The 198,833-nt window shown below is 60.5% G+C and carries 172 protein-coding genes, 2 pseudogenes and 2 riboswitches; of the genes and pseudogenes, 91 read left to right on the forward strand and 83 right to left on the reverse strand.

Features of this window, described 5'->3' with window-relative positions; all coding sequences use genetic code 11:
• Together M5B97_RS22020 and M5B97_RS22025 are read left to right on the forward strand one after the other, a co-directional pair.
• On the forward strand, positions 1-385 hold a 385-nt coding region (locus M5B97_RS22020), incomplete at its 5' end, for a ribonucleotide-diphosphate reductase subunit beta (RefSeq protein ID WP_177413714.1).
• Between the two features lie 9 nt (positions 386-394).
• Complete coding sequence (locus M5B97_RS22025) at positions 395-883, forward strand: DUF1289 domain-containing protein (protein WP_123718868.1); 489 nt, start codon at positions 395-397, stop codon at positions 881-883.
• 61 nt (positions 884-944) lie between these two features.
• On the opposite strand, the gene mdeB is transcribed toward M5B97_RS22025, so the two are convergent.
• Positions 945-3,623, reverse strand: a complete 2,679-nt coding sequence (gene mdeB, locus M5B97_RS22030; RefSeq protein ID WP_248732643.1) for an alpha-ketoglutarate dehydrogenase — start codon at positions 3,621-3,623, stop codon at positions 945-947.
• A 191-nt stretch (positions 3,624-3,814) separates the two neighbouring features.
• Here mdeB and M5B97_RS22035 point away from each other — a divergent pair, with 191 nt between their 5' ends.
• The 3 genes from M5B97_RS22035 to M5B97_RS22045 all read left to right on the forward strand — a co-directional run bounded on the left by M5B97_RS22035 (position 3,815) and on the right by M5B97_RS22045 (position 6,514).
• Positions 3,815-4,729 (forward strand): class I SAM-dependent methyltransferase, encoded by a 915-nt coding sequence (locus M5B97_RS22035; protein ID WP_248732644.1) that lies wholly within the window; start codon positions 3,815-3,817, stop codon positions 4,727-4,729.
• A 148-nt stretch (positions 4,730-4,877) separates the two neighbouring features.
• Complete coding sequence (gene pcsA / locus M5B97_RS22040; RefSeq protein ID WP_123718865.1) at positions 4,878-5,594, forward strand: phosphatidylcholine synthase; 717 nt, start codon at positions 4,878-4,880, stop codon at positions 5,592-5,594.
• A 140-nt stretch (positions 5,595-5,734) separates the two neighbouring features.
• A complete protein-coding gene (locus tag M5B97_RS22045; RefSeq protein WP_123718864.1) occupies positions 5,735-6,514 on the forward strand; it encodes a TSUP family transporter in 780 nt (259 codons plus the stop codon).
• On the opposite strand, the gene nudC is transcribed toward M5B97_RS22045, so the two are convergent.
• Together nudC and M5B97_RS22055 are read right to left on the reverse strand one after the other, a co-directional pair.
• On the reverse strand, positions 6,482-7,315 hold the full coding sequence (gene nudC, locus M5B97_RS22050; RefSeq protein ID WP_248732645.1) for an NAD(+) diphosphatase: 834 nt from the start codon (positions 7,313-7,315) through the stop codon (positions 6,482-6,484). The genes M5B97_RS22045 and nudC overlap by 33 nt on opposite strands.
• Positions 7,316-7,320: 5 nt before the next feature.
• On the reverse strand, positions 7,321-8,133 hold the full coding sequence (locus M5B97_RS22055) for a crotonase/enoyl-CoA hydratase family protein (RefSeq protein WP_123718862.1): 813 nt from the start codon (positions 8,131-8,133) through the stop codon (positions 7,321-7,323).
• Positions 8,134-8,325: 192 nt separating this feature from the next.
• Between M5B97_RS22055 and M5B97_RS22060 the strand changes: the two genes are divergently transcribed.
• Positions 8,326-9,594 carry a chloride channel protein gene (locus tag M5B97_RS22060; protein ID WP_248732646.1) on the forward strand — a complete coding sequence of 423 codons (1,269 nt, stop codon included), beginning with the start codon at positions 8,326-8,328 and terminating at the stop codon, positions 9,592-9,594.
• 63 nt (positions 9,595-9,657) lie between these two features.
• Complete coding sequence (locus M5B97_RS22065) at positions 9,658-10,212, forward strand: UPF0149 family protein (protein WP_248732647.1); 555 nt, start codon at positions 9,658-9,660, stop codon at positions 10,210-10,212.
• A gap of 6 nt (positions 10,213-10,218) precedes the next feature.
• On the opposite strand, the gene M5B97_RS22070 is transcribed toward M5B97_RS22065, so the two are convergent.
• A complete protein-coding gene (locus tag M5B97_RS22070) occupies positions 10,219-10,848 on the reverse strand; it encodes a lytic polysaccharide monooxygenase auxiliary activity family 9 protein (RefSeq protein ID WP_123718859.1) in 630 nt (209 codons plus the stop codon).
• Positions 10,849-11,206: 358 nt separating this feature from the next.
• Between M5B97_RS22070 and M5B97_RS22075 the strand changes: the two genes are divergently transcribed.
• Together M5B97_RS22075 and M5B97_RS22080 are read left to right on the forward strand one after the other, a co-directional pair.
• Positions 11,207-12,463, forward strand: a complete 1,257-nt coding sequence (locus M5B97_RS22075) for a 3-phosphoshikimate 1-carboxyvinyltransferase (protein ID WP_134660761.1) — start codon at positions 11,207-11,209, stop codon at positions 12,461-12,463.
• Between the two features lie 32 nt (positions 12,464-12,495).
• A complete protein-coding gene (locus M5B97_RS22080; protein ID WP_060757024.1) occupies positions 12,496-12,885 on the forward strand; it encodes a hypothetical protein in 390 nt (129 codons plus the stop codon).
• A gap of 1 nt (position 12,886) precedes the next feature.
• Here M5B97_RS22080 and M5B97_RS22085 read toward each other — a convergent pair whose 3' ends face one another.
• Positions 12,887-13,486: an NAD(P)H-dependent oxidoreductase gene (locus M5B97_RS22085; RefSeq protein ID WP_248732648.1), complete on the reverse strand. Its 600-nt coding sequence runs from the start codon at positions 13,484-13,486 to the stop codon at positions 12,887-12,889.
• An 83-nt stretch (positions 13,487-13,569) separates the two neighbouring features.
• On the opposite strand from M5B97_RS22085, the gene M5B97_RS22090 reads away from it, so the two are divergent.
• Positions 13,570-14,202, forward strand: coding sequence for a TetR/AcrR family transcriptional regulator (locus tag M5B97_RS22090; protein ID WP_248732649.1), 633 nt, complete (start codon positions 13,570-13,572; stop codon positions 14,200-14,202).
• On the opposite strand, the gene M5B97_RS22095 is transcribed toward M5B97_RS22090, so the two are convergent.
• The 3 genes from M5B97_RS22095 to M5B97_RS22105 form a co-directional block, all read right to left on the reverse strand.
• Positions 14,185-14,853 carry a GNAT family N-acetyltransferase gene (locus tag M5B97_RS22095; protein WP_248732650.1) on the reverse strand — a complete coding sequence of 223 codons (669 nt, stop codon included), beginning with the start codon at positions 14,851-14,853 and terminating at the stop codon, positions 14,185-14,187. The genes M5B97_RS22090 and M5B97_RS22095 overlap by 18 nt on opposite strands.
• Before the next feature lie 230 nt (positions 14,854-15,083).
• Entirely contained in the window at positions 15,084-15,878 is a 795-nt protein-coding gene (locus tag M5B97_RS22100; protein WP_248732651.1) for a glycosyltransferase, read from the reverse strand.
• A gap of 72 nt (positions 15,879-15,950) precedes the next feature.
• Positions 15,951-16,160, reverse strand: a complete 210-nt coding sequence (locus tag M5B97_RS22105; RefSeq protein ID WP_248732652.1) for a co-regulatory protein PtrA N-terminal domain-containing protein — start codon at positions 16,158-16,160, stop codon at positions 15,951-15,953.
• A 347-nt stretch (positions 16,161-16,507) separates the two neighbouring features.
• Between M5B97_RS22105 and M5B97_RS22110 the strand changes: the two genes are divergently transcribed.
• Both M5B97_RS22110 and M5B97_RS22115 read left to right on the forward strand, forming a co-directional pair.
• On the forward strand, positions 16,508-17,359 hold the full coding sequence (locus tag M5B97_RS22110; RefSeq protein WP_123718854.1) for a CAP domain-containing protein: 852 nt from the start codon (positions 16,508-16,510) through the stop codon (positions 17,357-17,359).
• A 170-nt stretch (positions 17,360-17,529) separates the two neighbouring features.
• Positions 17,530-19,716: an ATP-binding protein gene (locus M5B97_RS22115; RefSeq protein WP_248732653.1), complete on the forward strand. Its 2,187-nt coding sequence runs from the start codon at positions 17,530-17,532 to the stop codon at positions 19,714-19,716.
• A 3-nt stretch (positions 19,717-19,719) separates the two neighbouring features.
• Here the strand turns inward: M5B97_RS22115 and M5B97_RS22120 are convergent, their stop codons facing one another.
• From M5B97_RS22120 to M5B97_RS22135, 4 genes are all read right to left on the reverse strand, one after another.
• Positions 19,720-20,886, reverse strand: a complete 1,167-nt coding sequence (locus tag M5B97_RS22120) for a GGDEF domain-containing protein (RefSeq protein WP_248732654.1) — start codon at positions 20,884-20,886, stop codon at positions 19,720-19,722.
• A 51-nt stretch (positions 20,887-20,937) separates the two neighbouring features.
• Complete coding sequence (gene glgB / locus M5B97_RS22125) at positions 20,938-23,175, reverse strand: 1,4-alpha-glucan branching protein GlgB (RefSeq protein ID WP_134660770.1); 2,238 nt, start codon at positions 23,173-23,175, stop codon at positions 20,938-20,940.
• The gene (treS, locus tag M5B97_RS22130) at positions 23,172-26,525 is read right to left on the reverse strand and encodes a maltose alpha-D-glucosyltransferase (protein ID WP_248732655.1); all 3,354 of its coding nucleotides are present in this window, start codon (positions 26,523-26,525) and stop codon (positions 23,172-23,174) included. Before treS ends, glgB begins: the two co-directional genes overlap by 4 nt.
• Before the next feature lie 153 nt (positions 26,526-26,678).
• Entirely contained in the window at positions 26,679-28,667 is a 1,989-nt protein-coding gene (locus M5B97_RS22135; RefSeq protein ID WP_248732656.1) for an alpha-1,4-glucan--maltose-1-phosphate maltosyltransferase, read from the reverse strand.
• 206 nt (positions 28,668-28,873) lie between these two features.
• Between M5B97_RS22135 and M5B97_RS22140 the strand changes: the two genes are divergently transcribed.
• The gene (locus tag M5B97_RS22140; protein ID WP_167659691.1) at positions 28,874-29,050 is read left to right on the forward strand and encodes a hypothetical protein; all 177 of its coding nucleotides are present in this window, start codon (positions 28,874-28,876) and stop codon (positions 29,048-29,050) included.
• On the opposite strand, the gene M5B97_RS22145 is transcribed toward M5B97_RS22140, so the two are convergent.
• Positions 29,028-29,522 (reverse strand): MgtC/SapB family protein, encoded by a 495-nt coding sequence (locus M5B97_RS22145; protein WP_134660773.1) that lies wholly within the window; start codon positions 29,520-29,522, stop codon positions 29,028-29,030. The genes M5B97_RS22140 and M5B97_RS22145 overlap by 23 nt on opposite strands.
• A gap of 123 nt (positions 29,523-29,645) precedes the next feature.
• Here M5B97_RS22145 and M5B97_RS22150 point away from each other — a divergent pair, with 123 nt between their 5' ends.
• The 4 genes from M5B97_RS22150 to M5B97_RS22165 all read left to right on the forward strand — a co-directional run bounded on the left by M5B97_RS22150 (position 29,646) and on the right by M5B97_RS22165 (position 33,966).
• Positions 29,646-29,885 carry a DUF3203 family protein gene (locus tag M5B97_RS22150; protein WP_248732657.1) on the forward strand — a complete coding sequence of 80 codons (240 nt, stop codon included), beginning with the start codon at positions 29,646-29,648 and terminating at the stop codon, positions 29,883-29,885.
• A 186-nt stretch (positions 29,886-30,071) separates the two neighbouring features.
• Positions 30,072-31,481 carry a cytochrome c oxidase accessory protein CcoG gene (gene ccoG / locus M5B97_RS22155; protein ID WP_248732658.1) on the forward strand — a complete coding sequence of 470 codons (1,410 nt, stop codon included), beginning with the start codon at positions 30,072-30,074 and terminating at the stop codon, positions 31,479-31,481.
• 521 nt (positions 31,482-32,002) lie between these two features.
• Positions 32,003-33,412 carry a GntR family transcriptional regulator MpaR gene (gene mapR / locus M5B97_RS22160; RefSeq protein ID WP_123718845.1) on the forward strand — a complete coding sequence of 470 codons (1,410 nt, stop codon included), beginning with the start codon at positions 32,003-32,005 and terminating at the stop codon, positions 33,410-33,412.
• Positions 33,413-33,504: 92 nt separating this feature from the next.
• Positions 33,505-33,966, forward strand: coding sequence for a hypothetical protein (locus M5B97_RS22165; RefSeq protein ID WP_248732659.1), 462 nt, complete (start codon positions 33,505-33,507; stop codon positions 33,964-33,966).
• Between the two features lie 12 nt (positions 33,967-33,978).
• Here the strand turns inward: M5B97_RS22165 and M5B97_RS22170 are convergent, their stop codons facing one another.
• The 7 genes from M5B97_RS22170 to tpx all read right to left on the reverse strand — a co-directional run bounded on the left by M5B97_RS22170 (position 33,979) and on the right by tpx (position 47,046).
• Complete coding sequence (locus M5B97_RS22170; RefSeq protein WP_123718843.1) at positions 33,979-34,725, reverse strand: SDR family oxidoreductase; 747 nt, start codon at positions 34,723-34,725, stop codon at positions 33,979-33,981.
• Positions 34,726-34,778: 53 nt separating this feature from the next.
• Entirely contained in the window at positions 34,779-36,875 is a 2,097-nt protein-coding gene (locus tag M5B97_RS22175; protein ID WP_248732660.1) for an EAL domain-containing protein, read from the reverse strand.
• Between the two features lie 442 nt (positions 36,876-37,317).
• Positions 37,318-38,811, reverse strand: coding sequence for an efflux transporter outer membrane subunit (locus M5B97_RS22180; RefSeq protein ID WP_283101081.1), 1,494 nt, complete (start codon positions 38,809-38,811; stop codon positions 37,318-37,320).
• Positions 38,808-41,915, reverse strand: coding sequence for an efflux RND transporter permease subunit (locus M5B97_RS22185; protein WP_123718840.1), 3,108 nt, complete (start codon positions 41,913-41,915; stop codon positions 38,808-38,810). Before M5B97_RS22185 ends, M5B97_RS22180 begins: the two co-directional genes overlap by 4 nt.
• The gene (locus tag M5B97_RS22190) at positions 41,912-45,013 is read right to left on the reverse strand and encodes an MdtB/MuxB family multidrug efflux RND transporter permease subunit (RefSeq protein WP_248732661.1); all 3,102 of its coding nucleotides are present in this window, start codon (positions 45,011-45,013) and stop codon (positions 41,912-41,914) included. Before M5B97_RS22190 ends, M5B97_RS22185 begins: the two co-directional genes overlap by 4 nt.
• Positions 45,010-46,314 (reverse strand): MdtA/MuxA family multidrug efflux RND transporter periplasmic adaptor subunit, encoded by a 1,305-nt coding sequence (locus M5B97_RS22195; RefSeq protein WP_248732662.1) that lies wholly within the window; start codon positions 46,312-46,314, stop codon positions 45,010-45,012. The genes M5B97_RS22190 and M5B97_RS22195 overlap by 4 nt, the downstream gene beginning before the upstream one ends.
• 231 nt (positions 46,315-46,545) lie before the next feature.
• Positions 46,546-47,046, reverse strand: coding sequence for a thiol peroxidase (gene tpx / locus M5B97_RS22200; RefSeq protein ID WP_123718839.1), 501 nt, complete (start codon positions 47,044-47,046; stop codon positions 46,546-46,548).
• 157 nt (positions 47,047-47,203) lie between these two features.
• Here tpx and M5B97_RS22205 point away from each other — a divergent pair, with 157 nt between their 5' ends.
• The 12 genes from M5B97_RS22205 to M5B97_RS22260 all read left to right on the forward strand — a co-directional run bounded on the left by M5B97_RS22205 (position 47,204) and on the right by M5B97_RS22260 (position 59,330).
• Positions 47,204-48,493, forward strand: a complete 1,290-nt coding sequence (locus M5B97_RS22205) for a glycosyltransferase (protein WP_248732663.1) — start codon at positions 47,204-47,206, stop codon at positions 48,491-48,493.
• A gap of 72 nt (positions 48,494-48,565) precedes the next feature.
• Positions 48,566-49,471, forward strand: coding sequence for an AraC family transcriptional regulator (locus tag M5B97_RS22210; RefSeq protein ID WP_123718837.1), 906 nt, complete (start codon positions 48,566-48,568; stop codon positions 49,469-49,471).
• A 172-nt stretch (positions 49,472-49,643) separates the two neighbouring features.
• The gene (locus M5B97_RS22215; protein WP_248732727.1) at positions 49,644-49,904 is read left to right on the forward strand and encodes a hypothetical protein; all 261 of its coding nucleotides are present in this window, start codon (positions 49,644-49,646) and stop codon (positions 49,902-49,904) included.
• Positions 49,905-50,091: 187 nt separating this feature from the next.
• Positions 50,092-51,402 (forward strand): sugar ABC transporter substrate-binding protein, encoded by a 1,311-nt coding sequence (locus M5B97_RS22220; protein ID WP_248732664.1) that lies wholly within the window; start codon positions 50,092-50,094, stop codon positions 51,400-51,402.
• A gap of 136 nt (positions 51,403-51,538) precedes the next feature.
• Positions 51,539-52,465 (forward strand): sugar ABC transporter permease, encoded by a 927-nt coding sequence (locus tag M5B97_RS22225; protein WP_123718834.1) that lies wholly within the window; start codon positions 51,539-51,541, stop codon positions 52,463-52,465.
• A 10-nt stretch (positions 52,466-52,475) separates the two neighbouring features.
• A complete protein-coding gene (locus M5B97_RS22230) occupies positions 52,476-53,306 on the forward strand; it encodes a carbohydrate ABC transporter permease (RefSeq protein WP_123718833.1) in 831 nt (276 codons plus the stop codon).
• A gap of 37 nt (positions 53,307-53,343) precedes the next feature.
• Positions 53,344-54,447: a sn-glycerol-3-phosphate ABC transporter ATP-binding protein UgpC gene (gene ugpC / locus M5B97_RS22235; protein ID WP_248732665.1), complete on the forward strand. Its 1,104-nt coding sequence runs from the start codon at positions 53,344-53,346 to the stop codon at positions 54,445-54,447.
• A gap of 16 nt (positions 54,448-54,463) precedes the next feature.
• A complete protein-coding gene (locus M5B97_RS22240) occupies positions 54,464-55,945 on the forward strand; it encodes a mannitol dehydrogenase family protein (RefSeq protein WP_248732666.1) in 1,482 nt (493 codons plus the stop codon).
• Positions 55,946-56,063: 118 nt separating this feature from the next.
• Complete coding sequence (gene xylB, locus M5B97_RS22245) at positions 56,064-57,545, forward strand: xylulokinase (protein ID WP_123718832.1); 1,482 nt, start codon at positions 56,064-56,066, stop codon at positions 57,543-57,545.
• Positions 57,546-57,557: 12 nt separating this feature from the next.
• The gene (locus M5B97_RS22250) at positions 57,558-58,496 is read left to right on the forward strand and encodes a carbohydrate kinase (protein ID WP_123718831.1); all 939 of its coding nucleotides are present in this window, start codon (positions 57,558-57,560) and stop codon (positions 58,494-58,496) included.
• Positions 58,497-58,583: 87 nt separating this feature from the next.
• Entirely contained in the window at positions 58,584-58,853 is a 270-nt protein-coding gene (locus M5B97_RS22255; RefSeq protein ID WP_123718830.1) for a DUF2790 domain-containing protein, read from the forward strand.
• A 78-nt stretch (positions 58,854-58,931) separates the two neighbouring features.
• Complete coding sequence (locus M5B97_RS22260; RefSeq protein ID WP_123718829.1) at positions 58,932-59,330, forward strand: hypothetical protein; 399 nt, start codon at positions 58,932-58,934, stop codon at positions 59,328-59,330.
• Here M5B97_RS22260 and M5B97_RS22265 read toward each other — a convergent pair.
• Both M5B97_RS22265 and ilvA read right to left on the reverse strand, forming a co-directional pair.
• A complete protein-coding gene (locus tag M5B97_RS22265; protein WP_123718828.1) occupies positions 59,327-59,596 on the reverse strand; it encodes a DUF1652 domain-containing protein in 270 nt (89 codons plus the stop codon). The two genes, M5B97_RS22260 and M5B97_RS22265, sit on opposite strands and share 4 nt — an antisense overlap.
• 231 nt (positions 59,597-59,827) lie before the next feature.
• Positions 59,828-60,868, reverse strand: coding sequence for a threonine ammonia-lyase, biosynthetic (ilvA, locus tag M5B97_RS22270; RefSeq protein WP_248732667.1), 1,041 nt, complete (start codon positions 60,866-60,868; stop codon positions 59,828-59,830).
• A gap of 272 nt (positions 60,869-61,140) precedes the next feature.
• Between ilvA and M5B97_RS22275 the strand changes: the two genes are divergently transcribed.
• Both M5B97_RS22275 and map read left to right on the forward strand, forming a co-directional pair.
• On the forward strand, positions 61,141-61,341 hold the full coding sequence (locus M5B97_RS22275; RefSeq protein WP_123718826.1) for a ParD-like family protein: 201 nt from the start codon (positions 61,141-61,143) through the stop codon (positions 61,339-61,341).
• The gene (map, locus tag M5B97_RS22280) at positions 61,341-62,096 is read left to right on the forward strand and encodes a type I methionyl aminopeptidase (protein ID WP_123718825.1); all 756 of its coding nucleotides are present in this window, start codon (positions 61,341-61,343) and stop codon (positions 62,094-62,096) included. The genes M5B97_RS22275 and map overlap by 1 nt, the downstream gene beginning before the upstream one ends.
• Positions 62,097-62,163: 67 nt before the next feature.
• Here the strand turns inward: map and M5B97_RS22285 are convergent, their stop codons facing one another.
• Entirely contained in the window at positions 62,164-63,750 is a 1,587-nt protein-coding gene (locus tag M5B97_RS22285; protein ID WP_123718824.1) for a RimK family protein, read from the reverse strand.
• Positions 63,751-63,844: 94 nt separating this feature from the next.
• Between M5B97_RS22285 and M5B97_RS22290 the strand changes: the two are divergent.
• Positions 63,845-64,291: pseudogene (locus M5B97_RS22290) on the forward strand (GNAT family N-acetyltransferase); the annotation flags it as partial.
• Here the strand turns inward: M5B97_RS22290 and sfnG are convergent.
• Positions 64,290-65,375, reverse strand: a complete 1,086-nt coding sequence (sfnG, locus tag M5B97_RS22295; RefSeq protein WP_123718822.1) for a dimethylsulfone monooxygenase SfnG — start codon at positions 65,373-65,375, stop codon at positions 64,290-64,292. The pseudogene M5B97_RS22290 and the gene sfnG sit on opposite strands and share 2 nt — an antisense overlap.
• Positions 65,376-65,642: 267 nt before the next feature.
• Here sfnG and M5B97_RS22300 point away from each other — a divergent pair, with 267 nt between their 5' ends.
• Positions 65,643-66,887 (forward strand): acyl-CoA dehydrogenase family protein, encoded by a 1,245-nt coding sequence (locus M5B97_RS22300; RefSeq protein ID WP_123718821.1) that lies wholly within the window; start codon positions 65,643-65,645, stop codon positions 66,885-66,887.
• A gap of 76 nt (positions 66,888-66,963) precedes the next feature.
• Here M5B97_RS22300 and M5B97_RS22305 read toward each other — a convergent pair whose 3' ends face one another.
• From M5B97_RS22305 to M5B97_RS22320, 4 genes are all read right to left on the reverse strand, one after another.
• On the reverse strand, positions 66,964-67,749 hold the full coding sequence (locus M5B97_RS22305) for a sulfite exporter TauE/SafE family protein (protein WP_123718820.1): 786 nt from the start codon (positions 67,747-67,749) through the stop codon (positions 66,964-66,966).
• 91 nt (positions 67,750-67,840) lie between these two features.
• On the reverse strand, positions 67,841-68,611 hold the full coding sequence (locus tag M5B97_RS22310; RefSeq protein WP_248732669.1) for a class I SAM-dependent methyltransferase: 771 nt from the start codon (positions 68,609-68,611) through the stop codon (positions 67,841-67,843).
• Between the two features lie 35 nt (positions 68,612-68,646).
• Positions 68,647-69,951 (reverse strand): ATP-binding protein, encoded by a 1,305-nt coding sequence (locus M5B97_RS22315; protein WP_123718818.1) that lies wholly within the window; start codon positions 69,949-69,951, stop codon positions 68,647-68,649.
• Between the two features lie 3 nt (positions 69,952-69,954).
• Positions 69,955-70,656 carry a response regulator transcription factor gene (locus M5B97_RS22320; protein WP_123718817.1) on the reverse strand — a complete coding sequence of 234 codons (702 nt, stop codon included), beginning with the start codon at positions 70,654-70,656 and terminating at the stop codon, positions 69,955-69,957.
• A 289-nt stretch (positions 70,657-70,945) separates the two neighbouring features.
• Here M5B97_RS22320 and M5B97_RS22325 point away from each other — a divergent pair, with 289 nt between their 5' ends.
• From M5B97_RS22325 to M5B97_RS22340, 4 genes are all read left to right on the forward strand, one after another.
• A complete protein-coding gene (locus M5B97_RS22325) occupies positions 70,946-72,100 on the forward strand; it encodes an efflux RND transporter periplasmic adaptor subunit (RefSeq protein WP_123718874.1) in 1,155 nt (384 codons plus the stop codon).
• Positions 72,101-72,106: 6 nt separating this feature from the next.
• On the forward strand, positions 72,107-75,199 hold the full coding sequence (locus M5B97_RS22330; RefSeq protein ID WP_248732670.1) for an efflux RND transporter permease subunit: 3,093 nt from the start codon (positions 72,107-72,109) through the stop codon (positions 75,197-75,199).
• A 122-nt stretch (positions 75,200-75,321) separates the two neighbouring features.
• Positions 75,322-75,963: a DUF1345 domain-containing protein gene (locus M5B97_RS22335; protein ID WP_134660797.1), complete on the forward strand. Its 642-nt coding sequence runs from the start codon at positions 75,322-75,324 to the stop codon at positions 75,961-75,963.
• Positions 75,964-76,228: 265 nt separating this feature from the next.
• Positions 76,229-76,690 carry a hypothetical protein gene (locus tag M5B97_RS22340; RefSeq protein ID WP_248732671.1) on the forward strand — a complete coding sequence of 154 codons (462 nt, stop codon included), beginning with the start codon at positions 76,229-76,231 and terminating at the stop codon, positions 76,688-76,690.
• 64 nt (positions 76,691-76,754) lie between these two features.
• Here M5B97_RS22340 and M5B97_RS22345 read toward each other — a convergent pair whose 3' ends face one another.
• The 3 genes from M5B97_RS22345 to M5B97_RS22355 form a co-directional block, all read right to left on the reverse strand.
• Complete coding sequence (locus tag M5B97_RS22345; RefSeq protein ID WP_248732672.1) at positions 76,755-79,019, reverse strand: autotransporter outer membrane beta-barrel domain-containing protein; 2,265 nt, start codon at positions 79,017-79,019, stop codon at positions 76,755-76,757.
• A 280-nt stretch (positions 79,020-79,299) separates the two neighbouring features.
• Positions 79,300-81,303 (reverse strand): hypothetical protein, encoded by a 2,004-nt coding sequence (locus M5B97_RS22350; protein WP_248732673.1) that lies wholly within the window; start codon positions 81,301-81,303, stop codon positions 79,300-79,302.
• 130 nt (positions 81,304-81,433) lie between these two features.
• Positions 81,434-82,681 carry a hypothetical protein gene (locus M5B97_RS22355; RefSeq protein WP_248732674.1) on the reverse strand — a complete coding sequence of 416 codons (1,248 nt, stop codon included), beginning with the start codon at positions 82,679-82,681 and terminating at the stop codon, positions 81,434-81,436.
• A 261-nt stretch (positions 82,682-82,942) separates the two neighbouring features.
• Here M5B97_RS22355 and M5B97_RS22360 point away from each other — a divergent pair, with 261 nt between their 5' ends.
• The 5 genes from M5B97_RS22360 to M5B97_RS22380 all read left to right on the forward strand — a co-directional run bounded on the left by M5B97_RS22360 (position 82,943) and on the right by M5B97_RS22380 (position 88,074).
• Positions 82,943-83,956: a LacI family DNA-binding transcriptional regulator gene (locus M5B97_RS22360; RefSeq protein WP_349292533.1), complete on the forward strand. Its 1,014-nt coding sequence runs from the start codon at positions 82,943-82,945 to the stop codon at positions 83,954-83,956.
• Positions 83,957-84,000: 44 nt separating this feature from the next.
• Complete coding sequence (locus M5B97_RS22365; RefSeq protein ID WP_248732675.1) at positions 84,001-84,783, forward strand: sugar phosphate isomerase/epimerase; 783 nt, start codon at positions 84,001-84,003, stop codon at positions 84,781-84,783.
• The gene (locus M5B97_RS22370; protein WP_248732676.1) at positions 84,776-85,720 is read left to right on the forward strand and encodes a sugar kinase; all 945 of its coding nucleotides are present in this window, start codon (positions 84,776-84,778) and stop codon (positions 85,718-85,720) included. Before M5B97_RS22365 ends, M5B97_RS22370 begins: the two co-directional genes overlap by 8 nt.
• Positions 85,721-85,807: 87 nt before the next feature.
• Complete coding sequence (locus M5B97_RS22375; RefSeq protein ID WP_248732677.1) at positions 85,808-87,100, forward strand: MFS transporter; 1,293 nt, start codon at positions 85,808-85,810, stop codon at positions 87,098-87,100.
• Entirely contained in the window at positions 87,097-88,074 is a 978-nt protein-coding gene (locus M5B97_RS22380; protein WP_248732678.1) for an NAD(P)-dependent oxidoreductase, read from the forward strand. Before M5B97_RS22375 ends, M5B97_RS22380 begins: the two co-directional genes overlap by 4 nt.
• A 116-nt stretch (positions 88,075-88,190) precedes the next feature.
• Here the strand turns inward: M5B97_RS22380 and M5B97_RS22385 are convergent, their stop codons facing one another.
• Positions 88,191-89,816 carry a methyl-accepting chemotaxis protein gene (locus M5B97_RS22385; RefSeq protein WP_248732679.1) on the reverse strand — a complete coding sequence of 542 codons (1,626 nt, stop codon included), beginning with the start codon at positions 89,814-89,816 and terminating at the stop codon, positions 88,191-88,193.
• Positions 89,817-90,051: 235 nt separating this feature from the next.
• On the opposite strand from M5B97_RS22385, the gene M5B97_RS22390 reads away from it, so the two are divergent.
• Genes M5B97_RS22390 through M5B97_RS22400 form a run of 3 tightly spaced genes read left to right on the forward strand, consistent with a single transcriptional unit; the run spans position 90,052 to position 92,511 of the window.
• Positions 90,052-91,479, forward strand: a complete 1,428-nt coding sequence (locus tag M5B97_RS22390; RefSeq protein WP_134660808.1) for a nucleobase:cation symporter-2 family protein — start codon at positions 90,052-90,054, stop codon at positions 91,477-91,479.
• A 13-nt stretch (positions 91,480-91,492) separates the two neighbouring features.
• A complete protein-coding gene (locus tag M5B97_RS22395; RefSeq protein ID WP_134660809.1) occupies positions 91,493-91,954 on the forward strand; it encodes an LEA type 2 family protein in 462 nt (153 codons plus the stop codon).
• Positions 91,955-91,959: 5 nt separating this feature from the next.
• Positions 91,960-92,511, forward strand: coding sequence for a GNAT family N-acetyltransferase (locus tag M5B97_RS22400; protein WP_248732680.1), 552 nt, complete (start codon positions 91,960-91,962; stop codon positions 92,509-92,511).
• A 30-nt stretch (positions 92,512-92,541) separates the two neighbouring features.
• Here M5B97_RS22400 and M5B97_RS22405 read toward each other — a convergent pair whose 3' ends face one another.
• Complete coding sequence (locus tag M5B97_RS22405) at positions 92,542-93,468, reverse strand: carbon-nitrogen hydrolase family protein (protein ID WP_248732681.1); 927 nt, start codon at positions 93,466-93,468, stop codon at positions 92,542-92,544.
• 184 nt (positions 93,469-93,652) lie between these two features.
• On the opposite strand from M5B97_RS22405, the gene M5B97_RS22410 reads away from it, so the two are divergent.
• Complete coding sequence (locus tag M5B97_RS22410; protein WP_248732682.1) at positions 93,653-94,537, forward strand: LysR family transcriptional regulator; 885 nt, start codon at positions 93,653-93,655, stop codon at positions 94,535-94,537.
• On the opposite strand, the gene M5B97_RS22415 is transcribed toward M5B97_RS22410, so the two are convergent.
• The gene (locus M5B97_RS22415; RefSeq protein WP_123718800.1) at positions 94,530-94,784 is read right to left on the reverse strand and encodes a hypothetical protein; all 255 of its coding nucleotides are present in this window, start codon (positions 94,782-94,784) and stop codon (positions 94,530-94,532) included. The two genes, M5B97_RS22410 and M5B97_RS22415, sit on opposite strands and share 8 nt — an antisense overlap.
• 174 nt (positions 94,785-94,958) lie before the next feature.
• On the opposite strand from M5B97_RS22415, the gene M5B97_RS22420 reads away from it, so the two are divergent.
• On the forward strand, positions 94,959-95,279 hold the full coding sequence (locus tag M5B97_RS22420) for a DUF883 family protein (protein ID WP_123718799.1): 321 nt from the start codon (positions 94,959-94,961) through the stop codon (positions 95,277-95,279).
• A gap of 35 nt (positions 95,280-95,314) precedes the next feature.
• Here the strand turns inward: M5B97_RS22420 and M5B97_RS22425 are convergent, their stop codons facing one another.
• Positions 95,315-96,343 carry an Ldh family oxidoreductase gene (locus tag M5B97_RS22425; protein WP_123718798.1) on the reverse strand — a complete coding sequence of 343 codons (1,029 nt, stop codon included), beginning with the start codon at positions 96,341-96,343 and terminating at the stop codon, positions 95,315-95,317.
• Positions 96,344-96,746: 403 nt separating this feature from the next.
• Here M5B97_RS22425 and M5B97_RS22430 point away from each other — a divergent pair, with 403 nt between their 5' ends.
• From M5B97_RS22430 to M5B97_RS22460, 7 genes are all read left to right on the forward strand, one after another.
• On the forward strand, positions 96,747-97,748 hold the full coding sequence (locus M5B97_RS22430; protein ID WP_248732683.1) for a FecR family protein: 1,002 nt from the start codon (positions 96,747-96,749) through the stop codon (positions 97,746-97,748).
• A gap of 342 nt (positions 97,749-98,090) precedes the next feature.
• Positions 98,091-98,516 carry a hypothetical protein gene (locus M5B97_RS22435; RefSeq protein WP_248732729.1) on the forward strand — a complete coding sequence of 142 codons (426 nt, stop codon included), beginning with the start codon at positions 98,091-98,093 and terminating at the stop codon, positions 98,514-98,516.
• Positions 98,516-99,067, forward strand: coding sequence for an adhesin (locus M5B97_RS22440; protein WP_248732684.1), 552 nt, complete (start codon positions 98,516-98,518; stop codon positions 99,065-99,067). Before M5B97_RS22435 ends, M5B97_RS22440 begins: the two co-directional genes overlap by 1 nt.
• Before the next feature lie 67 nt (positions 99,068-99,134).
• Positions 99,135-99,881: a hypothetical protein gene (locus M5B97_RS22445; RefSeq protein WP_134660816.1), complete on the forward strand. Its 747-nt coding sequence runs from the start codon at positions 99,135-99,137 to the stop codon at positions 99,879-99,881.
• A gap of 61 nt (positions 99,882-99,942) precedes the next feature.
• Positions 99,943-100,623 (forward strand): C39 family peptidase, encoded by a 681-nt coding sequence (locus M5B97_RS22450; protein ID WP_248732685.1) that lies wholly within the window; start codon positions 99,943-99,945, stop codon positions 100,621-100,623.
• A 37-nt stretch (positions 100,624-100,660) separates the two neighbouring features.
• On the forward strand, positions 100,661-101,404 hold the full coding sequence (locus M5B97_RS22455; RefSeq protein ID WP_248732686.1) for a hypothetical protein: 744 nt from the start codon (positions 100,661-100,663) through the stop codon (positions 101,402-101,404).
• A 49-nt stretch (positions 101,405-101,453) separates the two neighbouring features.
• Positions 101,454-102,755 carry an autotransporter outer membrane beta-barrel domain-containing protein gene (locus M5B97_RS22460; RefSeq protein WP_123718792.1) on the forward strand — a complete coding sequence of 434 codons (1,302 nt, stop codon included), beginning with the start codon at positions 101,454-101,456 and terminating at the stop codon, positions 102,753-102,755.
• A gap of 120 nt (positions 102,756-102,875) precedes the next feature.
• On the opposite strand, the gene M5B97_RS22465 is transcribed toward M5B97_RS22460, so the two are convergent.
• Positions 102,876-104,201, reverse strand: a complete 1,326-nt coding sequence (locus M5B97_RS22465) for a sigma-54 dependent transcriptional regulator (RefSeq protein WP_123718791.1) — start codon at positions 104,199-104,201, stop codon at positions 102,876-102,878.
• A 343-nt stretch (positions 104,202-104,544) separates the two neighbouring features.
• Between M5B97_RS22465 and M5B97_RS22470 the strand changes: the two genes are divergently transcribed.
• On the forward strand, positions 104,545-104,805 hold the full coding sequence (locus tag M5B97_RS22470; protein WP_123718790.1) for a hypothetical protein: 261 nt from the start codon (positions 104,545-104,547) through the stop codon (positions 104,803-104,805).
• 66 nt (positions 104,806-104,871) lie between these two features.
• Here the strand turns inward: M5B97_RS22470 and M5B97_RS22475 are convergent, their stop codons facing one another.
• The 3 genes from M5B97_RS22475 to gnd are packed head-to-tail and all read right to left on the reverse strand — an operon-like array spanning position 104,872 to position 108,196.
• Positions 104,872-105,696, reverse strand: coding sequence for an HAD family hydrolase (locus tag M5B97_RS22475; protein ID WP_248732687.1), 825 nt, complete (start codon positions 105,694-105,696; stop codon positions 104,872-104,874).
• A complete protein-coding gene (zwf, locus tag M5B97_RS22480; protein ID WP_248732688.1) occupies positions 105,693-107,216 on the reverse strand; it encodes a glucose-6-phosphate dehydrogenase in 1,524 nt (507 codons plus the stop codon). Before zwf ends, M5B97_RS22475 begins: the two co-directional genes overlap by 4 nt.
• Positions 107,213-108,196, reverse strand: a complete 984-nt coding sequence (gene gnd, locus M5B97_RS22485; RefSeq protein ID WP_248732689.1) for a phosphogluconate dehydrogenase (NAD(+)-dependent, decarboxylating) — start codon at positions 108,194-108,196, stop codon at positions 107,213-107,215. Before gnd ends, zwf begins: the two co-directional genes overlap by 4 nt.
• A gap of 268 nt (positions 108,197-108,464) precedes the next feature.
• Between gnd and M5B97_RS22490 the strand changes: the two genes are divergently transcribed.
• The 3 genes from M5B97_RS22490 to M5B97_RS22500 all read left to right on the forward strand — a co-directional run bounded on the left by M5B97_RS22490 (position 108,465) and on the right by M5B97_RS22500 (position 110,926).
• The gene (locus tag M5B97_RS22490) at positions 108,465-108,641 is read left to right on the forward strand and encodes a DUF6026 family protein (RefSeq protein ID WP_167659677.1); all 177 of its coding nucleotides are present in this window, start codon (positions 108,465-108,467) and stop codon (positions 108,639-108,641) included.
• Positions 108,642-108,801: 160 nt separating this feature from the next.
• Positions 108,802-110,544, forward strand: coding sequence for a phosphoethanolamine transferase CptA (locus M5B97_RS22495; RefSeq protein WP_134660823.1), 1,743 nt, complete (start codon positions 108,802-108,804; stop codon positions 110,542-110,544).
• A 160-nt stretch (positions 110,545-110,704) separates the two neighbouring features.
• Positions 110,705-110,926 (forward strand): hypothetical protein, encoded by a 222-nt coding sequence (locus tag M5B97_RS22500; protein WP_248732690.1) that lies wholly within the window; start codon positions 110,705-110,707, stop codon positions 110,924-110,926.
• Between the two features lie 101 nt (positions 110,927-111,027).
• Here M5B97_RS22500 and M5B97_RS22505 read toward each other — a convergent pair whose 3' ends face one another.
• From M5B97_RS22505 to M5B97_RS22560, 10 genes are all read right to left on the reverse strand, one after another.
• On the reverse strand, positions 111,028-111,519 hold the full coding sequence (locus tag M5B97_RS22505) for a GNAT family N-acetyltransferase (protein WP_248732691.1): 492 nt from the start codon (positions 111,517-111,519) through the stop codon (positions 111,028-111,030).
• 164 nt (positions 111,520-111,683) lie between these two features.
• Complete coding sequence (gene zapE / locus M5B97_RS22510; RefSeq protein ID WP_248732692.1) at positions 111,684-112,790, reverse strand: cell division protein ZapE; 1,107 nt, start codon at positions 112,788-112,790, stop codon at positions 111,684-111,686.
• 15 nt (positions 112,791-112,805) lie between these two features.
• Entirely contained in the window at positions 112,806-113,141 is a 336-nt protein-coding gene (locus M5B97_RS22515; RefSeq protein ID WP_123718783.1) for a nuclear transport factor 2 family protein, read from the reverse strand.
• A 51-nt stretch (positions 113,142-113,192) separates the two neighbouring features.
• Positions 113,193-113,909: a YafY family protein gene (locus M5B97_RS22520; protein WP_123718782.1), complete on the reverse strand. Its 717-nt coding sequence runs from the start codon at positions 113,907-113,909 to the stop codon at positions 113,193-113,195.
• Between the two features lie 1,233 nt (positions 113,910-115,142).
• The gene (gene pepN / locus M5B97_RS22535) at positions 115,143-117,800 is read right to left on the reverse strand and encodes an aminopeptidase N (protein WP_248732693.1); all 2,658 of its coding nucleotides are present in this window, start codon (positions 117,798-117,800) and stop codon (positions 115,143-115,145) included.
• A gap of 13 nt (positions 117,801-117,813) precedes the next feature.
• On the reverse strand, positions 117,814-118,644 hold the full coding sequence (locus tag M5B97_RS22540; RefSeq protein ID WP_123718780.1) for a DUF2797 domain-containing protein: 831 nt from the start codon (positions 118,642-118,644) through the stop codon (positions 117,814-117,816).
• Entirely contained in the window at positions 118,641-118,901 is a 261-nt protein-coding gene (locus tag M5B97_RS22545) for a DUF1315 family protein (protein ID WP_016972751.1), read from the reverse strand. Before M5B97_RS22545 ends, M5B97_RS22540 begins: the two co-directional genes overlap by 4 nt.
• 14 nt (positions 118,902-118,915) lie before the next feature.
• Positions 118,916-119,785, reverse strand: coding sequence for a rhomboid family intramembrane serine protease (locus M5B97_RS22550; RefSeq protein ID WP_134660829.1), 870 nt, complete (start codon positions 119,783-119,785; stop codon positions 118,916-118,918).
• A complete protein-coding gene (locus M5B97_RS22555) occupies positions 119,782-120,753 on the reverse strand; it encodes a metallophosphoesterase (RefSeq protein WP_134660830.1) in 972 nt (323 codons plus the stop codon). The genes M5B97_RS22550 and M5B97_RS22555 overlap by 4 nt, the downstream gene beginning before the upstream one ends.
• A complete protein-coding gene (locus tag M5B97_RS22560; RefSeq protein ID WP_003217892.1) occupies positions 120,753-121,643 on the reverse strand; it encodes an NAD(+) kinase in 891 nt (296 codons plus the stop codon). The genes M5B97_RS22555 and M5B97_RS22560 overlap by 1 nt, the downstream gene beginning before the upstream one ends.
• A 145-nt stretch (positions 121,644-121,788) precedes the next feature.
• Here M5B97_RS22560 and M5B97_RS22565 point away from each other — a divergent pair, with 145 nt between their 5' ends.
• Positions 121,789-122,736, forward strand: a complete 948-nt coding sequence (locus tag M5B97_RS22565) for a DUF1853 family protein (protein WP_248732694.1) — start codon at positions 121,789-121,791, stop codon at positions 122,734-122,736.
• A 117-nt stretch (positions 122,737-122,853) separates the two neighbouring features.
• A complete protein-coding gene (locus tag M5B97_RS22570; RefSeq protein ID WP_248732695.1) occupies positions 122,854-125,799 on the forward strand; it encodes a membrane-targeted effector domain-containing toxin in 2,946 nt (981 codons plus the stop codon).
• A gap of 169 nt (positions 125,800-125,968) precedes the next feature.
• On the opposite strand, the gene M5B97_RS22575 is transcribed toward M5B97_RS22570, so the two are convergent.
• Genes M5B97_RS22575 through cobW form a run of 4 tightly spaced genes read right to left on the reverse strand, consistent with a single transcriptional unit; the run spans position 125,969 to position 132,449 of the window.
• Positions 125,969-126,571 carry a VWA domain-containing protein gene (locus M5B97_RS22575; RefSeq protein ID WP_248732731.1) on the reverse strand — a complete coding sequence of 201 codons (603 nt, stop codon included), beginning with the start codon at positions 126,569-126,571 and terminating at the stop codon, positions 125,969-125,971.
• A 53-nt stretch (positions 126,572-126,624) separates the two neighbouring features.
• Positions 126,625-127,623 (reverse strand): AAA family ATPase, encoded by a 999-nt coding sequence (locus tag M5B97_RS22580; RefSeq protein WP_248732696.1) that lies wholly within the window; start codon positions 127,621-127,623, stop codon positions 126,625-126,627.
• Entirely contained in the window at positions 127,623-131,384 is a 3,762-nt protein-coding gene (gene cobN, locus M5B97_RS22585; protein ID WP_248732697.1) for a cobaltochelatase subunit CobN, read from the reverse strand. Before cobN ends, M5B97_RS22580 begins: the two co-directional genes overlap by 1 nt.
• Before the next feature lie 3 nt (positions 131,385-131,387).
• A complete protein-coding gene (cobW, locus tag M5B97_RS22590) occupies positions 131,388-132,449 on the reverse strand; it encodes a cobalamin biosynthesis protein CobW (RefSeq protein WP_134660834.1) in 1,062 nt (353 codons plus the stop codon).
• 92 nt (positions 132,450-132,541) lie between these two features.
• A riboswitch (cobalamin riboswitch) is annotated at positions 132,542-132,742 on the reverse strand.
• 837 nt (positions 132,743-133,579) lie between these two features.
• Positions 133,580-133,789: riboswitch (cobalamin riboswitch) on the forward strand.
• 96 nt (positions 133,790-133,885) lie between these two features.
• On the opposite strand from cobW, the gene M5B97_RS22595 reads away from it, so the two are divergent.
• From M5B97_RS22595 to cobM, 4 genes are all read left to right on the forward strand, one after another.
• Complete coding sequence (locus tag M5B97_RS22595; protein ID WP_123718186.1) at positions 133,886-134,074, forward strand: CbtB-domain containing protein; 189 nt, start codon at positions 133,886-133,888, stop codon at positions 134,072-134,074.
• A gap of 11 nt (positions 134,075-134,085) precedes the next feature.
• Entirely contained in the window at positions 134,086-134,790 is a 705-nt protein-coding gene (locus M5B97_RS22600) for a CbtA family protein (RefSeq protein ID WP_248732698.1), read from the forward strand.
• Positions 134,787-135,179 (forward strand): cobalamin biosynthesis protein, encoded by a 393-nt coding sequence (locus M5B97_RS22605; protein WP_248732699.1) that lies wholly within the window; start codon positions 134,787-134,789, stop codon positions 135,177-135,179. Before M5B97_RS22600 ends, M5B97_RS22605 begins: the two co-directional genes overlap by 4 nt.
• A gap of 70 nt (positions 135,180-135,249) precedes the next feature.
• On the forward strand, positions 135,250-135,996 hold the full coding sequence (gene cobM, locus M5B97_RS22610; RefSeq protein WP_123718183.1) for a precorrin-4 C(11)-methyltransferase: 747 nt from the start codon (positions 135,250-135,252) through the stop codon (positions 135,994-135,996).
• A gap of 143 nt (positions 135,997-136,139) precedes the next feature.
• Here the strand turns inward: cobM and nfuA are convergent, their stop codons facing one another.
• Positions 136,140-136,724, reverse strand: coding sequence for a Fe-S biogenesis protein NfuA (nfuA, locus tag M5B97_RS22615; RefSeq protein ID WP_003190728.1), 585 nt, complete (start codon positions 136,722-136,724; stop codon positions 136,140-136,142).
• Between the two features lie 168 nt (positions 136,725-136,892).
• Between nfuA and M5B97_RS22620 the strand changes: the two genes are divergently transcribed.
• Positions 136,893-141,278 (forward strand): SET domain-containing protein, encoded by a 4,386-nt coding sequence (locus tag M5B97_RS22620; RefSeq protein WP_248732700.1) that lies wholly within the window; start codon positions 136,893-136,895, stop codon positions 141,276-141,278.
• A 34-nt stretch (positions 141,279-141,312) separates the two neighbouring features.
• Here M5B97_RS22620 and M5B97_RS22625 read toward each other — a convergent pair whose 3' ends face one another.
• On the reverse strand, positions 141,313-143,604 hold the full coding sequence (locus M5B97_RS22625; RefSeq protein WP_248732701.1) for a fatty acid cis/trans isomerase: 2,292 nt from the start codon (positions 143,602-143,604) through the stop codon (positions 141,313-141,315).
• Positions 143,605-143,771: 167 nt separating this feature from the next.
• Here M5B97_RS22625 and metH point away from each other — a divergent pair, with 167 nt between their 5' ends.
• The gene (metH, locus tag M5B97_RS22630) at positions 143,772-147,482 is read left to right on the forward strand and encodes a methionine synthase (protein WP_248732702.1); all 3,711 of its coding nucleotides are present in this window, start codon (positions 143,772-143,774) and stop codon (positions 147,480-147,482) included.
• A gap of 93 nt (positions 147,483-147,575) precedes the next feature.
• A complete protein-coding gene (locus M5B97_RS22635; protein WP_123718178.1) occupies positions 147,576-147,794 on the forward strand; it encodes a DUF2970 domain-containing protein in 219 nt (72 codons plus the stop codon).
• Here M5B97_RS22635 and M5B97_RS22640 read toward each other — a convergent pair.
• Entirely contained in the window at positions 147,791-148,852 is a 1,062-nt protein-coding gene (locus M5B97_RS22640; RefSeq protein ID WP_248732703.1) for an ABC transporter substrate-binding protein, read from the reverse strand. The two genes, M5B97_RS22635 and M5B97_RS22640, sit on opposite strands and share 4 nt — an antisense overlap.
• 423 nt (positions 148,853-149,275) lie before the next feature.
• Between M5B97_RS22640 and M5B97_RS22645 the strand changes: the two genes are divergently transcribed.
• Together M5B97_RS22645 and M5B97_RS22650 are read left to right on the forward strand one after the other, a co-directional pair.
• The gene (locus tag M5B97_RS22645; RefSeq protein WP_123718176.1) at positions 149,276-150,934 is read left to right on the forward strand and encodes a nitrite/sulfite reductase; all 1,659 of its coding nucleotides are present in this window, start codon (positions 149,276-149,278) and stop codon (positions 150,932-150,934) included.
• Positions 150,918-151,412: a DUF934 domain-containing protein gene (locus M5B97_RS22650; protein WP_123718175.1), complete on the forward strand. Its 495-nt coding sequence runs from the start codon at positions 150,918-150,920 to the stop codon at positions 151,410-151,412. Before M5B97_RS22645 ends, M5B97_RS22650 begins: the two co-directional genes overlap by 17 nt.
• 79 nt (positions 151,413-151,491) lie before the next feature.
• On the opposite strand, the gene M5B97_RS22655 is transcribed toward M5B97_RS22650, so the two are convergent.
• Positions 151,492-152,478 (reverse strand): hypothetical protein, encoded by a 987-nt coding sequence (locus M5B97_RS22655; RefSeq protein WP_248732704.1) that lies wholly within the window; start codon positions 152,476-152,478, stop codon positions 151,492-151,494.
• Positions 152,479-152,702: 224 nt separating this feature from the next.
• Here M5B97_RS22655 and poxB point away from each other — a divergent pair, with 224 nt between their 5' ends.
• Positions 152,703-154,427: a ubiquinone-dependent pyruvate dehydrogenase gene (gene poxB / locus M5B97_RS22660; protein ID WP_248732705.1), complete on the forward strand. Its 1,725-nt coding sequence runs from the start codon at positions 152,703-152,705 to the stop codon at positions 154,425-154,427.
• 114 nt (positions 154,428-154,541) lie between these two features.
• Here the strand turns inward: poxB and M5B97_RS22665 are convergent, their stop codons facing one another.
• A complete protein-coding gene (locus M5B97_RS22665; protein ID WP_134660844.1) occupies positions 154,542-155,099 on the reverse strand; it encodes an NAD(P)H-dependent oxidoreductase in 558 nt (185 codons plus the stop codon).
• 226 nt (positions 155,100-155,325) lie between these two features.
• Between M5B97_RS22665 and M5B97_RS22670 the strand changes: the two genes are divergently transcribed.
• Positions 155,326-155,562 carry a hypothetical protein gene (locus M5B97_RS22670; protein WP_123718173.1) on the forward strand — a complete coding sequence of 79 codons (237 nt, stop codon included), beginning with the start codon at positions 155,326-155,328 and terminating at the stop codon, positions 155,560-155,562.
• Between the two features lie 58 nt (positions 155,563-155,620).
• Here M5B97_RS22670 and M5B97_RS22675 read toward each other — a convergent pair whose 3' ends face one another.
• Positions 155,621-155,965 (reverse strand): hypothetical protein, encoded by a 345-nt coding sequence (locus tag M5B97_RS22675; RefSeq protein ID WP_134660845.1) that lies wholly within the window; start codon positions 155,963-155,965, stop codon positions 155,621-155,623.
• Positions 155,966-156,067: 102 nt separating this feature from the next.
• Positions 156,068-156,517, reverse strand: coding sequence for a type II secretion system major pseudopilin GspG (gspG, locus tag M5B97_RS22680; RefSeq protein ID WP_248732706.1), 450 nt, complete (start codon positions 156,515-156,517; stop codon positions 156,068-156,070).
• Positions 156,518-156,666: 149 nt separating this feature from the next.
• Between gspG and M5B97_RS22685 the strand changes: the two genes are divergently transcribed.
• Complete coding sequence (locus M5B97_RS22685; RefSeq protein ID WP_248732707.1) at positions 156,667-157,560, forward strand: LysR substrate-binding domain-containing protein; 894 nt, start codon at positions 156,667-156,669, stop codon at positions 157,558-157,560.
• Here M5B97_RS22685 and M5B97_RS22690 read toward each other — a convergent pair.
• The 3 genes from M5B97_RS22690 to dnaQ form a co-directional block, all read right to left on the reverse strand.
• Entirely contained in the window at positions 157,557-158,138 is a 582-nt protein-coding gene (locus tag M5B97_RS22690; protein WP_123718170.1) for a GNAT family N-acetyltransferase, read from the reverse strand. The genes M5B97_RS22685 and M5B97_RS22690 overlap by 4 nt on opposite strands.
• Positions 158,139-158,146: 8 nt before the next feature.
• Positions 158,147-160,402: an Orn/Lys/Arg decarboxylase N-terminal domain-containing protein gene (locus M5B97_RS22695; protein WP_248732708.1), complete on the reverse strand. Its 2,256-nt coding sequence runs from the start codon at positions 160,400-160,402 to the stop codon at positions 158,147-158,149.
• Between the two features lie 67 nt (positions 160,403-160,469).
• Positions 160,470-161,210, reverse strand: a complete 741-nt coding sequence (dnaQ, locus tag M5B97_RS22700) for a DNA polymerase III subunit epsilon (protein ID WP_167659683.1) — start codon at positions 161,208-161,210, stop codon at positions 160,470-160,472.
• A 130-nt stretch (positions 161,211-161,340) separates the two neighbouring features.
• Here dnaQ and M5B97_RS27735 point away from each other — a divergent pair.
• A pseudogene (locus tag M5B97_RS27735) lies at positions 161,341-161,493 on the forward strand (DUF2388 domain-containing protein); the annotation flags it as partial.
• Positions 161,494-161,496: 3 nt separating this feature from the next.
• Here M5B97_RS27735 and rnhA read toward each other — a convergent pair.
• Together rnhA and M5B97_RS22715 are read right to left on the reverse strand one after the other, a co-directional pair.
• Complete coding sequence (gene rnhA / locus M5B97_RS22710; protein ID WP_034097030.1) at positions 161,497-161,949, reverse strand: ribonuclease HI; 453 nt, start codon at positions 161,947-161,949, stop codon at positions 161,497-161,499.
• A 31-nt stretch (positions 161,950-161,980) separates the two neighbouring features.
• The gene (locus M5B97_RS22715) at positions 161,981-162,739 is read right to left on the reverse strand and encodes a methyltransferase domain-containing protein (RefSeq protein WP_134660851.1); all 759 of its coding nucleotides are present in this window, start codon (positions 162,737-162,739) and stop codon (positions 161,981-161,983) included.
• 65 nt (positions 162,740-162,804) lie between these two features.
• Here M5B97_RS22715 and gloB point away from each other — a divergent pair, with 65 nt between their 5' ends.
• The 8 genes from gloB to M5B97_RS22755 all read left to right on the forward strand — a co-directional run bounded on the left by gloB (position 162,805) and on the right by M5B97_RS22755 (position 173,612).
• Entirely contained in the window at positions 162,805-163,572 is a 768-nt protein-coding gene (gene gloB, locus M5B97_RS22720; RefSeq protein WP_248732709.1) for a hydroxyacylglutathione hydrolase, read from the forward strand.
• Positions 163,573-163,670: 98 nt separating this feature from the next.
• Positions 163,671-165,077: a transglycosylase SLT domain-containing protein gene (locus M5B97_RS22725; protein WP_134660853.1), complete on the forward strand. Its 1,407-nt coding sequence runs from the start codon at positions 163,671-163,673 to the stop codon at positions 165,075-165,077.
• Positions 165,078-165,222: 145 nt separating this feature from the next.
• Entirely contained in the window at positions 165,223-167,052 is a 1,830-nt protein-coding gene (locus tag M5B97_RS22730) for an extracellular solute-binding protein (RefSeq protein WP_248732710.1), read from the forward strand.
• Positions 167,049-168,887: an extracellular solute-binding protein gene (locus M5B97_RS22735; RefSeq protein ID WP_134660855.1), complete on the forward strand. Its 1,839-nt coding sequence runs from the start codon at positions 167,049-167,051 to the stop codon at positions 168,885-168,887. Before M5B97_RS22730 ends, M5B97_RS22735 begins: the two co-directional genes overlap by 4 nt.
• Positions 168,888-169,961: a microcin C ABC transporter permease YejB gene (locus M5B97_RS22740; protein WP_248732711.1), complete on the forward strand. Its 1,074-nt coding sequence runs from the start codon at positions 168,888-168,890 to the stop codon at positions 169,959-169,961.
• A 1-nt stretch (position 169,962) separates the two neighbouring features.
• Positions 169,963-170,982 (forward strand): ABC transporter permease, encoded by a 1,020-nt coding sequence (locus M5B97_RS22745; protein ID WP_248732712.1) that lies wholly within the window; start codon positions 169,963-169,965, stop codon positions 170,980-170,982.
• 1 nt (position 170,983) lies between these two features.
• A complete protein-coding gene (locus M5B97_RS22750; RefSeq protein ID WP_248732713.1) occupies positions 170,984-172,603 on the forward strand; it encodes an ABC transporter ATP-binding protein in 1,620 nt (539 codons plus the stop codon).
• Positions 172,604-172,736: 133 nt separating this feature from the next.
• Complete coding sequence (locus M5B97_RS22755) at positions 172,737-173,612, forward strand: AraC family transcriptional regulator (RefSeq protein ID WP_248732714.1); 876 nt, start codon at positions 172,737-172,739, stop codon at positions 173,610-173,612.
• Here M5B97_RS22755 and M5B97_RS22760 read toward each other — a convergent pair.
• The 3 genes from M5B97_RS22760 to M5B97_RS22770 form a co-directional block, all read right to left on the reverse strand.
• Positions 173,554-174,141 carry a LysE family translocator gene (locus M5B97_RS22760; protein ID WP_248732715.1) on the reverse strand — a complete coding sequence of 196 codons (588 nt, stop codon included), beginning with the start codon at positions 174,139-174,141 and terminating at the stop codon, positions 173,554-173,556. The two genes, M5B97_RS22755 and M5B97_RS22760, sit on opposite strands and share 59 nt — an antisense overlap.
• A 167-nt stretch (positions 174,142-174,308) precedes the next feature.
• Positions 174,309-174,938: a ribonuclease T2 gene (locus tag M5B97_RS22765; RefSeq protein WP_248732716.1), complete on the reverse strand. Its 630-nt coding sequence runs from the start codon at positions 174,936-174,938 to the stop codon at positions 174,309-174,311.
• A 27-nt stretch (positions 174,939-174,965) separates the two neighbouring features.
• Positions 174,966-175,955, reverse strand: coding sequence for a Gfo/Idh/MocA family oxidoreductase (locus tag M5B97_RS22770; protein ID WP_248732717.1), 990 nt, complete (start codon positions 175,953-175,955; stop codon positions 174,966-174,968).
• Between the two features lie 126 nt (positions 175,956-176,081).
• On the opposite strand from M5B97_RS22770, the gene M5B97_RS22775 reads away from it, so the two are divergent.
• Positions 176,082-176,444, forward strand: a complete 363-nt coding sequence (locus M5B97_RS22775; protein WP_134660861.1) for an NUDIX domain-containing protein — start codon at positions 176,082-176,084, stop codon at positions 176,442-176,444.
• Between the two features lie 70 nt (positions 176,445-176,514).
• Here M5B97_RS22775 and M5B97_RS22780 read toward each other — a convergent pair whose 3' ends face one another.
• From M5B97_RS22780 to M5B97_RS22795, 4 genes are read right to left on the reverse strand one after another with little or no spacing between them, the layout of a single operon-like run.
• Positions 176,515-177,009, reverse strand: coding sequence for a periplasmic heavy metal sensor (locus M5B97_RS22780; protein WP_248732718.1), 495 nt, complete (start codon positions 177,007-177,009; stop codon positions 176,515-176,517).
• Positions 177,006-177,437: a hypothetical protein gene (locus M5B97_RS22785; RefSeq protein WP_123718155.1), complete on the reverse strand. Its 432-nt coding sequence runs from the start codon at positions 177,435-177,437 to the stop codon at positions 177,006-177,008. The genes M5B97_RS22780 and M5B97_RS22785 overlap by 4 nt, the downstream gene beginning before the upstream one ends.
• A complete protein-coding gene (locus tag M5B97_RS22790) occupies positions 177,434-178,012 on the reverse strand; it encodes an RNA polymerase sigma factor (RefSeq protein WP_123718154.1) in 579 nt (192 codons plus the stop codon). The genes M5B97_RS22785 and M5B97_RS22790 overlap by 4 nt, the downstream gene beginning before the upstream one ends.
• A 29-nt stretch (positions 178,013-178,041) precedes the next feature.
• On the reverse strand, positions 178,042-178,353 hold the full coding sequence (locus M5B97_RS22795; RefSeq protein ID WP_134660864.1) for a YXWGXW repeat-containing protein: 312 nt from the start codon (positions 178,351-178,353) through the stop codon (positions 178,042-178,044).
• Between the two features lie 225 nt (positions 178,354-178,578).
• Here M5B97_RS22795 and M5B97_RS22800 point away from each other — a divergent pair, with 225 nt between their 5' ends.
• Positions 178,579-178,719, forward strand: coding sequence for a hypothetical protein (locus tag M5B97_RS22800; RefSeq protein WP_167659678.1), 141 nt, complete (start codon positions 178,579-178,581; stop codon positions 178,717-178,719).
• Here M5B97_RS22800 and M5B97_RS22805 read toward each other — a convergent pair.
• Positions 178,716-178,964, reverse strand: coding sequence for a DUF1652 domain-containing protein (locus M5B97_RS22805; protein WP_123718152.1), 249 nt, complete (start codon positions 178,962-178,964; stop codon positions 178,716-178,718). The two genes, M5B97_RS22800 and M5B97_RS22805, sit on opposite strands and share 4 nt — an antisense overlap.
• A gap of 244 nt (positions 178,965-179,208) precedes the next feature.
• Between M5B97_RS22805 and M5B97_RS22810 the strand changes: the two genes are divergently transcribed.
• The gene (locus M5B97_RS22810; RefSeq protein ID WP_134660865.1) at positions 179,209-180,153 is read left to right on the forward strand and encodes a sensor domain-containing diguanylate cyclase; all 945 of its coding nucleotides are present in this window, start codon (positions 179,209-179,211) and stop codon (positions 180,151-180,153) included.
• A gap of 288 nt (positions 180,154-180,441) precedes the next feature.
• On the opposite strand, the gene M5B97_RS22815 is transcribed toward M5B97_RS22810, so the two are convergent.
• The 4 genes from M5B97_RS22815 to M5B97_RS22830 form a co-directional block, all read right to left on the reverse strand.
• Positions 180,442-180,702, reverse strand: coding sequence for a hypothetical protein (locus tag M5B97_RS22815; RefSeq protein WP_123718150.1), 261 nt, complete (start codon positions 180,700-180,702; stop codon positions 180,442-180,444).
• 93 nt (positions 180,703-180,795) lie between these two features.
• Positions 180,796-181,704, reverse strand: coding sequence for an AraC family transcriptional regulator (locus tag M5B97_RS22820; RefSeq protein ID WP_134660866.1), 909 nt, complete (start codon positions 181,702-181,704; stop codon positions 180,796-180,798).
• 36 nt (positions 181,705-181,740) lie between these two features.
• Positions 181,741-182,436, reverse strand: a complete 696-nt coding sequence (locus M5B97_RS22825) for a fumarylacetoacetate hydrolase family protein (RefSeq protein ID WP_248732719.1) — start codon at positions 182,434-182,436, stop codon at positions 181,741-181,743.
• A 107-nt stretch (positions 182,437-182,543) separates the two neighbouring features.
• Complete coding sequence (locus M5B97_RS22830) at positions 182,544-182,873, reverse strand: hypothetical protein (protein WP_123718147.1); 330 nt, start codon at positions 182,871-182,873, stop codon at positions 182,544-182,546.
• A 321-nt stretch (positions 182,874-183,194) separates the two neighbouring features.
• Between M5B97_RS22830 and M5B97_RS22835 the strand changes: the two genes are divergently transcribed.
• Positions 183,195-183,869, forward strand: a complete 675-nt coding sequence (locus M5B97_RS22835; protein WP_248732720.1) for a hypothetical protein — start codon at positions 183,195-183,197, stop codon at positions 183,867-183,869.
• A 1,074-nt stretch (positions 183,870-184,943) separates the two neighbouring features.
• Here M5B97_RS22835 and M5B97_RS22840 read toward each other — a convergent pair.
• A complete protein-coding gene (locus M5B97_RS22840) occupies positions 184,944-185,381 on the reverse strand; it encodes a DUF3995 domain-containing protein (RefSeq protein WP_123718146.1) in 438 nt (145 codons plus the stop codon).
• 92 nt (positions 185,382-185,473) lie between these two features.
• Between M5B97_RS22840 and M5B97_RS22845 the strand changes: the two genes are divergently transcribed.
• A complete protein-coding gene (locus M5B97_RS22845) occupies positions 185,474-185,863 on the forward strand; it encodes a DUF2946 domain-containing protein (protein WP_248732721.1) in 390 nt (129 codons plus the stop codon).
• A gap of 94 nt (positions 185,864-185,957) precedes the next feature.
• Positions 185,958-188,084: a TonB-dependent receptor gene (locus tag M5B97_RS22850; protein WP_248732722.1), complete on the forward strand. Its 2,127-nt coding sequence runs from the start codon at positions 185,958-185,960 to the stop codon at positions 188,082-188,084.
• A gap of 113 nt (positions 188,085-188,197) precedes the next feature.
• On the opposite strand, the gene M5B97_RS22855 is transcribed toward M5B97_RS22850, so the two are convergent.
• Positions 188,198-189,214 (reverse strand): ABC transporter substrate-binding protein, encoded by a 1,017-nt coding sequence (locus tag M5B97_RS22855; protein WP_248732723.1) that lies wholly within the window; start codon positions 189,212-189,214, stop codon positions 188,198-188,200.
• Between the two features lie 120 nt (positions 189,215-189,334).
• Positions 189,335-189,784, reverse strand: a complete 450-nt coding sequence (locus M5B97_RS22860) for a hypothetical protein (RefSeq protein ID WP_185021959.1) — start codon at positions 189,782-189,784, stop codon at positions 189,335-189,337.
• A 408-nt stretch (positions 189,785-190,192) separates the two neighbouring features.
• Between M5B97_RS22860 and M5B97_RS22865 the strand changes: the two genes are divergently transcribed.
• From M5B97_RS22865 to M5B97_RS22875, 3 genes are all read left to right on the forward strand, one after another.
• A complete protein-coding gene (locus M5B97_RS22865) occupies positions 190,193-190,468 on the forward strand; it encodes a hypothetical protein (RefSeq protein WP_123718742.1) in 276 nt (91 codons plus the stop codon).
• A 135-nt stretch (positions 190,469-190,603) separates the two neighbouring features.
• On the forward strand, positions 190,604-190,834 hold the full coding sequence (locus M5B97_RS22870) for a hypothetical protein (RefSeq protein ID WP_123718141.1): 231 nt from the start codon (positions 190,604-190,606) through the stop codon (positions 190,832-190,834).
• A 72-nt stretch (positions 190,835-190,906) separates the two neighbouring features.
• Positions 190,907-191,143, forward strand: a complete 237-nt coding sequence (locus tag M5B97_RS22875; RefSeq protein WP_123718140.1) for a DUF2789 domain-containing protein — start codon at positions 190,907-190,909, stop codon at positions 191,141-191,143.
• Positions 191,144-191,151: 8 nt separating this feature from the next.
• Here M5B97_RS22875 and M5B97_RS22880 read toward each other — a convergent pair whose 3' ends face one another.
• From M5B97_RS22880 to M5B97_RS22890, 3 genes are all read right to left on the reverse strand, one after another.
• Positions 191,152-191,355 (reverse strand): hypothetical protein, encoded by a 204-nt coding sequence (locus tag M5B97_RS22880; RefSeq protein ID WP_123718139.1) that lies wholly within the window; start codon positions 191,353-191,355, stop codon positions 191,152-191,154.
• Between the two features lie 112 nt (positions 191,356-191,467).
• Positions 191,468-193,066, reverse strand: a complete 1,599-nt coding sequence (locus M5B97_RS22885; protein ID WP_248732724.1) for a methyl-accepting chemotaxis protein — start codon at positions 193,064-193,066, stop codon at positions 191,468-191,470.
• A 181-nt stretch (positions 193,067-193,247) separates the two neighbouring features.
• Positions 193,248-193,652 carry a TraR/DksA C4-type zinc finger protein gene (locus tag M5B97_RS22890; protein ID WP_123718138.1) on the reverse strand — a complete coding sequence of 135 codons (405 nt, stop codon included), beginning with the start codon at positions 193,650-193,652 and terminating at the stop codon, positions 193,248-193,250.
• 373 nt (positions 193,653-194,025) lie between these two features.
• On the opposite strand from M5B97_RS22890, the gene M5B97_RS22895 reads away from it, so the two are divergent.
• On the forward strand, positions 194,026-198,771 hold the full coding sequence (locus M5B97_RS22895) for a DUF6543 domain-containing protein (protein WP_248732725.1): 4,746 nt from the start codon (positions 194,026-194,028) through the stop codon (positions 198,769-198,771).
• Positions 198,772-198,833: the final 62 nt, after the last annotated feature.

The following is a 198,833-nucleotide window of genomic DNA, read 5'->3' on the forward strand; positions in this document are numbered from 1 at the left end:
ATACATCCTGCGCGATGAGTCGATGCACCTGAACTTCGGTATCGACGTGATCAACCAGATCAAGATCGAAAACCCACACCTGTGGGATGCCGAGATGAAGGAAGAAGCGACCCAGATGATCCTGCAAGGGACTCAGCTGGAGATCGAATACGCACGCGACACCATGCCTCGCGGCGTGTTGGGCATGAATGCGGCGATGATGGAGGACTACCTCAAGTTCATCGCTAACCGTCGTCTGTCGCAGATTGGCTTGAAGGAAGAGTATCCAGGCACGACTAACCCGTTCCCTTGGATGAGCGAGATCATGGACTTGAAGAAAGAGAAGAACTTCTTCGAAACCCGTGTGATCGAGTACCAGACCGGCGGCGCGTTGAGCTGGGATTGATCAAGACGGATGCCCAATCAAACCATCAAGACACCCTGTGTAGGCCTGTGCTCCACCGTTTATGGGGATCTGGTCTGCCGGGGCTGCAAGCGTTATCACCATGAAGTGATCCAGTGGAATGGCTACAACGCCGACGAAAAGCAGGCCGTCTGGCTGCGCCTGGAGCAGTTGCTGGTGCAGGTGATGGCCAGCAAACTGGAGGTGTTCGACCCGCACCTGCTGCGCCAGCAACTGGAAACCCGCAAGATCCGCTTCGTACCGCACCAGTCGCCGTATTGCTGGGCCTACCAGCTGATCGCCCGGGGCGCACGGGTGATTTCGAAGTTGGAGGCGTATGGCCTGGCGTTGTTGCCGGAGTTTCGCGAGCGCAATCTCACAGACCTGCGGGATGCGATTGACCGGGAGTTTTTCCTGCTTTCCGAGGCGCATTACGAACGCTACATCGCACCGGGGTTTCTGAAAGAAGCTTTTGGGCCGGCCCTGATCGCCACTGTCTAGCGAACCTTATAAAGCCACATGTGGGAGGAGACTTGCGCCCTCCCACCTGTGACCTCGTTGTTCACGCGGTCCAGGACGGATGCCGCTCCGCCTGCAAGCCGTACCGCTCGATAGCCTGCCGGCACACCTGCGCGTCCAGAGTCCCCTGCTCCACCAAGGCCGTCAGCGCCGCCAACACCAGGTGATGGCGGTCCACCTCAAAGAAGTCGCGCAACGCCGTCCGCGTATCACTGCGCCCGAAACCGTCGGTGCCGAGCACGGTGTAGCTGCAATCCAGATACGACCCCACCATCTGCGGTACCGCCCGCACATAGTCGGACACGGCGATCACCGGCGCGCCCTTGGGCAAGCATTCAGCCAGGTGGCTGACCCGCTTGATGTCCTGCGGATGCAGGCGGTTCCAGCGCTCCACCTCCCGCGCGTCCCGTGCCAGCTCGCTGAAGCTGGTCACGCTGAACACCTCGCTGGCCACCTGCCAATCGTCCGCCAACAAGTGCGCTGCAGCCTGGACCTCGCGCAGCAGCGCGCCGGAACCGAGCAGGCGCACCTGGGCATCGGCGGCGCCTTCCAGGCGATACATGCCTTTGATAATCGCCGTTTCCACGCCAACCGGCAGGCTTGGCTGGGGGTAGCTTTCGTTCATCAGGGTCACGTAGTAGAACTCGTCCACATCGTGCTCAAGCATCTGGCGCATGCCGTGATCGAGGATCACCGCAAACTCGCCGGCAAATGCCGGATCATAGGCGCGACAATTGGGCACCGTGGCGGCCGTGAGGTGACTGCTGCCGTCCTGATGCTGCAAGCCCTCGCCCCCCAGGGTGGTGCGCCCGGCGGTGGCCCCCAGCAGGAAGCCACGTGCGCGCTGGTCGGCAGCGGCCCAGATCAGGTCGCCGACCCGCTGGAAGCCGAACATTGAGTAATAAATGTAGAACGGCAGCATGCGCAGGCCATGCACCGAATAGCTGGTAGCCGCCGCGACCCAGGAACTGATGGCACTGGCTTCGCTGATGCCTTCTTCGAGGATCTGCCCGTCGGTGGCTTCGCGGTAGCTGAGGATCGAACCGATGTCTTCCGGCTCATAGCGCTGGCCAACGCTGGAATAAATACCGATTTGTTTGAACAGATTGGCCATGCCGAACGTACGCGCCTCATCCGCCACGATGGGCACGATGCGCGGGCCGAGCGTCTTATCCTTGAGCAGGTTGCTGAGCATGCGCACAAAGGCCATGGTCGTGGACATTTCCTTGCCATCGGCGCCTGTGGCGAAACCGGCATAATCGACGACGGGCGGCACGCTGACCGGCGCAGCCTGTTGCGTACGGCTCGGCACATAACCGCCCAGGGCCGTGCGGCGCTGGTGCAGGTAGCGCATTTCCAGGCTGTCGGCGCCCGGTTTGTAGAAATTCAAGGACTCGGTCTGCGCATCCGACAACGGCAGGCGAAAGCGGTCACGGAAGGCGATCAACGCCTCCCGGTCGAGCTTTTTCTGTTGGTGAGTGGTCATCTTGCCTTGCCCGGCCTCGCCCATGCCGAAGCCCTTTTTGGTCTGGGCCAGGATCACCGTCGGCTTGCCTTTGACCCGGCGCGCGGCGTGGTAGGCCGCGTGGATCTTGACCATGTCGTGGCCACCACGCTTGAGCCGGTCGATCTGCTCATCGCTCATGCCTTCGACCAGTTTGGCCATGACCGCGCTTTGGCCGAAAAAGTGTTCGCGGTTGTAGGCGCCATCTTTGGCGGCGAAGGTCTGGAATTGGCCGTCGACAGTGTTCGACAAGGTGTCGACCAGCGAACCGTCGGTGTCTTTGGCGAACAAGGCGTCCCAGTCCGAGCCCCATACCAGCTTGATCACGTTCCAACCGGCGCCGGCAAACAACGCCTCCAACTCATCGATGATCCGCCCATTGCCGCGCACCGGGCCGTCCAGGCGTTGCAGGTTGCAGTTGACCACCCAGGTCAGGTTGTCGAGGCCCTCGCGAGCGGCCAACGTCAGGGCCGACATGCTTTCCGGCTCGTCCATTTCACCGTCACCGAACACACCCCACACGTGGCGGTCGGTAGTGTCCTGCAGGCCGCGGTGTTGCAGGTAGCGCATGAAGCGCGCCTGGAAAATCGAGCTGATGGGGCCAATGCCCATGGAGCCGGTGGGGAACTGCCAGAAGTCGGGCATCAGCCAAGGGTGTGGATAGCTGGAAAGCCCACGGGCGCCGGATTGTGGGCCGCTGATTTCCTGGCGATAGTGAGCCAGGTCGTTTTCGCTCAAGCGCCCTTCAAGGAAGGCCCGGGCATAGATGCCTGGCGCGGAATGCGGCTGGTAGAACACCAGATCACCGCCAAAATGGTCGTTGCGGGCACGGAAAAAGTGGTTGAAGCCCACCTCGAACAAGTCTGCGGCGCTGGCGTAACTGGCGATGTGCCCACCCAGTTCACCGTAGGCCTGGTTGGCGCGCACCACCATGGCCAGGGCATTCCAGCGCACCCACGAAGCAAGACGATCTTCGGTGGCCAGGTCGCCGGGGAAGGCCGGCTGCTGCTCGACGCTGATGCTGTTGATATACGGCGTACCGTGGCGCGGCTTCCAGTCGATAGGCGGTGCACTGCCCTCCCGGGCCAGCAGGTCGAGGATCTGCCGTGCCCGCGCTGGCCCGGCGTGGGCCGCCAGTGAAGCCAGGGCGTCACGCCATTCGTCCAGCTCTTGCTGATCCAATGCCGTGTGATTGACTGCACTTACGAAACCGTTCATGGGCACCTCCGGGCTTTTTTTCCAGTTTATGTCGGTACCTGAGGATTTTTTGCCTGTTATCAGGCGCTGTCTGCAGCAGTTTGAGCATGAATCACTGCCAATCGGCTTTTTACCAGCACATTGTGCTCCAGCCCCCCGAAACCACCCAACTGTGTTTAAAATGCCGCCCGCTCAATGACTGACGCTCGACGATGACCCCTGACGCACTCGCCACCCTGTACGCTCACCTGCTCACCGCCCTGGCCAACCCGCCGGCTGAAACCCGCCGCCTGTTCCACGGCCGTGGCCGCTGCTGGCCGGGCCTGGAGCAATTGACCGTGGACTGGTTGCAAGGCGTGGTGCTGGTGGCGCTGTTCAAGGAGCCTGAGCCTGCCCCGCTGGAAGCCTTGAAACAGTGGCTGCAGACGCACCTGAGTGCTTACACCGTGGCCCTGCAACACCGTTATCTGCCGCAAAGCACCACCGAATGGCTGGCGGGCGACGCGGTGGATGAACTGACGATTACCGAAGGCGGCCTGCGCTACCTGATCGACCTGGGTAAGAAACAGAACAGCGGGCTGTTCCTCGACATGCGTTACGGTCGCAACTGGGTACGCGAACAGGCCAAGGGCCAGCGGGTGCTCAACCTGTTTGCCTATACCTGCGGGTTTTCCGTGGCCGCTATCGAAGGCGGCGCCGATCACGTGGTGAACCTGGACATGGCCCGTGGCGCCCTGAGCCGTGGCCGCGAGAACCATCGCCTGAATGGGCATGACCTGAGCAAGGTCACGTTTCTGGGCCACGACCTGTTCAAATCCTGGGCCAAGGTCATCCACGGCGGTCCCTACGACCTGGTGATCATCGACCCACCGTCCTTCCAGAAAGGCAGCTTTTTGTTGACCAAGGACTACCAGCGCGTGTTGCGCCGCCTGCCGGATTTGCTCACGCCCCAAGGCACGGTGCTGGCGTGCATGAACGACCCGGCGTTCGGGGAAGACTTCCTGATTGATGGCGTGACCCGCGAAGCGCCGGGCCTGCGCTTTGTGGAACGGCTGGAAAACCCACCGGAATTCCCGGATATCGACCCGCAAAGCGGTTTGAAGGCGCTGGTGTTCCGTCAGGGCTGATGCCGAAACGTCCTACGCTTGCTACGCTAAGGGATATACCGGGGTGGTGAACCTTATCCCCCCCTTCCCGGTCGATACCTGCATTCCTGGCCAGATTCGACGACGCCATGTTGTCGGCTGCCCCGTTTGACCTTTTGGAGAACCGCCCGTGATATCGACCCTGCATGTAGCCAGACTCAAAGCCTGGGGCGCCCACGGCTTTACCGCCACCGGTGTGGTACTGGCCTTCCTGGCCACCCTGGCATTGCTGGAAAACTCCCCCAAAGCGTGCCTGCTATGGCTGGGCCTGGCGCTGGTGGTCGATGGCCTCGATGGTTCGCTCGCGCGACGGGTCAATGTGAGCACGGTCTTGCCCAGCTTTGACGGCTCGGTGCTGGACCTGGTGATCGATTACCTGACGTACGTGTTTATTCCGGCACTGTTTATCTACCGCTACATCGACCTGCCGGACTTTACCCATCTGTTTACGGTGTCGGTCATCCTGGTGTCATCGTTGTTCTGCTTCTGCAACGTGAACATGAAGAGCAAGGACAACTACTTCGTCGGCTTCCCCGCGGCGTGGAACGTGGTGGCGTTGTGCGTGTATATCATCCAGCCCGACGCCTGGGTCACCTTGTTGACGGTGATCGGCCTGGCGCTGCTGACCGTGACGCCGATGAAGTTCTTGCATCCGTTCCGGGTCAAGCGGTTCATGCCGATCAATATCGCCGTGACCACGATCTGGTTGCTGTGCAGTTTCCTGATGGTGGTGGACTATCCGAACACCAATCCGTGGACGTTTGGGTTGTGGTCACTGATGTCGGCTTATTTCCTGGGCATATGCGTGTGGCGCACAGCGCTGGAATGGATCGAAACCCGCCGGTAAACAGCGGGCGCGGTTGGAAGTACGTGAGGGGCGGTGCGACGATTCGACGTGCACTGCCCCTCCTGCATTTGGATATGCGTGCATCAGCCGGGTAAGATGGCGCCTCTCGCTTAGCGCCCTGCCAATAATAAGCCCTGCCCATGCCCTTCGAACTCAGCGTTGACCTCACTACCCTCGCCATTCTCGCCGTCGTGGCCTTTATCGCCGGCTTCATCGACGCCATCGCCGGCGGCGGCGGGCTGCTCACCACACCGGCCCTGCTCACCGCCGGGATGCCGCCGCATCTGGTGCTGGGCACCAACAAACTCAGTTCTACCTTTGGCTCGGCCACCGCGAGCTTTACGTTCTACCGACGCAAGCTGTTTAACCCGCGCCAGTGGGTACACGCCATCGTCGGTACGCTGGTCGGCGCGTTGACCGGTGCGGTAGTCGCCCACTACCTGCCCGCCGAAACCCTGAACAAAATGCTCCCGGTGATCGTGTTCGCCTGTGGCGTGTATCTGCTGTTCGGCGGCACGCCCAAGGCACCGCTGGATGCCGATGCGCCGATCAAGAAGAAATGGCAGGCCACCCAGGGCTTCGGCCTGGGCTTCTACGACGGCGTGGCCGGCCCCGGCACTGGCGCGTTCTGGACCGTGAGCACCATGCTGCTGCACCCGATCGACCTGGTGAAGGCCAGCGGCGTGGCGCGCAGCATGAACTTCGTCAGCAACGCGGCGGCGCTGACGGTGTTCATCATCAATGGTTCGGTGGACTGGATCGTCGGCCTGGCCATGGGCCTTTCGGTGATGTGCGGCGCGTTCTTTGGCGCACGCAGCGCGATCAGCGGCGGCGCCAAATTCATTCGGCCGGTGTTTATCACCGTGGTGCTCGGCCTGACGGTACGCCTAGCCTGGCAGCACTGGTTCAGCGTGGCCTAGACGCCGCGCCAGGTAGAGGTCGATCAGGTAGCGCGCAATCGAGCGTGATGCCGGCAACGGCGGCAGCTCATGGATGTTGAACCACTGCGCGTCTTCGATTTCGTCGGCCTGGGGGACGATATCGCCCCCGGCGTATTCGGCATGGAAACCCAGCATCATCGAGTGAGGGAACGGCCAGCATTGGCTGCCCATGTACTGGATGTTCTTGACCTCCACCTGCACCTCCTCGCGCACTTCGCGGATCAGGCAGTCCTCGGCCGACTCGCCCGGCTCGGCAAACCCGGCCAGGGTGCTGTAGACGCCCGTAACGAAGCGTGGCGAACGCGCCAGCAGGATCTCATCGCCGCGTGTCACCAGCACGATCATGCTCGGGGATATCCGTGGGTAGCTGCGCAGGTCGCAGACCTGGCAATACATCGCGCGTTCCCGTGGCACCTGGACCATGGCCTGGCCGCAACTGCCGCAAAACCGATGCTCCCGCGCCCAGGTACCGATCTGCGCGGCATAGCCCAACACTTTGTACAGGGTGTGATCGCCTTGCAGCATGAAGCCGCGCAGTCCCTGCCAGCTGCAACCGGGCACTTGGGCGGGCGAATTGAGCTCCAACAAGTACACCGGCTCACCATCGAGGTGGCCGATGCCATGCTCGGCGAACACCGGCAGGTCCTGGCGCTTGAGCCACTCCCTGGGAAACAGCGGGCCGTTGCTGTCATGCAGAAAACCGTCGCGGCTGCGGGCGACGGCCCATCCGCCGGGAGTGTCGTTGTCGAGCAGGGTTGTGGTAATCCAGCCTGGGGTCATGTCAGTCAATCCACGAATTCGGGTTTCTGCTTACTCATGTGGGCCGCGATGGCCACGCGCAGGTCGTTGGATTGCAACATAGCCGAGTTCCAGGTGGCAACGTATTCCAGACCATCATTGACCGTGTGGTCACGCATGTAGCTGATCATGGCCTTGGTGCCGGTCACGGCAATCGGCGACTTGGCGGCGATTTCATGGGCGATTTCCATCACCCCGGCCAGCAGGCTTTCCTGATCGGCATACACGCGATTGACCAGGCCAATGCTGCGCGCTTCCTCGGCACCGAACTGGCGTCCGGTATAGGCCAGCTCGCGCAGCATGCCGTCGCCGATAATGCGCGGCAGGCGCTGCAGGGTGCCGACGTCGGCGGCCATGCCGATATCGATTTCCTTGATGGAGAACTGCGCCCCTTCGGCGGCATAGCGCATGTCGCAGGCGCTGATCAGGTCGATGGCACCGCCGATACAGTAACCCTGGATCGCCGCCAGCACCGGTTTACGGCAGTTGTCGACGGCATTGAACGAGGCTTGCAGTTCGAGGATCTTGCGCCGCAGCAGGCGTGCGTTGCGGCCGACATCCTTGCCGAACTCGTTGGCCACCGACGCGAGCATCATCAAATCGATGCCGGACGAGAAATGCTTGCCGGCACCGCTGAGTACCACCGCGCGTACGGCGTCGGTGTCGTCGACCCATTGGAAGATGTCGATGATTTCGGTCCAGAACGCCGCGTTCATCGCGTTGATCTTTTCCGGGCGATTGATCTGCACATGGGCAACGTTGCCGGTGAGTTCGACGACGAAAGCTTGGTATTCGGACATGGCAGTGATCCCTGACTGGCGAGTGGTAAGGCTCGCACTATAACAAGGGTGTGCAACGGCGCATCGGCCAAAAACGGGACGGGCAAGCGTGATGGAATGTGGCTGGCGCGCCGTGCATGCAGCGCCGATACATTTCATCCAGCAGGCCCGACTTATCGGCTATACCATCAGGGCCTTTGCCTGGAGCCACCTATGCCGATCACGTTTCGCTCGTCGCTGATTTTGACCCTGGTGGTCGTGCTGACCGGTATCGGCGCGGGCCTGGGCGGAATGCTCCTGGCGCTGCTGCTGCACGGCATTCAACACCTGGCGTACGGCTACAGCCTCGACAGCCTGGCCAGCCATGAAACCTTTTTGTGGGGCGTAACCGCTGCCGCCCCCCAGCGCCGTTTGCAGGTGCTGGTGCTGTGCGGTGTGGTCGCCGGGCTGGGCTGGTGGACGATCTATCGCTATGGCCGCCCGCTGGTGAGCATCAAGCAGGCCGTGTCTGCAAGCATGCCGGCCATGCCGCCCAAGACCACCCTCGCCCACGCCCTCTTGCAGATCATCACCGTGGCCCTCGGCTCGCCCCTGGGTCGTGAGGTGGCGCCCCGTGAGGTGGGTGCGCTGGTGGCCACATGGCTGTCCCGGCGCGCACGACTTGAGCCGCACATGCACCGGCTGCTCGTCGCCTGCGGTGCGGGCGCCGGGCTGGCGGCGGTGTACAACGTGCCATTGGGCGGCGCGGTGTTTGTGCTGGAAGTGCTGGTGGGTGCATTCAGTTGGCCGGCGGCACTGATTGCATTGGCTACTTCGGCGATTGGCGCAGCGGTGGCGTGGATCGGGCTGGGCGCGGAATCGCAGTACGTGGTGCCGCATTTTGTACTGAGCCCGGCACTGATCGCCTGGGCCGTGGTATGCGGGCCGGTGTTCGGCGTGGCCGCTTACGGATTCACCCGCCTGACCGGAGCCGCGAGGGCCAACGCAGCACGAGGGTGGCATCTGTCGGTACTGGCGTTGATCAACTTTACGCTGATTGGCGGGTTGGCCATGCTGCTGCCGCAGATCCTCGGCAATGGCAAAGGCCCGGCGCAATTAGGCTTCGACAATGAACTGAGCATCGGCCTTGCCGCCGTGCTGCTGGCGGCCAAGGTGCTGGTCACCGTCGCCACCCTGCGTGCCGGTGCCGAGGGGGGCCTGCTGACGCCCGGCCTGGCCAATGGCGCACTGCTGGCGATCATCCTCGGTGGCGCCTGGGGCCTGGTGTTCCCCGGCGCACCTCTGGGTGCCTTTGCGATCATCGGCGCGGCGGCGTTCCTGGCAGCCAGCATGAGCATGCCGATAACCGCGATTGTATTGGTGGCGGAGTTCACCCGTATCGACCATGACTTTCTGGTGCCGATCATCCTGGCGGTAGTGGGCTCGGTGTGCGTGAGCAAGCTGTGCCAACGTTGGGAAAACACTGGAAAAAAGCCGGCCTAAGCGCCATCCTTCGCGCTTTAAGCCGCCCCTCAGCGGCGCTCGACGTATAAAGGATATGCCCCCATGCACGCCCAACCCCTCGCCCCTGCCGATTTCGAATTCATCGAAGACATCCTGCTCAAGTACGGTGACGATCATTCGGTGCTGAACCTGGCCGAACTCGACGGTTATTTCACCGCCTTGGTCTCCAGCCCCGCACAGGTGGAAGTCGGCGAATGGTTTCCGGCGATCTGGGGCGGGCAAAACCCGGATTGGGAAAGCGTGGATGAGGCCCAGCGCTTCCTGGAACTGTGCGTGCGCCATATGAATACCTTGGCGGCGCAACTGGCGACCGATACACAAGCGTTCAAGGCGCGTTTCGATGACACCGAACATCAGGGCCAAGTCGTCACGCTCGCTGAAGAATGGTGCTTTGGCTATATCCGTGGTGCAGCCATCGGCAACTGGCCGGAGTTGCCGGCCGCCCAGGCCGCAGAGCTGGAAAAGATCTCCTGGTGCGCCGAACAGGACAACTTCGAATTGCCGGCAGACCTGGATGTAGGCGCCCATCAACAGCGGGTCAGCGAAATCGAACCGGCTGCGCGGGCGCTACATGATTACTGGTTGGCCAAGCGTTAAGCAGGCTTATTTAAAGTCCAGGTCAAACGCCTGGTAGAACGCATTGCCGGTGTTGGCCACGATCCACATCAGCACCACCACGTGCCTGCCCTTCTTGCCCTTGGGCAGCTTCACCTGGTGCTCGACCTTGGCTTTGAGTTCGGCGGCGTGCTGGTAGTACGGCACCTGGGTGTAGAAATCCTCGAAGAATGGCGTGGGCTCCAACTGAGCGCGGCTGATGCGCAGTTTCGGGTCCCAGCCATCCTTAGTGATGAGCCAGCGATAACCGCGGGTGACGTGGGGGGCGGTGTATTCCCACTGCACCTTGAAGTCCTGGCCGGCCTCGACATTCAACAGCGGCCAGGTGAACGGCGTATTGAGCTTCTTGCTCATCTCATCGTCGGTAAAGTTGACGCAGTCGCGATCGTCGGTTTTGCCGCCGCTCAGGATATGCCCATCGGCAGGCGGCGTGACGCTCTGGTCATCGGTTTGATAAGGCGCTGGGAATGGCCCCGCGTTGAGTGCGGGAAAGTTTTTGCCGCCTTCCATCTCGTTGACTTGCCAGTTGCCCAGCAGCCCACGTTCCACGGCGACCGCGCCACGGCTGGTCGGGGTCACGACGCGACCATGCCTGAGTTGAGTCTGGGGTTTGTTCATTTCAGTCACTCCTTGATTGAAAACTCCCCGGGATGGGGAGTGACCTGAACTTACCCCATCACCCGCGCTTGTCCAGCGAGCCGCAGCGTAGGAAAAGTTACATGTCATGCATGTCCCATTGAGCAGACGCGTTTGTCTTGCGCCGGATTTGGGTGCACGCCTACCTTGCCAGGAGTCATCCACCTACAGGTCTTATCCTGGAGCCGGTAGTTGTCAGAGCAACCCAAGAGCCGCCCGCGCTGCGGAAAATGCCGGTCGGCGGCGATCCCTGCTCGACAAGCACTGCGCCTATACCCGATTATTCGGGTCCGCCCGTTGGCCGCGCCAGCCACCTTGCCTTGACCAGGAGCCTTGTACCTTGAGTTCGCAGAAAACCGTGACCGTGACACCGCCCAACTTCCCCCTGAACGGCAAGGTCGCGCCCCCCGGCTCCAAGTCCATTACCAACCGCGCCCTGCTGCTGGCGGCCCTGGCCAAGGGCACCAGCCGTTTGAGCGGTGCCCTGAAAAGCGATGACACCCGCCACATGTCGGTGGCGCTGCGCCAGATGGGCGTGACCATCGATGAGCCGGACGACACCACGTTCGTCGTCACCAGTGCGGGCAAACTGCAACTGCCTGCCCAACCGCTGTTCCTCGGCAATGCCGGCACCGCCATGCGCTTTCTCACCGCCGCCGTGGCCACCGTGCAAGGCACCGTCGTGCTGACCGGCGACGACTATATGCAAAAACGCCCGATCGGCCCGCTGCTGGATACTCTTGGCCAGAACGGTATCCGCGTCGACAGCCCCACCGGCTGCCCGCCGGTGACCGTGCACGGGGTGGGCAAGGTGCAAGCCCAGCGGTTTGAAATCGACGGCGGTTTGTCCAGCCAGTACGTGTCGGCCCTGTTGATGCTCGCGGCCTGCGGCGAAGCGCCGATTGAGGTGGCGTTGACCGGCAAGGACATCGGCGCCCGTGGCTACGTGGACCTGACCCTGGACTGCATGCGGGCCTTCGGCGCGAAGGTCGATGTGGTCGACGACACCACCTGGCGAGTGGCCCCGACCGGGTATACCGCCCATGATTACCTGATCGAACCCGACGCCTCTGCCGCCACCTACTTGTGGGCCGCTGAAGTGTTGACCGGTGGCCGCATAGACATCGGCGTGGCGGCGCAGGACTTCACCCAGCCGGACGCCAAGGCCCAGGCCGTGATCGCGCAGTTCCCCAACATGCAGGCCGAGGTGATCGGTTCGCAGATGCAGGACGCGATCCCCACCCTGGCGGTGCTCGCCGCGTTCAACAACACGCCGGTGCGCTTCACGGAACTGGCCAACCTGCGCGTGAAGGAATGCGACCGCGTGCAGGCCCTGCACGACGGTCTCAACGAAATCCGCCCGGGCCTTGCGACCATCGAAGGCGACGATCTGTTGGTGGCGAGCGACCCCGCACTGGCCGGCACAGCCTGCACCGCATTGATCGACACCCATGCCGACCACCGCATCGCCATGTGCTTTGCCCTGGCCGGGCTGAAAGTCTCGGGGATCCGCATCCAAGACCCGGACTGCGTGGCCAAGACCTATCCTGAATACTGGAACGCCCTGGGTAGCCTCGGGGTGGCGCTGAGCTACTAAGCCGGCAGCGTCGGAATGGGGAGGCCATGCACATGACAATTCGCCAACCCTGCCCACCCGGCGCTTGCGTCTGCGATCGCGAACAATTGCTGGACGTGCCCGGCGCCGACTTGCGCATCCTGCACTTGACGCGCCAGGAAGAAAAACGCCTGATCGAACGCCTCGAAGACCTCAAAAGCCTGCAAGACCTGGAACACATGCAACAGCGGATGTATGAGCTATTGGGTATCCGCCTGCACATCGCACCGGGGCATACGGAGGTCAAGAGCATGCGCGGGATTCAGATCGTCATCGATGAGCTGCCCGGCATGTGTCGCAAAACCCGGCAGGCCATCCCGGCGGCTATTCGTCGCGGTATGGAGAAACGCCCGGAAATCGCCTACCGCTTACTGGACGCCCACGACCTGTTTCGCGAAGGCTGAATCAGCTGGCGACCGGCTCGTGCTGGAACACCCGCTGCCCGATTGCCTTCGCGGTCTGCAAATGCGTTTGGGCGGTACCGCTTTCCGATTCCAGCAACAACTCGGACGTCACCACCTGCGCCCCGCAGTAATCAAAGATTCCGTAGTCGATTTGCGTGCGCATGGCCTGGGCATAACCGTGCCGCTCAAACGCGCTTTCATCCGCCGCGCCGACCGCCAGCAGGTACACCTGCAAATGGCGCAGTTTTTTCACCACCGGCAGGTCCGGGCCGTAATCGATCGCCCAACCGTTGACGAACACGCGGTCCACCCAGCCTTTGAGCAAGCCCGGCAACGACCACCAATAAATCGGAAACACCAGCACCAACGCATCGGCGCGATCAATGCGCGCTTGCTCGGCGAGCACGTCGGCCGGTGGGGTGGCACGGGTGCGATGCACAAGGTGGTCAGCGGCGGTGTAGCGCGGATCGAAGCCTTCGCCGGCGAGGTCGGCGAACTCATGGCTGTGGCCCGCAGCGGTAAGGCCCGCGGCGACCTGCGCAGCCAGGTTATGGGTGAGGGATTTGGGGTCGTGATGAGCAACAACGATCAAAGCGTGCATGACATTATCTCCCTTTCAGTTTAGGCTGAACCTAAACTACTTTTAGTAAGTTACCCTCAGTAAGTTACGTTTGGTATATAAGCATGTCAAGCCATGAAACACCTGCCCCACGTCGGCGTTTATCCCGTGAAGATCGCTTTCGCCAATTGCTCGACGTGGCCTGGCAACTGGTGCGCGCGGAAGGCACCGACGCCCTGACCCTGGGCCGCCTGGCGGAACTGGCGGGCGTCACCAAGCCGGTGGTGTATGACCATTTCGTCACGCGTGCGGGGTTGTTGGCTGCACTGTATGAAGATTTTGACCGGCGGCAGAATCAGCAATTTGCCGAGGCCATCGAAGCCAGCGCGGCGACCCTGGAAGATCGGGCTTGGGTGATCGCCGCGTGTTATGTCGATTGTGTCCTGCTGCAAGGCCGGGAAATCCCGGGCGTGATCGCAGCACTGAGCAGTTCGCCAGAGTTGGAAACCCTCAAACGCCGCTACGAGGCGATCTTCCTCGATAAATGCCGCGATGCGCTGTCGCCTTATGCGCCGGGGGCCCAGGTTACCCAGGCCGGCTTGCGCGCCATGCTCGGTGCCGCTGAGGCGTTGTCCCATGCGGCCGCCAGCGGCGAGATCAGCCGCGAAGAAGCGCAACAGGAACTGCTGGCAACCATCCTGGCGATGGTCAATCGCGGTTCAAATGGGCGCGCCGTGCGTTCAACCACGGTTCTGTAGAAACAACTGCACCTTGCGTGTCAGTTGGTCGAGATGACGGTCACGCTGTTTCTCGGCGTCCACCATGGCGCGCTTGCCATGTTTTTGCAGCAGGTACGTGTGTATCTGCCGCACCTCCAACGAGCGATAGATAGCCGCTACGTCCAGCACGCCCATCAGGCCATCGGTGCCATAGTCGCGGGTGTTCATCAGCACCTGCGTACCGCGTGCGCCGCGCACTTGAAAGCCCATGGCTTCGAAGGCCGAGACCTTTTCGACCGCGCACGCCAGTTCGGCGTGGGGATAACGTGCCAGTACCTCCTGCAGCATCGCCCGCGCCACGCCCTGGCGGCGAAAGCTTGCCTGCACCGCCATGAAGGCAATACCGCAGGCTTGCGGGTCATCCTTCACGGGCAGGTACAGGCAAAAACCGATCACCTGTTCCGCCTCCATCGCCACCACCAATTCGACTGCAATGCCCTTCGATCCATCCAGGGCTTCCAGGTACAGGTGCACCTCAAAACCGATGGCGTACTGGTAGATGTTGTAGAGCAAATTGCTCGGCGGCAGCGCGACACTGCTGATGTCGGTGAGGTTGTCCACCACCATCTGCAGGATCTGGCCATTGATGGGCTCGGGGCACGGCGTGGTGTAGCGGGTAAGGCTGAACATGCAAATTCCTGGGTTTCGCGTCAAGGCAGCGGCGATTGTACCTGTTGCAGGCACATCTCAAGCAAACAGCCGGTCGCGAAACAGCGCCTGGGTCAGCGCTTGGGGGGCAGACGCCGGCGCCGCCCTCAACGTAATCTCTCGGATGCACTGAAAAGACTGGCGAACCCTGTAAGAGCAGGGTTTTCCAGTTGCATTCAAAGCAACGTAATACGCCACGTCTACGGCAAAACTCACCAGGCTCTCAGGGAATTGCCTTTGGTAATCTGCTCGTACATCCGCACCCTACGGTGATTGCGCGCATAACCGCCCATCGCAGATACAGTGCCGCTTTGAATGTGATCGAGATAACGGAACATCTTTCGCGGTGAAATAAAACGCACCTGGTAGCCCTGGGCAGTCATTCGATCCTGCAGTTCATACCCCGGATTGCGTCTGTCCATTTGAAAGTGAAACCCGTGTTGCTTGATGAGTTTCGCATTCCAAAGCGTGCAAAAGCTCTTCAGGTGAACCTCTCGATACGGCTTGGGCGCCCTCGCCTGCACACCGAGCGCCAATAGACTCCGTCGGGCGTAGTGTTTGCAAAAACGTGAGGCCAGGCGCCAGGCCGAGCGAACCATACCTCGATCCAGTTGCTCCAGGCACCCGACGGCGGCCACTTCTCGCGGCCCCTTGCATTGCTCGATCATCATGGCAAAGACTGCCGGGTCATAGATGAAGGTGTCGGTGTGCAACAGAAACAAATAGTCGGTTTCAACCCGCGCCAGAGCAAGATCCAGAGCCCGGCCATGGGCAATGTTTCCCGCCTCGGGGTCGCTGTGCTTGCGTTCGATCAATTGAATCCAGTCGAGCGTGCGCAAGTACTCGCTGCTTGCATCGTCGGATTGGTTATCCACCACAATCACCGGAACACTTGCCCCGCGCAGAGCCTCCTGCAGAAGCGTGAGACAGGTTTTGGTCAGATCAAGTGTTTTGTAGTTAACCAACGCAATGCTGTAGTTGGCTGTCGTTGTAAGTGGACCGGACATAATCTATGGAACCTCGATGATTTAACCGAAATCGCGCAAGACGGTCTTAACGTTGTAGAGACGTTCTCACGGTCAATTCGAACGCGAGACATCATTGCTGGAAGTGTTCTGATTGCTGGCAGTGGCTGTAGCCGTGGTAGACCCTGACTCTTTGAGCGTGGTCATGGCGGTTGCCCTTGCCGCTTCCATCTTGGCTGTCACGGTGTCGCCACCGCCTTCCGCCATTGCGGCGACGGAGGCAGTCATCAAGGTCACGATCACAAGGGCTTTAAGGCTTTTCATGAGTGTTCTCCGGGAGTGAGTTGAGCCAACACAGGTGTGTTGGCTTGGACTCATCCTGGGGCTCACCGCCTTTCGCCCTGTTCTCCGCTGAATAAATTTTTTGACAGGTTGGCAGCGCTTTGGCTTCGTTCAGTGCTGCATCAATGCTGGCGGCGCTTCATCCAGAACGCGGAGGCGGCACGCCGAGGCACTGGCTCGGGCCTGCTGAACCTGTCGCGAAATCCGGGGTTGATTGTCGGCACTTCGGCCCTCGGCGCCGGCGCTGAGGCAAAAAGTTCGGATCAATGGGTGCATGGATGCACTCGGATCGCGCATCATGGGCACTTTCAAGCTCAAGGGTAACGTCCATGCGCGTTCTGTCATTGATGATGGGTCTTACGACGCTGGCCGCCACTACGGTGTTCTGCGCCAGCGCGATGGCGAATGAAGAAAGTCAGTTGGTACAACAGATCAACCAGTACCGCAGCCAGGTGCAACGCTGCGGTGACCAGGGTTCCCAGGAACTGCCGCCGCTGACCAGCGACACACGGCTGGTGCTGCCGGCCACCAATGTCGGCGATTTGCAGCAAGCGTTGGCGCGGGCTGCGTACCCGATGGTCAACGTACAGGCCATCAGCCTGTCCGGGCCCAAGGATGCACAGGCGGCGATGAAAGCCGTACGCGAGAGCTTTTGCCGGGTGGTGCTGGACCCGCAGTTCGTCGACATCGGCGTGAGCAATAGCGGCCAGGACTGGCGCATCGTCCTGGCGCGCCCGCTGCTGACCAGCGGTCTGGGCGACTGGCAGACCGAAGGCAAGCAACTGCTGAACCTGATCAACGCCGCCCGTGCCCAGGCGCGCCAATGCGGCACTCAGGCCTTCAGCGCCACCACGCCATTGTCGTGGAACGACGACCTGGCCGGCGCTGCCAACAATCACACACGCAACATGGCCAACGGCAACTTCTTCGACCATCTGGATCACGACGGCCGCACCCCGGGCGACCGGGCCGAGTTGGCTGGGTACATTGCGAAGAACATCGGCGAAAACATCGCCGCCGGCCTCGATACTCCACGTAAGGTGGTGGACGGCTGGCTCGCCAGCCCAGGGCATTGTGCCAACCTGATGAACCCGCAATTTCGTGAATTGGGCGCGTCTTACGCGATGGACCCGAAGAGTGATGCGGGGATCTACTGGACGTCGGATTTCGGCGCGCAGTAGTCGATGTGCAACGACCCGGACTGCCAAGTGTGTGCCTATTCACATGGAGATAGCATCAAATCGCCATCCCCTGGATAATCGCGCTGAACTGGCAACGTTGATTTCGGTCTTCTGCCTGTTGGCCTGACTTTCAGGCATCGACAGCCCGTGGCAGACAAGGTGCACCCACAATGATGAATTGGCTGCAAAGCAGCAGCGACATGGCCGAGCAGGTACGACGGCATGATTGGTCCGCCACCCCATTGGGGCCACTGGACCAATGGCCCGACGTGCTCAAGACCACCGTCGCATTATGCTTTGCTTCAAGCTTCCCCCAATCCATCGCCTGGGGACCGTCGCTGATCACCCTCTACAATGACGCATTCGTGTCGATTCTGGGCGACAAGCCGGCCGCATTGGGACGCCCGTTCAGTGAGGTGTGGCACGAGGCCTGGGACGACATCGGGCCGATCGCCAATGCAGCCTATCAAGGCCATGCCACCTATATCGAAAACTACCCCTTGGTGATCGAGCGTGGCGCAGGCGCAGAGCAGGCGTACTTCACCTTTTGCTACAGCCCGATCCGTGACCCTCAAGGCGTGGTCGTGGGCATGCTCGACACGGTCACCGAAACCACGACCACCGTATTCCTCGCCCGCCGTCTTGCCGCGCTGGATGCCATCGGCAGTGCCGTGGCCGGCGCCACCGACGCACAAGCCATCATGAGCATCACCACGCGCCTGCTGGCCGAGCACCTGCAGGTGTCCAATTGCGCCTACGCCGATATGGATGCCGATGAAGACGGTTTCACCATTCGCGGCAATTGGGCCGCGCCTGGTTCGCCGAGTATTGTCGGGCGCTACCGCCTGGCGTCGTTTGGCGAACAGGCCGTGCGAAAACTGCGCGCGGGCGAGCCCCTGGTGATTCGCGACAACCGTGTGGAGTTCACACCCGAGGAGTCCGCCCGCTACCTGGCCCTGGGCGCCACGGCGACAGTGTGCTTCCCGCTGATCAAGGACGGTCGCCTGACTGCACTGATGGCCGTGCACGACAAAGCGGCGCGCGCCTGGTCGCCCTATGAACTGGCGCTCCTCGGTGAAGTCACCGAACGCTCCTGGGCGCACATCGAGCGGGTGCGCGCCGACGCCGCCGTGCGCGAGGGCCTGGCGGCCATCACCGAACTGAACGCGACCCTGGAGCAACGGGTAGAAGAGCGCACCACCGCACTGACCCAGGCCGAAGCCGCACTGCACCAGTCGCAAAAGCTGGAAGCCATCGGCCAATTGACTGGCGGCGTCGCCCATGACTTCAACAACTTGCTGACGATCATTCGCTCCTCCGTGGATTTTCTGCGCCAGCCGGGGCTGTCCGAAGACCGTCGCCAGCGCTACCTAGGCGCCGTCTCAGACACTGTCGAGCGGGCCAGCAAGCTCACCAGCCAGTTGCTCGCGTTCGCCCGCCGCCAACCGCTGAACCCGGAAGTCTTCGACGCGGGCCTGCGCGTGCAAAACATCGGCGAGATGCTCGAAAGCGTCACCGGCGCGCGCATTCATGTAAAGGTCGAACTGCCCGGACACCCCTGCCATGTACGTGTCGACGCCAGCCAGTTTGAAACTGCGCTGATCAACATTGCCCTCAATGCACGCGATGCCATGGACGGCCAGGGCACCCTGACCCTGCGCGTGGCCCACGTCTCGGCGCTGCCACGCATCCGTGGCGATGCCCCGGCCCAGCAGCCGTTTGTGACCGTGTCTCTGGCCGACACGGGCACGGGTATCCCGTTCGAGACGTTCGAGCGTATTTTCGAGCCGTTCTTTACCACCAAGCCGGTGGGCAAAGGAACCGGCCTGGGATTGTCCCAAGTGTTCGGGTTTGCCAAGCAGTCCGGCGGTAACGTCGATGTGGCCAGCACCCCGGGCCAGGGCACGGTGTTTACCCTTTACCTGCCCGAAGTGGAAGCCCCGGTGGCACAGAGCGCGCCGTCGACCCTGGACTGCAACCCGGCGCGGGACAAGGCCGTGGGTCATATCCTGATCGTCGAAGACAATCTCGAAGTCGGCCGTTTCGCCAACCAGATTCTCCAGGACCTGGGCTACCAGACCACCTGGGCCACCGATGCCAGACAGGCACTGATGCTGGCCGGCGAGGACGCCATGGTGTTCGACGGGATTTTCTCGGACGTGGTGATGCCGGGCATGACCGGCGTGACCATGGTCAGGTTGTTGCGCGAGCGGCGCCCGGCCCTGCCCGTGGTACTCACTTCAGGCTACAGCGAAGAGCTGGCCGACAGCGGCTATGAAGGCTTCGAGTTTCTCGCCAAACCCTATTCCGCCGACCAGGTAGCACGGGCGCTGGCCAGATCGATGCACAGGGACTGAGCCCTACTTCGCCACGGCCACCTGGTTACGCCCCATGGCCTTGGCGTGGTACAGCGCCTTATCGGCGGTGTTCATCAGGCTGTGCAGGTCCTGATCGAGACTGCGTACGACGGCCACTCCAAGACTGGCCGTCAAGCCCTGTACCGGTTCGACAGTCAGATTGGAAATGGTGTTGACCAATTGCTCGGCGATATCGCGCGCGGTTTCCAGCGAAGTGTTGGGCAGCAACACCGCAAACTCTTCGCCGCCGAGGCGACCATACACATCCGTCTGGCGAAACGATGCACTGATCACCCCGCCAATCTGCCGCAATACCTGATCGCCGGCCTGGTGACCATAAGTGTCGTTGACGTTCTTGAAGTGGTCCATGTCCATCATCAAGGCGCACACCGGTTGCTGGTTATGACGACATTGCGCATACAACCGCTGGGCGTGTTCGAAGAACGCACGGCGATTCATCAGACCGGTCAGCTCGTCGGTCTGGGCGGCGCGCGTGGAGATGTTATGGGCGCGTTCCATTTGCCGGGTCAGGCGAAAGGCTTTTTCCAGAGCGTCGGAAAATTTACGCGTGGCGCTGATCACGAAGGTCGAAAACACCAGCACTGCAATCCCCACCCCCACTTGCATCAGTGTCGGCTGAAACAGCAACCACAGCGTGCACGGCAGCAGCACCAGGGCCATGGAGCCCAACGTCATGTAGCGGTAGGCCGAATAACTCGACACGGCACTGACAGACATGCCTACGACAAACAACATCACCAGCAACTGGGACACGCGGTCATCTTGAGGCATCACCGCCAACGCGCCGCTGCCCCAGATACCGGCCGACAACATCAGCGTCATCCAATAACGCCGTTCCCAGCGCGCGGGCGTGCGCTCGACCTCGGGGCAGCGAAACCACTCCATGAACATCTTCAGGCGCAGCGACGAAGACACCGCGAGCGCCACCAGCCAAACGAGCATGACCTGGTGGTCGAAACGGTCCCAGCACAGCCAGCACAACATTGTGGCGCCCAGGTAACTGCCAAAGATCGCGGCGAACGATTGGCGAAACAGCTGGTGCAAACGGTCGGTTCGCACCTGCTCTTCGATCACGCAATCCGGGTCCAGCCCATGCCCAAGGTTGCTCATGAAATCCGCCTGCTTCGATTGCCATGACAAAGCCAGCATTGTGGCACTCAGCCAGCAGCCGGGACAACCGTCTCGCCGGTCCCAGAGCCCTTAAAGCCCTTCCGGCCGCAGAATCAGCACCCCCAATGGCGGCAGATTCAACGACAGCGACACCGGTTGCCCGTGGCGGGGTTCTTCCTGGGTGAACACGGCGCCTCCATTGCCGTAATTGGAGCCGGCGTAGGTGTCGGCATCGCTGTTGATGACCTCGCTCCAACGTCCGGCAAACGGTACACCGACGCTGTAGGCTTCGCGCGGCACTGGGGTGAAGTTAGCCACCACCAACACCGGCCTGCCCTCCTTGCTCCAGCGCAGCCAGGCATAGACGCTGTTGATTGCGTCGTCGCCGATCAGCCACTGGAAGCCTTGGGGCGAATCGTCCTGGTCGTGCAGCGCAGGCTCCTCGCGGTACAGGCGGTTGAGGTCACCTACCAGCTTTTGCACACCCTTGTGTTCTGCGTATTGCAACAGGTACCAGTCCAATTGCTGGTCGTGGTTCCACTCGCGCCACTGGCCGAACTCACACCCCATGAACAGCAGCTTCTTGCCCGGGTGCATCCACATGAAGCTCAGGTAGGCGCGCAGGTTGGCGAACTTCTGCCAGCGATCGCCAGGCATCTTGTCAATCAGCGAGTGTTTGCCGTGCACCACTTCATCGTGGGAGATCGGCAGGATAAAGCGCTCGGACCAGGCGTACACCAGCCCGAAACTCAGCTCATTGTGATGATGGGCGCGATACACCGGGTCTTGCTGGATGTAATGCAACGAGTCGTGCATCCAGCCCATATTCCATTTGTAGTTGAAACCCAGGCCACCCTGTTGGGTAGGTTGGCTGACGCCAGGCCAGGCGGTGGATTCCTCGGCGATCACCAGCGCACCGGGCGCTTCCAGTGCGACCACATCGTTCAAGTGGCGCAGGAAGTCGATGGCTTCCAGGTTCTCCCGACCGCCATGGCGGTTAGGCACCCACTCGCCGGCTTTGCGTGAATAGTCGCGGTACAGCATCGACGCCACCGCATCCACCCGCAGGCCATCGACATGAAAATGCTTGAGCCAGTGCAACGCCGAAGCCAGCATGAAGCCATGTACTTCGGTGCGCCCCAGGTTGTAGATCAGGGTGTCCCAATCCTGATGAAAGCCTTCCAGCGGGTTGGCGTATTCGTACAGCGCGGTACCGTCGAACTGCGCCAAACCGTGGGTATCGGTAGGAAAATGCGCCGGCACCCAATCAAGAATTATCCCGATATCGGCCTGGTGCAGCGCGTTGACGAAATAGCCGAAATCCTCCGGCGAACCGAATCGGGCGCTTGGCGCGAATTGGGACAATGCCTGATAACCCCAGGAGCCACCGAACGGATGCTCCATGATCGGCATCAATTCGACATGGGTAAAGCCCAATGACTGCACATAGGGGATCAGGCGCTCGGCCAGTTCACGCCATCCATATTGGCGGGCCACTTCGCCCGCCTCGTCCAGTTCGCATTGCCAGGAACCCACATGCAGCTCGTAGATCGACAACGGTGCCGTGGTCTTCTGTCGTTCGCTGCGTGACTGCATCCACGCGTGGTCCTGCCAGTCCACCTGCAACGGCGCGGCGACTTTGGACGCAGTATCCGGCGGCAGCTGGGTGGCCAAGGCCATGGGGTCGGCCTTGAGTGGCAGAATTCCGTGGGCACCGAGTATTTCATACTTGTACGCCGCGCCCGGTTGCAGGCGAGGAATGAAGATCTCCCACACCCCGGAAGGATGGCGCAGGCGCATCGGATGGCGGCGTCCGTCCCAGATGTTGAAATCGCCCACCACCGATACGCGCCGGGCGTTCGGTGCCCACACGGCAAAACGCACGCCCTGTACACCATCCACCGTGGTGACCTGGGCCCCCAGGCAACTGCTCAGGTCGCGATGATTGCCTTCGGCAAACAGGTACAGGTCCATTTCGCCGAGCAGCAGTTGGCCGAAACTGTAGGGGTCCTCGGTGATTTGCTCACCACCGGCCCACTGGATTTTCAGCAGGTACGCCTGGCGCGTGCCGAACTGCCCGACAAACAAACCTGGCACCTGGGTCGACTCCAGGCTGCCGATCACCTCACCGCTATCACGGCTCAAGACCTGGACACTCAGGGCCTGCGGCAAAAAGGCGCGGATAAATTGGCCGCCCTGCTCGTCATCGTGCGGCCCCAGTATCGAGAACGGGTCCGGGTGCTCGGCGCGGACCAACGCTTCGACGTCCTTGGACGCCGGTATTGCAGTCAACTTGGGCTGCAGCGGTTCTTTATGCGTATAACTCATGACGTTTCCCCACCGCGTGCATTTTTCGATATAGATTCAAGCCCACTGAGCAAGCTGTGCAGACCCTGCAAGGGCACCGGCAACCAGCTCGGGCGGTTTTCCGCTTCATAGGCCACTTCGTACGCGGCCTTCTCCAGGCTGAACAACGTCAGCGCTGCATCCTGGCCACCGGCATCCTGCCAGTCATGCGCCAGTGTAGACGTCGCCTCCTGATAAGCCTGGGTGAACGCGTGCCTTGCCTCTGTGAGGTAGCGATCCGTCACGCGTTTGCGTGCACGCTCGGCCTCAGGCGAGTGGTCCACGCCTTGTCCTTGCGCACTCAGGGCCATCGCCGCCGCGTAATCAAAGGAGCGCAACACGCCGCTCACATCTTTGTAGGGGCTGTGCTTGCCACGCCGTTCATGCAGCGGACGCGCCGGCTCCCCTTCAAAATCGATCAGGAACGCATCCCCCTTGACCACCAGCACCTGACCCAGGTGCAAGTCACCATGCACCCGAATCCGCAGCCCGCCCGCCGAGGCTTTCGCCAGCGCCTGGACATGACCGCCGATGGCCTTTTTCTGGCCCAGCAATTCACTGACCAACGCCTGATCGGCGGGGTTCAACTGGGTTTGGTGAACTTTAAGCAATTGCAGGGCACGCTCGATCTGCGCGCCGACATCCTTGGCCCAGGCCTGGGTGTGCTTGACCGTGGTGGCTTCGGGCTTGAAGTCTGGGTTGGTGGTCGGCGCCGCCAATGCCTGGTGCATCTCACCCAGCCGCTGCCCCAGCAACCCGGCGAAATCCTTGAGTTCGCCGAGGGCGTTGTAATGCTGTTCCTGTTCGGACACCGCCTCCTCAAGCTCATCGCGAATTGCCCGCTCCAGGTTGTTTTGCGTCCAGGCCCAGGCATCGCCCTGATTGCTCAAGTAACCCTGGGCAATCATCAACAGGTTGTCCTGGCCCTGGGTATCGCGACGAATCACCGAACCCATCAGCGGCGAGATATTGGGATAGCTGGCGGCGGTCAGGTAAGCGCTCATTTCCAGTTCCGGGTGTACGCCGCTGCTGACCTTGCGGATGAGCTTGAGCACCAGACTCTCACCCACCACCACCGAGCTGTTGGACTGCTCGGCCGAGAGGTAGCGCACCTGCGTGGTGTCTGTCAGCGCCAGACTACCCAGATGGGACGTGGCTTCAAAATGCAGATCGCCTTCAACGGTGTTCAGCACCGAACCGGCTTGCAGGCCCTGGATAACGGCGCGGACGAAGTGCTCGAGGCTGAACGCATCGGTTACCAACCCGACTTGACGTGCCCGGCGCACCCGGGCCATGGCCAGTTGCTGGGGCAAGGCGCTGGTGAACTGGTCTTCGGCAAGAAAGCCGAACGGCAACTGGTAACGGTTGACCTGGCCGCCGCTGGTCACATCGATTTCGCTGAGCAGCACCGGCTGCCCGGCGTCGCCGAACCGCACACCATAGGCGATATGCACACGGTCGATGGTGGCGTCCTTGCCGGCAAACCAACGGCGCTTGGGCAACCAGCTCGGCAGCGAGGTCTGTTCCAGGGTGGTGCGACACGGTTCTTCGAGTAGTTCTTCCATGCGTTTTTTCAGGACCAGGGTGGTGAAGTCAGGCATGCTTTGCGCCGGTTCCACATGCCAACTGGGCATCTGGTTCTGCGCCGCGAGCACGAACCAGTAGAAGCCATACGGCGCCAGAGTCAGCAGGAAATTCAGTTGGCCGATAGGCGGGAACGCGTTACCACCGAGCATCTCCACTGGCACCATGCCGGCGAACGCCGACAGGTCCAGCTCGGCGGCCTGGGCGCTGCGTGACACGTTGGCCACGCACAGGATGATTTCGGTACGCCCGTCTTCCCCGGTGTACTCACGGGTATACGCAAGAATGCGGCGGTTGCTCGGCGAGAGCATCTTCAGGCTGCCCCGCCCGAACGCTTTGGACTGTTTGCGCACCGCCAACATGCGCCGGGTCCAGTTCAGCAACGAATGCGGATCCTGGGTCTGGGTTTCGACGTTCACCGACAGGTAGCCATATTGCGGGTCCATGATCGGCGGCAGCACCAGGCTGGCCGGGTCGGCGCGAGAGAACCCGCCGTTGCGGTCGATGGACCACTGCATGGGTGTACGTACGCCGTCGCGGTCGCCCAGGTAGATATTGTCGCCCATGCCGATTTCATCGCCGTAATACAGCGTCGGCGTGCCGGGCATCGATAGCAAGAGGCTGTTGAGCAACTCAATACGGCGGCGGTCTCGCTCCATCAGCGGAGCCAGGCGCCGACGAATGCCCAGGTTGATCCGCGCACGACGGTCGGCGGCGTAATAGTTCCAGAGATAGTCACGTTCCTTGTCGGTGACCATTTCCAGGGTCAGCTCATCGTGGTTGCGCAGGAAAATCGCCCACTGGCAGTTGACAGGGATCTCCGGTGTCTGGCGCAGAATATCGGTGATGGGAAAACGGTCTTCCTGGGCCAGCGCCATATACATGCGCGGCATCAGCGGGAAGTGAAAAGCCATATGGCATTCATCGCCGTCATCGCCGTTTTGCTCGCCGAAGTAGAGCTGCGTATCTTCCGGCCATTGGTTAGCCTCGGCCAGCAGCATGCGGTCGGGGTAATGGGCGTCGATTTCGGCACGGATCCGCTTGAGCACGTCGTGGGTTTCAGGAAGGTTCTCGTTGTTGGTGCCATCGCGCTCGATCAGGTAGGGAATGGCGTCCAACCGCAAGCCATCGATGCCCATGTCGAGCCAATAACGCATCACCGACAATACCGCCTCCATGACCTGCGGGTTATCGAAGTTCAGGTCCGGCTGGTGCGAATAAAAGCGGTGCCAGAAGTACTGGCCGGCGACCGGGTCCCAGGTCCAGTTGGACTTTTCGGTGTCGAGGAAGATGATGCGGGTGCCGTCGTATTTCTGGTCGTCATCGGACCACACGTAGAAATCCCGCGCCGCCGAACCCGGCTTGGCCTTGCGTGCGCGCTGGAACCAGGGATGCTGGTCGGAAGTGTGGTTGATCACCAATTCAGTGATGACCCGCAGCCCGCGCTTATGCGCCTGCGCAATAAAGCGCTTGGCGTCGGCCATGGTGCCGTAGTCGCTGTGCACCCCCTGGTACTCGGCGATATCGTAGCCATCATCGCGGCGTGGCGAGGGATAGAACGGCAACAGCCAGATCGTGTTCACGCCCAGGTCGGCGATGTAGTCGAGCTTGGCGATCAGGCCGGGAAAGTCGCCGATGCCGTCGTTATTGGCGTCGAAAAAGGATTTGACGTGAACCTGATAGATCACCGCATCCTTGTACCAGAGCGGGTCTTTTATGAACGTGGCAGGCTTGGGGTTCTTCGCCATTGGAAACTCCTGGAATACTTGATCATCGGCCTGAAGGACTCATTGCAGCGGGAAGGGGCTCACGCCCGGTTACGCTGAGTCAGCCATACGCGAACTGGCCGACACGTCGCTATCGGGGGCGAGCCCCCTCCCACACTTTTATTTCCAACAGACTCAAGAAGTGGTGATGCGCCAGATCCCAAACGGCATCTGCGGTTCAAGCCGTGTCCACTGGGTCTTGCCATACCAGGTCCAGCGATGGCCGCTCATCAGATCTTCGCCCTGGGTCTGGGCGTCGTCCGGCAGCCCCAGTTCCCACAACGGCAGTTCGAAGTGAGCTTCCTGGGCGTTATAGGGATCGAGGTTGATCGCCACCAGAATGAAGTTGTCGCCCTCCTCGCTGCGCTTGCCGAAATACAGGATGTTGTCGTTCCAGGCGTTGTACAGCTTCAACCCCAAATGCGTGTGCAACGCCGGGTTTTGTCGGCGGATACGGTTGAGCTGGGCGATCTCGGCGATGATGTTGCCGGGCGCGGTAAAGTCCCGTGGGCGGATCTCGTACTTCTCGGAGTCCAGGTACTCTTCCTTGCCCGGCACGGGCGCGGATTCGCACAGTTCGAAGCCCGAATACATGCCCCACAACCCCGAACCCATGGTGGCCAGCGCGGCGCGGATCAAGAAGCCCGGGCGACCGGACTCATGCAGGAAGCCGGGGTTGATGTCCGGCGTGTTGACGAAGAAGTTCGGCCGGTAGCACTCACGCCACGGCGACTGACCCAGTTGCGTCAAGTATTCGCTCAACTCGGCCTTGGTATTGCGCCATGTGAAGTAGGTGTAGCTCTGGGAATAACCGACCTTGCCCAGGCGCGCCATCATTGCCGGCGTGGTAAAGGCTTCAGCGAGGAAAATCACCTCGGGATACTTGGCACGCACATCGCTGATCAGCCATTGCCAGAACGGCAGCGGCTTGGTGTGAGGGTTATCGACACGAAAGGTCTTCACGCCCTCTTCCACCCAGCCCACCACGATGTCGCGCAACTCGGTCCACAAGCTTGGAATCGCATCGGCGGCGTAAAAGTCGACGTTGACGATGTCCTGGTATTTTTTCGGTGGGTTCTCAGCGTATTTGATCGTGCCGTCCGGGCGCCAGTTGAACCAGCCCGGGTGCTGCTTGAGCCACGGATGGTCCTGGGAGCACTGGATGGCGAAGTCCAGCGCGATTTCCAGGCCATGGTCGGCCGCGGCCCGGACCAGACGGCGGAAGTCGTCGCGGCTGCCCAGTTGCGGGTGAATGGCCTCGTGACCGCCTTCCTCGCTGCCGATCGCGTAGGGGCTGCCGGGATCCTCGGGCCCTGCCGTCAACGCATTGTTCTTGCCCTTGCGGTGGCTGCGGCCAATCGGGTGGATCGGCGGGAAATACAGCACGTCAAACCCCATGTCCTGGATCATCGCCAGGCGTGAATGCACATCGTTGAATGTGCCGTGGCGCGCCGGATCGTCGGTGATCGAGCGGGGAAACAGCTCGTACCAACTGGCGAATTGCGCGCGCTCGCGCTCCACGTCGATCGGGTAGATCGTACTGATGCTCAGATAGGCACGATGGTCGGCCTGGGTCATCAGGTGTGCACTGTCTTCGTGCAGAAACTGGGCGACCTGCTCGGTTTCCAGCAAGCCGGAGAGTTCGTGATGCAGCAGCATCAGGCGGTCGCGCAGCTCATTGTCACTGCGTTCGGCGGCCTGCAACACCAGGCTGCGACCTTCCTGCAACTCCAGGCTGACCGGCACTCCGGCCTCGTGTTTCTTGCGCAACTCGTAGCAGAAGCTGGCGAAGGTATCGATCCAGGCTTCGATGCAAAATTCGTGGGGGCCTTGGGTCGTGACGTTAAACCCGCCTTCCCAGCCGTTGTTGCCGACATCCGTCATCACCACGCTGTGCCAGCTTTGCTCATGCAAGGCCCGCCAGCGGATCAGCACCGCAAGCTGGTCATGGCCGTCGGCAAATACCTTACTGGTGACGTTGATGCGCTGCCCTACCACAGCTTTCACGGCGAACTCGCCGCCGTCGATCACAGGGGTGGTGCTTTCAATCGCGATCCTGGGCAATAACAACGCCTGGGACAGCGGCAATCGGGAATCTTCTGGAGCCTGTGTTTCAGCTGTCATCGAGCCTATCCCCCTAACGCCTTGCGGACGCGCTTGTGTGCTTGATCCGAATTCCGATACGCCAGTGCTCTTCCTGAGCAGGGCCGTCATAGGTCCGAGCCTGGGCCTGGGTTAAAAGTTCAGGTGGATATGCCGCCATCGGGCGGGAATCAATTCGCTCAGGTGGCTGTCCACCGGTAGAGCAAAGCACAAAGGAGGCCACACCGATGACTATCCCGATCCCGGCTGAAACCCCGGACCCGAATATCGACAAACCCACGCTGCCGCCGACCGAGCCGGAGCCGATTCCGGAGAAGGAACCACCGGAAGACCAGCCCCCACCGGTGCAAGAACCGCCGACAACCATGCCACCGGTGATCGTCAGTCCTTTTCCAGCCGCTTGACGATCCGCGGCATGATGCTGAACACCGCCAAGGCCAACAAAGTGCTGAGCACCGCCGTGGATTCACGCCCCATCCCCGCCGCCACGCCAATGGCGGCGGTCATCCACAGGCCTGCGGCAGTGGTCAGCCCTTTGACGTGCTGACCCTCCTCATCTTCCTTGCCCTTGAGAATCGTGCCGGCCCCCAGAAAGCCAATGCCCGCAATGACGCCCTGCAATACACGGCTCATGGCGTCCGCCTGGCTGCCGGACATCTGGGGCACCATCACGAACAAGGCGGCTCCCATTGCCACCAACATGTGGGTACGCACCCCGGCCGCCTTGCCTTTTTGTTCACGTTCAAACCCGAGAATGCCCCCCAGGATCGCGGCGATCACCAGCCGCACAGTGACTTGGGTGAGCTGCCTGGCATCGCCGATATCGGCAAACTCGGCCACAAGGGTCCGCCACACTTCATGCCACCACGCGTCCATGGAACCTATCCTTTTTTATGATCGTTACTGGATGGACAGCGGCGACCGTCAGTCAGTTGCCTGGAACACCCGGCAAACCACACGCCCTAAATTGCATCAACTGGCATAAGAGAGGAAATCACCATGCCCGTCCGTATCGAACACCAGACGTGTTACTTCAAGGTCGATGAAAACGGTCAGGAGCAACGCCTGAATGCCGCCGACGTAACGGTGAGCACAGACAGCGCCAAGTCCATGTCGTTTGTGGCCCTTGAGGGTCAGCGCATCTACATCACTGAAGCGCAGGCGGATGCATTGACCGTGGCAGGGGCCACGGATGGGCGCGAGCATGTGAAGGCGACCGACGATGGTTCGGTGATTTGACCGACCTGTATCAGCTGTACCTCAAACCTGCCCTGCACCCCACACGAAATGGGGTGCAGCACATTGTCGCAGTGACCGCATCAAAGCCCATCTGATCCGCTTTTTATCGCCATAGCTGAGTCTGTTATGCAAACAGAGCCACGCGCATAGTTCATTGGCCTGATGGAGGCTGATGAGCGAACGACCATGAGCGAACGAATCCCAACCGTGGAAACCTTTGAGCCCCTATACCCAAAGAAGGTAAAGGCCAAATCCAGCGACAACCTGATCCATACCCGCAGCTTTACCGGCCTGTTCCGCACTCTGCGCGTGACCGGCGCCGGCTTCCTGTTCCTGGCATTTTTCGGCACTGTGTGGCTGAACTGGGGCGGACGCCAGGCGGTACTGTGGGACCTGGCCGAAAGTAAATTCCATATTTTCGGGGCGACCTTCTGGCCCCAGGACTTCATCCTCCTCTCGGCGCTGCTGATCATCTGCGCCTTTGGCCTGTTTGCCATCACCGTTTTCGCCGGACGCGTGTGGTGCGGTTATACCTGCCCGCAAAGTTCGTTTACCTGGCTGTTCATGTGGTGCGAGAAAGTCACCGAAGGCGAACGCAACCAGCGCATCAAGCTGCAGGCGGCCCCCTGGAGCCTCGACAAACTGGCACGGCGCTCGGCCAAGCACACCTTGTGGCTGGGCATCAGCGTGCTGACCGGCTTGACCTTTGTCGGCTATTTCACGCCAATCCGCCCCCTGGTTGCCGACCTGCTGACCTGGCAGATAGGCGGCGTCAGTCTGTTCTGGGTGCTGTTCTTTACCGGCGCGACCTACATCAATGCGGGCTGGCTGCGCGAAGCGGTGTGCATGCACATGTGCCCCTATGCGCGATTCCAGAGTGTAATGTTCGATAAGGACACCCTGACCATTTCCTACGATGTGGCCCGTGGCGAACAGCGTGGCCCACGCAAACGCGAGGTGAAACCCGCCGACGTCGGCCTGGGTGACTGCATCGACTGCCAACTGTGCGTACAGGTCTGCCCTACCGGCATCGACATCCGCGACGGCTTGCAAATGGAATGCATCGGCTGCGCGGCGTGCATCGACGCCTGCGACTCGATCATGGACAAAATGGGGTACGCCCGCGGCCTCGTCAGCTACACCTCGGAACACCAACTGCAAGGCGGCAAAACCCACCTGCTCAGGCCGCGCCTGATCGGCTACAGTGCGGTGTTGCTGGTAATGATCGCCGCGTTGGTGGTGGCGCTGGTGCAGCGGCCGATGGTATCGCTGGACGTGACCAAAGACCGAGGCATGTTCCGCGAGAACAGCCAGGGCTTGATCGAGAATATCTACAGCCTCAAGGTCATCAACAAGACCCAGCAACGCCAGGACTACCGCCTTGAACTGGAAAACGCCGAGGGTTACCAGCTGCAAGGCAAGACCGAAATCAGCCTGGCACCGGGGGAAATCAGCGACATACCAGTGTCGGTGGTACTGCTGGCGGACAAGCCGACAAGCAGTTCACAACCCCTGCGCTTCAAGGTAACGGATGTGGATGAGCCTTGGATCCATAGCGCCGCCGACAGCCGCTTTGTGGCGCCGCTGAACCGTTGACAACACAATGTTGAAAGAAAAGATCACTCAACAAACGATGGCGCTACCTTGCTACTTGCTTAGCTTTGCTTTGCTTTGCTTTGCTTTGCTTTGCTTTTGATCTTGATCCTAGGCGCCCCGTTAAACCACGCTGGCCGAACGCAGGCTTGAATCCGTGGGTAACCCGGCAGGACGCCGGGTTAGCCGTCCTGGGCCAGGGATGGCCCATGACGGCGGCCCACGGATTCAAGCCTGCGTTCGGGCACACCGAGCCTGAGCGAGGTGCCGAGTGGTGGGGCAAGAGCCTTTTTGGTTACTTTTGGGGCTCTTTCCAAAAGTGACCCGCCGTAAGGGCGGAACCCTAAGTCGCCGTTACCGCAGCAATGGATATGTACGCAGTCTGTTCCAATATCCCGGCCGGCTGACAGGCCGCCACGGGAGCAAGCTCCCTCACCACAGGTGTATAGGTACCACTGACTACCGGAAGCAAGCCCCCCCACTTTTTTTGCCGTGCCCAACCTGAAGAACTGCCTAAGGCCCCCATGAAACGCTACGAAAAATTCGCCGACGACATCGCAGAACTGATCCGCTCCGGCGTCCTCGGCCCCGGCCAGCGGGTACCGTCGGTGCGCTATGCCAGCCAGACCTACGGCGTCAGCCCCTCCACGGTATTCCAGGCCTACTACCTGTTGGAACGGCGTGGACTGATCCGCGCACGACCGCGTTCGGGCTACTTCGTCAACACCCATGCACCCAGCCCGTTTTCCGAGCCGGTGGTGAGCGAACAGGTGCACGAGTCCACGGAAGTGGATGTGAGCGAACTGGTGTTTTCGGTGCTCGACTCCATCAAGGACCCGAATACCGTGCCCTTCGGCTCGGCGTTCCCCAGCCCCCTGCTGTTCCCGCTGCAACGCCTGGCCCGCTCCCTGACCCGTGCCGGTCGCGAGATGGACCCACGCCTGGTGGTCACCGACATGTCGCCCGGCAATCCGCAACTGCGCCGACAGATTGCCCTGCGCTACATGGTGGGCGGGCTGATGCTGCCCATGGAGGAACTGCTGATCACCAACGGTGCCCTCGAAGCCCTGAACCTCTGCCTGCAAGCCGTGACTGAGCCCGGCGACCTGGTAGCCATCGAAGCGCCGGCGTTCTATGCCTGCCTGCAAGTGCTGGAACGCTTGAAACTCAAGGCCGTGGAAATCCCCGTGCATCCGCGTGATGGCATCGACCTCAATGCCTTGTCGCAAAGCCTGGAGCGCTATCCGATCAAAGCCTGCTGGACCATGACCAGCTTCCAGAACCCGATGGGTGCCACGCTGCCGGAAGCCAGGAAACAGGCGTTGGTGGAACTGCTGCGCAGCCACCAGGTGCCGTTGATTGAAGACGACGTGTACGCCGAGCTGTATTACGGGCAACAAGCGCCCAAACCGGCGAAAGCCTTCGACACAGAGGGGCTGGTGATGCATTGCGGTTCGTTTGCCAAAAGCCTGGCACCGGGTTATCGCGTCGGTTGGGTGGCGGCCGGGCGCTTTGCGCAGAAGGTCGAGCGCCTGAAGCTGATGACCTCGTTGTGCCCTTCCATGCCGGCGCAGGCGGCCATTGCCGACTACCTGCAACACGGCGGCTATGACCGGCACCTGCGCAAACTGCGCTATGCGCTGGAGGAACAGCAGAGTGCCATGCTCGCCGCCATTGCCCGTTACTTCCCGGCGCAGACGCGGGTCAGCCAACCGGCCGGCGGCTACTTCCTGTGGCTGGAACTGCCGGAGCCGACCGATTCGCTCAAGCTGTTCCAGATGGCCTTGGCCCAAGGCATCAGCATCGCGCCGGGGCCGATTTTTTCGGCAACCCGGCGCTTCAGGAATTGTATCCGGCTGAATTACGGCAGCCCCTGGACCGAGGCGTCGGAGAAAGCGATGGAGACACTGGGGAAGATTGTGCGGTCGTTTTGAGCTGGAACCACATTGCACAATGAACCACAAAGGGAAGCACCTCCTCCCACATCAAGCGGTGCTTATTTGCACATCGAATGTTGAGACTTCCCATGACCATTTATTCACCTGCCCACCCTGGCCCACTTCCTACGCCGCCCAATTACATGCGTGCAGAGGAACAGAAAAAACTCCGCGAGATGACCGCCCCCATGGGGCGGCCCGACGGTGACCATCGTTCGGCGGACGTGATCATTGAACAGAGCCCGATACTCAATGAGTTTCTGGGCAACCGCGACAACTACCACCTGCTCGATGAGCTCATGGCGCAGGTCGGTGACTGGACTCCCGCCAACAAGGACCCCGAGGCCAGGGCCAATGCAGCCTACAATCTGGAACAGGTGCTGCGGTTCATTGACAACCTCGATGACCGCTGCCTGAACGACAGTCATAGCCGCAACGGGAAAATCGACGGCCTATCCGGCACTGGCTACCGCATCGCACCCAACTCCGAAGCCAGTGTGCTTGAAGATTTTGCCCGCAAGGGTTACCCGGCGCTGCGCTATCGCACCTGACAACAGGCGGCGTTACCGGCCGCCGCCCAAATCGAGAAACGTGCCGGTGGTATAGGAAGCCTTGTCCGACAGCAGCCAGATAATCGCTTCCGCCACTTCATCCGGGCGCCCGCCACGGGCCATCGGGATACCGGACTCCAGCTTGCTGACGCGGTCCGGATCGCCGCTGAGGGCATGGAAGTCCGTGAAAATATAACCGGGGCGCACCGCGTTGACACGGATGCCCTCGCCCGCCACCTCTTTTGACAGGCCAAGGGTGAAGGTATCCAGAGCGCCTTTGGATGCCGCATAGTCGACATATTCACCCGGCGCCCCCAGCCGCGCCGCCACCGACGACACGTTGACAATACTGCCGCCCTGCCCGCCATGCTTTGGCGACATGCGCAACAGCGCATGCTTGGCGCACAGGATGGGGCCCAACACGTTGGTTTTCATGGTTTTCAGGATACGGAATTCGGACATCTCATCGACGCGCGACTTGTGCCCTACCGTGCCGGCGTTGTTGACCAGCGCAGTGACACGGCCCAGCTCGGCATCCACCCGATGAAACAGCGCGATCACCTCGTCTTCAATGCTGACATCCGCCCGTACGGCGATGGCTTGCGCCCCTGATGCGCGAACCTGATCCAGCACGCGCTGGGCAGCCTCTTCATCCGACTGATAGTTGATGCAGATGCGATAGCCCTGCCGAGCAGCCAGCAGGGCCGTCTCGGCGCCGATCCCTCGGCTACCTCCGGTGATAACGAGGACTTTATCCATGGGTGCTGCCTCCTGATTCAACCAAGCGTTTAGGGTTGAATTCAGAATACCCGTCACACGCCGTTTTTGTCAGGCACTGCCGCGCCTTCGGCACGCTGAATATTGGCCATGAAACTGTCAGCAGGTAACGGGTGGCCCAAAAAGTAGCCTTGCAGAGCGTCGCACCCCAGGCGTGTCAGGAAAGTTTGCTGGACATCCGTTTCCACGCCTTCGGCCACGATTCGCAACCCGAGGGCCTGGCCCAGCGCGACGATGGCCGAAACGATAGCCGCATCGTCGCTGTCATGCTCCAGGTCGCGCACGAACCCCCGGTCGATCTTCAACTCGTTGGCCGGCAGGCGCTTGAGGTACATCAGGCTGGAATAGCCGGTGCCGAAGTCGTCGATGGACAGGTCGACGCCCATGTCCGAGAGCTGCTGCAGTACCGTCATACTGGCATCGGCGTCGCTCATGGCGGTGGTCTCGGTGATTTCCAGGGTCAGGCTGTTGGCCGGCAACTGATGACGGTCCAGGGCAACGGCGACGCTCTTGACCAGACCGGCATGACAGAACTGCAACGCCGACAAGTTCACCGCGATTCGCCAGTCGTGATAGCCCTTGAGGCGCCACAGAGCCATCTGACGGCAGGCCTCATTAAGCACCCACTCACCGATGGGGATGATCAGACCGCTCTTTTCCGCCAACTCGATAAAGGTGGCGGGCAGCAACAGGCCCTGTTGCGGGTGCTCCCAGCGCAGCAACGCTTCAGCGCCGACCGCCCGACCACTGACTGCATCGAATTTGGGCTGGTAATGCAGGCGGAACTGCCGATGCTCCAGGGCATTGCGCAAGTCCTGCAACAACTGCAGCTGTTTGCGCGCGTTGGTGTTCATCGACACATCGAAGAAGCTGTAGCCATTCTTGCCCATGCCCTTGGCGTGATACATGGCAGCGTCGGCATTCATCAACAGCTCTTCGGGCTTACTGCCATTCCCCGGAAACAGGGCAATGCCGATGCTGGCGGATATCTTCAGATCGTGTTCGGCCACCGTGAATACCCGGTTTATCAGTTCGACCTGGCGCGCGGCCAGGGCCATCGCGTCTTCCGGCTGCATCAGTTGCACCAGGAGCACGAACTCATCGCCACCAATCCGCGCCAGGGTGTCCTGGCTGCGCAAGTCCTCGCGCAAGCGTAAACCCACTTCGCGCAACAACTGGTCACCCATATGGTGACCGAAGGCATCGTTGATCGGTTTGAAGCCGTCCAGGTCAATAAACATCAAAGCGAAGCAGCCACTCTGCTCGTGCACTGTCTGCATCGCTTGCTGGATGCGGTCGGAAAGCAACAGGCGATTGGGCAAGCCGGTGAGCATGTCGTGCAAGGCCAGGTGGGTGAGTTCCTGGTTGGCCAGCGTCAGGGAGTCGGCAAGCACGGCGGTACGCGCCTCCAGGCGAGCGTCGAGCAAGGAGGTCAACAGGGCAATGATCAGTACCGAGAGGCTGGTCACCAGCACCAGATTATCCAGGCCTTTGCCACTCAAGCCCGACAATGCCGCGCCGCAAAAACTGTCGTCGGCAAACTGGGCGGCCGCCATCCCGGTGTAGTGCATGCCGACGATGGCCACCCCCATGACCACCGCCGCACCTGCGCGCGCCAAGCGTACATAGGGCGTATTGCGCCGCAGGTTGAAAGCGATCCACAACGCAGCGCCCGAAGCTATCACTGCGATCAGCAAGGATGCGCCAAACAAGGTCGGGTCGTAGTCGATACCCGGCGTCATGCGCATGGCTGCCATGCCGGTGTAGTGCATGCAACTGATGCCCGCGCCCATCACCAAGGCGCCGAACAGCAATTGCCAAAGCGGCAGTCGTTGCTGGCTGACCAGCCATAGGGCAAAGCCGCTGGACAACACCGCGATCAGCAACGACAGCGCGGTGATGCCCATATCGAACCCCAACGCGAACGGCAAGCGCAGGGCCAGCATGCCGATAAAGTGCATGGACCACACGCCCACGCCCATCGCCAATGCACCGCCGGTCATCCATAAATAAATCGCGCGGCCCTTGGTCGTTGCGATGCGGCCTGCCATGTCCAGCGCGGTATAGGAGGCCAGTATCGCCACAAACAGGGAGATCACGACCAAAGAGGGAGAATAGCTACCGATTAGCATGGATTTCTCAGAACCTACGGGGCTGAAAAAAACCCGTACCAGATGGAAAAGGCGGCGATTGTAGCGAGAAAAATTATCGGAGGCTCGCTTAATCGTCAAAATGCCACTAGTGGCATTTCTTCCCCTGCAGGAGCCAGCTGGCTCGCGAAAAACCTCAACGATTACGCCTGCTGCCTGAATGCATGCGGCGCCTGTGAGTTCTTCGCGAGCAAGCTCGCTCCTACACTCGGCCTGGATCGGCGTTCCAGCGTTTCCAAAAAAGCAAGCGCCGCGGGTAATGCCATTCAGTTAAGCATAAGTCGCCATTTGTAGGAGCTGGCTTGCCCGCGAAAAAACTCGACGGTAACGCGTATTGCCTGAATGAACGCGGCGCCTGTGAGTTTTTCGCGAGCAAGCTCGCTCCTGCAACACGCTTTAACTGACTGGCATTACCGGGCCACCATCAGTCCTTGCCTTCCGCCGACGTATGCCCGTCCCAGCCCCCGCCCAACGCCGCAATCAACTGCACACTCGCCACCAGGCGAGTCTGCAGCAGGGTCAGCACAGTGCGCTCATTACTCAAGGCTGTAGCCTGCACCGTGACGACATCCAGATAAGCAATCAACCCGGCCTTATACTGGTTCTCGGTCAGGCGCAGGGATTCGCGGGCCGATTCCAGCGCTTCGTTGCTGACCACCGCCTCGTCTTCCAGCACCTTCAGTTGCACCATGTAGTTTTCCACTTCACGGAAACCATCGAGCACGGTCTGGCGGTACTTGGCCACGGTCTCATCATAAGCGGCCACGGTACGGTCGACTTCCGCCGAGCGCTGGCCGCCGTCGAATAAGGTCATGGCCAATTTCGGCCCCACCGACCAGAAGCGGTTCGGCAGGCTGATCCAGTCGGCATAGGTGCTGCTGGAATAACCGCCCGCCAGGCTCAAGGTCAAATCCGGGTAGTACGCGGCTTTGGCCACGCCGATATTGGCATTGGCGGCAATCACTGAACGTTCGGCGGACGCAATATCCGGACGGCGCTCAAGCAACTGCGACGGCACGCTGACCGGAACCTGCGGCAGGGTCGGAATACTCTTGCTCACCGCCAGGCTGAAGTTGGCGGGTGCCTCGCCGATCAATACGGCGATGGCATTTTCCAGCTGCGCGCGCTGCCAGATCAGATCGATCAGGCTCGCCTGGGTAGACTTGAGCTGGGTTTGCGCCTGGGCGATTGCCGCCTTGTCCGACACACCCGCGCGGTATTGGTTTTCGGTCATTTTCAGCGAGCGCTGGTAAGTGTCCAGCGTGGCTTGCAACAGGCGGGTCTGTTCGTCCATGACGCGCAGTTGCAGGTAGTCCTGCACCAGTTCCGATTGCTGGCTCAAACGCATCGCCGCCAGGTCAGCCGAGCTGGCCTCGGCGGTGGCCTCGTTGGCTTCCAGGCCACGGCGCAGCTTGCCCCAGACGTCCGCCTCCCAGCTCACCCCAAGTTGGGCGTTGAGCGTGTCGCGGATACCACTGCTGGAACTGCTGAGACTGGCACTGCTGCTGCCGGTGCCCTGGCTGGCGCGGGTCTTCCCTACGCTCAGGTCCACCGAGGGGAAAAACGCACCCCGGGCGCTGCGTACCTGGGCCTGGGCCTGGCGAAAGCGCGCTTCAGCCTGGGCTACGGTCTGGTTGGAATTATTCAAGCGTTCCACCAGTTCATTCAGTTGGCGATCACCGTACAACTCCCACCAGGCGCCACGGGCCAGGGAGTCGCTGGGGGTCGCCTGGCGCCAGCCTTGGGCTTGCTTGAATTGCGCAGGCTCGACCACTTCCGGGCGCTTGTAGTCGGGGCCGATCGCGCAGGCGCTGAGCAAGGCGCCGCCAATCAGCACGGCCAGTAACTTCATACCGAAACGAGGGAGCAAGCGCCCTCGCCACAGCACGCTTGCATGGGCGTTCGTTGAATCGGTCATAGCACAGTGTCCAAGGCAGCATCGGTACGCACGCCGCGCCAGGCGTTGAAACGGTGGCGCGCGCGGTCGAGATAGAGGTAGACCACCGGGGTGGTGTAAAGGGTCAGGATCTGGCTGAACACCAGGCCGCCGATAATGGTCAGGCCCAGCGGCTGGCGCATTTCCGCGCCATCGCCGGCGCCAAGCAGCAACGGCAAGGCACCCAGGATGGCGGCCAGCGTGGTCATCAAGATCGGCCGCAGGCGCAACAGGCAGGCGCTGCGAATCGATTCCAGCGGGCTCATGCCGTCATGGCGTTCCAGTTGCAGGGCAAGGTCGATCATCAGGATCGCGTTTTTCTTCACCACCCCGATCAGCAGGAACAGCCCCAGCAACGAGATCAGGCTGAACTCGCCGCCCAGCAGGTAGATGGACAGCAGTGCGCCGACACCCGCCGACGGCAGGGTCGACAAGATGGTCAAGGGGTGGATGTAGCTTTCATACAGAACGCCCAACACCAGATACACCGCCACCAGCGCGCCGAGGATCATGAACGGCTGGCCTTTCTGGGTTGCCGCAAAGGCATCGGCCGTGCCGGCCATCTTGGCGATCACATCTTCCGGTAAACCGACCTTGGCCATCGCTCGTTCGATGGCGGCAGTGCCCTGCTCCACCGTCACGCCGGGCGCCATGTCGAAGGCGATGTTTTCCGACGCGAACTGGCCCTCGTGCCGCACGGTATCGGCGGCCAGGCTGTTTTCGTAATGGGCGATGGTGGACAACGGCACTCGCGCGCCGGTGGAGGTGATCACCTGCATTTGATTGAGGGTAATCGGGTCCTGGGCGTATTTCGGATTAACCTCCATCACCACCTGGTACTGGTTGAGGCTGTCGTAGATGGTGGAAATCTGCCGCTGGCTGTAAGCGTTGTTCAGCACCGCCGTGACCATGCTCATATCGATGCCCAGGCGCTTGGCCTGGTCGCGGTCGACGATCAACGTCACCTGTGCGGCGCCACGACCTTCGCGGGCGTCGATGGCCGTCAGTTCCGGCAGTGAGTGGAACGCGGCCACCACTTTCGGAAACCATTCGCGCAACGCGGCCAGATCCCCGCTTTGCAGGATGTAGGAATACTGCGCACTGCTCTGGTCACGACTGCCGCCAAATTGCAGGTCCTGGTCAGCCATCAGGAACAGGCGCCCGCCCGGCACCAACGGCACGTCCTTGCGCAAACGCTCGATCACCGCCTGGGCCGAGACCTTGCGCTCGGCGATGGGCTTGAGGCGCACCAGCATCACCGCGTTATTGGTGCCGTTGTTGCCGCCGATAAAGCCGGCCACGCTGAGCACGGCCGGGTCCTTGAGGATGGCCTTGCGGAAGGTTTCCATCTTCGGCTGCATCACGCCGAACGACAGCCCATCGTCACCGCGCACAAAACCGATCAACTGGCCGGTGTCCTGCTGGGGCATGAAGGTTTTGGGCACTACCACGTACAACGCGATGTTCACCGCGACGGTGATGAACAGGCTGAGCAGCGTCAGGCGGCGGTGGCGCAACACCCAGTCCAGGCTGGAGGCATAGGCCGCGACCATGCGGTCGTTGACGCTCTGGCTCCAGCGCTGCAAAGCGCTCATGTGCCCTTTGACATGGGGCTTGAGCCACCGGGCGCACAGCATCGGGGTCAAGGTCAGCGAGACGACCAGCGAGACGATGATCGCCGAGGACAAGGTGACAGAAAACTCACGGAACAGGTTGGCGACAATACCGCCCATAAACAAAATGGACAGGAACACCACCACCAGCGACACGTTCATCGATAACAGCGTAAAGCCGACTTCCTGGGCGCCCAGGTAAGCCGCTTTCATCGGCGGCACACCGTCGTCGATATGCCGGGAAATGTTCTCCAGCACCACAATGGCATCGTCCACCACCAGCCCGGTGGCCAGGATCAATGCCATCAACGAGAAGTTGTTCAATGAGAAACCGAACAGGTACATCACCGCAAAGGTGCCCACCAACGACACCGGCACCGCCAGGGTCGGGATCAGCGAGGCGCGGAAGTTACCGAGGAACAGGTACACCACCAGCACGACCAGGGCCACGGCGATCAGCAAGGTCATTTCGGCTTCATGCAACGTGGCGGTGATCACCGGTGAACGGTCCATCGCCAGGTTGAGCTTGACGCTGGACGGCAGCACCGCCTGCAACGCCGGCAACTGGGCCTTGATCTGCCGCACCGTCTCGATGATATTCGCGCCGGACTGACGGTTGATCACCAGCAGCACCGCTGCATCATTGTTGAAGAAGCCACTGTTGTAGCGGTCCTCCACGCCATCGCTGATCTTGGCTACATCGCCCAGACGCAGGGCCGCGCCGTTCTGGTAGCGAATCAGCAACGGCTCGTAGTCCTTGGCCTTTTCCAACTGGTCGTTGGCCTGGATCTGCCAATTGCGTTCGCTGTCTTCCAGGGAGCCCTTGGGCCGGCGCTGATTGGCATTGGCGATGGTGTTGCGTACGTCATCCAGGGCCACGCCGTACTGGTCGAGGGCCTTGGGCTCCAGCTCGATGCGCACCGCCGGCAGGGAGCTCCCACCGATCTGCACCTCGCCCACACCCGGCACCTGGGACAGGCTTTGCGACAGGATGGTCGAGGCCAGGTCGTACAGCTCGCCCTTTTGCAGCACGTCGGAGGTCAGCGACAGCACCATGATCGGTGCCTGGGACGGGTTGATCTTCTTGTAGGTAGGCATGCTGCGCATGCCGCTGGGCAACAGGTTGCGCGAGGCGTTGATCGCCGCCTGCACTTCCCGCGCTGCGCCGTTGATATCACGCCCGGAGTCGAACGCCAGGATCACCCGGGTAGAACCCTGGCTCGACGAACTGCTCATGGTGGTGATACCGGCAATCGCGCCGAACGAACGCTCCAGCGGCGTCGCCACGGTCGAAGCCATCACCTCCGGGCTGGCACCCGGCAAGCTGGCCGACACCACGATCACCGGGAAGTCGATCTGCGGCAGCGGCGACACCGGCAACAGGTTGAAGCTCACGCCCCCAAGCAACATGATCGCCAGGCTCAGCAGCATGGTGGCTACCGGCCGGCGAATGAAAGGTCCGGACAGGTTCATGACTCAACCGGCTCCAGGCTTTGCGGCTCTTTGCGCCAGCGACGGCCAAGGCGGTCGAAGTACAGGTAGATCACCGGCGTGGTGAACAAGGTCAATACCTGGCTGACCAGCAAACCGCCGACCATCACCAGCCCGAGCGGTTGGCGCAGCTCCGCACCGGAGCCGGTGGCCAGCATCAGCGGCACCGCACCGAACAGCGCGGCCAGGGTGGTCATCAGGATCGGCCGGAAGCGCAAGAGCGCCGCTTGATAGATCGCCGTCTGCGGGTCCAGGCCCTGGTTGCGCTCGGCGTCGAGGGCGAAGTCGATCATCATGATCGCGTTCTTTTTCACGATACCGATCAGCAGAATGATACCGATGATCGCGATCATGCCCAGGTCATTGCCGCTGAGCAGTAACGCCAGCAAGGCCCCCACCGCTGCCGACGGCAAGGTCGACAGGATGGTGATCGGGTGGATGTAACTCTCGTACAGCACGCCCAGCACGATGTACATGGTGACCACCGCCGCCAGGATCAGCAGCAAGGTGCTCGACAGCGACGCTTCGAAGGCTTGGGCCGCGCCCTGGAACTGGGTCTGCACGCCTATCGGCATGCCGATGTCCTTCTGGGTCTGGTTGATCAGTTCCACGCCCTTGCCCAACGCGACGCCGGGGGCCAGGTTGAACGACATCATTACCGCCGGGAACTGGCCGATGTGGGCAATCGCCAGTTGGGCCTGGCGCTGCTCCACATGGGCCAGGCTCGACAGCCGTACCTGGCCGCCGCCAGTGGTTTTCACGTGGATCTGGTCAAGCGCCGCAGGGCCCAGGGTTTCACCGGATTGCGCCTGCAACACCACGCGGTATTGGCTGGCCTGGGTGTAGATGGTGGAAATCTGCCGCTGGCCGAACGCATCGTACAGCGCATCGGTGATGGTCGACACACTGACGCCCAGGCGCGAGGCCGCGTCGCGATCGATCACCAGGAACACCTGCAAACCCTTGTCCTGCAGGTCACTGGCGACGTCGGTAAGCTCCGGCAACCGGCTGAGGGCGTGCACCAGCTTGTCGCTCCACAGCGCCAGCAGGTCAGCATCCGGTGAGGACATGCTGAACTGGTATTGCGTGCGGCTGACACGGTCTTCGATGGTCAGATCCTGTACCGGCTGCATAAACAGGCGGATACCCACCAGTTTGTCGATTTCCGGTTGCAGGCGGGTAATTACCTGGGCCGCACTCAAGTCGCGCTGCCCATGGGGCTTGAGGTTGATCAGCAAGCGGCCGCTGTTGAGGGTGGCGTTATCGCCATCCACCCCGATGTAGGACGACAGGCTCTGCACCGCTGGGTCAGCCAGGATGACCTTGGCCAATTCTTGCTGGCGCTGGCTCATGGCCGCAAAGGAAATTGACTGCGGTGCCTCGGAAATCCCCTGGATCACCCCGGTGTCCTGCACCGGGAAGAAGCCTTTGGGCACCACGAGGTACAGAAACACCGTCAAACCCAGGGTGGCGACGGCCACGAGCAAGGTCAGCGGTTGGTGCTTGAGCACCCACTGCAACTTGCGCCCGTAGGCTTCGATCAACCAGTCGATCCAGGCGCCGCTGGCCTTGTAGAAACGGCCCTGTTCTTCTTCCTTGGGTTCGCGCTTGAGCAAACGCGCGCACATCATCGGGGTGAGGGTCAGGGAAACCACCAGGGAAATCAGGATCGCCACCGCCAGGGTGATGGCGAACTCACGGAACAGCCGCCCGACCACATCGGCCATGAACAGCAGCGGAATCAGTACCGCGATCAACGACAGGGTCAGGGACACCAGGGTGAAGCCGATCTGCTTGGCGCCCTTGAGCGCCGCCGCCAGTGGCGTCTCGCCTTCCTCGATATAACGCGAAATGTTCTCCAGCATCACGATGGCGTCATCCACCACGAAACCGGTGGCGATGGTCAGGGCCATCAGCGTCAGGTTGTTGATGGAGAAGCCTGCCAGGTACATCACGCCAAAGGTGCCGATCAGCGACAGCGGCACGGCGATGGACGGAATGATCGTGGCGCTGAAGCGGCGCAGGAACAGGAAAGTCACCATCACGACCAGGGCAATGGCGATGAGCAGTTCATGTTGCACATCGGTGACGGATGCACGGATGGTCTGGGTGCGGTCGGTAAGCACGGTCACATCGAGGCCGGCCGGCAGGTTGTCGGTGATGCTCGGCAACAACACCTTGATGCGGTCCACCACTTCGATCACGTTGGCGCCCGGCTGGCGCTGGATATTCAACAGCACGGCCTGGTTTTCGTTGGCCCAGGCGGCAAGACGCTCGTTTTCGGCGCCATCGACGATCTGTGCCACATCTTTCAGGCGCAGCGGCGCGCCATTGTTGTAGGCCAGGATCAGTTCGGCATATTGCTGGGGCGAGACCAACTGGTCGTTGGCGTCGAGCATCGACACCCGGGTAGGCCCGTCGAAGTTACCCTTGGGCTGGTTGACGTTGGACGCGGCAATCAGGGTGCGCACATCCGACAGGTTCAAACCGTTGGCCGCCAGTGCTTCCGGGTTGACCTTGATGCGCACGGCCTGACGCTGGCCACCGGCAATGCTGACCATGCCGACACCGCTGATCTGCGCGATTTTCTGCGCCATACGCGTATCGACCAGGTCGTTGAGCTTGGGCAGCAGCATGGTTTTGGAGGTGATGGCGAGGGTCAGCACCGGGGTGTCAGCCGGGTTGACCTTGTTGTAGACCGGCGGCGCCGGTAAGTCCTTGGGCAGCAGGTTGGTAGCGGCGTTGATCGCAGCCTGCACTTGTTGCTCGGCGACATCCATATTGATGTCGAGGTTGAAGCGCAGGGTCAGCACCGACGCGCCGCCGGAGCTGGTGGACGCCATCTGGGTCAGGCCGGGCATCTGGCCGAACTGGCGCTCAAGAGGCGCGGTGACTGCGCTGGTCATCACGTCCGGGCTGGCGCCCGGGTACAGGGTCATCACCCGGATGGTCGGGTAGTCCACCTGGGGCAACGCCGACACTGGCAGCAAGCGATAAGCGATGATGCCGGCCAGAACGATGGCCAGCATGCTCAAGGTGGTGGCGACCGGGCGAAGAATAAACAGCCGCGACAGGTTCATGAACCGACCTTTTGCGCCTTGCCGGCGTCGGCGCCGGTCTTCTCTTTTGCCGCGGGCTTGCCTTGCAGGTGCTCGGTCGGTGTGGTCAGGACTTCGCTGCTGTCGTTGACCACTTCGATTTCGCTGCCGTCCTTCAAGCGGTCGGTACCTTCCAGCACGACGCGGTCACCCGCCACCAGGCCCTCCTTGATCACCGTGTTGTCGCCATCGGAATCGCCGACCACCAAGGGCTGCATCTTGACCTTCTTGTCGCCGTCGAGCTTGTAGACAAACGTGCCGTTGTTGCCGAACTGGATGGCTGCGGACGGTGCCAGCACCACGTTGTGCAGGGTGTCGGCCAGCAGGTGCACATTGACGAATTGGTTGGGGAACAGCGCCTGGTCCTTGTTATCGAAGCGCCCTTTGAATTTCAGGGTGCCGGTGGTGACGTCGATCTGGTTGTCCAGGCTCTGCAATACGCCGACGGCCTGTTTTTTCACGTCGCCACGGTCCCAGGCTTCCACGGGCAGTTTGTTGCCGGCGTGGTAGCGGCTGAGGACGGTGTCCAGGGTGTTTTCCGGCAGGGTGAAGACCACGCTGATCGGCTGGGTCTGGGTGATCACCGCAAGGGACGTGGTGTCATTGGCTGCGACCAGGTTGCCCACGTCGACCTGACGCAAGCCCACTCGCCCACAGATCGGTGCGCGGATCTTGGTGAATTCGAGGTTGAGCCTGGCGTCATCCACCGCGCCCTGATTGGTCTTGACCGTGCCCTGGTATTGCAGGACCAGAGCTTCGGCGGTGTCCAGGGTCTGCTTGGCGATACTGTCCTGAGCATACAGATCCCGATAACGCTGCACGTCGACCTGGGCATTTTTCAGTTGAGCCTGGTTCTGCAACAGCGTGCCCTGGGCCTGGAGCAAGGCGTTCTGGTAACTGCGCGGGTCGATTTCTGCCAGCAGGTCACCGGCCTTGACCATTTGCCCTTCTTCAAAGGCGATCTTCACCAGCTCACCGCCCACCCGGCTGCGTACATTAATGGTATTGAGCGCAGTCACCGTGCCCAATGCCTTGTAGTACACCGGGAACTCTCCCTGCACCGCCGGCGCCACGCGCACCGGAATCGGGCCGGTTGAGCCTCCGAAGCCCGGGCGCATCATCCCCGACTTGCCGGCACGGCCTTCCGCCTTGTTTGCCGTGGCGTCCTTGTGGCTGCCAGGCCAGAATTTCCAGCACAGGCCGGCAATGACCAGCAGCACAAGCAGGCCGAACAGCCAGCGGCGGGACTTACGGGGGGAGGATTGCATGGATTGATCAACCATTGGGCGCGAGAGCTTCTTCTTTGGGAGGCTGAAAGATAAGCACTGGGGCGCATTTAGAAAAGCGCCTTTACCGGCTATTTACCTTGGGCTTACAACTTTTAACTGCTGGCCTTAGTCTGTCCGCTATTTCGCTAAGCACCTGAGACGCAAATAAAAACGGCCTGGACTAGGCCAGGCCGCAAGCATGCAGCACGCGTGTTACTGCAAAACGACAGTCATGCGCAGAAACAGTTATTTCAAAACAGCCAGAGCGGCTTCGTAGTTCGGCTCGTGGCCGATTTCGGAAACCAGTTCGCTGTGCAGCACGTTGTTGTTTTCATCCAGCACCACCACGGCGCGAGCGGTCAGGCTGCGCAATGGGCCGTCAACGATGTTCACGCCGTAATCTTCGGAGAACGCCGCGCTGCGGAAGTCCGACAGGTTTTTCACGTTTTCCAGGCCTTCCGAACCGCAAAAGCGCGCCTGGGCAAACGGCAGGTCCGAAGAGATGCACAGCACCACGGTGTTGGCCACGTCATTGGCCTGGGCATTGAACTTACGTACTGAAGTAGCGCAGGTCGGAGTGTCGACGCTTGGGAAGATATTCAGCACTTTGCGCTTGCCGGCGAAGGTAGCCAGGGTGGCGTCCGACAGATCAGCGGCAGTCAGGGTGAAATCCGGCGCCTGGGAGCCGACTTGTGGCAATTCGCCTTCAACTTGGACAGGGTTACCGCGAAGGGTGACTTGAGCCATGACAGAATCCTTATGCTGGGTTTGATGAAACGAATTCGAGAGGCGGAAGTTAACCACAAAGTGCCGTCGTCACCTACCGCCGAGCATAAATTGTCATGCCATGCCGTTGTGGTTTAATTGCGCGCTTTTCGCCCGTCCCTCAAGGAAGCCGTTGTTGATGAATCAGCCCGCCACCAAAGTCCTGGTTATTGGTTACGTCTGGCCGGAACCCCGTTCCTCGGCCGCTGGCGGGCATATGATGCAAATTCTTGAGAGCTTTCTTACTCAAGGTTGGGACATTACCTTCAGCAGCCCTGCGGCCATCGGCGAGCACAAGGCGGACCTGCCCGCCCTGGGCATCACCGAATGCGCCATCGAGCTGAATAACAGCAGCTTCGATGAGTTTATCCGCGAGCTGGCCCCGGATATCGTCCTGTTCGACCGTTTCATGATGGAAGAACAGTTCGGCTGGCGCGTCGAAAAATGCTGCCCGAATGCGCTGCGCGTCCTGGAAACCTCCGACCTGCAAAGCCTGCGCGACGCACGCCAGCAGCGTCTCAAGGATTGCCTCAAGGCCGCTCCTGACAGGGATGACTTCAGCGCGCTCTTTACCGCTGACCTCAAGCAAGCGTTCGAGCTGATGGCAGAGACTGACCTGGCCAAGCGTGAAATCGCCGCGATTTACCGGTGCGACATCAGCCTGATGATTTCCGATGTGGAAATCCGCCTGCTCACCGAACACTTCAAGGTACCGCCTGCCCTGCTCCACTGGTGCCCTTTGATGATGGCGCCGCCAACCACAGCGTTTGCGCCCTTTGAGGACCGTGCGCACTTCCTCAGCATCGGTAACTTCCGCCATGCGCCGAACTGGGATGCGGTGCTCTGGATGAAAAACAGCCTCTGGCCATTGATCCGCCAGCAATTGCCGGGCGCCCAACTGCATATCTACGGCGCTTACACCCCGCCCAAGGCCACGGCCCTGCATAACCCGGCCCAGGGGTTCCATGTGATGAACTGGGCCGAAGATGCCCTGCAAGTGATGACCGCCGCGCGTATCTGCCTGGCGCCATTGCGGTTCGGCGCGGGGATCAAGGGCAAGTTGGCTGACGCCATGCTCTGCGGCACGCCGAATATCACCACGCCCATCGGTGCCGAAGCCATGGGCGACGAGCACCCGTGGCCCGGCATGATCGAGCACAGCGCACCCGCCCTGGCCGCTGCGGCTGTGGCGCTGTATCAAGACCGCGAGCGCTGGACCCTGGCCCAGGAAAACGGCCGGCAGCTGCTGGCCCGGCGTTACGACCAGAATGTCCACGGCCCGGCGCTGGTGGCGTGCCTGGAGCAGTGCCGTAGCCGGCTTTCGGCCCATCGCCGGGATAACTTCACCGGCGGCATGCTGCGTCACCATGCCCATAAAAGCACCCAGTACATGTCCCAGTGGATCGAGGCAAAAAACCGCGTGCTTTGAAGGCCGGCGCTGGCGAGGTTGCACGCAAGGGGGCATTATCCTACGCAGCAACCACAATAAAGCGACGGCAGCATGACCCGAGCAACGCGAATCACCGACCCCTCCTACGAGCTGATGGACGACCACAACGGTCTGTCCATCATCTATCGCCAGCACGGTTTCCCCTGCCCCCTGGTACGCTGGCATTTCCACAAGGAATACGAGCTGCACCTGATCGTCGCCAGCTCCGGCAAGGTGTTTATCGGCGACTACATCGGCAATTTCTACCCTGAAAGCCTGTTCCTCACCGGCCCTAACCTGCCCCACAACTGGATCAGCCAGGTGGAGGAAGACGAAGTGGTGCCCAAGCGCGACATGCTGGTGAATTTCACCGATGAGTTGCTGGAGAACGGCAGCCAGATTTTTACTGAACTCAAGACCTTGGCGCCGCTGTTGGAGAGGGCGCAGTACGGCATCGAATTCCGCTGCAAGAAGACCATCGCCCAAGCCATGACCTTGATGCAACGCATCGAAGACGCCCAGGGCATGGCGCGCCTGGGGCACTTCTTTATCCTGCTGGAGGCGCTCAGTGCCTGCGAGGACTACCAGTTGCTCTCGGGCGTCACCACCCCGCAACTGGCGGATGAACACAGCATCGACCGCACCAACCGCGCGGTGGACTATATTTTTGCGCATTACGCGCGGGAGTTGCCCCTGGAGGAAGTGGCCGAATACCTCGGCATGAAGCCCACCTACTTCTCGCGGGTGTTCAAGCAAGCCACCGGGCGCACCTTTATCGAGTTCGTCAATCGTCTGCGCATCAGTAAATCCTGCGAACTGTTGGCCGACGGTGATAAAGCGGTGACGGATGTGTGTTTTGAATCCGGCTTCAACAACATCTCCAACTTCAACCGACGCTTTCAGCAGCTCAAGGGCATGACCCCGTCCCACTATCGGCGCTTGGCGGTGCAGCGGTTGACTGAGCAAAATATCGGCTGAATTGAGGTCAGGCAGCGTCGAACCAGCTCTTTTCTGCGGTCGCTGTATGTGTGGCGAGGGAGCTTGCTCCCGTTGGGCCGCGAAGCGGCCCCGCTCTTTGCTTACAAAGCATGGGACTAACGGGAGCAAGCTCCCTCGCCACAGGTTACTTTTTAGCCTTTCTGCTTCTTAACTGACTGGCATTACCCCAAATCCACCGCTCGACTCAGTATCCAACGTGCTGTTCGCCTTGAAAGACGGCATAAGCACCCATGACTTGCTGGTCAACCTCAGCGAATCGCTGGCCTGCGCCCACGCCCTCACCTGCGATTTCGCTTTTGAGCTCGATGGCTCGCGGCGAGAAGGCGCACTGGGTATTGCACAGTTGATCGAGGTGGCTCGGTTGTTGGCTGACGGATACAGGCTGATATTGAGCGTTAAAACACGCCACTGATCGTCCCCACACTGTGCGGGGACAATCATCGAGTGCAAAAAAGTATCAGTGAGCGTGCTCCCAAGGATTTGTCACCTCCCCATTTCAAGGCTGTAATCAACGCACACTCTTCCTGACTCCCTGTGGGAAGACACAACAACAATAACTGTCCTTCTGCAGCCCTCTGGGCGCGGAAATGGAGTGCGCGATGAAGTTCACAGCAAAATCCCTGCTTGCCTTTACTTGCATGACCCTCAGCGCCGTCAGCCTTGGCGCGCAAACCCTGACCATCGCCACCGTCAACAACAGCGACATGATCCGCATGCAAAAGCTCTCGAAAACCTTCGAGACCGAGCATCCGGAGATCAAGCTGAACTGGGTGGTGCTCGAAGAAAACGTGTTGCGCCAACGCTTGACCACCGACATCGCCACCCAGGGCGGGCAGTTCGATGTGCTGACCATCGGCATGTACGAAGCCGCACTGTGGGGTGCCAAAGGCTGGTTGGAACCGATGAAGGACCTGCCGGCGTCCTACGACCTCGACGACGTATTCCCTTCTGTGCGGGACGGCCTGTCGGTCAAGGGTTCGCTGTACGCACTGCCCTTCTATGCCGAGAGCTCGATCACCTATTACCGCACCGACCTGTTCAAGGACGCCGGGCTGACCATGCCCGAGCATCCGACCTGGACCCAGATCGGCGAATACGCCGCCAAACTCACCGACAAGACCAAAGAGCAATACGGCCTGTGCCTGCGCGGCAAAGCCGGCTGGGGCGAGAACATGGCGCTGATCACCACCCTGGCCAACGGCTATGGCGCACGCTGGTTCGATGAGAAGTGGCAGCCGGAATTCAACGGGCCTGAGTGGAAGGACGCACTGAACTTCTACGTCGACAACATGAAGAAATCCGGCCCGCCCGGCGCATCCAGCAACGGCTTCAACGAAAACCTGGCGCTGTTCAACAGCGGCAAGTGCGCGATCTGGGTCGATGCCAGCGTGGCCGGCTCGTTTGTCACCGACAAAACCCAGAGCAAGGTGGCTGACCACGTCGGCTTCACCTTCGCCCCCCACGAGAAGACCGACAAGGGCACTTCGTGGCTGTACTCGTGGAGCCTGGCGATTCCGACCAGTTCCAAAGCCAAGGACGCCGCCAAAGTGTTCACCAGTTGGGCAACCTCCAAGGAATACAGCCAACTGGTGGCCAAGACCGACGGTATCGCCAACGTGCCGCCAGGCACCCGCAAGTCCACCTACAGCGACGAGTACATGAAGGCCGCGCCGTTCGCCAAGGTGACGTTGGAATCGCTGAAAGTCGCCGACCCGACCAAACCGACGCTCAAGCCGGTGCCCTATATCGGGATCCAGTTGGTGACCATTCCCGAGTTCCAGGCGATTGGCACCCAGGTCGGCAAGTTCTTCTCGGGCGCGCTGACCGGTCAACAGACGGTGGATGCCGCATTGACCGCCGCACAGACCACCACCGAGCGTGAAATGAAGCGGGCGGGTTACCCCAAGTAACCCCCCCACTACCTGTAGGAGCGAGCTTGCTCGCGAAAAAGGTACATCCGACGCAGTAATGCGTCTGGAATATCTTCGCGAGCAAGCTCGCTCCTACAGGGGTTTGCGCACCTGCCTCTAATCGGTCTTGATCACCATGAATACGTCCCCCGCCCAAGTGCAAACAACTGCCCCGGCCACGCCGCGCAAAAACCGCCTGGCCAACCCCGGCTGGTTCCTCGTCACGCCCTCGGTCGCCATGCTGCTGGTATGGATGATCGTGCCGCTGGGCATGACCCTGTACTTTTCGCTGATCCGCTACAACCTGCTCTACCCCGGCGAAAACCAGTTCGTGGGGCTGGAGAACTTCACCTACTTCATCACCGACTCGGGCTTCCTGCCCGGCGCCACCAATACCCTGTTGCTGGTGGGCAGCGTGCTGCTGATCAGCGTGGTGTTCGGCGTGCTGATCAGTGCCCTGCTGGAAGCCAGTGAGTTCTTCGGTCGCGGCATCGTGCGAGTGATGTTGATCTCGCCCTTCTTCATCATGCCTACCGTCGGCGCGCTGATCTGGAAGAACCTGATTTTCCACCCGGTGTCGGGGATTCTCGCGGCCGTGTGGAAACTGTTCGGTGCCGAGCCGGTGGACTGGCTGGCACACTACCCGTTGCTGTCGATCATCATCATCGTGTCGTGGCAATGGCTGCCCTTCGCCATTCTGCTGTTGATGACCGCCATGCAGTCCCTAGACCAGGAACAAAAGGAAGCGGCACGCCTGGACGGCGCCGGCGCCATCGCGATTTTCTGGCACCTGACCCTGCCCCACCTGGCGCGCCCGATTGCCGTGGTGGTGATGATCGAAACCATCTTCCTGCTCTCGGTGTTCGCCGAAATCTTCACCACCACCAACGGTGGCCCGGGCTATGCGTCTACCAACCTCGCCTACCTGATCTACAACCAGGCGCTGGTGCAGTTCGACGTGGGCATGGCCTCGGCCGGCGGCTTGATTGCCGTGGTCATCGCCAATATCGCGGCGATCATCCTGGTGCGGATGATCGGCAAAAACCTGACTGACAAGCCTTGAGGGCCGCGCCATGACGCTTCAACAATCCCGCCGCCTGCAAAGTCTGTTGCTCGGCACGCTGGCCTGGGCCATCGCGATCCTGATTTTCTTCCCGATCTTCTGGATGGTGCTGACCAGCTTCAAGACTGAAATCGATGCATTCGCCACGCCGCCGCAGTTCATTTTCACGCCGACGCTGGAGAACTACCTGCACATCAACGAGCGCAGCAATTACTTTGCGTACGCCTGGAACTCCGTGGTGATTTCATTCAGCGCCACCGCCTTGTGCCTGCTGATCTCGGTGCCGGCCGCCTACTCCATGGCGTTCTACGAAACCCAGCGCACCAAAGGTACGCTGCTGTGGATGCTGTCCACCAAGATGCTGCCGCCCGTGGGCGTATTGATGCCGATCTACCTGTTGGCCAAGAGCTTTGGCCTGTTGGATACGCGTATTGCGCTGATCATCATCTACACGCTGATCAACCTGCCGATCGTGGTCTGGATGGTTTACACCTACTTCAAGGACATCCCCAGGGACATCCTCGAAGCCGCCCGCCTGGATGGCGCCACCCTGTGGCAGGAAATGGTCCGGGTGCTGCTGCCGATCGCCAAGGGCGGCCTGGCCTCTACCGTGTTGCTGTCGCTGATCCTGTGCTGGAACGAGGCGTTCTGGTCGCTGAACCTGACCTCGTCCAACGCTGCACCGCTGACCGCACTGATCGCCTCTTACTCCAGCCCCGAAGGCTTGTTCTGGGCCAAGTTGTCGGCCGTGTCGACACTGGCCTGTGCGCCGATCCTGATCTTTGGCTGGATCAGCCAGAAACAGCTGGTGCGCGGTTTGTCCTTCGGCGCCGTGAAATAACGGCTTCCTGATAAAAATTTGCATACGGAGGCCCATCATGGCCAACCTGAAAATCAAAAACCTGCAAAAAGGCTTCGAAGGCTTCTCCATCATCAAGGGCGTCGACCTGGAGGTGAACGACAAGGAATTCGTGGTGTTCGTCGGCCCATCCGGCTGCGGCAAATCGACCCTGCTGCGCCTGATCGCCGGCCTGGAAGAAGTGAGCGAAGGCACCATCGAACTGGACGGCCGTGACATCACCGAAGTGACCCCAGCCAAGCGTGACCTGGCGATGGTGTTCCAGACCTATGCGCTGTACCCGCACATGAGCGTGCGCAAGAACATGTCGTTTGCCCTGGACTTGGCCGGTGTCGACAAGAAGCTGGTGGAAAGCAAGGTCAGCGAGGCGGCACGTATCCTCGAACTGGGGCCGCTGCTGGAGCGCAAGCCCAAGCAGCTGTCCGGCGGCCAGCGCCAGCGCGTGGCGATTGGCCGGGCGATCGTGCGCAACCCGAAGATCTTCCTGTTCGATGAGCCACTGTCCAACCTTGACGCCGCCCTGCGCGTGCAGATGCGCCTGGAGCTGGCACGCCTGCACAAGGAACTGCAAGCGACCATGATCTACGTGACCCACGACCAGGTGGAAGCCATGACCCTGGCCGACAAGGTGGTGGTGCTCAACAGTGGCCGCATCGAGCAGGTGGGTTCGCCCCTGGATCTGTATCACTATCCGGCCAACCTGTTTGTGGCGGGCTTCCTCGGCACACCGAAAATGGGCTTCCTCAAGGGCCAGGTCACACGCATCGACAGCCAAGGCTGCGATGTGCAACTGGACGCGGGCACCTTGATCAATCTGCCACAGAGCGGCGCCAGCTTGAGCGTGGGCAGTGCCGTGACCCTGGGCATTCGCCCGGAGCACCTGGAAATAGCCTCACCCGGCCAAACCACGTTGACCGTCACTGCCGACGTCGGCGAACGCCTGGGCAGCGACACCTTCTGCCATGTCGTGACCGCCAACGGCGAGCCCTTGACCCTGCGGATTCGCGGCGACATGGCCAGCCAGTACGGCGAAACGCTGCACCTGCACCTGGACCCGGCGCACTGCCATCTGTTCGACACCGACGGTGTAGCCGTGGCCCGCCCACTGCGCGCTGCCGCCTGATTTCGCGAGACTTGTGATGAAACTGAATAAACAGAACCTCACTCAACTGGCGCCGCAGGTGAAACTGCCGGCCTATGCCATTGCCAGCACGACCCAAGGCATCGCCCATATCGGCGTCGGCGGTTTCCATCGCGCGCATCAGGCGTATTACACCGATGCACTGATGAATACCGGCGAAGGCCTGGACTGGAGCATCTGCGGTGTCGGCCTGCGCAGCGAGGACCGCAAGGCCCGCGACGACCTGGCCGGCCAGGACTACCTGTTCACCCTGTATGAACTGGGCGACACCGACGACACCGAAGTGCGCGTGATCGGTTCGATCAGCGACATGCTGCTGGCCGAAGATGGCGCCCAGGCGCTGATCGACAAACTGGCCAGCCCCGAGATTCGCATCGTCTCGCTGACCATCACCGAAGGCGGCTACTGCATCGACGACAGCAACGGCGAGTTCATGGCCCATCTGCCGCAGATCCAGCACGACCTGGCGCACCCTGGCGCACCGAAAACCGTGTTCGGTTTCATCTGCGCGGCATTGACCCAACGCCGCGCGGCGGGCATTCCGGCCTTTACCGTAATGTCCTGCGATAACCTGCCGCACAACGGCGCGGTCACCCGCAAGGCACTGCTGGCATTTGCCGCCCTGCACGACGCCGAGCTGCACGACTGGATCAAGGCCCACGTGAGCTTTCCCAACGCCATGGTCGACCGCATCACGCCGATGACCAGCACGGCGCACCGCCTGCAACTGCATGACGAGCACGGTATCGACGATGCCTGGCCGGTGGTGTGCGAACCCTTTGTGCAGTGGGTACTGGAAGACAAATTCGTCAACGGTCGCCCGGCGTGGGAGAAGGTCGGCGTGCAGTTCACCGACGACGTGACGCCCTATGAAGAAATGAAGATCGGCCTGCTCAACGGCAGCCACCTGGCGCTGACCTACCTGGGTTTTCTCAAGGGCTACCGGTTTGTGCACGAGACCATGAACGACCCGGTATTTGTGGCCTATATGCGCGCCTATATGGACCTGGACGTCACGCCGAACCTGGCGCCGGTGCCGGGCATCAACCTGACCGACTACAAGCAGACCCTGGTGGACCGCTTTTCCAACCAGGCGATTGCCGACCAGTTGGAGAGAGTGTGTTCCGACGGCTCCTCGAAGTTTCCCAAGTTCACCGTGCCGACCATCAATCGTCTGATTGCCGATGGCCGCGAGACTGAACGCGCTGCGCTGGTGGTGGCGGCCTGGGCGCTGTACCTCAAGGGCGTGGACGAGAATGGCGTGAGCTACACGATCCCCGACCCGCGTGCAGCGTTTTGCCAGGGCCTGGTGAGTGATGACGGGCTGATCAGCAAGCGCCTGTTGGCGGTAGAGGAGATTTTCGGCACGGCTATTCCCAACTCGCCTGAGTTTGTGGCAGCGTTCGAGCGGTGTTTTGTGAGCTTGCGCGACAAGGGCGTCACAGAGACCCTGAAGCAACTTTTGAAGAAACCCGATTAAACAGGTAGGCGCGGAGCTTGCCCGCGGAAATCGCCGACGGTCATGCAGCGCTATCAGGCGGCTGGCATCGCTGGTTGGTTTTTCGCGGGCAAGCTCGCGCCTACAGGAGCAAATCCTCATGACCCAGCAACACCTGTTTCTCGGCATCGACTGCGGCACCCAGGGTACCAAGGCCATCGTCCTTGACGCGTCCAGCGGCCAGGTACTGGGCCTGGGCGCCGCCGCGCACACTTTGATCAGCGGCGCCAATGGCCGCCGCGAACAGCACACCCAGGAATGGCTGGACGCCTTTACCGAAGCGACCCACCGCGCCCTGCAACAAGCCGGTGTGGATGGTCAGGACATCCTTGGCATCGGTGTGTCCGGCCAACAACACGGCCTGGTATTGCTCGATGACCAGGGCCAGGTGCTGCGCCCGGCCAAGCTGTGGTGCGACACCGAAACCGCGCCGGAGAACGACCGTCTGCTGCACCACCTGGGCGGTGAAAGCGGTTCGCTGGAGCGCCTGGGCGTCGCCATCGCACCGGGCTACACCGTGTCAAAACTGCTCTGGACCCGCGAGCAGCACCCGGACATCTTCGCGCGTATCGCGCATATCCTGCTGCCCCACGACTACCTCAACTACTGGCTCACCGGGCGGGCCGTCGCCGAGTATGGCGATGCATCGGGCACCGGCTACTTCAACGTGCGCAGCCGCGAGTGGGATGTGGCACTGCTCAAGCACATCGACCCGAGCGGTCGCCTGGAACACGCCCTGCCGCAACTGATCGAGGCCGATCAAAACGTCGGCACCATCCTGCCTGCCATCGCCGAACGCCTGGGCATCAACCCCAATGCCATCGTCTCCAGCGGTGGCGGCGACAACATGATGGGCGCCATCGGCACCGGCAATATCGCCGCCGGGGTGATCACCATGAGCCTGGGTTCATCGGGCACCATTTATGCGTATGCCGATCAGCCCAACGTCAGCCCCCAGGCCGCTGTCGCCACGTTCTGCTCATCCAGCGGTGGCTGGCTGCCGTTGATCTGCACCATGAACCTGACCAACGCCACCGGTGTGGTTCGCGAGTTGTTCGACCTCGATCTGGCGGCGTTCAACACCCTGGTAGCGCAAGCGCCGATAGGCGCCGACGGCATCAGCATGCTGCCGTTCCTCAACGGCGAACGCGTGCCCGCCCTGCCCCACGCCACCGGCAGCCTGCATGGCTTGACCATGACCAACCTGACCCGCGCCAACCTGTGCCGCGCCGTGGTCGAAGGTACCACCTTCGGCCTGCGCTACGGCCTGGACCTGCTGCGCCAGACCGGCCTGCAAAGCCAAAGCATCCGTTTGATCGGCGGCGGCTCGAAAAGCCCGGTGTGGCGGCAGATGGTCGCCGATATCATGAACACCGAAGTGATCTGCACCGAACAAAGCGAAGCTGCGGCCCTGGGCGCGGCGATCCAGGCGGCGTGGAGCCAGTCCGGCGAATCCCTGGCCAGCCTGTGCGACAAATGCGTGAGCGTCGACCCGGCCAGCCGTACCTTGCCGGTGGCGGCGAGCGTCAGCGCCTATCAACAGGCTTACGAGCGCTATCAGCAGCTCGTGGCAACCCTTTAAGAGCGAACGACTATGTATCTGGTGTGTGGTGAAGCGCTGTTCGACTTTTTCAGCGAGGAAGATGCCGGCGGGCAGGCTTCCAAGGTCAACTACAAGGCGATTGCCGGCGGTTCGCCGTTCAACGTCGCGGTGGGGTTGCGCCGCCTGGGCATCGAGGCCGGCTTGTTCGGTGGTTTGTCCAGCGATTTCCTCGGCCGCCGTTTGTTGCAGGTGCTCAAGGATGAAGGGGTCAGCGAGCAGTTCCTGGTGGAGTTCGCCGCGCCGACCACCTTGTCGATGGTCGCCGTGGGCGCCAATGGTTCGCCCCAGTACAACTTCCGCGGTGAAGGCTGCGCCGACCGCCTGCTGGAAATCGCCCACCTCCCCGAGCTGGGCGCTGACATTCGCGGCCTGCATATCGGCTCGTTCTCCCTGGTGGTGCAGCCGATTGGCGACACCCTGCTGAACCTGGTCAAGCGTGAAAGCGGCAAGCGCCTGATCAGCCTCGACCCCAACGTGCGACTCAACCCGCAGCCGGATATCCAACTGTGGCGCGACCGCGTGGCGGAACTGGTCAAGCATGCCGACCTGATCAAAGTCAGCGACGAGGACCTGCATCTGCTCTACCCCGACCAGTCGCCGGAAAGCGTGCTGCAAGGCTGGCTGCAACACCGTTGCCAGTTGGTGTTCCTCACCCGTGGCGGCGATGGCGCCAGCGTCTTCAGCCGCCGGCATGGCAACTGGTCGCAACCGGCGGTCAAGGTGGTAATGGCCGATACGGTGGGTGCCGGCGATACCTTCCAGGCCGCGCTGATTGCCTGGCTGACCGAGCAGCAACTGGATTCAGTCGAGGGCCTGCAACAGCTCACGCGTGCACAGATCGATGCCATGCTCGGCTTTGCCATTCGCGCCGCCGCGCTGACCTGCGGCAAGACCGGGCCTGACCTGCCGTACCGCCACCAGCTTGGGTGAAGGTTTTGTCAGCCAGGCAAAAATTAATCGATGGTTAATCCCGCAGGTCGAGAGTGAAGTTGTACCCACTCTTTGCGGAGAACCACCATGAAACTGCGCACTTTGATGCTCGGCGCCACCCTTGCGCTGGCGGCTGTGTCAGGCCTGGCTCAGGCCGATGATCAAGCCGCCGCCGTCAAACCCGTGCCTTACCACTACGGCCTGCCGATGAACATCGACAAGGTCCTGGCCATGAATGAACCACGGACCGACGAATGCAAAGTTATCAAGGCGGATATCAAGTTTCTGGACAAGGCGGGCAAGGTCGAAGACGTGAGCTATCGCAAAATGTCCGAAGCCTGCGACTTCCAGAACTGAGGTGTTGAAACTACGAGGCCAGGCCCGCACAAATCGGAGTAACCTTGCGGGCTTGTCATAAGGCCGAAAGGATTCGCCATGCTGTTGAATTTCCGTACCCTCGCCACCTTCACCGCCCTGCTCTGCTTTGCCCTGGCGCTCGTCTGGGGCCTGCGCCCCGACCTGCTGCTGGGGTTATGGAGCGTCGAATACTCCAGTGCCACTGGGCTGGTGTCGCGTCGCAATGCCGCGCTGTTCCTAGGCATCGGCGTGATGTTCTACCGTGCCCGCCGTGCGCCCCCTTCTGACACGCGTAGCGCCCTGATCACCGGGTTCATCACCGGGTGCTTTGTGCTGGCGGTATTGGGGTTCAGTGAGTGGATCAATGGCAATGCGGGGCCAGGTATTCTGCTGGCGGTGGCAACAGAAACCGTATTGGGCCTGGCGTTCATCCAGGCCCACAGGTCTTCGGTGCCTTACTCTCAAGCGTCCAACTAGTAGAAGCCGCGCCCTCCCGCTCGTTGCAGGACGGGTGCATGGGTGTGCTTGAGGTCTTCGCGCAACCCGGTGATCAGGTTGCAAATGGCTCGACTGCTGTCGAGTTTGTCTGCGTTGATACCTTTGACTTCCAAATCCACCCGGTCGCGATCACGGTCGTCAAAGACCCTGATCGTCAACGAAGCATCTTCGGCTTTGGTGCACTCGCACCGTTTAGGCAGGAAACTTCCTTCAATAATGCTGCGAAGTTCTAATTCCGAAAGCATGACCAACCTCTCCTTTTATTTATGAGACTGCCAACTGCTGGTGGTGTGTCTGGCAGGCGTATCTCCTGCCACGTCTTGCCGACCCTGGAAGACGCTTACCTGTACCAGCCTACGCGGCAAACTCAACATGCGTTGTAACCATTCCTCATAAGCGCGCTACGGATTTATATAACTTGAAGTATCGGTTCTGAGCGTCGGGCTAATCGTCTTCGAAATGCTGTGATTAAACGTTTAACTCAGGCCTTTGTGTAAAACGACGTCTTGCGCCGCGACTCTTTCAGCAACATGTCGCAAACTATCAAAGTTGATGTTAGCCCCAGAATTAACCGCCACCAGGCTTTGACCGCGCACAGAACGTTGCTCGACATAACGCCGCAGGCCTGCAACTGCCAACGCGCCGGAAGGTTCGGTGATGGAGAGGGTATCGTCGTAGATCAGCTTGATGGCGCTGCACAGTTCGTCGTTGCTCACCGTGATGACTTCATCCACCCAATGGCGGCAGATCTCAAACCCATACGCGCCGATCTGCGCCACGGCCGTGCCATCGGCAAACCCATCGACCGTGGGCAGCACCACCCGCTCGCCCGCGCGCAGCGCGGCCAACAGGCAACTGGAGCCCTCGGGCTCGACGCCGATGATACGTACGTCGGGCCGCAGGTATTTCACGTACGCCGCGATGCCGGCGATCAAACCACCACCGCCCACCGGCACGAAGATCGCGTCCAACGGCCCCTGTTGCTGACGCAAGATTTCCATGGCGACCGTGCCCTGGCCCGCAATCACATCCGGGTCATCAAAAGGCGACACGAATGTGCAGCCCGATGCCTCGGCCAGTTGCAGCGCGTGGGCCAGGGCAAACGGGAAACTCTCCCCATGCAGCACCGCCTCGGCGCCGCGCGAGCGTACCCCCAGCACCTTCAACTGCGGCGTAGTGCACGGCATGACAATGCGCGCCTGGAGCCCCAGCTCTCGCGCCGCCAGCGCCACACCCTGGGCATGGTTCCCCGCCGACGCCGTCACCACCCCGCGTGCTTTCTGTTCGGCCGTCAGTTGCACCAGCTTGTTGTAGGCACCCCGGATCTTGAAGGAAAACGTCGGTTGCAAGTCTTCCCGCTTGAGCAGCACCTGGTTGCCCAGCAACGCCGACAGCGCCGGCGCCGGTTGCAACGGCGTGCACACCGCCAGGTCATAGACCGGCGCGGCGAGGATCTTTTTCACGTAGTGCTCAAGCAGTCCCGTGTCGGCGGATCGGGCGGCGCAGTGGGTACTCATGGGTGTCTCCTGGTGGGGGTGCGGAGCCCAGGAGTCGGAAAAACAAAACCCGCCTCCAGGGCGGGTTTGGGTACAGCCGTGCGCTATCCCGCCAAATGAGGAATGGCGGTAATAATGCTTGGCTGGCTGCGAAAGGCTTGAAATGTCATGTGACGAAACTAACCGCCGGCCCGCGACCAAGTCAATGGCCAAGCGCCATTTGGTGCCCGGGGGTTTACGATGGATATACGAAACGTATACGCTTTGTATATTCCTACCGCACAGTGAACACCATGGGCATCGTCAAGATCACCGACCAACTGCACGAACAACTGCGCCTGGCCAGCGCCGCGATGGATCGGTCCATCAACGCCCAGGCCGAATTCTGGATCAAGATCGGCCTGCTCGCCGAACTCAATCCCAACCTGCCTTACAACGAGCTGATCAACAAACTGCTGCTGGACAAGCCCGACCTGGTCCGAGGGCGCGCTTGATGATCAAGACTCCCGCACAACTGGCCGTCATGCGTGAATCCGGGCGCCTGCTGGCCCAGGTCTTCACCATGCTCGATGGGTTCGTCGCCGCCGGCCGCTCCACCCTGGAGCTGGACGCCGCCGTTGAAGCCTTCATCCGCAATGACCTCAACGCCCGTCCCGCCAGCCTGGGCCAATACGACTACCCCTTTTCCATCAACACCTCACTCAATGAGGTGGTGTGCCATGGCATGCCCAGCGCCAAGGAGATCCTCAAGGACGGTGACATCATCAACATCGACATCACCCTGGAAAAAGGCGGCTTCATCGCCGACTCCAGCAAGATGTACATGATCGGCACCGTCGCCCCCAAAGCCCGACGCCTGGTCGAGATGACATTCGAAGCCATGTGGGCCGGCATCCGCCAGGTCAAGCCCGGCGCTCGCCTGGGCGATATCGGCCATGCCATCCAGAGCCACGCGCAAGCCAACGGCTACAGCGTGGTGCGCGAGTATTGCGGCCACGGCATCGGCCGGCAGATGCATGAAGAACCGCAGATCCTGCACTTCGGCCGCCCCGGCACCGGACTGGAGCTGCGTGAAGGCATGGTGTTTACCATCGAACCGATGCTCAACCAGGGCAGCGCGAAGGTGCGCAACCTGAAAGACGGCTGGACGGTGGTGACCAAGGACAACAGCCTGTCGGCGCAGTGGGAACATACCGTGGCGGTAACGGCGGATGGGTTTGAGGTATTGACGTTGCAGCCTAACGGTTGAGGGGGGCTGGGCGCTTCGATTGCGCCCCTTCCACCTGTTTGACGGGGATCGATACTAAACACTGCCGTTACCAGACCTGCCCCTGACGCTTCAACTCCAGGCGCCGCACGAACTCCTCCAGCACCAGGCCATAGAGGTCGTCCTGCAAATAGGCATCCTCGATGCCTGCATCCAGGTTGGGGTTGTCGTTGACCTCGATCACCACCACCTTGTCGCCGGACTGTTTGAGGTCGACGCCGTAGAGGCCATCACCGATCAGGTTGGCGGTTTTCACAGCCAGGTCCACCACCGCCTTGGGTGCTTCGTGAACCGCCAGGGTGCGACACTCGCCGTTGATGTCCTGGCCGATGGCCTTGTGGTTGTAGATCTGCCAATGGCCCTTGGACATGAAGTATTGGCAGGCAAAGATCGGCTTGCGGTTGAGTACGCCGATGCGCCAGTCGTACTCGGTGTAGAAGAACTCCTGGGCCAGTAATAGCACCGAATGCTCGAATAACTGGGCGGTGGCCTTGAGCAATGCCTCCTGGCTTTCCACCTTGATCACGCCTCGTGAGAAGCAGCCGTCGGGAATTTTCAACACCAGCGGGAAGCCCAGGCGTTCGCCGACCCGCTCGAAATCCTGCGGTCGTTCCTTGTAGAGGATTTCGGTGGCGGGCATGCCCAATTGATGACTCTTGAGCAGGTCGGTGAGGTAGACCTTATTGGTGCAGCGCAGGATCGATGCCGGATCGTCCATCACCACCAGCCCTTCGCTCTCGGCCTTTTTGGCGAAGCGATAAGTGTGGTTGTCGACACTGGTGGTCTCGCGAATCAGCAAGGCATCGTATTCGGCCAGGCGCGAATAGTCTTTACGCTCGATGAGTTCCACATCAATCCCCAGGCCCTTGCCGACCCGCACGAAATTATCCAAAGCGCGGGCGTTGGACGGTGGCAGTTGCTCCTGGGGATCGTGGAGGATGGCCAAGTCATAACGCGCCACGCGACGTGAGCGCGGTTGGCGCCAGATCTTGCGGCTGTAGTTGTCGAGGGCGTGGGCGAACTGGTCTTCCTGGTCATCGCGCAACTTGTGCAACACGCCGGACTTGACCCCTTCGATATGCCAACCGTTATTTTTGCGAAATTCAACTAACAGAATCGGACATGGAAACGCTTCAAACAACTGCCGCGCCAATTCCTGCAAGGCTTCTATATGGGTTCGGCCAAAGTAAAGCGTCAGGGTAAAGCCTTCGGTACTGCTATAAAGATGATGACTCAAGGCTTTATCGAGGGTTTTATCCAAGTTGTCCAGGGACAAGCCATACAACGACTTCCTGGTCAGTTCACTGATGGTGCGCACCGATGGAATCACCTTGTGCCCACGCGCCTCCGCCAGCAGCGAGCAGTAGTAACCGTGCCCCAGGTACTTGTAGCCACGGCACAGATTGATGACCTGCACGCGCTTGCCCGTCTCGCTTTCACGGGTTTGCTCCAGGTATTCCTGAGCGGTGACGATGTCTTCGCTGGGAAAGTAGGAGGCCCAATCTTCCTTACGCTCGACAATGATTACAACTTGGCTTGGGCGTCTGGGCGAGGTCGAAAAATAACCGTTGGAAGTTATTGTCGCCGCGACGCTTTGCTCGGATACTTCACGCCAATGACTTTGTACCGCCGACATAATAATTGATCCGCTTTAGAGAACTCGACCTTTTCTATTAAGCATGATCTTTTAGATAAGTCCCGTTTCGTTACGCAACTTTTACGGCGGTCATATGACTCTTTCTTTTCGCGTTGCAACCCCTGCTGACATACCCGGATTGATGGTACTGGAACAACACTGCTTCACTACCGACCGGCTTTCGTCACGCAGTTTCCAATGGATGATCAACCGCGCGCATGGGCGGTTGTGGGTCGCGGAACGTGACGGGCAATTGCTCGGCTACGCGCTGCTGTTGTTCCGGCATGGCAGCTCTCTGGCGCGCCTGTATTCCATTGCCGTCGCCCAGGCTGCGCGCGGAGGCGGCCTGGGCTTGCAATTGCTGGCACGCATGGAGGGCTGCGCGCTGGAGCATGGCTGCACCGCCCTTCGCCTGGAAGTACGCACCGACAACCCCGTTGCCCTCACCTTGTATGAGCGCAATGGTTATCGGTGCTTCGCCCTCATCGATGACTACTACGCGGACCACACCGCCGCCCTGCGCCTGGAAAAGTCGTTGCTCACGCCACCTGTTTGACGCCGGCCTTGGCCTCCAGCTCGCGTACCAGCGGTAAGACGCGCTTGCCGAAGTACTCGACCTCCTCCTGGAAGTGCAGGAAACCGGCCAGCACCAGGTCCACGCCCACGGCCTTGAGCGCAACAATGCGCTCGGCGATTTGCTGTGGCGTGCCGATCAGGTTGGTCTTGAAGCCGTCGTTGTACTGCACCAGGTCTTCAAAGCTGGACTTGGCCCAGTTGCCCTCGCCCTCCGGTGACGCTTTGCCTGCCTGTCTGGCGGCATCGCCAAAAGCATGCACCGCTTGCGAATCGGCTTTGTCGATAATCTCCGCCAGCACGGCGTGGGCTTCTTCTTCGGTATCGCGGGCGATCACAAAGGCATTCACGCCGATTTTCACCGAATGATTATTCGCGGCGGCCTTGGCGCGAATGTCATCGACCTGGGCCTTGATGCCTTCCGGGGTATTGCCGTTGGTGAAGTACCAGTCCGACACTCGCGCCGCCATGTCCCGAGCGGCGCGCGAGCTGCCACCCTGAAACACTTCCGGCTGGCCGAGGGGCTTGGGTTTGAGGGTGTAGTTGTTGAAACGGTAGAAGTCGCCCTTGAAGGTGAAGTCGTCCTGGCTCCAGATGCCTTTGAGGGCGCGGATAAACTCCTCGGAACGGCGGTAGCGCTCATCGTGCTCCAGCCAGTGCTCGCCAATGGCCTGGAACTCTCCCTTGAACCAGCCGCTGACGATATTCACCGCAATACGGCCGTTGGTGAGCTGATCGATGGTCGCCAATTGCTTGGCCGCCAACGCCGGTTGCCAAGGACCGGGCAGGATCGCGGCGATCACCTTGAGCCGGGTAGTGGCCGCCAACAGGGCATGGCTGAACGCCACGGATTCGTGCTGGTTTTCCGCACCATACCCGGCCGTAAAACGAATTTGCGTAAGGCCGTACTCAAAGCCGGCCGCCTCCGCCAACTGCGCCAGTTTGCGGTTGTAGTCGATGCCCCAGTGGGTGCGTTGTTCGATCTTGCTGACCACCAGCCCACCACTGACGTTGGGCACCCAATAGGCAAATTTCACGGCTTGCTGACTCATCTGGCTGTACCTCACACAAGGGGATGTAGGAGGGCTTGAGCAGCAAACATGCCAGGCCGAGGCAAAGGCCCGTGCTACAAGCGTTGCAACGCATAATCCGCGGAGGGAGCGCCAGGTTGCGGATGGGATGGAACCCGCCGTTTTGTCGATCCGCTGTTGCTGGAGCAACAGTGAACCGCAGCCATTACCCCGCAAACACTGGCCCGGAGACCCGGCACGGACTGTGCAATCCCCCCAGCACCTGATCACTGCCAAGGAGCTGTCTCCATGACTGAGCAACACATCATCAACCCGCTGTCCGTCGGCGTCGACTACCCCACCTTGGCCGCGCGTTTCCGGCCGATTTTCCAGCGTATCGCCGAAGGCGCGGTTGAGCGCGAACACACTCGCACCCTGCCCTATGAGCCGATCCGCTGGCTCAAGCAAGCCGGCTTCGGCGCCGTGCGCGTACCGGTGGAATACGGCGGTGGCGGCGCCTCCTTGCCGCAGCTGTTTGAGTTGCTGATCGAACTGGCCGCCGCCGATTCGAATGTGCCCCAGGCCCTGCGCGGGCATTTTGCCTTTGCGGAAGATCGCTTGAACGCCGCACCGAGTGCCGGTCGCGACCTGTGGTTCAAGCGTTTCGTCGACGGTGACATCGTCGGTTGCGCCTGGACGGAAATCGGCAATGTGGCGATCGGTGATGTGGTCACTCAGGTCAGCCCCGACGGTGACAAATGGAAGCTCAACGGTGAAAAGTTCTACAGCACCGGCAGCATTTTCTCGGACTGGATCGACGTATACGCCCAACGCAGCGACACCGGCGCCGATGTGATCGCCGCCACCCGCACGCAGCAGCCGGGCGTGGTGCAAAGCGATGACTGGGACGGCTTCGGCCAGCGCACCACCGGAAGCGGCACCACGCGGTTCAGCGATGCGGTGGTGGAAGCCGACAATGTCATCGACTTTTCCACCCGCTTCAAATATCAGACGGCGTTCTATCAGCTTGTCCTGTTAGCCAGCCTGGCCGGGATCGGCCAAGCGGCGCTGGATGACGTGGCCCATCAGGTGCGCAGCCGCAAGCGAATCTACAGCCACGGCAATGCGGATCATGTCAGCCAGGATGCGCAGGTTCAGCAAGTGGTGGGTGAAGTCGCGGCGCTGGTATACGCCGCCAGGGCCAGCGCCTTGAAAGCCGCAGTACCGGCCCAACGGGCGTACCTGGCGCGATTTGCGGGAGACGAAGTGGCCGAGCGTGAAGCCAACGTGGCGGCGGAGATTGAATCGGCGACGGCACAGGTGGTGGTGTCGACATTGATCCAGCGTGCCACCACCGAGCTGTTCAACGCGCTGGGCGCGTCGGACGTACGCCAGGGCAAGGCCCTCGACCGGCATTGGCGCAATGCGCGCACCGTGTCGTCCCACAACCCGGTGATCTACAAGGCGCGGATCGTCGGCGATTGGGTGATCAATGGCACAGAGCCGCCGTTCGTGTGGCAAATCGGCAATGGCCCGGCCAAGGCTAACGGCTGAGTGCAGTCAAAACACACTGTGGGAGAAGCGTGCGACGATTGGACGGGCTCCCTCCCACATGGGTGTGGGCTGTTTTTTAAAAGGCCAGCTTGTAGCCGATGCTCATCAACATGATCGCCAGGCAGGGGCGCAGCACGCCGTCGGGGACTTTGCCGGTCATGTGGCTGCCCAGGTAAATGCCCGGCAGCGAGCCCATCAGCAGGAAGCCAAGCAGGTGCCAGTCCATGTTGCCCATGCTGGCGTGGCCCAGGCCCGCCACCAGGGTCAGCGGCACGGCGTGGGCGATCTCGGTGCCGACCAGACGCCGCGTGGCCAGGAATGGGTAGAGGATGAACAGCGCAACGGTGCCGAGGGCGCCGGCGCCGATGGAGGTCAGGGCAACCATGGTGCCGAGGATGGCGCCGGTCACCACCGTCAGCACGTTCAGGTTGCGCGGGCTCATGTGGTAGTCGTCGCCCGCATGGCGCTGGGCGAAGGCCAACAGGCTTTTCTTGAACAGAATCGCCAGGGCGGTCAGCAACAGCACCACGCCGAGGGCCTGTTTGATCACCGCGTTCATCGCACTGGGGTCGGTGTGCAGGCTGGCGAGAAACCACAGGGTCAGCAGCACGGCCGGCACGCTGCCCAGGGTCAGCCAGCCGGTGATGGTCCAGTCGATATTCCTGTTCTTGCTGTGTACCAGCACACCACCGGATTTGGTAATGGCGGCGTATAACAGGTCGGTACCCACGGCCGTCGCCGGGTTGATGCCGAACCACAGCAGGATCGGCGTCATCAGCGAACCACCGCCCACACCGGTCATGCCAACGATAAAACCTACAATCAGGCCAGCAACGACAAACCCCACATTACCCACATCCATTACAGCTACCTGTGACCTTATAAATTTCTGGCGGCAGGATAGCGATTTTTCTTATAACGACTTATACCAATATGATCTGACTTTATGCCTTTTAGCTTAGCCGGAGGCACCGATAGGCTTGGGTCTGGTACGGGAAAGCCACGGTATCGCGCCCTTGCAAGGCCGGGTGCGTATCGATCAGCGCCTGCAACTGGGCGGTGACCTTGGCCTTTTCTGCATCGGGCAGCGCAGCGATGAAGCTCACCGACAGAAAGCGGTCCATGATCACTTCCTGCGGGCTGCCCACATGCTGATAGGGAAAACAGGTGACTTCGGGTGCGGAAAAATACTCGCCGGTGAACGCTTCGCGCCAACGCCCGGTATGAAAGCGCGGTGTGTCACCCTCGTAGGGCGTGATGATTGCGGTCATCGCGGCGACCCAGTCCACCGACTCATCGCGCACATTCCACACCAGCCCCAGGCGCCCTCCGGGCTTGAGCACACGGTGGATCTGCGCCAGCGCCGCTTGCGTCGAGAACCAATGAAACGCCTGGGCACAAACCACGACGTCGGCAGTGGCGGCCCCCAGCGGGATGGATTCGGCGGTGCCTTCCAGCAGGCGGACATCGGGCAACACCTTGGCCAACTGCGCCGCCATGGCCTGGACCGGCTCGACGGCGATCAGCGCCGGCGTCAGGGTGCTGAGCAAACGTGTGAACTTGCCGGTGCCGGCGCCCAGGTCGATCACCGTCGACTGTGCCTCAACACCTAACGCCTCGGCGAGCCAGCCGAGGAGTTGCGGTGGGTAGTCGGGCCGACCCTGGGCGTAGGTGACGGCCTGGGTAGAAAAGCCCTGCAGGGCAGACGCATGAACATCGGTCATTATCCAGCGCTCCTCAGTCGGATCGGGGAGCCTGATTATGCGCCTGCCGCCGGCAACCACAACCGGAACCGTGCACCGCCCAACGGTGACGCCAACGCAGTCAACGTACCGCCCTGGGCCTCGGCCGCGCGCCGACTGATGGCCAATCCCAGGCCGAAGCCGCCGGTAGCACGATCACGGCTGCGGTCCAGGCGGTAGAACGGCTCGAAAATGCGCTCGCGCTGGTCCAGCGGGATGCCGATACCGTCGTCATCCACACAGATTTCACAGCCCTTTGGGCACACCTTGACGCCGACCTGAATGCGCTTGTCGCAATAACGCGTGGCGTTGCGCAACAGGTTCTGCAAAGCCCGGGCGGTCAGGCGCGGGTCGAGGACGAAACGCTCGACAGCGCAGTCCAGCGCCACGTCGATGACAATTTCGGGGTTTTCCATTTCGTCGTCGACACTGCCCAATACGCTGTCGATGAACTCGTCGAGCACCACGTCCACCCGTTCGGGCAGTTGTGCCGGGTTTTGCAGGCGACTGTAGGAAAGCAACTCCAGCACCAGGTCATCCAGCTCGCGTATGTGCGCCACCAGGCTTTGCAGGCGCTCTCGGCTGGCCTGGGGCAAGTCTTCGGACAACGCCAGCGCCAGGCCGAAATCCAGGCGCGTGAGCGGCGTGCGCAGTTCGTGGGAGACCGCATTGAGCAGGTCGCGCTGCTGGTTGAGCAAGTGTTCGATGTCATCGGCCATGGTATCGAACACCGACGCCAGGCTGCCGATGTTGGAACTGGGCGGAATGCGCGTACGCTCACTGAGGTTGCCCTGGCCCAAGTGCGCAGCCGTGGTTTTCAGGCGCTCCAGGTCACGCCAGTGCGGGCGCAACCATACCAGCAGGCAGGCCAGCAGCGCGGCGCCGACCAACACATTCATCGACCAGTACAACAGATTCATGTCCAGCGGGTCGGGCGGAACGATCAGCTTGACCACGAATTGCTGGTTGATCGGTGAACTGACATCCGCTACCCACCCCCACTCCCCCAGGCGGATCACCGGCTTGCCCTGCTCGAGCAGCTTCTCTTCTTCGGGCGTATAGCTGGCGTCCTGGCGCAGCAGCAATTGCACCTTGAGCGGGGCAAAGTCCCGGCCAAGCTGCTCGGTGACCTGCGACCAGCGCTCCACCGGCGCCCGCAGGTATTGCTTGACGATGAGTGTTTGCTGGCCACGGGTCTGTTCGACGTTGTAGTCCATGTAGCGATGTTCGAACAGCTGGATGACCAGCTTGGGAATCAGGAAGATCGCCGCGCTGTAAGTAATGATGGTGATCAGGTAGAGGCGAATCAGCACACGGAACATGAATCAGCATTCCCACTCGGAACGGCTGAACAGATAACCCTTGCCCCACACCGTCTTGATCTTGCGCGCCTCACCGGCATGGTCGTCGAACTTGCGCCGCAGCTTGGAGATGGCCACATCCACCGAGCGGTCGGTGCCGTTGAATTCGATACCGCGCAGGCGTTGCAGGATCTGGTCGCGGCTGAGTACTTCGCCTGCATGCCGGGCCAGCACCACCAGCAGGTTGTATTCACCGCTGGACAGTTCCACGGGTTGCTCACGCCAGGTCACCGTGCGTTCGGACAGGTCGATGCACAAGTTGCCCATGACGATCTGGTCGTTGGCCATCTGAGGTTCGGACAGGCTGCTGCGGCGCAACAAGGTGCGGACACGGGCAAGCAGCACACGCGGCTCGCAGGGTTTGGTGACGTAATCGTCGGCGCCCATTTCCAGGCCCAGCACCTGATCGTGGCTGTCATCGCGGGCGGTCAGCATCAGGATCGGCAAACCCGCCGAGTCGGCCCGCAGCAGACGGCACACTTGCAGACCGTCGAGGCCGGGCAGCATCAGGTCGAGGATCACCAGGTCCGGCGGGTTGAGGCGCGCACGTTCGCGCACGTGGTCGCCACGACTGAGCACACTGACGTGGTAGCCATTGCGTTCCAGGTAGCTGGCAATCAGCTCCGAGAGTGCGGCGTCGTCTTCCACCAGGAGGATGTTGGGCATAAAGGTGTTTCCAGAAAATACAGTGATGGGTCGTACACAAATCCAATGTGGGAAGGGGCTTGCCGCCGATAGCGGTGGGTCAATGAAGAGCATTTCAACCGATACACCGCTATCGGCGGCAAGCGCCCTCCCACATTGGATCTCCAGTGTCGGCAAGGTTGTGCAAGGATATACGCCCTCGGCGCCCAGCGCGCCGCACCTTACATTTATTCACACACACGCTACACAGCTTCACAGCACCCCGGCGCAGGTGACTTTAGGATGCAGCCGTCATTATTGGGATATGAGCATGTCGAAGAATCTGTTTGCGCCGTTTTGCCTGCTGGCCTTGACGCTGGCCCTTGGCGCTTGCGGCAAGTCGGCCGACGAAGCGCCGGAAATGCCATTGGCCAAAGTCCGCATCGAAACCCTGCAGGCCAAGCCTCTCTCCATTACCAGCGAGTTGAGCGGGCGCATCGCCGCGCCGCGGATTGCCGAGGTGCGCGCGCGCGTGGCTGGCGTGGTGATGCAACGGGTGTTCAAGGAAGGTCACGACGTGAAGCAAGGCGACGTGCTGTTTCGCATTGATCCGGCGCCGTTCAAGGCCGATCTGGACAGTGCCCAGGCCAACCTGGGCAAAGCCGAGGCCAATGCGTTCCAGGCCCGTTTGCAGGAACAGCGCTATAGCCAGTTGGTCGACAGCAACGCTATCAGCGCCCAGGACTACGACAACGCCCGCGCCAACTTGCGCCAGACCAATGCCGAAGTCGCCGCCAACAAGGCGGCCGTGGAGCGCGCCAAACTGAACCTGGGCTACGCCACCGTGACTGCGCCGATTTCCGGGCGCATTGGCCGCGCCCTGGTGACCGAAGGCGCGCTGGTCGGCCAGAACGAAGCCACGCCGCTGGCAGTCATCCAGCAACTGGACCCGATCCACGCCGACCTCACCCAGTCCACCCGTGAGCTGAACGACCTGCGTCGCGCCTTCCGTGCCGGCAGTTTGAAGCAGGTCGGCCAGGACCAGGCCAAGGCCACGCTGATCCAGGATGACGGCAGCCTGTACCCGCTGCCGGGCAAATTACTGTTTGCCGAAATCAGCGTCGACCCGGGCACCGGGCAGATCATCCTGCGCAGTGAGTTCCCCAACCCGGACCTCGACCTGCTGCCCGGCAGCTTTGTACGGGTGCGCCTGGAGCAGGCCGTCGACAAGCAAGGCATCAGCGTGCCGCAACGCGCCATTACCCGTGACAGTGCCGGCGTACCGATGGTGCTGCTGTTGGATGCCGAGCAGAAAGTCAGCCAGCAACCGGTGGAGTTGGGTGCCGTGATCGAGGACCGCTGGATCGTCAGCAGCGGCCTCAAGCCCGGCGACCGCATCATCGTCGAAGGGCTGCAACACGCGCGCCCCGGTGAAAAAGTCGAAGTGGATGACAGCCCTGCCTCGGGCCATCTCGTAAAGGAATAACCCGCCATGCCGCAGTTCTTTATTGACCGCCCGATCTTCGCCTGGGTGGTCGCCCTGTTTATCCTGCTGGCCGGCGCACTCGCCATCCCGCAGTTGCCGGTGGCGCAGTACCCGAACGTTGCGCCGCCGAAGGTGGAAATCTACGCGGTGTACCCGGGCGCCTCGGCCCAGACCCTGGATCAGAGTGTGGTCAGCCTGATCGAGCAAGAGCTCAACGGCGCCGATCACTTGTTGTACTTCGAATCCCAGAGCAGCCTGGGCTCGGCCACCATCACCGCGACGTTCCAGCCGGGCACCAACCCGGAAATGGCCCAGGTGGACGTGCAGAACCGTCTCAAGGCGGTGGAGCCGCGCCTGCCGCAGGCGGTCACTCAGCAAGGCTTGCAGGTGGAGAAAGTCTCCGCCGGCTTCCTGCTGCTGGTGACTCTGACGTCCAACGACGGCAAGCTCGACGACGTGGCGCTCAGCGATTACCTGGCGCGCAACGTGATGAACGAACTCAAGCGCCTGGACGGTGTGGGCAAGGCCCAGCTGTACGGTGCCGAACGTGCCATGCGAATCTGGATCGACCCGCAGAAGCTGATCGGCTTCAACCTCACGCCGGCCGACGTCAACGCCGCGATCAGCGCGCAGAACGCCCAAGTCTCGGCGGGCAGCATTGGTGACTTGCCGGGAACCAACACCCAGGAAATCACCGCGGCGATTCTGGTCAAGGGCCAACTGTCGACGCCGGCCGAGTTTGCCGACATCGTGCTTAAAGCCAACCCGGACGGCTCCACCGTGCGCATCGGTGACGTGGCGCGGGTGGAAATCGGCAGCCAGGAATACCAGTTTTCCACCCGCCTGAACGGCAAGCCGTCCACGGCGGTCAGTGTGCAGTTGTCGCCGGGCGCCAATGCGCTGAAAACCGCGACCCTGGTGCGGGCGAAGATGGACGAACTGTCGCGTTACTTCCCGGCCAATGTGGAATACAAGATCCCTTACGACACCTCGCCGTTCGTCAAGGTCTCGATCACTAAAGTGGTCTACACCTTGCTCGAAGCCATGGCGCTGGTGTTTGCGGTGATGTTCCTGTTCCTGCAGAACGTGCGCTACACCTTGATCCCGACACTGGTGGTGCCGGTCGCCTTGATGGGCACCTTCGCGACGATGCTGTTGCTGGGGTTCTCGATCAACGTGCTGACCATGTTCGGCATGGTGCTGGCGATCGGCATCCTGGTGGACGATGCGATTGTGGTGGTGGAGAACGTCGAGCGCATCATGGCCACCGAGGGCCTGTCACCCAAGGAAGCGACGCGCAAGGCGATGGGTCAGATCACGGGCGCCATTGTCGGCATCACCCTGGTGCTGGTGGCGGTGTTCCTGCCGATGGCGTTCATGCCGGGTTCGGTGGGGGTGATCTATCAGCAGTTCTCGCTGTCGATGGCCACCTCGATCCTGTTCTCGGCGTTTCTTGCCCTGACCTTGACGCCCGCCTTGTGCGCGACCCTGCTCAAGCCGGTCGCCAAGGGCGAACACCCTGCCAAGGGCGGTTTCTTCGGCTGGTTCAACACGCGTTTCGAGCGCCTCACGGACCGCTACGAAGGCTGGGTGGCCTACGCACTCAAACGCAGCGGCCGCTATATGCTGATCTACCTGGTATTGCTGGTGGGCCTGGGGTGGATGTTCAGCCGCCTGCCCTCCTCGTTCCTGCCGGTGGAAGACCAGGGCTACACCATCACCGATATCCAGTTGCCACCGGGTGCGAGCAAGAACCGCACGGTGCAGGTGGCCGAGCAGATCGAAGCACACAACGCCGAGGAGCCGGGGGTGGGTGATACCACCATGATCATGGGCTTCAGTTTCTCCGGTTCCGGGCAAAACGCTGCGCTGGCGTTTACGACGCTCAAGGACTGGTCGGAACGTGGCAGCGATGACTCTGCCGCATCGATTGCCGAGCGCGCCAACATGGCCTTCACCGAGCTCAAGGACGCCATCGCCTACGCGATCCTGCCGCCACCGGTAGACGGCCTGGGCACCTCCAGCGGTTTCGAATTCCGCTTGCAGGACCGTGGTGGTGTCGGCCATGCCGGGTTGATGGCGGCACGCACCGAACTGCTGGCGGCGGCCGAAAAAAGCCCGATCCTGGCCAACGTGCGCGAAAGCGCCCTGGCCGAGGCGCCTCAGGTGCAGCTTCAAGTGGACCGCAAGCAGGCCAATGCCCTGGGCGTTTCGTTTGCCGACATCGGCAACGTACTGTCCTCGGCCATCGGCTCGGCTTATATCAACGACTTCCCCAACCAAGGCCGCATGCAGCGGGTGGTGGTGCAGGCCGAAGGCGACCAACGCAGCCAGGTGGCGGACTTGATGAAGATCAACGTACGCAACAACGCCGGGAAGATGGTGCCATTGTCGGCCTTTGTCGAAGCCAAGTGGACCCAGGGCCCGGCGCAGTTGACGCGTTACAACGGCTACCCGGCCATCGCCATCAGCGGTGAGGCGGCGCCCGGTCACAGTACCGGCGAAGCCATGGAGGAGATCCAGCGCCTGGTCAGTCAATTGCCGGCGGGCCTGGGCCAGGAATGGACAGGCCTGTCGTTACAGGAGCGCCTGTCCGGCTCCCAGGCACCGCTGCTGCTCGGCCTGTCGTTGCTGATCGTGTTCCTATGCCTGGCGGCGTTGTATGAAAGCTGGTCGATCCCGGCCTCGGTGTTGCTGGTGGTGCCGCTGGGTGTGCTCGGCGCGGTACTGGCCGTGTCCTTGCGTGGCATGCCCAACGATGTGTTCTTCAAAGTGGGCCTGATCACCATCATCGGCTTGTCGGCGAAGAACGCGATCCTGATCATCGAGTTCGCCAAAGAGCTGTACGAGCAAGGCGAAGATCTGATCGACGCAACCTTGAAGGCAGCGCGATTGCGCCTGCGGCCGATCATCATGACGTCGCTGGCGTTCATCCTCGGCGTAGTGCCGTTGGCGATTGCCACGGGGGCAAGTTCGGCCAGCCAACAGGCGATCGGTACCGGAGTGATCGGCGGGATGATCACGGCGACACTGGCGGTGGTGTTTGTGCCGGTGTTCTTTGTGGTGGTCATGAAGGGGATGGGGAAGCGTAGCCGCTAGCTGCAAGCTTCAAGCGGCAAGCGGCAAGCAAGAACAGGCTTGTTTCTAACTTGTCGCTTGCAGCTTGAAGCTTACAGCCCTACAACCTATCGTGCTCCCCTCTCCCCCAATTCGTGAGCGCCATGCCCTTCCTCGCCCGCACCCATCCTCGCCTCTCCGCCGCCGCTGTGCTGGGCATTGTCGTAGGCGTCCTGGCACCGTCCAACACCCTTCTGGGCAAAATCCTCATCGGCTGGAACGCCGGCGTTTGGGCCTATCTGGTACTGATGCTGTGGCTGACCATCCGCGCGAAGGCCCCGGATGTCCAACGCATTGCCGAGATCGAGGATGAAAACGCCGGCCTGGTGCTGTTCATGGTGTGCATCGCGGCCATTGCCAGCCTCGCCGCCATTACCTTCGAGCTGATCGGCAGTAAAGGCCTGGCCCCCACCGAACGTCTGTTGCATTACGGCTTCACCGGGTTGACGGTCGTTGGTTCGTGGCTGTTGATCGGCGTGATTTTCAGCGTGCACTATGCCCGCCTCTACTACACCTGGAACGGTAAGGAGCCGGCGCTGCGCTTTGCCGAAGGGCTGCTTACGCCGAACTATTGGGACTTCCTGTATTTCTCGTTCACCATCGGCGTGGCGGTGCAGACGTCCGATGTGGGCGTGGCCACGCGCAGCCTGCGCAAAGTGGTACTGGGGCAGTCGCTGATCGGGTTTCTGTTCAATACGGCAATTCTGGGGTTCTCGATCAATATCGCGGCCGGGCTGTTCGGCTGACACCGCACCCGCCTTTTAGACGCTGAGCTGGACTGGGCCGAGTATCACCACCTGAACTTGCCGGAAGTTGTGTGAGTTAGTACTTAAACGAATTAAAAATGTGTACTTAGACTGTTTGAACTGTCGAGGAACGCTCATACATTACGGTCTACGTATACTGTTATTTCTGACAGTTTACAGGTTGGCCGCTCTGCTATTACATGCTTCAGACAGAGCCGCTGATGCCTCTGTGACTCGCACAACCACCCGCGATGGAGAAGCGATCATGACCGTACAAGCGCAAATTTTAACTCCCGAGCAGCAGAAGGCATTGGGCCCCAAGCGAATCAATGCGTCAGGTACCTTCAATGCACGTATCGATTCCGTTCCCGTTAATTTTCAGACCACCACCCTATCTCGCAATCACGAACAGGCTGTCTTCAGAGTCAATGCCCGGCACGCCGATAACTCGGTCACCATCAAAGAACTATTTATCCAGGTGCCCGAAAGCGTTGAAGTGGGCAAGGTCATCAAATTGGAGGAACAGGAATTTACAGACTTTGAAGTCTGGTACTCGGTAAAATCTCCCACGGAGCACTACACGGTCAGTGGCATTAAAGGCGATTTGATCATCATGGGGCTGGCCCCAGGTGAAATTAAAATCAGAGGTACATTGCATGCAACTACCGATGACGATGCCAACGGGAATTCACATTGGGTCGAAGTCGATTTCGACCTGACCAGTTGATGGGTTATGCCACATGCAAAAACGCCCGTATCTCTCGATACGGGCGTTTTTGCATAGCGCGCAATTACCAGGTGTAACGAACACCCACATTGGCGCCCCAAGGCTGCTCAACCTTACCGCCGCTGCTGTGCTCAAGATCGGCATGCAATTGAAGGTTCTGCGACAGCTTCACCGCCACACCCGCACCGAATTCGGCTCGGGAACCGGACAGATCATTGTTGAACACATTGTTATTGACCGAAACCTTATTGTTATTGGCAAACTCATGCACCATCGCTGCCCGCAAATAAGGCTGTAGCACACTGCCGTTGTCGAGCTGGATGTCACGCCCCACGGTCGCACCGGCCTTGGCCAGGATCGAGCGGGTGCGCTCGCCCTTGGCTTGCAGACCGTTATCCAGGCTGTAACTGCCGCCCTGGATGACCACGGTGGACATCTGCGCATACGGCTCGACGAAGAATCCATCGTCCAACTTGATGTTGCGACCGACCTCCGCCGACAAACCGCCACCGGTGTTGTTGTACTTGCCTTTGGACGAAGTACCGTCACTGAGACCAACCTTGGACTCGTTATGGAACCGGTTGACCTTGGCGACCGCATCGAAATACAGGCCGCTCTCCTCGTCCAACCACGTCGCGTAGGCACCCAGGTAGTAGCTCTTCACGTTACCGGAGGTGCCGCGCTTGAGGTCCAGGTCCGAGGTGCTGTGACCCGCCATTACCCCCACCAGCCACTGGCTGTCGGCCAACGGCGTATCGGCACCCAAGGTAAAGCCCTGTTGGTTCTGGCTATAACCGACACCCGTGCTGTCGGCCACTTTGTACTTATTGCCATAACCCCGGATCCACACCCCCGCTTGACCCGGCTCGAAACGCAACTCACCCATGCGTGTACGCAGTGAAGTCGCCTCACCGTACCATACGGTCGGTGCGGTATTGAACAGAGCCAGTACCGAGCGAGTACCTGGGCTTATCACGCGGTTGTTCGGGTCAAGGAACCAGTCAGTGCCTTCCTTTTTCAGGCCGTAGGAGTAAGCACCTACGTCGACCACATCACCGACCAGGGAAAACTGCGCATCGCCCCCGCCGGTATGCACAATGCGAATATCCTCCGGATTGACCGGCTCCGCACCACTTGCCGCGAGCAACAGGTGGTGATTGCCTTTGGCCTCACCTTCGATGTTCAGGAAGTCCGTGACGCCACGCGCGAAATCGGTGCCCATGACGAACGTGCCGTTACCGTCGAGGCTGTCCAGATCCAGCTGATAGAACGCGTCGGTGTGACCGAACTTCACCGTACCGCCCGCCAGGCTCAATGCGCCTACCTGACTGTCGCCCGTGAGTTCCCAAAAAGACTGGTCGCCGATATCCAGGCGGGTGACATTCTGAAACAGCCCGGTCAGGCTGGCGTGGTTCTGCAGCTTCAAATCTGCGCTGCTGCCGTCCTCGACAATGACGTTACCGTTCAATCGACTGTTGTCGACATTCATGCTCGCCGTGGCGCCGCCGTTAACTTCCAGCAACGTGCCGTTACCACCGATCAAAGTAGAGCCATTACGCACATCAATTTCCGCTCGCGGGGTCGAACCATGCTCACCATTAACCACGATGGCGGAACCGCTGCGGCCCTCGACGCTGGAATTATCCAGCACCAGTTTACCCACGCCGCCTTCGTCATAGTCATCGGTGAACAACACACCGTTCTTGCCGCCGATGATTCGGCTTTGGCTGGCAGTGACCGTTGCCCCGTCGACAAACACGCCAAAACTGTCGGCGCCGGTACCTTCAACCAACGTATTTTGACTGAAGTGCAGTTCACTATTGCCCGCCGCCATCGCCCCGCCGATATGACCACGAATGGTGCTGTTGAATACCTCGGCAATGCCTCCTTTTTCGGAATCGAAACTCTGGAACGCTTGCAGGCCTACGGTGGTATGGCTAGTGATGTTGCTGTCCTGAATGAGAGCATTGCTGTCATCCAGGCGCACTGCGCCGAACACGGCATGAGACGAATCGACGGTAGCGCCGTTCAGGCTGACGGACGATCCCTGGGTGGCACGGATGTCGTCAATAAGGCTGCCAGCATTGACAATCAACGCCGAATCGTTGACCAGGATATGCTGTGCCCGGGCACCATTAACGGTCAGCTCGGACTTCATATCCAGTTGCCAGTCATTGGGTAGTTCACCGACCTCAATGGTTTTTGACTCACCAATCAGTTGAACAGCGTGTGCGCTCGATTGAAAAGCGGCAAACACAAGAAAAGTAATAGTTGGAACTTTCATCATCTTGCTCAAGGGCTTGAGCTCGAAGTTGGTTAACACGGACATAGGTTTTCACTCTCTGGGCTGGAGCCTTTGAAACGGTTTGGCTCGTTCCCTCGGAATGGAGCCTTACCTGTGCGGCGCAGAGATTACTGAGTGAACTTACCCAAGGATGTAGGATTAATCTGAACAGGATGTAGCGATAGGCAATACATCGCTCCGAATATATGGCGATCAAGGTGTACCTGCGAACCAGGCTTATAGAAAGCATATTTTCAACTGCCAACTACCGGATACGCCAAAGGGAAGCGACGCTTCCCTTTGACGGTTCCAACGAACAGCCCGCTTAAGGTCTCACGATAGTCGTACCATCGCAGAAGGTCTCCGGATTGGAAAATACCGAGAAAACCCCAGCCAGTTCACTGTTACCGGTCGCTCCGCTGCTCACCACTGTGCTGTAGGTCACTTCGCAAGGCCCAAACGGAGACTGCTTAAGGAATGCACCGTAAGGAATTTCAAAGATAAAACCATTATCCACATCAGACTGGCTCAACGATGGATGGGTAAAGTCTTGCGTGAATGGACCCGGTGGAAAGCCAAAGGCCTCGCTCGAAATAGTCACGGTTATCGTCACATCGTTATTGAGCACCAGCCGTGGGTCTGCAGGAATGAAAAGCTCGGCAAAAAGCGGCGGCGGGGCCCCAGGGCCACGACTTTGCAAGGACACGCAGCTCCACTCACCATTGACATCAAGGTGCCGGAATTGAGCAGCTTGCAATGTCACGGTCACTGCATCGATCACCTCGACGTCGGTAACATCCGACGGGTTTTCATTAGTGGTGCCGGGCCCGGTGACAACGTAGCTGACCGGCTGCGTGCCATTACCATGTCTGTCCACTACGTCCCACGGGATGTCGAACGTCGCATTCGCTCCGGGTGTCAGGGTACTGAGGTTAAAAGGCCCGACTCGTTCTTTCGCGACGCCCCAGAACAGGAAAAACCTGTTGTTCGCATGGGGCGCCGCTGCAACGGTCCAGAGCGGAATCACAATCGTGACAGGTTTATCCGCGTCGACGATGCGCAGGGTGTTCAACTCGGGAGTCGAAATAGCGCCATATACCTGCGCCAGTTGCAGTTCAGGGTTCACATCCCCCGGCTCAAGGGTGCCAGGAAGAACCGGGCCTTCCACCGACAAGTCAAGTCGCACGGTTTTGTCGGGAGAGTTAAAGAAAATACCATTTCGGTCAATACGATAGCGCACGATCACAGTCTGCGGCCCCAGTGTTGCTGTATAGGCGGCCTTGATCGCGTTATTCATACCACTGAAGATAACGTCAAAAGCACTAAGCTCAGGCGTTTGCGGGCCATATGGCTCCGTACCCCATTGCAATTCGAACTTGTCCAGCCCTATTGCATGATCAAGGTACTCTTCAATATGAACGTCAATACCTTGCTTATAATCCGCAATATCGAGCAGGTCATCGGTACTGCCGTCGCGCGGGGCGGGCGCCAATGGAATGAAGACTGCCAATGGCTTGGGATCGTCAAGCAATGCAACGGTGCGAGAATCATTGAACGAAGGGCGGCTGACGTTACCGGCCCGATCACGGATGGTGTAGAAAAGATAGAAAAAACCACCCACAAGTATCTGGGCGGCCGGCAGGAAGAAAGTGCCCCCCGTAGGCAGCATCGGTATCCCTAGCGGATCGCTGACCAAATGCTCGGGACGCGGGTCCATTACCGGGCTGAAGTAGACAAAAAACCTGTCCCCTGCTTCGAATTGCCCCGGCTGAGAGGGATAAGTGTTCGGTGGAATGCCGATCTCCAGGCCACCTTCGCTTATGAGGAACGCATTGTTGATCACGGTGCCCGGCGGCGCGTTGACAAAGACCGGAACAGTCGGTTGCTCACGGGATGACTCGACGGCATAAGGCGCAATGGTATCGACCCGAAATGCACCCGGGTTGGAGCTGTCGAAGGGGGCTCCCGGTATACCCGCTTGATTACGGTACTGGGTATTTCTGAGCTCGAAAAAACCATGTTTGAATTGGGGCAGCGGAGCGGGAACGAACCTGTTGATAATGGACGGAACCGGTGGGGTAATGGCGGTTAGTTGATAGGGCGCTACAAAGGTGACCCACGTGGGCGGAAGCGCACTAAGATCGCGAATCTCGATGCTCATCCAATCGGTGTTCCTTGTCGCCTGCCCCGTCGTTAATTGCACGTTAATGCCAACCGGTGCAACCGGTGCTGGAATAAGGCCGGTTGCATCATCCAGCGCTTCGACGATCGTAGGCGCAGCGAGAACCAAAGGCGCAGGTGCAGTAGTCGAACCACGTTTTCTACTCATTTCAGTCTCTCCTTGGTGTTTTAAACAGACACACTCGCTCCCGTCGATGGCATTCAGCCAACCACGCTAACTCGAAAAAACATCCATCAGAGCGATGTAGTCCAACATTCATGCGGTGGGACGACCCGGCTCAAGGCTCGGGGCCATTACCGTTAATCCAGCAGTAGATGGGGTCGGGCGGCAGTGGCGACGTCAGCACCACACGGTCGAACTGCACGAACCTGGGGGTGGAGCGGCCAATGATGGCCCCCGCTCTGGACACTAAATAGCTAGCCTCCCCGCCTGCGTTTTCTTTCAATGGGCGGATCAGACGTTCCACATCACGGATCCAGAAGTTGAAGCCGGCTGCATCCCCTGTCGCGTCCCAATAATGCTCAAGGGTTTCCACAATGTTGGGGTCTGGATTGACATCAGGGTACCGGCCGTACCCTTGAAACCGCAGCGTGATCAAATCCCCATCACGGATGTTCGAATCAGGGGGGATGTGCACCTCGACCCCGAACCAAATCGGCGGTTGAGTGCTGCAGGTCAAATACCGGTTAGGGTGAGACTCGGACTGGGGAAAACCGGGGCGTGTGTACATGATGGGAGGCAGGTCGACTTGCAGCCCAACCCGCGCCACCTGTGAAAATTCCGGGTTCACATTTCCGGCACGATCCTCCAGGCGATAAAAACAGAACAGAAAGAGAGCCCCCGGGAACCTGCGGAACACGTCATTGGGCACCTCTACAAAAATGCGGCCATTGGCACTGGTCAGCCGTGGCGAGGTCAGTGTCGGCAAGCCCGTTGGCAGCATATTCAGGTCAGAAAAATACATATGCACTCTGTCACCGGCCTCACGCCCTCGATAGCCAGGAGGGATTTCCATGGGCACCAGGGGGTTGTTGTCCAGGTAGGTTTGAGTCACCGGGTCGATCGGGAAAATCGCAGGAGGAAGAAACGCGCCAGCACCAGGGGCATCGCGGTCGATTCTGATAGTCACCGTTTCAGAGGTATCGACGCTGGGACTATCTGGCCGGGTGTTATGGATCCGATACCTGAGGTCAACGACAGCGCTGCTCAGTAGAAAGGCCTGAGGAATCGTCAGCGGTATAGGAAAATCGGCATCCGTGAGTGGGCCACGCAGTTCGAAAGGGGGGGTATCGACGGGTCTGGCCCCTTGGACAGCCCACTCAAAAATCACATATTGGAACCTTCCCGTACCGGGTAAAACCGCCCAAGGGGTCTCAAGCGAAACCTTCAAATCGTCGAAATAAAATCTAGCGGGGATCAACCCATCCGGTAGTGCGTCGACGACTGTTGGCTCATCCAGCACGAGGATACCGCCAGGGCCCGAAGGACCATTCGCATTCGGCTGGGTTGTATTGGAAGTGGTCATCGAAACCTCCCGCAGTTCAATCACTCTCGACACGCCTTTTTCTCTAAAAAATCAGACTGCCCAGGCGCTGTTGGTGCAATTGAACACCTCCTTTACGCCGGTGGATACTGTCAGATTTCACAGGTATCAGCGCCATTCGTCCGCTTTTCGGCGTCTAACGACAGCATGCCTTCACCAAGAAATTCTTGACGAGGCCGATTGACTCGTGTTTTCTGAAACCGGTTTCAGCGAAACACCAAATCCAATAAGAAAGGTTCTACCGTGACTTCATTTTCCGCCGCCCAGCGCAGCCGCGTGACCATGCTCGACGTCGCCGAGCGTGCCGGTGTGTCCAAGGCCAGCGTGTCGCGCTTTATCGGCGATGACCGCGCGCTGCTCTCCGATGCCATAGCCCTGCGCATCGAACAAGCCATCGAAGCACTCGGCTATCGCCCCAACCAGATGGCCCGTGGCCTGAAACGTGGCCGCACGCGCCTGATCGGCATGTTGGTGGCGGACATTCGCAACCCCTATTCGATTGCCGTGATGCATGGCGTCGAAACCGCCTGCCGCCGGCACGGCTACAGCCTGGTGGTGTGCAACACCGACCGCGATGACGAGCAGGAGCGCCAGCACCTCGCGGCGCTGCGCGCGTACAACATCGAAGGGCTGATCGTGAACACCCTCGGCCATCACCTCGATCAACTACTGGAGTTGCAACGGGAGATGCCTCTGGTGCTGGTGGACCGCAAGGTCGAACCGCTGCACAGCGACCTGGTGGGGTTGGACAACCCGGCGGCAGTGCACATGGCACTGGAGCACCTGCAACAACAGGGCTACCGCGATGTGTTGCTGGTGAGTGAAGCCGCCGACGGCACCAGCTCGCGCCTGGAACGCCAGGCCAGTTTCAACGCCGAGATCGACCGCCGTCCGGGGTTGACCGGCAAGGTGCTGGAACTCGATGACGCGCTGGAAAAAACCCTCCAAGCCTTCCTTGCCAAACCTGGCCCCAAGGCGCTGTTCTGCGCCAACGGCGTCGCTGCGTTGGCCTGCACCCGCGCGCTCAAGACACTGGGTTGCAACCTGTTCGACGACGTTGGCCTGATCGCCCTGGATGACCTGGACTGGTATCCGCTGGTGGGTAGCGGCATCACCGCACTGGCACAGCCAACCGAGGCGATCGGCGCCAGTGCGTTTGACTGTTTGCTCAAGCGATTACGTGGCGATACGCAGCCGACGCGCACGCTCGACTTCCTGCCTGAACTGATCGTGCGTGGTTCCACGCAGCGGACCTAAAATTTTTTGCACAAAAATGAAACCGGTTTCAGAGGTACACAACAATGCATAAATACCCCGTATCCATCAGCCTATCCAGCTACGGCGCCGACCTGGTGCGCAAAAACGGCCAACTGAGTTTTGTCGAGTTGCTCGCCGCCGCGGGTGCCCAGCGCATCGAATGGCGTGAGGAGCTTTTGACCCACGAGCAACCGGGCGAACTGGCCCAAGCCGCAGCGCAGCACCATCTGGAATCGGTGTTCTCATCACCCATGGAATTGTGGGTTGCCGGGCGCGCCCAACCCAACGCCGAACTGGCGGCGACCCTGGACCGTGCCCAAGCCTTTGGTTCGGGTTGGTTGAAGGTTTCCCTGGGTTACTTCACCGACACCAACGACCTGCAGAGCCTGCATGCGCTGCTCAGCCGTCACCCGGTCAAGCTGTTGGTGGAAAACGACCAGACCTTGCACGGTGGGCGTATCGAACCGATGCAACGCTTCTTCAGCGAAGTGGAACGCCTGGGCCTGCCGGTCAAGATGACCTTCGACATCGGCAACTGGCAGTGGCAGGACCAATCCGCCCTGACCGCCGCACGCCTGCTCGGCCGGCACGTGGACTATCTGCACTGCAAAGCCGTGGCCCGCCGCCAGGATGGCAAGCTCGTCGCACTGCCGCCCAGCGCCACCGACCTGCATTTGTGGGAACAACTGCTCAAGCACATGACCCAAGGTATTACCCGGGCCGTGGAATTCCCGCTGCAAGGCGATGACCTGATCCAAGTCACCGCCGGGCAGGTCGCCGCCCTCGCCACCCTTGGCCAGCCCCGCGTGGAGAATGCCCATGTCTGAGATCGATATCCTCTCGTTTGGTGAAACCATGGCGATGTTCGTCGCCGAACAGACTGGCGACCTGGCGCAGGTGGCGCAGTTTCACAAGCGTATTGCCGGGGCCGACAGTAATGTCGCCATCGGCCTGTCGCGCCTGGGGTTCAACGTGGCCTGGCTGAGCCGGGTGGGCAATGATTCCCTGGGCCGCTTTGTGCTCGACACCCTGAAAAAAGAGGGCCTGGACTGCCGCCATGTAGCGGTCGACCCGCTGCATCCGACCGGTTTTCAGCTCAAGTCCCGTGAAGAAAACGGCGCCGATCCTCAGGTCGAGTACTTTCGCAAAGGCTCGGCGGCCAGCCATTTATCCATCGCGGCCATCAGCCCCGCGCTGCTTCAAGCCCGTCACCTGCATGCCACCGGCATTCCCGCGGCCTTGTCCGACGCCACCCGGGAGCTGTCCCGCGAGTTGATGACGCAAATGCGCAAGGCCGGGCGCAGCGTGTCGTTCGACCCCAACCTGCGCCCATCGCTATGGCCCAGCCAGCAGCAGATGATCCGCGAGATCAACGCCCTCGCCGCCTTGGCCGACTGGGTATTGCCGGGCCTGAGCGAAGGCCGGTTGCTTACCGGCTTCGACGACCCGGCCGATATTGCCGCGTTCTACCTCGACCAGGGCGCCGAGGCCGTGGCCATCAAGCTGGGGCCTGACGGTGCTTACTATCGGACCCGGCTGGACGAAGGTTTCGTCGCCGCCGTGCCGGTGGAAAAAGTGGTGGATACCGTCGGTGCCGGCGATGGCTTCGCCGTCGGCATGGTCAGTGCCCTGCTGGAAAACCTCAGCTTCCCCGAGGCCGTGCGGCGCGGTAACTGGATCGGCAGCCGTGCCGTGCAGAGCCGTGGCGATATGGAAGGCTTGCCGCTCAGGGCAGACCTGCCCCCGGCACAGAAGGCGAGTTGACCAAACGGCTGCTGCGCAGCCCGGCGCGGGGCAAACCCGCTTACTACAACCTGTTGCCACAACTACAACAAGCTCAGGAGCAACACCATGGATACCGTGAAACTCGCCACCCGCCGCTGGTGGTACATCATGCCCATCGTTTTTATCACCTACAGCCTGGCCTACCTGGACCGCGCCAACTATGGCTTCGCCGCCGCCTCCGGGATGGCCGAAGACCTGATGATCACCCCGGGCATGTCCTCGCTGCTGGGTGCGCTGTTCTTCCTGGGCTACTTTTTCTTCCAGGTGCCGGGCGCGATCTATGCCCAGAAGCGCAGCGTCAAAAAGCTGATCTTTGTCAGCCTGATCTTCTGGGGTGGCCTGGCGACCCTGACGGGCGTGGTGTCCAACGCCTATATGCTGATCGCCATTCGCTTCATGCTCGGTGTGGTTGAAGCGGCCGTAATGCCGGCCATGCTGGTGTACCTGTGCCACTGGTTCACCCGTGCCGAACGCTCCCGCGCCAATACCTTCCTGATCCTCGGCAACCCGGTGACCATGCTGTGGATGTCGGTGGTCTCGGGCTATCTGGTGCAACACTTCAGCTGGCGCTGGATGTTCATCGTCGAAGGCTTGCCGGCGGTGGTCTGGGCGTTTATCTGGTGGCGCCTGGCCGATGAGCGTCCCAAGGATGCCAAATGGCTCAGCGGCAGCGAGAAACAGAGCCTGGAAACCGCCCTGGCCGCCGAACAGGTGGGTATCAAGGCGGTGAAGAACTACGGCGAGGCTTTCCGTTCGCCCAAAGTGATCGTACTGGCCCTGCAATTTTTCTGTTGGAGCATCGGCGTGTACGGCTTTGTGTTGTGGCTGCCGTCGATCCTCAAGGCGGGATTGAAGATGGACATGGTCGAGGCGGGCTGGTTGTCCGCCCTGCCCTATCTGGCGGCGGTAATCGGCATGCTGGTGGTGTCCTGGGGGTCGGACAAATTGCAAAAGCGTAAGCGCTTTGTGTGGCCGCCCCTGCTGATTGCTTCCATCGCGTTCTACGGTTCCTACGCGCTCGGCGCCGAACATTTCTGGTGGTCCTACACCTTGCTGGTGATCGCCGGGGCCTGCATGTACGCGCCGTACGGTCCGTTCTTCGCCATCGTCCCGGAGATCCTGCCGGCCAACGTCGCCGGCGGCGCCATGGCGCTGATCAACAGCATGGGTGCCCTCGGTTCGTTCGGTGGCTCGTACCTGGTGGGTTACCTCAACAGCAGCACCGGCTCGCCCGGCGCCTCGTACCTGCTGATGAGCGGCGCCTTGCTGCTGTCGGTGGTGCTGACCATTTTCCTCAAGCCCGGCGCCAGTGATCGCGTACGGGCGCCAACCCTGGAGTTGAAGGTAAAAACCTTATGAAAAAGTCTGTCGTGTTGTACAAAAAGCTCTCCGCACCGCTGATGGCGCGCCTGCATGAACAGGCCGATGTCACGCTGATCGACGCGCTGGACGCTACCGGCCTGGCCAAACTGCGCGACGCGCTGCCTGCCGCCCATGGCCTGCTGGGCGCCAGCCTGCGCCTGGACGCCACGCTGCTGGATCTGGCGCCCAACCTGGAAGCGGTGGCCAGCGTCTCGGTAGGTGTCGACAACTACGACATCGACTACCTGACCCAGCGCGGCATCCTGCTCAGCAATACCCCGGACGTACTCACTGAAACCACCGCCGACACCGGTTTTGCGCTGATCCTGGCCACCGCGCGGCGGATGGTCGAACTGGCGGACATGGTGCGCGCCGGCCAGTGGAACAAGAACATCGGCCCGGCACACTTCGGTACTGACGTGCATGGCAAAACCCTCGGCATCATCGGCATGGGGCGTATCGGTGAAGCCCTGGCCCAGCGCGGGCACTTCGGTTTCGGCATGCCGGTGATCTACCACAGTCACTCGCCCAAGCCGCAGGTGGAGCAGCGTTTTGGTGCGCAATACCGCCCCTTGAACGACTTGCTGCAAGAGGCTGATTTTGTCTGCCTGACATTGCCGCTGACGGCCGAAACCGAGAAGCTGATCGGCGCCGAAGCGTTTGCGCGGATGGGGCCGGAGACGATCTTCATCAACATCTCGCGGGGCAAGGTGGTAGACGAAGCGGCGCTGGTCCAAGCGTTACAACAGCGCACCATCCGGGCCGCGGGGCTGGATGTGTTCGAGCGCGAGCCGCTCAGTCACGAATCGCCGTTGTTGCGTTTGAACAACGTGGTCGCCACGCCGCATATCGGCTCGGCGACCCATGAGACGCGGGAAGCCATGGCCCAGTGTGCGGTGGATAATCTGTTGCAGGCTCTGGCCGGGCAAAAGCCAAAAAACCTGGTAAATCCAGCTGCCTGGAAACCGTAGCCCCTCACGTCGCACCGATAAATGTGGAAGGGGGCTTGCTCCCGACAGCGGGCCAGCTCATCCGTGGCTGACACATGACTATCGGGAGCCCCCTGGGTTGACTGCGTTGCCAATGGTCAGATAACGAACCTGCCCACCATCGCGTTCAAATCCACCGCCAGACGCGACAGCTCATGGCTGGCTGCGCTGGTCTGGTCGGCCCCCGCCGCCGACCGGGTCGCCAGGTCGCGAATGTTGACCAGGTTGCGGTCCACCTCGCGGGACACCTGGGCTTGTTCTTCCGAGGCACTGGCAATCACCAGGTTGCGCTCGTTGATCAGGCTGATGGATTGGGTGATTTGCTCCAGCGCCACACCCGCGGCGCGGGCCATTTCCAGGGTGGCCTGGGTACGCTGGTTGCTCTGTTGCATCGACTGTACGGCTTCACCGGTGCCGCTCTGGATGCCGGCGACCATTTTTTCGATTTCTTGAGTCGACTGCGCGGTGCGGTGGGCCAGTGCCCGCACTTCATCGGCGACCACCGCAAAACCGCGTCCGGCTTCACCGGCGCGGGCGGCTTCAATGGCGGCGTTGAGGGCCAGCAGGTTGGTCTGCTCGGCAATCGCGCGGATCACGTCGAGTACTTTGCCGATATCACGGCCCTGGGAAGCCAGGCCCTCGATCAGCACGGCGGTGTTTTGTACGTCCTGGGTCATGGTCTGGATGGCGCCGACCGTTTCTACCACACGGTCGCGGCCTTCACGGGCAGCCTGGTTGGACTGGCCGGACGCTTCGGAAGTCGACACGGCGTTACGCGCCACCTCTTCCACGGCGGCGGTCATCTCGTTGACGGCCGTGGCGGCCTGATCGATTTCATTGTTTTGTTGTTGCACGCCCCGTGACGCTTCCTCGGTGACCGCACTCAGCTCTTCGGCAGCGGACGCCAACTGCGTGGCGGAGCCGGCGATATGTTGAATCGTCTGACGCAGGTTGGCTTGCATGGTTGACAACGCACTGAGCAAGCGCGCCGGCTCATCGGTACCGTCATCGGAAACGGTCTTGGTCAGATTGCCGCCGGCGATGGTTTCAGCCATGTCTACGGCTTTGCGCAATGGCGCAACGATGCTGCGGGTCAGCAGCCAAGCCAGCAATACCGTCATCAGCGCCGCCACCACGGCGACAATGATGATCCCGGTCACAGCCATCTGATAGCTGCTCTCGGCATCGCGCCCAGCGCGTTCCGCGTCAGCGCTGTTGATCGCGATCAGCTTGTTCAACTGCTCGCCCATCAGGTCGGTGCCGTCCTTGATACGCGTATTGATCAACGTGCGCATCTCCTCGACTTTATTCTGCTGGGACAGCGACATCATCTCGGCCTGGGCGGCGAGATACGTGTCGAAGGTGGCGGCGAAGGTCTTATACAAGGCCGCCTCTTCCGGACCGGCCGGCATGGCCGCGTAGGCTGTCTGGGCCTGTTTGGCCTTGTCGACCAACGCGGCCACGCGGGTCTTGGCTTCTTCCAGAGCCGCCGGCTCACGGTTGACCAGGATACGGAACGAGAGAATGCGCAAGCGCAGGACGTTCTCGGTCACGTTGCCGAGATACCTGACACTGGGCAGTTGGTTGGTCCCCATGTCCAGCGAGGCCTGACGGATCTGGGTCATGCGGTTGACCGCAAACACGCCAAGAATCACGACCAGCAACGCAATAAACGCAAAACCGAGAAAAGCACGAGGGGCAATATTCAGATTACGAAGGGACATAGGGGGAACTCTCGAGAATTAGTGTTAGCGCGCATCCATGCCGCGACACGATCAGTCGGCGTCAACGCGCCAACCGAGCTTTGGGCACCACGGTTGTTATTGGAAGGTGGGCCTTCCCAGGCTATCGGCAGGCTTGATGATTTAATGCAGGATGTTTCGAAAATTTTTTACACACTTTTGACAGCCGGTACTTTCTGGCATCCTGCGCGCCCCTTTTCCCCGACGGGCTCGAATTTTGTCTGACACTAAAACCCCTCGCCCTCGCTATAAATCCGACCTGATCTACGGCCTGGAAGACCGCCCGCACTTCACTGCGGCGATGTTTGCCGCGTTGCAGCACGTGCTCGCCAGTTTCGTCGGCATCATCACCCCTACCCTGATTGTCGGCGGCGTGCTGGGCCTGGAAAGCGAAGTGCCCTACCTGGTGAGCATGGCGCTGTTCGTATCGGGGCTGGGCACTTTTGTGCAGGCGCGCAAGTTCGGCCCGGTGGGCTCCGGCCTGTTATGCCTGCAGGGCACCAGCTTTTCGTTTATCAGCGTGATTCTCAGCGCCGGCTTCATGGTCAAGGCGCGTGGCGGCGGCACCGATGAAATTCTCTCGACAATCTTCGGCATCTGTTTTTTTGCAGCTTTTATCGAAGTGGTACTCAGCCAGTTCATCGGCAAACTGCGCAAACTGATAACCCCGGTGGTCACCGGTACCATCATTACCCTGATGGGGTTGTCACTGATCAAGGTCGCAGTCACCGACATGGCCGGCGGCTTTGGTTCCAGCGACCTGGGCGCGGCAGGCAACATGGGGCTGGCGGCGCTGGTGCTGCTGACTATCGTGATACTCAACCGCTTCAGCAACCCATTCCTGCGCCTGGGTTCGATTGTGATCGGCCTGACCCTGGGCTTTGCCGTGGCGTGGTGGATGGGCCGCGTGGACATGGCCGCCCTGCCCCAGGTGCCGATGATCAGCGTACCGGTGCCGTTCAAATACGGTTTTTCGTTCGACTGGGTGGCGTTTATCCCAGTGGCCGTGATCTTTCTTATTTCGCCGCTTGAAGCCGCCGGTGACCTGACGGCCAACTCGATGATCTCCCAACAGCCGGTCAAGGGCCCGCTGTACATCAAGCGCATCAAGTCCGGCCTGCTGGCCGATGGCCTCAACTCAGCCATGGCCGCCACCTTCAACAGCCTGCCGATGGTGACCTTCGCCCAGAACAACGGCGTGATCCAACTTACCGGCGTGGCCAGCCGCTACGTGGCGTACTTTATCGCCGGCCTGTTGGTGTTGCTCGGGCTGTTCCCAGTGATCGGAGCGGTATTGCAACTGATGCCCAAGCCGGTCCTCGGCGGCGCGACCCTGATAATGTTCGGCACCGTGGCCGTGGCCGGGATCAAGATCCTCGCCGAAGCCGGGCTGCACCGACGCAATGTGCTGATCGTGGCAATCTCCCTGGGCATGGGCCTGGGCGTCGCGGCGGTGCCGGAAGTGTTGCGCGACCTGCCCAAGGCGCTGCACAACATCTTTGAATCGCCGATCACCGTGGGGGCATTTTGTGCGATTGTGCTGAACATTTTCCTGCCCGAAGAGTTCATAGAGCTGGAAGAAGACGAATTCGATCCGGAGTCTTCTACCCTCAAAGTCATGCAAGACCCGGACGTTACGCAATAGGAGCAACTTTCAGATGCGCAAGCTCATGGTTCTATCGTTACTGCTGCTGACCTTGAGCGCCTGCGCGCTGTTCCCCAACCGTGACCCGGTCAACATCACAGTGGTGGGCATCGAGCCCCTGCAAAGCCAGGACCTGGAAGTGCGTTTCGCCGTAAAGCTGCGGGTGCAGAACCCCAATGAAACGGCAATCGACTACAGCGGCATCGCCCTGGACCTGGACGTCAATGGCCGGCCGCTGGCGTCGGGCGTGAGCGACCAGGCGGGCTCCGTCCCCCGCTTTTCCGAGACCGTACTGATGGTGCCGGTGAGTGTTTCGGCATTTTCCGTGTTGCGCCAGACCCTGGGCCTGAGCCAGACCCAAAGCTTGAACAACCTGCCCTACGTGCTGCGCGGCAAGCTGGCGGGTGGAGTGTTCGGCACCATGCGGTTTGTGGAACGCGGCACGTTGGATTTGCCGAATACGGCGACCTGGTAAATGTTATGCAGCCGATCCTGCTCACCGACCGCCTGATCCTTCTCCCGCTGACCCTGGACGATGCCGACGCCATCCAGCAGCAATTTCCCCATTGGGAAGTGGTGCGTTACCTCAACGCGCTGGTGCCATGGCCCTACCCGGCAGACGGCGCCCGAACTTATCTGGAACAAATCGCCCTGCCCGCCATGGCGCGTGGCGAGGAATGGCATTGGTCGATTCGTCTGAAAACCGCGCCCGACCAGCTGATTGGTAATGTCAGCTTGATGGACGAAGACGATAACAACCGTGGATTTTGGCTGGGGCCTTCTTGGCAAGGCCGGGGCTTGATGACCGAAGCCAGTGCGGCGGTCACCGATTATTGGTTCGGCGTACTCCAGCGCCCGGTGATGCGGGTGCCCAAGGCCTCGTCCAATCTGGGGTCACGGCGGATTTCCGAACGCACGGGCATGCGCTTGATCCGCACGGATGAAGGGCGGTTTGTCGAAGGCATTTTCCCACGGGACATCTGGGAGATGACCCGTGAAGAATGGCTGAAATCCCAATCGACCCAACGCTGAAGACTCCGCGCCTACTTTTCCCATTGCGTTTCAATCTGTAATGAAACGCACACCAGGCTTTTCGCGCTCATCCACACGCAACTCAAACACATCAGGCCTGGCGTAATGCCCAACCACGTCGTAGTCATACCTGGCACGGACCAAATCGTCAGTATCGATCTGCGCCGTCAACAGCCCCGCTTCCCCCAACAGCGGCCCGGCGAGGATGTCGCCCATTGGCCCGACGATCACACTGCCTCCCGCGATCAACGGACGGTCTGAAGGCCAGTTGGCAATCTCCACCCCCAACGCCTCGGGCGATGCCTGTACCTGGCAGGCACTCACCACGAAACAGCGCCCCTCATGGGCCACATGACGCATGCTCACTTGCCACATCTCGCGCTCATCCACGGTCGGCGCACACCACACTTCGACGCCCTTGGCGTACATCGCCGTGCGCAGCAGCGGCATCATGTTTTCCCAGCACACGGCGCCGCCGATGCGCCCGACGGCCGTGTCGATCACCGGCAAGGTGGAACCGTCGCCCTTGCCCCAGATCAGCCGCTCGGTGCCGGTAGGCATCAGTTTGCGGTGCTTGGCGACCAGGCCGCCCGCCGGTTCGAAATACAGCACGGTGCAATACAACGTGCTGCCACTGCGCTCGATCACGCCGAGCACCAGGCTGGCCCCGGTGCGCGTCGACAGCCCGGCCAACGCCTCGGTCTCGGTACCTGGCACATCGATGGCGTTGGCGAAGTAACGGGCAAAGGCTTCTCGCCCTTCCGGCAGGCGATAACCCAGTTGCGTGCCGAAACCTTCACCTTTGGGGTAGCCGCCGAGCAACGCTTCAGGCATGACCACCAATTGCGCGCCACTGCGTTTGATGGCGTCCTCATAGCCGAGGATGTGCGCCAGGGTGTCGGCCTTGCCGCCCGGCAAGGAGCCAATTTGCAAAGCTGCGACGATAGAAACAGGCATTCCGTTTACTCCGAATGAGAGGGGTTGCCCTAATGCCGGTCAGTTAAAGTTTTTTGTAGGCGCGAGCTTGCTCGCTCCTACAGACGGCACTGACGCTTAACTGACTGGCATCAGGGGTTGCCCATTCTCGCGTCAGCCTCGATCATGAATAAAGCCCACTCCAGCACTAAATGATATGAGCCATATGAATATCACCCAGGTCGACCTCAACCTGCTGAAAACCTTCGAAGCCCTGCATGACGAGTCCAGCGCCAGCCGCGCGGCCTTGCGCCTGGGTGTCACGCAATCGGCCATCAGCGCGGGTCTGCGGCGTCTGCGCGAGGTGTATGGCGACCCATTGTTCGTGCGCACCGGGCGTGGCCTGGCGCCGACGCTACGGGCCAATCAATTGAAACCGGTGATCAGTGAAGCGCTGGACCGGTGTCGCCAGAGCCTGGCAATGGTCGACCCGGACAACCAGCAGTATCAGGGACGCTCGGTGGTGGTGGGCTTGTCCGATGATTTCGAGATTGCCTATGGCCGCCAGTTCATGGAGGCAATCGCACAGCGTGCACCGAAACTGCGGGTGATTTTCCGTCAGACCCATAGCCAGATTGTTGCTGCCGCCCTGCTCGAGCGCACCCTGGACCTGGCGATCACCGCCGGTGGCTTTGCTCAAGGGAGGCTGAGCCGTCAAGTCGTGGGAGAAGGCGATTACCGCTGCCTGGTGGACTCGGACCAGACCAGCATCGGCCTGGATGAGTTCGTCACACGCGAGCATGTGCTGGTGTCGTCGGGCGGGTTTATCGGGATTACCGATGAAGGGTTGGCGGCACAGGGGTTGAGCCGCCAGGTGTGCGCGTCCACCAGCCACTTTGCCGCGCTGCCCTACTTGCTAAAGGGCAGCCAGGCTGTGGCAACCATTCCCGGGCATGCCGCCGAGGCCATCGCCCGCATGACAGGCTTGCGCGTACTGCCTTGCCCGCTGGCGCTGCCGCGCTATCCGGTGGAGTTGGGCTGGCGCACCCAGGCCCAACTCGATCCGATGTTGCTGAAGGTGCGTGAAGCGATTGTGGCGTGTTTTATTTAGGCGCCGCCATCAGCTTGTTGACTTCACTGCGCACCATGTTGGAAAACTCCGGCGGCGACATACCGTCGAGTTCTGCCCGGACCCATTCGGCCCACTTGCCCTTGCGCTTGGCACGCTCGCCGAACAGCCGCGCGGCTTCACCTTTGGCTTTGCCGAGGTTGGTTTGCCACAGCTCGTAAAGTCGGGACTTTTCATCTTCCAGCTCGGCGCGTTCGGCGAGGGTCTTGTTGGCGAGATTGAAGCTCATGTTGAATTACCTGCTGCACAAATAGACGACATCTTACACTGTAGGTCGAAACTTCCCGATCCGGATTTGCCCCTTAACGGCCCAGGCGCAAAAAAACTGCAACTTTTGCCACGGCCCGATACTCCATTGTTCACTGCCTGTTTTCTGTCACATTCACTTGCAAGGAGTCACCCAATGGCCCGCAAAACCACTGCCCAAGCCGTCGAAGACCAAATCAAGGATCAAGCCTTCAGCGAATTGACCGCGCTGATCGAGGAGTCGGACAAACTGCTCAAAAGCAGCGCCTCCCTCGTCGGTGAAGAAGGTGAAACCCTGCGTGAGCAGGTTGCCATCAAACTCAAACAAGCCCTGGACTCGGTGTCCAACGTGCGCGAACGCAGCAAGCCAGTGGTCGATGCCACCGAAACCTACATCGGTGGCCACCCATGGCAGACCGTAGCGATTTCCGCAGGCTTCGGCCTGGTGGTCGGCCTGTTGCTGGGTCGCCGCAACTGATCGGAACAGGCTGCGCCAGACATGGCGCAGCCTTTTTATTGGCCGACCAGCTCTCGCAGGCGTGCCAACTCCTCAGCGTCCACCTCGATGCCCTGCTCGTCTGACCGCTGCCGTGTGCGATGACGTCGATCCCCAGGCAACCGCCGCAGCCCTACCGCATGCATCTGTCGCACCAACTCCTGGCTGCGCTCGGCGAAGCTCTGGCCCGCGGTCTTGCTCGGGTCGATCACTATCAGCAACTGCCCAGTCCAAGGCGTACGTGCCCCTGGATGGTCGGCCCAATTGAATTCGAAAGAAAAATTGCCCCCGGTCAAGGCCGCCGCCAGCAGCTCCACCATCATCGACAATGCCGAGCCCTTGTGCCCGCCAAAGGGCAGCAACGCGCCCCCCTCCAACACCGCCTTCGGGTCTTGGGTCGGCTGCCCCAGGCTGTCCACGCCCATACCCGGTGGCAGGCGCTCCCCCTTGCGGGCGGCGATCTGTACGTCGCCGTGGGCGATGGCACTGGTCGCCAGGTCAAACACAATAGGCAAGCCATCGGCACGCGGCGCAGCGAAGGCGATGGGGTTGGTGCCGAACAATGGACGGTCGGCACCATGGGGCACCACGCAGGTCATGCTGTTGACCACGCTCAACGCCACCAGGCCCTCTTCGGCGAACGGCTCGACGTCCGGCCACAAGGCGGCAAAGTGATGGGAGTTATGAATGGCCAACAGTGCAATCCCGGCGCTACGGGCTTTTTCCACCAGCAACGGGCGGGCGGCCTCCAGGGCCGGTTGGGCAAAACCATTGCCGGCGTCCACGCGCACAAAGCCCGAGGCGACGTCCGTCACAACCGGTTCGGCCTTGCCATCCACCCAGCCGCTGGCCAGGGTACTGACATAGCCGGGTATACGGAAAATGCCGTGACTGTGGGCACCATCGCGCTCGGCGCTCGCGCAGTTGCGTGCCAGGGTCGCCGCGACCTGCGGTGATGTACCGTGCAGAACGAAAACCCGATGCAGCAACGCCACCAGCTCGGCAAAACCGATGCGGGCCAACGCCCGCTCATGGACCTGAGACATCTGAAGCTCCGATTTTATGATTGGAAGGGGCGACAAGACTGGGTATCCAGGCCGACGATTAAACACCGCGGGGCAAGCCCACTGTCAACCTGCGTTTTTCGGTACCTTCAGAAGCATAGGTGTCTACACAAATGACGGCCCTGATGCGTGTTTGCTGTGTTTTTGATCTTGCTTTTGATCTTAGCCGCCGTTGCCTCAGCGATGGATGTGTACACAGTCCATTCCAACATACTGGTCGGCACATAGGCCGCCACGGGAGCAAGCTCCCTCGCCACAAGGCTTCAACCTGACACAGCAGTTGTTTATCAAACGAGAACCAGTCGCAGTTGACGTGCAATCGCCATGATGGCAGTTCTCGTTGCCCTGTTACGGAGGTTAGAATGTACGAAATCAGGATGAGTTAATGACCGAAAAGTCCCTCTCAGAAGCCGAATATGACGCCATAACCGATGCGGCTGCGCAGTGGTGCATGCGTTTGCACGCCAGCGATTGCACGAAGGCTGAACGTGAGGCTTTTGCACAATGGCACGACGCCCACCCTCTGCACGCTTTTGAATACGCGGCAATGCTGGAGATCTGGGACGTTGCCGATCACCTGCCGCGCAATGAACCCACCGCCGTCGTAGTGCCGGTGGCGTCCAAGCCCCACAGCCGTTTGCGCACTTACGCGGTTGCGGCAGCCATCAGCCTGCTTGCGTTGCCCTTGGTCGCCTTTACCGGCTGGGAAGCGGGCTGGTTGCCGAACGCTTATGAACGCTATGACGCCACCCACGGGTTGCGGCAGGTCACCCTGAGCGATGGCAGCCAGGTGGAACTCAACCTGGGAACAGAGTTGACCTACAGCAACTATAAGGACCAGCGTCGGGTCACGCTGAAAAAAGGCGAGGCCTTCTTCAACGTCAGCCATGACCGCGAACATCCGTTTATCGTGCGCGCCGGCGAAGGCCAGGTGCGGGTCACCGGCACTCAATTCAACGTCTGGAAATATGAAGACCAAGTGCGGGTGATGCTGCTTGAAGGCTCGGTACAGATTTCCAGCGACAAGGTGCACGGCAGCGTGCCGCTGACGCCCGGCATGCAGGCCAGCTACCAACCCGGCGACGCGACACCGCGCGTGAAGGCGATTGCCCCCGACGATAACGCCTTGGCCTGGCGCCAGGGCAAGCTGATCCTCGACAACCTGGCCCTCGCCGATGCGTTGCCCTTGATCAACCGTTACCTGGAAAAACCGGTGATGCTGGCAGACGCCAGTACCGGGACCATTCGTATCGGCGGCATCTACAACATCAATGAGGTCAGCAACCTCATCCCCTCCCTGCCGAAAGTACTGCCGGTCTACCTGACCCAGAACCTGGATGGCAATCCCGTACTCAACTCCATCCCGCGTAAAACGCCCAAGGGCTGAGCCTTCCAGCTGCCGAAGCACCCTTCTTCGCGCCTGCAGTGTCCATTTTTGAAACACCCACCTGCGCTGGATGGCCCGCCCCTGGCGGATTCATCGTTTTGTCATGCGCAGTGTTTCATCGCTGAGACAACCTTACTTTGGGCCCCGGCATATCCCATGGAATGGCAACTGTCTCAGCGATGAAACACCTTGGCCATCACTTCGCCCTGAAAAAAACCTATCTCGTTGAATAAAAACAATAAATAAAAAGCGGCACACCTCCTGCTCTACCTCTTACAGCGCTGTTTAGGGTCAGCGCCAAGAATAAGGAATGCCGCCGTGGCTACTCGCACTCAAGTTTCGATGAACATGCTGCTGATCAGCTGTGCACTCAGTGTCGGCCTCAGCGTTCCGAGCTATGCAGGCGACGGCGTTATCGTGACAGGCCGTGACGTACAGGGTCATATGTACGGGCGCCCCTCCTTCGGTCCCGACCCCTACCCCACCACTGCCAACGCCAATCCAAGCCGTGACGTCATAGGCGCCACCGGCGAACTCAGTGATGCGGCGATTGGCGGTATCAGCAGCGGCTCGAGCATCGTGCAAGCCGTTCAATCCAGCAGCAATTTGAACAACTTGCAGGCCACCCAGAACGGCATGTCGACCTTGAGTGCCGGCTCAGCCGCCGGCCATGGTGCAGGCAGCAGCATGGGTGGGCAGATCAGTGACTCGATCCAACGCGGCATGGCGCCCCTGAACAACATCGGCAGCATGATGGGGGGCAAATGATGAACCGTTCCCTGGTGATCCTGGCCCTATTGGGCAGCGCTTCGGCCATGGCCGACAACACCGCGCTGGTCAACGACAGCGGGCAGGCATACGGCGGCAATCTGTCGATCAACCAGGCCGCAGGCAACCAGCAACAGATGGCCAACAACCGCGCCGTTACCCTGGGCGGTCAGGCCACCACCCTCAACATCCAGCGAATGGATGGCAGCGTCGACCCTTCCCTGAACGCCAAGGCGGCGATCCAGGGTACCTCTTTCAGCAACGGCAACGGTGTACTGGGCATCAACCAGTCGGCCGGGGCCAATAACCAATCAGTCAATGCCGTGCGGATCAGCGTAAACCCTGGCCCGCTCAGCATCGACGACAGCGTCTTGTTGCAACAGAACACAACGACGCTGGCAACCGACTCAGGGCTCACCCCCACCACTGGCAGCCGCCAGGTCGTGACAAGCGACCAGGCCTTCACCGGCAGCCGAGGAGTGATTCAGGTGAACCAGAGTGCCGGGGTGGGGAACCGAGTGGCTAACACCCTGGGCATCACTATCAAGTAAACGCTTGGTAGCACACGTCAGACCGTACCAACACTTAACCAACTAATTAGAAGCAAGGAGAAACACCATGAAACCTCAAATGGCTCTGAAACCAATGGTTTTCGCTCTCGCCGCACTCATGGCTGCCGCAGCTCAAGCAGGGGGTGGCTGGCATCCAGCGCCTCAACCAACCGGTACTGTTGCCTCCGTCGTGACAGATGTACAAAAAAGTGACCACAACAAATTCAACGATACCAAAACCGAGAACAATGCTTCTGCCGATGGCTCGGTCACTAACAACAGCGGTAACGTTGGGGTAAACGCGCAGGCTGGCTCGGGCAACCAGGCGGACAACGCCGGTGCTATCTCCAGTGCCAAAGGCGACTTCGCAACTGTGTTTGCAGTGATCGACGTGGACCAAGGCAGCCAGCACAACACCTTCACCAACAAAGGCACGCAAAACAATGCGTCGCTGGATAACTCGGTGAACAATAACTCCGGCAACGTGGGTTACAACGGTCAGGCCGGTCAAGGCAACCAGGGTAAAAACAACCTGGCTATTACCACCTCCGATGGCAAAAACATCGCGGCAGCCTCCAACACCGAGCAAAACTCGCTCAACAACACCTTCCTCAACACCGCCGCTACCAGTCACGGCTATGGCTGGGGCAGCAAGGCTCAATACGTGTCCAACAACTCCAGCCTCGACAACTCGGTTAACCACAACTCCGGTAACGTAGGTGTGAACCTGCAATCCGGCGCCGGCAACCAAGGCAGCAACAGCCTGTCGATCGGCCAGGGTTGCAGCGTCTGCGCCAGCGGCGTGCGCTTCTGATCCAACGGGGCCTTGGCAACAAGGCCCTTTTTTATTCCAGTGTCCGACAGGTCATACGATCATGCGCCTCGCGACCCTCACCCTCCTGATGCTGCTGGCCGGCCCCACATGGGCAGGCACCATGGCGATCTCCGCCATGCCTGGCGGTACAGTCATCTTCAAGAAGGTCGAGAGTATCCGTGAGCGGCGCTTCGCCAACCTGGTGGAACAGAAAACCGATTTCAGCTGCGGTGCCGCGGCACTCGCCACCATCCTGCGCCAGGCCTATTGGCTGGACGTCGATGAAGAACACATCATCAAAGGCATGCTGGTGACCGCCGACCAGGAACTGGTACGTACCCAGGGCTTCTCCATGCTGGACATGAAGCGCTATCTCGAAAGCATCGGCATGCGTGCCCGAGGCTACAAAATTGCGCCAGAGACGCTGGTGACCGTAAAAATCCCCGTGGTGGTGTTGTTGGAAATCCGAGGCTACAAGCACTTTGTGGTGATGCAGCGCGCCGACAAGGACTGGGTGTATGTCGGCGACCCGGTGCTGGGCCATAAGCGCTATTCGAAAGACGACTTCGTCAAGGGCTGGAATGGCATCGTATTCGCCGTGCTGGGTGAGGGTTACGACAAGACTAATGTCTTGCTCAGCCCGCCCGCACCACTGACCGCCAGGAACCTGATGAATGAGTTCAAGCCTGTGGGCGATGCCGAGCTGATGGACTTCGGTTTTATCCAGAGCGACTTCTTCTAGAAGCGCAATAAGGAGCAGGACGCTCCAGGAGCAGAAGATGAACACTTCCCGCTGGCTGACCGTCTTGTGTCTGGCAGCCTCAATGCCTGCTTATGCGTCGTCGGGGTTCAAACCGATCGAACTCAAGGATTCGGAAATGGCCGACCTGCGCGGCCGTTACGTGATGCCGGGGCGAATCATCAGCTTCGGCATTGTCATGAGCAGCACCTGGACCAACGCTGTGGGCGACAGCATTACCGGCAAGGCCAGCATGCAGATCGACAAAACCACCATCACCCCGCAGTTCTATGTGCAGACGACCGGCTCCACGGGTACCGGAACCAACCAGAACACCGGCAACGGTAATGTGGTGGGCGGCTCCGGACTCGGCAGCGGCCAGGGCGTGACCCAGAGCGTGCGCACGGCCGGGGATGGCAACACCGCCTACAACGATGTAGGCATCAACATCAGCCAGAACGGTTTCGCCCCTTCCAATGCGGTGCAATCAGGGCAAGTACTGGTCGCCGGCGGTACGGTCACCGGCGACAGCGCGGCAGGCCGCGTGAGTGTGTCAGCCAACAACGGCGGATTGCAGATGGCGATCCAGGCCAATCATAACCAGGGCAACAGCCTGCAGCAGATCGGCGGCGGGAATGTGTTGCAAGGTACGGTATTGACCGGCAATACCAACTTCGTCAACAACATGACCCAGCTCAATGTCGTGATGAACAACGGATTGAACAACCGCGCGTTGAACTGCAACCTGGATCAACTCAAAGGCCTACGCAATCTCGGTTATTGAACTACGCTGACCCTCGGCACTTTCGCATTAGAAAAGGACGGCTGATTTCATGCAACGATCGTTATCGCTACGCGCGGTGGTCTGTTTGAGTACATTACTGCCCGCATCCATGTTGTACGCTGCGCCAGATACCGATATCGAAACACTCAAACAGGAACTCCTCGAGCTCAAGCAGCGCTACGACGTGCAGCAAAAAGCCCTCGCGGTGCTGGAGCAGCGTGTGCGCCAGGTCGAAGACCAGCCGGCCACACCCGCGCCTCGACGCCTGGCCAAATCGCCCGCCGACTTCAAGAAAGGCGGCACGGCTGTCGCGGGAACAGGCGCTGCAGCGGCGTCGGGAGGTGCGGGAGGCGGCGGCAGTTCCTACGGGCAGTCCCTCAAGGACGACTCAGCCCCCGCGCAAAGTGTGAGCAACCTGTATAACGAAGCCAGCGGCTTTTTCGGAAACGGCAAGTTCAGCGTTGAAACCGGCATCACCTATGCCCGTTACGACGCGCGTCAGTTGACCCTTAACGGCTTCCTGGCGCTGGATTCGATCTTCCTTGGCAATATCAACCTAGACCGGATCAAGTCCGATAGCTGGACCCTTGACCTGACCGGGCGCTACAACCTGGATAACCGCTGGCAGTTCGACGTCAACGCGCCGGTGGTGTACCGCGACTCGACCTACCAGTCGAGCGGTGCCGGCAACGATGCCACCGCGACATCGGAAGCTTCAGTCACCCGCAATCCAACGCTTGGCGACGTGAATTTCGGTGTGGCGTACAAATTCCTCGACGAAACCCCTTCCCTGCCGGACGCGGTGGTTTCTTTGCGGGTCAAGGCACCTACGGGTAAAGATCCGTTTGGCATCAAGCTGGTCAAGCAACCCAACAACGACAACCTCTACCTGCCTGAAAGCCTGCCAACGGGTAACGGTGTGTGGTCGATCACCCCCGGTATTTCCCTGGTCAAGACCTTCGACCCGGCAGTGTTGTTTGGCTCGCTGTCCTACACCCACAACTTCGAAGACTCGTTTGACGATATCAGCAGTGACATCAACCAGAAGGTGGGCGGCAAGGTGCGTCTGGGCGACAGCTTCCAGCTCGGCGCCGGCGTAGCCTTCGCGCTCAACGAGAAGATGAGTATGTCGTTCTCGGTCTCCGACCTGGTGCAGCGCAAGAGCAAACTCAAGCCGGATGGCGGCGACTGGCAATCGGTGGTCTCCAGTGATGCCAACGCCGGTTACTTCAACGTGGGCATGACCATCGCGGCCTCCGACAACCTGACCATCGTGCCGAACCTGGCCATCGGGATCACCCCGGATGCGCCGTCGTTCAGCTTCAGTCTGAAGTTCCCGTATTACTTCTGACCCAACGGGCTGCCTTGCAGCCCGGCGCAGGCGGCGCGACGGTGTGACAAGCCCGCTCGCCCCACAAGGAAAAGCCCCGCAACGATAAGGGTCGTTGCGGGGCTTTTCGGTTTACCCGCCCTAGCGGATCTGGTGTTTGTGCAGCAACCGGTAGAACGTCGGCCTGGACACGCCCAGCACGCGGGCTGCGACACTCAGGTTGTCGCTGTGCCGGTTGAGCACATCGCACAGAGCCTGGCGTTCGGCACGGTGCTTATAATCTTCCAGTGTAGCCATCACCGGCTCGATTGCCTGCCGGCTCTGCAAGCCCAGATCGACAGCTTCGATCTGTCGCCCCTCGGCCAGCACCAGGCCGCGTCGTACGCGGTTGGCCAGCTCCCGCACGTTGCCCGGCCACAGGTGTTCACCCATGGCGACCAACGCATCCTCACTGAAACTGCGCGGACGACGCCCGGTCTCCTGGCTGTAGAAATGCGAGAAATGGTTGGCCAGCTTCCCTACATCGCCATGACGCTCACGCAAAGGCGCGGTCACCACCTGCAGGACATTGAGCCGGTAATACAAGTCTTCACGAAACGTACCCTTTGCGACGGCAGCTTCCAGGTCGACATGCGTCGCCGCCAGTACCCGCACATCCACCGGGATAGGCTGGCTGCCACCGACACGCTCGATCTGCTTCTCCTGCAGGAAACGCAACAGGTTGGCCTGCAACTCCATGGGCAGGTCACCGATCTCATCGAGGAACAGCGTACCGCCGTGGGCTGCTTCGATCCGCCCGACCTTACGTTGATGGGCACCGGTAAACGCGCCTTTTTCGTGACCAAACAGCTCGGACTGGATCAAGTGTTCGGGAATGGCACCGCAATTGATCGCGACAAAAGGTTTGGCATGGCGCTGGGACTGACGATGCAGGGTCTTGGCCACCAACTCTTTACCCGTACCACTTTCACCGCGAATCAATACCGGTGACTCGGTGGGCGCCAGTTTGGCCAGCAGCTTGCGCAGTTCCCGGATCGGCCGGCTGTCGCCCAGCAGTTCATGCTCGGGCTCGTCGACCCGCGCATGGCATTTGCCGCGCAGGCGCGCCATACCAAAGGCACGGCCCAGGGTCACTTGCACCCGGGAAACATCGAACGGCAAGGTATGAAAGTCGAAAAACCATTCACACACAAAGTCACCGACGTTTTGCAGGCGCAGTACATCCTGGCTGAGCACGGCGATCCATTCGGTGCCGCTGCGACTGATCAACTCCTTGACCGACTCCGGACGCTCCAGATGGCAGGGCTGCAAACGCAACAGGCCGACGTCGCAGGATCGCTCGCCTACGGCTTCCAGGCCGCAACTGTCTACCTCCCACCCGGCGCTACGCAAACCGGGCAATAGCCCGTGGCAATCGTCACAGGGGTCAACCACGAGCAAGCGGCGCTGGACAGGTGTAACAACCATGACTATCCCCTGACGCCAAAATTATTAAAGTTATTCAGAAACAACAGTTTGTGTTGGCTGCTGATAACCCTAGCAAGATTTTGACGCTTGCTTTGTACCGTTTCGCTATAAGTACGCGGCAAAAAGCCACTTCCTCACCGCATGCGAAAAAGTCTGGCGCTTGCACACTTTCATTCAGCTTTCAAAACAGCCGCTTACATGACGCTAATCACGAAAAGTTGAAATTTCTTGTTTTAAGATGTGACCCATACCCAGCCATCGTGCATCAGTACAAGTAACCCGCCGCACGGTCAGCCCAACCGACGGCATTTCACTTGAATGGGCATTTAGAGAGAAGATCCCCATGAACGCCCCGCTCCGCATCAACGAAGCTCTTTTGATCGCAGACCGTGCCTTCCAGCCCTTCCAGTGCGTAGCCTGGCATGATGGCAATGGTGCCCTCAGCCTGAGCGTCATTGACCGCACCAATACCCGTATCGGCAGCAAACAGCTGTCGTCGAGCACCTATACCGACCCGGCACAATTGGAAGACTTGTTGTTGAAGGCCCGCGCCGAACTCGACAAAGATGGCTATCAGTTGCAGTCCTGGGCAATGCCGAAGTAAGTCGATGCACTAACTTGCGGTCACTGTAAGCAGTGACCGCAAGTTGCGCATTGGAACTTAGAGAGTTTATCGCGGCGCGAGAATAAAGCGCTCAAACGCTTGCGCCGCGCCATCCTCGACATTGCTGCCGGTGACGACATCGGCCTGGCGCTTGACGGTTTCTTCCGCCTGGCCCATGGCAATCGAAAAACCCGCCACATGAAACATCGCCGGGTCATTGCCGCCATCGCCGATGGCGGCTGTCTGCTCCAGCGGTACCCCAAGGTGCGCCGCCAGCGTCTTCAAGGCTTCGCCTTTATTGGCCAACATCGCCGTCACATCCAGATAGACCGGTTGCGAACGCGAGACCTGGGCCAGACCCTGCACTTTGGGTTGCAACCGCGCTTCCAGTTCCACCAGCAACTGCGTGTTCTGGCTTGCAGCGACAATCTTGTCGACCCGATCAAGATACGGCTCGAAGCTCTCCACCACTTTCGGGCCATAGCCAAGACCATCGGCCTCACGCTGTTCCATCGGCCCCGGTGCGTCGCGACGCAGCCAGTCACCGTCGGCAAACACCCAGACCTCGACGTCCGGCTCGCCGGAAAACAGCGCCAACGCCACCAACGCCGCCTCGGCCGGCAGGTGGTGGGCAACCAGGATGCTACCGTCCGGGTTGATCAGTGTGCCGCCATTGAAGCCGGCTACCGGCACATCGATCCCGAAGGCTTCGATCATGTGCAACATGGCCTTGGGCGGCCGCCCGCTGGCCAGGCTGAAGAGCACGCCGGCGTCGCGCAGGGCGCGCACCGAATCAAGCGTGCGTTGGCTGGGCCGATGATCGGGGTGCAAGAGCGTCCCGTCCATATCACTCAAGACGAATCGGATTGGGTGAATCGCTGCCTCATTCATCCGAGAAAGTGCCAGGTACGGCCATCGCGGGCCAGCAAGGCATCAGCGGCTGCCGGACCATCTTCACCGGCCTTGTAGACCTGGATGCCGTCATCCTCCTTCCACGCATCCAGGAACGGCTGCACGGCGCGCCAGCCATTCTCGATGTTATCGGCACGCTGGAACAGGGTCTGGTCGCCGGTCATGCAGTCGTAGATCAGGGTTTCATAACCCGTCGACGGCTGCATTTCGAAGAAGTCCTTGTAGTCGAAGCCCAGTTCGATATTGGCCATTTCCAGAGTCGGCCCAGGCTTTTTGGCCAACAGGTCGAACCACATGCCTTCGTTGGGCTGGATCTGGATTTTCAGGTAAGTGGGGTTGAGTTCGTCCACCTCCGTGTCGCGAAACTGCGCATAGGGCGCATGCTTGAAGCAGATCACGATCTCGGTGTCGCGGATGCTCATGCGCTTGCCGGTACGCAGGTAGAACGGCACGCCGACCCAACGCCAGTTGTCGATCATCACCTTGAGGGCGACGAACGTCTCGGTGCTGCTGTCGGGTGCGACATTGGCTTCTTCGCGGTAGCCGGGCAACGACTTGCCGCCGATCTCTCCGGCGGTGTACTGGCCGCGCACGGAGTTGGCCCGGGCCTCTTCCAGGGACCAGGGCCGAATGGCACCGACTACCTTGGCCTTCTCTCCGCGTACCGCGTCGGCGCCAAACGCCGCCGGCGGCTCCATGGCCACCATTGCCAGCAACTGGAACAGGTGGTTGGGCACCATGTCGCGCAGGGTGCCGGTTTTCTCGAAGAAATTACCCCGGGTTTCCACGCCGACCGTTTCGGCGGCAGTGATTTGCACGTGGTCGATGTAGTGGTTGTTCCAGAAAGCCTCGAACAGCACGTTGGAGAAACGGCTGATCAGGATGTTCTGCACCGTTTCCTTGCCCAGGTAATGGTCGATGCGATAAATCTGCTTCTCGCTCATCACCTTGAGCAGGCACGCATTGAGCGCTTCGGCAGTGGCCAGGTCGGAGCCGAATGGTTTTTCGATGACCACACGCCGGAAGGCGTCATCCGTTTCGTTGAGCAGCCCGGCGTTGCCAAGGCGCTCCACCACCTCACTGAAAAAACGCGGTGCGGTGGCCAGGTAAAACACCGCATTACCGGTGCCACTGTCGGCGATCTTCTTGCCGATATCGGCGTAGGTAGCGTCGTCGAGGAAGTCGCCCTCGACGTAGCTGATACCTTTGGCCAACTGCGCCCACAGCTCAGGGTCCAATGCGTTTCCAGCATTGCCCCGGACCTTGCTCGACGCCTCGGTACGAATAAAATCCTCGAGCTTCTTGGCGAAGTCCACGTCACTGATGGCGTTGTGATCAACGCCGACAATACGCAGGCCATCGCCCAGCAGCCCATCGCGCCTGAGGTTGTACAGCGCCGGCATCAGCAGGCGCTTTACAAGATCACCATGGGCACCAAACAGAAACAGCGTGGTGGGCGGAGCGGGTTCGGCCTTGGGTTTCTTGCCGTTGGCGGTCATTTTTTGGAAGTCTCCACGTGACCGCCAAAGCCGAAGCGCATGGCAGACAGCATTTTGTCACCGTAAGTGCTCTGCTGGCGCGAACGGAAACGTGCGAACAACGAAGTGGACAGCACCGGCACCGGTACCGCCTGTTCCATGGCGGCTTCGATGGTCCAGCGACCTTCGCCGCTGTCGGCTACGGAGCCGGAGTAACCGTCGAGTTTCGGGTCGGTGGCCAGCGCGTCGGCGGTCAGGTCCAGCAACCACGACGACACCACGCTGCCACGGCGCCACACTTCGGCGATGTCGGCGACGTTGAGGTCGAAACGCTGGTCTTCCGGCAGATTCTCCGAATTCTTGGTCTTGAGGATGTCAAAACCTTCGGCGAACGCCTGCATCATGCCGTACTCGATGCCGTTATGAATCATCTTGACGAAGTGGCCGGAGCCCGCGGGACCGGCGTGGATGTAGCCCTGTTCGGCGCGCGGATCGGCACCGGCAGCGCGGTCCTTTGTGCGCGGGATGCTGCCCAGCCCCGGGGCCAGGCTCTTGAAGATAGGGTCAAGGCGCTGCACGGTCTCGGCGTCGCCACCGATCATCATGCAATAACCGCGTTCCAGGCCCCAGACACCGCCGGAAGTGCCGACGTCGACGTAATGCAGGCCTTTTTCGGCCAAGGCCTTGGCGCGACGCACATCGTCCTTATAGTTGGTGTTGCCGCCGTCGATGATTGCGTCACCGTCTTCCAGCAGCGTGCTCAACTCGTTGATGGTGTCTTCGGTGGGTGCGCCTGCCGGCAGCATGACCCAGACGGTGCGCGGTTTCTGCAGCCCGGCAACCAGGGCCTTGAGGTCGGCAACGCCGGTGGCGCCCTCCTCGCTCAAGCCTTTGACGAATGCTTCGTTACGGTCGTATACAACGGTGGTATGCCCATTGAGCATCAGGCGCCGCGCAATGTTACCGCCCATGCGGCCTAGTCCGATAATCCCCAGTTGCATGTGCTGATGCTCCTAACTACTAAAAAATGTGTGACATAGTTTATAGCGCAATGAGGCTAATGAGGATTAGTCCTGAGCAGATCCGTGTAGTTTCATGACAAAAAATTTGCCATCGTTTCAACATCACCCCGCCAAAAGTCACACGACCGTCAAAAATAAAAAAGTTCCCTTGATCCAAAAAAGAATTCAAACTTGCTACCGACTGTTGCCGAGAACCTCTACCGAGCACTCCGGCACCGCGATCTACCGGCTATTTGCGAGGTAAGCAATGAGCACAGTACAGATGACCAGACCGCCGCAAACCCTCTACGTCACCATTCGTCGTGATGAACTGCGCCAGCTCAAAGACGAACGTGATCAGTTGCAGCAAGAGGTCCTGCGCCTGCGCTCGCACCTGCAAGCCCAACTGGATCAGCCATCGGCCACCAAGCCTGCGATCTGCTGAGCCCTGTACGCAAAGCGTCGTAAGGCAATCCTTACGCAAAACTCACGAAGTTTTCACATACCTGTCCCGATACTTCCGATCCGTGATGCCGCTCACTTACCGAGCGGCCTGATGCCGTGCACCTATGTGCGGCAATCATTGATGACTGATGGGGCGCTGGATGGCGATGTTCAAACGCAGCACGACGACTGCGAAAGGCTTTGATTGGGCCGGCCTTGGTTGGCTGTTTCTGTTTTTCTGGTATTTCTCGGGTATCACCCAACTACTGATCCAACTGACCGGCACTTCCGGCTTCAGTGGTTTCCGGCAAGCGTTCTTCATGAGCGCGCTGTGGTTGGCGCCCATGCTGCTGTTCCCGCGCCGCACGCGCCTGCTCGCCGCCTTGATCGGTGTGGTGCTGTGGGCGTGCTCCATGGCCAGCCTGGGTTATTTCTTCATCTACCAGCAGGAATTCTCGCAGAGCGTCATCTTCATCATGTTCGAGTCGAACATTTCTGAAGCCGGCGAATATGCCACCCAGTACTTTGCCTGGTGGATCATATTGGCGTTCATCGCCCATACCGCCATGGCGGTTTTCCTGTGGACGCGCCTGCGCCCGGTCTACCTGCCTCGTGGCCAGTCGATACTGGCGGCCGTCGCCATCGTCGTAGCCGTTGTCGGTTACCCACTGGTCAAGCAGTTCGCCACCAGCGACACCCGGGAACAAGCCATCGAGCGATTCGAGACCCGCATCGAGCCGGCCGTGCCGTGGCAGATGATCGTTGCCTACCGCCGCTACACCGAGCAACTGAACAACATGCAAGGCATGCTGACCAGTGCCAGCCAGATCCCGCCGTTGAAAAACCTCAAGGACACCATGGCCGGCCAGCCGTCTACCCTGGTCCTGGTCATCGGCGAGTCCACCAACCGCCAGCGCATGAGCCTCTACGGTTACCCGCGTAACACCACGCCGGAGCTGGACAAGCTGCGTGACCAACTGGCCGTGTTCGATAACGTCATCACCCCGCGCCCCTACACCATCGAAGCGCTGCAACAGGTGCTGACCTTCGCCGACGAAGAAAACCCGGACCTTTACCTCAAGACGCCGTCAATCGTCAGCGTGATGAAACAGGCCGGCTACAAGACCTTCTGGATCACCAACCAGCAGACCATGACCAAGCGCAACACCATGCTCACGACCTTTTCCGAACAGGCCGATGAACAGGTATACCTGAACAACAACCGTAACCAGAACGCCCGGCAGTACGACGGCGACGTGCTGGAACCGTTCTCCAAGGCCCTGGCGGATACCGCCGAGCGCAAGTTCATCGTGGTGCATCTGTTGGGTACCCACATGAGCTACCAGTACCGCTACCCGCAGACCTTCGAGAAATTCACCGATCGCCAGGGCGTACCCGACGGCATCAGCGATGAACAACTGCCGATCTACAACAGCTACGACAACGCCGTGCTGTACAACGACTTCGTGGTATCCAGCCTGATCAAGGACTACGCCAAGACCGATCCCAACGGCTTCCTGCTGTACCTCTCGGACCACGGCGAAGACGTCTACGATTCGGCCGGCCACAGCACGTTGGGGCGCAACGAAGGCAAGCCGACAGCGCCGATGTACACCATTCCGTTCATGGCGTACGCCTCGCCCAAATGGCGTGAAACCCACGACTGGAGTTTCGCCGCAGACCTGCAGCGCCCGTACAGCAGCTCGCAGTTGATTCACACCTGGGCCGACCTGGCCGGGCTGAGTTTCGATGAGTGGGACCGCAGCAAAAGCCTGGTCAACGACAGCTTCAAGCCGCGACCACGCTTGATTGGCGACCCTTATGCACGTCAGCAAAAGAGCCTGATTGATTTCAGCCTGCTCAAGCCAAAGAACCCGGATGCTGCCGGCGTAGCAACTAAATAATCATTGACCTGATTATTCTCAGCCCTCCCGAAGTTAACAAAAACGTTAACTTCGGGGTACCTACGCGTTAATTCCCACTTAATAAGATAGCCCTATAGTCGCGCCATGAATCTGATCACGGAACGACTGGACACCTATCACTCTTAATGGGAATACCACCATGAAACTTTCAACTTTGATGCTTGCCGGCCTGATGACCCTGACTTCTGCTGCCGCCTTTGCAGAAGGCGGTGCAGAGCGCTCGAAAGCGTTCTACAACGACTTCAGCTTCACCCAGCAACAAACCCATGGTACGGCCGAACAGACTGCCTTGGCCGACGGCAAGACCGAAAAAAGTTCTACCGTCGAACAGAAAAGTTCGGAGCAACTTCCGAAGGGTTAACTTAACACTGACTTAATCCGCATGACCCTGTGCCATTTCGCTCCTTTGGCAAAGGTTAACTTGGCGCCATTCAATGGCGCCTTTTTTATAGGCGTTTTTTATTAAAGCGACTTCTTCCAGAACAACATGCGGCCATGGGCCGGATCAAAGATCGAATCCTCGAAACCAAACTTGCGGTACGCCGATTGCGCCACGGCGTTACCCTCCAGCACTTCAAGGGTGATCTTGCAGCAACCCCGCTGACGCGCGATCTCCTCAACCTTCTGCAGCATTTTCTGACTCAACCCCAAGCCACGGAACGGGCCCATCACCACAACGTCGTGGACGTTGACCAGCGGGCGGCAGGCGAAGGTCGAGAACCCTTCAAAGCAATTGACCAACCCCGCCGGCTCACCTCCGACAAACGCCAGCACACTGAATGCATGGGGACGCTTGGCCAATTCGGCAGGCAGTTGTTCCAACAGGTCGGCCGGCAATGCCTGGCCTCCGCCCATCGGGTCCTGCGCGTAATGATTAAGCACTTGGCCAATGGCTTCGGCATGCACGGGGTTCGTGTAGCTTGCTTGCAGCACCAGGATGTCTGGGGTGTCCATTTCCTTCCTCGATCACGACAACAAGGGAACCGATTCCCTTTGAGGGGGAAGATTGTAAGCGTGGGGCGGACGTAGATGAAGGAGATTAACTACAAATGCACGGCAGAAAGCACGAAGGTTGAGCGCATCAAAAACGTGCCATTCGCCCTTTACGGAGATTTTTCTCAGGCGCCAAAACGCTGCAACTGCATTTCCTGCAAGCGGCTCAAGGTGCGCCGGAACGCGAACGCCAGGTAGCCTTCGGTGTAAAGGTGGTCCAGCGGCACCTGCGCCTCGATAAACAGCGGTACCTTGCGGTCGTAGCATTCATCCACCAACGCAATGAAGCGCCGCACGCTGTCATCGTGAACCGACAGTGCCGGTAATTCGCGATCACCGGCTTCGACACGCTGCACCCCGTCCTCAGTGCCACGGGCTATCTGGCCTGGCCGTGTCTGCGCACTCAGGCTGGGAACTTCACCCAGCAGAATGGCTTTGAAGCGATCGCACAGCAGCATGAAGTCCATCGCCGACAGCGGTTGCTCGCACAGATCGGCATAAAGGCACCACAACACGGTGTCACTGACCTGCACCGCCGCGAGCGTTCGGTGACCCACGCTGATCGGCCCGTCGGATACGCCCTGCCCTTCGCTCAATTGCTTGAACAACGCGGCGAGGGCCTCCGGCTGATTGACCCAATAGCGCTGCAGGCCAACCCCAGGATGCAAACGGTGGTCTTCAACGCCGTCCACCGCCACTACCCGCATATGCCGCTTGATCGCCTCGATGCCCGGCAGGAAGCGCTCGCGATTGAAGCCATCGGCGTACAGTTGGTCCGGCGGCTGATTGGACGTGCAGACCATCACCACCCCCTCCTCGAACATCACTTGGAACAGGCGGCCGAGGATGATCGCATCGCCAATATCATTGACGAACAGCTCATCAAAACACAGCACACGCACTTCGCGGCTTAACTCGCGGGCCAATGCCTGCAGCGGATCTTGGATGCCGGTGAGCTGGAACAGGCGTTGATGCACCCACCCCATGAAGTGATGAAAATGCTGGCGCCGTGCGGGCACTTGCAGGCTCTGGTAGAACTGGTCCATCAACCAGGTCTTGCCACGGCCCACCGGCCCCCACAGGTAAACCCCGGTGGTAGGCAAGCGGCCGTGGTGCAAGGCTTCATGGCAGGCCTGCAAGGCGTCCACCGCCTGACGCTGGGCGTCGTCGGGTACGAAGCCTTGCTGGTTGATGGCGTGTTGGTAAGCGGCGAGCGGCGAGTCGAAAGTCATGGGCTCCAGTATGACTTACAGCGAGATGTCCAACCGTGAAATCTTGCCCTGCTCGTTCAGGCGAAAGGTGTAGCGCAGCTCCAGCGGGCTGCCGGGAAAATTGCCGTGGACCACATTGCTGACCAGCACCTTGCCGGTGCGGTGTTGCACGTTCAGCACCTCGACCCGGGGCTGGTAACGCCGTCCGGTGTCCTCCATCCATCGTGCAATGGCGGCAGTGCCGACCTGATGCTCGCCCTCATCGAATACGTTGGCATCCTCGGCAAAGCACTGGGCAACAACCGACGCATCGTAAGTATTGGCCGCCTCGATATAGGCCGCGATGGCCGGGGCCAACTCAGGAAGGGACATGGCGCAGCTCCTTTTTGGTGATTTATGGCGCCATGCTAAGCCAGGTTTGTGTCAGCTTTTGTCAGGAGTAAAGGGAGCGGATTCCTGCTGCTCCATCAGCCTGCGCCAGCCACGCAGCAGGTCACTGCGCCGCCCCGGATAGCGCTCGCCCTGGCTCGCCGCGGCAGCCACACGGTCGGTACGAAACGTACGATAGGCCTCGCGCAACTCACACCACGCCACAATGACCCGCACCTCATTGAGAAAACCCAGCGCCAACGGCCAGATCAGACGCTGGCTCCGGGCCTGGCTGGCATCGGCGTAGTCGATATGCAACTTGGCCTGGTTGCGAATGGCTTCGCGAAACACATTGAGCGGGACGCGGTTTTCCGGATAGCCGAAGCCAGGCGGGCCAGGTAATAGCGTCGGGTTGCGCAGCGCTTCCTGGGCGGCGGGGTCGAGTACATCAGCGATTTTCGCCAGCGCGTTGGCGGCGGCGCGGCTCAGTACCTCATCGCCGCGTTGATCCACATAACGCAGGCCCAGCACAATGGCTTCGGTTTCTTCGGCATTGAGCATCAATGGCGGCAGAAACAGCCCGGCGCGCAGTACATACCCTACCCCGGCCTCGCCAAAAATCGGCGCGCCCAAAGCCGTCAATTCGGCGATATCGCGGTACAGCGTGCGCTCCGAAACTTCCAATTGCGCTGCCAGCACCGCAGCGGTCACCGGGCGTTTCCTGCCCCGCAGGGCCTGGAGCAAAGTCAGTAGACGAGTGGTACGCGACATAGCGGCCCCTGAAAAGCGAAAAAGTGAAGCAGCTTAGCAGGGAACCCTGTCAGAAAATGTCAGCAGTCGAGGGCCCCTTCTTTTCCATCGACCTCTGTTCGCGCCCTCACCCACCCGTGATCCGAGGCAAAAAAAGACCTGTGCAGGTAATGCCAGTCAGTTAAGAAGGAGAAAGGCTAAAAAGTACCTGTGGCGAGGGAGCTTGCTCCCGTCGGACTGCGCAGCAGTCCCATGCTTTGTAAACAAAGAACGGGGCCGCTTCGCGACCCAGCGGGAGCAAGCTCCCTCGCCACACATACAGCGTTCCCCCTTAACTGACTGGGCATTAGTCACTGATCCGGTTTTTTTGCGCCGTATTTGTGTGCGCATAAAAAACGCCCGATGAACGCGTGGCGCTCATCGGGCGTTTGTTCGATCACCCAGGGCGATCAAGATTTCACATCAGAAGTCCCAACGGGTGCTGACCATCACGTTGCGCGGCTCACCGTAGGCGGCCCAGTTATAAAAGCCCACGTTGGTGGAGTAGGACTTGTCGAAGATGTTGTTGAAATTGACCGTCGCCGACAGGAAACCGGATCACTGATCCTAATGCCAGTCAGTCAAGAAGGAGAAAGGCTAAAAAGTACCTGTGGCGAGGGAGCTTGCTCCCGTTGGACTGCGCAGCAGTCCCATGCTTTGTAAACAAAGACCGGGGCCGCTTCGCGACCCAGCGGGAGCAAGCTCCCTCGCCACACATACAGCGTTCCCCCTTAACTGACTGGGCATTAGTCACTGATCCGGTTTTTTTGCGCCGTGTTTGTGTGTGCATAAAAAACGCCCGATGAACGCGTGGCGCTCATCGGGCGTTTGTTCGATCACCCAGGGCGATCAAGACTTCACATCAGAAGTCCCAACGGGTGCTGACCATCACGTTGCGCGGCTCACCGTAGGCGGCCCAGTTATAAAAGCCCACGTTGGTGTAGTAGGACTTGTCGAAGATGTTGTTGAAGTTGACCGTCACCGACAGGAAACCGGATCACTGATCCTAATGCCAGTCAGTCAAGAAGGAGAAAGGCTGAAAAGTAACCTGTGGCGAGGGAGCTTGCTCCCGCTGGACTGCGCAGCAGTCCCATGCTTTGTAAACAAAGAACGGGGCCGCTTCACGACCCAACGGGAGCAAGCTCCCTCGCCACACATACAGCGTTCACCCTTAACCGACTGGCATTAGCCTGTGCAGGCCGTTTTTCCGCTGATTTACGCGAGGCTTTTGCTGACGACCTCAAACACATCACTGGACAACTCACCGGACCCGCGAATGCGCTCCAGCTGCGCCTTCATCAGCGCCTGGCGTGCGTCGTCATATTTGCGCCAGCGTGTCAGTGGCGCCAGTTGGCGCGAAGCGATCTGCGGGTTGAGACTGTTCAGCTGGATCACCAAGTCCGCCAGGAATTGATAACCCGAACCGTCGGCGGCGTGGAAGTTGACCAGGTTCTGCCCGGCAAACGCGCCAACCAGTGCCCGCACCTTATTCGGGTTCTTGATGTTGAACGCAGGGTGCTCCATCAACGCCTTGACCCGTGCCAGACCGCCCGGCAGGGTGCTGCCGGCCTGTACGCTGAACCATTGGTCCATGACCAGCGGGTTGTCTTTGAAGTTTTCCGCAAAAACCGCCAATGCCTGGGTCTTCTCCGCTTCGAACGGCGAATTCACCAACACCGCCAGCGCGGTCAGGCGTTCGGTCATGTTGTCGCAGGCGTCGAACTGTTCCAGGGTGGCCGCCAGCACTTCGGGCTTGCCGCTGAGCATCAGGTACGACAGCGCGATGTTCTGCAAGGCGCGACGGGCAAAGTGCTCGGCGGCCGCCACATACGGTGTCTGCCGGGACAGTGCACGGTTGGCCTGATAGCGCAGCCAGAGCGCTTCGAACAGGTGCTCGGCGAGCTGCTTGCGGGCAAACTCACGGGCAGCGTGGATGGCATCGACATCCGCCACTTCGCTGATCTCCGTCAGGTAGGCTTCACTCGGCAGCGAGAGCATCTCGGCGACCATCGCCTGATCCAGGCTCTCGTCACTCAGCACGGTGCGCAACGCGTCGATCAGGCGTTGATCGAGTTTCAGCGGCTGACCTGCCTGATGCTGGCCGATGAGTTCCTGCAAGACCTGCACCGCCAGTTGCTGGCCGGCGTCCCAACGGTTGAAGCCGTCGCTGTCGTGCTGCATCAGGAACATCAGTTGATCGCGGTTATACGGGAAGCTCAGCTTCACCGGCGCCGAGAACCCGCGCAGCAGCGAAGGCAACGGCTGTTCGGCGATATCGACGAAGGTAAAGGTCTGCTCGGCTTCAGTCACTGAAATGACGCGGGAGGTGCCCACGGCAGTCGCCTCACCAGCCAGGCGCAAGGCAATACCCGCACCTTGCCCGTCCAACAGCCCCAATTCCACGGGAATCACAAACGGCAGTTTCTGCACCTTGTCCGGCGTCTCCGGGCAGCTTTGGCGGAACGTCAGGCTGTAGGTCTTGGCAACGGCGTCGTAGGACTCGCTGACGGCGAGGCGCGGCGTACCGGCCTGGCTGTACCAGCGTTTGAACTGGCTCAGGTCGGCGCCATTGGCGTCCTCCATGGCCTTGACGAAGTCATCGCAAGTCACCGCCTGGCCGTCGTGACGTTCGAAATACAGGTCACTGCCTTTGCGGAAGCCTTCAGCGCCGAGCAAGGTGTGGATCATGCCGACCACTTCCGAACCCTTTTCATACACGGTCAGGGTGTAGAAGTTGGAGATTTCGATAAAGCTTTCCGGGCGCACGGCGTGAGCCATGGGGCCTGCATCTTCGGCGAACTGGTGAGTACGCAGGTACGCCACATCCTGGATGCGCTTGACCGTGGCCGAGTTCATGTCGGCGGAGAACCCGGAATCGCGGAATACCGTGAAGCCCTCCTTGAGCGACAGCTGGAACCAGTCGCGGCAGGTCACGCGGTTGCCCGACCAGTTGTGGAAGTACTCGTGGGCGACGATGGCCTCCACCCGCTGGTGCGCGGCGTCGGTGGCGGTTTCGGCGCGGGCCAGCACGGCGCTGGAGTTGAAAATGTTCAGCCCCTTGTTTTCCATGGCGCCCATGTTGAAGTCGTTCACGGCCACGATCATGAAGATGTCGAGGTCGTACTCGCGGCCATAGGTTTCTTCATCCCAGCGCATGGATTTTTTCAGGCTGGTCATGGCGTGCTGGCACTTGTCGATGTTTTCCGGCTCGACGTAGATGCGCAGCGCCACTTCACGCTGGGTCATGGTGGTGAAGCTGTCCTCCACGCACCACAAATCACCGGCGACCAGGGCAAACAGATAGGCCGGTTTCTTGAACGGGTCTTCCCAGGTCGCCCAGTGGCGGCCGTCTTCACCGGGGCCGCTGGCAATCGGGTTGCCGTTGCTCAACAGCACCGGGTAGCTGTGCTGCTCGGCGATCACCGTAGTGGTGAAGGTACTCATCACATCCGGGCGGTCGAGGTAATAGGTGATCTTGCGAAAACCCTCGGCCTCGCACTGGGTGCAGAACATGCCGCCGGATTTATACAAGCCTTCCAGGGCGGTGTTGCTTTCCGGGTGGATCCTGACCGTGGTATCCAGCGTGAAGGTAACGCTCTTCGGGTGCACGGTCAGGTGACTGTCGGTCAACTGGTAGTCAGCGTCCGTCAACGCCTGGTCAGCCAGGCTCACACTCAACAGCTCGAGTTGCTGGCCATCCAGCACCAATGGCGGCAAGCCGGCGCCGCGCTCAGGGTTGCGGCGCATCACCAGTTGCGCGTGGACCAGGCTGTGGTCCTCGAACAATTCGAAGGTCAGGTGCGTCTCGTCGATCAGGTAGTCCGGCGCCTGATAGTCCTTCAGGTAAATCATCTTCGGTTGTTCGGTGCGCATGGGTGGCATCCTTCTACTGATGCACGGCGAGCTGGTAGGCCGTGTACTTGCGAATATTGATAACGCCGGTGTCGAAGATTAGGTATTGGCCCTTGATCCCCAACAGCGTGCCTTCGGCAATCGGGTTCTTGTCCAGGTTGAAACTGACGATCTTGGCGGGATACTGCTCCACCGGATAGCGGATCTCGATCGGCTCGACGTCGGCAATGGTTTGGATGGCCTGCAGGCCAAAGCGTTCCTGCAACCCCAGCAAGCCTTCGGCGCAGGAGGCGAACAGTTCATCGCGTACCTGCTTGAGGTCCACCGACTGGGCGTCGCCCTTGAGCAGCGCACGCCAGTTGGTCTTGTCGGCCACCTGGCTGCGGAACAGGTCTTCGACGAAACCCGATTGCTGGCGGGTGGCAACGCGCATGATCGGCAATGCCTGGCTGGCGCCCTGGTCCAGCCAACGGGTTGGCAGTTGAGTGGCGCGGGTGATACCGACCTTGATTCCCGACGAATTGGCCAGGTAGACCACATGGTCGGTCATGCAGAATTTTTCGCCCCAGCCCGGATCACGGCAGGTGCCGGCGTCGTAATGACAACGCTCGGGGCTCATGATGCACAGGTCGCACTGGGCCAGTTTGGTCATGCACGGGTAGCAGTAACCCTGGCTGAAACTGGTTTTGGTCTTGCGGCCGCAATGGCTGCAATGGATGGCGCCCAGGTACTCCAGGCGCACGTGAGTACCGATCAACGGATTGACCGGCACCTCGGTGTCACCCAGGCGAAACGCATACTGGACGGTCGGCTCACCGAGTTGCGCCGACATTTTGCTGACTGCACCGCGACCAATTTCAATCAATGGATCGCATCCGACTTGAACAGGATGTTCGGCACCGGTGCCGACTTGGACGCGCATTCCTGCGGCCCCATATAGCCGGTACGCTGGTCTTCCGGCAGATTCTGGATTTCCCAGGCGATCACCGCTTGCAGGGACAGCTCGCGCTGTTCGGCGGTGAGCTTGCGGCCATCGGACCATTTGCCGATTTCCACGGCGAGCTTGAGGCTCTCGTAGATATCCGGGGTGATGTTTTCGATCATTTCAGCAAAAGAGGACATAAGGCTCTTCCTTATCAAATGGACGCTTTGCGGCGGCTGTACAGCCCGCCCAGCAAACCCGTCAAGCAACCGATGGCCAAGCCGCCCACGTGGGCCGCGTTGGCGATTTCGCCGAAGCCGATCATCGAGACCAGCCCCGACATGCAGAGCACCAGCCATATCAGCATCATTGCCAGCACCCCACGGGGCAAACGATAGGCCGGGTTGGGCGACAACAATTGAAAAATCCAACAGTGCCCGAGCAAGCCATACAACACACCGGACAGCCCGCCAAACAAGCCTGGGCCACCATAGGCATATTGCGCGTAATTGGAGACCAGGCTGAACAACAGGGTCAGGCCCAGCAGGTTGATGCTGCCCTGGCGTACTTCAATACGGCGCCCCAGCTCCCAGTACCACATGCCATTCATGGCCAGGTGCAGGATGCCGAAGTGGATCAGCATCGGCGTGACCAGCCGCCACCACTGCCCCGAGGCCAGGCTGTCGGCCAGCGGAGTGAACTGGATGTACTCACCCAGGACCCGGAACGGCAGGAAGGTCAGCCAGGCCACGGCTTGCAGGTTTTCACCGAGCAGGGTCACCGCGCCCACAATCATGCTCGCCAGCAGCACCAGTGCGGTCACCGGGCTCATGCGCAGTTGTTGGACAAAGCCGGGTCGCCTGAGAGGCGCCTGTTCGGGAATGTCCAGTTGCTGGTCCGGGTCACCGGCGGGAAAGCGCTGATACAACACGCGCACATCGTCGCTGATGCTCTCGGGCACCCACAACACCTGCTCACCGCCCTCCTCGCTGACGCGATGGGGCACCTGCATGCGTTGCAGCAGCTTGACGAAACCGCCCAGGTCGACGCTCAAGGGCAAGCGCAATACAGCTACGGTACTCATGCAATAACCTCAGGCCGCTCAACGTCGACCCATACGAATTTACGCGGGTCCAGTCGGGTTTCCTGATCCAGTCGATACGCCACCAGCTTGCCGTACAGCACCGCGCTGTAGTCCAGGCAGGCCAGGTTGTCGCGGATAGGCGCCGGTTTGCCGCTGCGCCAGTAATGGCCGACGAACAACAACGGCTCGTCGACGCCATAGCGCAGCAGGGAGTTTTTTTCAGTGGACGACAAGGGCGTGCGCGCTACCGGTTCCGGCAATGCGTCGGGCTGAAACACGATGTCGCCGTAGGTTTTCGGATCGTCTTCCCAGAATTTTGTGCGGAAGAACGAACGTGTCAGGCCATCGCCACCGGTGAGCGTAAGCCCATCCGGCAGGCGCATATCGGTGCCGCGCAGCAGGCGGTCGAACGCATTGCAGGCAAAACTGCCGGGCACGGCGGCGGCCTGCAGGAAGTGCTGGTCGATACAGCCGTCCGGAAAGGTCGCACGCAGCGGCTGGATAAAACCGTCATCCCAGCACGCATGCACCACACGGAAGCGCCCGGCATCGACAAACAGCGGCATGTCATAGAACCAGCCGAGGAAATCGTGCCAGTCGGCCGGGTGGTGCTCGAACTGGGTCAGGGTCTCATGGATCAAGCGCGCATGACGCGGGTTGTGCTCGCGCACGAACTGCTTGCCACTGCCTGGCGGCGCCGGTGTGGTCCAACCCAGTGCGTTGAACTCGTGGTTGCCCATGACGCAAAGCGCCTGGCCGGCCTCGGCCATGTCGTGGACGATATGCAACGCCTCGCGGATGCGCGGGCCGCGGTCGATGATATCGCCGAGGAACACCGCCATGCGGGTTGGATGGCGCCAGGTGCCGCCCTGCTTGTGGTAGCCCAGCCGGTCGAGCAGGTGCTCAAGGGTATGGGCGCAACCGTGCACGTCACCAATCAGGTCGTAGCTACGCGCGGGATCGAGCATCAGTCGCCTCCACCCCCCAAGCGGCTGCCCCAGCCCAGCTTGGTGCGGCACACTTCGTAGTAGTTGTGATCCAGCGGGTGGATCAGGCGCAACTTCTGTGCCTTCTTGCTCACCGTGATGGTGTCACCGGGCGCGCAGGTGAAATGGTTCTGCCCGTCGCAGGAGACTTGCGGGTAGATCTGCATGTCTTTGGATACCACGATTTTCAGCTCACTGTTGCCATCGACCACAATCGGTCGGCTGGACAACATATGGGGGTACATCGGCACGATCACAATGGCATCGAGCTTGGGGTGCATGATCGGGCCACCGGCCGACAGCGCATACGCCGTAGAACCGGTGGGCGTGGCGACGATCAGGCCGTCGGCCTTTTGACTGCACACGAACTGGCCATCGATATACAGCTCGAACTCGATCATGCGCGTGGATTTGCCGGGGTGCAGCACCACGTCATTCAGCGCATCGCCCTGGCCGATGGCTTCACCGTGGCGGCGCACTTCGGCTTGCAGCAGGAAGCGGTTTTCCACCAGGTAATGGCCATCGAGCACCTTGGCCACTTCGACTTCCAGCTCATCCGGACGAATGTCGGTGAGAAACCCCAGGCTGCCTCGGTTGATCCCCAGTACCGGCACGTTATGCCGTGCCAAGGCCCGGGCCGCGCCGAGCAGGCTGCCGTCGCCGCCGACCACGATCACCATGTCGCACACTTCGCCAAGCATCTTGCGCGACGACGTCTGCAGGCCGTGACCCGGCAGGATTTCGGCGATGGTGTCTTCGAGGATCACATGCAGGTGGCGTTCCAGCAGGAATTTTTTCAGCCGGCGGACGGTGTCCAGTACCTGGGTGCTGCCCAGACGACCGATAATGCCGATATTGCGAAATTGCTCCATGGGGCTCCTGCGGGATGTGGGGTGTGGCCAAAAAGAACGATTATGGGCGAAAGGCCGCGTCAGGCAAAACCCTTTGTCGCTGCCGGACCATGATGACAACGGTTCTCAGCCACCTGCCCGGTGCGTAAAAGGCTATGCTCGGACCATGACCGTCTTCCCTGACTTGCAGCATTTACCCCGCCAATTGCGCCACCCCGAGGTGCGCGACCTGGCGTGGGTGATACTTGCCCCGCCGATGCTTGCGCAAACGCCCTGGCCGCAGCGCCATCCGCTGGCCGGCAGCGCCTGGGTGCAGGCGCCCGATCGGCTTGAACACTGGTTGCGCGCCCTCGATCAAGACAGCAGCGCCCTGCAGCACTGGCTGAGCCTGTCACGCACCCGACGCCTGGGCCTCTACTACGAACGCCTGTGGCAATTTGCCGTGCAGCATGCGCCGGGCGTGGAGCTGGTGGCGGCCAACCTGCCGATCCGCCGCGCCGGGCACACCCTGGGCGAGCTGGATATGCTGGTGCGCGACCGCGACGGCGTGCACCACCTGGAGCTGGCAATCAAACTTTACCTTGGCCCCCAGCACGGCGATGGCCAGGACGCCGCGCAATGGTTGGGCCCTGGATGCCACGACCGGCTGGATCGCAAACTGGCGCATCTGGCTCAACATCAATTGCCGATATCGGCCAGGCCGGAAAGCCGTGAAGCCCTGGCGGCGCTGGATATCCAACCCTTGGATGCGCATTTGTGGCTGGGCGGTTATCTGTTGTACCCGTGGCCCGGCCAGGCCGAACCTCCGCGCGGCGCCCATCCGCAACATCTGCGCGGGCACTGGTTGCATCAGCGCGACTGGTACGATTTTTCCAGCACCCGCCCGCCCGGGCGCTGGCAACCCCTGCCACGCCACGCATGGCTGGCGCCGGCGCATTACCCTGCGAGCGAGGTGTGGAGCGAGGAACAGATGCACCGCTGGCTGGCCGACCTGGACCCGATGGCGCCGGCACAGCTGTTGGTGCGGCTGGTGCAGGCCGGTGAAGCCTGGGAGGAAGCCGAGCGATTGTTCCTGGTGGCGGACCTTTGGCCCAACGTTCCAGGCAATGCCTGACGAACGCAGCGCCCCCTGCAACCAGCCATCCTTCCTACAGAAAAACTGGAACTCTTCCGATCCATGCAGCCACGCAAGGACGACATCCTCCTGTGACTGCATAACGAGAGTTCAATTGTGACTATTGTCGCCAAGCCACCCTACCTGCCGCCCACATTCCCAACCCCGGAAGCCGGTCCAGAGGCCCAACCTGTCGATCACGGTATACGCATCAAGCGCCATATCGACGGCGCCCCACCCAAGCAACAGCTGTTGGGCGTTGAGGTGAAGCCTGACCCCACTTCCGACAGCTACGTCGAAGTCAATGTCGACCTCGCCCCGGGTAAAAACGTCGCGAACACCGACAAGACCCCAGCGCCAATCAACCTGGGGCCGAATATCAATATTGATCCAAGCGCAGAAGCCATCTCGGGCGCCTTCAAAACTGTCGAGCAGCAAGCTTCGGATTTTCTAAAAAAGAAATTTGCCGAAATGAAGGCCAAGGAGACTGGCGACAAGGCGAAATGGGACATCGACCCAGACACGACCTACCTGGTCACTTACGACTACAACAGCAAGGGTTCACCCCCTCACCCGGCGAAGATCGTCCAGCGCATCTCGCTGACCCAGGCGCTGATTCAAAATGCGCAAAAAACGCCCACGGGCAAAGGTTATGAAGTGCCGTTCTTCACCGGCGGCCCGGACGTGCACGTCCAAAACCATCTGCCGACGCACAAACCGGGGGTATTTGATTTCCCCAGTCGCCTGAACCCCAACAGCAAAACTGCGGATGTCACCCATAGCTACCAAGGCATTTATAGAGAGCCCCCCAACTCGTCCACCCAGCATTACAACGCCTCGAACCAGAGCGCTGTCACCCCGGCACAATTCAAAAGCCTGGTCTGGAAGGCCGACTTCCAAAAACCCTACACGCAGTTTCTGGACGAGTTCTGGAGCACCCACCAGGAGAAATACCCAGTGCTGGCCAAGGCTTCGCTGGTCAAGGCGGCCATGGCCCAACACCAAGAAGGCAGCCTCAGCGCGCGAGGCCGCGAGTTGGTCATGCGTGCCGCCGGGTTATCCGGTAATCAGCAATCCTGGCCCGACATCAACTATGAAGACTTGCAGAAGAACCCGCCCAAGGACCCGGACATTGAAGTCGGCTTGTTGAAAATCGGCGAGTATCAATCCACCGACCTTATGTACATCACGGACAATAAGGCTCGGTTCGACGCCGATGGCAAAAAGCTGCCACCGATGACGCTTCTCTATATACCGGGCAACTCCTCGCCACTGCACACATTCAACAGCCCGGCCGCGATGAAAACCTGGCTGGCGGCGCAAATGGCCGACCCGGCCAAGCGCACAGCCCTGTCGTCACACTTTGCACTTAAAGACCAACCCATGGGCTGGGCCAGGGCTGGGGTAGATGAAACATTGGCCGGGCTCGGCGCCTGGCCGAAGGCACGTGAAACACCAGGCGGGCTGCTTTCATACAACCATCGGGCATTCAGTGGTAAATGGGACCCGCAGACCTACATCAAGACCGAACCCAGCACGTTGCCATTTGCCGAAGTGACCCGCAGGCAAAAGGAGCGCTCCTACGCCGACGCGGCCGTCAAGATCACCAGTGACGCCGACGTGACTAAACAAGGCGTGCTCGACACGTTGGAGCAGATCGGCAAGATGGCCTTGTTCATGACGCCTTTGGCGATGGTCGTACCTGAAGTGGCCTTGGGGCTGGACGCGTTTTACGTGGTCAGCGGTATCACCACGGCAGGCATCGGAGTGGATGACCAGGTACAGGGCAAACCCAAAGGCACCGACCGCGTGGTATTTGGCGTCTTCAACGCCGTCGTCACGGTGGCCCCCCATATCGGGCGTGCCGGCCGTGGCGAACCCAAGGTGATCAACCCCACTGAAAAACCCGGGGTACAGGTCGAGACGGACGACGCGAACCTGCCCCTGAAGAATGAAGCGCCCGCCGCCACCGCCAATCGCCTGCGCCCATCACAATGGAGCGATATCAGCGCCTACGTCGTCCCCGATGGCGAAAAGCTGCTAACCAACGGCACACCTGACGCCAAGGGCATTTATCAGGTCAAGGGCAGCCAGGGCGAAGACCGCTGGTTGATCAAGCTTGCCGATGATAAGAATGCCGAGCACGTGTTTGAAATCAAAGGCAAATTCAGCAACGGTTATGCCCAAGTGATCGACCCGCAGACCAGAAGACCGGTGATGACCGTCCACGCCACCGCCGACGGTACCTGGACGCCGCTCAACGGCCCGGGCGGCATAAAGTGGCCGTGGCAAGCCGAAAAGCCGTTCGATCCCGCCGCTTACGACTACCCGGCGACGGGCGAGCCGTCATCATCGAGCGCCAGCAAGAAAATAGATAAACAGTTGAAAAAAGACGCGGACGACTTCCATAAAAATGCCAAGAGCAAGGCGCGGCCGGTCCATTCGCCGCTCCCCAAAAAAGCATCTTTGGCGGAGACCATTAATAGCCTGTTCAAAAAAACCACCGGCCTGGTGTTTGGCGAAGATCACTCACAGTCGGCCACGCTGCGACTGCTGATTGATAATGCCGGCGAGTTCAAGCGCAACAATGTCCGCATCTTGTATTCGGAAGGGTTCGACCACTCGTTGCAGCCTGACTTGGACAAGTTCTACGAAACCGGCGAGATCTCACCCAAGTTGCGGGAAAACCTGAAGATAATCGACCGTGCCCATGCCGCGCATAAACCCTACACCAACGAACAACTGCTGGTGACCATGCGCTTGAATAGCATTCGAGTCAAAGCGATTGAAGTGCCCTCCAGCGAGTCCAAAACGACGCGGATCAAAAACATGAATTACTACGCGGCCAACGTCATCGAGCGCGACCAGGCTGCCCACCCCGGGGAGAAATGGATTGCCCGGGTCGGCAGCGACCACGTCGTCACGTATGACAGCCACCCGCCCATTCGAGGCGTCCCTGAACTGACGGGCTCAACGGGGATAACCGTCGATGAAGCGGTGGCCAATAAAGGCACTTCGATCATCCAGTCTCGCGATAAGACGGAAGTCTATATAGACATGTAAAGCGTAAGTGCCGTCCGTAGGAGCGAGCTTGCTCGCGAAGAATCTCAACGATGACGCGTGTGGCCTGAATCAACGCGGCGCCGGTGAGTTTTTCGCGAGCAAGCTCGCTCCTACAAAAAGCCTCGCCAGGCCCGGCTTTTTTGCCTTGCAAGAAGCCGGTGCCGCGTCTCTACAGCTCATCGATATGCCGATAGGCGATCCCCAATCCGGTCGCCAGGGCCTGCGCCCGCCCCAGCCGGATCGGCCCACGCTCGATATCCACCAGTAACCCTGGGCATTCCAGCCAGGGCAAACCGGCCATATCCTTCAGGCGGCCATCGGTAATGACCAGCAAACGCTGCTGCTCGGCGGGGTAACGCTTGCGTCGCAGCGCCAGCCAGTGCCCGGCTTCGGTCAGCGCGGCCAGCAACGGCGTGCCGCCCCCGGCCCCCAACGGGTGCAACCAATCGGCCAAGCCCTTCGCCGCTTTCAAGCCCTGCACCTGCCATGTGGGCGACTGCCCGCTGGCCGTCAGCAACGCCAGGCGCGCGCGCTGGTGGTAAGCGTCATCAAACACCTGGGCCAACAAGCCCTTGGCATCGCTCAAGGCGTGATGGCGCCGCGTAGAGGCCGAGGCATCGACGATCACCAGCCACAATTCATGGGCCGCGCGACTGCGAAGATGAAACAACAAGTCTTCGCGGGTGTGCGGCCGACCACCCAGCAAGGTGCCCGGCCAATTGATCGTGCCCTGCTGCGCACGCCGCGCCTTGCCTTGCCTGCCCCTGTCCAGTCGCCCCGCCTTGGGCCGGGCATCCGCCGCCGTGTCAGGTCGGAGGCGAATGCCTAGGGCTTTTTTGGCCAGGTCGGCACATCCCGCCGGGCGCCCGTCGGCAAGGCCGGCGCAGGCATATCGCCCCACTGGCCCTGGCCCGGCGAAGTGTCTGCAGATGCGGGTGACTGCCCTTCACTCTGCGGGCTGGCCGGTGGGGATGGCGCCTGACGGCGATGGCGCAAGGCAAACTCCGCAACGGCGTCGATGTCTTGCTCGGCAATCGCCGCCGCGCCACGCCACGCCGCATGCGCCCGGGCACCGCGCAGCCAGACCAGGTCCGCACGCAGGCCATCGACACCGGCGGCAAAGCAGCGCTCGGTGATCCGGGCCAACGCCTGATCATCCAGCTCGATACTGCCCAGCCGTGCCCGCGCCTGGGTGCAACGTTCACGCAAGGCGCCCTGCTGGTCTGCCCACTGCGCACAGAACGCTGCCGGGTCGGTGTCGAAATCCAGGCGACGGCGGATGATCTGCCCACGTTCGGCGGGCACGGTCTGCCCGCTCAACGCCACGTTGAAGCCAAATCGGTCGAGCAGTTGCGGACGCAACTCGCCCTCCTCCGGGTTCATGGTGCCGATGAGCACAAAGCGCGCCGAGTGCCGATGGGAAATGCCGTCGCGCTCGATCAAATTGGTACCGCTGGCAGCCACATCCAGCAGCACGTCCACCAGATGATCCGGCAGCAAGTTGACTTCATCGACGTACAACACCCCGCCATCGGCCTTGGCCAGCACACCCGGGGAGAACTGCGCACGGCCCTCGCCCAGCGCGGCGTCCAAATCCAGGGTGCCGACCAACCGCTCTTCGGTGGCGCCCAGCGGCAAGGTGACGAACTGACCGCTGGCCAGCAGGTCCGCCAAGCCACGGGCCAGGGTGGACTTGGCCATGCCCCGGGGGCCTTCGATCAGCACGCCGCCGATCTTCGGGTCGATGGCGGCCAGGCACAGCGCCAGTTTCAAGTCATCGGCGCCGACCACGGCGGCCAGTGGGAAATGCGGCGTATCAGTCATCAGCTGTCTTCTTCTATATCCAGCAACAGGTTTTGCAACGCCTCGCGATACGCGCCGGGTGCCTGCCACATGCCGCGCTGCTGGGCTTCAAGCATGCGCTCGGTCATGTCGCGCAGCGCAGCCGGGTTGTGCTCTTGCACAAAGGCGCGGGTATCGGGGTCAAGCAAATAGGCGTCGGCGAGCAAGGCATATTGATGGTCGTCGATCAGCGCCGTCGTGGCGTCGAAGGCGAACAGATTGTCCACCGTCGCAGCCATTTCGAAGGCACCTTTATAACCGTGGCGTTTCACCCCGTCGATCCACTTCGGGTTGGCGGCGCGGGAGCGGATCACCCGGTTCAACTCTTCCTTCAAGGTACGGATCTTCGGCAGGTCCGGCTGGCTGTGGTCGCCATGGTAGCTGGCGGCCTTGTCGCCACTCAGGGTTTCCACGGCGGCGAGCATACCGCCCTGGAATTGGTAGTAGTCGTTGGAATCGAGCAAGTCATGCTCGCGATTGTCCTGGTTCTGCAACACCGCCTGCACCTGGCTCAAGCGTCGAGCGAACTGCTCGCGGGCCGCGCTGCCTTCATCCGAGCCGCCATAGGCGTAAGCCCCCCAGTTAAGGTAGACCTCGGCCAGATCCTCACGGCTTTGCCATAGGCGACCATCAATGGCGCCCTGCACACCGGCACCATAAGCCCCGGGCTTGGCGCCGAAAATGCGCCAACCGGCCTGCCTGGCGGCAGACTCTGCGTCCAGCCCCGACCGGAGCAACGCCTCCCGCTCGCTGCGCACCTTGGCCGCCAGCGGGTTCATATCATCCGGCTCATCCAAGGCGGCCACCGCCTGCACCGCCGCGTCGAACAGGCGGATCAGGTTGGCGAAGGCATCACGGAAGAACCCGGACACCCGCAACGTCACGTCTACCCGTGGGCGATCCAACAGGCTGATCGGCAGGATCTCAAAGTCATCCACCCGTTGACTGCCGGTGGCCCACACCGGGCGTACGCCCATCAGTGCCATGGCCTGGGCGATATCGTCGCCGCCGGTGCGCATGGTCGCCGTACCCCATACCGACAGGCCGAGCTGACGCAGATGGTCGCCGTGGTCCTGCAGGTGTCGCTCCAGAATCAAGTTGGCCGACTGGAAGCCAATGCGCCAGGCGGTGGTTGTCGGCAAGTTGCGCACATCCACCGCGAAGAAATTGCGCCCGGTGGGCAGCACATCCAGGCGTCCACGACTCGGCGCGCCGCTGGGACCGGCCGGTACGAAGCGGCCGCTCAAGGCATCCAGCAAGCCACGCATCTCGGCCGGGCCGCAGCTATCCAGGCGCGGCGCCACCACTATGCGCAGGCTCTCGATAACGGACTTCACGGCTTCCCAGCCGGGCTCTTCCAGCTGCTCCAGCGGACCTTCTAGCGCCTGCTCGATCAACCGCGCCGCATACAATTCCAGACGCTCGCGCGTATCGCCGGCGGTACGCCATAGCTGAGCGTCAATCTTCTGCAACACCTCGGGCCGGCGGCCGGTCCAGGGTTCGGCCAAGGCACAATCAAGAGGGTCAAAGCCCAACTCGAAAGCCTTGGCCAGTACCCGTAGCAGGCTCGATTGCGGGCCACGGCCGTCGCCGCGCGGGATGCGCAACAACGCCAGCAAGGTATCGATGCGCAAGCGGCCCTCGGGAGACTCGCCAAAGATATGCAGGCCGTCACGGATCTGCGACTCCTTCAAGTCGCACAGATAAGTGTCCAGGCGCGGCAGCCAGACCGCCGCGTCCACATCGCTGCCCAACTCCAGTTCCTGGTCGATACGGGTTTCGCGCACCAACTTGAGAATGTCTTTTTGCAGTTCAAGTGCGCGGCGCGGGTCAAGCAACTGCGCCTCGTAGTACTCATCCGCCAACAATTCAAGGTCACGCAACGGGCCATAGGTTTCGGCGCGGGTCAGCGGCGGCATCAAGTGATCGATGATCACCGCCTGGGTGCGCCGCTTGGCTTGGGCGCCTTCGCCCGGGTCATTGACGATAAACGGGTAGATATTCGGCAGCGGCCCCAGCAATGCATCGGGCCAGCAGTTTTCCGACAGGCCCACGCCCTTGCCCGGCAGCCATTCGAGGTTGCCATGCTTGCCCACATGGATCACGCCGTGGGCGCCATAGGTGTGGCGCAGCCAGAAGTAAAACGCGAGATAGCCGTGGGGCGGCACCAGGTCGGGGTCGTGATACACCGCGCTGGGGTCTACCTGGTAACCCCGCGCGGGCTGGATACCGACGAAGGTCAGGCCCAGGCGCAGGCCGGCGATCATCATGCGGCCGTCGCGGCACATCGGGTCGTTAGTGGGCGCCCCCCAACGTTCCAGCACGGCCTGGCGGTTGGCTTCGGGCAAGCGGTTGAACATCACCGCGTAGTCGTCCAGGCCCAGGCTTTGGTGGCAAGGGCGCAGGTCGAGGCTGTCCAGGTCATTCGTGACGCCGCCCAGCAGTTCGTGGATCAGCGCGGTGCCACTGCCCGGCAAGGCCTGCGGCAGTGGGTAGCCTTGCGCTTGCAGCGCACGCAGGATATTCAGCGCCGCCGCCGGCGTATCCAGGCCCACGCCGTTGCCGATACGCCCGTCGCGGGTCGGGTAGTTGGCGAGCACCAGCGCAATCCGTTTCTGCGCATTCGGCACCCGCGCCAGTTCAACCCAGCGCCGTGCCAGTTCGGCGACAAAGTCCATACGCTCCGGGGCTGCGCGGTAGCACACCACGTCCGACTGGCTGCGCTCGCTGCGCCACGCCAAATCCTTGAAGCTGACAGGCCGGCTGATGATGCGCCCGTCCAGCTCCGGCAAGGCAATGTGCATCGCCAGGTCACGTGGGCCGAGCCCCTGCTCGCTGGCCTCCCAGCCGGGTTGGTTGTCCTGGGCGCAGATCGCCTGGATCACCGGGATATTGCGGCGAAACGGGCGCAGGTGTGGCGCTTCGGGGCTGGACTGGGCAAAGCCGGTGGTGTTCAGGATGACCGCGGCATTGACCTCATCCAGCCAGTCCTCGACCACCGCCAGGCAGCCGGGCTCTTTCAGACTGGCCACCGCCATCGGCAACGGATTAAGCCCCGCCGCCTGCAAGCGCTGGCAGAACACGTCGATAAAGCCGGTATTGGCCGCTTGCAGATGGGAACGGTAGAACAGCACCGCCGCCACCGGGAACTCAGGGTTCCACTCGCGCTGCCAGTCGTTGAGACGGGCATTGGCTTTATGGGGATGATAAATCGCCGTGCGCGGCAGGGTTTGCGGTTCGGCCCAGGCGTAATCGCGGCCCAGGTAAGCACTGGCCAGGCAGCGATAGAAATCCAGGGCATTGCCCAGTCCGCCCTGGCGCAGGAAGTGCCAGAGGCGGTCGCGGTCGCCCGCTTCGACGGTGCTCAGGCTACTGAGCTCCGGGTCGGGGCGATCATCCCCCGGCACCAGGATCAACTGCACGCCGCGCTCTGCCAACTCCACCAGCCGCTCGATGCCATAGCGCCAATAAGCGATACCACCGTGCAGCGAAATCAGGATGACCTTGGCGTGGCGCAGCACCTCATCGACGTACAGGTCGACCGAAGCGTGATTCTGCACCTGCATCGGATTGGCCAGGCGCAGGCTGGGGTAATCCTCGGGCAACTGCTGCGCCGCTTCGGCCAGCAGCGCCAGGCTGGAGTCGCCGCTGCAGAGGATCACCAGTTCAGCGGGGGTTTGCCCAAGGTCGGCGATATTGTCGTCCGAGACGAAACCACCGGGCTGGGTCCTGAGCAGGTGCATGGGTCAGACGCTGAGCGCGGCGCGCAGTTGCGCTTCAAGGCCTGCCGCATCCAGTTCCTGACCGATCAGCACCAGACGCGTGGTGCGTGCCTCATCCAGGCCCCAGGCACGGTCGAAGTGTTTGTCAAAGCGCGTGCCCACGCCCTGGATCAACAGGCGCATCGGTTTGTTCGCAATCGCGGCGAAACCCTTGACGCGCAGGATGCCGTGTTGCACCACCAACTGCGTCAGGGCATCAAGCAGCAGGGCTTCGTCGGTTTGCGGCAGGTCGATGGAGATGGAGTCAAAGGCATCGTGATCGTGATCATCTTCGCCGTCGTGGTGGTGATCGTGATGGCTGTGACGAGCGTCGATATGTTCTTCGGAGCCGGCGCCCAGGCCAATCAGCACGTCCAGGGGCAGACGACCGCTGCTGGCTTCGATGATTTTCACCGCCGGCGGCAGTTCCTCGGCCACTTCCAGGCGCACACGGGCCAGGTCTTCGGGGTTGATCAGGTCGGTCTTGTTGAGGATCACCAGGTCCGCACTGGCCAATTGATCGGCGAACAGCTCGTGCAGCGGCGATTCGTGGTCCAGGTTCGGGTCGAGTTTGCGCTGCGCGTCCACTTGGTCCGGGAAGGCGGCGAAGGTGCCTGCGGCCACGGCTGGGCTGTCGACCACGGTGATCACGGCGTCAACGGTGCAGGCGCTGCGGATTTCCGGCCACTGGAAGGCTTGCACCAAAGGTTTTGGCAGGGCCAGGCCGGAGGTTTCGATCAGGATATGGTCAAGGTCGCCGCGACGGGCCACCAACTCGCGCATCACCGGGAAGAACTCTTCCTGCACGGTGCAGCACAGGCAGCCGTTGGCCAGTTCGTACACGCGGCCGCTGGCCTCTTCCTCGGTGCAACCGATGGAGCACTGCTTGAGGATTTCGCCGTCGATACCCAGTTCACCGAACTCGTTGACGATCACGGCGATACGGCGGCCCTGGGCGTTGTCGAGCATGTGGCGCAGCAAGGTGGTTTTGCCCGAGCCGAGAAAGCCGGTAACGATGGTGACGGGGAGTTTGGCCAGTGTTTTCATCGGATGCCCTTTGGGGCGGGCAGACGGGACGACAGGCCCTGCGGCGGTGCGCAGCAGCGGATTTCGTCACCGGATCACCCCGCCCGGTTGAATTGGAAAATCGGTTACGAGGCAGGTCTCCTGGCTTGGGGCTTGCGGGTCTTGCGACCGGCGCTGGCTGCGCCTTCCCGCGTTTTCGGCAGTGGCGTGGCAGTCAGTCGAACCCTTTACAGTTGCGGGGGCAGCCGCGGCTTGAACCGCGTTCCCTTCTTAGCTTCGGCCTAGGCCGAAGAACCTCGAGGGTGCAAGGCTACGCAGTGCTTGGGGGATGGTCAATGATGGGTTGGGTTAGTGTACATATCCGTTTCTTTGGTAACGGCTGCTATTGGTTCCGCTTTTACAGCGGCTCACTTTTGAAGAGCGCAAAAGTAAGCAAAACGCTCTTGCCCCAACACTCGGTGCCTCGCCTAGGCTCGGCATGCCCTCACTCCGGCTTGAATCCGTGGGCCGCCGCCACGCGCCATCCATGGCGCGAGGCGGCTAACCCGGCGTCCTGCCGGGTTACCCACGGATTCAAGCCTGCGTTCGGCCAGCGTGTTTAACGGGGCGCCTAAGATCAAACGCAAACGCGGCGGCCTGACAGCCGACCGAGTTTTTATGTCGACCTCGATCAGGCTGTAGGAACTGGCTTGCCTGCGATGACATCGGCTGGGTGTGCCTGATGTACCGAGGCTTCTGCATCGCCGGCAAGCCAGCTTCTACGCGTATCTGCTTTTGATCCAACCACTCAGGCCGGCTGTCAGGCCGCCGTGCTTTGGTTTTTGATCTTGATTTTGATCTAGGCGCCCCGTTAAACACGCTGGCCGGAATTCGATATTGATTTGGGGGGTAAACCGGCAGGGATGCCGGTTTAGCCGCCCCGCGCCATGGATGGCGCGTGGCGGCGGCCCCCCAAATCAATATCGGATTACGGGCACACCGAGCGTGAGCGAGGTGCCGAGTGTTGGGGCAAGAGCGTTTTGCTTACTTTTGCGCTTTTCAAAAGTGAGCCGCCGTAAGGGCGGAACCAATACCCGCCATCACCCAAACAACGGATATGCCCACCCCCCAATTGACTCCCCCAATTGACTCCCCCAACCCCCTCATGCTCTCCTACACACCTTGTTTCGGGTGCCCTGCAAAGGGTGAAACGGGAAACCGGTGCGTCATAGCGATATGACCAGTCCGGTGCTGCCCCCGCAACGGTAAGCGAGCGAAGTGTCACAGCCACTGTGCGAATGCATGGGAAGGCGACGCTTTCAGGACTCTCTCGAGAGCGCCCCTCGCAAGCCCGGAGACCGGCCCGAAAAAATCAGATAACAAACCCGCGGTGGGCGGGCGCTGTTCGGAACCCTGCGTGCCTGGCTCGCGGGGTTTGCATGCGCTCGTTTCACCCTGACACCCCAAAGGGACGCGCCATGTCGATCATCAGCAGTACTTCGTCCGCCGCCAGCGGCACTTCTACCTTGAGCCAACGCCTGACCGCCGCCATCGGTGCGTCGATTCTTGGCGCGTGCCTGGTTTATTTCGCCGGTTTCTCGCATATCGAAGCGGTGCATAACGCTGCGCACGATACCCGCCACAGCGCCGCTTTCCCGTGCCACTGAGACCTGCCGACATGATCAAGCGTATTGCGCAAACCGCAGGGTTCACCGGGTTGCTGGCCGCCTTGCTGCTGACCTTGCTGCAAAGCTTCTGGGTCGCACCCCTGATTTTGCAGGCAGAGACTTTTGAAAAGGCCCCAGCGACTGCCGAAGTCCCCCATGCACATGCTGACGGCGCCGCCGCCCACACTCACGATGCCGAGGCCTGGGAGCCTGAAGACGGTTGGCAGCGCGTGCTGTCTACCACCGGTGGCAACCTGGTGGTCGCCGTTGGTTTCGCGCTGATGCTGGCCGGTCTCTACACCCTGCGGGCGCCCACCCGCACGGCGCAGGGCCTGCTGTGGGGCCTGGCCGGTTACGCAACGTTCGTATTGGCCCCTACTCTGGGCTTGCCACCGGAGTTGCCGGGCACTGCCGCGGCGGATTTGGCCCAGCGCCAGATCTGGTGGATCGGCACCGCCGCCTCCACGGCGGCCGGTATCGCGCTGCTGGTGTTTGGGCGCAACTGGCTGCTCAAAGTGCTGGGCGTGGCGATCCTGGCCGTACCTCATGTGATCGGCGCGCCGCAACCCGAAGTGCATTCGATGCTGGCCCCGGAGGCCTTGGAAGCGCAGTTCAAAATCGCGTCGCAACTGACTAACGTGCTGTTCTGGCTGGCCCTGGGCCTGATCAGCGCCTGGTTGTTCCGGCGTCATCGCGACAGTCAATACTCGGCATGACCTTGGTGGTCGGCCTGGGTTGCCGGCGGGGCTGTGAGGTCGATGCCCTGCTGGCGCTGTTTGACGCCGCCCTCGCCGAGGGCGGTATCGAGCGCCAACAGGTCACGGCGCTGGCCAGTATCGATCACAAACAGCATGAGCCGGGCTTACTGGCGCTGGCCGAGCGGCTGGGTCTGCCCTTACGGTGCTTCAGTGCACAGCATCTGGCTATGTATGAAGACCGCCTGAGCCACAAATCCGAGCTAGCCTTTGCCCATACCGGCTGTTACGGCATCGCCGAAGGCGCCGCCCTGGCCCTGGCCGAGGAACTTGCCAAGGCCCCTTCCCGACTGTTGATCAGCCGCAGAAAATCCCCCCATGCCACCTTCGCATTGGCGTGCGCCGGCTGAAATCCCGATAATTGCCGTCTTTGATAATGAGCAATTTTCATGCTCGCCCGTTTTTCAACAGGAACTCCCCATGACCGTCTACTTCATCGGCGCAGGCCCCGGCGACCCGGAATTGATCACCGTCAAAGGCCAACGGCTGATCCGCAGTTGCCCGGTGATTATCTACGCGGGCTCGCTGGTGCCGGCCGCGGTGCTGGAAGGTCATCAGGCGCAGACGCTGGTCAACAGTGCCGAGTTGCACCTGGAACAGATCATTGACCTGATCAAGACCGCGCACGCCAAGGGCCAGGATGTGGCGCGGGTGCACTCGGGGGATCCAAGCCTGTATGGGGCGATTGGTGAGCAGATCCGGCACTTGCGGGAGTTGGGCATTCCCTTCCAGATCATTCCCGGGGTGACTGCCGTAGCAGCTTGTGCCGCGTTGCTGGAAACCGAACTGACCCTGCCGGATATCGCCCAGAGTGTGATCCTGACCCGCTACGCCGATAAAACCAGCATGCCGGCCGGTGAAGACTTCGACAGCCTGGCCCGTCACGGCACGACCATGGCGATTCACCTGGGGGTCAATCATCTGGAGAAGATCGTCGCTCAATTGCTGCCGCACTATGGCGCCGACTGCCCGATTGCCGTGGTGCACCGGGCCACGTGGCCGGATCAGGACTGGGCGGTGGGGACTTTGGCGGACATTGCCGAAAAGGTCGCAATCAAGGGCTTCCGACGCACGGCACTGATCGTGGTAGGCCGTGTCTTGGCCAACGACAGTTTCAGCGAGTCATCGCTGTACCGCGCAGGCCATGCCCACCTCTATCGCCCCTAAACACATACCGACAAAACGGTGGGAGCAAGCGCTCTTCAGACTTTAATCTTAATTGTCAGATATAAGTCGCAACTCATTGAATTTTAAAAATAAAAAACGGCGCTCACGGGGCGCCGTTTTTTTGTTCGCAGTGAACACCTTACTCAGTAGTAGGCGTTTTCTTTCTGCGTGTGGTCGGTCACATCGCGTACGCCCTTGAGCTCAGGAATACGTTCAAGCAGCGTGCGCTCGATACCTTCACGCAGGGTCACGTCCGCCTGGCCGCAGCCCTGGCAGCCGCCGCCGAACTTGAGCACGGCGATACCGTCGTCGACTACGTCGATCAGGCTGACCTGACCGCCGTGGCTGGCCAGCCCCGGGTTGATCTCGGTTTGAAGGTAGTAGTTGATGCGTTCGTTGACCGGGCTGTCGGCGTTGACGTTCGGCACCTTGGCGTTAGGCGCCTTGATGGTCAACTGGCCGCCCATGCGGTCGGTGGCGTAGTCAACCACGGCGTCGTCCAGGAAGGCTTCGCTGAAAGCGTCAATGTACGCAGTGAAGCTTTTCAGCCCCAGGGCAGTGTCTTCCGGCTTCTCTTCGCCAGGCTTGCAGTAGGCGATGCAAGTCTCGGCGTATTGGGTGCCAGGCTGGGTGATAAAGACGCGGATGCCAATACCTGGGGTGTTCTGCTTGGACAGCAGGTCAGCCAGGTAATCGTGGGCGGCGTCGGTAATGGTTATGGCAGTCATGGAAACTCCTCACAGGCTTGCCGCCAGTTTACGCCAATCATCGAGGCGGTACAAAGTCCTAGTATTTTTGTCGGAAAAGTCACCGACATACCAGCAGGTATCTATATACGTCCCGGCCCGGCAGCGCCTGCCTACCATCGGGTTTTACCGACTCGGCCGAGATCCGCCATGGACCCACTATCATCCTCGACTTTTTGCAGAAAGCGCCCTACACGACTCGACACCCTGTACCACTTGATCGACGCAGTCACCCCGCTGGCCAGCTCCGCCTCCAGCGCGGCAGCCTCCAGCCTCTATTATCGCCCGCTCCCCGACTCCGAACTCGGCCGACAGTGCCAGGCCGCGTTTACCACCCTGCAAAAGCTGGAGGCCGACGAGGATTTTGTCGAGTACCTGCACAACAGACAACCCTCCCAGACGCCCTACACCGACACGCTGCTGGACGCCCTTGCCGCCCTCGTCAACACCCCCAGGCAGCCAAAACCCGCCATCGTGGAGATTTTCACGCTGTGCAATCAACCCGTGGTGCTGCGCGATATCCCTACCTATTGGACGATGGATGTCGAGGTACTACTGGCCATCCACCGTCGCGTCGGCGACGGGCTCAAGAGTGACGGCTCGGTACGCTTCGATCTTGCGCTCAAATACTACGGCCTGATCCCCCATAGCCCGGCCACTCACGCGCAATGGAACACGCTGCTTGAAACGCTGCGCGAATATTGTGCGCTGCTCACGCTGGGCCACACCGATCACAGCAACGACCTGGAGCCGCTGTTGGGCGACGCCGGCGATGCAATCATCGTTGGCGTGACGCGCTCGCTGGAAGAGGAGCACGGCAAATCACTGTTCAGCCATATCCTGCCCGAGACCTTTGTTGCCACTCAGCAAAAGCTGGCCCGCAGCCAGCCGACAGCACTGCTGAGCGAATACCTGCATCAGCCCCACAGCCTCGAGGTCGGCCGGCGGATCGTCAGCGCACTCGACTGGTTCGGCGCAGACCCCACTCAGGACTGTCCTCGGGCAGTGCTGGTCAAACTGGTCTGGCGCGCCCTATGGCTGAGCATCAAGCCCCAGGACGCCGCCCAGTACGACAACGAACTCAACCGGTTGATCGAACCGTGTGCCCGCTACGCGCCAATCCGTGAGTCCCTGCTGCGCGACTATCAGCGCGCGCTGGGTGTCGACGCCCATGGCGCTGCGCTGGTGCTGTGCGTCGCCAAGGCGCACATCGCCAGCGAACTATGGGTCGACAACATTCCCGATGACCTGCCCTACGGCATCACCAGTGCCTGGGTGCATTTCAAAAGCGGCTTTCTCCTCGCCGAATGCCTGGCACCCGGCTCGGCGCGTAGTTTCACCTTCGATGAATTGCACAACCTCTCAGCCGAGTACTTCCGGGCCTGCGAGGGCGATACCGAGCGACAGGCGCTGGTGAGCCTGGCCAGATTGCCGCCGACCCTGTGCTGGGCGCAGGCCAACGGTTTGCTGCCCGTGCAAAAGCAGCCCTACACCCCGGAGCAAGTGACCCAGGCCGTTGCGGCACTGGAGCGGCACGAGCGCGAGGTCATCGAGGCTATCAAGCAGCTTGTGCTCAGGCCGCCGGGACGCGCGCAGTTCAGCAGCGACCAAGCCCATGACACGGCGTTCTATGCCTATCTGCAAACCCCGAAAGCCACCTATAAAAAACTGATCAAGACGTTGCTCGCGCAAATCCCGCCGGCTGTCGGCGATATCGAGCGCGATGAAGTCAGCCTGTATGCATTGCGGGAGCCGCTGCACAACATCGAAGCCAACTTCGAGACCCCGCGCCGGACCGCCGCCGTAAGTGGTCGCACGGGTTTCATCCTGCGCCTGGGCAACCCGCGTCTTGCGGACGCTGCGTGCTACATCGAAGTGTTTCCCGCCCTTGGCGTGATTCGTGTGCGCGACGATATCCGCAGCCTGCTGATCGGTGGCGTGGTCAAGACCCAATCCATTGGCGGCGCCACCCGCCCCGGCAAGGGCAGTTTTCGCTGCGGTACCTTGCTGCCTTTCGACTGGCCGGCCTACCGCAGCGGCGCGACGCCCAGGCCCGGCCAGCACAGTACGCTGATCGCCGACCCCATTGGCGAGGTGCTGGCACCGCTCGATCTACCCGTCAGTCAGGTGTCCCGCGCCACCAACCATCTCTATGGCGCACGCGCTGAAGCGCTGGCGCACATGATTGCCGAGCATCACTTTTACTGCGACGAAGTGACGTTGCTGGAAACCACCCGCGAAGCCACCAAGGTGCTGGACCTCGGCGAATACCTCGGCGAACGCATGGCGTTCTGGGGCAAAGTCCTGGTGCCGTTCTGGGGGCCCATCGAGGACCTCAACTCCGGCGACCCGGAACGTGTTGCCCTCGGCGGCTTGAGTTTTTTTGCGGATATCGTTGGGTTTGCCCTGCCCCTGGGCAAATACGTGGCCGGCAGTGCAAGGGTGATCGTGCAATCCGGCCGGGCCGGGATTCGCCTGGCGCTGCCCGCGCTCAAGACCCTGACGCGGCAGTTGATCATCCAGGTGTTGCAGGAGCTGAACCCGCTTAGCGCCCTGCCGGACTTGTTGCGCATGGGCCGTTACTATTCGCTCAATTGGTTTTACAAGACCCTGAACACGCTGGGCGAATGGGCGGACGAGATGATTCCGGCCAGCCGCCTGATCCAGGTAAACCCCGTAGGCTGGGCGCCACAAAAAGCCGGTGACCGGCTGTTTGTGGTGGCAGGCACGCCCAATGTGCCGCTGCGCAATGTCGGCAACACTGCGCAACCGGATTGGCGCTTGATTGATGCTGCCTCGGACAGCGTTTTCGGCCCACGCTTTCGCGAACCGCTCACGGTCATGAGCAACAGCGACCCGCACATCAGCCGCTATGCGGTATCAGCCCACTGGATCAGCGGGCTCAAACCGGATTCCCGGGGGATTTTCCATCGGCGAGAGTATGGTCAAGCGTTTGTCTGCAACCTGGATCAGCGTGGCGAGATCGCCGTTTATCAGATCCGCGAGCATTCCTACGGCTACCTCAAGGAAATTGCCGAGGGCACCGGAAACAGTTTTACCGTCGCACTAATCAACCCGAAAACCAATCAGGACCTGGGCATCAGGCTGTCTTCGGTACAGCCCGGCCATTGGTTTTCAAGCCAGGCAAGACTCGCGGGCGGTGCGCCGGATGGCCTGAATGTGATTACGCCGCCGACCTTGCAGAAGTGGTCGGCCTTCTCCGAGATGTCATTGAAGCTGGCGGCGGAGGCCTTCATCAAAAAGCACAAGCTCGACCCGGCGGCGTTTCGCCAATTTGTGCATACCCGCAGCGAACTGAGCCGTCGCGGCCAGGAAATGCTCGATCAAGCCACCCACGCACGGGTACCCGTCGCCTTGAAAAACCTGCAACGCTGGCGGCGCATGCCCCAGGCGGTGCGGGTCAAGCGCACCCGCGAAGGCTATGCCCACGATCACAACCTGGACCCGCAGGCCTTTATCGACCACGTCAATATGGACGGTTCATTCACGCCACTTGGCAAAGTCCTGGAAAAACACAGCCGGCAGCAGTCATTCAGCCCACTGACCCGACAAGACCTGGAGGATTGGCACAGCGTACACACCCAGGCCCAGCCGCATCGCTCCATGGAGCACTTCCTCGACCAGCGCAATCTGAACCCGGTGAAATGGCGGCAATATGTCGAAGACAATGGCCAGTTGACCCAGGCCGGTCGCTTGGCGGTGTTTTTCGACCAGCCACTGCCCAACACGCCGCTGGCGCGTAAGCGCATGGTGCCGGTGCAGACTGCCAGCCCCTCCAAGGATTCCACCACCCAAACGTCGCTGCATGAACCCGCCACTGAACAGCCCACCCTCGCCACCAAGCGCAGCCGTACGCAATACGACGTCGACCGCGCCGATGGGCACCAGATCAACAACGCCGCGCCGATCCTGCAAGATCCCTACAACGTTAACCGCAGCCTGACAGCAGAGCTGGAGGGCACGGTGGAACAGATCAGGATCACCAATGACTGCGGCCTGTTCGACGGGCTCAGCGGGCCCAAACGCCAGCGGGTGATCGAGGCCGTGACGGAAGACATCCAGGATTGGATCACCAAGGAAGGCCGTCACCATGACCTGCTGAACGAACTGTTCGAGGTCAAAAAACTCAATGAAGGCCCGGAGCGCGGCTACTCGCTGGTGGCGCGGCGCGATATCCAGCATTTTGATGTGTTGGGGCCATACACCGGGCGCTTGCATTTGAATGATGCGTCGCTCAGTGCCGATATTCTTGAGCATGGCATGCAGCGGGTGTCCGACTATTTGTTCCAGACCGCCACCGAAGGCGCGACGATCAGTGGGCATGGCAACAGCAACATGCTCAGTCTGATCAATACAGGCCAGAAGCCTGGCGCGCCACGTGTGGGCAACGACAATGTGGCGGCCGTCTACGCCGGAAAATACATGGTTTTCCTGATCGCCAAGGACGACATTCGCGCCGGCAGTGAGCTGCTGATGGACTATGGCCCCGCCTATTGGCAACGCCCATCCCCCTGACCAGGCGAGCAGACTCGCAAAAGGGGTTTAGGGCTCAGAGGTTTTCATAGCGATTCATGTCCAGTACACCCTCTTCCACCGGCGTGGTTTCGTGAATGTACTGCGACAGATCATGGAAATACTGCCAAAACAGCGGGTGACTGCGGCGAATACCCCACCGCTCGACGATCTGCTCAAACCCCTTGGCATCCTTGACGCCCTCCATCGCTGCAACAAACTCAGGCACCTGCTGCGCCGGGATGTTGAAGATGAAGTTCGGATAGCTGCTCAGTACCCCTGGGTAGATAGTCACCGTATCCAGCCCGGGCTGGTAGCGATAGGCCTCGCCCAGCAGGAATGCCACGTTACTGTGGGCGCGGTTGCGCAGCATGCTGTAGACCAGCCGTTTGCCGCTCGGGGTTTCAATGCGCAGCATGCTCGCTTCGGGCAATTGGTCGATGACTTTGAGCCCGGCGGCCGGGCGTGACGTCAAGCGGCTGAGCGCCTGTTCGGCGTCCTGCAATGCCGGGTCGATCCCGTCACGGGAGCAAAAGGCACCGGTGCAACGGTTGATCGGGTCCGGGCTGGCGTTAAGGTGGTCGTAGCGGGTCAGCAACTGGTTGGCAAAGTCGCGTTTCGGGTCTTTTTCATTAAGGTGCAAACCGCTCGGTTTGTCGTCATCAATCGCTTCGTAGTCCATCCACAGCTTGAGTTTTCCGCTGTTCTGGTACCAGTCATCAAGAAAGGCATCGCGGCTGTCGGCCGGCATCAGGCGCAGGAAGTTCTGCTCGGCGCCGTTGCGGATCAAGTCGAAATACAGGCGCGTCTGGGCCTGATGCGACACGTTGCCGAACACATCGAAGTTCACCGCCAATTGGTAATAAGTGCGCTCCAGCAACGGATAGTCGAATAACCACATCGTTTGCGGGACTTCGCCGATCAGGCCTTTGGTGACCGAGGCGCTGTCGAAATGACGGAAAACACTCAACAAGGCATTGTCATTGCCGGCCCACAGGGTCGACCAACTCGGCGCCGCCACGTCCGCATAGCTGTCGCGGCGCAAGGCTTCGTATTGGTTGCGCTTGTCGCGATAGGCCAGCCACAGGCTGAGCACGCTGCCTACGTCATCGTTCTGCCCCGGCATCGCCAGCAACGGCGTGGCCTGGCCGCGATAACGCGCATCGGTGATGTACAGGTCGTGGTCCGGGTCCTGGAACAGGGTCCAGAAGTTATCGCGGATCACGTCCGTGGCGATCTGCCCACGGCACACCGGCCCACGAATGAAGGTACGCACGAAGTATTCGGCGTTATCCAGCATGAACTGGTAGCGCGCCTTGGCCGGGATCGCCTCGAAGGTCTCGAACGGATTGGCGCGACGGCCCGGCCCATAGCCCGGCAAGGCGTCAACCTGCCAGTTGCCGGCGTAAAACAGGTCTTTGATGCGAGCCATCTTTGCGGCGCTGAATGGGTAAGTGATGTGGGTTTTATGCACGATCACCCCCTGCACCGGCCACAGACGGTAGTACACCTGGGTGCCGGGGTCGTCGTTGGGACGGCGCGTCGCGATCAGGTCGATGGGTTTACCGCTCGGCGTGCGCGAACGGACCCACTGAAAGTAGTGCCCGGGCTCGCCGTTCTCGAAATAGATATGCGCCAGGAACAAATGCTCGAACAACCAACGCGCCACCAAGCTTTCCCGGGCGCCGGGCTGGTTGAACAGGTTTTCCCATTGCTGCACCTGCAAGGCTTCCTTCGCACTGGGCGCGAGGCCCTGCTCATCGATCGGCGCGCCGGCGGCGAGCCAGCGTTGCAGGGTCTGGTATTGCTGATCGGTCAGGCCGGTCACCGCCAACGGCATGCCTTCCCTGGGATGGGCGCCGGCATAGGCGTTGAACTCGCCGGGCATCGCGCACATGTTTTCGCGGTTCAGGCCCAACGCAATGTCTTCAGGCAGTTTCGCATTGGGTTTCAAGGGCGCGTTGTGGCCCAGTTCCAACATGCGCGCCATCAGCGCGGCCTGGCTGCCCTGGGCGTCCAGCACCGAATAAAACCCCTTTTGCTGCCACGCTTGCTTGCCGAACGCGTCATAGAACAAACGGGTGGTCGGCGCGGCCTGGCTGCGTTCGCCATCGTAGACCGGCATTTTGCTCGCGCCTCGGGCCACGCCTTCGGCACTGCCCAGGTTGAGCTGGCAGGCGGAGTCATAGCATGCGTGGCAGGCCACGCACTTTTCGGTAAAGATCGGTTGGATATCGCGGGTATAGGAGATCGCCGAGGCGGGACCCTGTGCCTGGGCAAAGCCGGCTACCAGTGCCAGGATGGCACTGGAGATAAGACGAAATGACATGTATCGGGTCCCGGTTCGAAGCGTACGCTGGAAAAATTGCCGGTGATTCTACCGGGCCATTAACCCTGCCAACATGAACGATATTCATGCAAAGCCCGCACGTGCTCCAAATCGGCACAGGTTTGCTATGATCCATGCCCTCCGTAATGCCTGACCAGAGTAGTCCCATGTCCGATCGTAGCGCTCGTCTGCAAACCCTTCACCAAGCCCTCAAGGAGCGCATCCTGATCCTCGACGGTGGCATGGGCACGATGATCCAGAGCTACAAGCTTGAGGAACATGACTACCGTGGCAAACGCTTCGCCGACTGGCCAAGCGACGTCAAAGGCAACAACGATCTGCTGGTCATTACCCGCCCCGACGTGATCGGCGGGATCGAGAAGGCTTACCTGGATGCCGGTGCCGACATCCTCGAAACCAACACATTCAACGCCACACGCATTTCCATGGCCGATTACGGCATGGAAGAGCTGGCTTACGAGTTAAACGTAGAAGGTGCGCGCCTGGCGCGCAAGGTGGCCGACGCCAAGACCCTGGAAAACCCGGCCAAGCCGCGTTTTGTCGCCGGAGTGCTAGGCCCGACCAGCCGCACCTGCTCACTGTCACCCGACGTGAACAACCCCGGCTACCGCAACGTCACCTTTGATGAGCTGGTGGAAAACTACACCGAAGCCACCAAAGGGTTGATCGAAGGAGGTGCCGACCTGATCCTGATCGAAACCATCTTCGATACCCTCAACGCCAAGGCCGCAATCTTCGCCGTGCAAGGCGTATTCGAGGAGCTGGGCCTGGAACTGCCGATCATGATTTCCGGCACCATCACCGACGCCTCCGGCCGCACCCTGTCGGGCCAGACCACCGAAGCGTTCTGGAACTCCGTGGCCCACGCCAAACCGATTTCGGTGGGTTTGAACTGCGCCCTCGGCGCCAGCGAGTTGCGCCCGTACCTGGAAGAGCTGTCGAACAAGGCCGGCACCCACGTATCCGCGCACCCCAACGCTGGCCTGCCCAACGAATTCGGCGAGTATGATGAGCTGCCTTCGGAAACCGCCAAGGTCATCGAAGAGTTCGCCCAGAGCGGCTTCCTCAACATCGTCGGCGGTTGCTGCGGCACCACCCCAGGCCACATCGAGGCCATTGCCAAGGCCGTGGCCGGCTATGCGCCGCGCCAGATCCCGGACATTCCCAAGGCTTGCCGCCTGTCCGGCCTGGAGCCGTTCACCATTGATCGTCAGTCGTTGTTCGTCAACGTCGGCGAACGCACCAACATTACCGGCTCCGCACGTTTCGCCCGGCTGATCCGCGAAGACAACTACACCGAAGCCCTCGAAGTCGCCCTGCAGCAGGTGGAAGCCGGCGCCCAGGTGATCGACATCAACATGGACGAGGGGATGCTCGATTCGAAGAAGGCCATGGTGACCTTCCTCAACCTGATTGCCGGTGAACCGGACATCTCCCGCGTGCCGATCATGATCGACTCCTCCAAGTGGGAAGTGATCGAAGCCGGCCTCAAGTGCATCCAGGGCAAGGGCATCGTCAACTCGATCAGCATGAAAGAAGGCGTGGAGCAGTTCATTCACCACGCCAAGCTGTGCAAGCGCTATGGCGCGGCCGTGGTGGTGATGGCGTTCGACGAAGCCGGCCAGGCCGACACCGAAGCGCGCAAGAAAGAGATCTGCAAACGCTCCTACGACATCCTGGTCAATGAGGTCGGCTTCCCACCGGAAGACATCATCTTCGACCCGAACATCTTCGCGGTCGCCACCGGTATCGAAGAGCACAACAACTACGCCGTCGACTTCATCAACGCCTGCGCCTACATCCGCGACGAGCTGCCGTATGCACTGAGCTCCGGCGGCGTGTCCAACGTGTCGTTCTCGTTCCGTGGCAACAACCCGGTGCGCGAGGCGATCCACTCGGTGTTCCTGCTGTATGCGATCCGCAATGGCCTGACCATGGGTATCGTCAACGCCGGCCAGTTGGAAATCTACGACCAGATCCCGGCCGAGCTGCGTGATGCCGTGGAAGACGTGGTGCTCAACCGCACTCCGGACGGCACCGACGCCCTGCTCGCCATTGCCGACAAGTACAAGGGCGACGGCAGCGTCAAGGAAGCGGAGACCGAGGAATGGCGTGGCTGGGAGGTCAACAAGCGCCTGGAACACGCGCTGGTCAAAGGCATCACCACGCATATCGTCGAAGACACCGAGGAATCCCGGCTGTCGTTCGCCCGCCCGATCGAGGTGATCGAAGGCCCGTTGATGTCCGGCATGAACATCGTCGGCGACCTGTTCGGCGCAGGCAAAATGTTCCTGCCCCAGGTGGTGAAATCCGCCCGGGTGATGAAGCAGGCCGTAGCCCACCTGATCCCGTTCATCGAGCTGGAAAAAGGTGACAAGCCGCAAGCCAAGGGCAAGATCCTGATGGCCACGGTCAAAGGCGATGTGCACGACATCGGCAAGAACATTGTCGGCGTGGTCCTGGGCTGCAACGGCTATGACATCGTCGACCTGGGTGTGATGGTACCGGCCGAGAAGATCCTGCAGGTAGCCAGGGAGCAGAAGTGCGACATCATCGGGCTGTCCGGCCTGATCACCCCATCGCTCGATGAGATGGTGCATGTGGCCCGTGAGATGCAGCGCCAGGACTTCCACCTGCCGCTGATGATCGGTGGCGCCACCACTTCCAAGGCGCACACGGCGGTAAAGATCGAACCCAAGTACAGCAACGATGCGGTGGTGTATGTCACCGACGCCTCGCGTGCGGTGGGTGTGGCCACGCAATTGCTGTCCAAGGAGCTCAAGCCCGGGTTTGTCGAGCGTACCCGCGAAGAGTACGTGGAAGTCCGCGAGCGCACCTCCAACCGCAGCGCCCGCACCGAGCGCCTGAGCTATGCGGCCGCCATCGCCAAGAAGCCGCAGTTCGACTGGGCCGGCTACACCCCGGTCAAACCGACGTTTACCGGTGCCAAGGTGCTGGAGAATATCGACCTTAATGTCTTGGCCGAGTACATCGACTGGACACCGTTCTTCATTTCCTGGGACCTGGCCGGCAAGTTTCCACGCATCCTCACCGATGAGGTCGTTGGCGAAGCCGCCACCGCGCTGTACGCCGACGCCCAGGAAATGCTCAAGAAGCTGATCGACGGCAAACTCATCAGCGCCCGCGCGGTGTTCGGTTTCTGGCCGGCGAACCAGGTCCAGGACGATGACCTGGAAGTCTACGGCGAAGACGGCAAGCCCCTGGCCACCCTGCACCACCTGCGCCAACAGATCATCAAGACCGACGGCAAGCCGAACTTCTCCCTGGCCGACTTCGTCGCGCCCAAGGACAGCGGCGTGACCGACTATGTGGGCGGGTTCATCACCACCGCCGGCATCGGCGCCGAAGAAGTGGCCAAGGCCTACCAGGATGCGGGCGACGATTACAACTCGATCATGGTCAAGGCCCTGGCCGACCGCCTGGCCGAAGCCTGCGCCGAATGGCTGCACCAGCAAGTGCGTAAAGACTACTGGGGTTATGCCAAGGATGAGGAACTCGACAACGAGGCGCTGATCAAGGAGCAGTACAGCGGTATCCGCCCTGCCCCCGGCTACCCGGCGTGCCCGGATCACACCGAGAAAGGCACCCTGTTCCAGTTGCTCGACCCCGAGGCCCATGAACTGCACGCCGGCCGCAGCGGTGTGTTCCTCACCGAACACTACGCGATGTTCCCCGCGGCGGCAGTCAGTGGCTGGTACTTCGCTCACCCGCAAGCGCAGTACTTTGCCGTGGGCAAGGTCGATAAAGACCAAGTGGCGAGCTACACCGCGCGCAAAGGCCAGGACCTGAGCGTGACGGAACGCTGGCTGGCGCCGAACCTGGGCTACGACAACTGATTGTCGGGCTTGTGCAGTGAGCGGGCTTGCCCCGCTCACTGCCTGTCAACCAGCGGCTATGCTATCCCTCACACACCTTGTGTAGAGGGATGTATGGACGATCCAGTCGACAACAAGCCACCGACCTTCTGGCAGATGCTCCACAGCGTCATGGCGGCCGCCTTCGGCGTACAGAGCGGCAAGAACCGCGCCCGGGATTTCACCCACGGCAAGCCCAGCCACTTTGTACTCCTGGGCATCCTGTTTACCGCAGTGTTTGCCCTGACCTTGTTCGGTATCGTCAAGCTCGTGCTGCACCTGGCCGGCGTCTAGCGCAACAGCAGTTGCAGGCTGAAGGGGTACCGGTAGGACGCCGGTTTGCCGACGGCAGACAGTGCACGGAAATCAACCGGCGCCATCGGCTCCAGCAACCGCTGAGCCTGGGCGGCATCGATCAACTGGAATAACGCTTCCTGCCGGTCACGCCCGCCAAGGGCTTTGATGTCGACGCCCTTGGCATCATCATTGATCAACACCATCGCCCAGCCGCCCAAGGTGAAATGCCCGGCGACCAAGGTTGTCAGTCGCCCGTCCAGACGCGCTTTCAATATCTCCGGCGAACTGTTGAGAGCACTGAACAGCACGTCCTTGCCGGGTACCCGACCGCTGTCTTGCAAGGCCTGTATCGCACCCAGCGCCATCTCATCATTGGCCGACCACACCAGTGTCGTCTGTGGGTAGCGCTTGAGTAACTGCGTGGCCTGCTCACAGGCGCGGTGGCGGCTCCATTCGCCGTAGACCAGCTGGCGCAGGCGCACCTCCGGGTGTTCGGCCAGAGCACGGCGCAGGCCCTGCTCCCGCAACAACGCAGCCGGGGTGGTCTTGACGCCGGAGAATGCCAACAGGTCAATGGTCTCGCCTGGCGCCACCGGGCCGTGCTCGCGCAGCAGGTCGCCAAGCATCAGGTAACCGGCCTGCTCGTCGTTGGACACCATACTGCCGAGCCAATCGACGTCACTGCCAAGCAATTGCGCCTGATCCGCCGTCAGCGTGTTGTTGACCAGCAGCAGCTTGACCCCGGTTCCCTGCGCCATGCGCAGAATCTGCGGGGCGACGTACTGTTCGTTGACCAGCACCAGGTAGTCGGGCCGCTCATGGCCGTGCAGCGTTTCCCGGGCCTGGGCCAGGGTGTTGCGAATGTCGCGCTCGGAATAACGCACGCGCAAATCCAGGCCGAGGTCCTTGGCCGCAGCCTGCATGAATTGCGTATAACTGACCCAGAAGGTTTCCGTCGACATGCCGGGGTTAAGAAATACCACCGACGTGGCATGGGCCAGCGCCCCGTACGTCGATCCCAGCAACCACGCACACGTAATCAGAACCTTCAACATGGTTGTCCGAGCCTAGAGCATTGACCGCCATGATAGTGGCATTACGACAGTCAATCGAGGCTCAATCTACATCTTCTTACTGATGGCTCACCCAGAACACCGCTGTGCCCACCACCAGAACAATCAAAAACAGAATCGCCCAGGCATCAACGGTACTGTCGGGTTTACGGGCCTTTGTAGAATTGCTCATCGCATCGCCTCTTGTCGGTTTTATAGGTGACTGCACTAAGACTCGACCACAGTAAAGTTCATGATTGCCCGCATGACAAATGTGGTTATCGCGATAACCGTTCTCATTAGTCAATTTGGTTATTTACATATACTCAAACATCACTTTTGCGCATAAACGCAAACTGGTATCGTGCGCCGGCTCCGTTGGGAGTGCGCGGCCGTGCGCGCAGATTTGCCGAGAACAGGACCTATATGTACGTATACGACGAATACGATCAGCGCATCATCGAGGACCGCGTCAAGCAGTTCCGTGATCAGACCCGACGCTATCTGGCAGGTGAACTGAGCGAAGAAGAGTTCCGCCCTCTGCGCCTGCAAAATGGCCTTTATGTTCAGCGCTTTGCGCCGATGCTGCGGGTGGCCGTGCCCTATGGCCAGCTGACTTCGCGCCAGGCGCGCATGATGGCCAAGATTGCCCGCGACTACGACAAAGGCTATGCCCACATCAGTACGCGCCAGAACGTACAATTCAACTGGCCGGCGCTGGAAGATGTGCCGGACATCCTGGCCGAACTGGCCACCGTGCAGATGCACGCCATTCAGACCAGCGGTAACTGCCTGCGCAACGTCACCACCGACCAATTTGCCGGTGTGGCTGCCGACGAACTGATCGACCCACGCCCATGGTGTGAAATCGTCCGCCAATGGACCACCTTCCACCCCGAATTCGCCTACCTGCCGCGTAAATTCAAGATCGCCATCAACGGCTCGACCTCGGACCGCGCAGCGATCGAAGTGCACGACATCGGCCTGGAGCCGGTGCACAACGCGGCCGGCGAGCTGGGTTTCCGTGTGCTGGTGGGTGGCGGCCTGGGCCGCACGCCAGTGGTGGGGGCGTTCATCAACGAGTTCCTGCCGTGGCAGGATCTGTTGAGCTACCTCGACGCCATCCTGCGGGTCTACAACCGCTATGGCCGTCGTGACAACAAATACAAGGCCCGGATCAAGATCCTGGTCAAGGCGCTGACCCCTGAGGTCTTTGCCCAGAAAGTCGACGCTGAAATGGAACACCTGCGCGGCGGCCAGACCACCCTGACCGACGCCGAAGTGCACCGCGTGGCCAAGCACTTCATCGACCCTGAATACAAGGCCCTGGCCAACCAGGACGCCGAGCTCGCTGCCCTCGACCAGCAGCACCCCGGCTTCGCCCGCTGGCGTACCCGCAACACCCTGGCGCACAAGAAGCCGGGCTATGTGGCGGTGACCCTGTCGCTGAAACCGACCGGCGTTGCGCCGGGCGATATCACCGACAAGCAACTGGACGCCGTCGCCGACCTGGCCGACCGCTACAGTTTCGGCCAACTGCGCACTTCCCACGAACAGAACATCATCCTCGCCGACGTTGAGCAGAGCCAATTGTTCACGCTCTGGGGCGAGCTGCGCGAAGGCGGTTTCGCCACACCGAATATCGGCCTGCTGACCGATATCATCTGCTGCCCGGGTGGCGATTTCTGCTCCCTGGCCAACGCCAAGTCGATCCCGATCGCCGAATCGATCCAACGCCGTTTTGACGACCTGGACTACCTGTTCGACATCGGCGAGCTGGACCTGAACATTTCCGGTTGCATGAACGCCTGTGGTCACCACCACGTCGGTCACATCGGCATCCTGGGCGTGGACAAGAAAGGCGAAGAATTCTACCAAGTGTCCCTGGGTGGCAGCGCCAGCCGTGATGCGAGCCTGGGCAAGATCCTCGGCCCATCCTTCGCCCAGGAAGCCATGCCCGAGGTGATCGGCAAGCTGATCGACGTGTACATCGAACAGCGTACCGAAGATGAGCGTTTCATCGACACCTACCAGCGCATCGGCATCGACCTGTTCAAGGAGCGCGTCTATGCAGCGAATCATTAAGAACAACGAAGTCGTCGACGAAACCTGGCACCTGCTGCCCAAGGATGCGAGCTTCGACGGCATCTCCAACTGCGACGACCTGATCGTGCCGTTGGCCCTGTGGCGCGAGCACGGCCACGCCCTCAAGGCGCGCGACGGTGGCCTGGGCGTGTGGCTGGACGCCGACGAGGAAGCCGAAGAGATCGGCGAAGACGTGCAGCACTTCCAGGTCATCGCCCTGAACTTCCCGGCCTTCACTGACGGGCGCAACTACTCCAATGCCCGTCTGCTGCGTGACCGTTACGGCTACAAAGGCGAACTGCGCGCGATTGGCGATGTACTGCGCGACCAACTGTTCTACCTGCACCGCTGCGGGTTCGATGCCTTCGCCTTGCGCGCCGACAAAGACCCGTACGAAGCACTGGAAAGCCTCAATGACTTCTCGGTGACGTACCAGGCGGCAACGGATGAGCCGCTGCCGCTGTTTCGTCGACGTTAAGCCTGGATGAAAAAATGGGCACCCGACCCGGTCGGCGTGCCCATTTTTTTAGCTGGCCTTTTGTGCCTGAACTGAAGCGCTATTCAGCGTCTTCCGCATCCGCCTCCGCATTCCTGATCAGCCTCTTGAGCATTCTGTTCATATGAATCAGGCGCTGCTCGATGACATCCAGGCGGGACTTCTCAGTCGGTGCTTCGGATGAATCAGGGGCGACATACGGGTCATACACAAGCCCGTATCTTTTCGCGATGTCTTTCATCTGCGCTTCAACCACATCCATGGTTTTTTCAAGACTGGCCAAACGTCCGTTCGTGTCAGTCGGCGAGCCGGGACCTTTGCTCACTGCCGCGGCGTCCGGGCCTTCGTTGATGGACAGGATTGAGTTGACCATCAGCTCCAGTTTTATTTCATTGTTTTCCAGGCGCGCCTCGGTTTTCTGCTGCTGCGTAGCGCCTGGATCCACGGTCGTTTTGACGCCGCTTGAATTGACCTGTTCGGCACCTGGCAGCCTGGCTTGCGCCTCGATCCGATTGAGAATGCCTTGAGAGGCCAAATGCTGTGCGACAGTGAAGGGAATATTGATCAGGCTCCCCACTGCCGAGTTCACGAAGGCGCTACGTGCGCTGGCGGCAAGTTGTGTGGAGAGCGGCGGGAATGCATTGTTTTTGTGCAGCCCTGCAAGTTTATTCGAGTCACTCAGAGCCCCCTTCGTACCTTTAGGCCTGACAGGTTTGCTCAACACCGGCGGCTTGGGTGTTACCGACGTCTTGACAGGTTGTTTCACTGCCGACGGTTTGGATGCTACCGGTGGTTTGGCAGGTGGAGTCGACACAGGCGGCCTGGCCCGGCTCAAACCGACCCCCTTCAGACCACGCGTGTTGTGGGCACGGATCTCTGCATCGCTCGCCATAGGGTATCGGTTGGCATGCCCCTGATTGTGAGTTGAACGGCGCGTAGCATTCAAAGTACCTGGCACTTCAGGCGACAACGGCGCCACGGTGCCTGAGGTGTGCAGATGAGCCATTGGAACGCGTGGTGAAATAGCCGGTTGATTGGATAACTGCATGGCTGGACCTCTGGGATGTTTAAGAGAGGGCTTCCTGCCGCTTCATCCTCTCAGTGGCTACTGACAAAACTGCAGTTCCATGGCCACACGTTTTATGTCAGTGAGTTCCTCGGCGTGTGCAGGGGGATGACACAAACTTCATATAACGTGGTGAACATACGCCTTGATTGAACTGTCCTCTTCTGATCAGACGCTTTTAATCTCACTGACGATTGGAGTTCTTCATGGCGAAAATCAACCTGGCCCAGCAATTGGCAACCACGCTTGAACAAGCGGGTATCAAGCGCATCTGGGGCCTGACCGGCGACAGCCTCAACGGCCTGACCGACGCCCTGCGCACCATGGACAGCATCGAGTGGATGCACGTGCGCCACGAAGAGGTTGCTGCGTTCGCCGCCGGCGCCGAAGCCGCCGTCACCGGAGAGTTGACGGTGTGCGCCGGCAGTTGCGGGCCGGGCAACCTGCACTTGATCAATGGCCTGTTTGACTGCCATCGCAACCACGTGCCGGTACTGGCCATCGCTGCGCAGATCCCGTCCTCGGAGATCGGCCTCAATTACTTTCAGGAAACCCATCCCCAGGAACTGTTCAAGGAGTGCAGCCATTTCATCGAGCTGGTGAGTAACCCCGCGCAGATGCCCGAGGTGCTGCACCGCGCCATGCGTTCGGCGATTCTGAATCGTGGCGTGGCGGTGGTGGTGATTCCGGGAGACGTGTCGCTGCTGGAAGTGGAAGACCGGCTCAAGCCCTGGCCGGCCCTGCACGCGCCGCGCACGCTACCCGCTGAAGAGGATCTGCTGCGCCTCACCGAACTGCTCCAGAGCAGCCAGAAAGTCACCCTGCTGTGCGGCAGCGGCTGTGCCGGCGCCCACGCCCAAGTGGTGGCCCTGGCCGATGCGCTCGGCGCGCCGGTGGTCCACGCACTGCGTGGCAAAGAGCATGTGGAGTGGGATAACCCGTTCGACGTCGGCATGACCGGCCTGATCGGCTTCAGCTCGGGCTACCACGCCATGCTCAACTGCGACACGCTGGTGATGCTCGGCACCGACTTTCCGTACCGTCAGTTCTACCCAACGGACGCGAAAATCATCCAGGTCGACCGCAATGCCCAGGCCCTGGGCCGTCGCGTGCCTCTGGATTTGGGCATCGCCGCCGACGTCCGCGAAACCATCGATGCACTACTGCCCCGCCTGACCCGCAAAACCGACCGCAGCTTCCTCGACACCTCGTTGAAGCACTACGAGAAAGCCCGCCAGGGGCTGGATGACCTGGCTCAACCGTCGAAAGCCAACCGCCCGATTCACCCGCAATACGTCGCACGTCTGCTGAGTGAACTGGCGGACGACGATGCCATCTTCACCGCCGATGTCGGCTCACCGACGGTCTGGGCCGCCCGTTATCTGAAGATGAATGGCAAGCGCCGCCTGATCGGCTCGTTCAATCACGGTTCCATGGCCAACGCCATGCCCCAGGCCATCGGTGCCCAGGCGGCGTTTGCCGGGCGCCAAGTGATTTCGATGTCCGGCGACGGCGGGTTCACCATGTTGATGGGGGATTTCATCTCATTGGCCCAACTGAAACTGCCGGTAAAAGTCATTGTGTTCAACAACTCGTCCCTGGGTTTTGTCGCCATGGAAATGAAAGCGGCAGGCTACCTCGATACCGGCACAGAACTGAAAAACCCGGACTTCGCGGCCATGTCCAACGCCATGGGCATTCTGGGAATCCGCGTGGAACAATCCGAAGACCTGGAACCGGCACTACGCCGCGCCCTGGCGCATGATGGCCCTGTGCTGGTAGATGTGGTCACCGCCACCCAGGAGCTGGTGATGCCTCCGAGCATCAAGCTAGAACAGGCCAAGGGCTTCAGCCTGTATATGCTCAAGGCGGTCATGAGCGGGCGTGGCGATGAAGTGATTGAACTGGCACGGACCAACTGGTTGCGCTGAGTATCAATAACGATGACCGGCGTCGTAGCGGATCACCGCCCAAGTGATCCCTCCCCTTCAACTGGCCTGAACCCTTCGTAGAAAACCCGGCCTAGTTGGCCGGGTTCGGGGGCATCAGCCGTTCTGCTTGGCAACCCACTTGCCAAAGGCATCAATAAACGCCTGCAGGAAGGGCCTGGTCTTATCCGAGAGCTTGCCCGCCTCGTCAAACACGCTGCCCGCGCCACCCAGGTAAGCCTCGGGCTGCTGCATGCAGGGCACGTCCAGGAACACCAGGGATTGGCGCAGATGGTGGTTGGCGCCAAAACCACCGATGGCCCCCGGCGAGACGCTGATGATAGCCCCCGGCTTGCCGCTCCAGGCGCTTTGCCCATAAGGACGGGAACCGACGTCGATGGCATTCTTCAACGGGGCCGGCACGGAACGGTTGTATTCCGGGGTCACGAACAACACTGCGTCGGATGAGCTCACCTGTTTACGGAAAGTACTGTAGGCTGCCGGCGGTGCTGCACCGTCGATGTCCTCGTTGTAGAGGGGCAAATCGCCAATTTCGACAATGTTCAATTTGAGGTTGGCAGGGGCCAGTTCGGCTAATGCCAGGGCGACCTTGCGGTTGATCGACTCTTTTCTCAAGCTGCCAACCAGGACGGCAATCGTGTAGACCTTGCTCATGGAGGTTTTCCCGACGTCTGACTAAGGAGTGATTAGTTATAGAGTCTTCGCTGCGTGTGCACCAGCAGGTTTTGATAATCATCAAGAGGTTCTCCGCTCCGCGCCATGCGTAGGAAACGTCTGATAATTTCAACGAATAGTATTTTTTTCTTATAGGTAAACTACCCCGCTACATGACGGTCTACAGAACCGCAAATGAGTGTTTATCTCCAGAGGTTCTAAACAGATGGCTGCAGTACTTGTCGGACAGTTCCATGCCAGAGACGCGGAAGGACGCGTGTATTCGGTGCATGAGTTCCAGGAATCCAACCCGGCGCAGGACAGCCAGGCTGGCTCGATGCCTACCACTACCTACAAGTTGGCCATTGGCGACCGTGTAGAAAAATTGGAAGGTGATGAATTCAAACTGATTCAGTCGGGCACGATCATCGTGCGCGAATCGCAAACCACCCTCGCCTCATAAGATCTCGCCTGGTCGACCTGCTCAGTCCTGGCCCTCGATGCCATCGACTGGGCTGGGATCAGCGGTCACGTATCTCCGTCACCTCGATACCCCGCTCGCCGTCGATTTGCTTGAGTGTCACCATCAACTGCCCTTTCTCGCCCTCGACGACAAACATCGAACGCTTGTATCCCTCTGCAGTGTTGGTGGGGTAAGCGACCACCTGCCTGACCAATGCCATTTCCAGCACGGCGCCCACGCGCGCGCTCACCTGTTCCTGGGAACGGATAAACGCTTCGAGCGCGAGGGTTTCAGGTGAGTGTTCTTCGTGATCGTTCAAGAGATAAGCAGCCGCACACCCCAGGCTTACCAGCACCAGGAGTTGCTTGGCCGTCACCCCGAAAAAGTTCGTGGGTAGAGGCATTCGAGACCAGACCTGTTGTTGTTTTAGTGCCGATTAATCGGCTTTGGTCGTTGATGATCAGACGCATCATTCTAATCAGGTCGCGGGGTAATGCCAGATCTATCAGTGGTCGCCGTAGGTAATATCCTTGTTTTCCCCTACCCCGCCCAGCGTGCGGTCCTTGCCGAAGGAGAACAGATCGAAGGGAACATTGGGTTGGCTCGACGGATAATGGTATTGGTAGGCAATGCCCCAAGGGTCCGTCAGCAAGTCCTCGTTGATATACGGCCCCCTCCATTTGGCCTCACCGGCAGGTTGCCGTATCAGCGCTTCAAGCCCTTCGTCATCGCTGAGGTAACGGCCGGTGTCTTGATGAAAGCGCTCGACGGCCTCCCCCAACTGGCTTACCTGGGCTTTGGCGCGGGCTATTTCGACCAAGGTCACATCACCAAACAACCGCGGCCCCAAAGCCAGGGCCAATAGACCCATCACGACTAACACCCCTAAAACCGCCCAGCGCGTATAACCGCGTTGGGTGTGCAACGTTCCAACCACTGCGGTTGATCCGGCCATGAGTACGGCTCCCTGGTAGATTCATACGTTCTTTATAGGGCCTGCTCGTTGCAGTTGCACGCGCGATTAACGCAGGACGCCTGCATCGACAGGGGTGCTCTTTTCCCCGAGCCATTGAAACCCCGTCGCGCGCGCCCTAGACTCCGGCGATGCGTTTACGTCATATCGAAGTGATTCAGGCCATCTTGCAAACCGGACACCTCGGCACCGCCGCCGAATGGTTGCAACTCCCCGTGGGCGATGTAGACGCTGTGCTCAAAGACGCCGAACAGCAATTGGGCTTCATGCTGTTCGCCAGTGTGCGCGGGCGCTTGCAAGCCACCCGGGAGACCCTGGAGCTGCAGGCCGGAATCGCCCAGCTCTATGAGAGCCTGGAGCCGGTGCAACGTCTGGCCAGCCGTTTGAAACACCATCACGCCCCGACCCTGCGTGTCCTGTGCACACCGCCCTTGGCCAACCAGTTGCTGCCGCAAAGCATCGCCATGCTGCGCCGACGCTTTCAAGACACGCCGTGCAACCTGTCGAACCAGCCGACCCGGGAAATTGTCAGGAGCCTGTTGTTGCACGAGGCCGATGTAGGCCTGAGCCTGCATGACCCGGAACACCCGCAAATTCAAAGCACCGTATTGGCCCAGGGCAAATTGCAGTTGCTTGCCCCCCATGGCTGGCTCAAACCCAAGCAGAAGTATATTGCGCTGCAGGACCTGGCCGGGCAGTCGATGATCGGCCTCGAAGGCCAGGACCCGCTGAGCCGCCTGCTGGACGCCAAGTTGCAGGCCCTGCGCCCGCTGCCGGTGGTACAGACGCGGGTGCAAACCTACCAGATGATGCGCAGCATGGTGGAAGCCGGCGAGGGGCTGGCGATTGTCGACCCGTTTACTGCGTTCGGGGCACGCGAAGCCGGGATGGATGCGTGCCCGGTGTCACCGCCGATCCTGGTCAGCCTGTATGCGATGACCTTGAAGGACAGCGTGACGACCCCTGCGCTGAATGCGTTGCTGGAGATCGTCACGCAGAAGGCGCAAAGCCTGTTGGCGGGTTAAGGCGCTTCAGTTTCGGTCTTGAACAAGCGGTACCAGAAGATCGCCACTTCACGGGTATGCGGATCAATGCCGCGATAGCGCAGGTGGTCGACACCTCCCATCACATAGCCACAGCGTTCATACAAGCGGCAGGCACCGAGGTTGTTGTTCTGGGTTTCCAGCATCATGCCCGGCAGGTTTTTCTTGCGGCTCCAGAACTGCGCCACGTCCAGCAACGCCTTGGCCACCCCATGGCGCCGCGCAGTCAGGATCACCGCCAATTCATCAACGTGCGCAAAACCGTTCCAATTGGTGCTCACCACAATGTGCCCCACCGCCTGGTCATCGAGGTAAGCCATGAAGATTGCGCTGTCGGCGGCATCACGGAAACTGGCGAACTCTTCCGGGTCTATGCCATAGCACTTGCGGTACGGCAGGATGCGCTCCACGGGCCATTCATCGACCCGCTTGCCCATCTGCGGCAGGCCGTAGCCGCTGACCTCAAAGCTGAAGTCATTGCCCCACACGTAGGCATCGAAACCCTCGTCGGCCACCCGGACGCTGAGCCCTGGATACTTCAAGTTCATCACTGCGTGCATAACCATCCTTAACCTTTGATGCAATCGACGGTGTAACAACGACCGTTACCGTCATCTTCGTGTTGCAAGCCATGAACATCGGCCACAAACCCTGGGAAGCCGCTATCGAACGTGCGGGCGAACGCCAGGTAATCAATGATCGACCGCGTAGCCTCGGTAAAGCGCTCGCCGGGCATGATCAACGGAATACCCGGCGGATAAGGCACCAGCATCACGGCTGCGATGCGCCCAGGCAAGGCATCTATGGACACGGCCTCCACCTCGCCTCTCACCAACTGGTCGTAGGCATCGGCCGGTTTCATCGCAATCTCGGGCAACACCGTGTACATACGCTTGAGGTGTTTGGCGGTGGCATTGCTGCGGTAACAGCTGTGCAATTGGTCGCACAGGTCACGCAGCCCCAGGCCCTGATAGCGCGATGGCCCCTGCGCATACACCGATGGCAAACAACTGGCCAGGCTGACATTGGCGTCGTAGTTACGCTTGAATTCCAACAACTCGGTGAGCAAGGTACTCCATTTACCCTTGGTAATGCCCATGGAAAACAACACCAGAAATGAATACAGGCCGGTCTTCTCCACCACCAGCCCGCGCTCCCAGAGGAATTTGCTGACGACCGCCGCCGGGATACCGCGATCGCTCAAGGCTCCTCCGGCGTTGAGACCCGGCATCACCAGCGTCACTTTGATCGGGTCCAGCAACACATAATCCTCGGCCACGTCGCCGAAACCATGCCAGTCATCTCCGGGATGCAACAGCCAATCCGTCGTGGCAACCCGGTCGATACCCGCCACCGACGGCGGCTGCCAGATCGAGAACCACCAATCTTCAGCGGCGAGATGCTGGCGCAGGTTGGCCAATGCACGGCGAAAGCTCAGGGCTTCGTCGAACATTTCCTGCAACAGCGAACGCCCGGCAGGCCCCTCCATCATCGCCGAGGCGACGTCCAACGAGGCGATGATGCTGTATTGCGGTGATGTCGAGATATGCATCATGAAGGCTTCATTGAAGCGATCACGGTCCAGTTGGCGGGCGCCACCGTCCTGTACATGGATCATCGACGCCTGGCTGAACGCGGCCAGCAACTTGTGCGTCGAGTGGGTGGTGAACACCAGGGGGCTGTCCGGCGTGCGCGAAGTGCCCATGCCGTAACGCCCGGCAAAAAACTCGTGAAAAGCCGCGTAAGCGTACCAGGCCTCATCAAAGTGCAGCACCTCGGCACTGCTGCCCAGTTGCTGCTTGATCAGCTCGGCGTTGTAACACAGGCCGTCGTAAGTCGAATTGGTCACCACCGCCATCTTCACCTTCGGCGGTCGGCCACGGGTCAAGGGGCTGGCGTCGATCTTGGCGCGGATGGACTCGGGACTGAACTCGCTCAGGGGGATCGGACCGATGATGCCCAGCTCGTTGCGCTCCGGGCACAGGTACAGTGGGATCGCGCCGGTCATGATGATCGAATGCAGTACCGATTTGTGGCAGTTGCGATCCACCAGCACCAGGTCATTGCGACCCACCATGGAGTGCCAGACGATTTTGTTGGCTGTGGACGTGCCATTGATTACGAAGAAGGTGTGATCAGCACCAAAGTTGCGCGCGGCGCGGGCTTCGGCTTCCGCCAGCGGCCCGGTGTGGTCCAGCAGCGAACCGAGTTCCGGCACGGAAACGGACAAATCCGAACGCAGTGTGTTCTCCCCGAAAAACTGGTGGAACGCCTGCCCCACCGGGCTTTTGCGATAGGCCACGCCGCCGCCATGGCCAGGGGTGTGCCAGGAGTAATTGGAATCGGCGGTGTGCTGGACCAGTGCCTTGAAGAAAGGCGGCAGCAAGCCATCAAGGTAAGTGCGCGCAGCACGCGCCACTTGCCGGGCGAGAAACGGCACGGTGTCTTCGAACAGATAAAGAATGCCGCGCAGTTGATTGAGTTCACTCATCGCGTCAGCCGGAGCGTTTTCCAGCGTGACCTGCTCGCCCAGAGCGAAGATCGGCAGGTTGGGCGCCCTCACCCGCGCCAGGCGGATCAGTTCGACCATGTTTTGCAGCAAATGGGTATTTTCCCCGGCGCCTTCGGCTGCAATCAGCATGCAAGCCAGGCCGTGGTGGGTCGATGCCACCAGCCGCCCTTCGGCATAGTCCACGGCGGAGAAAATACTGAAGCCCTCTTGTTCCAACTCCCTGGCGATGCCTCGAACCCGATCACCGGCAACGGTGTCGGCCTTGATGTCGCGGTGCACGATCAGAACGGGAAACTTCAAGTCTTTGTACATGACGGCTTGTAGTCCTGAGGGCTATGCACTCAGGGTAGAAGCTGGAAGAGGATGTGGCGAATGAAGATTATTGTTCCGCCAGTTGCGACCATAACGCGGGCGCACCGGCCGCCTTGGCAATCGCTTCCAATCGCGCCGCATGCTCGGCCAGGTCCTGCTCGCTGGCACGGATAATCGTGGTCGCTTTACGGTCGGCCGGCAGGCGACGGATTTCCGAAGGACGATTGCCTGAGCCTTCCGCCGAACCGGTGCCGTCGGACGCATTACCGGCCAGGGACAGGCTGGTCTGCCCACCGGTCATGGTCAGGTAGACGTCGGCGAGAATCTCGGAGTCGAGCAAGGCGCCGTGCAATTCACGGCCGGAGTTGTCGACGCCGTAGCGTTTGCACAAGGCGTCGAGGCTGTTGCGCTGGCCCGGGTGACGTTCACGAGCCATCATCAGGGTGTCGAGAATCGAGCAGTGCTGGGAAATATCCGCTCGATCCATCTGCCCCATCAGGGCGAATTCGTTGTTGATGAAGCCAACGTCAAACGCCGCGTTGTGGATGATCAGCTGGGCGCCGTTGATGAACTCGAAGAACTCATCCGCCACTTCGGCAAAGCGCGGCTTGCCTTTGAGGAATTCATCGGTGATGCCGTGAACGGCGATAGCGCCTTCGTCACTGTCCCGATCCGGTTGCAGATAGACATGGAAATGACGGCCGGTGAGGCGGCGGCCCATCAACTCGACGCAGCCGATCTCGATGATTCGGTGACCATCGGTCACCGGCATGCCGGTGGTTTCGGTATCGAGTACTACGGATCGGATGGCCATCAGGGTTCAGCTCTCAACGGTGTGGTGTATTTCAAGGGGCGCGATATTAGCACGTCATGCCTCAAGCAGCCCAAGGGCTGACCCAAGGCGCTCAATCCCCGACAGTCTTTTAACAATTCCTGGCAAAGCTGCGCGGGACGACGCTGAATCCTTTGCCGCCACCGATGGCCAGATCCGTGGTGTGCGCCTGGAGGCGGCGTTGGTACATATTTACGAACGCCTGCCAGGGCAGACCTTTACCGACATGCAGCTGGCACAGGCCATCGACGTACGATGAGCATCAGCCCTGCTTGTAGCCCCGCACTTCGTCTACGCCACGGTTAGCCAACTGGTCGGCCCGTTCGTTACCGGGATGGCCAATGTGCCCGCGCACCCATTTCCAGGTAATGTCGTGGCGATTGCATTGCTCATCGAGCAATTGCCACAGGTCGGCATTCTTGACCGGCTCCTTGGCCGCCGTCTTCCAGCCACGCTTCTTCCAATTGACCATCCACTCATTGATGCCCTTCATCACGTACTGCGAGTCAGTCACCAGCAGCACGTTACAGCGGCGCTTGAGCTCTTCCAGGCCACGAATGGCGCCCATCAGCTCCATGCGGTTGTTGGTGGTATTGGCTTCGCCGCCCCACAGTTCCTTCTCCACGCCCTTGCACACCAGCAGGGCCCCCCAGCCACCCGGGCCAGGGTTGCCCTTGCAGGCGCCGTCGGTGAAGAGTTCTACGCTATCGGTCATCGGTTACTCGGCCTGAAATCAAAAAGAGGTTTTACTGTTCGCTTTGCTTGCGGTTGACCTTGGCCAGCGGCATCGGCACCAGTTTGCCTACAGGCTGGCGCAACACCTGACGCACCGGCCGAAGCCCGACCACAATCTTGCGCGCCACCAATAAATAGAAGCCACCACCCGACACTTGCCAGGCCCCGGCCCGGCGTTCCCAGCCGGCCAGGCGTGACTGCCACTTGGTCGAAGCAAGCGGCGGACGATAGCACCCGAAACGACGTTTCTCCAGCGCGAAGCCCAGCAGGTTCAGCCAGTCCCCCACCCGCGACGGCGCGATGCAGCGCGCCTGGCGCAGGCCGTCGTGGGCGAACATATGGCGCAGGCCCCAACTGCTCCAGGGGTTGATGCCGATAATTAGCAGATGGCCACCCGGGCGTACGCTGCTGGCGGCTTCACGGAGCAGGCCGTGGGGAGACAGGCAGAAATCCAGGCCATGTTGCAGCACCACCACATCGGCGGCGTGCTCGCTCAGTGGCCAGGCTTGTTCCTCGCAGACGATTTCCACACCGGGCAACGGTGCCCCCAGGCGCACATTGCGCTGCACCTGCGGCGCCGACGGCGGCGTTTGCGCCGAGGGGCCGTAATGCACCAGGTAGCCACCGAAGAAGCGACCCAGCTCGTCTTCGAGCATGCGTCGTTCTTCCTCCAGCAGAAATTGCCCAATCGGCCCGGACAGCCACTCACGGGCCGCGCTGATCAGGGCCAGCCACTCAGGATCGGCCTGGGCGAACGCTTTATCAGTCATTGCATTCTCCAACTCGCCTAGACGTTCTAAGATGCACCAATGTGTTCAGCTTGGCGAATCGAAGAATGATACAGATCAGTGCGCTACCCGCCTTCACCGACAACTACATCTGGTTGTTACAAGACCCGCTTACCCAACACTGCGCCGTCGTCGACCCCGGCGATGCCGGTCCGGTACTCGCCTGGCTCAAGGCCCACCCCGGTTGGGTGCTCAGCGATATCCTGATCACCCACCACCACCATGATCATGTCGGCGGTGTCGAGCAACTGAAAAGTGTTACAGGCGCCAAGGTCTACGGCCCGGCCAACGAGAAGATCCCGGCACGGGACATTGCCCTGCAGGATAACGACCGAGTCACGGTGCTGGGCTGGGACTTCGACGTTTATACCGTGCCCGGCCACACCCTCGGCCATATCGCCTATTACCACCAGGGCGTGCTGTTCTGCGGCGACACCCTGTTTGCCGCCGGCTGCGGGCGCCTGTTCGAAGGCACTCCGGAGCAAATGCACACCTCGTTGCAGCGCCTCGCCGCCCTGCCCGTCGACACGTTGGTGTACTGCACCCACGAGTACACGCAAAGCAACCTCAGATTTGCCCAGGCCGTGGAGCCGGATAACGCGGATATTGCCGAACGGGTAGAGAACGTCAACCAACTGCGAGCCCGTGGCGAGATGACACTGCCGTCCAACCTGGCCCTGGAAAAACGCACCAACCCCTTTCTACGCACTGCTGAAACATCCGTTAAACAAAAAGCGGACGAACGGAACGGTCGTGACAACCGCTCTGGGGCCGAGGTGTTTGCTAGCTTGAGGGCATGGAAAGATAAGTTCTAACGGGAAGCAATCTGATACGCAATTTCTGAATGGTTGACCGGAACCGAAGCGCTTTCTAGAATCGCCCGACATTTTTGCCCGGAACTTACTTCCAGCCAATGTCGTCATCTATTCGTAAATCCATTTCTTCAGACGCATTGACCCGCCTGGCTCAAGCCGTGGCGGTGGCTGTGTCCGCGACTCTGGCGGGCTGCCAATCGACGAATTTCGCTGCACAATCCACCGTGCAACCCAAACCCAATCTTGCCGCCAAGATCAAGCAGAAACCTATCTGGCTCTCAGAGAAGCCCAGCCCCGAAGTGCCCCAGGATGTCTGGGAACGCATGCGACGGGGCTTTCAATTGCAGGACGGCCTGGGCGTCAACCCGCGCATCGAGCAACAGCGCCTGTGGTTCGCCAGCAACCCGTCCTTTCTGGAGAACGCCGGAGAACGCGGCAGCCTCTACATTCACTACATCGTCGAACGTCTCGAAGAACGTAACATGCCCTTGGAGCTGGCGCTGCTGCCGGTGATTGAGAGTGCCTACAACCCAATGGCCTATTCGCGTAGCGATGCGGTCGGTTTGTGGCAGTTCATCCCCTCCACCGGGCGCTACTTCAACTTGCGCCAGACCCGCGCCTACGACGGCCGCCGCGACATCACCGCGTCCACTACGGCCGCGCTGGACTACCTGACGCGCCTGCATGACATGTTCAACGGCGACTGGTTGCTGGCCCTGGCGGCGTATAACGCCGGCGAAGGTACGGTCAGCCGGGCCATCGAGCGTAACGAAAAGCTCGGCCTGCCCACCGACTACTGGAACCTGCCCCTGCCCCAGGAAACCAAGGACTACGTGCCCAAGTTCCTGGCGCTGTCCCAGGTGGTACTGGCGCCGGAGGCGTACGGTGTCAACCTGAACCCGATTGCCAACCAGCCGTACTTCGAAGTGGTTGAAGTCAAGCAGAGCATGGACCTGTCACGGGTTGCCGCGCTTGCTGAAATCGACGAAGACGAACTGTTCCAGCTCAACCCGGCCCTGAAGCAACGCACCACTCTGGACGGCCCCCAGCATTTGCTGGTGCCCAGCTCCAAAGCTCAACTGCTGACCAGCACCCTTTCGACGATGAGGCCGGAAGAATTGCTGGCTATGCGCCCGAAAAAGGCCGTGTTCGACGAAGTCGAGACAAAAGCCGTTGCCGGACGCACCCGCAGCTACAAGGTGCGAACCGGCGACAACCTGACCCTGATCGCCAAAGCCAACAAGGTCGATGTACATGACCTGCAGCGTTGGAACAAGCTCAACGGGCAGGCGCTCAAGGTCGGCCAGACCCTGGTGATGCAGGACACGCGCAAGGTTGTGGCCAGCAGCAAGAAGCCTGTGCAGTACAAGGTCAAGAAAGGCGACTCGTTGTACATCGTCGCCAAACGCTTCAACGTCGAGATGCAACACCTCAAGCGTTGGAACCCACGCACAGGCCAGGCATTGAAGCCAGGGCAGATGCTCGTGGTTTCCGGCCCGCGCTGAGGCCCTCGGGAACACCTGAAAGCGAATGTGGGCGGGGCTCCCCTCCCACATTGCATCTCCATCCTCCCAACTGGCTTTTTCCAACCGGAACAAGCTGTTACTGTACCGATCATAAAGCCCAAGCCGCCTGGATCGGATCTCTGACTTGAAGCGTCCCCTCCTTCTACTAATAAGTCTGGCCTTGAGCTTCACTGCGAACGCGACGATTACCGAGAGCCACGGTTACACGCAGTTCGGCACGCTCAAGTACCCGACCAAATTCACCCACTTCGATTGGGTAAACCCTGCAGCGCCCAAAGGCGGAACATTGCGGGTCATGGCATTTGGCACGTTCGACACTCTCAACCCCTACACCTTCAAGGGCTCCAGCCCGGTTTCCACGCCCAACTTCCTGCAATACGGCGTCAATGAGTTGAACGAGCCGCTGATGGTCGGCACCGGCCAGTACGCCCCGTCCGGTGATGAGCCCACCTCCAGCTACGGGCTGATCGCTCAGTCGGTGGAATACAGCGAGGACCGCAGTTGGGTGGTGTTCAATCTGCGCCCCGAAGCACGCTTTCACGATGGCAAGCCGATTACGGCGTATGACGTGGCGTTTTCCTACCGTACGCTGCTGACCGAAGGCCACCCGCAGTACCGCACCAACCTGCAGGAAGTGGCGCGGGTCGACATTCTCAATCGTCACCGTATCCGCTTTGTATTCAAGCGCGCCGGCAACCCGCTGCTGATCCTGCGCCTGGGCGAGCTGCCGGTGCTGCCCCAGCACTACTGGAAAAACCGCGACTTCAAGGCCACCACCTTCGAGCCCCCCTTGGGCAGCGGACCGTACCGCATCACCAAGGTCACGCCAGGGCGTCAGCTGGTATTCGAGCGGGTCAAGGATTACTGGGGCAAGGACCTGCCGGTCAATCAGGGTTTCTACAACTACGACAAGGTCGAAGTGGAGTTCTACCGCGACAGTGACGTAGCGTTCGAAGCCTTCAAGGCCGGCGAGTTCGACATCTATATCGAGCACCAGGCCAAGAACTGGGCCACCGGCTACAACTTTCCGGCGGTCAACCGAGGCGACGTGATCAAGGCGCAGATCGCCCATCAGATCCCGACCCAAAGCCAGGGTCTGTTCATGAACACTCGGCGGCCGGCCTTCAGCCAAGCCAAAGTGCGCGAAGCCCTGGGGCTGATGTTCGACTTTGAATGGACCAACCGCTCCCTGTTCAGCAGCGCCTATAAACGCAGCGTCAGTTATTACCCCAACAGCGAGTTTTCGGCGACCGGTGTGCCGGTGGGCCATGAATGGCTGATGCTCTCACCCTACCGCGATCAGTTACCGGCGCCCCTGTTTACCCAGCCGTTCAGCCTGCCGCAGACCGACGGCCGCGGCATTCCCCGCGAGACCATGCGTCGGGCCTTGGCGTTGCTCGGTGAGGCGGGATGGAAACTGACGGGGCAACGTTTGCTCGACAGCAAGGGGCAACCGCTGCGCCTGGAGATCCTGCTGGTCAACCCGAACCTGGAGCGCATCCTGCAGCCCTATGTCGAGAACCTGCTCAGTATCGGCGTCGACGCACGCCTGCGCACCGTTGACCGGGCGCAATACAAGCAACGCCTGGATCAGTTCGACTTCGACATGATCCTGATGACCCTGAACCAGACCTTGAGCCCGGGCCTTGAGCAGTGGCAGTACTTCCACTCCAGCCAGGCGGCGATCAAGGGCAGCAAGAACTATGCAGGCATCGCCAACCCCGTGGTCGATCACCTGCTGGAACAACTGCTGGCCGCGCAGACCCGCGACGAGCAACTGGCCGCCGGCCGGGCGCTGGACCGCGTGCTGCTGTGGCAGCACTACAGCATTCCCAACTGGTACCTCAACTATCATCGACTGGCGTACCGCAACCGGTTCGCCTTTGTCACCACGCCGCCCTACAGCCTGGGCCTGAGCGCGTGGTGGCTCAAAGCTTCGGAGAAAGCCCAATGATGTCTTTGCGTACGGCACTGCTTGGCAGCCTCTTGCTGTGTACCGCGGCCCAGGCCGCTCCGCAGCATGCGTTGACGCTCTACAACGAGCCGCCGAAATACCCGGCCGACTTCAAGCACTTCGACTACGTCAACCCCAATGCCCCCAAGGGCGGTACCTTCCGCGAATCGGCCATGGGCGGCTTCGACAGCCTCAACCCCTACATCAGCAAAGGCGTTCCCGCCGATAACATCGGCCTGATCTACGACACCCTCGCCATGCAAAGCCTGGACGAACCCATCACCGAATACGGGCTGGTCGCCGGCAAGATCGAAAAAGCCCCGGACAACAGTTGGGTACGCTTTTACCTGCGCCCCGAAGCGCGCTTTCATGATGGACAGCCGATCCGCGCCGACGATGTGGTGTTCACCTTCCAGACCCTGCTCAAGGACGGCTCGCCGATCTACCGCACTTACTACGCCGACGTCGATGAAGTAGTGGCTGAAGATCCGTTGCGCGTGCTGTTCAAGTTCAAGCGCACCAACAACCGCGAATTACCGTTGATCCTCGGTCAGTTGCCGGTGCTGCCCAAGCATTGGTGGGCAACCCGGGACTTTTCCAAAGGCAACCTGGAAATCCCGCTGGGCAGCGGGCCGTACAAAGTCGCCGAGGTCAAGGCCGGACGCATGATTCGCTATGAACGGGTCAAGGACTACTGGGCCAAGGACCTGCCGATCACCCAGGGTTTCTACAACTTCGACAACCGCGTCACCGACTATTACCGCGACAACACTGTCGCCCTGGAAGCGTTGAAAGCCGGGCAGTTCGACTACTGGCTGGAAATCAGCGCCAAGAACTGGGCCAACGCGTACAACATTCCGGCTGTCGCTCAAGGCCGCTTGATCAAGGAAGAAATCCCCAACGGCAACCCCACCGGCATGCAGGGCTTTGTGTTTAATACGCGCAAGCCGATGTTCCAGGATGTTCGCGTGCGCAAGGCAATCAGCCTGTTGCTGGACTTTGAATGGAGCAACAAGCAACTGTTCAACGGCGCCTATACCCGCAGCCGCAGTTACTTTGAAAACTCGGAAATGGCCGCCACCGGCTTACCCGGCCCGGACGAGCTGGCGATTCTTGAGCCGCTGCGCGACAAGATCCCGGCCGAGGTGTTCACCCAAGCCTTCGAGCCTGCCAAAACCGACGGCAGCGGCATGATCCGCGCCCAGCAGCGTGAGGCTTACCAGTTGCTGCAGGAGGCCGGCTGGAAGATCGTCAACGACAAAATGGTCGACACCACCGGCAAACCGGTGACCATCGAGTTCCTGCTGGCCCAGACCGAATTCGAGCGCATCCTGCTGCCGTTCAAGCGCAACCTCGCCGACCTGGGCATCGACCTGGTGATTCGCCGGGTCGACGTGTCGCAATACATCAACCGCCTGCGCTCGCGGGACTTCGACATGCTGGTGGGCAGTTTCCCCCAATCCACGTCGCCAGGTAACGAGCAGCGTGAATTCTGGAAATCCTCCAGCGCCGACAAACCCGGCAGCCGCAACTACATGGGCCTCAAGGACCCGGCGGTCGACCAATTGGTGGAAGAGTTGATCGACGCCGACTCGCGCAAAAGCCTGGTGGCCCATGCCAAGGCCCTGGACCGCGTGCTGCAGTTCGGTTACTACGTCATCCCCAACTGGCACATCAAGACATTCCGCGTCGCCTACTGGGACCATCTGGGCCACCCCAAGGTCCCGCCGCGCTATGACGTCGGTACGGTCACCTGGTGGGCCAAACCCAACGTCAAACCCGCGGTTTCCCTCGACACGACTCAAAGCGCCGACCCGGCGAGCGGAGGCAATTGAATGCTGGCCTATATTCTTCGCCGCCTGTTGCTGATCATCCCCACGCTGTTCGGGATACTGCTGATCAACTTCATCATCATCCAGGCCGCCCCCGGCGGCCCGGTGGAACAGATGATCGCCAAGCTCGAAGGCTTTGACGGCGCCACCAGTCGCATTGCGGGCGGCGGCGCCGAAGTCTCGGTGGCCGGCTCCAGTTATCGGGGCGCCCAGGGGCTGGACCCGGCGCTGATCAAGGAAATCGAGAAGATGTACGGCTTCGACAAGTCGGCACCGGAACGTTTGTGGATCATGGTCAAGAACTACGCCCGGCTGGACTTCGGCGACAGCTTCTTCCGCGATGCCAAGGTCATCGACCTGATCAAGGAAAAGATGCCGGTGTCCATCTCCCTCGGGTTGTGGAGCACGCTGATCATGTACCTGGTGTCGATCCCGCTGGGCATCGCCAAGGCCACGCGCCATGGCAGCCACTTCGATGTGTGGACCAGCTCGGCGATCATCGTCGGCTACGCGATCCCGGCGTTCCTGTTCGCTATCCTGCTGATCGTGGTGTTTGCCGGCGGCAGTTATTTCGACTGGTTCCCGTTGCGCGGTCTCACCTCCAACAATTTCGATGAGTTGAGTTGGGGCGGCAAGGTCCTCGATTACTTCTGGCACCTGGCGCTGCCGATTACCGCGCTGGTGATCGGCAACTTCGCGACGATGACGCTGCTGACCAAAAACAGCTTTCTCGACGAGATCAACAAGCAGTACGTGATCACGGCCAAAGCCAAAGGCTTGACCAACCACCGCGTGCTCTACGGTCATGTATTCCGCAACGCGATGCTGCTGGTCATCGCCGGATTCCCGTCAGCCTTCATCGGGATCTTCTTCACCGGCTCATTGCTGGTGGAAGTGATCTTCTCCCTCGACGGCCTGGGCCTGATGAGCTTTGAAGCGGCGATCAACCGCGACTACCCGGTGGTGTTCGGTACGCTGTTTATCTTCACCCTGCTGGGGCTGATCGTGAAGTTGATCGGCGACCTCACCTACACGCTGGTCGATCCGCGCATCGACTTCGCCAGCCGGGAGCATTGAGATGAATCTATCCCCCCTCAATCGCCGCCGATTCGAGCGGTTCAAGGCGAACAAACGTGGCTGGTGGTCGCTGTGGCTGTTCCTGATCCTGTTCGTGCTGAGCCTGGGTGCGGAACTGATCGCCAACGACAAGCCGCTGGCCGTGCATTACGACGGCGGCTGGTATTTTCCGGCGCTCAAGCGCTACCCCGAGACGACCTTCGGCGGTGAGTTCCCGCTGGAGGCCAACTACAAGAGCCCGTACATCCAGGAGCTGCTCAAGACCAAGGATGCGTGGACCTTGTGGGCACCGATCCCGTTCAGCTATCAGAGCATCAATTACGACCTGAAAGTCCCTGCGCCGGCACCGCCTTCGAGCGTCAACCTGCTGGGCACCGATGACCAGGGCCGTGATGTGCTGGCCCGGGTCATCTACGGGTTCCGGGTTTCGGTGCTGTTTGCCCTGACCCTGACCGTCCTCAGCTCGATCATCGGCGTAATCGCCGGGGCCTTGCAGGGTTTCTACGGTGGCTGGGTCGATCTGGCCGGGCAGCGCTTCCTGGAAATCTGGTCGGGCCTGCCGGTGTTGTACCTGCTGATCATCCTCGCCAGCTTCGTGCAGCCCAACTTCTGGTGGTTGCTGGGGATCATGCTGTTGTTCTCGTGGATGAGCCTGGTGGACGTGGTGCGCGCCGAGTTCCTGCGCGGGCGCAACCTGGAATACGTACGCGCAGCCCGGGCGCTGGGCATGCAGAATGGCGCGATCATGTTCCGCCATATCCTGCCCAACGCCATGGTCTCGACCATGACCTTCATGCCATTCATCCTCACCGGAGCCATCGGCACCCTCACGGCCCTCGACTTCCTGGGTTTCGGGCTGCCGGCCGGTTCACCGTCCCTGGGCGAACTGGTGGCCCAGGGCAAATCCAACCTGCAAGCGCCCTGGCTGGGTATGAGTGCCTTTGCCGTGCTGGCGATCATGTTGAGTTTGCTGGTGTTTATCGGCGAGTCCGCTCGCGATGCTTTCGACCCGAGGAAATGAGATGAATCAGGACAATCTGATCGAAGTCCGCGACCTCAGCGTCGAGTTTGTCACCGGCAATCACCACCAGCGCGTGGTGAACAACATCAGTTTCGATATCAAGCGTGGCGAAACCCTGGCCCTGGTCGGCGAAAGCGGCTCGGGCAAGTCAGTGACCGCCCACTCGATCCTGCGCCTGCTGCCCTACCCGCTGGCGCGGCATCCGTCGGGCACCATCGCTTATTCCGGGCAGGACTTGCTGACCCTCAAGGAAAAAACCATCCGGCACATTCGCGGCAACCGCATTGCGATGATTTTCCAGGAGCCGATGACCTCGTTGAACCCGCTGCACTCCATCGAGAAACAGATCAACGAAGTGCTCGGCCTGCATAAGGGGCTCACCGGCAAAGTCGCCACCCGGCGTACTCTGGAACTGCTTGAACTGGTGGGCATCCCCGAACCGCACAAGCGCCTCAAGGCCCTGCCCCATGAGTTGTCCGGCGGCCAGCGCCAACGGGTGATGATTGCGATGGCACTGGCCAACGAGCCGGAACTGTTGATCGCCGACGAACCGACCACGGCCCTCGATGTCACGGTGCAATTGAAAATCCTCGAATTGCTCAAGTCTTTGCAGGCCCGCCTGGGCATGGCGCTGCTGCTGATCAGCCATGACTTGAACCTGGTACGGCGCATTGCCCACCGGGTGTGCGTGATGCAGCAAGGTTGCATCGTTGAACAGGCCGACTGCGAGACACTGTTCCAATCGCCTCGGCACCCCTACACCCAGGAACTGCTGGCCGCCGAGCCCAGCGGCGGGCCTGTTGCCAATGAAGTCGGGCCGCCGTTGCTGGAAGTCGATGACCTCAAGGTCTGGTTCCCGATCAAGAAAGGCTTTTTGCGCAGCACCGTCGATTACGTCAAGGCGGTGGACGGTATCCATTTCAGCCTGCCCCAGGGGCATACCCTGGGGATTGTCGGCGAAAGCGGCTCGGGCAAATCGACCCTGGGCCTGGCGATTCTGCGGCTGATCGGCAGTAAGGGCGGCATTCGTTTTGAAGGCCAGCAGCTGGATAAACTCAGCCAGCAGCAGGTGCGCCCGCTGCGGCGGGAAATGCAGGTGGTGTTCCAGGACCCGTTCGGCAGCCTGAGCCCGCGCATGTGTGTCAGCGAAATCGTCGGCGAAGGTTTGCGCATTCACAAGATGGGCACTCCGGCCGAGCAGGAAGCGGCGATTATCGCGGCGCTCAAGGAAGTCGGCCTGGACCCGGCATCACGCCATCGCTACCCCCACGAGTTCTCCGGCGGCCAGCGCCAACGCATCGCTATTGCTCGTGCGCTGGTGCTCAAGCCGCGCCTGATCCTGCTGGACGAACCCACCTCGGCGCTGGACCGCACGGTGCAGCGGCAAGTGGTCGAGTTGTTACGCAGCCTTCAGGCCAAGTACAACCTCACTTACCTGTTTATCAGCCATGACCTGGCGGTGGTGAAGGCGCTGAGTCACCAACTGATGGTGGTCAAGCATGGGCAGGTGGTGGAACAAGGCGATGCCCGGACGATTTTTGCCGATCCGCAGCATGCGTATACCCGGCAATTGCTGGAGGCTGCGTTTCTCGTACCGCCCGCCGATCAACCCACTCAATAAAGCCGCGCCTGGCAGCCTGTTGCGTGAAGCTTGAAGCTTGAAGCTTGAGGCTTGAAGCTTGAAGCTTGAAGCTTGAGACTTGATGTACGAGGCTGTTGCCTGCTCATTCAAACCCTCTCAAGGAGCGCCTGCCATGACCGCCGCAACAGCACCGTTTTTCTGGCGTGACCCGGCGTTGGCGTTCATCGAGGCGCGCACCATTGCCGACGGACGCAAGGTGACCTACAGCCGGCATGCGCACGAGCACTTTTCCATCGGTGCGATCACCACCGGACGCAGCTATTACCACTACGGTACGCAAACGTTCGAGATCGACGCGGGCACGGTGGTCCTCATGAACCCCGGCGATGTGCATGCATGCAACCCCATCGACAATGAGCCGTGGTCCTATCAGATGCTGTACATCGACACGCCTTGGCTGACGGACCTGCAGCACCAACTGGGCTTCAGCACTGACCAGGGTTACCGGCCGTTCAACACGCCCTACGTCCGCGACCCGGTGCTGTATCGCGGCTTGCTGGAGTTGTACCGGATCCTGGTGGATACCCAGGCCGAACACCTGCAAAAACAAAGCGCGCTGGTCAGTTATTTCACCGAAGTACAGCAGCGTCTGAACCCTGCAGATACCCCGGTACGCGAGGTCAACCACAAACTGGAACGGGCCGCCGAATACATTCGCGCGCAATGCACACAAGCGTTGAAGCTGGAAGATATCTGCCTGGCCGCCGAGCTGTCGCCCTCGTACTTGATCCGCGCCTTCAAGCAGTATTACGGGCTGACGCCCCATGCGTTCCTGATCAACCAACGTATCCAGTTTGCCCGTGCCCAACTGCGCCAGGGCGAGCTGATTGCCGACGTGGCCCTGGCGGCGGGCTTTGCTGACCAGGCACATTTCCAGCGCGCCTTCAAACAGCACTTTGCCGCGACGCCTGGCCAATACCGCGACCTGCTCAAGCCATCAGCAAATAACCCACACTGGCCACCAGCAACGCGGCCATTGAACGGTTGAACAGTCTTACGCCCTGGGGGTTGCCGAGGTAACGCCGCAAAAACGTTCCGGCATAGGCCCAGCACGCTACCGACAGGTAACAGATCACCAGGTAGAGCGCCGCGAACAACCAGACCTGCGCAGCCTCGCCATCCGCCACAAACAAGCCCATGCCCGCAACACAGGCCAACCAGGCTTTCGGGTTGAGCCACTGCATGATCGCGCCGTACAGCATCGACGGTGCGGTAGCCGTACCCTCGGCATCCAACCGTCCATCGTCCACGGCCAGTTTCCAGGCCATGTACAGCAGGAAGGCCACTCCTCCCCATTGAATCAATTGGGTGAGGATGGGCCAGCGCAGCAGCACTTCATGCAGCCCGAGGCCGATCAACACCAGCAACAAGGTGAAGCCCACGGCAGCGCCAAGCACATGTTTCTGAGTGGCGGCAAAACCGAAGCGCGCACCGGAACTCAAGGCGACCACATTGACCGGGCCCGGTGTAATGGAGGTCGCCAGGGCGAAGGCGGCCATGGAAATGATCAAGCTCATTGCAATTCCCTTTAAGTGGTGACGATCAAGATGACCCCACGGTAAAGGGCGCGGCGCGCGCGGTATTGAAGAAAATGCCCCTCGGCCGCTGAACAGCGAAAAGTGTGCGTCGGGACGATAACGCCCAGACGCGGCTGTGGAAGGCTTCAACGCGTGGCGATGCTGCCTCAGCGCTGTGAAGGAATGCGGATATCACCATCGCGGCACTGGGTCTTGACACTGCGTGGGCAGCCGGCGAACGCCAGATCTTTGGTCAGGCACACCCGCACTTCCGAGAGCACCTTGCCCTTGCAGATCACCGCCAGCCCATGGCTGCCCATGCGAGGGTTGCTTTCACGAAACAACGCCTCGATCTGCTGGGCCGGTAATGACGGCGGCGAATTGAGCGGTTGCAACTGTTGCGGAATGTTCACCACACCCAGCGCGGCATCGGCTTTTTCCAGGTAGGCCAACGGCTCAAGCCCGGAGCACGTGCCGTGCTTGGCCCATTCATGCTTGAGCAGCGAACGGCTGGGGAACAGTGTGGCGCCCTTGTCCATGGCGTCGCGGCTCAACGACGACTGCGGCTCACATGATGCCGGCCACCCGCCCCGCGCGTATTGCGGCCACAAGCCGTGCAGCACAAAGCCATAACCCTTGCCCGAACACTGCTCGTTGTCCGGGTGCGTCAGGCAAAAGGTCGGCGACCACGACAATGACAACACATAAAAATCAAACTCCCCCGCTTGCCCTTGGCTGCGCGGCGCCGCCACAGCCCCCGTGGCCAGCACCAGCCAACATACCATCCAGTATTTCATCTGTTTGTTCCTTGAAAAAAGCTGACCTTAGTACGGCGACTCGCAATGATGGGGGTTACGTTGTAGCACCCGGTCGAGAATCCGATCGGTCTTCAACGCTTCGATGGCGAGCGAAGGATGCTGCGCCTCCCCACGAATATGCGCATTCATGCCCAACACGTGGTGCCATTGGATATGCGTGTGGCACGGGATGGTGAGGACTTCGTTCACTTCGCCTTCAAGGTGTATCGGCTGGTCTTCGAACACTGAAAAACAGATACGCCCGCGGCTACCGATCAACTCGACCCGATCTTCGCGCCGGTCTGCCACAAAGTTCCAGACGCCCATGCCCAGCGCGCCCGACGCAAAGCGCCAGCTGGCCGTCACGGCATCCTCCGCGGCATAACGGCCTGCCTGACGCGCGGTGAACCCGGCCACATCGACGATATCCCCGGCCAGGTACTGAAACAGGTCAAAACCATGGCTGGCCAGGTCGGCAAAGTAGCCACCCCCGGCAATCGCCGGGTCGGTGCGCCAGTTCGCAGGGTGGGTGTCCGTTGCGGCGGCCGGCTTGCACAAGGTCCAGGTCAGATGACGCAACTCCCCGATGCACCCGGCCTGCAGCCAGTCGCGTACCTGCTGGAAGCGCGGCAACGAGCGGCGATAGTAGGACACGAACAAATGCAGCCCGGCACGCTCGAAAGCATGCTGCATCAACGCGCTCTGCCCGGCATTCAACGACATGGGTTTCTCGACGCAGCAATGCTTGCCGGCCGCCGCCACCATCAGGCTGTATTCAAGGTGACTGTCGGGCGGTGTGGCGATGTACACCGCATCCACCTCAGGGTCGTTGATCAAGGCCTGGGCGTCGGTGTAATAGCGTGCAATGCCATGGCGTGCCGCATAATCGCGCACCGCCTCGTCGCGCCGCCCCATCACTGCGACCAGCGCCGAACCTGGCGCTTTATAGAAAGCGGGTCCACTCTTCAACTCAGTGACACTGCCACAGCCGATCATGCCCCAGCGTACGGTACTCATCTGCCTTCCTCGTCCGTGTTGTCCAGCGAGCAGTATCCACATCCCCTGATGCAAGTGCCACCGCCGCCCAGCATGACAATTGCATTACACTTTGATGACAGCCACCTCGCTACGGAGCTCTTAACATTGAAAACACGCGCAACCGTTATTTGCGCGCATGAGGGGCATATCCTTTTTGTGCGCAAATCCCGATCAAAATGGGCACTGCCGGGCGGCAAGGTCGAACCCGGAGAGCGCCCCGTCGGCGCGGCCGAACGGGAGCTGCATGAAGAAACCGGGTTGAAAGTGGATGGCCTGCTGTACCTGCAGGAACTCAAGGCTCGCGACACCGAACACCATGTGTTTGAAGCCTCTGTGATCAATATCGCGGACGCCCGGCCCTGCAACGAAATCATCGAGTGCCAGTGGCACGCTTATACCGCCGTGGACGATCTGGATACCACCGACGCCACCCGGCATATCGTCAAAACCTTCCTGCGTCGCCTCTGATCTCCCTGCCCTGCCCTCTACGCTCTGCCGTTCGACAAAGGAATTGACGAACGCGGCAGCGCCTACCCACTCAGGAACGCGGCTTGCCCCCTACCCCTTGAGTCATCTTCTCCCTGGCCTTTGCCTGCCCTCGCTGATAAAGCGCCTCGACCAATTTCTGCCGTTCATCCTGCGGCAAGTTGCTTGCGAACTGTGCCAAGGTATCGTCCACCAACGCCCGAAGCGCAGCATCCGCTTCGCGTGCCTTGGCCAGTTCAGACACCAGCGCATCGCGATCCAGGGTCGGCGCCTCCAATTGCTTGATCACCCCCAGCCGAGCCTCACGCCCCGCCATGATCAACGGCTGGCTGTCGGCACGATTGTGGCGCAGCAACTGGCGCAACTCCTTGCGCCGTTCCGGCGGCAGCTTGAACATCGCCTGGCGCAGGCCATGCTGATTGACCACCGCCTCGACAGGCGTGGCAGCGGCCATCCAGTGATAGAGGCCGCCCGCCACCCCACCGATCAAAAATACGTTAAGCAACACCGAAACGACCAACCACGGTTTAAGAGCTTTGGGTGTCATTGCTCGGTTTCCTCGGCGTTGACGGTGAAGACGACTTCGGCATCGCCCTGATCGAAGACGCTGGGCAGCACTTCGGCTGACAACATGGGCCGCGGTATGCTCATCGACGCCACCAGAACCCCGGCCGCGATGCCGGCAATGCCCACGCCGACCAGCCCGGCCGGCGACAGCCAACTGGCGTAGCGCGACCAGAACGATCTGCGTTGCGCGGCCGATTGACGAATTTGCCGCACCAACGCTGGGTCGGGGAGCGCCAGTTGATGACTGTCCATCTGCTGATCAAGCCAACTCGCCGCGCTCAATGCTTCGCGAGCGCCAGGGTCGCCGCTGTCGAGCAAGGCGCGGGCCGCCGCTTGATCGGCGACGGGCCAGCGGTGCAGGCTGGCGCCATAGGCATCGGCCAGGTAAGCAAATCGTTCAGGTGTCATGGTGTTCCCCTTCCTGGGCGGGCGAGCCCGGGTGTGTCGGCAAGTTGACGGCGCAACTGGCGGCGGGCCCGCGACAGCAGGCTCTCCAGTGCCTCGACGCTGATATTCATCAGGGCCGCGGCGTCGATGTTCGACAGCTCCTGGTAATACTGCAACACGATGGCTTCGCGCTGACGCTCGGGCAACGCCGCCAATGCGGCGGCCATGCGGGCGCTGCGCTCGCTGGTTTCCAACTGCTCATCCGGGGACGGTGCGCTGTCCGCCAGCTCCAGCGCCTCGTCCTCATTCAACGGGCGTTCTCTGCGCCGACGCAAGCGGTCATGGCACAGGTTGAGCGCCACCCGGTGCAGCCAGGTGTCGAAACGCGCCTCACCTGCACGCCAATTGGCCGCCTGCCGCCAGATCCGCAAGAAACTTTCCTGGGCCACGTCCCTGGCCTCGTCGGCATCCCCCAACAGCCGACCGGCGAGTGCCAGCAACCGCGGCAGCTTGCGCGTCACCATTTCATTGACGGCTGCGGCCTCGTTGTTGCCGATACGCGCCAGTAGCTCAACGTCCGGATCAGTGTCTTTCAATCGGGTAATACTCGGTCCGGGGTCAGTTTTCAGCGAATCCAGTGCCCTTCGCGCCAGTACCAGTTCGGGCCACGGGACTCCCAATGCCCAGGCTCCCACCGGGCGTTGCGCATCACCAGTTGCCAGTGGCCGGGCACCCAGGCGTAGGCACCGTGCTCCCAACGCCAGTGACCGCGATCCCAGGCGTAACCCGGGCGTTCGGCGGGGATCACTTCAACGCGTTCCGCCGGTGGCGCCTCGCGGATAATCACTTCGGTCTGGGCGAAAACAGGGGTGCTGACAAACGCGGCGAAAGCCAGCGGGGCCAGCAAGGCACAACGCAACTTGGCCAGTGATTTCATGGCAACTCCTTCATACGGCGAGCGAAAGTGCACGCTGCTGATGGGTTGAACGGCGAATGCGGAAAAACCCGTCGCGGAAAAAACAGATTTTTTCCAGACGTTAACCAAGAGGAAGTATTGCCCAGGGAATGACAGCGCTTGATGAAATGTCTGAAAGCATCGCGACGGATTTGCGCCGGTGGTTGCGTTCAAGGAGTAACGCAGCACACACCAAGAGGAAATATCATGTCCCGTCGCCTATATATGCTGGTAGCCGCCCTGCTGATCGTCAGCCTCAGCGGCTGCGTGATCCTGCCGGAACACCGGCATTGCTGCTGGCGCTACTACGGCGCCGCCACCCCCGCAACCAGCACCGTCAACAGCTAAGCCATCGCCGCAAAACCACGGCGCCCAGCCTTGATCTCGGTGCGCAACTCGCCAATCAGGTTTGAGATGGAACGGATGCTGTCCAGACCTTGGGGCGAGACCCGAGTCAGCAGCAGGTCGACACGGCCGGACGCCGGTTCGAACACGCAAATGCGCAGCGAACCGTCGCTGTTGAGGCTGCAATCACATGCCAGCGGCAGGAACCCCGCGGCCATGATGCGGTTGAGTTCGACGATTGAAATCATGATGAGGCCCCGTCCGTGGATTCACCCGGTAAGTGCTATACAGCCAGCATAGATAAGCATTTGCCTGCTACTGAACAATTAACTCAAAAGTGTTAGCTGTGCCTCACTATGCTGTGAAAACGCTGGTGTGCTGGCGCCAGAAACCCAGCACGCGACCTCTCGTCTGCGGCTTGCGCGAAGGCTTGACTCAAAGCGTCGATCACAAGACGCTCTTGGCTTTTGGCCATCATCCGAGCCGTCCCCCATGAACATCGATCCCCCACGCCTGCCCGACAGCGACGTCTACAAAACCCTGCTGGAATCGACCAAGGCCATCCCCTGGCGTATTGACTGGCAGACCATGACCTTCAGCTATATCGGCCCGCAGATCGAAACATTGCTGGGCTGGACCCCGCAAAGCTGGGTCAGCGTGGATGACTGGGTCGAACGCATGCACCCGGACGACCGCGAATACGTGGTGAATTTCTGCGTATCGCAATCACGCGCCGGCGTCGATCACGAGGCTGACTATCGCGCACTGACGGTCAATGGCGACTATGTGTGGATTCGCGATGTGGTGCATGTGGTGCGCAAAGACGGCGAAGTGGAGGCACTGATCGGCTTCATGTTCGATATCAGCGAACGCAAAAAGACTGAAGAACACCTGATCCGCCTGCAAAAACAACTGGAGGAGTATTCCTTCCAGGACGGCCTCACAGGCATCGCCAACCGCCGCATGTTCGACACCGTGCTGGAACGCGAATGGGCCAGCGCGCTGCGCAGCCGGTTACCGCTGTCGTTGATCATCCTCGATATTGATTTCTTCAAGCAGTACAACGACCACTACGGCCATATCAAGGGCGATGAATGCCTGCGCCAGGTGGCACGCACCCTGTCCCAGGCCGCCAACCGGCCACGGGACTTCATTGCACGCATCGGCGGCGAAGAGTTTGTGTGGCTGCTGCCGGAAACCGATGCCGCGTCGGCGCGGCAGGTGGCCCGACGGTGCCTGCATCTGATTTGCCAACAACAGATCGAGCACGCTTCCTCGCCCGTATCGAACCTGCTGACGTTGAGCCTGGGCGTGGGCACTCACATCGTTACGCCCGACAGCGTCGTGTTGCGGTTTGTCGAATCCGTCGACAAGTTGCTCTACCAAGCCAAACACAATGGCAGGATGCGCGCGGAGTTTTCCGATAGTGAAGTTTGACGCCGGGATCAAATTCCGGGCAAAAAAAATCCCAAGTAGCTGATGGAAACTTGGGATTTAAAAATGCATAAACCGTGGGAGGTGAACGCCCGGCTATAGTAACGGTTGAGCAAACCCGCAACAAGATTATTTTAATCCTTTCGTCGGATTAAAAGCGTCGTAAGTCATTCAATATCCACACATTTTTTAAGGTAGCCAATAACAATAGTGCCACTTTTTGGTGCAATAAGCGTTTATAAGCACCCACACTTTGTCGGCCTATTCCCGCTATTTAAATAAGGTTATTGATTAGAGCGGGCCAATTGTTTCGGCATACTGTTTCTTGAGTTGCTTGCAGGCTTCAGGAGGGACCAGGCTGGTGGGGGCAGCCGCACGGGCGACACTTTCAAGATGTTGGCAGAATGCCAGGCGTTCGGCGGCCTGCTCCCGCTCTCGGTCGACCTCAGCGTTCAGCCGCATGAAATAAGCGCCCAGCAGCACCGCCACGCACAAAACCCCGATCGCAAAAAAGCGAAAGCTGCTCGAGGATGGCGGTTCTGGCTGATTCATGTCTCGCAAGCGTCCTGCTGGAGTGACTAGAAGTACTCAATTGTATGCAAATAGAAACCTATTCATTGTCGTGGTTTTGTAAAAACCGTGTAACTACAACGTTTCCGCCTGCTGCCGACGCCGAAACTGCCCCGGCGCCACACCATGGGCCTTGCGGAAACAACGGGAGAAGTAGGCTTCATCGGTAAAGCCACAACGTTGCGCAATGACGCCGATCATCTGTGTGCTGTTGAGCAACAGGGTGCGTGCCAATTGCATCCGGCGATCAAGCACCAGCTGGGAGAAGGGTTTACCGGTTTCCTTGCGCAGCAGATGCGTCAGGTAGTTGGGTGACAGGAATGCGGCGGCGGCCGTGTCGATCAGGTTCAGGCTGGGCTCGTGCACATGCTCGCGGATATAGCCCTGCACCCGCGCCAAGGCGTCCTTGCGCCCGCGCCGGATGGCGTTGTTGGCGGCAAAGGCTTGCAGCGGCCCGGCGTACTGCTCGCAGACCAGTCCTATCAGTTGAAACAGGTAGCCCTTGAGCCTCTCGCGGGCACCAAAAGCGCGATGGGTGTCGAGGGCTCGCATATGGGCCAGCCAGGTTTTGACTTCTTCGAACGCCGCATCATCGAGGATAAAGTCCAGTTGTTCCTGAAAGCGAAACGGCGACAGCTCCGGCGCCTGTCCGAAGGGGATATCCTCCAGGTCCAGCGGGTCACAGGTCAGCTGCGGCAGGAAAAACGCCTGGCTGAAGTTGATCAGCATGAACTCGCCGTCTTCGGGATGGGGGATCACATGCAGGCGATGGGGCAGGATGAACGCCAGGGCTTTACGCGGAAACGGTCGCACCGCCCCGCCGATATGCTGCACGGTGTCGCCGCCGAGGTTGATCTGGATCTGGAAGTACTCATGCCGATGAGGCGTGGTCAGCGCCGCCCGCCCGCGTTTGTCGCGGATATAGAAGTCGGGGCGGTCGCTGCGTTGCTCCATGCCATAAGTGGTGACGCGGGTGCCGGGCATAGCGCTCTCTCGGGTAGCCAGGGCACCACTTTAGCCTCAACCGTGGCCCAAGGTGAAACTCAACTCGCCGACACCGTCGATACCGGCAGTCACAGTATCTCCCGGTTGCAACGCGCCGACCCCGGCGGGGGTGCCGGTGAAGATCAGGTCACCGGCCTTGAGCGCCACGGACCGGGAAGCGTGGCTGATCACTTCGCTGACCGACCAGATCTGGTCGGCCAAGTCGCCGACCTGACGTTGTTCGCCATTGACCTTCAGCCAGATTTTGCCGGTGGACGGGTGCCCTGCCGCACTCACCGGCTGCAACGCGGTACTGGGCGCCGACTCATCAAAGGCTTTGGCCCATTCCCACGGGCGTGAGAGCTTTTTCGCCTGGGCTTGCAAGTCGCGGCGTGTCAGGTCGATCCCCACGCCATAACCCCAGATGTGAGAAAAGGCATCCTCAGGGCTGATGTCCACCCCGCCCTTGCCGATGGCCACCACCAGTTCCACTTCATGGTGCAGGTCGGCAGTCAGCGGCGGGTAGGCGATCACACCTTCGGCCGGCACCACCGCATCCGCAGGTTTCATGAAGAAGAACGGCGGCTCGCGATCCGGGTCATGCCCCATTTCGCGGGCGTGCTCGCTGTAGTTGCGGCCGACGCAGAACACGCGACGCAGGGGGAAACGCGCATCGCTGCCCTGGATGGCCAGGGACGGGGTTTGCGCGGGGGGGAATACGAAATCGGTCATGGCCTGTGCCTCCTAGTTTACCTGGCACCAGTATGGCAAGCGACAGGAGGGCAAAGTTGGACAGGCTTACGCAGATTTTGCACTGGCCGGTGCAAAGCACCCAGTGACTATTTGCGCGCTACCTTGTAGCGCAGGCAGTCCTGATAGAAGCTCTGGCGTATCGACTCGGGCTTGAGCCGCGAACGGCTGTCATAGGTCTGCTCGGTGATGCCCATGGCCATCATGCGCATCCACGATTTGCTGAACTTGATGGTCTGGATCTTCTGGCGCGCCGCATACAGCGACACCCCCGACAACTTGAGTTCCTGGGCCCTGGCAGCCGTGCCGGCGCCCCAACTGCACATGTACTTGTCACCCTCGCGCAGCTCCCTCGCCTGCACGGCAGCCGCACCGCCCGCCAGGGAGCAGGCAATCAGCATGATTCCAACAGTGCGCATTTGCTTCCCCACCTAACCACCTGAAAATAAAAGTGATTCTGGCGAGAATTTTGTTACAAAGGGGCCATTAAATTGCCTTACTGCGTAAACATTTTACGTACGCAGTAGGCGCCAACTCTGCGGCAAGTGAGCTTGCTCGCGCTGGACCGCGCCTAACCTCACGCAATGAGCTTTATCGCTTTTCTGTGTAGTCCTCTCGACTGGTTTTCTACGAGACTTCCACGCATCAAGTCATCCCATTCTGTTTTTGCAAACCGTTCATCTCACCGCTTTTTGTTACGGCAGACTCCGGCGCCTTGCCCTTCTGCCGAGACGTCACGGATGACCCACGCCTCCCACATCCCCCATATCGAACACGCGCTGGATGGCTTTCATCAGAGCCTGGCGCACTACCGCCGACAGATGAGCGCCTGGTACGCGCAGGCACTGGACTCACTCAGCCATGTCGCGGATATGCCATCGCTGTTGGGAATGGATCGGGTGTTACGGGTGGGAGACTCACAGCGCTCGGTGAGCCTTTCCGATGCGGACTTTTCTACCGTAGCCCGTTGCCCGGCGGGCGGTGTGCTGCAGATCGAGAGCCAGTTCGAGTCGGTGTACGACGTACCGATCGGCAATATCCCCGTTGAAGTCATCGGGCTGGATGACGGCAGCTCTGCCGTGGTCGTGCTGGACGAGTATGGCAAAGGCTCGCACGTTTGTGCAGCAGGCGGGCGATACGAGGTACGGGTACAAGGCGGCGTTTCAGCAGAGCAGGTAGACGCTTTGTTCGCCTCCTACACCGGGCTGACGGCGGATCTGGAGCAATGGCTGCGCTCACAATGGAAGGGTTTCCGGCCGCATTGGGAGGTGGCGACAGCCAGTGCGGTTGGCAGCGGTGTGCTGGCAGGCAGTTGGGCGGCGATCAGGGATGTGTGGGACAGCATCAAGCTGGTGCAGGCGATTCTTGAAGACCCGTTGAAATTTGCCGAACAGCTGGGGGCCGAGGCGGCGTAAAACTGGCTATCGCATTGAACATGACGAAAGAAGCGGCGCCCACATAAATGTTTGGTCGGGGAAGAAAAAAGGACCGCATTACCTTTTCGACGGCAATCAAAAAATCGTACTGCAGCTAACCAAGAGATTTAAAAAATGAGCTATCTAGATGAAGTACTGATCAAAGACCTGAAAAAAAAACAATATTAGTTTCAACACCCTATCTCCAATAGAGCAAGACTCGGTGATCAATAAAATCCATAAGCATGTCCCCTTTAGCGGAAGCAAAATTGCATGGGAAAGATTAAAGAGCAGTATTAATCTCGGCTCCGAACCCTCGGAGTCCTCGATTTTTCTTCTCGCTGAAGAAATCAGCAAAGTAACCAGCGCCGACCTGATTTTTATCGGTGACTCAGCCTGTGATGGCGCCTATTCAATAGGCCATGAGCACCTAACCCAAACACTCAGAATTTTTTCCGAACTACCTCAACACACCTATATTGTGTCGCAGGCAATTAACTGGATTGCGTGCATATCCTTCGAGGGTCACTTGGACTTCGCAACTCTTCCTACTGAGTAAGCTTCGTGAGAAGCAAAACCTTCTCTCCACACCACAACCGCATGTGAGAAATGGACACTTAAGTCCAACACTATGGATGTGGGGGAACAATCTTGTAAGAATTTCGCTAGCGAAGAAGTGAAATAAAGATACGAGTTAGTGAAGTCATTTTTGATGCGGGCACGATACGCGTGCGCTTCCATTCGCCTGCGGGAAGTGGCATCACCTTATGGATGGGCATCTCACCAACTATCGGCGAGGAGCAGGATGTTGAGCTCGATTTGGATGAGATTTTCTCCTGGGGGAAGAACCTCACTCCTTCCTCGCGTAAAGCTCCACAAATCAACGTTATAAAACGGCATTACCCAAATAACAGCTCAAATCGCTCAAAACGCAGATCAGGAATGAGCGACACTAAAGCTCGGAGGCTCGATAATCCTTATTGAGCTTGATGAATCATCCACTCAGAAGTCAGGGTTTGTAGAAGTCAAAGCAACCAAAACCCACCCATATCCAACAAACATTCAAGCCCAACCTCACCCCCACGCCACCACCAACAACCCCACCCCCAACACCAGACACAACGGCGAATAAACATACGTATCCAACCGCGCAAACCTCGACCCGCCTACCTTCTTGAAAAAACCCACCAGCTCAGAATCCCCGATCGCCCTGGCAAACATGATCACGGCGATCGCGCTGATCACCCACTGCAGCGCCCCATGGGATACCGGCGAAAAGTACAATCCGACCCGCAAGCAAACGAGCAGCGCTATGGCTACCAACCCCATCGCGACCAGGAAAGTGACGAGTGCCGAAGGCTTGAATGCCGGCTTTGGCCCGCCGGCAAATTCGCCCGGCAATTGGGGTATGGCGGCGAGACTGCCGAGTTTGCCACCTGCAGCCCAGTACAGATGCACCATGCTGATACAGGTAAAAACACCGACGATCCATCGCGCGATGACAAAGCTCATGGTCGCTCTCCCCGAAAATGTGCGATTGAGGATAGTCGCCCCGGGATTTTTTGTAGGCATTTCGTCGGCGGCTGGTGGTAAAGTTGCGCCCCATGAAACTCGCCCGTGCCGACCGCTCGCTCATTGTCTGGATGCTCTACTGCTGCGTCCTGTTCAATGTGTTCGCCTGCAGTATTGGTCATGGGCAGATGATGGGGATGCAGCTCAACGGCATCGGCGGTCAGTTCTGTACGGTGGACCCGCGCACTCAAGCCCCCGCGCAAACCCAGTCCCCTGATGAGAACCTGCCGACGCTGTCCAAGGCGTTCGGTTGCCCGCTGTGCTCTACAGGTGGCATGGGCCCTGCGCTCAATACCAGTTTGAATGTGGCCGTATTGCCACAACCCCACGCGCCGCCTCCGGCCATCGTCCTTGCTGCTGACATTCCTGCCCGTTTCAACTGGCCTACGGCCCACCCGCGTGCACCTCCCGCCGTCGCCTGAGTCCTTCGCTTTCCGATCCGCACCGCTCACCGTATCCATTGGGGACTACGGCGGCTGTGCGTTGTGTTCAAGCTGAGTTTTTCAGGATTCAACCATGAAACATTTACCCCTGTTGGCGGGCCTGTTCGGCTGCCTGCCTGTCTGTGGCTGGGCACTTGAACTGGCCCCGACCACCATTGATGGCGAACAAAGCGCCGAACCCGGCCTGGCCCTGGATCAGTCCAGCGGCATGGCGTCGCGCCTGGGCCTCAGCGTGCGGGAAACCCCGGCGTCGGTGGCCATCGCCAATCGCAATGATATCGAGCGCCATGGCGCCAAGACCTTCCGCGATGCGGCCAACACCCTGCCCGGCATCAATGCCAGTGCACCGCCGGGGTTCGGCGGGTTTGTGTCCTATCGGGGCTTTACCAGCAGCCAGATCACCCAGATGTTCAACGGCATCAACGTCGCCACCGGCCTGGCGCGGCCAGTGGACGCATGGATCTACGACCGGGTCGAACTCGTCGGTGGTCCCTCCTCCTTGATCAACGGTGCGGGGTCCGTGGGCGGATCGTTGAACTACGTGACCAAACTGGCGACTCGCGAGGAACAGGCAGCCGAAGGCCAACTCACCTACGGCAGCTACGACACCGCCGGAATGGCCCTGGGCCTCAACCACGCCCTGACCGAACCCGGCGCCGAGGTGCAACATTACGCGCGCCTGGATGTGAGCCGTAATACCAACCACAGCTACATCGACCGCGACCAGCGCGATGCCTGGAGCCTGGCGTTTTCCTTGCTCAGCGACTTGACGCCCAACCTGTCGCACACCCTGGCGCTGGAATACCAGGATGAACATGAAGACAGTCCCTACTGGGGCACGCCGGTGCTCAACCCCAAGGCCGGCGAATTGAAGATCGATCGACACAACCGCTTCAACAATTACAACGTCGCCGATGGCCGATACGAACAGCGCACAATCTGGGCACGCTCGATCATCGACTACCGGATCAACGACAACACCACACTGAAAAACACCCTCTATCATCTGGACAGCCAGCGCGATTATCGCAACTTGGAGACCTACCAATACAACGCCGACAACAGCGCCGTGAATCGCTCAACCGCCTACCAGGTGCGCCACCAGGGTGAGCAGAACGGCAACCAGTTCGAACTGCGTCACGACGCCACCCTCCTCGGCCTTGCCACCACCTGGTCAGGCGGCTTCGAATACAAGGTCAACAGCACCACCAACCACCCGCTGAACGTACCGGGCAAAAGCACGGTAGACCCGAACCGCTACGACCCGGGACACTTTTACGACATCCCCGGCACCCTGCCGGGGTTCGTCCCGGACAAGACCAACGCGGTGACGACCCAGGCACTGTTCGTGGAAAACCGCCTGGGCCTCACCGATAAACTCTCGTTGCTGACGGGCCTGCGCTACGACGCCATCGACCTCGACGTGACCAACCACCGAGCGATCACGGCCACCAACCCACGGCACTTCAAACGCCGCTGGGAACCGCTGACCGGCCGCGTGGGCCTGACTTACCAGTTCATCCCGTCGGCCAATGTCTATGTGCAATACAGCACGGCGGCCGAGCAGCCATCGACCACTACCCAAGTATTCGATGTGTCCACCGGCAAGCAGTGGGAAGTGGGCAGCAAGTTCGACTACCTGGACGGGCGCGGCTCGGCCACCGTTGCCGCGTACAAGATCGAGCGCAAGGACTTTGCCGTCACCGACCCACTGAACCCGAACAGCAGCATTACGGTGGGCGCGCAGTCGTCCAAAGGCATCGAACTCGCCAGCTCGTTGCGTATCACGCCGCGACTGCTGGCGGAAGGCAACTTTGCCTGGGTGGACGCCGAGTACGACGACTTCAATGAGAAACTCGCCAGCGGTGCCGTGGTATCGCGCAAGGGCAACACACCGACCAACGTGCCCAAGCGCGTCGGTAACCTGTGGTTGACCTACGATTTTGCCGAGGCCTGGCAAGGCGGCGTGGACGCCCGCTACGTCGCCGAGGTGTATGCGGACAACGCCAATACCCTCACGGTGCCGGCCTACACGTTGTTCGGGACATTCCTGCGCTACAAGGTGGACGCCCATACCTCGGTGACCGGCAGGGTACGCAACCTGACCAATCAGGTGTATGCCGAGTTTGCCCATGTGTCGCCGGCGTATTACCTGGGGTCGCCGCGCACGTTCGAGCTGGCGGTGCAAACCCGGTTCTGAGTCTGGAATGTAATCAAAGAGGTCGGAGCAGGCGGGTTGTGGCGAGCAACCTTCCTGCGCCGGAGTGCGGGCTGATCAAGCAACGGGGGCGCTCCCTATCCCCCCGCTTGTCGTTACTTCAGGCTTGCCTCGACCTTCTGCGCCACATCATCCGTCAACCACGCCTTCCACACCTCGGGATGCTCCTTGAGAAACGCCTGGGCCACTTCCCGTGGTGGCGTGTGGTTCTCGCTCATGCTCGCCAAGGCTTTGTTCAGCGGGGCGATGGGAAACTGCACCTTGGTAAAGAACTCGGTGATCTGCGGATGCTCTTTCTGGAACGGCATCGACACGCCAATGCTCAACTTGGATGCCAACGAGCGAGTCGGGCGGGGGTTGGGATTGTCGGCGTCGGTCAGCGTTTTCCAGGCATCGGCATCAAATGCCGGCTCCTCAAGCTGGATCAGCTTGTAACGCCCCATCAAGGGCGTCGGCGACCAGTAGTAGAACAACACCGGCTTGCCCCGACGGATCGACGAAGCGATCTCGGCATCCAGTGCCGCACCCGAACCGCTGCGGAAATTCACATAGCTGTCGTTGAGGCCATACGCCTTGAGTTTTTGTGCGTTGACCACTTCCGAGGTCCAGCCGATCGGGCTGTTGAGAAAGCGCCCCTTGCCAGGCGACTCAGGGTCCTTGAACACATCTTTGTAACGCGCCAGGTCCTGCACGGTCTTGAGATCCGGCGCCAGGGGCTTGAGACCTTTGGCGGGGTCGCCCTTGACCACGTATTCCGGAACCCACCAACCTTCCGTCGCGCCCTTGACCGTATCGCCCAGGCCCAGCACCTTGCCTTCAGCCTCGGCCTTGATCCACACCGGGCTGCGGCCGGCCCACTCTTCGCCGATCACCTGGATATCGTTTTTCGCCAGGGCGGTTTCCAGAGTGATGGTGGTACCAGGCAAGGTGTCGGTGGGCAGGTCGTAGCCCTTCTCGACGATAAACCGCAGCACCTCGGTGATCAGGCTGCCACTTTCCCAATTCAGATCGGCAAAATGCACCGGCGCCTGGGCGGCGGATACCGGCAATGAAGCCAGTGACAGACTCAAGGTCGTCAGGGACGCAGCCAACAGCGATTTCAATCCTTTCATGCCTTCACCTCGCATTTTCGCAGCCATAGCGAACGGCTTTGCCGCCAATGCGCGAAGCCTCTGAATAGTTAAGTCAACTCAACTGTAGTAGAGGTTCCGAAAGAGCAAGCGTGTTTACGGTTACTCGCTGGCCTTGAAGGTCACCAACTCACCCTTGCGCCACTTGGCCGCCTTGCCGGTCACGGCCTTGAGGGTTTTGGTCAAGCCTTCCTGCAGTTGTTCGTTGGCGGCAAATACCAGCATCACGCTGTGGCCTTCCTTGAACAGAATGCCCTGGCCTTCGGCCGAGGAAACAAACGCATAATCGCCCAGGCCATATACCGTTAACTTGATGTCGCGAAACTTGAGTTCGAACTTACCGCCTTCACGGCTGGGCAACACGGCTGCACGAAAATGGTCGCCGACCTTGAGTTCCAGGTGTTGCTTGTCGTCCACGACCATTGCCGTTTCGGTATCGATCTCGGCGATATAAATGCCTTCCGGCGTCTGTTCAGTGACATAAACAAAACGCGATTGAAACTGCTTGACCAACTTTGCGCGTAAATCACCCAGCACGAATAAAGCGTGCATATCCAGATTACTGACTGCCAAGGAAACGCCCCCACATCAAGAAGATGCTGTCCGCTGAAGCGGGCAGCACAAAAAAACGGCCGTTACGGCACGATCACACGTTCGTCAAAAAACTGAAGAGGCCCCGCTGGCGCGCCACAAGACTCATACAGACAGGCGCGAAAGACCTTGTGCAAGGTCATCCGGTGCCACAGCAGATCACAGGTTCAACAACCCGAGAATACGGGTCGAGCCACTTCAGACAATAACCTTATTAAAAACGCAGTTTCTGACACCTGACACAAAAGAACAGGCTTGAGCATGGAACCAGGCGCGAACTGCTGACGACAATACTAAAACAGCAACACGGAACAAAACCACCCGAAACGCTGCTGATGGGTCAACATGATCGAGCGACAGGAGCTGACGATGAAACGACCTCAACACGACGCTACGTCTTCGCGCATTCGTTCAACAGGTCATGATGGGCGCCAATACTACTGCCTGACTGACCCCGATGGGTACTTGAATTCGGTCCTTTATCAGGTGGTTCCGGCCGGAAAGAACTTTTTCCATATTCTTGAAGTGACCAGCGGCAGAGTCAAAGGCTTTCGCAGCGACCACATCCAGGCCTGTGAATTGGCCAGGCAGTTGGAAGCCAGGCTGCATGCCGTGCACGGGGGCATCGTTTCGTCACCCGGATGACTTTACCGCCCCGCCGCAGCCCAACAACTGCCATACTGCCGCGTCCATTGAAGCCTGCCCCTCGCGGGTCAGGTTTCATCAGTGCAGTGATCTGCACAGCTATCTTGCGCAGCTACCTTGAAGGGAAGGCGATACGTGACGGAATTTGATATTGGCGAGTTTTTTATCCATGGCGACGCCCGCGAAGTAAACGGTGAATTTCAAGCGGTCATCATCATGCGGGCCAAACCACCGCTGAACACTGTCACCCACCATCAGGTCGAAAAAGACTGCTGGTTCAAGACCGCCGACGCCGCCGCCATTGCCGCAAAAGAGGCCGCCAAGGCCCTCAAGACGGCCGTGGATGCAGGCGCACTCAATTCCTGAAATCCGATAGAACTCTGCCGAGGCCAAAGCCTCACATGCACAACGACCATCAGCCTGCATGGAGAACGTACTATGGACGCGCCAATCCCCTCCCTTGAAACCCTGTTCGAACAACTGGGCCTGGACTCAACGCCAGAAGCCATCGACGCATTCATCGTCGCCCATCCGCTCCCTGAAGAAGTGAAGTTGATCGACGCTCCGTTCTGGACGCCTCAACAAGCGCAATTTCTCAAGGAAGAATTACGTGAAGACGCCGAATGGGCAATACCGGTGGATGAGCTGAACCAGCGCCTGCATCAATCGCAATAGCGCACACCTCAATGCAGGCTGTCTGACTGCTCCAGGCTCATCAACGCTTGCCAGGCAGCCCTGCACTCCTCCGCCTCATCGCGGCTGGCGAACGCCGTGCCGCGTTGTTCACCATTGAGCAACACCACCCAGCACGCCTTCTGGCCCAGCGCACGCAGGGTTTGAGGCACACCGCTGCCGATCATCACGGCCACATCGACTTTGTTTTGCATGGAGCTTCTCCGCCGCATTAGTTAGCTGGCTAACAATGTTGAGCATGCTACGGTTTTCTTCCAGTAGGAAAAAGCTATCCCCGGAATAGCTGCGTTGCATAAACCGCAACAATTACGCGCGAGCGGTCTTCGCACCTTCTGGTTTGTAGCCCAGGCGCAAGCCGCCCCAATGCCGGCCCTTGACCATGATCGGCACCGACAAGTCGTGCATCAGTTCACCGGTGTCGCGCGTGTAGGTTTGCAACAACACCGCTTGTTGATGGCTGCCACAACGAATACCCGTGCGGTCATCAAACTTGCGCTTGGTGCGGTTCTGCACCGCGTCGACCTGGGCGTCGCCGGTCAGGGGCTGGGAAAATGCCTTGTTGTGGGTCGGCACATAACCTTGAGGGGTGCAGGCAATAGCGAATACCAGCCCTTCATGGCGCGGCAGCAGCGCCTCCTGGATCGCCGGCAACACCTGATCGGTGTAACCGTCAAAACGCGTGTGGTACTTGCTCGGGCTGGTATTCGGGATCGGGGTATAGCTGCGGTCGAACAAGTCCTCCAGGCTGATGCGGTTTTGCTGGATATCGGCCTCGAACTGCTCGGCAATGCGCCCGGCGCCTTCGCGGGCCAGGTCGTAGATACGTTGGTGATAGTCATCCAGACCGACTTGCGCCAGGCGCTCGCTGATCGTTTCAGCCTGCCCTTCCATTTGCACGGCCATCTCGGCCAGTCGGCGGGTTTGCTGATCGCTGACCGACAAATCGCTGCGCATCTGTTCCACGGCATGGAACAGACTGTCGAGCTGGGTACGGTTGGTATCGGTGCCTTGGGCGATCTCATTGACCTGCCCTTCCACGCCCGCGGCCAGGTTGGCGATGCTTTCCAGTTGTTCACCAGCCTGCTCCACCCGCTCGACGCCGATGTGCAGGTCGGCCGACAACTGACGAATCTGCTCCACCACCTGGGCAGTGCGCTGCTGGATATCGGCGACCATCACCCCGACTTCATCGGTGGCCGTGGCCGTACGCCCGGCCAGGCCACGCACCTCATCGGCTACCACGGCAAATCCACGCCCGTGTTCACCGGCACGCGCGGCTTCAATCGCGGCATTGAGCGCCAACAGGTTGGTCTGGCTGGCGATGGATTGGATCACCAGGGTCACACGCTGGATCTCTTCACTGCGCTGGCTCAATGCTTCAATCAGCTCACGGCTGGCATTGGCGCGCTGGCTGAGTTGGTGCATGCGGGTGATCGACTCGGCCAGCACTTCGCGGCCTTCGGTGCTACGGCGGTGGGCCTGGCTGGCAGCGTCCAGGGCCTGACGGCTGAGCTGCGCGGTGACCTGCTCGGTGCCGATCATCACTTCGGCACTGCTGACGATCTGCTTGGCGGCGCCCAACTGCGACTGCAGCCGCGCCGCCAGTTGCTTGACCGAATAGGCCACGCCCGCAGCGGAAAGCGCGTTATGACTGGTGGTGTGGGAAAGATCGCGGGTCAGTTCGCCTATCGCATCGACGGCCTGGGTCGGTGCCGCTCGCGGTGTTCGAGCTTTGAGGGAAGGCAACCAGATCACCAGCAAGGCCAATGGCAGGCACAGATAAATCGGCAAGCCGGCGAACGCCAGGCCCAGCAGTACCAGCACCAGGGCGGCGCTCTGCAAAAGCGGCGTCAGCCAGCCGGGCAGCGCCCGTGTCACCGTGTGCGGCGGCACTGAGGCGCCCATCAGAGATCCGTCTCCAGCCATCGTCGTTACCCCGCTGCTTGTCGTTATTGTCTCTGCATTAAACGCCACTATCGAGCCATTATCCATGGGCCTTTAGTGGGAGAACCTGCAGCAGATCAATAAGCCGGGCGTAACAGATGTTTCTCCGGAGAGCCGACAGCACGGCCCTCCGCTCACCGCATCAGGCTTGACGCTGGTGCTTGTCGATCTGCTCGTGGCGCTCTTGCGCTTCGATGCAGTACTTGGTGGTCGGGCTGATCAGCAGGCGCTTGAGGCCGATAGGCTCGCCGCTGTCATCACACCAGCCGAAGGAATCTTCCTTGATGCGCTCCAGGGCGCGCTCAAGTTGCGGCAGCATACGCTGGTCGCGGTCGATAGCGTTTACCAGCCAGGTGCGCTCTTCTTCAACGGAAGCGGCGTCAGCCGGGTCGGCCGGAGTGTCCAGGCTTTCAATGGCGATGCGGTTCTGTTCAATGCGCGCGTGGTGTTCCACTTTCATGTCTTGCAGCAACTTCTCGAAAAAAGCGTGCTGTTCGGCATTCATGTAGTCATCCGCCGGCATGGCCAGCAACTTTTCCTTTGTCATTGATTTCTCTATAAAAAATACGTGCATTAAGGCGAATAAGGGAGCGTTCCGGTCGACCTCTGCAGGTCTCGGAAGGGCGCCATCCATTCCAAGCGCCACCCGGCACTCAATTTACGAGGGGCGGCAGTCTAAGGCCGAGTTGAGGGCACAGCAACTGAAAAGACAGGCAATTTTTCCCGGATAACCCCCAAAGGCACCAGGACGGGCTCGGCGAATGGTCATCGGAGTGCGTTTATAGCAAGAAATTCAGTCTCGTGGAGCCATATAGAAGACAAACGGTTGAGAAGTCCGCCAGCAATACATAACGCCCGGCACGGTCCGAAAGGGATTTAGCTGTTGATTCCTGCACTTTTGCACCGAAAAAGGAATGTTCATGAGCGTTACCACGTACGCTGCCAGCCCGGTTTCATCGGCTGTCTCAAGCCATTTCGCCAACCGCCCCGCCCTGGCCAGCATCGCCCGGCAGTTGCTGGCCACCTTGATCGCCCAGGCGTTTCCAGATTTATCCATCGACCTGAGCCGCACCCAACTGGCGATGCCGGCAATGGGGGGCGGCTGGACATTGCGCCCGTTCATGTCTCTGGTGCTCGATTCCATTGCCGACGGCACCCCGCTGGACGTCAGTGAGCGCGAAGGCCGCCGGTGCTTCCTCACCGACCATCCCCCCACCCCGTTGAAGCCGGCAGGCAAGGCCGGGTTAGACATGGGCGAGATTTCCAGCCTGGTCAACGCGCTGCCCTGGCTCTTGCCCATCGCCCTGCAAAATACCCTGAGCGAGTACTGGCGTACCGAAGGTGAAGGCGGCGTGAGCCGATGGCGCTGGCTGAGCGATACATTGATGGACGGCCTGAGCCTCAGCACGCTCAACCAGGCGGACCTGACCTCGCACGAACGCAGCCTGCTCGGCCAACTGGTTGATTACCCTGACCGTGATCTGCGTATCGAGCGTTTCGGCGCGCGCGCGGTGCATGCCTATTTCCCCCACGCCACCCTCAAGACGTCGCGACAGACCCAGCGCCTGCTGAGCCCCGACCTGCTGTTGCTGGGCCAGGACCAGGGCAAACCCCACGTACTCCTATGCCCGCTCGCCGGCCCCTGTGAGCGCTTCGCTGCAATCGATACCGCGTTGCAGGCATGGGCCGGGCGCATGACCCGCGACGTCGTGGTTGAACACATCACGCTGCAACGCTTCGAACCCGACGGCAACCTGTTCGATATCCAGGCCGCCATCCTCCTCAACCAGCAGTTACAACAACTTCAGGCCCTGGACCTGCCGGCGCGCCAGGGCCTGGGCACCCTCCAAGCGGTCTACCATCATCTGACGGACCCGGCCAGCACCTTCGCCGAAGCCCCGGCAGCCGGCTCGTCACTGCTGGAGACCCTGCGCGACAGCGCGGCGCCCTGGCTGAAAAACGCCTCCAGTGCCGACCGCGCCCGCTACCGGCACTACAGCCTGAAACTGGCCAGCGCAAAAAAACGCAGCGGTGGCCGCACCTTCCTCAGTGACCTGCCTGACATTCGCAGCTTCACCCGCACAGCCCTGCTGGATCAGCTCAAGCGCGATGAAAAGCGCTTCGGCGCGCCTGGCCCGGAACAGGGCGATGCCGCGCACGTGCAACCCGATGACCTGCAACTGACCTTCAGCGTCGCCGTCGGCTACCCCGGCGGCGCCGGGTTTGTCGAAACCGTGCACATGAGCCTGACCGACCTGGCGATCAACAACCTCCAGGCTCAACCCCGAGGGCGGCTGGCGATTGCCCACCGGCAAGGGCTGCCACTGCCCGCCTGGCTGACCGCCGACTATATCAATGGCAGTGACGGGCTGATCCAGCAGTTGGACATCGGCCGGGTCTATCCCGAGTTGCTCAAGACCCATCTGATGGGCGACAGCGAAGACACACAACAACGCCAGCAGTCTTTTGCCGAACAAACGATGGCCCATTTACCGCTGCTGGCGTTGGAACTGAGCCTTACGCAGGCGCACGGCTTCACCGCCGAGGGCGCCGCCTACGTGGCAGCGCTGATGGCGCCGAGTGCCGAACAGCGCCAGGTCGACGGCCAGGCGGTGGTCATCCGCCATCTGGCTCTGGTACGCAAGCCGCAGGCAACGCCGGATGAGGTGTCCAACATGTACATCATCGAATCCGAAGGCCGCCAGGCCGGCCCGCACATTCTGTATCGGCCGTTGTATCCGGACGCACTGCAGCAATTTGCCAGCCGTGAACACCTGCTGCAGGCCATTGCCGAACCCGGTCAATTGCAAGACAGCGTATTGACCTGGCTGTCCGACGGCGCGCGGCCGATCTATGCCGATGGTGGCTTCCGGCAGCCGCATTACGTGCGTTTCGGCAGCGGCGATGAGTTTGAACTGCCTGAAGTGCCCAAACCGGCGACCCTGGCGGTCGAAGGTGTCAGTGACGAGCTGTTGCAATTTCTCGGCAACGGCCACTTGATGGAGTATCTCTATGGCAGCAACGCACGAGCCTTGGTGGACCAGGCCGACCGCACGTCGGTGTCCAACACCGAAAGCCGCTGGAAGGTCTTGATGGAGGGTGCCGGGCTGCTCTTCGGAACACTGCTGCTGCCGCTGGCGCGCGGGCCGCTGATGCTTACCGGCTGGCTGCTGAGCCTGATGGCGGCCGCCACGCGCGACATACCGGCACTCAACAGCCAGGATCCGGTCGCACGAGAGCTGGCGGTGGTCGACTTGCTGCTCAATATCGGCCTATTGATCTTCCAGTGGGCTCCGCCACCCCGGCCCGCGCTGCAGTTGGCGGCAGACAGCACGCGCCAGGCGCTGCGCCAGCCCTTCGCCCAGCGGCTGCCGGAACAATGGCCACGACCGCCCGAACCGCTGATGGACCCGGGACCGGTACTGCTCGACAGCCAGGCGCCGGCACTTTCGCACACGGTGGTGGATTTCAGTTTTTCCAGCGCCCGCCATCGCCTTTCGCCGACACAGCGGGCATTGCTGTCGCGCCTCCAGGCCCCCGTACCCGAGACGGTGCCGGAGCCGGTGCTGAACGGCCCACGCAAAGGGCTGTATTACTTCCTGCGCGACTGGTATGCGCAGGTGGACGCACGCTGGTATCAGGTCCGCCTGGCGCCCGAGGGCGACGTGGTGATTGTCGACCCCTTCGACACCACCCGGTTGGGCCCCTACCTGCGTACCGATGGTCAGGGCAATTGGTCATTGGACCTGCGCCTGCGTCTGCGCGGCGGCATGCCGCTCAAGCGCATTGCTGCCGAGCGCGAACGCAAACTGCAACGCAAAGTGCAACTGGTCGCCGAGCGCGACCGTTTTCTCAACGCAGGACAGGAACTGCGCGATGGCAGGCTGGTGCCCATCCCCAGTGTGCAGCAAGCGTTGCAGACCAAAGTCGACACGGCCGAAGCGTTGATGAAGCTGGCGGCGACCGACGCCAAGTACTCGGACGCGGCCCGGGCCAACACACGCAAGAATTTCGACACCGCCTTGAACGAGCAGACCGCCGCGTATCAAGGCCTGCTCGACAGCCGTCAGGAACGCAATGAACTGGGCATCCCGATCCCGGACGCGGTGGCCGCAATCTTCCTGGAAAACGCGGTGAATAATCTGCGCAAATCAGTGGTCATCGCCGATATGGACCGCCAGGCGCTCTATAACGAACACCAGGATCTGACCGTGCCCTATGCCCAGGCGGTTCCGGCGATTCTGGCCGATACGCCGCGTTATGCTCAGTTCCTCAAGGACATGAGCCTGATCAATGAGCGCCAGATCAATGCCCTGACCCTCAAGGATCGTTACTTGCTGGAGCTGTTCAATCTCGGCCGGCCCGGCCTGGACAGTTACAACCGCCTGACCGTGGGGCGCACCGAGGAGCTCAGTGCGCTGGAGCTCAAGCATCTGCAATTGCAGAACTACAAGTACCTGAGCAAGAAGCACTGGCAAACGGGATTGTTCAAGAACTCACTGGACACCGCCCTCGACCCTTTAGGGCCGCATATTCGCACCCACAGCGAACTGAACGTGCTGAACCTGTCCGCCGCAGAGCGCCTGGAAGTGCTGGATAGCCTGTTCCAGCATTACGGCCAGGCCCTGGACGCTTTGCAAGGCATGGAAATGGTGCAGGCCGAAGAGTTGGACGCCGACTACTTCCAGCGCACCAAGGCCTTGGTCGATTCGTTGTATCAGGACGTGGTGCAGCAACTGGCCGGCGAAGTAAAACCCCAGGTCGACGTAATAAAACGCCCCTCGAAACGCCCGCTGACCGGCACGGGCGGGTCAGCGAAAAAACTGATCCGCACGCGCAAGCAGGGCTATTTGATCGGTGAACTGCAACCCGCCGGCTCGCGCCTGGACATCGAGGTCGTCGAAATGCGCTCCGAACAGGACAATAAGCTGCTGGCGACCTATTCGCAGCATGAAGACAACTGGGATGAAGTGCGTTTCGAGCGCAGGACATCTGCGCCAGTCCTGCCACCCGGCACGCGTGCACTGAACATCGTCAAGGGCGCCGCACGCAAGCGTTTGCAGGCACTGGCGTCGATCATCAAGCGCGAGGAAGGGTATGCGCAAGTGTCACGGTTTCCTATCGAGATTCAGGAAAGCCTGGAGGCTGAGGCCGCACGTTTCGACGATCTGGCCGGTGAACTGGACCGCGCGGTTGAAGCCCAATCCACCGCCGAACGCGTGGCCACCGACCAACTGCTGGTGGATGAACTGCGCGCAGCGGCCCGGATGCTCGTCGACAAGGGCAAGGCGCTGCGTACGCAACGCACTCTGGCACTGCCACCGACCGACAGCCACCTGGCCTACCTCATCGAACAGGATCAGGTGCAGATCGGTGGCCTGGGGCCGCGCCAGCCCATGAAGGGCGAGCGTCAGGACTTCATTCAGGAGTTCGTGGTCAACGACAATCGCGGCTATCCGCTCTGGTTTGCGCATTTTCATTACCCCGAGGCCAGCACGCCGAAGCAGGCGTACACCGTGGCGCATTTGAAAACCAGGGAACAACGCAAGGAGAGTTACTACTCGCTGCTGGCCAAGGCGCAAAGCCCGCAGAGCGTGGTGGATGTACACCGGGGGGCGCTCAGCCGCGCACTGGCCGAACGCTGGTTCTTGCCCCTGGCGCTGTGAGCCGACTTTCAGTGCAACCGGACAGGGGAGCTGGCGGGCGCTGCGCCAAATGCCAGTCAGTC

The organism is Pseudomonas sp. MWU13-2517 (assembly GCF_023242545.1).
GTDB lineage: Bacteria > Pseudomonadota > Gammaproteobacteria > Pseudomonadales > Pseudomonadaceae > Aquipseudomonas.

What these genes read in the sequence shown, in the direction of transcription:
- M5B97_RS22025 (WP_123718868.1), top strand. Translation starts at nt 395, where the DNA reads ATGCCCAATCAAACCATCAAGACACCCTGTGTAGGCCTGTGCTCCACC.
- mdeB (WP_248732643.1), bottom strand. Translation starts at nt 3,623, where the DNA reads ATGAACGGTTTCGTAAGTGCAGTCAATCACACGGCATTGGATCAGCAA.
- M5B97_RS22035 (WP_248732644.1), top strand. Translation starts at nt 3,815, where the DNA reads ATGACCCCTGACGCACTCGCCACCCTGTACGCTCACCTGCTCACCGCC.
- M5B97_RS22045 (WP_123718864.1), top strand. Translation starts at nt 5,735, where the DNA reads ATGCCCTTCGAACTCAGCGTTGACCTCACTACCCTCGCCATTCTCGCC.
- nudC (WP_248732645.1), bottom strand. Translation starts at nt 7,315, where the DNA reads ATGACCCCAGGCTGGATTACCACAACCCTGCTCGACAACGACACTCCC.
- M5B97_RS22055 (WP_123718862.1), bottom strand. Translation starts at nt 8,133, where the DNA reads ATGTCCGAATACCAAGCTTTCGTCGTCGAACTCACCGGCAACGTTGCC.
- M5B97_RS22060 (WP_248732646.1), top strand. Translation starts at nt 8,326, where the DNA reads ATGCCGATCACGTTTCGCTCGTCGCTGATTTTGACCCTGGTGGTCGTG.
- M5B97_RS22065 (WP_248732647.1), top strand. Translation starts at nt 9,658, where the DNA reads ATGCACGCCCAACCCCTCGCCCCTGCCGATTTCGAATTCATCGAAGAC.
- M5B97_RS22070 (WP_123718859.1), bottom strand. Translation starts at nt 10,848, where the DNA reads ATGAACAAACCCCAGACTCAACTCAGGCATGGTCGCGTCGTGACCCCG.
- M5B97_RS22080 (WP_060757024.1), top strand. Translation starts at nt 12,496, where the DNA reads ATGACAATTCGCCAACCCTGCCCACCCGGCGCTTGCGTCTGCGATCGC.
- M5B97_RS22085 (WP_248732648.1), bottom strand. Translation starts at nt 13,486, where the DNA reads ATGCACGCTTTGATCGTTGTTGCTCATCACGACCCCAAATCCCTCACC.
- M5B97_RS22090 (WP_248732649.1), top strand. Translation starts at nt 13,570, where the DNA reads ATGTCAAGCCATGAAACACCTGCCCCACGTCGGCGTTTATCCCGTGAA.
- M5B97_RS22095 (WP_248732650.1), bottom strand. Translation starts at nt 14,853, where the DNA reads ATGTTCAGCCTTACCCGCTACACCACGCCGTGCCCCGAGCCCATCAAT.
- M5B97_RS22100 (WP_248732651.1), bottom strand. Translation starts at nt 15,878, where the DNA reads ATGTCCGGTCCACTTACAACGACAGCCAACTACAGCATTGCGTTGGTT.
- M5B97_RS22105 (WP_248732652.1), bottom strand. Translation starts at nt 16,160, where the DNA reads ATGAAAAGCCTTAAAGCCCTTGTGATCGTGACCTTGATGACTGCCTCC.
- M5B97_RS22110 (WP_123718854.1), top strand. Translation starts at nt 16,508, where the DNA reads ATGCGCGTTCTGTCATTGATGATGGGTCTTACGACGCTGGCCGCCACT.
- M5B97_RS22115 (WP_248732653.1), top strand. Translation starts at nt 17,530, where the DNA reads ATGATGAATTGGCTGCAAAGCAGCAGCGACATGGCCGAGCAGGTACGA.
- M5B97_RS22120 (WP_248732654.1), bottom strand. Translation starts at nt 20,886, where the DNA reads ATGCTGGCTTTGTCATGGCAATCGAAGCAGGCGGATTTCATGAGCAAC.
- glgB (WP_134660770.1), bottom strand. Translation starts at nt 23,175, where the DNA reads ATGAGTTATACGCATAAAGAACCGCTGCAGCCCAAGTTGACTGCAATA.
- treS (WP_248732655.1), bottom strand. Translation starts at nt 26,525, where the DNA reads ATGGCGAAGAACCCCAAGCCTGCCACGTTCATAAAAGACCCGCTCTGG.
- M5B97_RS22135 (WP_248732656.1), bottom strand. Translation starts at nt 28,667, where the DNA reads ATGACAGCTGAAACACAGGCTCCAGAAGATTCCCGATTGCCGCTGTCC.
- M5B97_RS22140 (WP_167659691.1), top strand. Translation starts at nt 28,874, where the DNA reads ATGACTATCCCGATCCCGGCTGAAACCCCGGACCCGAATATCGACAAA.
- M5B97_RS22145 (WP_134660773.1), bottom strand. Translation starts at nt 29,522, where the DNA reads ATGGACGCGTGGTGGCATGAAGTGTGGCGGACCCTTGTGGCCGAGTTT.
- M5B97_RS22150 (WP_248732657.1), top strand. Translation starts at nt 29,646, where the DNA reads ATGCCCGTCCGTATCGAACACCAGACGTGTTACTTCAAGGTCGATGAA.
- ccoG (WP_248732658.1), top strand. Translation starts at nt 30,072, where the DNA reads ATGAGCGAACGAATCCCAACCGTGGAAACCTTTGAGCCCCTATACCCA.
- mapR (WP_123718845.1), top strand. Translation starts at nt 32,003, where the DNA reads ATGAAACGCTACGAAAAATTCGCCGACGACATCGCAGAACTGATCCGC.
- M5B97_RS22165 (WP_248732659.1), top strand. Translation starts at nt 33,505, where the DNA reads ATGACCATTTATTCACCTGCCCACCCTGGCCCACTTCCTACGCCGCCC.
- M5B97_RS22170 (WP_123718843.1), bottom strand. Translation starts at nt 34,725, where the DNA reads ATGGATAAAGTCCTCGTTATCACCGGAGGTAGCCGAGGGATCGGCGCC.
- M5B97_RS22175 (WP_248732660.1), bottom strand. Translation starts at nt 36,875, where the DNA reads ATGCTAATCGGTAGCTATTCTCCCTCTTTGGTCGTGATCTCCCTGTTT.
- M5B97_RS22180 (WP_283101081.1), bottom strand. Translation starts at nt 38,811, where the DNA reads ATGACCGATTCAACGAACGCCCATGCAAGCGTGCTGTGGCGAGGGCGC.
- M5B97_RS22185 (WP_123718840.1), bottom strand. Translation starts at nt 41,915, where the DNA reads ATGAACCTGTCCGGACCTTTCATTCGCCGGCCGGTAGCCACCATGCTG.
- M5B97_RS22190 (WP_248732661.1), bottom strand. Translation starts at nt 45,013, where the DNA reads ATGAACCTGTCGCGGCTGTTTATTCTTCGCCCGGTCGCCACCACCTTG.
- M5B97_RS22195 (WP_248732662.1), bottom strand. Translation starts at nt 46,314, where the DNA reads ATGGTTGATCAATCCATGCAATCCTCCCCCCGTAAGTCCCGCCGCTGG.
- tpx (WP_123718839.1), bottom strand. Translation starts at nt 47,046, where the DNA reads ATGGCTCAAGTCACCCTTCGCGGTAACCCTGTCCAAGTTGAAGGCGAA.
- M5B97_RS22205 (WP_248732663.1), top strand. Translation starts at nt 47,204, where the DNA reads ATGAATCAGCCCGCCACCAAAGTCCTGGTTATTGGTTACGTCTGGCCG.
- M5B97_RS22210 (WP_123718837.1), top strand. Translation starts at nt 48,566, where the DNA reads ATGACCCGAGCAACGCGAATCACCGACCCCTCCTACGAGCTGATGGAC.
- M5B97_RS22220 (WP_248732664.1), top strand. Translation starts at nt 50,092, where the DNA reads ATGAAGTTCACAGCAAAATCCCTGCTTGCCTTTACTTGCATGACCCTC.
- M5B97_RS22225 (WP_123718834.1), top strand. Translation starts at nt 51,539, where the DNA reads ATGAATACGTCCCCCGCCCAAGTGCAAACAACTGCCCCGGCCACGCCG.
- M5B97_RS22230 (WP_123718833.1), top strand. Translation starts at nt 52,476, where the DNA reads ATGACGCTTCAACAATCCCGCCGCCTGCAAAGTCTGTTGCTCGGCACG.
- ugpC (WP_248732665.1), top strand. Translation starts at nt 53,344, where the DNA reads ATGGCCAACCTGAAAATCAAAAACCTGCAAAAAGGCTTCGAAGGCTTC.
- M5B97_RS22240 (WP_248732666.1), top strand. Translation starts at nt 54,464, where the DNA reads ATGAAACTGAATAAACAGAACCTCACTCAACTGGCGCCGCAGGTGAAA.
- xylB (WP_123718832.1), top strand. Translation starts at nt 56,064, where the DNA reads ATGACCCAGCAACACCTGTTTCTCGGCATCGACTGCGGCACCCAGGGT.
- M5B97_RS22250 (WP_123718831.1), top strand. Translation starts at nt 57,558, where the DNA reads ATGTATCTGGTGTGTGGTGAAGCGCTGTTCGACTTTTTCAGCGAGGAA.
- M5B97_RS22255 (WP_123718830.1), top strand. Translation starts at nt 58,584, where the DNA reads ATGAAACTGCGCACTTTGATGCTCGGCGCCACCCTTGCGCTGGCGGCT.
- M5B97_RS22260 (WP_123718829.1), top strand. Translation starts at nt 58,932, where the DNA reads ATGCTGTTGAATTTCCGTACCCTCGCCACCTTCACCGCCCTGCTCTGC.
- M5B97_RS22265 (WP_123718828.1), bottom strand. Translation starts at nt 59,596, where the DNA reads ATGCTTTCGGAATTAGAACTTCGCAGCATTATTGAAGGAAGTTTCCTG.
- ilvA (WP_248732667.1), bottom strand. Translation starts at nt 60,868, where the DNA reads ATGAGTACCCACTGCGCCGCCCGATCCGCCGACACGGGACTGCTTGAG.
- M5B97_RS22275 (WP_123718826.1), top strand. Translation starts at nt 61,141, where the DNA reads ATGGGCATCGTCAAGATCACCGACCAACTGCACGAACAACTGCGCCTG.
- map (WP_123718825.1), top strand. Translation starts at nt 61,341, where the DNA reads ATGATCAAGACTCCCGCACAACTGGCCGTCATGCGTGAATCCGGGCGC.
- M5B97_RS22285 (WP_123718824.1), bottom strand. Translation starts at nt 63,750, where the DNA reads ATGTCGGCGGTACAAAGTCATTGGCGTGAAGTATCCGAGCAAAGCGTC.
- sfnG (WP_123718822.1), bottom strand. Translation starts at nt 65,375, where the DNA reads ATGAGTCAGCAAGCCGTGAAATTTGCCTATTGGGTGCCCAACGTCAGT.
- M5B97_RS22300 (WP_123718821.1), top strand. Translation starts at nt 65,643, where the DNA reads ATGACTGAGCAACACATCATCAACCCGCTGTCCGTCGGCGTCGACTAC.
- M5B97_RS22305 (WP_123718820.1), bottom strand. Translation starts at nt 67,749, where the DNA reads ATGGATGTGGGTAATGTGGGGTTTGTCGTTGCTGGCCTGATTGTAGGT.
- M5B97_RS22310 (WP_248732669.1), bottom strand. Translation starts at nt 68,611, where the DNA reads ATGACCGATGTTCATGCGTCTGCCCTGCAGGGCTTTTCTACCCAGGCC.
- M5B97_RS22315 (WP_123718818.1), bottom strand. Translation starts at nt 69,951, where the DNA reads ATGTTCCGTGTGCTGATTCGCCTCTACCTGATCACCATCATTACTTAC.
- M5B97_RS22320 (WP_123718817.1), bottom strand. Translation starts at nt 70,656, where the DNA reads ATGCCCAACATCCTCCTGGTGGAAGACGACGCCGCACTCTCGGAGCTG.
- M5B97_RS22325 (WP_123718874.1), top strand. Translation starts at nt 70,946, where the DNA reads ATGTCGAAGAATCTGTTTGCGCCGTTTTGCCTGCTGGCCTTGACGCTG.
- M5B97_RS22330 (WP_248732670.1), top strand. Translation starts at nt 72,107, where the DNA reads ATGCCGCAGTTCTTTATTGACCGCCCGATCTTCGCCTGGGTGGTCGCC.
- M5B97_RS22335 (WP_134660797.1), top strand. Translation starts at nt 75,322, where the DNA reads ATGCCCTTCCTCGCCCGCACCCATCCTCGCCTCTCCGCCGCCGCTGTG.
- M5B97_RS22340 (WP_248732671.1), top strand. Translation starts at nt 76,229, where the DNA reads ATGACCGTACAAGCGCAAATTTTAACTCCCGAGCAGCAGAAGGCATTG.
- M5B97_RS22345 (WP_248732672.1), bottom strand. Translation starts at nt 79,019, where the DNA reads ATGTCCGTGTTAACCAACTTCGAGCTCAAGCCCTTGAGCAAGATGATG.
- M5B97_RS22350 (WP_248732673.1), bottom strand. Translation starts at nt 81,303, where the DNA reads ATGAGTAGAAAACGTGGTTCGACTACTGCACCTGCGCCTTTGGTTCTC.
- M5B97_RS22355 (WP_248732674.1), bottom strand. Translation starts at nt 82,681, where the DNA reads ATGACCACTTCCAATACAACCCAGCCGAATGCGAATGGTCCTTCGGGC.
- M5B97_RS22365 (WP_248732675.1), top strand. Translation starts at nt 84,001, where the DNA reads ATGCATAAATACCCCGTATCCATCAGCCTATCCAGCTACGGCGCCGAC.
- M5B97_RS22370 (WP_248732676.1), top strand. Translation starts at nt 84,776, where the DNA reads ATGTCTGAGATCGATATCCTCTCGTTTGGTGAAACCATGGCGATGTTC.
- M5B97_RS22375 (WP_248732677.1), top strand. Translation starts at nt 85,808, where the DNA reads ATGGATACCGTGAAACTCGCCACCCGCCGCTGGTGGTACATCATGCCC.
- M5B97_RS22380 (WP_248732678.1), top strand. Translation starts at nt 87,097, where the DNA reads ATGAAAAAGTCTGTCGTGTTGTACAAAAAGCTCTCCGCACCGCTGATG.
- M5B97_RS22385 (WP_248732679.1), bottom strand. Translation starts at nt 89,816, where the DNA reads ATGTCCCTTCGTAATCTGAATATTGCCCCTCGTGCTTTTCTCGGTTTT.
- M5B97_RS22395 (WP_134660809.1), top strand. Translation starts at nt 91,493, where the DNA reads ATGCGCAAGCTCATGGTTCTATCGTTACTGCTGCTGACCTTGAGCGCC.
- M5B97_RS22400 (WP_248732680.1), top strand. Translation starts at nt 91,960, where the DNA reads ATGCAGCCGATCCTGCTCACCGACCGCCTGATCCTTCTCCCGCTGACC.
- M5B97_RS22405 (WP_248732681.1), bottom strand. Translation starts at nt 93,468, where the DNA reads ATGCCTGTTTCTATCGTCGCAGCTTTGCAAATTGGCTCCTTGCCGGGC.
- M5B97_RS22410 (WP_248732682.1), top strand. Translation starts at nt 93,653, where the DNA reads ATGAATATCACCCAGGTCGACCTCAACCTGCTGAAAACCTTCGAAGCC.
- M5B97_RS22415 (WP_123718800.1), bottom strand. Translation starts at nt 94,784, where the DNA reads ATGAGCTTCAATCTCGCCAACAAGACCCTCGCCGAACGCGCCGAGCTG.
- M5B97_RS22420 (WP_123718799.1), top strand. Translation starts at nt 94,959, where the DNA reads ATGGCCCGCAAAACCACTGCCCAAGCCGTCGAAGACCAAATCAAGGAT.
- M5B97_RS22425 (WP_123718798.1), bottom strand. Translation starts at nt 96,343, where the DNA reads ATGTCTCAGGTCCATGAGCGGGCGTTGGCCCGCATCGGTTTTGCCGAG.
- M5B97_RS22430 (WP_248732683.1), top strand. Translation starts at nt 96,747, where the DNA reads ATGACCGAAAAGTCCCTCTCAGAAGCCGAATATGACGCCATAACCGAT.
- M5B97_RS22435 (WP_248732729.1), top strand. Translation starts at nt 98,091, where the DNA reads ATGAACATGCTGCTGATCAGCTGTGCACTCAGTGTCGGCCTCAGCGTT.
- M5B97_RS22440 (WP_248732684.1), top strand. Translation starts at nt 98,516, where the DNA reads ATGAACCGTTCCCTGGTGATCCTGGCCCTATTGGGCAGCGCTTCGGCC.
- M5B97_RS22445 (WP_134660816.1), top strand. Translation starts at nt 99,135, where the DNA reads ATGAAACCTCAAATGGCTCTGAAACCAATGGTTTTCGCTCTCGCCGCA.
- M5B97_RS22450 (WP_248732685.1), top strand. Translation starts at nt 99,943, where the DNA reads ATGCGCCTCGCGACCCTCACCCTCCTGATGCTGCTGGCCGGCCCCACA.
- M5B97_RS22455 (WP_248732686.1), top strand. Translation starts at nt 100,661, where the DNA reads ATGAACACTTCCCGCTGGCTGACCGTCTTGTGTCTGGCAGCCTCAATG.
- M5B97_RS22460 (WP_123718792.1), top strand. Translation starts at nt 101,454, where the DNA reads ATGCAACGATCGTTATCGCTACGCGCGGTGGTCTGTTTGAGTACATTA.
- M5B97_RS22465 (WP_123718791.1), bottom strand. Translation starts at nt 104,201, where the DNA reads ATGGTTGTTACACCTGTCCAGCGCCGCTTGCTCGTGGTTGACCCCTGT.
- M5B97_RS22470 (WP_123718790.1), top strand. Translation starts at nt 104,545, where the DNA reads ATGAACGCCCCGCTCCGCATCAACGAAGCTCTTTTGATCGCAGACCGT.
- M5B97_RS22475 (WP_248732687.1), bottom strand. Translation starts at nt 105,696, where the DNA reads ATGAATGAGGCAGCGATTCACCCAATCCGATTCGTCTTGAGTGATATG.
- zwf (WP_248732688.1), bottom strand. Translation starts at nt 107,216, where the DNA reads ATGACCGCCAACGGCAAGAAACCCAAGGCCGAACCCGCTCCGCCCACC.
- gnd (WP_248732689.1), bottom strand. Translation starts at nt 108,196, where the DNA reads ATGCAACTGGGGATTATCGGACTAGGCCGCATGGGCGGTAACATTGCG.
- M5B97_RS22490 (WP_167659677.1), top strand. Translation starts at nt 108,465, where the DNA reads ATGAGCACAGTACAGATGACCAGACCGCCGCAAACCCTCTACGTCACC.
- M5B97_RS22495 (WP_134660823.1), top strand. Translation starts at nt 108,802, where the DNA reads ATGGCGATGTTCAAACGCAGCACGACGACTGCGAAAGGCTTTGATTGG.
- M5B97_RS22500 (WP_248732690.1), top strand. Translation starts at nt 110,705, where the DNA reads ATGAAACTTTCAACTTTGATGCTTGCCGGCCTGATGACCCTGACTTCT.
- M5B97_RS22505 (WP_248732691.1), bottom strand. Translation starts at nt 111,519, where the DNA reads ATGGACACCCCAGACATCCTGGTGCTGCAAGCAAGCTACACGAACCCC.
- zapE (WP_248732692.1), bottom strand. Translation starts at nt 112,790, where the DNA reads ATGACTTTCGACTCGCCGCTCGCCGCTTACCAACACGCCATCAACCAG.
- M5B97_RS22515 (WP_123718783.1), bottom strand. Translation starts at nt 113,141, where the DNA reads ATGTCCCTTCCTGAGTTGGCCCCGGCCATCGCGGCCTATATCGAGGCG.
- M5B97_RS22520 (WP_123718782.1), bottom strand. Translation starts at nt 113,909, where the DNA reads ATGTCGCGTACCACTCGTCTACTGACTTTGCTCCAGGCCCTGCGGGGC.
- pepN (WP_248732693.1), bottom strand. Translation starts at nt 117,800, where the DNA reads ATGCGCACCGAACAACCGAAGATGATTTACCTGAAGGACTATCAGGCG.
- M5B97_RS22545 (WP_016972751.1), bottom strand. Translation starts at nt 118,901, where the DNA reads ATGTCCTCTTTTGCTGAAATGATCGAAAACATCACCCCGGATATCTAC.
- M5B97_RS22550 (WP_134660829.1), bottom strand. Translation starts at nt 119,785, where the DNA reads ATGAGTACCGTAGCTGTATTGCGCTTGCCCTTGAGCGTCGACCTGGGC.
- M5B97_RS22555 (WP_134660830.1), bottom strand. Translation starts at nt 120,753, where the DNA reads ATGCTCGATCCCGCGCGTAGCTACGACCTGATTGGTGACGTGCACGGT.
- M5B97_RS22560 (WP_003217892.1), bottom strand. Translation starts at nt 121,643, where the DNA reads ATGGAGCAATTTCGCAATATCGGCATTATCGGTCGTCTGGGCAGCACC.
- M5B97_RS22565 (WP_248732694.1), top strand. Translation starts at nt 121,789, where the DNA reads ATGACCGTCTTCCCTGACTTGCAGCATTTACCCCGCCAATTGCGCCAC.
- M5B97_RS22580 (WP_248732696.1), bottom strand. Translation starts at nt 127,623, where the DNA reads ATGACTGATACGCCGCATTTCCCACTGGCCGCCGTGGTCGGCGCCGAT.
- cobN (WP_248732697.1), bottom strand. Translation starts at nt 131,384, where the DNA reads ATGCACCTGCTCAGGACCCAGCCCGGTGGTTTCGTCTCGGACGACAAT.
- cobW (WP_134660834.1), bottom strand. Translation starts at nt 132,449, where the DNA reads ATGAAAACACTGGCCAAACTCCCCGTCACCATCGTTACCGGCTTTCTC.
- M5B97_RS22595 (WP_123718186.1), top strand. Translation starts at nt 133,886, where the DNA reads ATGTCGATCATCAGCAGTACTTCGTCCGCCGCCAGCGGCACTTCTACC.
- M5B97_RS22600 (WP_248732698.1), top strand. Translation starts at nt 134,086, where the DNA reads ATGATCAAGCGTATTGCGCAAACCGCAGGGTTCACCGGGTTGCTGGCC.
- M5B97_RS22605 (WP_248732699.1), top strand. Translation starts at nt 134,787, where the DNA reads ATGACCTTGGTGGTCGGCCTGGGTTGCCGGCGGGGCTGTGAGGTCGAT.
- cobM (WP_123718183.1), top strand. Translation starts at nt 135,250, where the DNA reads ATGACCGTCTACTTCATCGGCGCAGGCCCCGGCGACCCGGAATTGATC.
- nfuA (WP_003190728.1), bottom strand. Translation starts at nt 136,724, where the DNA reads ATGACTGCCATAACCATTACCGACGCCGCCCACGATTACCTGGCTGAC.
- M5B97_RS22620 (WP_248732700.1), top strand. Translation starts at nt 136,893, where the DNA reads ATGGACCCACTATCATCCTCGACTTTTTGCAGAAAGCGCCCTACACGA.
- M5B97_RS22625 (WP_248732701.1), bottom strand. Translation starts at nt 143,604, where the DNA reads ATGTCATTTCGTCTTATCTCCAGTGCCATCCTGGCACTGGTAGCCGGC.
- metH (WP_248732702.1), top strand. Translation starts at nt 143,772, where the DNA reads ATGTCCGATCGTAGCGCTCGTCTGCAAACCCTTCACCAAGCCCTCAAG.
- M5B97_RS22635 (WP_123718178.1), top strand. Translation starts at nt 147,576, where the DNA reads ATGGACGATCCAGTCGACAACAAGCCACCGACCTTCTGGCAGATGCTC.
- M5B97_RS22640 (WP_248732703.1), bottom strand. Translation starts at nt 148,852, where the DNA reads ATGTTGAAGGTTCTGATTACGTGTGCGTGGTTGCTGGGATCGACGTAC.
- M5B97_RS22645 (WP_123718176.1), top strand. Translation starts at nt 149,276, where the DNA reads ATGTACGTATACGACGAATACGATCAGCGCATCATCGAGGACCGCGTC.
- M5B97_RS22650 (WP_123718175.1), top strand. Translation starts at nt 150,918, where the DNA reads ATGCAGCGAATCATTAAGAACAACGAAGTCGTCGACGAAACCTGGCAC.
- M5B97_RS22655 (WP_248732704.1), bottom strand. Translation starts at nt 152,478, where the DNA reads ATGCAGTTATCCAATCAACCGGCTATTTCACCACGCGTTCCAATGGCT.
- poxB (WP_248732705.1), top strand. Translation starts at nt 152,703, where the DNA reads ATGGCGAAAATCAACCTGGCCCAGCAATTGGCAACCACGCTTGAACAA.
- M5B97_RS22665 (WP_134660844.1), bottom strand. Translation starts at nt 155,099, where the DNA reads ATGAGCAAGGTCTACACGATTGCCGTCCTGGTTGGCAGCTTGAGAAAA.
- M5B97_RS22670 (WP_123718173.1), top strand. Translation starts at nt 155,326, where the DNA reads ATGGCTGCAGTACTTGTCGGACAGTTCCATGCCAGAGACGCGGAAGGA.
- M5B97_RS22675 (WP_134660845.1), bottom strand. Translation starts at nt 155,965, where the DNA reads ATGCCTCTACCCACGAACTTTTTCGGGGTGACGGCCAAGCAACTCCTG.
- gspG (WP_248732706.1), bottom strand. Translation starts at nt 156,517, where the DNA reads ATGGCCGGATCAACCGCAGTGGTTGGAACGTTGCACACCCAACGCGGT.
- M5B97_RS22685 (WP_248732707.1), top strand. Translation starts at nt 156,667, where the DNA reads ATGCGTTTACGTCATATCGAAGTGATTCAGGCCATCTTGCAAACCGGA.
- M5B97_RS22690 (WP_123718170.1), bottom strand. Translation starts at nt 158,138, where the DNA reads ATGCACGCAGTGATGAACTTGAAGTATCCAGGGCTCAGCGTCCGGGTG.
- M5B97_RS22695 (WP_248732708.1), bottom strand. Translation starts at nt 160,402, where the DNA reads ATGTACAAAGACTTGAAGTTTCCCGTTCTGATCGTGCACCGCGACATC.
- rnhA (WP_034097030.1), bottom strand. Translation starts at nt 161,949, where the DNA reads ATGACCGATAGCGTAGAACTCTTCACCGACGGCGCCTGCAAGGGCAAC.
- M5B97_RS22715 (WP_134660851.1), bottom strand. Translation starts at nt 162,739, where the DNA reads ATGACTGATAAAGCGTTCGCCCAGGCCGATCCTGAGTGGCTGGCCCTG.
- gloB (WP_248732709.1), top strand. Translation starts at nt 162,805, where the DNA reads ATGATACAGATCAGTGCGCTACCCGCCTTCACCGACAACTACATCTGG.
- M5B97_RS22725 (WP_134660853.1), top strand. Translation starts at nt 163,671, where the DNA reads ATGTCGTCATCTATTCGTAAATCCATTTCTTCAGACGCATTGACCCGC.
- M5B97_RS22735 (WP_134660855.1), top strand. Translation starts at nt 167,049, where the DNA reads ATGATGTCTTTGCGTACGGCACTGCTTGGCAGCCTCTTGCTGTGTACC.
- M5B97_RS22740 (WP_248732711.1), top strand. Translation starts at nt 168,888, where the DNA reads ATGCTGGCCTATATTCTTCGCCGCCTGTTGCTGATCATCCCCACGCTG.
- M5B97_RS22745 (WP_248732712.1), top strand. Translation starts at nt 169,963, where the DNA reads ATGAATCTATCCCCCCTCAATCGCCGCCGATTCGAGCGGTTCAAGGCG.
- M5B97_RS22750 (WP_248732713.1), top strand. Translation starts at nt 170,984, where the DNA reads ATGAATCAGGACAATCTGATCGAAGTCCGCGACCTCAGCGTCGAGTTT.
- M5B97_RS22755 (WP_248732714.1), top strand. Translation starts at nt 172,737, where the DNA reads ATGACCGCCGCAACAGCACCGTTTTTCTGGCGTGACCCGGCGTTGGCG.
- M5B97_RS22760 (WP_248732715.1), bottom strand. Translation starts at nt 174,141, where the DNA reads ATGAGCTTGATCATTTCCATGGCCGCCTTCGCCCTGGCGACCTCCATT.
- M5B97_RS22765 (WP_248732716.1), bottom strand. Translation starts at nt 174,938, where the DNA reads ATGAAATACTGGATGGTATGTTGGCTGGTGCTGGCCACGGGGGCTGTG.
- M5B97_RS22770 (WP_248732717.1), bottom strand. Translation starts at nt 175,955, where the DNA reads ATGAGTACCGTACGCTGGGGCATGATCGGCTGTGGCAGTGTCACTGAG.
- M5B97_RS22780 (WP_248732718.1), bottom strand. Translation starts at nt 177,009, where the DNA reads ATGACACCCAAAGCTCTTAAACCGTGGTTGGTCGTTTCGGTGTTGCTT.
- M5B97_RS22785 (WP_123718155.1), bottom strand. Translation starts at nt 177,437, where the DNA reads ATGACACCTGAACGATTTGCTTACCTGGCCGATGCCTATGGCGCCAGC.
- M5B97_RS22795 (WP_134660864.1), bottom strand. Translation starts at nt 178,353, where the DNA reads ATGAAATCACTGGCCAAGTTGCGTTGTGCCTTGCTGGCCCCGCTGGCT.
- M5B97_RS22800 (WP_167659678.1), top strand. Translation starts at nt 178,579, where the DNA reads ATGTCCCGTCGCCTATATATGCTGGTAGCCGCCCTGCTGATCGTCAGC.
- M5B97_RS22805 (WP_123718152.1), bottom strand. Translation starts at nt 178,964, where the DNA reads ATGATTTCAATCGTCGAACTCAACCGCATCATGGCCGCGGGGTTCCTG.
- M5B97_RS22810 (WP_134660865.1), top strand. Translation starts at nt 179,209, where the DNA reads ATGAACATCGATCCCCCACGCCTGCCCGACAGCGACGTCTACAAAACC.
- M5B97_RS22815 (WP_123718150.1), bottom strand. Translation starts at nt 180,702, where the DNA reads ATGAATCAGCCAGAACCGCCATCCTCGAGCAGCTTTCGCTTTTTTGCG.
- M5B97_RS22820 (WP_134660866.1), bottom strand. Translation starts at nt 181,704, where the DNA reads ATGCCCGGCACCCGCGTCACCACTTATGGCATGGAGCAACGCAGCGAC.
- M5B97_RS22825 (WP_248732719.1), bottom strand. Translation starts at nt 182,436, where the DNA reads ATGACCGATTTCGTATTCCCCCCCGCGCAAACCCCGTCCCTGGCCATC.
- M5B97_RS22830 (WP_123718147.1), bottom strand. Translation starts at nt 182,873, where the DNA reads ATGCGCACTGTTGGAATCATGCTGATTGCCTGCTCCCTGGCGGGCGGT.
- M5B97_RS22835 (WP_248732720.1), top strand. Translation starts at nt 183,195, where the DNA reads ATGACCCACGCCTCCCACATCCCCCATATCGAACACGCGCTGGATGGC.
- M5B97_RS22840 (WP_123718146.1), bottom strand. Translation starts at nt 185,381, where the DNA reads ATGAGCTTTGTCATCGCGCGATGGATCGTCGGTGTTTTTACCTGTATC.
- M5B97_RS22845 (WP_248732721.1), top strand. Translation starts at nt 185,474, where the DNA reads ATGAAACTCGCCCGTGCCGACCGCTCGCTCATTGTCTGGATGCTCTAC.
- M5B97_RS22850 (WP_248732722.1), top strand. Translation starts at nt 185,958, where the DNA reads ATGAAACATTTACCCCTGTTGGCGGGCCTGTTCGGCTGCCTGCCTGTC.
- M5B97_RS22855 (WP_248732723.1), bottom strand. Translation starts at nt 189,214, where the DNA reads ATGAAAGGATTGAAATCGCTGTTGGCTGCGTCCCTGACGACCTTGAGT.
- M5B97_RS22860 (WP_185021959.1), bottom strand. Translation starts at nt 189,784, where the DNA reads ATGCACGCTTTATTCGTGCTGGGTGATTTACGCGCAAAGTTGGTCAAG.
- M5B97_RS22865 (WP_123718742.1), top strand. Translation starts at nt 190,193, where the DNA reads ATGAAACGACCTCAACACGACGCTACGTCTTCGCGCATTCGTTCAACA.
- M5B97_RS22875 (WP_123718140.1), top strand. Translation starts at nt 190,907, where the DNA reads ATGGACGCGCCAATCCCCTCCCTTGAAACCCTGTTCGAACAACTGGGC.
- M5B97_RS22880 (WP_123718139.1), bottom strand. Translation starts at nt 191,355, where the DNA reads ATGCAAAACAAAGTCGATGTGGCCGTGATGATCGGCAGCGGTGTGCCT.
- M5B97_RS22885 (WP_248732724.1), bottom strand. Translation starts at nt 193,066, where the DNA reads ATGGGCGCCTCAGTGCCGCCGCACACGGTGACACGGGCGCTGCCCGGC.
- M5B97_RS22890 (WP_123718138.1), bottom strand. Translation starts at nt 193,652, where the DNA reads ATGACAAAGGAAAAGTTGCTGGCCATGCCGGCGGATGACTACATGAAT.
- M5B97_RS22895 (WP_248732725.1), top strand. Translation starts at nt 194,026, where the DNA reads ATGAGCGTTACCACGTACGCTGCCAGCCCGGTTTCATCGGCTGTCTCA.